Raw genomic sequence first — 224,784 nt, 5'->3', positions numbered from 1 at the left:
GCTGTGGGCGGCGGTCTGCTGCGCTGCCCGGCGTGCCGCGCGCATTTCGATGTCCGGCAGGCTGGGTCCTGTCTTGAAGACAGGTCCCTGCACCTGGATCCCCTGCCGCTCCTGGTCCGGGCCGGCGTGATGTCCGTAGCCGTCCCGCTCGTCTCCAGCCAGGACGCCTGAAATGACTGCCCCCGAACTGCCCCCACCTGGACCCGGCCGGACACCAGGCAGCGGCCTGCCCGTCGCCCTGCTCCGCCGGATTGCCGCGCAGCCGCCCGCGGCGCCGGCCGGCGAGCGCTGCGAAATGTGCGGCGAACCCATCCCGGAGGCCCACCAGCACGTGGTGGACGTCGAGAGCCACGCCATGATGTGCACGTGCCGGCCCTGCTACCTGCTCTTCACCGACAGCACCGCCCACCTCCGCTACCGTTCGGTTCCGGACCGATACTTCTCGTTTCCCGACTTCGAGCTGGGCCCGGGCCAGTGGGACGAACTGGAAATACCCGTGGGCCTCGCCTTCTTCTTCCGCAGCTCCAAGCTCGACCGGACCGTCGCCTTCTACCCGGGGCCCGCGGGCGCCACGGAATCTGAGCTTCCGCTCGACGCCTGGGACGCCGTGCTGGCCCGCAACCCTGCGGTGGCGATGGCGGCGCCGGACACCGAGGCGCTGCTGATCCGCGGTCCCGGCCCCGACCGGCCGCAAGCCGACTGCCACCTCGTACCGGTGGACGCCTGCTACGAACTGGTGGGGCAGCTCCGCCGCCGCTGGCGGGGATTCGACGGCGGGCAGGAGGCCCGCGACCAGCTCGCCGCCTTCTTCGAAAATGTCAGCCGGCGCAGCAAGGCCGTGCATGAGGAGTCCCGCGAGTCCGTGCCGGGAGGCCCGCAATGACCGGGCTGGCGTTCGCCGTCGTCGACATCCAGCCGGAGCCGTACGCCGCGGCCCCGCAGCTGACCGCCCGGCTGCATCTGACCGAGGCTACCGGCACGGCCATCCACGCCATCGCCCTGCGCTGCCAGGTGCGGATCCTGCCGCAGCGCCGCGGCTACGCCGAGGAGGAAGAAGCGGGGCTGCTGGACCTTTTCGGCGAGCGCGGCCGCTGGCCCAGTACGTTGAAGTCCTTCCTCTGGATGCAGTGCAGCACCATGGTGCAGGGCTTCTCCGGCAGCACCGAGGTGGACCTCCCGCTGCCCTGTACGTTCGACTTCGACGTCGCCGCCGCTAAGTACCTCAACGCCCTGCGGGACGGCGAGATCCCGCTGGAGTTCCTGTTCTCCGGCACGGTCTTCACCAAGGGCCAGACCGGGTTCGGTGTGGAGCAGGTTCCCTGGGATCTGGAGGCTTCGTACCGGCTCCCCGTGTCCGCCTGGCAGCGGCTGATGGATGTGTATTTCCCTAACGCGGGCTGGATCCGGCTGGACCGCGACGTCCTGGCGGCCCTGTCACAGTACAAGTCCGCGCGCGGCCTGACGTCCTGGGAGGCCGCCGTCGAATCCCTGCTGGCAGCCGCAGCATCCGGCGTGGGCGGAGAGCGGCCATGAACATGAGCCTGAGCCTCGCCCGTGCGGTGGCCGATGCCGTGCTCTACGAGGGCTATCTTCTCTACCCTTACCGGGCCTCCTCACAGAAGAACCAGTCCCGCTGGCAGTTCGGCATCCTGGGCCCGCCCGGCGCCGCCGGGGCCGGCTCGGGGGAAGATCCGGAAATGTTTGCCGATTGTCTGCTGGATCCGGGACCGGATGCGGAGCTGGAGCTCCACCTCCGCTTCCTGCAGCTTCAGGCGCGCACCGCAGAAACAGCGGACGACGGCGGCGGCTTCCGTCCGGTGGACGAGCTCGCCGTCGGCTCCGCCCGCTGGCTGAGCTGGGACGAGGCGGTGGAGCAGGAAATCACCTTGGGGCCGTTCCCGGTGGCCCGGCTGCTCGACGGAGACGCGCCGCTCGTGCTGCCCGTGGACATCCCCGCCGGTGAGGACGTGGAGGAACTCAATGACGACGCCGGCCGCCCGGCCGGGCGGCTGGTGCGCCGCCGTCGGGCACTGCACGGGGAAGTGACGCTCAGCGCCACCGGTACGGATTCAACTGCCGCCGGCCGCTCGCTGGTGCGGCTGCGCGTTGCGGTGGCCAACACGGCAGGACGCGCGGCGGAACCTCCGAACCGGCAGGAGTCGATCGCCACGTCGTTCATCGGCGCCCATGTGCTCCTGGACCTGCGCGGGGCGGACTTCCTGTCGCTGCTGGACCCGCCGGAGTGGGCACGCGATGCCGCTGCGGCATGCTCCCAGCACCGCTGCTGGCCTGTCCTTGCGGGTCCCGAAGGGCAGACGGACGTGCTGCTGGTGTCGCCGATCATTCTGTACGACCACCCCGCTGTGGCACCCGAGAGCTCGGTGGCCCTGTTCGATTCGACGGAAATTGACGAGATCCTGACACTGCGGGTGCTGACGCTGACGGATGAGGAAAAGGCCGAGGCCCGGGCAACGGATCCGCGTGCGGCGGCCATCATCGACCAGTGCGAAGCCATGTCGCCGGAGGAACTCCAGCAGCTGCACGGGATCCTGCGCAACCCGCACGCTGCGGACTACCCGGACACTTTTACCGACATTTTCACAAGCACCGGCGGCGGCACCGGCGGCGAGCCGGAACCTCCCGCCTGGTGGACGCCGGAAGCGGAAGCCCTGGTCCAGCCGCACATGGATACCGTCCTGATTAATGGCGTTCCGGTTGCCCGCGGCAGCCGGGTCAGGGTCAACCCGAGCCGCCGGGCCGACGCCCAGGATCTCTTCTTCGCCGGGCAGACCGGGCGGGTCACGAGCGTCCATTTCGACGTTGACGGCAGCACGCATGTTGGCCTGGTGCTCGAACAGGACCCGGCGGCGGACCTCCACGAAGGCTACGGGCGCTCCTTCTACTACGCGCCAGAGGAACTTGAACCGCTCGAGGATGGAAAGGGAAACCCGTTATGAGGACTGTAGGCATGGCCACGGTGGGGCTGCTGGTGGCGCTGGCGCTCGGCGCCGTGTATGTGGGGATACGTTCGGTCCCTGACATCCGGCGTTACCTGAAAGCGCGGCGGATGTGACTGTCCTTTTGGCAGGGGTGGGCAACATTTTCCTGCACGACGACGGCTTCGGCCCGGAAGTGGCCCGCCGGCTGGCCGACGACGTCAGCCAGCCGGTTCCGGGCATGCGGGCCGTGGACTACGGAATCCGCGGCATGCACCTCGCCTACGACCTGCTCAACGGCGTGGACCTGCTGGTGCTGGTGGACACGGTCCCGCCGGACAGCTCGGGCGCAACCGCGCCGGGCAGCATCAGAGTGCTGCGGGTGCGCCGGGAGGACCTGGACGGCACAGCCGCCCTGGATCCGCACGGCATGGACCCCGTGGCGGTGCTGGGACGCCTCCGCTCACTCGGCGGCGAGCTGCCTGAAACCTATGTGGTGGGCTGCGTGCCCGCCGACGTTTCCGAGGGGATCGGCCTGAGCGCCGCCGTGGCGGCCGCGGTACCGCAGGCGATTGCCGCCGTCGTCGACCTCATGTCGGAGCGTATCCCCATGCTGGATCGCGGCCTCATGTCGGACCTCAACCGTGTACCGGAACGCAAGCGGGAGTGAGCACCATGTGCCTGGGAATACCTGGCCGGGTCATCGAACTGCTCGATGGCTACGGGAACCAGCTCGCGCTGGTGGACGTGGCCGGCGTGCAGCGGAAAATCAACATTGGCCTGCTGGATGAGGGCCCGCTGGAGCCCGGGACCTGGGTGCTTATCCATATGGGATTCGCCCTGGAACGCGTCGACTCCGCAGGCGCGGACCGCGCCATGGACGGCCTGGAACTGATGGGCCGGCCCAGGGACCCTGACGGAGATGCCGGCTGACTGAACAGGATGCCGGACCGGGCGCCGAGCCACCACAACCAGAATGAGGAGGACAAGATGTCACCGACGAATCCGTCCAACGACAGTGATGCCGCGGAAGGTACTGCCCCGGGCACTGCCCGCGCTTTCGGCAGCGAGCCGCCGCTGAAGGAACCCGCCCAGCCCGGGCCGGACGAAACCCCCGATGACGCGGCGATGGCACCGGAAGGCGTCGGAGAGAGTACAACGCGCCGGGGCGAGGACGTGGTCAAAGAGGAGGGGTCGGAAGCCGGCCGCGAAGAGACCGGAACGGAGGCCACACCGGCCGGGCGCCCAGTCGGCGAATCCTCGCCACGAGACTCCACCGGAGTCAATCCCCCGGAGGACCCGGACACGGCCGCGCCGCAGTCGCCGTAGCAGGTGATGACGCGTCAGCCGTGGCGCTCAAGGGCGATAGCTGCCCCGCGGTGTTCGACGCCGTTGTTGGCGATCCGGAGATGGCGGGCCGTGTAGTGCTGCAGCCGCTGGAGCTGATGCTGGGAGAGCCGGTCGCACACCCAGTCCCAGTGCAGCGACACCACGTCACCGGCTGCGAGTCCGGCCACAAAGCCGGTCCCGTTCACGGCGTGTTTGGCCGTCTCCACCACCGGCTCGCCCACCGCCAGCCCTGCGCCGTCCCAGACCAGCGGCCGGGACCGCACCACCGCGTCGTCGCCGGTGACCGCCAGCACCTCGCCCCACCGGATCCGGCACCGGTCCAGCACGTTCAGTGCCGTGGCATGGCGGCGGTCGTCGTGGAGCAGCCCCAGCCACGGGTAGATCTCAAAGACATGGAAGCTGTGGTGCGGAACTCCGCCCGCCAGGACCCCCTCGGCCAAATGAGGGAACTGGCGTCCGGTGCGGGCCCGGAACCGGTCCTCCATGGAGTTGCCGATGTTGGTGATGCCCACCGAATCCAGGAGGCTGTTGCCCACCCAGTACGCTTCCACCACGCGGGCGTCGAGGGGGTCGGTGATGCCGTTGGAGCCGGCGATCAGCTCCAGGTAGGGCCACGCGCCGGCGAAGCCCTTGGCCAGCTCGCGGAGTCCCTGGTCCGTTACCCCGGACTGGCCGTAATGCAGCAGCGCTTCACTGTCCGGGGGCCCGCAGCTGCCCCGGGAATTAGGCGGATAGGCATAGCGCACAAACAACTGGGCACCGTCGACAACCATCTTCTGGCCACCTTCTGCAAAGGTTCTTTGAACGTAGCACCGGCCCCCGGCGCCGACAAGGGGCCGGGGATTCGGTTGCCGTTGACAGCCTTGGCCATCGGGCGGATCCTGTGAAGAACCTACGCACAGGGGGTCTGTCCATGCGAGCCGACGATCTCAACCGCCGCACCGTGCTCCAGGTTCTTGTGGCGGGCGGCTCGGCAGCCTTCCTCGCCGGATGCGGGTCCCCGGGCGCTCCGCCCGCCGGCTCCCCCGCATCGTCCGGCAACGGGTCCCCGGGATCCGCGAGTCCGGGGAGCATCAGCATCACGGACCAGCGGGGCAAGACCCTCACATTCGCCAAACCGGTGACGAGCGTGGTGACCATCCCCATGCCGGCGGCCTCGCTGCTGGTGGCCGTGGACCGCAGCGCCGAGCACCTGAGTGCCATGCACAACGCATCGTGGGTGGCGATGCGTGACGGCGTTATGGGAACCATGTTTCCGCGTGCACTGGAGCTGCCGCACGACATCGCGACGCAGGACTTCACTCCCAATGTGGAGAGCGTGCGGGCACTGGACCCCGACGTTGTGGTCCAGTGGTCGGACTCCCAGCTGGTGGAGCCCCTGGAAAATGCCGGCCTGACCGTGCTCGGCCTCAAGAACACGGGCAAGCAGGAGGACGTGGACGCCTGGATTGGCATGTTCGCCGCGATGCTGGGCAAGCCGGAGCGGGCCACCGAGATCAAGGAACACAGCGACAAGGAGCTCGCCGAGATCAAGAAAGCGGCGGCGGGGCGCGGTTCCGCGGGACCCGGCATCCTCTACTTCAACCGGTTTACCGGCGGACTGAAAGCGGCCGCCGCGAACACCTACAACGACTTCTACATCAAGCTGGTGGGCGGAACCAACCCTGCCACCGGACCCGACCCGCTGCCCGGCACCGGGATGGTGGGCCTGGACGTGGAGCAGGTCCTCAGCTGGGACCCCGACGTTATCCTCCTGGGCAACTTCGACCAGGCCATGCCGCAGGACATCTACTCGGATCCGGTGTGGCAGGACATCTCCGCTGTCCGTTCGCGGCGGGTCTACAAGGTACCGCTCGGAGGGTACCGCTGGGATCCGCCGGGCCAGGAATCACCCCTCATGTGGCACTGGCTCTCAGACATCGCCTTCCCCCGCGAGAAGTCCGCACTGCGAGGCAAGGTCACCGAGTACTTTCGGTTCCTCTACAACCACGCCCCCACCGACGGGGAGCTGGACAGGATTCTCTGGACGGCTGAGAACAGCGACTCCGCCAACTACCAACAATTCAATGCTGGATGAAGCCGGCTCAGCGCGACTGAACCGCCGCGGTCCGCGGGCCGCCCGCGCCGCGAGGCAGCTCCGCCCCGGTGAAAGGCACAGCACCAGCCAAGGGCACAGCCCCGGTGAGGGTCACGGCTCAGTTGAGGGTGACGGAAAATCAGCGGTGATAGGGCCGATCGCTGTCGCGGCCGTACTCCTCACCGCCGTCGGACTCGCAGCCCTGGCAGTGGGACGCTTCAACGTTCCGCTCTGGCACGTGGTCCAGATCCTCACCGCACAGCTGGTGCCGGTCCCCCTCGAGGCGAGCCAGACCGAGCAAAACGTGGTCCTGCTGGTCCGGCTGCCGCGGATCCTGCTCGCCCTGCTGGTCGGCGGCGGGCTGGCGATCGGCGGTGCCGCCCTGCAGGCCATTTTCCGTAACCCGCTGGTCAGCCCGGAGATCATCGGAGTCTCCGCGGGGGCGTCCTTCGGCGGTGCCCTGGCCCTGCTGCTCGGGCTGGGATCCTTCCTGCTGGTCACGGGTTCGTTTCTCTTCGGCCTCGTGGCGCTTGGACTGCTGTTCCTCATTACCTCGGGCCGCGGCGGAACGCCCATGCTGATGATCGTGCTCGGCGGCGTGGTCACGGGTTCGTTCTTCTCGGCCCTGGTGGCGCTGGTGACTTACATCGCGGACCCCAACACCACATTGCCGGCGATCGTCTTTTGGCTCCTCGGCAGCGTGGCTACGGCCACCTTCGCGAAAGTCGGGGTGGCGCTGATCCCGGTGGTGGGCGGCGCCGTCGTGCTTCTGCTGCTGCGCTGGCGGATCAACGTACTGTCCCTTGGCGACGAGGACGCGGCGGCGCTGGGCGTCAAGCCGCGTCCGCTGCGCTGGGTGGTGCTGGTGGCGGTGGCACTCATTGTGGCCGGGGCGGTTGCAGTGAGCGGGGCAGTCAGCTGGGTGGGCCTGGTCATTCCGCATCTGGCGCGGATGTGGGTGGGCCCGGACCACCGGGTGCTGCTGCCGGTGTCCTTCCTCTTGGGCGGGGCCTACATTGTCCTGGTGGATACGGTGGCCCGCACCGCGACCGCCGGGGAGATCCCGCTCGGTGTCCTCACCGCCCTGATCGGCGCCCCTGTGTTCTTCCTGCTGCTGCGCCGGAACCGGGAGAGGATCTGGGAAAGTGCTTGAGTTCGACGGCGTGGGGTTCGGCTACGGCCGGCAGGACTGGGTTTTCCGGGACGTCAGTTTCGACGTCCTGCCGGGCACCGCCACGGCGGTGCTGGGGCCCAACGGCAGCGGCAAGACCACGCTGGTCCGTTGCGCGGCCGGGCTGCTGGAGCCGGCGGAAGGAACGGTCCGCCGGGCCGACGGCGCGGGGTACGTTCCGCAGGCGCACAGCAGCGCTTTTGGCTACAGCGCGCTGGACATGGTCCTGATGGGCCGAGCCCGGCAGGTGGGGATCTTCCGGACACCGGGAGCGGCGGACCGGGCCGCTGCTTCGGAGGCGATGGAGAAAGTGGGAGTAGCCGGGCTCAGGGCACGTCGCTTTCCTACCCTGAGCGGCGGCGAGCAGCAACTGGTCCTGATAGCCCGGGCCATTGCCGCCGGGTGCCCCGTGCTGGTGCTGGACGAGCCCGCCACCGGCCTCGATCTCAAGAACCAGGTCCGTGTCCTGTCCCTGCTGCGCGAACTGATGTCCGGCGGCATGGCCCTCCTGCTCAGCACGCACCATCCCGACCACGCCCTGTACCTGGCGGACAGGGCAGTCCTCCTGGGCCGCGACGGAGCACGGACCGGCCAGGCCGCGGACCTGCTCACCGACGCCGCACTGTCAGCGCTCTACGGGGTTACGGTGCGGACGCTCCCGTATTCCGACGGCGGCACTCCCCGCCGCGCCGTCGTGGTGCCTTACGGAGGAGGCGGCGGAAAGGACAACGCCTGACCGCCCGCCCCTCGGCCCCCGGACGCTCTCTCACTTTTTACGGGAAATTCCCGGACGCTCTCTCACTTCCCGCCGCTCAAACCCCGGCGCTCTCTCACTTCCCGCCGCTAAAACCCCGGTGCTCTCTCACTTTTGAATTTCTCCCCGGAAGTCAGAACTGAATTTGTCAGTCCAACTTCAGGGGACCAGTTTCATAGGTGAGAGAGCGTTTGAGGAAAGACCGCAGGAGGTGAGAGAGCGTTCGAAGAAAGACCGCAGGAAGTGAGAGAGCGTCGGTGGTCGGAGGGGGCCCGGGGCCGCCATCCGGCTAGCGGGGTATCCAGGCGTGCGGGCTATCCGGTGTTGCGGAGGCCGGCGGCTACGCCGTTGACCGTGATGAGCATGGCCCGCTGGAGGCGCTCGCTGATCTCCGAGTTGGAAACGCCTTCGCCCTCGGCGCGGATGCGGCGCATGAGTTCCACCTGCAGGTAGCTGATGGGGTCCAGGTACTGGTCACGGATCTCCAGGGACCGCTTCAGCGTGGGCTGCGCATCGAGGAGCACGTGCTCGCCGGTGAGGTTCTGGATCTCAGCGACGGTGAGGTCGTATTCGTCCCGAATGGCCCGGAACAGGTGGTGCAGCTCCTCGGGAACAAGGGTGGAGACGTAATAGCCGGCAATGTCCATATCCGTCTTGGCCAGCGTCATTTCCACGTTGGACACCACGGAGCGGAAGAAGTGCCAGCGGTCCATCATTTCCACGAGCTGAGCCGTGTTGCCGGCTTCCCGCGCAGCCTTCAGGCCCGAGCCAACGCCGAACCAGCCCGGCACGATCTGCCGCGACTGGGTCCAGCCGAAGACCCAGGGGATGGCGCGCAGGCCGCCGAGCCCTGCGCCGGAGTCCGGGCGCTTGGATGGACGCGAGCCGATGTTGAGGGATCCAAGCTGTTCTACCGGTGTGGACGCCAGGAAGTAGGCCGGCAGGTCCGGATCATCGATCAGCGAGCGATAGCGGGCGAAGGCGGCGTCGGAGATGGTCTCCATGACGTGGCCGTAGCGCTCGCGCTCGTCCTCGGATGTGCGCGGGGTGCGGTGCAGGGCCGAACCCTGCATCACGGCCGCCAGCGAAAGCTCGAGGTTTTCGCGTGCCAGCTCCGGCAGCGAATACTTGTCCGAGATGACTTCGCCCTGTTCGGTGAACTTGATTTCACCTTCGAGGACGCCGTTGGGCTGGGCCATGATGGCATCGTAGGTGGGTCCGCCGCCGCGGCCCACGGATCCGCCGCGGCCGTGGAAGAGGCGTACGCGGACCCCGTGCTTGGCCGCGATGTCCCGCAGCTTCCGCTGAGTCTTGTGGATTTCCCACTGGCTGGTCATCACGCCGGACTCCTTGTTGGAGTCCGAGTAGCCGAGCATGATTTCCTGGACGTCACCGCGCAGCCGGACCAGCTCCCGGTAGGACGGATCGGACAGCAGTTGGTCCACGATCTCGGCGGATGCCCGCAGCTCCTCCACCGTTTCCAGTAGCGGCGCGAAGCCGATCTTGGCATACGGCGCTTCGCCGAAGAGGCTGATGAGGCCAGCCTCGCGGGCCAGCACCGCGGCGGCCAGGACGTCGTCTGCACCGCGGGTCATCGAGATGATGTAGGTCTCGATGACGTCCGGGCCATAGGTCTTCAGGGCGCGGCGGATCTCACGGAAGACGTCGTACGTGCCGTCAGCGACGCCGTCGAGCTTGATCGGGTGGCCGGACAGCGGTCGGCGGGAGCCCAGCTCAGCGCCCAGCACTTCAAGGCGCTCAGCGCGGCTGAGTTCGGAATACTGCACGCCCGGGCCGCCGAGGCGGTCCATGAGCTGGCCGACGGCGTCGTGGTGGTGGTCGGCGTGTTCGCGGATGTCCAGGGTGGCGAGGTGCAGGCCGAAGGAGGCGATGGCACGGCGCACGCGGGCCAGGGCGCCGTCGGCTGCAAGCCCGGCATGGTGATTACGGAGGGATGTCTCCAGCAGGCCTAGCTCGGCGAGGAGCCCGGCCGTGGACGTGTAGTCGCGGCCCGGCTCGTGGGACGAACCCGCTCCCACGCGCTTGGCCGTGTTGAGGAGCTTGGCCTTGATGCAGGTGAGCTTGAGCCGGTAGGGCTCCTGGGCGTTGAGTTCCAGCACCCGGCGGTCCAGGCCCGGCAGGTTCTTGAGGTCCGCGTCGATCGAGTCCAGCAGTTCCTGGTCCGCCCCGGCCAGCGCCGTGGAGTTGGACAGGATGGAGATCAGTTCGTCGATCATCGCGATGCTGATGCGGACGGCGTGCTGGTTCTGGATCATCAGGATCTCGCGGGTGACGCCTGCGGTGACGTTCGGGTTGCCGTCGCGGTCACCGCCGATCCAGGAACCGAAGCGGATGGGGGCCTTCTGCGACGGCAGGGTGACGCCGTGTTCGCCCAGCAGCTCGGACAGGTCGGACAGCATTTCGGGCATGGCATCGGTGAGGATGCTGTTGAGGTAGTAGATGGCGTTGCGGGCCTCGTCCACCGGGGTGGGGCGGACCTGGCGGAGCTCGTCGGTCTGCCACATCTGGTCGATAACCTCGGCGAGCTGGCGGTCCTGGCGACGGCGCGCCGAGGTACCTTCCTCGGTGGAAACCGCCAGCACATCAGACAGCCGGCGGATCTTGTCCAGCACCGAGCGGCGCGAGGCCTCCGTGGGGTGGGCCGTGAAAATGGGGCGGACGTCCAGCTCGTTGACCACCTGCTGCAGCACGGCGGGTCCGGCCTGGCCGGAAATCTCCTCAACTGCCTTGGCCAGCCAGCCGTCCTTTTCCTGCCGGGTGCGGAGCCCGCGGACCCGGTGGACCTGCTCGGCGGCGTTGGCCAGGTGGAAGTAGAACGCGAAGGCACGGACCAGGTCGGTGGCCTGATCAATGGGCAGGGAGCCGAGCAGTTCGCGGACCTGGGCAACGACGTCGTGCGAGCTCCAGGGGCCCGTGGCATGCGCGCCGCCGCGGGCGGCTTCCTTGGATTCCTTGGTCAGCAGGCGGACCTGCTCCACGAGGTCCAGGAGCTCGGGGCCGTGCTGGCGGACCAGCGATTCGCCCAGCAGGGTGGAAACACGCCGGACATCAGCCCGGAGTTCGGACGCAAGGTCGGTGCTGGCGAGGTCTCCGCCTGCGAGATGGGTGCCTGGATTTACTGCAGTGTCAGCCATGGAAACTATCTTTCGAGGGTTCGGACTTGGCTCGTACACTGCGCTGGATACTGTGAGCCGGGTTACTTGTTCCTATGGGATATTACCCGCCCCTATTGCGGCGGGGGAATCCGTCTCAGATAGTGTCCGTGCCCTTGACGTCCGCCGCGGCCCCTGTTTCGGTAGGCGCCGCGGGCGGAATTCCGGGCCCTGCGGCTGTTCGGCGGGCCTTCCGGATGGTGATCTTTCCGGTGTACGCCTCGTTATGGTCGGGACCTTTGCCGGACTGGGTGGACTCGTGCCGCCGCTGCTTCAGCTCTTCCCGGGCAGCGGCCGCCTCCTCGCGGGTGGGGGCGCCGGTGGCGGGGTCGATCATGCTCAGCGCACTCCCGAGGGTTCCCGTGGCGCCGCGCGTGTTGACGCCGCGCTTCAGCACGGACATCCCCGCCAGGGTGAACCCGGCAATGACAGCAATGCAGGCCATCACGGTGAGGACTGCGTCCATGTCCGTCCCGCCCCGCTCAACGGACGATCTTGAAATTGAAGTCCGGCGTGCCCAGTGCGCTCCATAGCCGGATCCAGACCGGCAGCATCATTTCCGGTCCCCGGGCCGTGGTGATGTCGCCGAGGTCAATGATGTCCTGATGGCCGAGGCTCCGCAGCAGGGACGTCACGGCGTTTTTGGCGTCGGGGTCATTGCCCGAGACGAACACGGAATGCTCTCCCCCGGCCAGACGGCCGGGATTGACCATCAGCCCCGCATTCATGGTGTTGAGCGTCTTGACCACCTTGGCCTCCGGAAAAGCCCGCTGGATCTCCTCGCCGAGGCTGTCCGTATTGACCGGGTTCAGGGACGGAGGGAAGCCCTGCGACGGGTCGAGCGGATTGGCGATGTCCATCAGGATCTTGCCTGACAGGTTTCGCGTGCCGGCCGCCGCGAGCGCATCGAGGGAACCTACGCCGTTGGTCGCGTTGACCACCAGTTCGGCTGCCGCGGCGGCTTCGGCGTAGGCTGCGAGTGCGACGTCGACGTGCTGGGTGCGCCACCGGGCGAACGGCGGAGTTCCCATGGCGTCAGGCTCCTGCCGGGCAAGTGTGGCCTGGGGGTCCCGGGTCCCGATCACCACTTCATGCCCCAGTTTTGCCAGGGCCGCCGCAACCGTTCGGCCGGCAAATCCGGTGCCAAGGACAGCAATTTTCATGGCGGTCACATCCGTAGTCCGTGGTAGACAAACCTGTCTCGCGCGTTCGCCTGGAACGTGCTTTGACGCTACCAGTTGGGCTAAAGGGCGGCAATGGACCCCGGAGTGCGCGGAGCCCATCCGGAACCGGGCGGAATGCTGCGGGACCCGGCGCGGTTGTACCGTGGGCCGTAAGCCATTGCCCTGGAGGACCCATGAACACTGCCCCTGATGCCCAGCTGGACCGCTGGAACCGCTTCCGCGCCAACCGCAACAAGGCACTGGCCGGCGATCACGGCTGGCTGACGCTGACGTCGTTTCAGTGGCTGGAAAGCCAGCCCTCCGCCGTCGACCTCGTTCCGGGGCTCTGGTCAACGGACGGCACGACGGCGTTCCTCACCGCCGGGGTGGCGGACGGGCTGACGCTGGTGGACACCGGCGAAGCCGTGGACGGCACCATCTCGGCCGCGCTGGCGAACGAGGAGTCGCTGATGTGGGTGCGGTTCGGCGGCGAGGACGGCAAGCGAGTGGTGGTGGAACTGGCCATGCGGGCCGACAAGTACGCCATCCGCACCCGGGATTCGCAGTCGCCGGTGTTCACGGAGTTCGACGGCGTGCCCACCTTTGAGTACCGGCCCGACCTGGTGGTAGAGGCCAGTTTCCGGCCCTACCCGGAGCCGGTGGACGTTCCCATCGGCACCGCGAACCCGCTGGTGGACGGCGTGCACCGCTCCGTCGGCGAGCTCGTGTTCCGGCTGCCGGGCAAGGAGCATGAGTTCCACCTGCAGGCCGAGGAGGAGAAACTCGGTGCGCTGACGGTGACGTTCCACGACGAGACCAATGGTGACTCAACGGATGAATGGCGCAAAGTGTCCACGGCCCGGCCGCGGCATGACGGGTCAGTAATCCTGGACTTCAACCGCGCCATCAACTACCCGAGCGCCTTCACGCCCTACGGGACCTGCCCGATGCCAGTGAAGAACAACAGCCTGGACTACCGGATCGAGGCCGGCGAGAAGGACCCGATGATCGCCGACTGAGCGCGACCACCTCGAGCGCGAACGGACACTTAAGCCCCTCAGGGCCTCAAGTGTCCGTTCGCGCTGATCACTTAGGCGACCGCGCTAGACGATCGCGGATACCCCGGTGACGGCACGGCCGACGATCAGGGTGTTGATCTCGAACGAGCCTTCGTAGGTGTAGATGGCCTCGGCGTCGGCGAAGATCTTCGCCATCCGGTAATCCGTGACGATCCCGTTGCCGCCCAGCATGGACCGTCCCATGGCCACCGTCTCGCGCATCCGGGCACTCGTGTACGACTTCGCCAGCGCCACCTGCGCCATGCCGGCCGCCCCTTCCTGCTGCAGCTGGGCGATCCGCACCATCATGCCCATGCTCGCCACAGCGTTGCCGAGCATGGTGACCAGCTGCTGCTGGATGAGCTGGAATTTGGCCAGCGGGCGTCCGAACTGCTGGCGCTCGACGGCGTGCTGCCGGGCAACGTCGAACGCCGCCAGCTGCTGGCCCACCGCCTGCCAGGCCACCATGATCCGGGACCCGCGGAGCAGTTCGTTGGTGTCCTCGAAGCTCCCGATGCCGGCGAAGCGGTCGGCCTCGGCCACGCGCACATCCCGGAAAACGATGTCCGCGTTCTGCACTGTGCGCAGGGCAATCTTGTGTTCGATCCGGCTCCGGCTGACACCGGGCAGGTTCGCGTCCACGATGAACCCCCTGATGGCGCCATCGGCTTCATCCCGGGCCCAGACGAGCATGTAGTCGCAGAACGTCCCGTTGCCGATCCAGCGTTTGGCGCCGTTGAGGACCCAGTAGTCGCCGCCGTCGTCGGGAGTTTCCGCTCCTCCCGAAACCCGGCGGGCCCGTGTCTCCATCCCGCCGGCCACATCCGAGCCGTGTTCGGGTTCAGTCAGGGCGAAGGCGCCCGTGGTGCGGAGGCTTGCGGCGTCGTCGAGCAGCCGGGCCTTCTGCTCCTCGGAGCCGAACCCGTACAGCGACTCCACAAACAGGTCATGATGCACCAGGAAAAACGTGGCAATTGATGTGTCCACGCGTGTCATCTCGGCGATCACCAGGCCCGCGAACAAGTGGCTGTATCCGCGCTGGGCGGGGGCGCTGAGTTCAAGGGCCGCGAGCCTCGGCAGGATGTGGGCGGGAAACTCGGCGTTGTTCCACCACTCGGTGGCGAACGGAGCGATTTCGGCAGCCAGGAATTCCCGCAGCTCCTCCAGCTTCCGCTGTTCCCGTTCGCTGAGCAGCGACTCGAACCCGAAGAAATCGGCCGTGGGCAATGAATCCACTGAACTCGGAGCCGGGGCCTGCTGACCCGGGGCGGGCATCACTTCGGGCCCATCCGGATGGCGCCATCGAGACGGATGGTCTCCCCATTGAGCATGGCGTTCTCCACAATATGGGCGGCGAGGCTGGCGTACTCCGCCGGCCGGCCAAGCCGGGAAGGATGCGGGACCTGGCGTCCCAGCGAATCCTGGGCTTCCTGCGGCAGCCCGGCCATCATGGGCGTTTCGAAGATTCCCGGAGCGATGGTAACCACACGGATCAGGGAGCGGGCCAGTTCGCGGGCGATCGGCAGGGTCATGGCCGCCACGGCCCCTTTGGACGCGGCGTAGGCAGGCTGGCCGATCTGGCCGTCGAACGCCGCGACGGAGGCGGTGTTGATAATGACGCCGCGCTCCGGACCCCCCAGTTCGGTCACGGCGGGCTCCGTGGCGGCCATTGCAGCAGCGGCGAGGCGGATCACGTTGAACGTGCCCACGAGGTTGATCTGGATGACGCGGTTGAAGGTGTCCAGCGGCAGCACGCCCTCGCGGCCCAGGACCTTTCCCGGGGTGGCGATACCGGCGCAGTTCACCACGATGCGCAGCGGCCCAAGGGCAACGGCGGCGTCGACGGCGGCCTGCACCTGGTCCTCGCTGGTTACGTCCGCGGGGACGAATACTGCCCGGTTCCCGCTGCCGCCGGACGCGGCAGGCGAGCCGGACCCTGCGTGCCCTGCAGACGCGGCAGACCCTGCGGACGCGCCGGTCCGCGCGTTCAGCTCGGCTGCATACGCCTCACCCCGGGACGACGGCAGGTCCACCAGAACCACCGAGGCACCGGCGTCGAACAGGCGCCCGGCCGTCGCGGCGCCCAGCCCGGAGGCTCCGCCCGTAATCAACGCGACAGTACCCTTGATGTCCATCCATCCTCCTTGATGTGGAACCGACCCCGGCGTAACGCTAGTTAATGAATGTTAACTGGAATGGGACCAAACCGCACGTTCGGACGGCGCCCGCGATCCCCGGCAGGGCACCCGGCTAGGCTGGCATCATGAGCTCACCAGAGGCCGCCGCATCCGCAGACTGGTCCGCCCGCGCCGACGAGGCCGCCCTGTCCGTGACCCGGATGTTCGGGCAGCGGCTGTTCTTCCTGCCGGGAACGCACATCGCGGCCATCGAACGGCCGTCCGGCCGGCTGAAGAACCTGGTCCGCCCGTGGCACTACTGGTGGCAGGCCCATTACGTGGACTGCCTGGTGGACGCCGGCCGCCGCGAGCTCACCCGGGGAGCCAGGTTCGACGGCGGCAGCCGCCCCAGCGCCGGGCATCTGGCGTCGCGGCTGGTCACGGGCATCCGGCTGCGCAATTTCCTCACCGTCGTCAACAACTACTACGACGACATGGCCTGGCTCGCCCTGTCCACGCTCCGCCTGGAAAAGCTTGCCGAGGCCACGCGCCACACTGCGGGCCGCCGCCATGCCCGGATCCGGAAAAGCCTGACTCTGCAGTTCGACTCGGCCTCCACGGATGATCTGGGCGGCGGCACCTTCTGGAGCACGAAGCGGGACTTCAAGAACACGCCGGCTACGGCACCGGTGGCGCTCTACTATGCCCGGACCGGGAACACGGCCAAGGCCCAGTCGCTGGTGGACTGGCTCCATGCCAAGCTGTTCGACCCCGCGCACGGCATGTACCAGGACGGGCTGCGGATCGGCAGCAACGGCGAGGTGGTGCTGGAAGCCGCCATCTATACCTACAACCAGGGCCCGGTCCTTGGCGCACTCCTGGAGCTCGGCGGCCAGGCGAACCTTGACCGGGCCGCCGGGCTGGTGGACGCCGTGGCCCGCCACCTCACGCGCCCCGCCGCCGTGGCACCGGGCCGGACCGCCGCGGTGCTCCGCTGCGACGGAACGGGCGACGGCGGCCTGTTCACCGGAATCCTGGCCCGGTACCTCGCGCTGGCCGCAGCGGACAGGCGGCTGCCCGAGAGGACGCGGGCAACGGCGGCAGCCCTGGTCATCGAAACGGCGCAGGCGCTCTGGGAGGGCCGCCGCGCCGTGGATCCGGCCGAAGCACTGGCCCGCCACGGCGCGCAGTGGGTGTTTTCGGTGTTCCCCGAAACGCCGGCGGGCCAGGCGTATCCGACGGGTGCCGCCATCGAACTTTCCACCCAGCTGCAGGCCTGGATGGTGCTGGAGGCCGCCGCCGCGGTCAAAGGTTCCGCTACCAAAGGGCTCCGCACGAATTAGGGAACGTAAAAGTTACGTAATTCATGTGATACTCGTCACTTAATTCCAAATCATCTTGGCTTCTTAGGTATGCCTAACCTACAGTTTTGGCAAGCGAGCTTCCCCCGAATCCCCCTCGCCGCGGACCCCGGTCCACAAGGTTTCACCTCAGAAAGAGGCCCCTAATGAAGATCCGCATCAACGCGCTGGCCGGTATCGCACTCGCCGCTACCGCAGCCCTCGGCCTGGCCGCCTGTGGCTCCGGAAACACCACCCCCGCTGCAACCGGCTCCGCTTCGGCCACCGCCGACGCCAAACCGTCCGGCGAGATCACGGTTTACAACGCTCAGCACGAGAGCCTCACCAAGGAATGGATTGACGCTTTCACCGCAGAGACCGGCGTCAAGGTAACCCTGCGTCAGGGTTCGGATACCGAGATGTCCAACCAGATCATCCAGGAAGGCGCAGCCTCCCCCGCCGACGTGTTCCTCACGGAAAACTCACCCGCAATGGCGCAGGTAGAGAACGCCGGACTGTTCGCGGACGTGGACAAGGCCACCATCGATCAGGTGCCCGCCGAGTTCCGCCCCTCCACCGGCAAGTGGACCGGCATTGCCGCCCGCTCCACCGTCCTGGTTTACGACAAGGCCAAGCTGAGCGAAGACCAGCTGCCGAAGTCCATGCTGGACCTGGCCAAGCCGGAGTGGAAGGGCAAGTGGGCCGCCTCACCGTCAGGCGCCGACTTCCAGGCGATCGTCTCCGCACTGCTTGAGCTCAAGGGCGAAGCGGCCGCCGAGGAATGGCTCAAGGGCATGAAGGAGAACTTCACCGCCTACAAGGGCAACAGCACGGCCATGAAGGCCGTCAACGCCGGCGAAGTGGACGCCGCCCTGATCTACCACTATTACTACTACGGCGATCAGGCCAAGACCGGCGAGAACTCCAAGAACGTCACGCCGTACTACTTCAAGAACCAGGACCCGGGCGCGTTCGTGTCCGTCTCCGGCGGCGGCGTGCTGAACTCCTCCAAGAACGCCGGGGCTGCCCAGGCCTTCCTGAAGTTCGTCACCGGCAAGAAGGGCCAGGAAGTCCTGCAGAAGGGCACTTCCTTCGAGTACGCCATTGCGTCCGACGTTCCGGCCAACGAGAAGCTGGTTCCGCTGACGGAACTGCAGGCGCCCACGGTTGACCCCGCCAAGCTCAATTCCGAGAAGGTCACCGAACTGATGACCAAGGCGGGACTCCTCTAACCCGGTGCCAAATGGACACACTGTGCTGAATGGAAACTGTGCCAATTGACCTAGCGGCACCGGAATCTTCCGGAAGCACGACGACGGCGGGCAGGGGCAAGCACCCCCGCCCGCCTTTCGGCGTTTCCGCGGTGTCAGTCATTGCCGTCCTCATCGCCCTGTTCTCCCTGATCCCGCTGGGATACGTCATGGTGATGACGGCCGTCACGGGGTGGGAAACCGCGGTCGGGCTCATCTTCCGCGAGCGTGTCGGGGAGCTCCTCCTCAACACGCTGCTGCTGATGGCGTTCAGCGTCCCGCTCTGCGTGGTCCTCGGCGTGGGCGGGGCCTGGCTGGTGGAACGGACCACGCTCCGCGGGCACAAGTGGTGGGCCGTCCTGCTGGCCGCCCCGCTGGCCATCCCGGCGTTCGTGAACAGCTACGCCTGGGTCTCCGCCGTACCGTCCATGGGCGGGCTCTGGTCCGGCGTCCTGATCGCCACGCTGTCCTATTTCCCGCTGGTGTACATCCCGGCCGCGGCCACGCTTGGCCGCCTGGACCCGGCAATCGAGCAGTCCGCCGCCTCCCTGGGGCTGGGCGCGTGGCGCACCTTCTTCCGGGTGGTGCTCCCGCAGCTGCGCATCGCCATGACCGGCGGTGCACTCCTGGTCGCCCTGCACCTGCTGGCCGAATACGGCGCTTTTGCCATGATCCGCTTCGACACGTTCACCACCGCGATCATGGTGCAGTACCAGTCCACGTTCAATGGCGCGGCCGGGAACATGCTGGCCAGCGTGCTCGTATTCTTCTGCCTGATCCTGCTTGTGGCGGAGGTGCGCAGCCGCGGCACGGCCCGGTATGCCCGGGTTGGATCGGGCGCCCAAGGCAGGGCGCTGCGGCTGCCCCTGCATGCGTACCAGGTCCCGGCCCAGCTCTTCCTCGCCGGTCTCACCGCCTTGGCCTTCGGACTTCCGCTGACGTTTGTGCTCCGCTGGATATTCGCGGGTGGAGCCGACATCTGGGCCACAGACGAGTTCCTGCCTGCGCTGCTGCAGACCCTGGGCTACGGCCTGGCGGGCGCCCTGGCCACCACTGTGGTGGCGTTTCCCATGGCCTACCTGGCCGTACGGCACCCCAGCTGGTTCAGCAAGGCGCTGGAACTGTCCAACTACGTCACCAGCTCCATGCCGGGCATCGTGGTGGGGCTGGCCTTCGTCACCGTCAGCATCCGGGTGGCGCCGGAGTTCTATCAGACAACCGCACTGCTTATCGCGGCCTACGTGCTGCTGTTCCTGCCCCGCGCCCTGGTGAACATCCGCGCCGGGCTGGCCCAGGCGCCCAAGGAACTCGATGAAGCTGCGCAGGCACTGGGCAAACCGCCACTCGTGTCCTTCGTCCGGGTAACACTGCGGCTCACCGCACCGGCGGCAGCCGGCGGAGCGGCACTCGTGTTCCTGGCCATCGTTAACGAACTGACGGCCACCCTGCTGCTCTCCCCCAACGGCACGCGCACGCTGGCCACTGAGTTCTGGAGCAAAAGCAGCGAAATCGACTACGCCGGGGCGGCCCCGTATGCACTGCTGATGATCCTGATCTCCGCCCCCATGACCTACCTTCTCTTCCAGCAGTCCAAGAAAGTGGCCGGACAGTGACCGATTCCCAGACCTCCAGCGATGCCCCGTCAAGGCTTCCGGTACCGCGGATCGCCCCGTCCGTTGTGCCCAGCACCAACAGCCATCTCGAGATTGAGGCCGTCACCAAGAACTTCGGTACGCAGGAAGTCCTCAGGGGCGTCACGCTGTCCGTGGCGAAGGGCGGGACCACCGCGATCGTGGGACCCTCCGGTTCGGGCAAAACCACCCTGCTGCGCCTGATCGCCGGTTTCGAGCATCCCGGTGCCGGCAGCATTTCACTTAGCGGGGCCACGGTGGCCGGCGACGGCTCCTGGGTGCCTGCGCACCAACGCCACGTTGGCTACGTAGCCCAGGACGGCGCCCTGTTCCCGCACCTCACCGTCGGCCAGAACGTCTCCTTCGGCCTCAGCGCCAGCCGCCTCGCCGGCGGGCGGCGCGAGGTAGCGGCTCGCGTCGGCGAGCTCCTGGAGATGGTGTCGCTGGATCCGTCCATGGCCAAGCGCCGGCCGCACCAGCTCTCCGGCGGGCAGCAGCAGCGTGTGGCCTTGGCCCGCGCCCTGGCCCGCGAGCCGGAACTGATGCTGCTCGACGAGCCGTTCTCCGCCCTTGATGCCGGCCTGCGCGTGGCAACCCGCCGCGCAGTGGCCAGGGTCCTCAGCGAGGCCGGAGTGACCACCATCCTGGTCACGCACGACCAGGCCGAGGCGCTCTCCTTCGCGGACCAGGTGGCCGTGATGCGCGGCGGCAGGCTGGCCCAGATCGGCAACCCCTTTGTGGTCTACACCCGCCCGGCAGACCGCGCCACGGCGGAATTCCTGGGCGACGCCGTCATCCTTGATGCCTGGATGGAGGGCTCGCTGGCCACGTGTTCGCTGGGCGGGATTCCGGTGCGCAGGCCTCCGGCGCAGGGCCGTGTGCAGCTCATGCTGCGGCCCGAGCAGATCCGGATCGCCGAGGACGGCCCCATCCGCGGCGTGGTGGTGGACACGGACTATTTCGGCCCCGAAACCACCGTGCGCCTCAAACTCGCCGTTCCGCCCGAGCTGACAGCCGGCGCAGTCCCGGACCACCGGTTCCCCGGCGGCGGCGAAGTGATCACCATCCGGCACTGGAATGCGTCCATCGCGCGGCCGGGCATGGAGCTGTGCCTGCGCGTGGTGGGCGAGGCCGTGGCGTTCCCGGTGGACGGGAACGGGCAGGCCTAGGCCCTCGGGTCCGCGGCTCTAGTCCGCGGGGCGCTTTTTCTGCGGGTACGGGGCTTCGCCGCGTGCCAGCATCTCCACAAATCCTTTGATCTTCCGCTCCCGCGTCGCGGCCTGTTTGACCGAATTCGTGCGGTAGATCAGCGCGAAGCGGTTCGTGGAGGTCAGCACGTCGAACATGGCCTGGGCGCGCGGCTCGGCAGCAATGGCGGCGGCCAGATCGGCCGGAACTTCCGCGGATGCCGGTCCGTGGTACGCGGCTTCCCAGCGGCCGTCGGCTTTGGCGGCATCGACGGCGGCGCGCCCGGCGGCGGTCATCCGCCCCGCCGCTTCGAGCTCCCCTACGCGTCCCACGTTCTTCACCGACCAGGCACTTTTCGGTCCCCGGCGGGTCATCCGCTGGAAGGAACTCTCGTCGTTGCGCTTCCTCGCCTGGCCATCGATCCAGCCGAAGCACAGCGCCTCCTGCACTGCCGCTTCGTAGTCCAGTTCAGTGGTGTTGCCGCCCTTCTTGTGCAGCACCAGCCACACTCCAGGGCTGCTGGCATGGTGCTGTTCCAGCCAGGTCCGCCATTCGGCGGCATCCTGCACCAGAAGTTCCTCGAGTTCAATGGCCATGGCACCATTCTGCTCCACGGGACTCCTTATTCAAGGCGTGGCATCATGGCCATGTCACCAACAATTCTTCGTCAGACGTCACCCCGGGAGATCCAATGCTGCGTGTCCGCCCCATCCATTTCACTTCGCGCCTGGACCAGTGGGAGCGGCTCCTCACCGATCTGGGAATGATCCGGACCGTCGATGACGGACCCTGGAAGGAGTACGACGCCGGGTCCGGCCGGCTTGCGCTGCACGCCGCCGAGTCCGGCGCCGCCGAGGACGGGACGACGGCGTTCGGCGTCGAAGTGGGCGACCTCGCCGAGTTCGCCCGGCGCACCAACGAGGCAGGGGCGGAAGACGGGACCTCGCCGGCCGAGCTGACCACGGCGGACCACGGCGACACCTGCCGGATCACGGGCGGGGACGGTTTCAGTTTTTTCGCGGACAAGGCTGCCCAAAACGACCAGAGCGCGGACGGCGACCCGGCGCTCGCCGTCGTCGAAGTCTGGTTCACCCCGGATGCTGCCGCCGCCGCGCAGACCCTGCGCAACATGGGCGCCCGGCTCCGGCCGGTCCCGGATGACGACGAAACCGCGGATTTCACTGCGAAGAACGGCGGTGTGCTGATGGTGCGCCCCGGAGACGGGAATGCCCGGTCCGGTTTGGGCTTTGAGTACACGGGCGACCTGTCCGCCCTGCGGGACCGGCTGGCCGCCGCGGGCCACCAGGTCAGCATGACGGAAGAGGCGTTCGGGCGGACCCTGCACGTGGCCAACCCCGACGCAGCGGGCGCGGACGCCCCGGCCCTCTGGGTTTCAGCCCGGCACTGAGGGGCCTGGCGGCGCGGCGCCAAGTCGGCCCCCCGCGGGCTCACTCCGCCAGGGCGCCGTCGCAGAGCCGGCCGACCACCTCGGTGAGCATGGTGAGGCCGGCCACGATGTCCTCGTCGGTGGTGTATTCGTGTTCGTTGTGCGAAATGCCGTCCACGCTGGGAACGAACAGCATGACGGTGGGCACGATGTCCTTCATGTTGGTGGAGTCGTGTCCGGCCAGGGTCATCACCGGTTTGTTTGCCAGGCCAAGGTCGGCTGCCACCTTCGCGGCCAGTTCCACGCCTTCGGGCTGGTAGGGCGTGACCGGCCAGGAGTGCGAATGATTGCGTTCCACAGTGACGTTGGCGAGCCGCTCGATCTCGGTGATCCGCTGGTGCAGCAGGGCGTCGGCTTCAGCCAGGACGGCTTCGTCGGCGCTGCGCAGGTCCAGCAGCAGGTTCACGCGGGAGGGCACCACCACCGGCGAGTTGGGGTAGACGGTCAGCTGCCCCACCGAGGTGTGCAGCACGCCCGGGAACCGGTCGGCCAGCTCACGGGCGGCCACCACCATCATGGAGGCACCCAGCAGGGCGTCCTTGCGGTCGGCGATCACAGTGGAGCCGGTGTGGGCCTGCTCGCCGTTGACCACGAATTCGTACTTATTGGCCGCCCAGTTGGAATGGACCAGGCCTATCGTGACGCCTTCCCGCTCCATGCTCCGGCCCTGCTCGATGTGGATTTCGGCGCAGTAGGCGGCGTCGGGTCCTTCGTAGTCCCCCCGGCAGCCGATGGCGTCCAGCGCATCGCGAACGGTGACGCCGGCGGCATCTGTCGTTGCAAGCGCCGCGTCCAGGTCCAGCTTCCCCGTGTACACCGAGGAACCCATCATGGAGGGCTTGAAGCGCGAGCCTTCCTCATTGAACCAGTTCACCACGGCGATGTTGAACCGGGGCTGGCCGTCCGGACCCGCGGCGTTCCACCGCTCCACCAGGCGGAAGGCCGCGTGGGCTGCGGCCAGCACACCGTAGGCGCCGTCGTACCGGCCGGCGGTGGGCTGCGAGTCCATATGTGAGCCCACCACCACGTAGGCTGCGCCCGGCACTGCTTCGAAGAGTCCCCACTGGTTGCCGGCGCGGTCGAATTTCACGGTGAAGCCCTTGGCCTCCAGCTGCCCGGTGAGCCACCGGCGCTGCTGGCCGTCCGGGATGGAGGCGGCCTGCCGCTCGACGCCGCCGTTTGGGGTGGCTCCGAATTCGCTCATCGTGTGGAAGTCGCGGACGAAGGCGGCGTCGCGGGCGCTGAGGGTGGTTGTTGTGGTCACGGTGCTCCCCTATGAACGGTTGGTGGCTGAGCTGATGAATGGTGTGCCGGAGGCCGGGCTGCCGGCTGCCTGCCCGACTGCCTGCCCGACGCGGACTGGGCTCCTGAAGGAGGCGTCCCTGTACGTGAACACGCCGCCAACGGCGGTGGCGAGGACTCGGAGGGCAGCAATGTCCGGTGCCGCCAGGGGCGAGCCGGACAGGACGGTGAAGTCCGCCAGCTTGCCCTGCGTCAGTGTTCCTTTGGCATGCGCAGTGCCGGTGGCAGCTGCCGCCCGTGCGGTATAGGCAGCCAGCGCCTGGCGGGGGCTCAGCCGCTCGTCCGGGTTGCCGAATACAGCGCCGGAAGAGGTACGCCGGTCCACGAAAGCCTGCATGCCGCGGAGGACGTTGCCGTCCGCCACGGGCCGGTCGGAGCTGCCGGCGAGGGTCACTCCGGCAGCAATAAACGTCGCGGCGCGGTAGGCCCAGCCCAGACGCTCCGGTCCCAGTGAGGCGGTCATGCCGTCCCCGCCGTCGGCAAAGAAGCTGGCCTGCGGGGTGACGGCGATACCGGCGTCCGCCAGCCGCTGCACCTGGTCAGGCCTGGTGATGGAGGCGTGCTCGATCCGGTTCGGCAGGGTTCGCGGCCCGTATCTGTCCGCGCAGTCAGTGATGATGTCGATGGCCAGGTCAACGGCGCGGTCGCCGATGGCGTGCGCGGCGATGGACCAGCCGGCCGCGTAGGCGGCCTCGATCCGGTTCCGCAGCGCCTCAGGATCGGCCTGGAAATACCCCGTGTTGCCCGTGTTGTCCGTGTGGCCATGGCTGCAGTACTCCTCGCTCACGGCCGCAGTTTCGCCGAGCAGCGAGCCGTCCAGAAACACCTTGGCCGGGCCGAGGGACAGGTAGTCATTCCCGAAGCCGCCGGCTATGCCCAAATCCAGGCCAACCGCGTCCGGATCACCATGTCCGTCCAGGGGGTGGAGCGCATCCAGGACGGGCATTAGCTGGGCCCGGGCGTGCAGGCGGCCGTTGGCTGCGGCTCGCTGGTATGCGGCCAGTTCAACGGGACTGTGGCCGATCCAGCCGCCGCCGATCCCGGCCTCCGTGAAACTGGTGATGCCTTCCGACGCGTAGTGCCGGGTTGCCCGGTCCAGCGCGGCTTCGATCGCATCGAGGGAGTACGGCAGGATCAGGTCCTGGATCAGCTGCTGCGCCGTCTCCTGAAGCAGCCCGGTGGGCCGGCCGCCGGCGTCGCGGACAATCACGCCGCCGTCGGGATCGGGGAACGACGCCGACTCGGCGCCTGCCAGCCGCAGTGCGGCGGTGTTGACCACGGCCAGGTGGCCGCTGTTGTGCCGGATGAACAGCGGCCGGTCACCGGTAATCCGGTCCAGCACCGAAACGTCCGGGAACTCGCCGCCGTGCTGGGTCTGGCTGAAGCCGGTGGCCATGAGCCAGCCGGCTTCCCGGCCCTGCACAGTGCCGGCGGATGTGCTGCCGACGGCCATGTCCGCCTCCAGCAGCGCATACAGCTGGTCGAGGCCGCGGGCGCCGGAGACGTCCACTTCGCCCAGGCCCAGCCCGAACCACGTGGTGTGGCAGTGGGCGTCGATGAACCCGGGCGTCACCGTGGCACCGTCAAGGTCCAGGACCTCGGCAGCGTCCAGTCCGTCCAGCTCGTCATCGAGGCCGACGATGCGGCCCTGCCAGATTCCCAGCAACGTGGCGTGGGGGCGGCGGTCATCCATGGTGATGATGTCCGCGTTGCGCAGCAGAAGATCGAGTTTCATGAGGTCCCTGGTGTTTGGAAGGGGCTGGCTAGCGGTGGGAGGTGGTGACGGACTTGATGCGGGTGTAGTCCTCGAGCCCGAAAACGGACAGGTCCTTGCCTGTTCCGGAGTGCTTGAACCCGCCGTGCGGGGCCTCGGCCGGGATCACCTGGTGGCAGTTGATCCAGACGGCGCCGAAGTCCAGTTCGTTGGAAACCCTCGTGACCACGCCGTGGTTGTTGGACCAGACGCTGGAGGCGAGGGCGTACTTGGTGCCGTTGGCCAGCTCCAGGGCTTCTTCCTCGGAGCGGAAGGGCTGCACTGTGACTACGGGACCGAAGATCTCGTCGCACACCACCTCGTCGCTCTGGAAAACGCCGTCGATCACGGTGGGTTCGAAGTGGAAGCCCGCGCCCGTCCGCTTGCCGCCGGCGAGGACCTTGGCGTTCGCCGGGAGCCTGGACATAAAGCCTTCCACCCGGTCCAGCTGGGCGGCGCTGTTCAGCGGCCCGAGGTCGGCCGCGTCGCCGCCCACGGTGAGGGCTGAGGCGGCAGCGGCGAGCGCCGCGCCGAATTCTGTGTGGATGGATTCGTCCACCAGGACCCGGGTCACGGCGGTGCAGTCCTGCCCGGCGTTGAAGAAGGCGCCCAGCGCGATCTCCTTGGCGGTCAGTTCTATATCGACGTCGGCAAAAACGATGGCCGGCGCCTTGCCGCCAAGTTCCAGGTGGACGTCCTTGAGAGTGGTCGAGGCCGCGGACATGACCTGGGCGCCGGCCCGGGTGGACCCGGTGATGGAGACCATTTCGGGAATCTCGTGGTCCACCATCGCGGCGCCGGTGCCGCGCCCGCCGCAGATGATGTTGACGACGCCGGCAGGATAGGCCTGCTGGGCCAGCTCGCCCAGGATCACGGTGGACCAGGGGGTGGTGTCGGCCGGCTTGAGGACCAGGGTGTTCCCGGCGGCCAGTGCCGGACCGATCTTCCAGATGGCCATCATGAACGGGTAGTTCCACGGGGTGATCTGGGCGACCACCCCGAGCGGCTCCCGGCGGACGGTCGAGGAGAACCCCGTGACGTATTCGGTCTGGGCCGTGCCGGAAACCACCCGGCAGGCGCCGGCGAAGAAACGCAGCTGGTCCGCTCCCCGCAGGATCTCGATCTCACGCGTAACAGCCTTCGGCTTTCCGGTGCAGGCCACTTCCGCCTCGAGCAGCCGGTCCACGTTCGCCTCAATGAGGTCGGCGAGCTTGAGCATCATTGCCTGGCGCTCGGCCGGGGTGGTCCGCTTGTAGCTTTTGAAGGCAGTGTGGGCGGCCTGGAAGGCGCGGTCAACCGCGGCGGCATCGCTGTCCGGGGCGGTGCCGAGCTGCTGGCCGGTGGCGGGGTCGAAGAACGGCAGGCTGGCCGGCGCGTCGACAGCCTGGCCGTTGATGATGTTGTTCAGCGTGATCATGGAATACTCCGGTCAGTTGCTGGCGGTCTTGGGTGAACGGGTGGCGGGGTCCTGCGGCAGGTGCAGGACGGCGGGGAGCCCGGAGTCGGCGGCGCGGCGGAAGGCAGCCGCGAAGTCCTCGGCCTTGTCCACGCGTTCCCCGTAGCCGCCGTAGGAACGGGCCAGGGCGGCGAAGTCGGGGTTGGTCATGTGTGTGCCGGACGGGCGGCCCGGGTAGTGGCCTTCCTGGTGTTCGCGGATGGTGGCGAAAATGCCGTTGTCCACTACCAGGACGATGAACCTGCCCCCGTGCCCCATGGCCGTTGCCAGTTCCTGGCCGTTCATCAGGAAGCAGCCGTCGCCGGCCACGGAGATGACCTGCCGGCCCGGATAGGCCAGCGAGGCAGCCACGGCCGCCGGGATCCCCATGCCCATCGCGCCGTTGCGCGGCGCAGCCAGGGAGTTTGCCGAGTTGTGCTTCAGGTAGCGGGCCGGCCACAGCGTATGGTTCCCGGCCCCGTAGGTGATGACGGCGTCGTCGTCCATTTCCTGCTTGAGGATTTCCATCACGACGGCGAGGTCCACCCCCGTGCCTCCGTCCGGCTGCGCGGACGAGAATTTTTCGTAGTCGGCGCGTGCCTCGGCCAGCCAGCCGGCGGCGGGCTGCACCGCGGAAGCCGTGGCGGCGAGCGCCGTTGCGAAGGACGTGACGTGAGCGGGGATGTGCTGATCCAAGCGGCCGAAGTGGCCCAGCAGGTCCACATCCAGGTTGACCACAACTGTGACGGCATCCAGGCCCCGTCTGTAGCCGTCCGAGAGGACATCGGCGCGGACGCAGCCCACGAAGACCAGGAGGTCGGCCTCGTCGAGGCGGCGGGCGTTGTCGTCGCTGCGGGCGTAGCCGAGGTAGCCGGCGTAGGCGTCGCTGTTGTGGGGAACGGCGTCGTAGGCGCGGAAGTCGGCCAGGACGGGCACTCCGTGGCGGGAGGCCCAGCCGGCCAGCGCCTCGGAGCTTTCCTGGTTCCAGCCTTCGCCGCCCACCACAATCAGCGGCTTGCGTGCTGCTGCCAGGCGCTGCTCCAGGGCGGCCATGTCCGGGGCTGCCGGTTCGGTCCGTGCAACGGACCGGGGCTCCACTGTGCCTGAGTCGATGGCGTGGACCAGAACGTCCTCAGGAAGTCCGATGACCACGGGACCGGGCCGGCCGCTGAGGGCCGTGAAGATCGCGTCGTCCACCACGCGCGCGGCGGACGCAGCGTCGTCGAGCGTCACCACTTTCTTGGCAGTGCTGCCGAACCAGGCGTTGATGTCGAATTCCTGGAAGGATTCGCGGCCGCGGTCCGCCACCGGGATGAGCCCCACGAAAAGGATCATGGGGGTGGCGTCCTGGTGTGCGGTGTGGATAGCGATGAAGGCGTTGGCCGCACCGGGGCCGCGGGTCACCATGGCCACGCCGGGGAGTTCGGTGAGGCGGCCTTCGGCGAGGGCCATAAAGCCGGCGCCGCCTTCGTGCCGGGTCACCACGATTTCAATGGAGGAGCCGTGGAGGCCGTCCAGCACCTCCAGGAAACTTTCGCCCGGGACTCCGTAGACCCGCGTGATGCCGGCCCGTTCAAGCTGGGCAACAATGAGGTGCCCGGCGGTGGTTGCGGTGCTCAATGCTTCATTCCCTCTTCTTCGATGCTGAGTGCGGGCAGGAAAATACCGGACAGGGCCGTCATGACGGACACCACCAGCAGGATGATGGCGCCGGGCCAGAACGAGTTGCCGTTCGCCGCCACCAGTGCCGTGGCGATCAGGGGCACGAAGCCCGAGATGACGCCGGCTCCGTTGGAGGTGATGGCCACGCCGGTGTACCGGACCTTGGTGGCGAACAGGGCGGTGAGTGCCGTTCCGGACACTGCGTACGGAACGGACAGGGTGCACACGCCGACGATCATGGCGATGATGACCAGCGCAGGGTTGGCGGTGTCGATGGCCAGGAAGACCGGGACGGCCACGAGCGCGGAGGCCACGCCGCCCCAGAGGATCACCTTGCTGGCGCCGTACTTCTCGCCCATCCGTCCGGCCCAGATGAGGACGAAGATCTCGAACACGGCGGCGAGGAGCGAGCCGAGCAGGAGGGTTTCGTACGGCATCTTGAGCACTTTGGTGCCGTAAAAAACCACAAAGCTGGTGATGAGGTAGAAGCCACCGATGCCCAGCAATGCAGAGCATCCGCCCACCAGGATCTGGCGCCAGCTCTTGGTCAGGACGCCGCGGATGGGTGCGTGTTCGGTCTCGCCGGACTCCATCAGGGCCTCGAACTCGGGCGATTCGCTGAGCTTGCTGCGGATCCACATGGAGATCGCCAGCAGCGGGATGGCCGCCACGAACGGGATGCGCCAGCCCCAGGCGTCGAAGTTGGTCTGGCCCACCAGGTACAGCATCCCGAAGAAGCCGCCGGAGGACAGGATGGTGCCAATCGGGGAACCGATCTGCGGCAGCGCCGCGTAGCGTGCACGCTTGGCCACCGGGGCGTTTTCGACGGCGATGATCACCGCGCCGCTCCACTCGCCGCCCACTGCCAGGCCCTGCAGGATCCGCAGTGCCACCAGGATGATGGGGGCCGCAACCCCGATGGTCATGTAGTTCGGCAGGAGCCCGATCAGGCCGGTCACGACGCCGATTCCCACAATGGTGACCATGAGGATCTTCTTGCGTCCCACCTTGTCGCCGAGGGCCCCGAAGATGAACCCGCCGATGGGGCGGGCCACGAAGCCCACAGCCAGGGTGGCGAAGGAGCTCATGGCGGCGACGAACGGATCAGCTGACACGAAGTACTGGGCGTTGAAGACCAGCGCCGCGGCGGTAGTGAACAGGAAGAAGTCGTACCACTCCAGCGCCGTGCCCACGAGGGCTGCCAGGGCAACCTTCTTGGTAACCCGCTCGTCGATAACGCGTGGCGTCTGCGGACCCGCTGTGGTGGTGGCGTTGCTTGCGCTGCTTGCCATGATTACTCCAAGGGAATGTGACTGGACGGAAAAGTGACTGGTGTTGCCCGGGCCCTGTTGCCGGAAAGTTCTGCGGGCCTGTGACTGGGCTCACCGGTGTGCTTCATTCCATTCTGTCAGTAGGTTTCGCCAAAAAAACTAGCATTGCACCACGTAAACAAGCCCCTAGAATGTGAAAATGCACAATTTTGAGTCTTCTGGAGATGCCGTCCGCTGGGTTGAGCTGGTGGACCAGCTCGAAGACAGGCTGGACAAGCTGGCCCAGACCTTCACGGCCCAGGTCCGGCAAATCCCGGAATACGGCGAAAGCCAGGTCACCGTACTGGAAATCCGGGACACCGCGCGGGAGACCTTCCGCCGGCTCATCCACGGGCTTCGCGGCGGCCGGGCCGACAACGGCCGGGACGGGCTGCTTGCCTTTGCCTCGGACCTTGGCTCCAAGCGAGCCCGTGCCGGGATTCCGCCTGAATCCCTGACCTCCGCGGTCCGGCTGGACTTCAGCATCCTGTGGGCGGAACTCCTGGAGATCGCGGCCCCGGACGACGCCGGACTGCTCGCTTCCCGGGTGGACCAGGTGTGGCGGGTGGTGGACGGATTCGCCACCAGAACGCACATGAGCTACCTCACCGAGCGCGTCCGAATGGCCCAGGAAGAGTCCAGCATCCAGCGCGAATTCATCGCCAGGCTGTTCAACCAGAGCACCCTGTCCGCCGAAACATCCGCCCAGGTGGGCTCGGCCCTGGGCATCAGCCCCGACTCCTGGTGCGGACTGGTGGCCGCCAGCGGCGAGGCGGGAACCCGGCTCCGTGCTGCGTCGGCGCAGTTCGGGTCCGGACTGCAGCTCCGCCACCGGCTCTTCCTGCACGAGTCGGGAGGAACCACCTACCTGTTCTGGCCCCTCCCGGCACCGCGGACAGTTCCGCGGGCAGCCGCCGCGCCGGACCAGCCGCTGCCGCCCGCGCTGGCGGACATTCCCTGCGGCTTCGTTCCGGAAGTGCACGGGCTGCGCGCCCTTCCCGCCGCGGCCCGCACGGCGGAGAGCCTTGCAGCCCTGCTCCGCCCGAACGACGCAGGCCCGCTGTCCGCGGATGCCGCCTGGGCCCGGCTGGCGAACCAGAACCTCCAGGACGCCGGCCTGGACCTTGCCGCCCAGGTGGAGGAGGCGCTGGAGGAATGCCGCGGCGGGGAACGCGAGCGGCTCATGGAAACCGTCCAGCATTTCCTGTCCACCGGAAACATCACCGCCACCGCCGAGCAGCTCTTCTGCCACCGGAACACCATCCTGAACCGGCTCAACCGCTTCCAGGAACTGACCGGCATCGATCTCACCGTTCCGTCCAAGGCGGCCCGGCTGGTGGTGGCCTGGGCCTAGCGGCGGCCGCGGCCCGGCGGGGGCGTGGTGGCGGCGGCCCGGCTGGTGGTGGCGGCCGCGGCCCGGCGGGCGTGCTGGCCTTCCCGCGGAGCCGTTGTGTGTTCCCACATTCCTGATGATTTTTTGATGGCATTTCTGCCATTGAGGTGTGATCCGCTGCACACAAGAGTTGTATCTACCTTGCATCGGACGCTCGTCCCCGCACCCCATCTGGAGATACTGATGGCTCAAATGGTAGATACAACCACCGCCGCAACAGCCCGGCTCGACCTCGCCAAAATGCGCAAGATTGCCCTCGCCAGTGTTATCGGCACCACCGTGGAGTGGTACGACCTCTTCGTTTTCGGAACAGCGTCAGCCCTCGTTTTCAACAAGATCTTCTTCCCGAGCTTCGACCCCATCGTGGGCACCATGCTCGCGTTCGGCACCTTCGCTTCGGCCTACATCGCCCGCATGGTGGGTGCGATTATCTTCGGCCACTTCGGCGACCGGCTGGGCCGCAAATCCATGCTCCTCATCTCGCTGCTGACCATGGGCGCGGCCACCTTCGCCATCGGCCTCCTGCCGGACTACAACAGCATCGGCATCATGGCGCCCCTGCTGCTGCTCTTCCTCCGCGTCATCCAGGGCCTGGCCCTCGGCGGCGAATGGGGCGGTGCCGTGCTGATGACGGTGGAACACGCCCCGTCCCACCGGCGCGGCTTCTACGGTTCCCTGGTCCAGGTGGGCGTACCCGCCGGAACCCTCATAGCCAACGTGGCCTTCCTGATTGTGGCCTCGAGCGTCAGCACCGAAGCCCTCCTCAGCTGGGGCTGGCGGATTCCGTTCCTCGCGTCCGCGCTGCTCGTGGCCGTGGGCATCTACATCCGGCTCCACATCGAAGAAACCCCGTCATTCCAGGCTGTCAAGGATGCCGGCGCCAAAGTCAAGCTGCCTTTCGCAGCCCTGATGGCGAAGTACTGGAAGCAGGTCATCCTCGGCGGCGTGGCCACCCTGTCCACCGGCAGCACCTTCACCCTGCTCGTTGCCTCCGGCGTCTCCTACGGCAAGAAGGAACTGGGCCACTCCGAGGCCCTCATGCTGTGGGTTGTGCTGGCCGCCTGCGCCCTGTGCTTTATCCTGATCCCCTTCTTCGGCCAGCTCTCCGACAAGTACGGCCGCAAGCCGATCATCTACGCCGGTGTGGCCGCCGAGGCAGCCCTGGCGTTCCCCATGTTCTGGCTCATGGACACCAAATCGGTGCCCCTGCTGTTCATCGCCTACCTCGCCATGATGACCGCCTTCGCCGCAAACTACGGGCCCATCGCCACATTCCTCGCCGAGCTGTTCGGTTCCAAGGTCCGCTACTCGGGCCTGTCGGTCGCTTACATGCTTTCCGGCCTCCTCGGCAGTGCCGCAACCCCCTTCATCACCACCTGGCTGCTCGGCGTGACGCACCAGAGCTCCTCCATCGCCTGGTACATCATGGCGGCCGCCCTGATATCCCTCGGGGCGCTGTTCATCCTGACGGAAACCCGGCACGGCAACATCGACGCCATGGACACGGCCCCGGCGGAAACTGCACCCGCAGAGGATTCCGGCCAGGCGGTGGCTGCCAAGTGACCGCCGCACCCCTGACATCACCAGCCGACGTCGGCAGCGCAGCGACAGCTGCTGGCGGCACCGTGCGGCGGATCGCCGAAATCCCCGGCGGAGCGACCGCCGTCGGGCCCTTCTCCCAAGCGGTGGTGGCCAACGGATTCGTGTTCACGGCCGGCCAGATCCCCGCCATCACCGGGCTGGACGATCAGCCGGAATCATTCGCGGACCAGGTTCGCCAGACCATCCGAAACCTTGAGTCCGTGCTGAAGGCCGCCGGGTCGGGCCTGGAACATGTGGTCAAAGTGAACACGTACCTCACCGACCCCGGCCAGCTCGAAGAGTACAACCGCGTGTACACCGAGTTCTTCGGCACCGCCAAACCTGCAAGGACGTCGGTCTGCGTCAGCCTGTGGGGCGTTGCACTTGAAATCGAGTGCGTGGCGGTGCTCTCGGGCGACGCCGCGGCGGAGGTGACCCCGTGAGCGGCACCCGCGTCCACGGCGCCCCTGCAGGGCTTGCGGCCGTCAGCTATCCCACGATCGGCCACTTCCTGGAGGACGGTTTCCTGGACCCGGGCATCCGGTCCCTGTTCGACGGCGTCAAGGTGGCCGGTCCGGCGGTGACGGTCCGGATCGCAGGGAACGACGCGTTCGCCATGAACCGTGCCCTGCTGTCGCTGTACCCCGGCGCGGTGCTGGTAGTGGACATGTCCGGTGACCACCGGCACGCCCCGGTCGGCGCGGTCACGGCGGCCGCTGCCACGTCGCGGGGCGCCGCAGCGGTGGTGGTCGACGGCGTCGCCACTGACATCCTGGAGCTCCGGGCCACCGGCCTTCCGGTGTTTGCCCGCGGCACCTCGTGCCTCACCACCAAGCGGATTCACCACGCCCTGTCCGACGTCAACATCCCGGTGATGTGCGGCGGCGTCGAGGTCCATCCGGGCGACTGGGTGCTGGGTGACGATAACGGCGTCATCGTGCTTTCCCCGGCCGCGCTGGAGGGAGTACTGGACCGGGCGCTTGCCTCTGACGCCGCCGAGCCTGCCCTCCTGGCACGGATCGCGGCAGGGGAACCGCTCGAAACCATCCTTGCCGTGTGAAGGGTCCGGCACGGGGTTCGGGCAGGGATGCGGTAGAACTTAAGCATGAACGTGCGCACTCCTGACCCGAATCCCGGCTGGCTGTCCGATGAGGACCTATTCGAAGCCCGGGGCCGGCTTCCCATGGTTTACGTGGAAGCCGTACCCGTCCGCCTTGATCCCCTGGGGTTCGTGAACGAAGTGGGCACCCTGCTGCAGGCCGATGAGGACGGCACCATGGTCCGCTCCCTCGTGTCCGGCCGCGTCCTTTACCGCGAGACCATCCGGGCGGCCCTGCTCCGCCACATGGAGAAGGACCTGGGCCCGCTGGCGTTCCCGCAGCTGCCCATCAGCCCGGTGCCGTTCACTGTGGCTGAATACTTCCCGGCGCCGTCCCACACCGGGTTCACCGATGACCGCCAGCATGCTGTCTCGCTGGCGTACATCATCCCGGTCACGGGCGAATGCGAACCCCGCCAGGACGCACTCGAGCTCACCTGGATGACTCCCGAGGAGGTCCTGAGCCCCGACGTCCAGCTGGAATTCAGCGGCGGCCGCGGCGCCCTCGTCCGGCAGGCACTCGCATTCGCCGGCGTGGGCAGCTAAGCCCGCCGCATCACCATTCGCGGGCGTGGGGCCGGGGGTCGGCTGCAGCGCTGCGGTTCAGTGCTGCGTATTCGCTGGCGTGGCGGCTGCGGGGACGCTCGAAGGAACCCGGGCGTCCCCGACTTCGGGCGGGCTCCTTTGTAGACTGTAGGGCGGACCGCAAGAGAACTTAAGGACTCCCGATGACCCACCCCCCAGCCGCCCAGCAATACAGTGAGCTCCAGGCTGGCTCTCTGCAAACCGGCCACCTCCTGCTCCTCCCCGACGGTGAACGGTCCGCCGAAGTCCAGAGCGTACTCGTGGAGAACGACGATTTCGGCACACCGGCCGTGGTCCTGGCAACCCTCACCGGCGGCGGGATTCTGCGCATCGCGGCGAGCTCCACAGTCATGGTGGCAGGGACGGGCGCCCCCACCGCCGGCGACGTCGCCGGTGACTCCCGTTCCGCTGCGGACACCGGTTCCGAAGAGTCCGACGCCGCTCGGGCAGACTCGGCCGGGGCGGAGCCCGCCCCGGCGGCTCCCGCCGTCGTCGTACCTCCCCGTCCGGCCACCACGCCGGCAGCGGCGGCCGGACCCAGCGATGAAGAACTGGCGCTGATCCCGGCGCCCTTAGGGACTCCAGAGTCCGTGGTGGCGACGGCCGCCGCAGCGCACCCGGACGCGCTGGGCGTGATGCTGCTGAGCGACCGGTTGGCCAAGGGCATCAACACCAAGTCCGGAAGCTGCCTCAAGGACCTCAGCGACCTGGCCCACGAACTGTTCGTCATCCTTAAGGATGCGGACGGCGCCCTGGCCGTGGCGGATCTCCTCAACGTGCTGCCGTTCGACGGGAACCCGGGCCGGTGGACGTCCGTCGAGGCGGCGCTGGCGCTGTCCAGCTACATCTGCCGGCAGACCGGGCAGGAGGACCGTGCAGAGGTGTACGAAAAGCTCCTCCGTGCCCCCGACGCCATGGAAACGGATCCGTTCAAGTCCCGCATCAACGCCAAGGTCCGGCAGCGCTCGCTGAACGAACCGAACCTGTACGACAAGGAAATCTTCCGGGCAATCGACAACTCGAACCCGGACGCCGAACGCGAATGGCGGCTGCTGCGGCTTGAGGCCCTGATGTTCCTGCGGGCGCACGGCGGCTCGGAGACCATCGGACTGAAGGAGCTGGAGCGCCGGATCGGCAACGAACTGGAATCTGTTCGCGCCTGACGCGGTCCCCTGCCCATTGGGGTCCAACCCCTTTGGCCCTACCCCGGGGGCGCCGGGAGTTGTAGATTCACCCCATGACGAACAAACTGAGCGTTGTGATCAACTCCGATGCGCAGCAGGTTTGGACAATGCTGCGTGAACCGGCCAAGGTTGCCCAGTGGCACGGCTGGGAGGCCGACGACCTGGCCGCCGAAATCAACGAAATCTATTTCAAGGACACCGTGGTTGAAGGCTCTGACCACACCAGCCTCACCGTGGACGGCGGGGATGAGTTCGCCCTGAAGCCCGTCCCCACCGGCACACAGGTCAGTGTTACGCGGGCAGCCCTGGACCACAATTCCGAGTGGGCCGCGTGGGACGAGGACATCACCCAAAGTTGGCTGACGTTCCTCCAGCAGCTCCGCTTCGCCCTGGAGCACCACCCGCACGGCAAGCGCCGCACGGCCTTCTTTTCTGTTCCCGGCGGTGACGGCTCCGCCATCGACAAGCTGGGCCTGCGGGACATCCCGGCACCCGGCGAGCCCTACTCGCTGAGCCTCGCCACCGGCGAAAAGATCTCGGGCAAGGTCTGGTACCGCACCAACCACCAGGTGGGCCTCACCGTGCACAGCTACGCCGAGCACGGCGACGGCCTGCTGATCGTGGCCGACCAGCCGCCCATCGCCGAAGTCAGGCCCGACGGCGGGTCCATGGTGATCGTGTCCACGTACGATCTGGGGGCCCACCGGCTGGAGGAAATCCGCAGCAGCTGGGACAGTTGGCGGGCTGAGAACTACCCCACATCGGACCCCGTGCACTAGTGCCCGGCTAAGTTTCGCCACCGTAAGCTGGCACACTTGAACCGTGCCAGCCAATACTGAACCTTCGCTCTCACTCGAGCCGCTTGACCCGGGCGCCACGGGCGCGGGCGCCGCAGCCCTGCAGTCCGAGTTTTCCTTCGCCGTGGGCAAGCGCCTGAGTGAGACGTGCTCGCCGACGCCGCAGCAGGTAGCGGCCAACGGCGGGGAATTCCTAGGCCGGACGGGCACCATCAGCACCCCGCACGGCGAGATCAAGACGCCGGCCTTCATCGCCGTCGGCACCAAGGCCACGGTAAAATCGGTGCTGCCCGAGTCCATTGCCGAACTCGGCGCTCAGGCGGTGCTGGCCAACGCCTATCACCTCTACCTCCAGCCCGGCGCGGACATCCTGGATGAAGCGGGCGGGCTCGGAGCCTTCATGAACTGGTCCGGGCCCACCTTCACGGACTCCGGCGGCTTCCAGGTGATGAGCCTGGGCTCCGGATTCAAGAAGGTCATCGACATGAAGACTGTGTCTTCCGCGGACGCGGCTGTCCCGGACGACGCCGTGGCCCCCGGCAAGGAACGGCTGGCCCACATCGACGACGACGGCGTCTGGTTCAAATCGCACCTGAACGGCGACCGCCACCGCTTCTCCCCCGAGATCTCCATGCAGGTCCAGCACCAGATCGGTGCGGACATCATGTTCGCCTTCGATGAGCTGACCACGCTGCAGAACTCCCGCGGCTACCAGGAAGAGTCACTCGAACGCACCCGGCTGTGGGCTTTGCGCTGCCTGGACGAGCACTTCCGGCTGACCTCCGAGCGGGTGGGGAAGCCGTATCAGGCGCTGTTCGGCGTGATCCAGGGCGCGCAGTACGAGGACCTCCGCCGCAAGGCCTGCCGCGACCTCGGTGCCATGAATTTCGACGGCTTCGGCATCGGCGGGGCGCTGGAGAAGGAAAACCTGGGCACCATTGTGCGCTGGTGCAACGAGGAGCTGCCCGAGAACAAGCCGCGGCACCTGCTGGGCATCTCCGAACCGGACGACATCTTCACCGCCATCGAAAACGGCGCGGACACCTTCGACTGCGTCTCCCCCACCCGGGTGGCCCGCAACTCGGCGTTCTACACGCCGGACGGGCGGTTCAACCTTTCCGGTGCCAAGTACAAGCGGGACTTCGGCCCGCTGCAGGAAGGTTGCGACTGCTACGCCTGCCTGAACTACTCGCGGGCCTACATCCACCACCTGTTCAAGGCCAAGGAGATGGTCTCGGCCACGCTGATCTCCATTCACAACGAGCGCTTCGTAGTGAAAATGGTGGACGACGCCCGGCTGGCCATCGAAGCCGGCAACTTCTTCGAGTTCAAGGTCGAGACCCTGGGCCGCTACTACGCCTAGACCCGCCGTTTCGACGGTTCCCTGCGCGCTCGACGTAAGGCCGCGTCTAGCCGGCAGGGAACCGTCGAACCGGATGTCCACATAGCCAGGGTTCAGTCTGGAAACACGTCGCCGCGAAGCTGAGTCTGGAACCATGACCCAGCCGCAGCTTCCCACCGGCAACATATGGCGCACCCAGGAACTGCTCAGCGCCGGCTTCCATGCACGCGCCGTGGCCCGGCTGACGCGCAGCGGAGACCTGGTGCGTGCACGGCGTGGCTGCTATGTCCGCGGCAGCTGGTGGAACGGCCTGAAGCCGGGCATCCGCAGCCGCTATCTCATCCATACCCACGCACACGGGACGCTTACGACGTCGGCCGGCGGCTTTGTTTACAGCCACACCTCGGGTGCCCGCCTGCGCCGGCTTCACCTGTGGAAGGCCGACGGCCGGATCCACCTGACCCAGCAGACCTGCCCGTCCCGGATTTCGCATGGCAGCGACGTCGTTGCCCATACGCGGGCACTGGGTCCGGATGACATCAGCTTCGTGGATGGGCTCCCCTGCACCTCACTTGAGCGGACCGTGGTGGATTGCTGCCTGATGTTCAATCTGCGGCAGTCCCTCATCCTCGTGGACCATGCCTGCCGGATGGGGGCGGACCTTGAGGCCCTGCGTTCCCGCTGCACCGGGCTGGCCGGGCGAAACGGAGTCGTCGCACTGCGCAGGGCCATCGAACTCGCGGATCCGCGCTCCGAATCACCCGGCGAAACCCTGACGAGGGAACTGCTCCACAGGCTCAGGATCGAACCGCCGGAACCCCAGTACGTCGTGAACACGCCACTGGGCCAGCACCGGCTGGACTTCGCCTGGCGCAAAAGGAAAGTAGCGCTCGAATTCGACGGCAGGACCAAGTACTTCGACTACCAGCCCACCGACGAGGTCCTCTTTGCGGAGCGTCGGCGCGAAAAGGCGCTCATGGAGCAGGGCTGGATCTTCCTCCGGATCGAATGGAAGGACCTGTTCAACGAGGCGGAATTCAAGTACAGGGTGCTCCGGGCGCTTGCCCGCGGTACGGCGGGACAGCCCTGAGCGCCGTTTCGACGGTTCCCTGCAGGCTCGACGTCACGCAGCATCGAGTGGGGCAGGAACCGTCTAAACGGCGGCCAAAGTACGACGGCGGGTGGCCGGCTACGCTGCGCCGGTCACCGCCCCGTAGCTCGGTTCGCGCTTCTTGATCCAGCCGATGGCCAGGGCGGTCACGGGCACGAAGAGGAACTCCACCAGGGTCTTGTAAAGGAAGCCCACCAGCACGTAGTTCACGAAGGTGCCGAGATCCGTAATGCCGATGACCGACGCCGCAATGCTGCAGAAGATCAACGTGTCAACGAATTCACCGGCAACCGAGGAGCTCATGATCCGGGCCCACAGCGACTTCTCGCCCGTGCGCGTCTTCATCTTCACCAGGATCCAGGAGTTGATGGTCTGCCCGGCCAGGAACGCCAGCAGCGAGGCCAGCACAATCTGCGGGACCGGGCCCAGCGCACCCTCGAGCGCGGCCTGCTTCGAAGTACCGAACTCGTCGTCGAAGCCGGGGAGCGCGATGATCACCCAGTAGCAGATGGACGCGAACACGGACAGGGCAAACGTGGTGATGATGGCCTTGCGTGCCACCTTGAACCCGTAGACCTCGCTGATGACGTCGCCCAGGATGTAAGCCAGCGGGAAGAGGAAGAAGCCGCCGTCCGTGATGATCGGACCGATCGCAACGCCCTTGGATGCCCCGATGTTGGACAGGATCAGCACCACGGCCATGATGGCCAGCATGATGCCGAAGTAGGGGGAACCGATCGAGGCGAATTTCGGCGCCGCGGGGGCGGGGAAAGTCTTGGCGGAAGTCATGGGTGTCCATTCAGAGTGGTTCGCTCGGCTGCCCGGAATGTCACGGAGGAGATCGCTGCAGCGGCCGGCTGTATTAGCACTGGGTGGGCTCCAGCGAATACTTCCGCCGGAGCCGGGTTCTATTCTCGCACCACCCGGCGCTGCGCGGGCACCCGGTCGCCGCACCATTTCGCTTATTTGAACACGTTCAGTTCCTGTGGGAAACTTCTTGAACACGTTCAAAACCCGACGACGGAGATGCCCATGGCAAGCAAGAGCGAGCAGACGCGCCGACTTGTGGCCGACGTCGCCCTGCGGATGTTCCGTGACATCGGCTTCGAAAAGACCACCATGCGGGCCATCGCGAGCGAGGCCGGAGTGTCGGTGGGCAACGCCTACTACTACTTCGCGTCGAAGGACGAGCTGGTCCAGGAGCTCTATGTCCAAGTGCAGGCGGAGCATGCCGCCAAGGCAGCTCAGGCCGTCGAGGGCGTAAAAGACCTCAGCGGCAGGCTCAGGGCGACGCTTCACGCCGGCCTGGACGTCATGGAGCCGTATCACCGCTTCGGTGCCGAGTTCATCGCCACCGCCATCCGGCCGACGTCGGCCGTCAACCCGTTCTCCGGCGAATCCACAGCCGCGCGGGAGGCCTCCTTGGCCATCTTCCGGAACGTCGTGGAGGGCGCCAGCCCGGCGGCACCCAAAAAGCTCCGGACCGACCTGCCTGAGCTGCTGTGGCTCGGCTACATGGGAGTGGCGCTCTTCTGGGTCTACGACACGTCGGAGGACAGGCGCCGCACCCGGAAACTGATCGACGGCATGGCGCCCCTGATCGCCCGCGGGCTGTCCCTCGCAAGGATTCCCGGCGTCAGCAAGGTCCTGGACGACGTCCTCAGCCTGAGCCGCAGCGTCCGCGAATAGCCGGATTCCCGCACCACAGGCGGCCTTAACTTCAAGCAGCAGCAACCAATGGGGGAATTGTGAACAACAGCAAGACCGTGGTCCTGGCCGGGGCATCTGGCTTCATCGGCCGGTATTTCCGGACGCGCTTCGAGCGGGACGGCTGGCAGGTCCGCACCATCGGCCGCACCGACCGCACCGGGACCGGCACCGGCCCTGACACCCGGTCGCCCACAGCCCGCTGGGGTGACGACGACGGACTCACCCGGGCGCTTAACGGCGCAGACCTCTTGGTGAACCTGGCCGGACGTTCCGTGAACTGCCGCTACAACGCAGGCAACAGGGTGCAGATCCTGGGTTCGCGCGTAGCCACGACGGCGGAACTGGGCCGAGCGGTTGGGCGCTGCTCCGCTCCCCCGGCGACCTGGCTCAACGCCAGCACCGGAACCATCTACCGTCATGCAGAAGATGCGCCTCAGTCGGAGCAGGAGGGAGAACTGGGTGAAGGCTTCTCGGTGGATGTCGCCAAGGCCTGGGAGTCCGCCCTGGCCGGTTCGGAAACACCGCTGACCCGCAGGATTCCGCTGCGGATCTCCATCGTGCTTGGTCCGGGCGGCGGCGTGATGCGGCCCTTGGGCAATCTCGCCAGGCTGGGGCTGGGCGGGCCCATGGGCAGCGGCAGCCAGAAGTTCAGCTGGGTCCATGTGGAGGACCTGTACCGCAGCGTGCTGTTCGTACACCAGCGGACGGATATCACCGGGCCGGTGAACGTCGCCTCTCCCGACGTTGTGGACAACCGGGAGCTGATGCGGCTGGTCCGGCGGGCCTGTGGCGCGCGGTTTGGCGCGCCCACCCCGGTGTGGCTGCTGGAGCTCGGTGCCGTCCTGATCCGCACCGAGACCGAGCTGGTCCTCAAGAGCCGCTGGGTACAGCCGCGGAAACTGCTGGATGCCGGCTTCATCTTCAGGCATGCCGAGCTCGGAAGCACGCTGCAGGACATCATGAGGCGAACGGCATGAGCCGCCCGCACCGCGTGGTGCTCGGAGCAGGCGCCGTGTGGCTCGGCATCCTCGTGACTCATGTGACGTTCTGCCTGCTGCTCGGCGCCAGGGTCCAAGTGTTGAATAGTGGTTCGACGTCCGGCACCTGGTTCATCGTGGCGGCCCTCATATATGGGGCCATTCCCGCGGTGGTCATCGGCTGGACCCTGGCCATGCCGCTGGGTCTGCTGCTGCGGCCAGTACGCGGCCAGTGGCTCCATGTGGCGGCGTTTGGAGTGCTGGGCATCGCGCTGGGAGCACCCTTTGGCGCCTTCGCGGATCCTCCCGACTACGTTGCTGCTGCCGCCATGGGGACCGCGGCTGCGTTGGGACGCCTCGCGGTCTGGAAACTTGCCAGGAAATACGACGACGGCGGGCCGCTGCACCATGCGCTATGACGGGCACCACCGGGGTTTTGTTCATGTTGGTCATCCGCACAATGCAGCTTGATTGGGCCCGATGGCAGGATGGGTAAATGACTTCTGCCGCTGTTGAGACCCTGCCTGCCGTCGCCCTCACCATTGCCGGGTCCGAGGCGACCGGCGGTGCCGGAGCACAGGCCGACCTGAAGACCTTCCAGGAACTGGGCGTCTTCGGCATCGCCAACCTGACCTGCATCGTGTCCTTCAACCCGAATGACAACTGGAACCACCGTTTCGTCCCGGTGGACCAGCAGGTCATCGCGGACCAGCTGGAGGCGACGACGGCGGCCTACGGCGCCGCTTCAGGCGCGCCGTCCGTGCTGGATACGGTGAAGATCGGCATGCTGGGCAGCCCGGCCACCATTTCGACGGTTGCCGCCGCGCTGGCTTCCGGCGGGTTCACCAACGTGGTGCTGGATCCGGTGCTGATCTGCAAGGGCCAGGAACCGGGCCATGCACTGGACACGGACCAGGCACTCCAAGCGCAGATCCTGCCGCTGGCCACGTTCGTCACGCCAAACCACTTCGAGGCGGAGTCGCTGTCCGGCCTGGCGATCACGGACCTCGAGTCCCTGAAGGCCGCGGCCATCCGCATCCATGAGCTGAGCGGCGCCGTGGTGCTGGCCAAGGGCGGCGTGCGCCTGGCCGGTCCCGACGCCGTCGACGTCTATTACGACGGCGACACCTTGGAGGTCCTCTCCGCCCCGAAGGTGGGCGAAGTGGCAGTCTCCGGAGCAGGCTGCTCCCTGGCGGCCGCCGTGACAGCGGAGCTCGCCAAGGGCGCGACTCCGCTCGAGGCTGCCCGCACGGCGAAAGCGTTCGTGACCGCCGGTATCCGCAACCGTGTGGCCTCCGGCGCCCCGTTCGACGCCCTCTGGCAGGGCGGCCCGCGCTAACGCCCGGAGATCCTTAGCTCTTCGAGTTGCGCGTCTTCCAGCGCGCCGTCTTCCAGCCCCGGGTCCTGCAGCAGGGCTTCGGCCACCATTGTGGCCGTCCGCACGATAAAGGCCCGACGGCGGACCAGGCGGTCCGGAGCGGTGCCCGCCAGCAGCGCATCGATCTGGGGCAGCACCGTCCAGCCGTCGCAGAGGGTCACAATGGTAATGACCAGGTCCGCTGCATCCTCACGGTCGATTCCGGGCAGCACTCTCAGCATCTGGTTCACTTTTGCGGCGCAGTGGTCCGCGCGCGTGGCCCGGTCCACGGTGTTCCTGCCGCGCTCCAGGCCTTCCCAGAACAGCAGGCGGGCCAAGGCGCCATCGGTCGTGTGCCGGTCAAAAAGCCTTCCGGCGTACTCTCCGACGGCTGCGGCGCCATGACCCTCGATGGGGACCTCGGACATCACCCGCACCAGTTCCGCGGCGAGTACGGCGTCGAACAGGTCGTCCTTCTTGCCGAAGTACTGGTAAATACGCTCCTTGTTGACGCCGGCAGCGGCTGCGATGCGGTCCACCCGGGCGCCGGCGAGGCCCTTCTCACTGAACTCCTCCGTGGCGGCAGTCAGCAGCAGCGCTTTGGTGCGGTCAGTATTCCAGGCCATGTGCTGATTCTACCCGTTTCCAACTAACTAGTTGCACTTTTGCCAAGCCGGCGTTAGTCTCATCTCTATCAAAAGCAACTATCTAGTTGGAGTTAGCTATGAACAGCGCCCTCACGTCCACGACAACACCTCCTGCGTCAGGGGCCCCGCTCGAGTTGCCGGTTCCGGTTCAGCCGTCGGCGCCGCCCGCACCGTCCATCCATGTCCGAGCCGTCATCACGTGGCTTGCCATCTTCCCGCTGGTTGCAGTGGGCATGATGGTGGTGGCACCCCTGACCGAGGGCTGGCACCCGGTGCTCCGCGCACTGGTCCTCACGCTCGTGGTGGTTCCGGCGGCCGTGTACATCGTGCTGCCGCGGCTGTTCGCGGGCTACGGCGCCGTGCTGCGCCGCCGCAATTCCCTCAAGACCAAGAGCTAAGCACCGGCCGGTAGGTTCAGGCCGGTGCGCCTCGGCCGGTAAGTTCCGGCAACGCCAAGCTGCTCGGCGTGTCCCGGTCAGGAGCGCGGGTCGGCCACCGTTCCCATGAACAGCGGCAGGCCGGTTTCGACGTGAACGATCTGGTAATGGAACGGCCGGTCGAAGGCGATGGTCCGCTCGGGCTGCGGCGGAGCGCTGGTGGCCATGCCATTGATCTGCGTGACCGCGGCGGCGATGGTGCCCTTTTCAGCAACTGTGATGTTGGCAGCCTGCGCGGCCTGGGTGATCATCATCCGGGGTTGGATGTTGTTGAAGTCCTCGGTGGTGCTGAGGGTCTTCCGCAGGCCGAGCGACTCAAACACCTTCCGCAGGTCAAAACTGCACTTGTGATCCCAGCGGGGCAGTTGGATCTGCACTGTTTCGAGCGCTGCCGTGTCGAAGGTGTCCGCGATCTCCGTGAGCTGGGCTGCGTCAAAAGCCGTGGAGGCCGGGGCGGACCCGGCGTCGACTCCGGCACCTGCAACCGGCAGGACCAGCCGCATCACGAAACCATCGGCGTAGGGAAGATCCACACCCCGCCAGCCAGCCCCTTCCGCATACTTCATTTTCAGCTCGTTATGCATTGCAGGCGCCTCGATTTCCTCGCCGGCGGCTGTGGTGAAGGGCAGGTCCGAGGTGTCATTCGGGTCAAACGGCGCGCTCCACGCGGACGCGAAGTACAGGGAATTGAGCAGGCTGAACGTATTGTCCGGATCGTATTTGGCAGGCGCTTCCTTGATCCGGCCCCCGGTGTTCCTGTTGACCCAGGCGTCGATGGCGGGCTTCGTTGCACCCTCGTCGCTGAAGTCCACGGGATACACGCCGGTTCCGTAGTGCCGGGCCAGAGTGTCCAGGAAGGACTGACCGGTAGGCATGCCCTTGTCCACGAACAGCCCGTTGGCCGCGTGCATGACCGGCTTCCGCGGCGGGTTGTCCTCATCCACTGCGCCGGGGTCGCCGTCGAACTTCTCCAGCGAGCTGAGCACCGCGTTCATGGCCTCGTCGCGATTCTCAGCGGGGAGCTGCAGGACGCTGTCCAGTTCCGCCGCGGTCTCGCCCGTCGCGCCGGCGCGAAGCATCGCGAGGGCAATCAGCAGGCTGCCGGGCGAGGACACCACGTTCCCGTTGGAGCCGTCGCCGCCGTCGGCCAGCAGGGCCTCGCCGAGGCCCAGGGCGGAGGCCCGGAAGGAGCGCAGTTCAGCGGCATAAGCCGCGCGGTCCACCGAAACCCGCTCCACGCCGTCGGCCTTCAAAAGCTCCGGAGACGACGCCGAACAGGCGGTCAGCGCCACAAGGGCACCCGCGGTCGCGATCCTGGCCACACGGAACGTCTTCATTTTTCTTCCCCCTTGGACCTGCCCTGCCGGCACCGGCGCGAATCCGCCCTTCTCCCTTCAGTCAACCAGCCGGCCCGCCGCAGGACGATGCCCGTAGGGTCACGGTTTGCCGTCGTTTTGGTTTCACCCCACCGACGCTCTCGCAGCTTTCGCAACGTTTCCGCCAACGCTCCCGCATTTCCTGCGCCGGCGTATCCTCGTGACATGTCGGAGGAGCGCTAAGTGGCACAGCATTTCAACACCGTTGACGAGTACATCGCGTCCTTTCCCGCCGAGGTGCAGGGCATCCTCCGGGAAGTCCGGCGCAGGTGCCATGCCGCCGTCCCGGAGTCCGGCGAGATGATCAGCTACGGCATCCCGACGGTCACCCTGCACGGCAAATACGTGGTGTATTTCGCGGGCTGGGCGCATCATATTTCCGTGTATCCAGTGCCGGCCGGCAACGACGATTTCCAGACGGCGATCGCACCGTACCGGTCGGCCAAGGGAACGTTGAAGTTCCCCTTGGGCAAACCGGTACCTTACGAGCTCATCGAAAAGACGGCGGCACTGCTTGCGGCAGAGCGCCGCGGGCAATAGGGCCGGCAGGCGCCGGAGGCGTCCGACGACGGCGGGCGGCAGCGCCGTCGTCGTCCTCCGACCCCCGGTCCCCGGCCCCCGTCCCCCGGCCGCCGGTAACCTATCCCCGCGGGATGTTCCGCAGGTTGCTCCGGGCCATGCTCACGGCCTCGCCGGCGCCGCGGTTCAGGACCACCTTTGACATCGCGGTCGCAAAGCCGAGGACCTGCGAGCCGGTGATCTTCGGCGGAAGGGACAGCGCTTTGGGATCCGTGATGAGTTCCACCAGCGACGGTCCGGGGTGGGCGAAGGCCTCCCGGTAGGCCTCCTCAATCCGGGCCGGATCGGTGACCCGGACCGAGTGGAAGCCGAGGGCACGGGCGACCGCAGCATAGTTGGCGTCCGGCACATCGACGCCGAAATCAGGCAGCCCATCCACGAGCATCTCCAGCTTGACCATGCCCAGGGTGGAGTTGTTGAAGACCACAACGTTCACCGGCAAACGGTGCGCGGCAACGGTGATGAGCTCACCAAGCAGCATGGACAGCCCGCCGTCGCCCGATACCGAGATGACCTGGCGGCCGGGGTAGGCGAGCTGCGCACCGATCGCGTGCGGCAGGGCGTTGGCCATGGAGCCGTGCAGGTACGAGCCGATCAGCCGGCGGGTGCCCAGCGGGTTGATGTAGCGCGCGGTCCAGACGTTGCACATGCCGGTGTCCGCCGTGAAGATCGCGTTCTCCGCGGCCACCTGATCCAGCAGCGATGCCGCGTATTCCGGGTGGATCGGCTGCTTCTTTTCCACCTTTCGCGTGTACGCGCCCACGGCCTTATTCATAAGCTTGTCGTGCTTCTTGAGCATCTGGTTGAGGAAGCGCCGGCTCTTCTTCGGGGTGAGCAGTGGCTTCAGCGCGGCGAGCGTGGGCAGCACGTCGCCATGGACGGCGATGTCGACGTCGGTCCGCCGCCCAAGTTTGTGGGCGGCCCGGTCCACTTGGGCGGTACGGGTGCCGGGCAGGAACTGGTCGTAAGGGAAGTCCGTGCCGAGCAGAATCAGCAGGTCCGCATCCTCGATCCCCTCGGCGGCCGCGCCGTAGCCGAGCAGGCCGGTCATGCCGATGTCATACGGGTTGTCGTATTGCATGAAGTCCTTGCCCCGCAGCGAGTGCCCGATCGGGGCGCCGATTACCTCCGCGAGGGCCACGACTTCGTCGTGGGCGCCCTGCGTTCCTGCCCCGGCAAAGATGGCAACTTTGCCGGCCGCGTTAATGGCATCGGCGAGTTCCCGGACGCTCGCCGCATCGGGGACCAGGGTGGCGCGTCGGAACGTCGCGGGCAGCGGCGTCTCACCAGTCGCTTCCAGCCCGGCTATGTCGCCGGGAAGGGTGACGACGGCGACTCCCCCGAGCCCGAGGGCGTGCTGGATCGCGCTGTGCATGACCCGGGGCGCCTGCTCGGCAGTGCTGACCAGCTCCGAGTACACCGAGCATTCGTTGAAAAGACGGTCCGGATGGGTTTCCTGGAAGAAGCCGCTGCCGATCTGCTTGCTCGGAATGTGCGAGGCGATGGCCAGGACAGGCGCTCCTGAGCGGTTCGCGTCGTACAGGCCGTTGATCAGGTGCAAGTTGCCCGGGCCGCAGGACCCGGCGCAGACTGCGAGCCGGCCGGTCAGCTGGGCTTCAGCCGCGGCGGCGAACGCGGCGGCCTCTTCATGCCGGACGTGTATCCAGTCGATTCCGCCGTGCTCGGAGCCGCCGGTTTTGCGGACTGCGTCGACGATCGGGTTGAGGCTATCCCCCACGATGCCGTAAATTCGCTGCACGCCGGCAGCCTGGAGCTGTTCAATGAGCTGGGTTGCAAGTTCCTTAGCCATGAGTGCACACTCCCGCGATCAGGTTGATGGGCTGACAGGGCCAATATAGTCCGCACCCACATCGGAACGCTCTCTCACTTAACGCAGGAATACCCGGGACGCTCTCTCACTTTCTTCTGGAAAGTGAGAGAGCGTCCCGGGTTTTCGTTGCAGGATCTGCGAGAGCGTCCTGGTGGGTGACGGTACGACGGCGGCCGGCCACGCGCCGTCGTACTCTCCTGGGAGCCTCTGCCCCTGGACGCTAGGCGTCCACGAGGTCCTTGTCCTTGTCGTCATCCTTGCTGGACTGTGACCAGGCATCACCCTGTTCGCGGTCCAAATGCGTGGCCTTCTTGTTCCGCAGGGCGAAGACGTAGACCACCAGGGAGATGGCGATGGCGACGGTTACGTAGGTGAAGAACAGGTCCACCCGCTCGGCCTTCTGGAAGGCCGCGCCGAGCAGCGGCACCGTACCGCCGAAGAGTGAGTTGGCAATCGCATAACCCAGCCCCACGCCGAGGGCGCGGATGGAGGCGGGGAACAGCTCAGCCTTCACCAGGGCGTTGATGGAGGTGTAGCCGCCCACGATCAGCAGGCCGCCCATCATGAGCAGGAACGCGGTGAACGGGTCCTTGGTGTTGGACAGTGTGGAGAGCAGCGGCCAGGTGAAGAGGACGCCGGTGATGCCGAACCACAGCAGCAGCGGCTTGCGGCCCACCTTGTCCGAGATCAGGCCATAGACGGGCTGAAGCAGCATGAAGATGAAGAGTGCCCAGAAGTTGATCACCGAGGTGTCGGTCTTGGCGATGCCTGACGTATCGTTCATGAACTTCAGGATGAAGTTGGTGTACGTGTAGAACGCCACCGTGCCGCCGAGGGTGACGCCGATGCAGATCAGCAGCGGCTTCCAGTACTGGGTGAACAGCAGCCTCATGGTGCCCGGCTGGGCTTCGCCCGCCGTAACGGGCGTCTTGGCCGCCGCAACCTGCTCTTCGGAGACGGTTTCCTCCATGGAGCGCCGCAGCCACAGGACAACCAGCGCAGCCACGCCGCCGATGGCGAACGGGATACGCCAGCCCCACTCGGTCAGATCGCCCTTGGGCATGAAGTTCTGCAGGATGACCAGGACCAGCAGGGCCATCATCTGCCCGCCGATCAGGGTGACGTACTGGAAGCTGGAGAAGAAGCCGCGGCGTTTGGAGGTGGCCGCCTCGGACATGTAGGTGGCGCTGGTGCCGTATTCGCCGCCCACTGAGAAGCCCTGGACCAGGCGCACCAGGATCAGCAGCAACAGCGCCCAGACACCGATCTGCTGGGTGGTGGGCAGGATTGCGATGGCGAAGGATCCCGCGGACATCATCGTCACGCTGAGCGTCAGCGCGGCCTTGCGGCCCTTACGGTCCGCGTAGCGGCCGAAGAACCAGGCACCGATGGGGCGCATCAGGAACGACGTCGAGAACACTGCCATCGCCTCAAGGCCAGCCTGCAGCTCGTCCTTGGAGTTGAAGAAGTGGGACTGGAAGTAGGCGGCAAAGACTGTGTAGACGTAGAGGTCGTACCATTCCACGAGGTTGCCGGCCGAACCTTTGAGGATGTTGCTCACGGCCCTGCGGGTCTGGGCTGACTCACTCTGGATCCCCGCCTGCTGGGTGCTCATCGCTGAACCTTCCTGGCCGGTGCCTTCAGCGGCTCCCGGCGTACCTTTATGCTGTCCACGGCAACATTGCTCATGGTTCCTCCTCGACATCGATGGTCCCCAGAAAGCCGAGGACCCCATCCAAGCTATTCGTGATCCACCGCACAGCCAACGCCGGAGCGGAAGTCCTAACACTTCCTTAGGTTTTGCTCCCGCTCAGGGCGGAAAATCGGCGGACGGGGTAATCTCCAAAGGCGGGCCGGGGAAGAAACACCGCGCATACGGAACAGGAAACAGGCCATGGATGTGCTCATCGTCGAGGACGACGACGCCATGGCGTCCGCCCTCGACGCAGCCGTGGTTTCCGCCGGACACACGGCTTCCCGGGTTGCCCGCGGAGCTGACGCACTCCTGGAACACCGGCGCTTCGAGGTCATCCTGCTCGATCTGGGCCTTCCCGATATGGACGGCCTCGACGTCCTGCGCAAGCTTCGCCAGGTCACACCCGTCCCGATCCTTATCCTCACAGCCCGCGATGACGAGCGCAGCGTGGTGCTGGGCCTGCGGTCCGGAGCCGATGACTACCTCGTCAAGCCGGTGAAACTGGTTGAGCTCCTCGCCCGCATCGAAGCCGTCACCCGGCGGGCAGGCCGCGCAAAGGACACCAGGCAGCGCACCATCGTGCTGGGCGAACTCGAGGTGGACCTCGAACGGCGGGTGGCAGCGATCGGTCCCAGGGTCCTGCCCCTGACCGCCACCGAATTCGACCTGCTCGCGCTCCTGGCAAGCCATGCAGGTTCGGTGGTCACCCGGGAACAGATCCTGGATGCGCTGTGGGGGGATGCGTTCCTTGCCTCCTCGCGATCCCTTGACGTGCACCTGACAGGCCTGCGGGCGAAACTCCAGATGCCGGGCTTCATCATCAACGTCCGCGGCGTGGGCTACCGGGTCGAGGCGGGTCCTGCGTGAAGCTGCGCGTCCTCGGCGTCCTGAGCGTCCTGTCCGTCCTCATCGTCATCTTCGCCTCCACGGCCATCCTGACATCCGCCAGCCGGGAGCTTACCCAGGAACTGCAGATCAACCGGGCCGCCGCCCTCAACCGCCTCGCGCAGGTGGCGTTCGACGCCGCGACGGACGGGGATTCCACCCAGCTGCAGGCCGAGATGGACCGATACTCGGAACTGTACGGAGAAGGCGTCCTGATCCGCCTCCAGCAGGGTGCGCTGCGGTCCGGCGGCCTGAGCGAGGACAGGGCGGAGGTCCGCGACGCCCTGGCCAGGGCGAACCTGAACCTCAACGACACCACCCTCGCTCCGCTGCAGCCTTTCGGAACCGGTTCCGAGGTGATTTCCCGCTCCTTCGGCAGCGCAAGCCAGGTTCTGGGCGAGGCGGTCCTGGAGGTCAACCTGGATGCGGCCCGGCAGAAACTCCGGGAACGATGGCTTTTGGTCGGCGTGGCCGCGGCCGCCCTCGCTGCCGTGCTCCTCCTCGGTGCGGCCCGCGTGACCGGATGGGTGCTGCGTCCTGTGCACCGCCTGAATTCGGCCGTCAAGGAGCTTGAGGCAATAGGCCGGACCGGCAACCTTCCCGAGGCCGGGCCACCGGAACTGCGGGAACTGAGCCGTTCCTTCACCAGGATGGCCGGGACAGTCAGCGAGAGCATCGACTCCCAGCGCCAGCTGATTGCCGACACCTCCCATCAGCTGCGCAATCCCGTGGGTGCCCTGCGGTTAAGGATCGACTTGCTGCAGCTGGAACTGAAGACAGCAAGGGAACAGAAGGCGGCGGCCGGGGTTCTCGCCGAACTCGAACGTGTGGAAGAGATCCTCGACGGCGTGCTGAAGCTGGCCGCCGCCGAACACAGGGCCTTCGAAGACTCTGCCGGAGGTCCGCTGGGGACTCCTTCGCACGGGCTCCCAGCCGTCATTGACCCCTACCCGGTCCTGCAGGAAGAAACCGAACGGGCCGGCCCGGCTGCACGGCGCAGCGGCTCCCACATACTGCTGGACGATCCGCCGGACCCGGCGGTGAACATCGCCTGCAACGCCGCCGAACTGGCCCAGATGGTGGGGGAACTGATCAACAACGCCATCAAATACGCGCCCGGTGCCCGCATCTCAGTGGCAGTACGGGTACGCCCGGACGCGGTCGCCGTCGAAATCTCCGACGACGGCCCCGGGCTTTCCGCGGAGGAACGGGCTGCTGCCACCAGCAGGTTCTGGCGCTCCCCCCAGCACCGCGAGATCCGCGGCAACGGCCTGGGCATGACGATTGTGGACAAACTGGCGGGGGCCAACGGAGGCCGCCTCCTGCTGGCGGAAGCGTCGCCGCACGGCCTGAACGCCCGCATCGAGTTTCCGCATGCCTTTGCGCACCCGGGTAAGTTCGCGCAGCAGGGCAAGGAGGGCACTGCATGACCGGAGCGTCGGGCCTGACCGGCATGTCCGAAGGCCTTCCCCCGCGACGGACCGCCCTCAAGGCCGGGCTGGCTGCCGGGCTGGCGGGACTGCTTTTACCGGCTCTCAGCGCGTGCACTCCCGAGGACCGTCCGGGCACGGTGACCGTGGCCGGGGGTGAGCCGGGAGGGTTCTATCTGGAGTTCGCCACGCTGCTGGCGGAGTCCCTCCAGCGTCACGGCGTGGCGGACCATGCCGTGGCACTGACCACCGGAGGCAGCCTGGACAACCTGGGGCAGCTGCTGACGGGGCAGGCCACATTCGCCGTCGCGCTGTCCGATGCGGCAGCCCGGCAGGTTACGGGAGGCGGTACGCCGGGTGCCGGCATCTCTGCCCTCGGACGGGTGTACGAAAATTACGTGCATTGCGTCGTGCGGAAAGACGGCGGCATCGGCGACCTCGCCGGACTGGCCGGGCGGACGGTTGCTGTCGGCGAGCCCGGTTCGGGGACCTCACTGACCACTCCACGCCTGATCGAGGCTGCCGGGCTGGGCTCCGCTGCTGCCGGTACCCCCTCCGCTGCAGCCACCGAACAGACAGTTTCTGTACTGAACCTCGGGCTCAACGATGGTCTGGCAGCCCTGCAGGGCGGGTCAGTAGACGCCCTGTTCTGGTCCGGTGGCGTGCCTACGGCCGCAATCGCTGACAGCAACAAGGAGGCTGCCCTGGGATTCCTGGACCTCTCGGCGTTGATTCCGTCCATACGGGCCCGTTACGGCCCCTACTACGACCGCGTGCTGATCCCCGAGGGCAGCTACGAGGGCATTCCTGCTGTCTGGACGGTGGGCGTGGCGAATCTCCTCCTGTGCCGGAACGACCTGGACGGGCGGACCGTGAAGCGGACCGTCGAACTGCTGGTGGGGCACGCCGAGGAACTGATCCCCCGCTCCAGTCGGGGGGTCCAGTTCCTGAGTCCGGAGTCGCTGATCAACACTGCCGGGTTGCCGTTGCACCCGGCAGCCGCTGACGCCTACCGGGAACTCCACGGGTAACCGAAACGCTCTCTCACTTTCTGCGCTCAAAACCGAAACGTTCTCTCACTTTTCTCAAGAGAGTGAGAGAGCGTCCTGGGAAAAACCGCAGAAGGTGAGAGAGCGTTCAGCTCCCGGAGCGGGCTACTAAGCCTTGGAGTGCGCCTCCAGGAAGCTGTAAACCTCGGTTTCATCCACGCCCGGGAAGGCTCCTGGGGGCATGGCCGCGAGCAGGTGGGAGTGTGCCCGCGCTGAGGGCCATGCATTCCCCGCCCACTCCGACGTCAGCGACGCCGGCGGACGGCGGCAGCAGTTCTCGTCCGGGCAGGTGGACTTGGACCGCTCGGTGGTTTCCCGGCCGCGGAACCACTTCACCTGCGCGTACGGAACTCCGACAGAGAGCGAAAACTCGCCGGTCGCCGACCGTTCCGTCCGGGCCGTGCACCAGTAGGTGCCGGACGGGGTGTCCGTGTACTGGCTGTACGCACTGAACTTATCCGGCACGTCGAACACCACCCGCGAGGTCCAGTTCCTGCACGACGGCTGGCCCTCAATGGCGCCGGTGTGATCCTGCGGGAACGTCACGCCGTCGTTCTCGTAGGCTTTGTAGATGATGCCGCTCTTGTGCGTTTTCTGGAAGTGCGTGCGGATGTCCAGGTGCTGGGTTGCAAGGTTCGTGAACCGGTGCGCCGCAGTTTCATAGGACACGGCGAACGCATCCCGGATGTCCTCCACGGCGATTTCCTTGGCCTGCTTGGCCCGCTGCAAGAAGTCCACAGTGGCCTGTTCCGGCAGCATCAGGGCCGCGGCAAAGTAGTTTGTGGCCACGCGCTGCATCAGGAAGTCCCCGTAGTTCGACGGCGTCTGGTGGCCCAGAACGTAGTGGCCGAGAGCCTGCAGGAGCACTGAACGGGGGTCGTGATCGGTGCGCTGGTTCTGCGTGAGATAAATTCTGCGGTTCTTAAGATCCGTCACGGAACGGGTGGAATGCGGCAGATCGCCCACGTGATGGAGGCTGAAACCGAGGTGTCCGGCAATGTCCGCGATGACGTGGTGGGACAGCGGACCGCTGGTGTGGCCGACCGATGCCAGGACCTTCTGGGCTTCTGCCTCGTACTCCGGGAAATAGTTGTTCCGCTCACGCATCATGGCACGCAGCGCACCGTTGGCGCGGCGGGCTTCTTCCGGCGTCGCTGCCTGCTCATTGAGCCGGCGCTCCAGCTCATGCTGCAGGCCCACCATGGACTCCAGCACATCCATCGGCAGCCGCGAGCTGATGCGGATTTTGGGCAGGTTCAGGGACCCGTAAAGCGGGCTGCGCTGGTACCGTTCCAACTCGATCTCCAGCGCCGCCCGCCGGTTCGGCGGCTCCGCCCCGAGCAGCTGGTCGATGCTGACATTCAGCGCGGCGGCCAGCTGTTGCAGCAGTCCCAGTTTGGGTTCGCGTTTGCCGTTCTCGATCAGGCTCAGCTGGCTCGGCGCGGTCCCGACGGCAGCGCTCAGGTCATCGAGGGTCATTGCCGCCGCTTTGCGCAGGTGGCGGACGCGCCGGCCCAGGCTGATGACGTCCAGTTCAGGGGTGCCAGGGGACGACGGCGGGGTGGCGGCTTTGCGGTTCCAGCTCGTAGGCGACATTTATTGAGCATACGCGAAGAAGTGCATTTCTTTCCATGGTTTTCATCTAGTAACCCTCTTGAAAGTGCAGAAAAGTAGATCTCACGGAAAGAAACACCGCACCGGTCCGGCCGGTCCCCCACTGCAACGGCGCAGGACGGGGGCCGGCCTGGACAACCCGGAGCACAAACAAGGAGACAAAGATGACTGCAGCATTTGAGCCCACCCAGCAGACGCCCGAAGAGCAGGCCGCCGCACTGGAGCTCGAGTGGGCCGCCAACCCCCGCTGGGAAGGTGTGACCCGTGACTACAAGGCAACGGACGTCGTCCGCCTCCGCGGCCGCGTCTCCGAAGAACACACCTTGGCCCGCCGCGGTTCCGAGAAGCTGTGGAAGCAGCTCACCGAAGAGCACAAGACCGGCGGCTACACCAACGCCCTGGGCGCCCTGACCGGCAACCAGGCCGTGCAGCAGGTCAAGGCCGGCCTCCGCGCCATCTACCTGTCCGGCTGGCAGGTCGCTGCCGACGCCAACAACTCCGGTCACACCTACCCGGACCAGTCGCTGTACCCGGCCAACTCGGTTCCCACGGTGGTCCGCCGCATCAACAACGCCCTGCTCCGCGCCGACCAGATTGAGTTCTCCGAGGGCATCCAGACCGTTGAGGACTGGATGGTGCCGATCGTGGCCGACGCTGAGGCAGGCTTCGGCGGACCGCTGAACGCCTACGAGCTGATGAAGTCCATGATCCAGGCCGGCGCCTCGGGCGTTCACTGGGAGGACCAGCTCGCTTCGGAGAAGAAGTGCGGCCACCTCGGCGGCAAGGTGCTCATCCCCACCCAGCAGCACGTCCGGACCCTGAACGCGGCCCGCCTGGCAGCCGACGTCGCCGGCACCCCGTCGGTGGTCATCGCACGCACCGACGCCGAGGCGGCCACCCTGATCACCTCCGACGTCGACGATCGCGACCAGGAATTCATCCTCCGCGAAGGGGGCCAGCCGGTCCGCACCGCGGAGGGCTTCTACAAGGTCCGCAACGGCATCGAACCCTGCATCGCCCGCGCCAAGGCCTACGCCCCGTACTCCGACCTCATCTGGATGGAGACGGGCACCCCGGACCTGGAGCTGGCCCGCAAGTTCGCCGAGGCCGTCAAGTCCGAGTTCCCGGACCAGATGCTCTCCTACAACTGCTCGCCGTCCTTCAACTGGCGCAAGCACCTGGACGACGCCACCATCGCCAAGTTCCAGCGTGAACTCGGCGCCATGGGCTTCACGTTCCAGTTCATCACCCTGGCCGGCTTCCACGCCCTGAACTACTCGATGTTCGACCTCGCCCACGGCTACGCCCGAGAAGGCATGAGCGCCTACGTCGAGCTCCAGGAAAAGGAATTCGCCTCCGAGTCCCGCGGCTACACCGCGACCAAGCACCAGCGCGAAGTCGGCACCGGCTACTTCGACGACATCGCCACTGCGCTCAACCCGAACGCATCCACCCTCGCCCTGGTCGGATCGACCGAAGAGGGCCAATTCCACTAATTTTCCCCAAGTAAGTAGCGGTAAGTGTCGTTTTGGAGGCTCAAAACGACACTTACTGCTACCCAGTTGGGCCCTGCACCAGGAGACCGAAATGAACAGCTTCACTGACAACTTCACTATCAACGGGATCACTCTGACTGCGCAGCCGATTTGCCGGCAGGGCGAGGTTCTTACTCCGGATGCTTTGGCGTTCGTTGCCAAGCTGCACCGGGCCACCACGGCGCGGCGGCAGGAGCTCCTGCAGGGGCGCCGTGACCGGCGGGCCCTGATCGCCAAGGGACAGGATCCGCGGTTCCTCCGCGAGACCGAGTCCGTCCGCAACGATCCGAACTGGCGGGTCGCTCCCCCGGCCCCGGGCCTGGAGGACCGCCGCGTGGAGATCACCGGCCCGGTGGACAAGAAGATGACCATCAACGCGCTGAACTCCGGTGCCAAGGTGTGGCTGGCAGACATGGAGGATTCCTCCACGCCGTCGTGGCGGAACGTCATCAAGGGCCAGCTGAACCTGACGGACGCGCTGGAACGCCGGATCGACTTCACCTCCCCCGAGGGCAAGGAGTACAAGCTCCGCCCGGCCAGCGAACTGCCCACCATCGTGGTCCGCCCCCGCGGCTGGCACCTGCCCGAAAAGCACATGCTCGTTGACGGCGAACCGATCGCCGGCGGCATCGTGGACTTCGGCCTGTACTTCTTCCACAACGCCCACCGCCTGCTGGCTCAGGGCAAGGGCCCCTACTTCTACCTGCCCAAGATCGAGAACCACCTCGAAGCCCGCCTGTGGAACGACATCTTCATCCTGGCCCAGGACCTGCTCGGCATCCCGCAGGGCACCATCCGCGCCACCGTGCTGATCGAGACCATCACGGCCTCCTTCGAAATGGAAGAGATCCTCTACGAACTGCGCGACCACGCCGCCGGCCTGAACGCCGGCCGCTGGGACTACATCTTCTCGATGATCAAGAACTTCCGCACCCGCGGCCCCCGCTTCGTCCTCCCGGACCGCGTCCAGGTGACCATGACCCAGCCCTTCATGCGCGCCTACACCGAGCAGCTGGTCCGGGCCTGCCACAAGCGCGGCGCCATGGCCATCGGCGGCATGGCAGCAGCTGTCCCCAACCGCAAGGACGAGGCAGCCAACGCCATCGCCTTCGAAAAGGTCCGTGCGGACAAGACCCGCGAGGCCGGCGACGGCTTCGACGGCTCCTGGGTGGCGCACCCGGACCTGGTGCCGGTGTGCCGCGAAGTGTTCGACGGGGTGCTCGGCGACCGGCCCAACCAGCTGGACCGCCTCCGCGAGGACGTCACGCCGGATGACCGTGCGCTGCTGGACATCGCCGCCACCACCGGCACCATCACCGAACAGGGCATCCGGAACAACATCGAGGTGGGTATCCGCTACATCGAGTCCTGGCTGCGCGGCAACGGTGCGGTGGCCATCCACAACCTCATGGAGGACGCCGCCACCGCGGAGATCTCCCGCTCGCAGATCTGGCAGTGGATCTACTCCCACGCCATCACCGATCATGGCGAGATCATCACCCGTGAATGGGTGGAGGACCTGCTGGACCAGGAGTTCACCCGGCTGGAACGCTTCGAAGGCGACCGCTTCGCCGACGCCCGGGACATCTTCGAGGAAGTCACCCTGGCGGATGCGTTCCCCACGTTCCTGACCCTCCCCGCCTATGCCCGGTTCCTGCACGAATCCCGCGACCGTTCCGAGGAACCGGTCGAGGACGCAGATCTCGTCGCCGCGTAATCCGCGGTAAGAGAGCCTGCCGAGATTTCCGTTTGCCGGGCGGCCACGCCCTCCGCAACAGGCACCCCGAAATCCGGGGCGACCGCCCGGCAACGGAACCACCATTAAGCGCGAACGGACAGTTGAGGCCCTTGTTCAAGGGCCTCAACTGTCCGTTCGCGCTTTTGGTCTGGGCCGCAACTGTCCGTTCGCGCTCCAGGTTTAGCTCCAGGTTTAACTGACGGAAGTACGACGGCGGGACTCGTCAGCGGGTCTTCGGCACCTTCCGCACAGAGAGCGTCGTGCCGAGGAAGAACGCCGCCACCGAGCCGAGGATCAGCAGCATCGGGTTGGTCCAGGATCCGGACAGCCCATGGACGTACCCGAGGAGGGTCGGGGCGGCAGCGCCCACCGAGTAGCCCACGCCCTGGACAATGGCTGACATCCGGCCGGCAGACGCCTGGTCGCGGGCCAGCTTGATGATGGCGATGAAGATGAGAGTGATGCCGCCGCCCTGCGCTGCGCCGCCAATGGAGGACCAAAGCCACCACAGCTCCGGGACCAGCAGCAGGCCAAGGGGCACCGTCAGCCACATCAGGCCCAAGGCGACCGCCACCGCCGTCGTGCTGGCAAACCTGGCCACCATCGGCACGCCGAGGCCGCCCACAATAGCGAGGATCTGGAAAAGGGAGGACCCGGCGCCGGCGGCGGAGGGCGCCATGCCCAGTTCGTCGATGAGGAACGTCGGCAGCCAGGCCGTCACGCCGTAGTAGGAGAACGCCTGCCCTGCGAAGCCCGCAGTGAGGCCGGCGGTGATCCAGCGGGACGCCGGCTTGCCGCCTGCCGGGCGGGGCCCGGACCCTTCGGCGGCCGCCGGCACAAAGGCGCTTCGGCCCACGGCCAGCACCCAGAAAACGATGGCGGCCACGGCGAAGAGCCCGCTTGCCGCCAGGGAAAGACGCCAGCCCGCAAGCTCAGCCAGCGGCGCGGTGACCACCGAGGTGAGGAACGATCCGATGTTCAGGGCAGCCGTATAGATGCCCATGGCCGTCCCCTGGCGCCGCGGTGAAAAGTCACGGCGGATGATCAGCGGGACGGCGATGTTCCCGATGGTGATGGCGAGGCCGATGATGGCGGTTCCGGACAGCACCAGCGCGCCGTTCCCTACCGAGCGGACAACGACACCGGCCAGCACACCCAGCAGCGTGAGCATGATGGCGAATTCCGCGCCGAATTTTCGGCCCGCGAGCGAGGCAAGCGGCGCCGCCAGCGAGAAGCACAGCACCGGAATGCCGGTGAGCAGCCCCAGTTCAACCGCCGAGAACCCGAGGTCCTGCTGCATCGGCCCCACCACGGGGGCCACCGCAACGAACGGGCCGCGCATGTTCAGCGCGATGAGCCCGATGCAGGCCAGCAGGATCCAGCCGCGCGGAACCCTGGCGAGGATATTCGCTGTCATAGGGCGGGCTGCGGCTTGGTGCGGGGGCGGGAAGAGGGATTCATCAGTTCATTGCTATCATGCCCGCAACCCCCTGACGGGCGTTATCCCGTTGCCTGGAGGGTGGCTTCGATCACGGCAGGCGACAGCACATGCTGCGTCACCATCTGGCTGGCACCAAGGATGGCGGCCTGGTCCCCGGCCATCGAGAGCGCTATCCGCAAGTGTGATGTGGCCAGCGGCAGGGACCGGCGGTACACCACTTCGCGCACGCCGGCCATCAGGTGCTCGCCCGCCTGGCCAAGGCTGCCACCGATCACAATCACGGACGGGTTCAGCAGGTTGACCACTGTTGCGAGCACGTCCCCCACATCCCGGCCGGCCTGGCGCAGCGCCTGGATTGCCTGCAGGTTGCCCTCGCCCACAAGCCGCAGGACGTCCCCGCCCTTCTCTGCAGCCAGCCCCTGACGGGCCAGTTCCCGCGCCACGGCGGGACCGGACGCCAGTGCTTCGAGGCAGCCGTAGTTGCCGCAGCGGCAGAGGACTTCATCGCCGCGCGGGACCCGCACATGTCCGAGGTCGCCCGCGGTTCCGTTGGCGCCGCGCTGCAGTTCCCCGCTGCTGATAATGCCCGCACCGATGCCAGTGGCCACTTTGATGAAGAGGAAATTGTGGTGTTCGGGCCAATATGCCGTTCGCTCGCCGAGGGCCATGATGTTGACGTCGTTGTCCACCAGCACCGGTACGGGCAGCGAGCGCTGGACGTAGCGGACCACGTCGAAGCCGTCCCAGCCGGGCATGATGGGCGGCTTCACCGGCATCCCGGTGGCGTGCTCCACGGGACCGGGCAGTCCGATCCCGATGCCGGCGAGGTCCGCGGGAGTCCGGCCGGCCTCGCTGAGGAGTGTTTTACCTTCCTCGACCACGCGCCTCAGGACCGTCTCCGGACCGTCGGCGACGTCCTGGGCGAGGCGCCGTTCGGAGAGTACGTTGCCGCCGAGGTCGGTGACGGCGATGATCACGTGCGTTGCGCCGACGTCCACTGCCAGCACCGAGCGGGCGGCGGGGTTGAAGGCAAACCGCGACGGCGGCCGGCCGCCGCTGGAGCTTGCCTCACCGGCAGGTCCCACCAGCCCTGAGGAGATCAGGGCATCTATGCGTGCGGCCACCGTTGACCGGGCCAAGCCGGTGGTCAGCGCCAGTTCGGCCCGGGTACGGGCCTTGCCGTCGCGGAGCAGCTGGAAGAGATCGCCGGCTCGGGAAAGACTTCCCGCGCCATCGGCAGCGGGGTCGGTTCCGGGATCGGTGCCGGGCTCTTTTCCAGACGTGGGACTCATGAGTCAGTGATAGCACGAAGGGCTTATGCATGTCACGCCACCGAAAGACTGCCGATGACTTTTCAACTTTTGCTTGACGATCGACATAAGTGGTCCTAGGTTGATCTGTGAGCGGTGTCACCTGAACCCGAGTACGACGCGGGACGGGACGGCCGCCTCTAACCCCAACGACGAGGAGAGACAGTGTCATACTCGATCCAGCTCTACACGGTCCGCAAGGCCCTTGAAGAGGATCTCGCTGGAACCATCCAGCGCCTGGCTGAAATCGGCTTCACCATGGTTGAGCCGTACCGATTCGTCGCCAAGGCAACTGAACTCAAGCAGGCCCTGGCAGATAACAACCTCACCGCTCCGTCGGGCCACGCTCCGTTGCTCAGCGATGACCAGGACGCGATCTTCACTGCCGCGCAGCAGCTGGGGATCGGCACCGTCATAGACCCCCACGTTCCGATCGAGCGCTGGAACACGCTCGAGGATATTAAGGAAACCGCCGAACAGCTCAATGCTGCCGCCGCCAAGGGCGCCGGCTACGGTGTCAGCGTCGGGTACCACAACCACTGGTGGGAAGTGGAGTCCGTGATCGACGGCAAGACCGCGATCGAACATCTTGCCGACAACCTGGCCCCCGAGGTTGTTCTGGAACTCGACACCTACTGGGCAGCCGTGGGCGGCCAGAACCCCGCCGAGCTACTCGCCCGGCTCGGCGACCGGGTCAAGTTCATTCATATCAAGGACGGTCCCGTCACTTCCGATCCGTCCGGCCAACTCGCCGTCGGCGACGGCAAGATGCCGATCTGGGACGTGCTGGGCGCCGCAAAGTCCCTCGAGGCAGCCGTGGTGGAACTCGACGATTTCCAGGGCGACATGTTCGACGCCGTACGGGACAGCTACAACTACCTCAGCGCCGGAAAGGTTTCCGCATGAGCCACGATGCACTGAAAGCAGGGCCGGTGGGAGTCGGCATCATCGGAGCCGGCGTCATCAGCAAGGAATACCTCGACAACCTCACGAGCTTCCCCGACGTCAAAGTAGTGGCTATCGGTGATCTCTTCGAGGAGACTGCTGCCGCAAGGGCGGCAGAGTACGGCGTACCGGTTCATGGCGGTGTGGACGCAGTGTTGGGTGACCCCGACGTTGAGATCGTCATCAACCTCACCATCCCGGCAGCCCACGTCGAGGTGGCAACGCGGGCCGTCAACGCCGGCAAGCATGTATGGAGCGAAAAGCCTTTCTCCTTGGACCGCGAAAGGGGCCTGGGCCTGCTGAAGGCCGCAGATGCTGCAGGGATGCGCCTGGGCTGTGCGCCAGACACGTTCCTGGGTGCAGGTTTGCAGACTGCCCGCCGAATGATCGAACGCGGCGACATTGGCGTGCCCCTCACGGCGCTGACGCTGATGCAGTCCCCCGGGCCGGAGTCGTGGCACCCCAATCCTGCTTTCCTGTTCCAGGATGGCGCAGGTCCGCTCTTCGATATCGGCCCCTATTACCTGACCACTTTGGTGCAGACCTTCGGCAGCATCCGCCGGGTGGCGGCCTTCGGTTCCAAGTCCAGGGAAACCCGCGTAATCGGGTCGGGCCCGAAGGCAGGCGAAGAATTCGCCGTCACTGTACCCACCCATGTGAGTTCGATTCTGGAGTTTGAAGGCGGAGAATCCGCCCAGAGCATCTTCAGCTTCGATTCACCGCTCAAGCGCGCCGGGTTCGTGGAAATCACCGGCACTGACGCCACCATCGCTTTTCCGGATCCCAACAGGTTCGACGGCGAAGTCAGGATCTGCGCCGCAGGATCGGACGACTGGACCACCGTCCCGTCCATCGGCTCCACGGCAAGCCGTGGCACAGGTGTTCTCGAAATGGCACGTGCCATCCGCGCCGGCCGCCCGCATCGTGCCCAGGGCGAGCTCGCTTTCCACGTGCTGGACACCATGGCCTCGATCGCCGAATCCATTAATACCCGGGCCTTCGTCGACGTCGAGAGCTCGGCTGCATCCGTACCGGCGTTGCCCGAGGACTGGGATCCCACCGCAGCCACGTTGTCCGCATAATCACGCAGCAGTGACGCATTAGTGGCGCGCGCAATTCGCTGCGCGCGCCACTGCCGGCGCGCCTTTTTACGGGCGTGCGGCATCGGGCCGTCGGAGCCCCAGTACAGCACCGCTTCATTTCACCCAAGCACCAGCTCGACGACGAGAAAAACCGGAGCAACCATGAAAAATCCCCTGAAAGTCATCTCGGCATTAGCGGCCACGGCGGCGATGGCGCTCAGCCTGAGCGCCTGCGGCGGCGGCAGCAGCCAGGCCTCCAGCGACACCATCACGTACTGGGCCTCTGACCAGGGCAACAGCCTGGATGACACGGCAGCCAAGCTGAAGCCTTCCCTGGACCGCTTCACCGAGAAGACCGGCGTCAAGGTCCAGCTGGAAGTCATCAGCTGGACTGACCTCTACAACCGTATCCTTACGGCAGTCACCAGCGGCGACGGCCCCGATGTCCTGAACATCGGCAACACCTGGGCAGTGACGCTCCAGGAGACGGGTGCTTTCGAGCCCGTCGAAGGCGAACTGCTGGAAGCGGTTGGCGGCAAGGACCGCTTCCTGCAGACCAGCTGGTCTACCGGCGGCGCAGAAGGAAAGACCCCCACCTCGGTACCGCTCTACGGCCTGGCATACAACATGTACTACAACACCAAGATGTTCAAGGAGGCCGGCATCGAGAAGGCGCCTACCACCTGGGATGAGTTTGTGGCCGATGCCAAGAAGCTCACCAAGGACACCAACGGAGATGGCAAGCCCGATCAGTGGGGCTTCACGGCCGCAGGAGCATCCGTGTCCGCCAACTCGCACCAGGCCTTCGTCAGGGGCCTCCAGAACGGCGGGTCTCTCTTCGACGCGGAAGGAAAGCCGACCTTTGACAGCGATCCCCAGGTGGAGGGTGTCAAGCAGTTCGTGGACCTGATGGCCACGCACAAGGTGATGTCGCCGTCGGACGCCGAGATCAGCCAGGGAAGCCAGAAAGTGGACAACGTCATCAACGGCAAGGCTGCCATGATGTTTGACCAGAGCCCGTTGAAGAACTTCGCCGCCCGCGACTTCAAGGACTGGGGCGTAGCCCCGATCCCCATGATGACCGCCGGTGCAACCGGTAATGCCGGCACCCAGAGCCACGTCGCCGGGATTAACCTGAGCGTCTTCAAGAACAGCGACAACAAAGCGAACGCCATCAAGCTGGCCGCTTTCCTGACCAGTGACGAGGAGCAGATTGCCCTTAACAAGGCGTACTCCTCGCTGCCGGTAGTGACCGCCGCATCGAGCGACGCTGCCTTCCAGACCGAGGAAGTCAAGGCGAAGAACGACGCCCTGGCCAACCACTCGCTGCCCATGCCGCTGATCGCCAAAGAGGGCCAGATGGAGACCCTCACCGGCACGGCAATCAAGAACCTCTTTGCCAAGGCAGCCACCGGAACTGTTTCCGACGATGACATCCGGGCGGCCCTCAAGGACGCCAACAACCAGATGGCCGCGGCCCAGTAACCAGGCCCGGCGAGTGGGGGTGCCGCTGAATGGCGGTGCCTCCACTCCGGCAAAGGAGTTTCCATGTCCCATTCAGCACTGGACAGCGGCCCCGCCGCTGCAGGCAGCACACCTGCGCTTGATCCTGAGCCCGGCCAACCGAAGGCCGCCACCGCACCGCCAGTACGCAAGCGGCGCCGCTCATTCCTCCCCTACGGCCTGATCCTCCCGGCCGCGATCCTCGAACTCCTGATCCACATCGGCCCCATGCTCCTGGGCATCTGGATCGCATTTATCTCCCTGACCCAGCTCAATCTCACCAACTGGCTTAACGCCCCCTTCGTGGGCCTGCAAAACTTCGTCAACGGCCTCAACCCCGATAGCACTATCGGACAGGCCTTCTTCAGCACAGTCGGCCGCACCCTTGGCTACACCGTCCTGGTGGTTGGCTTCTCGTGGGTGCTGGGCATGGCAGGCGCCGTGTTCCTTTCCTCCAACTTCAAAGGCCGTGCGGTCCTGCGCACGTTCTTCCTTGTCCCCTATGCACTGCCGGCCTACGTCGGAACCATCGCCTGGGCCTTCATGTTCAACCAGCGAGACGGCGCCGTGAACCAAATCCTGGTGGACACCTTCCACCTTTTCGGTGACGAGCGGCCCTTCTGGTTGTTGGGCGAGAACTCCTTTGGCGCCATGATCGTGGTGAACGTCTGGCAGCTGTGGCCCTTCGCGTTCCTCATGCTGATGGCGGCCCTCCAAAACGTCCCCACGGACGTCTACGAAGCTGCTGCCATCGACGGCGCTTCACTGTGGCAGCAGTTCCGCACCATCACGCTGCCCATGGTCCGCCCGGCCAACGGTGTGCTCCTCATGGTGATGTCGCTCTGGACCTTCAACCAGTTCAACATTCCCTTTGTCCTGTTCGGAGCCTCCTCTCCGAAGGAAGCCACGCTGATTTCGCCGCTGATCTACCAGAACTCATTCGGCAGCTGGAACTTCGGCCTGGGCGGCGCCATGAGTGTCCTGCTGCTCATCGCACTGTTCATCGCTTCCGTTTTCTACATCCGCATGGTGCTGCCCAAGGGAGCCGACAATGATTGAGACCCGCAACTTCCGAATCCTGAGGAACGTGGTCCTGACCATTCTGTCCCTCTGGGTCGCCATCCCCCTCTATGTGGTGGTGTCCACGTCGCTGAAACCGCTCAAGGACGTCTCCGGGCTGTTCCAGTGGATCCCGCGTGAGATCACCGCCTCCCCGTACCTGGACATCTGGACCACCGTGCCACTGGCCAAGTACTTCCAGAACAGCCTCATCATCACCATCTGTGCCACGGCCTGTTCCGTCACGGTTGCCGTACTGGCCGCCTACGCCATCGCCCGGCTGCAGTTCAAGGGAAAGCGGGCCTTCAGCCTGACGGTCCTGTCCACGCAGATGTTCCCCGGTATCCTGTTCCTCCTGCCGCTCTACCTGATCTTCACGCAGATCCGGAACATGACCGGGCTGCAGCTGCAGGGGTCCTACCTCGGGCTCATCATCACCTACATGACGTTCACTTTGCCCTTCGCAATCTGGATGCTGAGCGGGTACTTCGCTTCCATCCCGAAAGAGCTGGAAGAAGCTTCCATGATCGATGGCACCGGCCGGATGGGCGCCCTCTTCCGGGTCATCCTGCCGGTTGCCAAGCCGGGCATCATTGCCGTGGCGGTGTACTCCTTCATCTCGGCCTGGGGAGAGGTGTTGTTCGCCTCTGTCCTGACCAACGAGGCCACCAAGACCCTGTCCCTGGGACTTAAGGCCTACGCCAGCGAATCCGATGTGTTCTGGAACCAGCTCATGGCCGCTTCCGTAGTGGTCAGCCTGCCCGTCCTGATCGGCTTCATCCTGGTCCAGAAGCATCTGGTCGCAGGCCTGTCCGCAGGTGCCGTCAAATAGGCACAATGAAGTAGGCAGCAGCAGCACCCTTACCCGGGCCAGCCGAGCAAGCGCCGTTCGCGGCCAGCCACCTTAGTTATGAGGAGCATCATCATGAACACGGCGCACACGCCACCGCTGTCGGCGAACAGCACCCCCTTCAACACCTCAGCGGAGGCAGGCCCGCCCCTGGGCGTGGCGATGATCGGCTACGCGTTTATGGGCAAGGCCCACTCGAATGCGTGGCGGAACGTGGCATCGTACTTCGACGTCCCGGCCTTCGAGCAGAAGGTGCTCGTGGGCCGGGACGCCGGACAGGTCGCCGCGGCCGCACAGAAGTACGGCTGGTCGGAATCCGCCACCGACTGGCGTTCGGTGATTGAGCGGGATGACATTCACATCGTGGACATCTGCGCCCCGGGCTGGATGCACGCCGAAATAGCCATCGCGGCTCTTGGTGCCGGCAAGCACGTCCTGGTCGAAAAGCCCCTCGCGAACACGCTCGCCGAGGCCGAAGCGATGACGGAGGCTGCGCTGTCCGCCCGGGAGCGCGGTGTTCAGTCCATGATCGGGTTCAATTACCGCCGTGTCCCGGCACTTGCCCTCGCAAAGGAGCTCATCGCCGAAGGCCGGCTCGGGACGGTCCGGCACGTCCGGGCCGCGTACTTGCAGGACTGGCTGGTGGACCCGGACTCCCCCATGACCTGGCGGCTGAACAAGGAAACGGCCGGGTCGGGCGCCCTGGGCGACATCGCCTCGCACGCAATCGACCAGGTCCTGTTCCTGTTGGGCGGTTCGGTCACTGAAGTCTCCGGCCGGCTGCACACCTTCGTCACCAGCCGCCCCGGGGCGGCAGGACCGGAAGAGGTAACGGTCGACGACGCCGCCTGGGCCACGCTGACCCTCGACACCGGGAGCATCGCCTCCGTGGAGGTCTCCCGGATGGCCACCGGGCAGAAGAACTCGCTCAAGCTCGAGATCTACGGGGACAAGGGCTCCCTGCTGTTCGACCTCGAAGCCATCAACGAACTCGGGTTCCTGGACGCCACCGTCCCGGTCCGGGAACAGGGCTTCCGGCGCATCCTGGTCAACGAGCCCGAGCACCCGTACATGGCTGCCTGGTGGCCGCAGGGTCATGTGATCGGCTGGGAGCACACGTTCACGCACGAAATTCGGGATTTCCTGGCGGCGATCCACGGCGGGACCCCGCCGTCGCCGTCGTTCGAGGAAGGTCTGGCCGTGCAGCGGGTGCTTGCCGCCGTCGAAGAGTCCGCCAATGCCAAGTCCGCCATCATCCAGCTCACGTCATTCCACCCATCCGCACCTACCGAAGGAGCCTGACATGCCCCGCCCGTACACCCTGTTCACCGGCCAGTGGGCCGACCTGCCCTTCGAGGAAGTCGCGCGCCTCGCCTCCGGCTGGGGCTACGACGGCCTGGAAATCGCCGTCTCCGGAGACCATCTGGACGCCTGGCGCTGGGACGAACCCGGCTACGTCGAAGCCAAGCTCGCTGTCCTGGAGAAGTACAACCTGAAGGTCTGGGCCATCTCCAACCACCTCAAGGGCCAGGCCGTGTGCGATGACCCCATCGACTTCCGCCACGAAGCCATCGTCGGATCCAAAGTCTGGGGCGACGGAAACCCCGAAGGCGTCCGCACCCGCGCCGCCGAGGAAATGAAACACACCGCCCGGCTCGCCAAAGCCCTCGGCGTGGACACCGTCGTCGGATTCACCGGCTCCTCCATCTGGCAGTACGTGGCCATGTTCCCGCCCGTCCCGGAAAAGGTCATCGAGGCCGGCTACCAGGACTTCGCAGACCGCTGGAACCCCATCCTGGACGTCTTCGACGAATGCGGCGTCCGCTTCGCCCACGAAGTCCACCCCTCCGAGATCGCCTACGACTACTGGACCACCGTCCGCACCCTCGAAGCGATCGGACACCGTGAAGCGTTCGGCCTGAACTGGGACCCGTCGCACTTCATGTGGCAGGGCATCGACCCCGTCTCCTTCATCTGGGACTTCAAGGACCGGATCTACCACGTGGACTGCAAGGACACCAAGCTGCGCCCCACCGGCCGGAACACCGTGATGGGCTCCCACCTGCCCTGGGGCGACCCCCGCCGCGGCTGGGACTTCGTCTCCGCCGGACGCGGCGACGTCCCCTGGGAATCGTCCTTCCGCGCCCTCACCGCGATCGGCTACAACGGCCCGATCTCCGTCGAATGGGAAGACGCCGGCATGGACCGCCTCCACGGCGCCCCCGAAGCCCTCGCTGCCCTGAAAAAGTTCGACTTCCCGGCATCGCAGACAAGCTTCGACGCCGCCTTCAGCAGCAAGGACTAACCCACCCCTGCTCCCCCGGCTAACCCCAGGGAAAGGAAGCCAAGTGATACGGACCCTCCAGCCCGGCCAGCGCTGCGAAGTATGGACTGCATCCGTCGGCGGTGCGGCCGAGTTGGTCCTCTCCACGGAGGACCTGCTGCTGGAGGCGCCGAACTGGACCCTCGACGGCGGTTCGCTGATCCTTAACGGGGCCGGCAGGCTGTGGAGCTTTGATGTTGGCGGCCGGACCATCAGCGAGGTCCCGCTCAACGGCATCCCGGACCTCAACAATGACCATGTCCTTGCGCCCGACGGCAAGCACATCTACCTCTCCGCGAACGATGGCCACATCTACCGTGCCGCACTCGAGGGCGGTGCAGCGGAGAGGATCACGGCCGACGACGGCTCCTTCCATTTCCTGCATGGTGTGCGTCCCGACGGCGCTGAGCTCGCCTACGTGGGCATCGAAGCCGGAGACTTCACACAGCCGGGACGCCTCCTGACGATTCCGGCCAGCGGCGGTAAGGCCACCGGCGTCGACGTCGGTGACGGCCATTGCGACGGGCCGGAATATTCGCCGGACGGACAATGGCTCTACCTGAACACGGAGTCCTTCACCGCTCTTCCCGGCCACGCCCAGCTCGCCCGTGTGCAGGTTGACGGGACCGGATTCCAGAGGCTCCTCGGCTCCGATACCGTTGACTGGTTCCCCCATCTCTCCCCCGACGGACAGTTGGCCAGCTACATCCGCTTCCCCGGCGGCACGGTGGGCCATCCCGCGGACCTGCCTGTCGACGTCGTACTCGTCTCTACCGGCGACTGGACCACACCGGTGGATACGTGGTCCCTCTTCGGCGGTCAGGGTACCCTCAACGTCAACAGCTGGTCCCCCGATTCCACCCGGTTCGCGTACGTCGCGTATCCGTTCAGCGATTCCGAAACTACAAAGGACTAACGTGACCCACCACGCCAACGGCACTTCCGACGGACAAATCCGCTGGGGAATCCTCGGCACCGGCTTCATCGCGGAGCTGCAAACGCAGGACCTGATCGAGAACGGCTTCACAGTGCAGGCCGTCGGTTCCCGCACCCTGGAATCGAGCAAGGCGTTCGGCAGCAAGTTCAGCATCCCCGCCGCCCACGAAAGCTACGAAGCGCTGGCTTCTGATCCGGATGTGGACGTCATCTACATTGCCACCCCGCACCCGTTCCATCATGCGAACGCGCTGCTGGCCCTGAACGCCGGGAAGCACGTGCTGGTGGAGAAGGCGTTCACCATGAATGCCCGTGAAGCCCAGGAGATTGCTGAGCTGGCCGAGTCCAGGGGCTTGGTAGCACTGGAGGCCATGTGGAGCCGTTTCCTCCCGCACATGATCCGCCTGCGCGAAATCATCGGGGAAGGCACCATCGGCGAGGTCCGGAAGATTGTGGCCAGCCACAACCAAAACCTTCCCAAGGATCCTGCCCACCGGCTGAACGATCCTGCCTTGGGCGGCGGCGCATTGCTGGACCTCGGCGTCTACCCGGTCTCGTTCGCGTTTGACGTTTTGGGCACGCCGGAAACCATCCGCGCCAGCGCCTCCATGACCGCGACCGGCGTGGACCGCCAGACCGCCGCCATCTTCGAATACGCAGACGGGCAGCAGGCCGTCCTGGACTGTGAGCTGGATGCGGCCGGCCCCAACCGGGCGGTGGTGATCGGGACCGAAGGGTGGATCGACATCGAACCCACTTGGTACAACCCCACCCCGTTTACTGTGTTCGATTCCCTTGGCAACGTCCTGGAGCGCTTCGACCGGCCCGTGAAGAGCAGGGGGATGCAATTCCAGGCTGCGGAGTTGGAGCGCCTGGTCAAGGAAGGTGCCACGGCGGGCGCCATCCTTCCGCCGAGTGAGAGCGTGGCCGTCATGGCCGCCATGGACGAGATCCGCCGCCAGATCGGCCTCAGCTACGCGGCCGACAAGGAAGTCGCGGAATAGGAGTTCCTGGCCGCGACACACAGCGCCGCCAACAGCCGCAAAACCCGGCCAAGCAGCCCCTAATAGTACGCAATCGTTTATCCCTTGACGGAACAGAAGCCGCCCTGTAACAGTTAGGCGTGGGCGCATCGATGGAGAACCACGAACGGACTGGCGCGGCGTCAATCCCCGGTGGGCTCCCTCAGGTTTCCACGGCCCCGCCGCCACTCCTGGAAGTCCGCGGACTGACCAAAAGTTTCTTCGGCATTCCTGTACTGGAAGACGCCCACCTTACCCTTCACCGGAGCCAGGTTCACGGGCTTGTGGGCGAAAACGGCGCCGGGAAGTCCACCCTGATGAAAGTGCTTGCGGGGGTCTACCAGCCGGACGCGGGAACGGTGCTTTTGGACGGCCAGGAAGTCAACTTCAGCCACCCCACGAAGGCCCACGAAGCCGGACTGTCCTCGGTATTCCAGGAGTTCAATCTCCTTCCCGACCGGACGGTGGCCGAGAACATCTACCTGGGCCGGGAACCCCGCCGCGGAGTCCTGGTGAACAAGGCCCTGATGAACGCGAAAACGGCGGAGCTGCTGGAATCGCTCGGGATCACCGCCATCCGGCCCACCGCCCAGGTGCGGAGCCTGACCGTGGCCGAGCAGCAGGTAGTGGAGATTGCCAAGGCGGTCAGCTATGACGCCCGGATCATCTCCATGGACGAGCCCACCGCCGCGCTGGCCGGCGCCGAAGTTGAGCTCCTCTACCAGATCGTGTCCCGCCTTCGGGAACGCGGCACAGCCATCCTCTACGTCTCCCACCGGCTGCGGGAGCTCTTCGACCTGTGCGACGTCATCACCGTCCTGAAGGATGGCCGCGTGGTCAGCACCGGCCCCGCCTCAGAACTCGACGACGCACGGCTGGTCCGGCTGATGGTGGGCAGGCCTATTTCGGCCTTCTTCCCGGACAAGCTGCCCTTGGCAGACAGCGACGCTGAGGGGCCCGGCGCCGAAGGCGCTGATGTTCCCGCAAAGCCGATCCTCGAACTGCACGGTGCCGGAAACGGCCAACTGGACGGGATCAGCTTCAGCGTTCGGCCGGGAGAGATTGTCGGGCTGGCCGGTCTCCAGGGCTCCGGCCGGTCAGAAGTGCTTCACGCCATATTCGGCGCCGCCCCTTTTACCCGCGGCACCATGAAAGTGGAGGGCCGGGAGCTTCTGCCCAAGTCGCCGCGTGAGGGGGTCCGGGCGCGCATGGCCCTCATCACCGAAGACCGCAAGGCTGAGGGACTGAGCCTGAACCAGTCCATCCTAAATAACGCACTGACCGTCATCAGATCAGTCTTCCCCCGCCGCACAAGAGCGGTCAGAACCGAGATCCCCGGTGTCTTCTCCTCCCTGGAGGTCGTGGCCCGGGACCTGGACCAGGAGGTGCAGTACCTCTCGGGCGGGAACCAGCAGAAAGTGGTCCTTGCCAAGTGGCTGGCCATCCGCCCCCGCCTGGTCCTGCTGGATGAACCCACCCGCGGAATAGACGTGGGCGCCAAAGTAGCGGTGTACCGGCTAATGCGCAAACTGGCAGCCGAAGGCAAAGCCATCCTGATGGTTTCCAGCGAATTGCCGGAGGTCATCGGCATGTCCGATCGGATCCTGGTAATGCGCGACGGGCGTCTCGCCGGCGAGCTTCCGGCGGGAACGTCCGAGGAAGCCGTCCTGCAGCTGGGAACGGGCGCCAGGACCGCATCCGGAGGTGGGACGTGAAACAGCGCGGCAGTTCCATCGATCGCCTGTCCTCCACGCAGATCGTTTACCTGGTGGCGCTGCTGACGCTGATTGTTGGTGCGGTGCTCGTCAACACGATTGGGCGGAATTTCTTCAGCCAGGGCAATATCTCCAGCATCCTGACCGGAACAAGCGTCCTGGGTTTCATCGCGATCGGCCAGACGCTGGTGATCCTGGCCGGCAGCCTGGATCTCTCGGTTCCCTATGTCGCCAGCCTGGCCAGCCTTATTGCCGCCGGCGTGATGGCCAACAACCCGGGCAACGTCCTGCCCGGTGTCCTGCTGACGTTGGGTGCGGCGGCGGTCATCGGCCTGGCGAACGGGCTGATCGTGGCCCGGCTGAATGTGCACGGGTTCATCGCCACGCTGGGCATGGGCCTGATCATCAGCGGCTACCTTGCCACCAATTTCAAGGGCAGCTTCGGCCAGACCCCGCTCTCGTTCCGGCTGATCGGGGCGACGGGCCTGGGGCCCGTCCCCATCTCGACCATCATCATGCTGGCCTGCGCGGGCCTGGCCATGCTGTTGCTGCACCGCACCCGCGTGGGCCACCACCTCTACGCCGTCGGCGGTGACATTTCCGTGGCCCGGACGTCCGGAATCCGCATCGATTTGCCGGTCATCACGGCTCATGTGATCTGTTCGCTGCTGGCGGGAATGGCGGGGCTTCTCCTCGCCAGCCGGCTGGGCGTGGGCAGCCCGACGGTGGGCTCCCAGGGCGGCTACGATCTGCTCTCCATCGCCGCCGTCGTCCTCGGCGGCACTCTCCTGGCCGGCGGCAAAGGGACCATCACCGGCACCCTTGGCGGCGTCCTCATCTTCGCCATGCTGGACAACATCATGTCCGTCATGCAGATCAACCCCTTCCTCAAGGACGTGGTCAGGGGCGTGGTGATTGTCGTCGCCGTCGCCGTGTATGCCCGCCGCAGGATCGTCAACAGACCGGAGCGGTTCAGCTCGAGGGGTTCCGCGGAAGCGCCGGCCGCCAAAGCTGCACCCGCGGAGGGGCCATGAGTACGGCACTGCCCTCCGGGCGCAGCGCAGTCCTCCGGCAGAACCGCGCCAGCCGTTCCCAGCGGCTCCTGCGAGCTGTGCGCACCCCCGGCGGGGCCGTCTTCATTCTGTTGATCGGACTCCTGGCGGCCATCATCGTACTGAACCCCTCCTTCGGGGAGCCGGGCTCCTTCATCCGGTTCATCGGCAGGACGGCTCCGATCGCCATTGCCGCCATCGGCCAGTACTTCGTCATTGTCAGCGGCGAATTCGACCTGTCCATGGGATCAGTGGTGACCATGCAGGTCATCGTTGCCGGGAACCTCATCCGGCAGGACGATTCCAGGGTGATTCCGGTCCTGATCCTGATGTTTGTGCTCGGCGCCTTCATCGGACTCGTGAACGGACTGATCACAACGCTGCTGAAGGTGCCCAGCTTCATTGTGACGCTGGGCATGATGCTGGCGTTGCTCGGACTGGTCCTCTACTGGACCGGCGGCGCGGCCCAGGGAAACCCGGCGGACAGCTTCCGCCAGATCGGGCGCGGCGGGATCCAGGACGTCCCGGTCCTGGACATCATTCCCTACCCTGTCATCATTCTGACGGCGGTGGCCATCCTGGCGTTCGTCCTGATGCGCCGCCCCTTCGGCCGCATGCTCATCGCTGTCGGTGACAACCCAAGGGCGGCCGAGCTTGCCGGCTCCCGTGTCTGGTGGGTGCGGACGCGGGCGTTCATCATCTCATCGCTATCGGCCACCGTGGCCGGGATCCTGCTCGTGGGCTACGCCGGAGTTCATCCGTCGGTGGGGCGGGGTTACGAGTTCACGGCGATCACCGCCGTCGTCCTCGGTGGCGTAGTGCTGGGTGGCGGACGCGGCTGGGTCCTGTCCGCGGCGGCCGGAGCGTTCGCCCTCGAGGCGCTGTTCACCCTCCTGAACTTCATGGGCGTCCAGGCCACCTGGCGGGACACGGTCCAGGGGGTAATCATCATCATCGCTGTGGCAGCAGCGTCCAAGTCATGGCAGCGCAAGCGCAAGGGAGCCACTTCCGCTGCCCATGACGAAAGGCACCGGCTAAGCGCAGCACCCATGCCCCACAAGGGCACCGAACAAGGAGGAAATCGAGTCTGATGCGCAAACACTCTATTCGCGCGATCGCACTTGGGGCAGCATTGCCGCTGGTGGTGCTGACCGCCTGTACCACCACCGACCCGTCCGTTACCGAAACGACGGCAACGGGTACCGGCTCACCGGCAGAAACCACTCCGGCCAGCCAGGAATGGTTTGACCAGGCGCTTTACGACGGGCAGTTCAAGCAACGCTCGGCAACCTTTGAAGGTAATGCCGACCAGCCCTACCTGCAGTACATTGCCGGCGACATGACGGACACCGCCAAGTTCGCCTCATCCGGGGCGCACAAGGTCTGCTTCGCCAATGCCTCCATCTCCAACCCGTGGCGCCAGACCGGCTGGATAACCATGAACCAGCAGCTCAAGGTCCTGCAGGACTCGGGGGTCATTTCCCAGATGGAGACCCGGGATGCCAAGGACAACGACAACACGCAGATTGCGGACATTGACTACTTCATCGACGAGGGAAACTGCGATGCGTTTGTCATCTCGCCCAACTCCACAGCTGCCCTGACCCAGGCCGTGGAACGTGCCTGCCAGACCGGCAAGCCTGTGGTGGTGTTTGACCGCGGCGTCGAAACCGACTGCGCCACCACGTTCATCCACCCGATCGGCGGCTTTGCCTGGGGCATAGACACCGCCACGTTCCTGACCGACAGGCTGAAGTCCGGCGACAAGGTGGTGGCCCTCCGCATCCTTCCCGGCGTGGATGTTCTGGAACACCGCTGGGCGGCGGCAAAGAAGATCTTTGAGGAGAAGGGAATCCAGGCCAAGGACTACTTCACCGGGGCCGACCCCACCGAGATCAAGAAAATCATCTCCGATGAACTGGCCACCGGCGACGTCCGGGGCGTCTGGATGGACGCCGGAGACGGTGCGGTGGCTGCCCTCGAGGCATTCGAGGATGCAGGCAAGGACCTTCCGGTGATGACCGGCGAGGATGAGATGAGCTTCCTGACCAAGTGGAAGGAAACCGGAATCGATGCCATGGCCCCCGTCTACTCCAACTTCCAGTGGCGGACCCCGCTGCTGGCCCTGGAAAAGATCTTCAAGGGTGAGCAGATCCCGGCCGAATGGGTTCTTCCGCAGAAGCCCATCCTCGCGGACGAGCTGGACTCCTGGCTGCAGCGCAATCAGGGGATGCCCGGCGGGCACTACGCCAAGTTCGGCGGAGAAGACCTCCCCGGCTACCCGGAGGTCTGGCAGAAGCGGCAAATGCCCTGACACGGCCCTCGCACAGCGTGGAAGGAACCGGCGTTGAAGGAACCGGCGTTGAAGGAACCAGCGTGAAGCGTCTCATCGGGATCAGCACGTGGGTCTGGGAGTCTCCGCTGACCGACTCCAACCTGGGCGGACACCTGGCGAGGATCGCCGCGATGGGGTTTGACGCCGTCGAACTCCCGCTGGAAAACGCCGGCGACTTCACGCCCGCTGCGGTGCGCGGATCCCTGGAGTCCACGGGGCTTACACCGTTTCTCGTCGGTGCCATGGCGCCGGGCCGGGACCTCGTGGCCGCGTCTCCGGCCGCCGTGGAAAGGACCCAGTCCTACCTCATGGCCTGCGTCAGCATGGCCGGCAGCATCGGTTCGCCCACTGTTTGCGGTCCTTTCTACGCCCAGACCGGCCGGGTCTGGCGGATGTCGCCCGGGCAGCGGCGCGAGGCCTATGCGGAGCTGCGCCACAATCTGCAGCCGGTGGCGGCCCGGGCCCGAGAAGCTGGCGTGGTCCTGGGCATCGAACCGCTGAACCGGTACGAAACATCGCTGATCAACACGGTGGACCAGGCACTCGAGGCGCTGGAGCCGTTGCTTGGCAACGGCGTCGGCCTTGCCCTGGACAGCTACCACCTTCACATCGAGGAGCGTTCGCTGGCTGCCGCGGTTCGGGCGGCCGGTGAACACGTGGTTCACGTGCAGGTCTGCGGCAACGACCGCGGCGCCCCCGGCGGGGACCAGACCGACTGGGAAGGCTTCCTGCGGGCCCTGGACGAGGTGGGCTACAGCGGACCGTTGAACATTGAAAGTTTCACTGCGGACAATGCCGCCATTGCCGTTGCGGCCTCCATCTGGCGGCCGCTTGCCCCCAGCCAGGACGAGTTGGCTGTCAGAGGCCTTGAATTCCTGCGCGGCATGTGACCCTACTGCGGCGCGAGACCGTAACGAACCACAGGGAAGTCACACTAAAGTTTTGGCATGACGCACACCATCCGGAAAGCAACCGCGGACGACGCCGGCCGGCTGGCCGGGCTTGCCGCGGTCACCTTTCCGCTCGCCTGCCCGCCGGAGTCCTCCCCCGCCGATATCGCGGCGCACCTGGCGGCAACGCTCAGCGAAGAAAAATTCCGAAGTTACCTGGCGGACCCGGACATCACCGTGCTGGTGATCGACTCCGACGGCGACCTCCGGGGCTACAGCATGCTCGTGGACCGTCCGGCGGCTGACCCCGACGTTGCCGCCAGCCTGACTGCACTTCCGGCCACCGAGCTCAGCAAATGCTACGTCCACCCCGACAACCACGGGCTGGGTGCCGCGGCGGAGCTGATGCACGCCAGCATGGTCGAGGCAGCAGCCGCCGGTGCCCGCGGAATGTGGCTGGGAGTCAACAGCCAGAACGCCAAGGCCATCCGTTTCTACGAAAAGTCGGGCTTCCGTAAAGTGGGCACCAAGTCGTTCACGCTGGGAACCACCGTTGAGCACGACTTCGTGATGGAACGGGCGCTCCCCCACCCCCAAGCGCGAACGGACACTTGAGGCCCCACCCCCAAGCGCGAACGGACACTTGAGGCCCCACCCCCAAGCGCGAACGGACACTTGAGGCCCTCAGATCCAAGCTTTGAGGGCCTTATCTGCCCGTTCGCGCTGCTGGCAGTGCTCCAGCGAGTGACGAATCCGACACGCCCAAAGGGGAATGGATGCCGCCGGCACCCGGTTGTCGCCAGCATGAAGATTGAGATCTGGTCCGACGTCGCCTGCCCCTGGTGCTACATCGGCAAGCGCCGTTTCGAAGCAGCCCTGGCCGAATTCCCGCACCGCGACTCCGTGGAGGTGCAGTGGCGCAGCTACCAGCTGGACCCCACCCTGCCCGAGCACTATGACGGCACCGAGCTGGAGTACCTCAGCACCCGCAAGGGCATGGCGCCGGCTCAGGTCTCGCAGATGTTCGAGCACGTGGCTGAACAGGCCAAGGGTGAGGGCCTCAACTACCGTTTCGACGCCGTTGTGGTTGCCAACAGCTTCACCGCCCACCGGCTGATCCACCTGGCCGCAACCCACGGCAAGCAGGACGCCGCCAAGGAGCGCCTGCTGAGCGACCACTTCAAGCACGGCCGTGACATCGGCAGCCGGGAGTACCTCACCGCCCTGGGCCTGGACCTGGGGATCGGCGCCGCGGAGCTGGATGAACTGTTCACCACGGACAAGTACGCCGATGACGTCCGGTTCGACTTCGAAGAGGGCCGCGCCCTGGGCATCAGCGGCGTGCCGTTCTTCGTGATTGACCGCAAGTTCGGACTGTCCGGCGCCCAGCCGTCGGCGATGTTCAGCCAGGCGCTCAATCAGGCCTGGCAGGAGAAGCAGCCCCTGGTGATGGCCGGCACCGGAGCCCCCGGCAGCGAAGGCGCGGCCGAAGCGTGCGGCCCCGACGGCTGCGCCATCTGACTCCGGCGCCGCGCAGCCGGGGTTTGCTGACAGATCACTGTAAAGTGTCTGTATGCCTAGGATTTCGGCCGCCACGAACGCTGCCCAACGAGCCGACACCCAACGCCGCATCCTGACCGGCTTCGGCGAGCTCCTGTTCACCCACGGCCTGCCCGGGCTGACCATGACTGACGTCGCCCGCCATGCAGGCATCGGCCGCACCGCCGTGTACAACTACTACGCGGACATCGAAGAGCTGCTGATCGCGTACGCACTGGATGAAACCGAGCGGTTCCTTGACGGCCTTCGGGAGTCGCTGCAGTCCCTGGCGAACCCGGTGGAACGCCTGGCGCTGTACGTCCGCGCCCAGGTGGAGGACCTGAGCCGCCGCCACCTGCCGCCCGGCCCTGCCATGGCCGCTGTACTCTCGCCGGCGTCCTTCTCTAAGCTCGCGGACCACGTGGGGGAGCTCAGCCTGCTTCTGCAGGACATCCTGCGCGACGCAATGGCCCAGGGCTACCTTCCCGCGGCGGACATCGTGCAACTGTCTCAGCTCATCCATGGCACCCTGTCGTCCAGCGCGGCGCGCGGTGACGGCAGCCCGGAAGCGGTGCTCCGCACCGTCCGGTTCATCCAGCTGGGGGCAGGGGCCCGGTTCGACGACGGGGGCCGTCCCGTGCGGTTCACCCAGCCTTAGTTCCTTACCCGGCTTTGGGGATCACCGGCCACTTGGCGCCGTCCACGATCCGGCGGCTCTCCCGCGGGCAGCTGAGCTTGCCGGGCGTCTGGTCCACCAGTTCGGGCCCGGTCAGCTCCTTGAATTCTCCCGTCAGGATCACGTCCACGCTGCCGTCGGACCGGCCGTCCTGGAAGTAATCCGATTCCGGCAGGTTGCGCTGGACACTGAACGCGGCAGACTGCCCGGCAGCGCCGGAAACCACCGCAGCCACGCCCCGGTAACCGGACTGCGTGTTGCCCACATCGGCCACGGCGAATTTCCTGGCCAGGAACTCATCGGCAACGGACCGGGCCAGGCCCGGCCGGTTGGTGCCGTTGTAGACGTTCAGGCTGATTTTATCGTTCGGGGTGTAGTCAAAAGTGGCCGTGGGGCACGCCGACACCGAGGACCGGCTCCGCTCCGCAGTGGGGATCCTGATCTGTCCGTTCATGATGGCCAGCGCAACGATGATGGCAGCGATAATCAGGCCCACCAGCAACACCAGCACCACGCCGTGGAGGATTCGGCGGCGCAGCCGGACGGGGTTGTCCTCGGTTTCGTCATGCTCAACGAACGTGGCCCTGAGCTCCCTTCCGGAAACCACGCGGTGCCCGTGCAGGACCGTAAAATCCCTGGGTTCCTTAGCCATTTATCACCAGCACGCGGGCGTGGATGGCGGTGCGCTGGTGCAGTGCGGTCCGGACGGCACGGTGCAGCCCATCCTCGAGGTACAGCGTTCCCCGGTATTGCACAACGTGGGGAAAAAGATCGCCGAAGAACGTGGAATCCTCGGCGAGGAGGGCCTCGAGGTCGAGGGTGCGCTTGGTGGTCACCAGCTCATCGAGCCGGACAGGACGCGGCGGAAGCGCGGCCCACTCCTTGGGGGTGTTGTAACCATGGTCGGGGTAAGGGCGTCCCTCGCCCACAGCTTTGAATATCACCCTGCAAGCCTATGGAAGTTGCCCGCCCAAGGGAACGAATGACCCAGCGCTGTTCCAAGGTTGTGGCCAAACGGTGACCATTGACGGCCGGCGTCGCAGCAAGGCAACATTCAGCGCCGTGCCGCCCCGGACTGCCAGAATGGAGGCATGACTGCACCCGAGAACCCAGCTGCCGCATCGCCGTCGGCTCCTCCCCTTGCCCTCCTGCTCGACGTCGATGGCCCGGTGGCGAGTCCCGTCACCCGTGACGTCAGGCCGGAGATCATCGCGGATATGGTGGCACTGGCCACGGCCGGGATTCCCGTCATCTTCAACACGGGCCGCTCGGACGCGTTCATCCGCCAACAGGTCATGGAGCCGATGATCGCCGCGGGCATGCCCGCCGGAACAATCATCCACGCCATCTGCGAGAAGGGCGCTGTCTGGTTCAGCTACACGGCTGCCGGGCCCGGCCCCATGCACGTTGACCACGAACTGGCCGTCCCCCGCGCCTACGGCGACGACGTCCGCCGCCTGGTCTCCGAGGACTACGCACAACACATGTTCTACGACGAAACCAAGCGGGCCATGGTGTCGGTGGAGCAGCACATCGACGTGCCCAGCCAGGACTACCTGGACGAACAGAAACTGTTCGACACCGACGCCATGGAGCTGATGGCCCGCCACGGCCTGGGTGTGGTCCGGCTGGACCACCACGCTCCCGATTCCGACGACCAGATCGACTACCGGGTGGATCCCACCATCATTTCCACGGACATCGAGTCCGTGCGCCTCGGCAAGGACCTCGGCGCCAGCCGCGCCGTGGAGCTGCTCGCGGCGCAGGGCATCCGGCCGCTTGCCTGGCGGACGGTGGGCGATTCGCGCACCGACTACGCCATGGCTGACTGGCTGCACCACAACGACCACGAGGTGAAGCATGTGGACGTCCGCCCTGCGGACGGCGTGCCCGTCAAGCCGTATGAGGTCCTGACGGCGGCCGATCTGGGGCTGGCGGAAGACGTGATCCATGACGACGCCGGCGGGGCGTTCCTGCGCAGCTGGCGGGACGCCCTGACCGGCTAGCCGCGCCGTACTGACATGCGCCGGCGGTAGCGGCGCCGCGTACGGTGCATGTCCGGCGCCGCGTACGGCGCCCGTCCGGCGTCCATGTCCGGCGCCCGTCCGGTGATTAGTCCTGTTTTTTTACGCAGGTTATTATGCAGGTAGGACCTCTATTGACAACAGCTCGGAGAAACACCATTACAGACGCACTGGTTCAGGATGAGATCTATTACGGCGGTCAGGCTTCCGACGACGGCAGGAGCCACGCCGAGGTAACGTCGCCGGCTGCTGTTGCACGCCTGAAACACCGGCCCGACGTGGTGCGCCACCGCGGCCGTTATGCGCTGATCAATTCCACCCGCACGCCGTACCAGGCCATGGTGGAGGACCTGTTGTTCATTCGCAATGTCCTGGCCAACGCGGGACTGGACTACCTCCTGGTCCGCGGCAACAACCACCGGCCCGTTATTGCGCTGGACTGGAAGGACCGGAAGAAGCTCAGGGCTGCGCTGGTCGAGGCCTGCCGCAACGAACCCGTTTACTCCATGACAGTGGACGCCAAGAAGAAGTCCTCAGTCCTGGTCGCCGACGGTGAGCTCTCCCTCAATCGCAACGCCCGGATCTTCCGGCTCTACCGTCCCCGCGTGGAGCCCGACGGCGGCTTCGACTTTGGCTCGTCCGCAGGCGTGCAGATCGAGCTGTGGAGCTTCGAGGGCAACCAGCTGATCCTGCCGATCGAAAACTCGCTGACCCGCCGGACCATGCTCAGCAGCGACGCCGTGCGCGGCACCGTGGAACGCTACGGCCACACCTGGCCCACCATCGAGAACATGTTCGCGGACCATGCCAGCGACATCAGCTTCGACATCGACATGGTCTTTTCCTGGGTGGATGGCAGCTCACCGGAGTACATCGCGGCGCGGCGCGCCCGGATGGCGGGCGTGGTGGTGGGCGAGGGCGATGACCATGAAGCCCGCTTCCGCCAGATCGACGAACTCAAGTACGCCCTGCGATCGGTATACATGTTCGCTCCCTGGGTGCGGCGCATCTTCATCGCCACGGACTCCCCGGCCCCGGCCTGGCTGGCCGACCATCCCACCGTGACCATCGTGCGCAGTGAGGAGTTCTTCGCGGACCCGTCAGTGCTCCCCACGCACAATTCCCAGGCCGTGGAATGCCAGCTGCACCACATTGAAGGACTCTCTGAGCACTTCCTGTACTCTAACGACGACATGTTCTTCGGCCGCGCGGTGGGACCGGACATGTTCTTCACCCCGGGCGGTGTCACCAAGTTCATTGAGGCCGAAACCCGCATCGGCCTGGGCGACAACGACGCGGAACGCAGCGGATTCGAGAACGCAGCCCGGGTGAACCGGAAGCTGCTGTGGAACCGGTTCGGCCGGATCACCACGCGCCACCTCGAGCACACCGCGGCCCCCATGCGGCGCAGCGTCGCGGCCACCATGGAGGAGGAATTCCCGCAGGAATTCGCCAAGACGGCCGCCAGCAGGTTCCGGGCTGCGGACAACATCTCCGTGACGAATTCCTTCTACCACTACTACGCCCTGCTGACCGGACGGGCGGTGACCCAGACGGCCGCCAAGGTGAGGTACGTGGACACCACCATGCGTTCCGGCCTGAACTACCTGCCCAAGCTCCTGTCCAAGCGCAACATGGACTTCTTCTGCCTTAACGACGGCAGCTTCCCCGAGGTGGAAGCCGAGGAACGCGCCAGGCTGGTCACGGAATTCCTCGAGAAGTACTACCCCATCAAGGCGCCCTGGGAAAAGTAGGGCTCAGCCTCCGCGGCCCACGCGGACCATCGGGATGCTCTGCGTTGGCGGGTGTCCGTGCGTTTTTGCCTTCTGCGGAATACGGACGCCGGCGGCGGCGAGACGCCGCTGGGTTTCGGCCGCTGTCACTACCTCGCCCACTGCCGCCGCGCTGCCGATGGGAACGACGGAGTGCACGATGGTGTGCTCGTAAACATGCACGAGGTTGAAGGCCTGGCCTCCGTCGCGGGGCCGGGTACCGCCCACGGGTACATTGAGGTCCTGGGTGTAGCAGGTGGCGGAGGCTACCGAAACGGGGATGCCGGCGAAGCTGGCCGTGGTGGAGTAATGCAGGTGGCCGGCCAGGATGGTGCGGACATCCGAGTTGCGAAGGACCGAAGCCAGTGCGGGCTGGCCGCGTAGCTCCACGAGGACGGCCAGGTCCAGCACGGAGGGCACCGGAGGATGGTGCAGCGCCAGGATGGTGCCATCCGGCGCGGGCGTCTCCAGTTCCGCGGCGAGCCATGCCAGCTGCGCCTCGCTGAGCTCACCGTGGTGGAATCCCGGGACCGAGGTGTCCAGCGTGATCACGCGCAGCCCGTTGATGAAGTAGCTGTGGTCCACCGGCGAGTCGTTTCCGGTCTGGTCCAGCAGCCCGGTTCGGAAGTTCTCCCGGTCGTCGTGGTTGCCCATGGCCCAGATGACCTGGGCGTTCATCGCTTTGCAGGCGGGTTCAACAATGGCCCGAAGCTTCGCGTACGCCTCGGGTTCACCCCTGTCCGCCAGGTCGCCGGTGAATATCACGGCCTCCGGGCGCGCCCCCGAGGCTCTGACTTCCTCAAACAGTTGTTTCAGGCGGGCTTCGCTGTCTACAGCGCCATACAGATGATCTGGACCTCCCAACAGATGGGGGTCGCTCAGGTGGAGTAGAAAATGACGTGGCCGGGGGTGTTCGGCCTCGATGAGCTCCATTACTGCCTTCGTGGTTGGTTGGAAGCGGCGCTTCCAGTGTCCCTCTCAGTAATATCTATCCAATCAGACATTCGGCCAACAATGTGCAAACTCCAGTACGCATGTTTGAAAAATCCTCGATAACGGGTAGTCCGGCGGACGCATACCCGCCTCGGTATGTGTCCGCCGGCACGAGGTTACTCGGGTAGGTGGCGGCTAGCTCAGGTAGCCGTTCGGATTGAGAACATACTTCGTGGCGGCACCGGCGTCGAATTCGGCATAGCCCTTGGGAGCGTCCTCAAGGCTGATCGCCTTGGCGTTGACGTTCTTGGCGATGTGCACCTTGTCATGCAGGATCGCCATCATCAGCTGGCGGTTGTACTTCATGACCGGACACTGGCCGGTGGTGAAGCTCAGCGATTTGGCCCAGCCGGTTCCCAGGCTGATCGAAAGCGAGCCCTTCTTGGCTGCCTCATCCACGCCGCCCGGGTCTCCCGTGACGTACAGGCCCGGAATGCCAAGAGCGCCGCCGGCAGCCGTGATCTCCATCAGCGAGTTGAGTACCGTGGCCGGAGCCTCCTGCGCTCCGGAGCCGTGGCCCCGCGCCTCGAAACCCACCGCGTCAACGCCGCAGTCAACTTCCGGCACGCCCAGGATCTGCTCGATCTGGTCGGCGGGACCGCCTTTGGTGAGGTCAACGGTCTCGCAGCCGAAGCTGCGGGCCTGTGCCAGCCGCTGCTCATTCAGGTCACCAACGATCACTGCCGCGGCGCCGAGCAGGTGTGCGCTGGTTGCAGCAGCAAGGCCGACGGGGCCCGCCCCCGCAATGTAGACCGTGGACCCTACGCCAACCCCGGCCGTGACGGCGCCGTGGAACCCGGTGGGGAAGATGTCGGAAAGCATGGCAAGGTCGAGGATCTTTTCCAGGGCCTGGTCCTTGTCCGGGAACTTCAGCAGGTTCCAGTCCGCATACGGCACCAGGACATAGTTGGCCTGGCCGCCCACCCAGCCGCCCATGTCGACGTAGCCATAGGCGCTTCCCGGCCGGTCCGGATTAACGTTGAGGCAGATTCCGGTCTTGCGTTCCTTGCAGTTCCGGCAGCGGCCGCAGGCGATGTTGAAGGGGACGGAACAGATGTCCCCCACCTTGATGAATTCGACATCCGGACCAACTTCAACCACTTCACCGGTGATTTCGTGGCCGAGCACCAGGTCCGAGGGCGCTGTAGTGCGTCCGCGCACCATGTGCTGGTCCGAGCCGCAGATGTTCGTGGCGACCGTCTTGAGGATGACGCCATGGCGTACAGAACGGCCAACGTTGGCCGGATTGACCCCCGGGCCGTCCTTGAGTTCGAAGCTTGGATAGTCAATGTCGATCAGTTCGACTTTGCCCGGTCCCTTATAGGCAACGGCTTTGTTCCCTGTCATCTCTTTCCTCCTGGTTTCACGGGCGCCCAAACGGGTGCCCTGCTGTGATTCACGAAGTACTGATGCACCCTCCCCGGCCGGATAAGACGGCCGTACCATCCTGCAGCGCGGCGCGCCGATATGCCGCGGCCGTGCGGGGTTAGCTCGAAGGATTTGGCCAGTCTAGGCCGGGGGGGTGGTGGCGTAACAGGGGCCAAGGTCCCGCATAAGGAGTTTTGCCCCTAGGCGAGGGCGTCCTCAATGGCAGCCAGGACCTCAGGTGAGTCGGGCTCCACCGTGGGGGCGAAGCGGGCCACCACCGCGCCGTCGCGGTTCACCAGGAACTTCTCGAAATTCCACTTGACCAGGCCCGGCAGCGGGCCGTTTTTGAAGCGGGTGAGCTCGGCATAGAGCGGATGCTGGTTCCTGCCGCGAACATCCGCCTTGGCGGTCAGCGGGAACGTCACGCCGAAATTGCGTTGGCAGAATTCGGCGATCTCGGCGTCGTTTCCCGGTTCCTGCCCGGCGAACTGGTTACAGGGCACACCCAGGACCTCAAAACCCTGGTCCCGGAACTTCCCGTAGAGCAGTTCGAGGCCGGCGTACTGCGGCGTGAAGCCGCACTGGGAGGCCACATTGACCACCATCACCGCTTTTCCCCTGAAACGGCCAAAGTCGGTGTCCGTTCCGTCGTTGAGCGTCAGCGGAATGGAGTAAAGGGAATTCACGGAGGGCGTCCTAACAAATGGGTCACGGCTGTCATTTATGGACAACGGCCAAGTGTGCGGGTTCGTGCCCTCGCGAACCGTGCCGGACGTCAGGTTACGGAGCGGGGGCGGCCGGGGCCGTCGTCGTCGGAGCCGGCTGGCTGTCGGCGGGTTCAGGAACCACGGCGGCTTCGGTAGTCATCGTGGCGGTGGGCTCCGGCTCGGGATCGTCGGTGGGCTGCTGCGTCGGTTCCTGAGTCGGCTCCTCCATTGGCTCCGGAGCGGAGGTAAACGTCGGTGCGAACGTGGGAGCGGGGGTTTCGGTTGGCTGCTCGGTCGCCGTCGGCTGCTCGGTTGCGCTACCCGCAGCGCCGGTGTCCGGCGTTGTGGATGTTTGCGTCGCAGACGGCGTAGCCGAATCCGACGGCGTTGCGGAGCCGGTCGGCGTTGCGGAGCCGGTCGGCGTAGCCGAATCCGACGGCGTTGCGGAGCCGGACGGCGTCGCGCCCGACGTCGGGCTTCCCGGTGCTGTTGGGGAAGCGGAAGTGGTTGGCGTCGCAGTCGCGGTGGACGACGGCGTCTGCGTCACCGTCGCGGACGGGGTTCCCGTCGCCGGCGTGGACGGCGTTCCCGTCACGGGGCCTTCCGTCTCCCCTCCCGTTACCGTATGAGAGTTGTCCGTCGAAACCGGGATCGCCCACGTCGGGTCGCCCGCCGGAGCATTGGTGCCGGGGGCGTAGCTGATCATGTCGATGTTCCCGAGTTCGTCCAGCTGTTTGATGGGCAGGAGCTTCCACTCGAACGGGTTGGCATGGGCACCGTTGAGGATGGTTTCGAAATGCAGATGGCACCCCGTGGACGAACCGGTGGTGCCAACCTTGGCGATGACTTCGCCCACCTGGACGGAGTCCCCTTTCTTGACAGCGATCCCTTCCAGATGGTTGTAGGTGGTGATCAGGCCGTTGCCGTGATCGATCTCCACACGGTTGCCGCCGCCCCAGGGGTGCCAGCCAACGGCCCTGACCACGCCGGCGTCGGCCGCATAAACCCGGGTACCGCAGGCGGCTGCGAAGTCCTGGCCCCAGTGGAACTCACCCGGAGTGCCGGTCAGCGGGCTTACGCGGAGGCCGAACCCGGAGGTTTCGTTCAACATTTCGAGGGGCGCCATCAGCGAGCCGGCCGGCGGCCGCCTCAGTTCGTCGGAGGCAACGTTCAGTTCGTGCTTGCCGCTCTTGGAGGTGGTCCGGATGTCGCTGCGGCTGAAAGAGAGCAGGGCATTGGCATTCGCAGAAATGCTTTCCGGCGCAATACCCAGGGGTTTCATGAACGCGCTGGGCCACAAGGGCGCTATTCCCGGACCGCCCATCGCGGCGTGCTCAGTGGCTGAAGCGACCGCAGCCGGCGGCGCGGGAGCAGGTCCCTGCAATCCGAAAGCGATCACGCCAATCGTCGAGACGGCGCAGACGCCGAGCAGCCGTACGGCGGCTAGGCAAGGCCTGGCGGGATGTTCCTCGTGTCCATATCCCCAGTGATTTCCCACGTTCTGACTCCTGCGATAGGCCCGCCAGACCCCAATCTCGACGGACTTACGTCTCCTATGGGACCACAGCCCATTGCCCCTGTGAACCCCCAAGCCCGATCCCGTGGGAGTGCTCCCGCGTAATTCCGGCCTTTCCGGCCGGAATTCCCAGCTGGCTCACAGCTCCCCGGGGCGGTGAGAATCCGCCCGCACTGTTCCCGGCAGGGTGCGCAAGAATAGAGAATGCGCAATGTCCTCAGGGAATGGCGGGCGGAGCTCAAGCAGACTTTCACCGGGACTCGGGACGCGGTGCCGGATTGGGTTGGCCGGCTCGAAGAGGGCGACGACACCGGGTATCACCTTCCGGGCTCCGCTGTCTGGGCCGTCCACGGGTCCATGACCACCATCGTGGCGGGCATCCGCGCGCTCCTGATGCAGGCCCTCCACCCGGGTGCACTTGCCGGCGTCTATGACCATTCGCGGTTCCGCGAAGATCCCCTGGGCCGGCTTGCCGGAACCATTCGGTGGATTTTTACCGTGTCCTACGGCTCCACGGCCGCGGCTCGTGAGGCGTCCGCGTGGGTACTGCGGCTGCACGAGTCGGTGCGCGGCAAATATGTGGACGGCCACGGCGTCGTCCGGAGCTACTCGGCCAACGACCCCGAACTGCTCCGGTGGGTGCACATCGCGTTCACGGACGCGTTCCTCGCAGCGCACAAAATCTGGGGCGGGCCCATCCCCGGCGGCCCGGATGCCTATGTGCGCGAGTGGGCGCAGGCGGGCCGGCTGATGGGAGTGGATTCGCCGCCGCTCAGCGAAGCGGAGATGCGGCAACAGTTGGACCGCTGGTACGACGACGGCGACCTTCGCTCGGATGAAAGAGTCGCCGAGATGGTGGCGTTCATCCGCAATCCGCCGCTGCATCCTTCGCTGCGCCGCGGTTACCGGATGCTGTTTGCCGCCGCTGTTTCCAGCCTCGAACCGAAATACCGGGACATGCTGGGACTTCAGCCGCCGCGGCTGGGGCCCTTTCCGCTTCCGGTGAGGCTTGGCACCAAGGTGACCCTCGGCGTCGTCCATTTGGCTCTGGGCAGGGTTGGGCCGAGCGAGCAGGCTGCGCGGCAGCGCCTCCGCCGTCTGGGGTTTGCGGCTTAGCCTGCAACGCAGCCGGACCTGCAAAACCGGGCCCGGAATGCAAAAAGGCCCCGGTCAGAGGACCGGGGCCAAACGCGGAGAATGGGGGATTTGAACCCCCGAGGGCGTTAACCCAACACGCGTTCCAGGCGTGCGCCATAGGCCGCTAGGCGAATTCTCCAGTAGCTTCTGAATCAAAAGCAGATACTAGAATACCTGAACTTTTCGGCATCGCCCAATTGGGCCGAATTGAGCGTTACGTCATCGCCTTCAGGGCCGCCTCGGGAGCACGTTATGGCGGGCTGGCACGGCCCTGGAGCCTGCATATGAAAAGCGTCCTTAACGTCAAAATGGACGCCCCCAATGCGCCCACTCTTACGGAACACCGTTGAGCTGCCGGGTCCGGCCCTTCGCGCCAGGCCCTGCAGCTCACAACCTTGAGCTCAAGTTGATTGCCCCAATCGGTGTACATACCCATGGTCCGCTCTGCGTCGAGGATAAGCAAGGGTTGCCAGTTGAATATCAGCGGACCGTTACCTACTTGTGCTGCTATCCGTGCTTGTCCGTACTGGCCTGGAGTTGCTGAGAAGATGGGCGCATGACGCAGCTCCACGCCTTGGTGACCTACGTTCCCGCAGAGTACGCAGAGGCGGTTCTCACTGCCATGGGCGAGTCCGGCGCGGGCCGCATCGGCAACTATTCGCACTGCGCGTTCACGTCACCGGGCACGGGCCGGTTCACGCCCCTCACCGGATCCCGGCCTTTCATTGGCACGGAGGGCCAAGGCGAACAGGTGGCGGAGATAAGGATCGAATGCGTGGTGGACGCTGAGCTGCTCGACGCAGTGGTTTCTTCCGTGCGCTCCGCCCACCCTTACGAGGAACCGGCATTGATGAGCTGGGAAGTGAACGGGCACCGCTCCTGAGCCAAACGCACCACCCCCGCGGACGATTCGGGGCACACCAAATCATCGGGTAAACTCATTGACGGCCCCTCATGTGGCGTCATCCTGTTGAACTCCCCCAGGACCGGAAGGTAGCAAGGGTAAATGGGCTCTGGCGGGTGCATGGGGGGTCTTTACTATTCCCCCACAGGGCGGCAAACTGTCAGCCCGGATTGGTAGGGTTTTCTCTGTGAGTGTTACAACCGCCCTTTATCGCAGATACCGTCCAGACTCCTTTGCTGACGTTATCGGGCAGGAACATGTCACGGAGCCGCTGATGACGGCGCTGCGAAAGAACCGCGTCAATCACGCCTACCTGTTTTCCGGTCCGCGCGGCTGCGGAAAGACCACTTCGGCCCGCATCCTGGCCCGCTGCCTTAATTGCGCCGAGGGCCCCACAGACACTCCCTGCGGCAAGTGCCCCAGCTGCGTTGAACTGGCACGCGGCGGTTCGGGTTCCCTTGACGTCATCGAGATCGATGCCGCCAGCCACGGTGGTGTGGACGACGCCCGCGACCTTCGCGAACGCGCCACGTATGCCCCGGTCCGGGACCGCTACAAAATCTTCATCATCGACGAAGCCCACATGGTCACATCCGCAGGCTTCAACGCCCTGCTAAAGATCGTGGAAGAGCCACCCGAACACATCAAGTTCATCTTCGCCACCACGGAGCCGGACAAGGTGATCGGCACCATCCGCTCGCGGACTCACCATTATCCGTTCCGGCTGGTACCGCCCGAGCCCCTTATGGCCTACCTTGAGCTGCTCTGCAACCAGGAGAACGTTCCCGTGGCGCCCGGAGTGCTGTCCCTGGTCATCCGGGCAGGCGGTGGTTCGGTCCGCGATTCGCTCTCCGTCCTGGACCAGCTGATGGCGGGCGCCGGTCCCAACGGGCTGGACTACGAACTTGCCGTGGCACTCCTGGGCTACACCCACGCATCCCTGCTGGATGACGTCGTGGAAGCCGTGGCCGCGTCCGACGCCGCTACCGTGTTCCGGGCAGTGGACCGCGTCATCCAGACCGGCCACGATCCCCGCCGATTCGTGGAGGATCTCCTGGAGCGCTTCCGCGACCTCATCATCGTTCAGGCCATGCCTGAAAGCGCCCAGTCCATCCTCCGCGGCATGCCGGCGGACCAGATAGCCCGCCTGCAGAACCAGGCGCATAACCTTGGCGCGGCCGAGCTTTCCCGGGCCGCGGACGTCACCAACACCGCCCTCACCGAGATGACGGGGGCAACGTCGCCGCGGCTGCACCTTGAGCTGCTGTGCGCCCGCATCCTGCTCCCCAGCTCCGAGCAGACGGAACGCGGCATTGCCGCCCGGATAGACCGCGTGGAGCGCCGCCTGAACTACGGCGGCAACGACGTCGGGACTCCGGCTGCTGTTCCGGCCGCTTCTTCCATTTCCCCTGCCGCCCCCGAGGCACCCGCGGCTTCCACCCCCGTGACCGCGCCTGCCGCCGCACCGGTTACTCCCTCTGCCCGGCCCGCCGCAGCACCGGCCCCGGCTCCTGTGGGCGAGGTCCACCGTGCAGAAGAGCGCAGCCAAGCGCCTTCACGGGAATCCCTCGCCCCGCCGCGCGTCTCCACGGCCGACTGGCCCGTTGACGAGCCGGCGACAGCAAATCGCGGCAGCTCCGGCCAGGCCGCCGCCCGTCCGGCCGGCCCGCCGGCACCGGCGGAGTCCACTGTGGCGCCGGTTCCCACTGAGCGGACGCCGGTCCAGCCGCAGGCTGCCGAACCGGTCCCTGCGAGAACCGAAGCAAGGCAGCCGGCGGCGGAAAGCCAGGTTCCGGCCTCCGGTCCCGGCGGCGACGTCGAGGTCCTTCGCCGGGCCTGGCCTGACATCCTGCAGACCCTGACCAAGATCAAACGCAGCACCTGGGCCCTGGTGGAACCCAACGCGCAGGTTGGCCAGTTCGACGGTCAGGTGCTCACCCTTGCCTTCACGACCTCCGGACTCGCCGGGGCCTTCGGACGGGCAGACCACTCGGAAAATCTTCGCCAGGCCATTCACAAAACCATTGGCATCGACTGCCAGATCAACGCAGTGTCCGGCGGCGCCAGCAGCTCAGCGAGCTCTGAGCCAAACCCAAAAGCACCCGTTAGCCGGGAAACTCCGGCGACCCCAAAAGCACCCGTTAGCCGGGAAACTCCGGCGACGTCCGCTGACATTGCCTGGGGTCTCGCCCCCGCGGGAGCGGCTGCGGCGGCGGGAGCGGACGCCGCACCCGCCGGGGCGCCGGTAGCCGTGCCCTCCGCCAATACTCCTGACCGGCAACCGGGCACGGGCCAAGCGCCTGCCCGCGCCGCCAGTGATGCTGGTCCTGCCGTCGCTGCCGGCCCGGCCGCCCCTGCCGGCGGAGCAAGCCCGGACCTTCGGCCTGCCCCGGGAACGCCCCGCACGCCGTCTGAACCCGTGCATGCCGGCGCCACTCCCGACGGCCCCGCTTTGGACAGCCCCGCCCCGGCCGGATCCGCGTCAACCGCCCCCGGTCCCGATCAAGCCATGCAGGCTGCGCCCGTATCGCAATCGCAAGACGCTTCCGGTTCCTACAGCTACCCCGACGACGACTGGGGTCCGCCCCTTGACGAAGATGCCCCTCCGATGGAGGAGGAGCCGCCCATGGACTGGACGCCGTCCGCCCCCGTGCAGTCACGTTCGCTCCAGCCCGCCCCTGCGTCAGTCGGCACGACGGCCCGTCCGGCACCGGAAGGCCCGGAGCCAATCCGGCAGCCGGCCGGGAAGTCATCCGCAGGCGGGCCTTCGGCGGGCCCGGCCAGCGGCCCGTCAAGCGATGATCCATGGTCCCGCGCCATGGAAGAAACGCCCGGTGTGTGGACCGTCGGTGCTGAGTCGAACGTGGGCAAGTCCGTGGAGGCCCCGGACATGGCGGCGCAGCCGGTTGAGCCGGAGCCCCGGACGCCCCACTACGAGCCAGCTACAGCCCAGCTCCCCCAGGCTGCGGAAGCACCGCGCCCGGTCGAGGCCCGGGAGCCGGTAGGTGCGCTCTCCGGAGCGGGCAGTTCCGCTGCCGGCTGGGCACCGTCCGCGCAATATGGTCCCGCCGCCGCGGCGGACCCGTCCCCCACGATGCCTGCACCCGATGTCCGAAGTGTTGCAACGGCACCCGCGGCATACGCCGCGCCGCAGGCCGCCCCCGCTCCGGCAGCCGCGGGAGCGGCTGAAACCGTGAAGCAAAGCCTGTACCAGCGGCTCTCCAACAGCCCTGAGGCGGAAGCCGGCCGGGCTAAGGCTCCTGCACGCCAGACGGAGGCCAGCAAGACCTACGTCCAGGACATCCCCAGTGCGGACGACGAAACGATCGAGGAATCGGGCGTCTTTGGACGCGCCGCCGTCGAGCGTATTCTGGGCGGAAAGCTGGTGGAGGAACGGTCGCTGGACGGCAGCCCGCTGCCGCCGCGTTTCTAGCCCGCCGATCGGGCTCGTCTGCTCGGCCGGACCGCCCGAGTGGTTGAGGCGGCAAGCTTCCCCTGCAGCGAACGGACACCGGTGACCCCGCGCCCGACCGCTTACGATTCCAACGAACGAGTCAAACGAACGAGGACATTGTGTACGAAGGTGCAGTTCAAGAGCTGATCGACGAACTTGGCCGCCTTCCAGGCGTGGGACCCAAGTCCGCCCAGCGGCTGGCGTTCCACATCCTCGAAGCGGACCCGCAGGACATGAAGCGGCTTGTCGAGGCCATCACCACGGTCAAGGAACGCGTGAAATTCTGTACGGTCTGCGGCAATGTCACGGAGCAGGAACTCTGCAACATCTGCCGCGACCCGCGCCGCGACCCGTCGGTCATCTGCGTTGTGGAGGAATCCAAGGACGTACTGGCCGTTGAGCGCACCCGTTCCTTCCGTGGCCGCTACCACGTACTGGGCGGGGCCATTAACCCCATCGCGGGCGTCGGGCCGGAACAGCTGCGTATCAGGGAGCTCCTGACCCGCCTCAATGACGGCGCCATCCAGGAGATCATTATCGCCACCGACCCCAATCTCGAGGGCGAGGCAACAGCCACCTACCTGGCCAGGATGCTCAAATCGATCGGCATCGCGGTCACCCGGCTTGCCTCGGGCCTGCCGGTGGGCGGCGACCTGGAGTACGCCGACGAGGTCACCCTGGGGCGGGCGTTCGAGGGCCGCCGCAACGCGCTGAGCTGATCCGACCGACGGCAACCCATGCAACCGCTCCCCTCCATCGTCACGGAACCCATCCTCACGGAACGCCTGGAACTGCGGCCACTGGCTGCTTCCGACGCCGCCGCCCTGCGCGGATTCCGGGGCAATCCCGCTGCGGTCCGCTATCTGTCGCACCAGCCGCTGAGCGCCGGGCAAAGCGACCGGCTCCTCACCGATCTGCTGACACGCGCGGAACGTTCCACATCCGATTGGTTCCACGTCGGCTGGGCCGTGGTGGTCCGATCATCGGGTGCTGTGATCGGCGACGGCCGCACATGGAACACGGCCGAACCTCCCCTGCCCGGAACCTTTCCGGACCGCCATGCCAGCCTCGGCTACCTGCTGCACCCGGACCACCATGGCAAAGGCTACGGCAGCGAAACCGCTGCGGCGCTGGTCCGCTGGCTCTTCACCGAACGCGGCATCTGCACCATCTATGCCGGCGTCTACGAAGCCAACACGGCTTCACGGCGCCTCCTCGAAGGCCTCGGCTTCGTCCGGGACCATTACTTCACGGCCAACCAGGACAGCCACGGCAAGGGGCTGGCCTCCTGGCGCTACCGGCTGGACAGGGCAGCGTGGAGCGGGCGGCCACCATACGGTCACAATTCCACGCCGCACGGCTCCCGGCGATAAACTGGGCACATCAGTTACGCCGTCGCGCCGTTTGGTTGCTTGGCACCGGAACCCCGATTTGATCCAGTGAGGGTGCGCGCATGAGTATGCCCACTACCGAAGTGAAGACCGAAAATCAGCCGCACGTGCTGCCCGTCGCTACTGCCCGGACCAAGCAGCTCATTGTGCAGAAGTTCGGCGGCTCCTCGGTTTCTGACGCGGACGGCATCAAACGGGTGGCGAAGCGCGTGGTTGACGCGCAGACGGCCGGCAACGAAGTAGTTGTTGTGGTCTCCGCCATGGGCGACACCACCGATGAGCTCCTGGACCTTGCGGCGCAGGTCACCGACTCGGCCCCCGCCCGCGAAATGGATATGCTCCTCTCTGCCGGCGAGCGCATCTCCATGGCCCTCGTGGCCATGGCCATCAACAAGCTCGGCGCCTCGGCCCAGTCCTTCACCGGCTCGCAGGCAGGCATGATCACCGACGGCATCCACGGCAAGGCGCGCATCATCGACGTCGACCCGCACCGGATCCGTACCGCCCTGGACAAGGGACACATCGCCATCGTGGCCGGCTTCCAAGGGATGAGCCGCACCACCAATGAGATCACCACGCTGGGGCGCGGCGGCTCGGACACAACCGCGGTGGCCCTGGCCGCAGCGCTGGATGCCGATGTCTGCGAAATCTACACGGACGTGGACGGCATCTACACGGCGGATCCCCGGGTTGTGCCCTCCGCCCAGAAGATCGACCGCATCTCCAGTGAAGAAATGCTGGAACTGGCCGCTTCCGGCGCCAAGATCCTGCACCTGCGCTGCGTGGAATACGCGAGGCGCTTCGGCGTGCCGCTGCACGTGCGTTCTTCATTCAGCCAGAACGAAGGCACCTGGGTTATGCCCGGCGCCGACGACAAGATCAAGACTCAAGAGGGAGTTGCCTTGGAGCAGCCAATCATCTCCGGCGTTGCACACGACCGTTCCGAAGCCAAGGTCACAGTGGTGGGTGTTCCCGATATCCCGGGCAAGGCCGCCGCGATTTTCCAGGTGATCGCCGACGCGCACTCCAACATCGACATGATCGTCCAGAACGTTTCCACGCACGGCACCGGCAGGACGGATATTTCCTTCACGCTGCCCATCGTGGAAGGCGCGGACGCCCTCGCCGCCCTCCGCGCCGCCCAGCCGGAAATCGGCTTTGAAAGCATCGAATACAACGAGCAGATCGGCAAGCTCTCACTGATCGGCGCCGGCATGCGTTCCCACCCCGGCGTTTCGGCCACCTTCTTCAAAGCCCTGTCCGATGCCGGCATCAACATCAACATGATCTCGACGTCGGAAATCCGCATCTCCGTGGTGACCCACGCGGACCTGCTGGACGATGCAGTCCGGGCCATCCACAAGGCATTCGACCTGGACAGCGAAGACGAAGCAACGGTCTACGGCGGCACCGGCCGCTAAGGCTTCCCGGCTCCCGGCTCCCGGCTCCCGGCAAATTAGCTCAGGGTACAAAGAACGGCACAGCGGCAGGACCGCTGTGCCGTTTTTTTTGTGCAGTTTTGGGCGCCGGGCTGCGCAGCTTTGCGGCAGCTTTGCGCGCGGCGGTTTTGCGCGCTACGTGATGTCTTCCTTGCGAACCGCGTAGTGATGGCCTTCGGAATCTGTCTCCACTTCGAAATGGGACAGATCCTCTTCTGAAGCTGCCTCAAAGTCGTCGTGCTTGTGAACAACGGGTGCAGCGGGATCACCCCGCGTGGCGGGTCCGAAGAAGAACCGGAGCCTGTCGGTCTTGCTCATGAAGCGCTGTATGGCCTTTGCCACAATTCCCACCCCCTTCCCTTGGTCGGGTCAAGCAGTGATGCATTGGCCGGTTGGTCCATGTGCCCATATTTTACGCCCGGGGACGCAAAAAGGCCCCGGGTACCGGGCCCGGAAATCGGCCTAGCGGAGGGACTTGTCGTCGGGGTTTCGCGGCACCACATACGTGCTGCCGTCAGGCCTGCGCACGGTTTCCCACTGCTGTGTCTCCGCTTCACGGCGGGCAAGGAGCGCCTTGTTCTCTTCGGTCATCTCATGGCCCAGCGCGCTGCGGTTGGCAGGCCCAAAAATGGCCCGCAGCCTGCCTGTGGCGCGCATGAACCTCTGGGCGGCGTTTTCCTTGTTGGCCATTGCGGATTCCCTTTCAGAACAGTGAAGTCCAATCCAGTGTACGCTAATCATTAGCACACTAACGATTGAGGGGAACGCTGATGAACCAGCGCCTGGCAGCAGCCGCCATCGAAGCGTCCGACGAAGACCTCCTGCTGGAGCATCAGCTTTGCTTTGCACTGACTGTTGCGTCTCGAAGCGTCGTGGGCGCCTACAAGCCGGTTCTGGACAAACTGGGGCTGACCCACCCGCAATACCTCGTGATGCTGTGCCTGTGGGAGTCCAGCCCGCGCTCCGTCCGCGACATCAGCGACGCCCTGGCCCAGGAGCCGGCCACGATCTCACCGTTGTTGCGCCGCCTTGAAACGGCCGGCTACATCACGCGCGCCCGTGCCGCCGGCAACGAGCGCGCACTGGCCGTGGGGCTCACGCCGAGCGGCGCGGCTCTCCGGCAACAGGCCACCGCGGTTCCCGGAACCATGATGGAGCGGCTTGGCCTGACCCGGGATCAGGTAGGCCAGCTGCACCAGGCAATGATGGACCTGATTGCCGCCACCAAAGCCGCAGCGGAACGTGACGCCGATGCCCGAGACGCCGCAGGTACCTAGCCCGTACTCCGATCAGCCAAGTCGCTGGTGAATTCGCCGCTCACGGCGCCGTCACGGCGACATTGAGCTGGGTTGACGGCCCAGTGCCGAAGCGGATCAGCCCCACCCACTTGCCCACCTCAAGCCCGGTCCAGGTGGCGGTGAGCTCGCCCGAGGTGCCGTTCTCAAGCGTGAGCGGGTTGGGACTGAGAGTAAGGTTTCCCGCGTCGCCGGCAAGGACCATCACTTCAACCGAAGCCGCCGTCGCCGCGTTGCCGGGGCTGGCAAACAGGTTGGTGGTCACCTTCCAGTCGCCCGGAACCGGGTCAGTCACCGAGACCGCCTCGCTGGCTGCAGCGGTGGCACCGGGATACAGCACCCCAGCCGGCGAGACCACGTACAGGTCGAAGTCCGCCGCGGGGTTGGCCGAGATGACCTCGAACCTGGCGAGTGACGAACCTGCCGGGACGTTCACTATCTGAACGTCATTGGCACCGTCCTTGACCCCGGTGTATGGACCCGGGACCAAACTGACCGCCGTGGAGTTCGCCTTGGCAAGCCCCTTCACCGTCAACTCGATCGGCTCGGGGCTGCCGGACGTCACCGGAATGACGGCGCTGCCGCTTCCGCCGGCGGAGGTGGCGTTGACAACAGCCGGTGCAACGGCGGTTACCGACCGGATGGCCACCGGCGAGCGTACCGTCACCTCATCCGAAGTCCAAGTAAGTGATCCACCGACGAACGCGTCCAACGTGGCACCGGAGTTGGTGAACTGAACCGTGAAGGTGGCCTTCTCGCCTTCTCCAAGGGTCACCACGTCCGGAGTCACTTCGGCAGTGACTCCCGGAACGTCGACGTCGGCACTGTAGGTCCCCGCCGTAAGCGCAGTGACCGTCCGCGTCACCGTCTGGGTACCTGTGAGCCCGCCGATGGCGATGGACGGGAGATTGACGTCCTTGGCGGCAACCGGAGCAACACCCAACTGGTAGCCCTGTCCCTGCAGGAAGCCGAGCCAGTCGGTGGGACCGGCGTCGTAGACCAGCCCGGGTGCTGCCATCCGGGCCGGATCGACCTGTCCCGCGCCCTGGGCAAAGACGTCGTGCACCGGAGATCCTTCAGCGTCCACCAGGTCATAGGCGGTGGTCATCATCGCTGACTTCACCGAGGCCGGGGACCACAACGGATTCTTGCCCAGCAGCAACGCCGCCAGCCCTGATACCTGCGGGGCTGCCATGGATGTTCCGGACAGGAAGCCGAAATTCTGGCCGTTGGAGCCGATGGGTGAGACAGCGGCCAGCACACCGACTCCGGGAGCCGCGATGTCCGGTTTCAGGAGGTCGCTGTTTGCTGCCAGTGTGGGCCCGCGTGAGGAGAAGCCTGCGATCTGCGGCACCGGTGGCGGCTCCAGGCCCGTCGTATCGGTGGACACCAGGCTCGCCGTCAACGCGGCGTCAGCCGTCACCACAGCCTTGATGGCGGCGTCCTCGAGGTGGACGGTCGGAACACTGTGCAGATCCACGTCCAGCGAGTTGGGCGTCAGGTTGACCAGGACCATTCCAACGCCGCCGGCCTGCGCCACGGTGACACTCTTGGCCGTACGGTCCACCACGCCGCGGTCGCAGATCACGATCTTTCCGGCGGTTTTGGCGGGGTCCAGGGTGCCCGGAGCGCAGAGGGCTGCATTGGCGTCGGGCGCGTCGGCCGCCTTCACACTGACGGCGAGCGCAAGGGGTGCGTCCGTAACCTCAGTCGCCATGATGCTGGCTCCGGCGAACTTCTCGCCGCTGGACAACTCCACGGTGCCGCGGAGGCTACTGCTGTGGGTTGATGCGGCCACGCTGGTCATCCATGGTGCGGCGTGGTTCACGGTACTCACCGCCGGTCCCGAGTTCCCGGCCGAGGCGGCCACGAATATGCCGGCGGCCGCGGCGTTCAGGAAGGCAATGGATACCGGGTCAGCGGCAGAGTTGTTTGTGCCGGAGATGGAAAAGCTCAGGACATCGACGCCGTCCCTGATGGCATCCTCGATGGCCTCCACGCTGCTGGAGGCGAAGCAGCCGGTGGTTGCGGGGCTGATTCCCTCCCAGCAGATCTTGTAGATGGCGAGCTTTGCGGCGGGGGCAACCCCGGAGCCCTTGCCGAAGTCGCGGCCGCCAACAGCCTGGCTGACATCGTAGTTGCCCGCCGCGGTGCTGGCTGTGTGCGAGCCGTGGTTGTTGATGTCGAGGGGCGAGTACGATTCCTTCGGCGAGCGCAGGTCGGGGGGAACGGTTGCTTTGAAGGCTTCGTCGTAGTAGCGGGCGCCGATGACTTTGCTGTTGCATTCGGTTCCGGCGAACTGGTCACCAGCTTCGCATACGCCTGCGAAGCTGGTGCCGTCCGCTTTCAGCATGGTGATCTGGTTGCCGGGCGACAGGTAGGGTTCGCCCACTTGGGGGCCTCCGGACAGCGGCGCCACCTGGGCCCCGGCAAAGAACGGATTGCCCGGGGTGTAGCCCGTGTCCAGCACACCCACCACAGTTCCTTTGCCGGCGTTGGCTTCGCCGCCGAACTGTTCGGCCCAGACTCCCGTGGGACCGGGCAGGCCGAGGAATTCGGTGCTGGAATAGTCGATTTTGTAGAGGGTGTCCTTAACGACAGCAAGGACGTTACCGTCCTTGCTCAACGCATTTGCCTGCTCCGCGGACAACTCCGCACTGAAGCCGTTCACGGCCAGGGTGTAACTGTCGCCGATGGCCACGCCTTTTTCCGCAGCCAGCCTGTTCTGCTGCTCCTCCAGGTGTGCCGAGTAGCGCTGGGACTCAGTGCTTCCGGCGTCGAGCTTTCTCCCGTTGGTCACCGCTGTCCCAGGGATCCCCTCGACGCCGCCTGTGTACGCGGCGAGGGGCTTGTCCTTCAGCATCACTATGTAGCGGCCGCCGTCCAGGGTGGGTTCATCCTCACCCGATGCGCTGCCTTCAAGCCCAGGTGGATCCGCCGGCGATGCGGGAGCCACGGGGTCGGCGGCCGCCCAGGCCGGCGCCGCCAGCCCCTGCCCGATCAACAGGGAGACTCCCAAAGCAACGGCGGCGGCAAGGCGTGTGGCCGGATTTCTGCTTTGAGTGCGGGGGCCCACATGCGGGTAAGTCATGACGTACTGCCTCCTAGGTTGTCGGACCGGTGGCGTGACCGGTCCCACGGACTGGAAGTATCCGTCCACGTTTGCGCAACATGGGCGTGAGGCCATACATCCAGTGATGGGAGAAACATACCGGAGAGCGGCTGCGGAATCGAGATGTTCCGGACAGATTTAATCGCCGAACCGCTGGCGGACGGAAAGTCACCGCGGAGCCAGGGGCGCCCGGCTCCTACGCCGACCCTGCCGGATTACGGGCCTGCCCCTGCCCGGCGTGCGACCAGGCCGAACGGCAGGGTCCATCGCTGGACTCCGGCGATAGAATGGACCAAATGAGGAGGACCGGTAATGCGTAAGGCCTGGATGCACGCACTCGTTCTGGTATCCGTTGTCGGTCTCTCCGCCTGCTCGCCTGGCGGCGGCCCAAGCCCTTCGCCCTCGGTCACGACTACGGCCACCAGCCCGTCCACGGCCACGCCGTCGCCGGACACCGAAACCACTGTGCCTGCACCGTCCCCTCCCCCATCCACGGTGCCCGCCACCGCCGGCCCGGGCAAGGGAAACGCCGAACTCGCCATCATGGTCAAACCTGCCGAATCGGAACCCGCCCAGAACTACACCCTGGTCTGCAAGGACGGCGCCCCGACCGCTGAAAGCAGCCATCCGTCAGCCGTTGCCGCCTGCGCGGCGCTGAAGGACAACCCCGCGGTGCTGAGCCCTGCACCCCGCAGAACGGACCAGGCCTGCACGCAGCAGTACGGCGGCCCGCAGGAGGCCACGGTCACCGGCGTGGTCGATGATTCGCCGGTGGATACCTCCTTCGCGCGCAGGGACGGCTGCGAAATCGGCCTCTGGAATGCGGCCAAGGACATCCTGGGGTCCGCGGGCGGGGCTTCCTAACCGAATGCATACTGTAAAACCCGGCCAGCAAAACGTGCTGCCAGCGGAGGCCTGGCAGCACCGCGAAGCAGCCCACCAGGCCCGGGTCCGGCGCTACGCCGACCCCTATCTTGCCCGACGCTCGGCCGGCAAAAAGCACCCCGTTGAGGATTTCCTCTTCACGTACTACACCCAGAAACCCGGCCAGCTTCTGCGCTGGCACCCCGGCGCCGGCGCCGTCCTTACCGGGCCGGACACCGCGGCCCGCTCCGCCTGGAAGTACTACCGGATGCTCGACGACGGCGAGCTCGCCGCGGCGGGGCTGCCGCCTGGGACCACGGCAGCAGCCTTTGACCGTGATTCGTTCCTGGCCGAACGCAGGGAGGCACTGCAGTTTGCCGGGATAATCCTGCGGGGCACGGCGTTGCGCCCTGCCCAGTTCGGTTGCTTCGGGCTGCACGAGTGGGCCATGGTGTACCGCCAGGACAAATTTGAGCTGCGCCACGAATACCTGCAGCTGCGCCTCGGAGCTGCGGGCACTGACCGCGTTGTGGAGGACAACAGGATCCGATGCTCGCACTTTGACGCTTTCCGCTTCTACACACCGGACGCCACGCCGCTCAACGAGCTCACTCCTACCCGGGACAACCAGCGGTCCATGGAGCAGCCGGGCTGCCTGCACGCCAACATGGACCTCTACAAGTGGGCTTACAAGCTATCGCCCGCCTTGCCCAGCGAGCTGGTCATGGATTGCTTTGAACTGTCCTGGCGGGTCCGTGCCATGGACATGCAGGCGTCGCCATACGACCTTGAGGAATGGGGCTACCCTCCCATCCGGATCGAAACAGCTGCCGGCAAGGCGGAGTATGTCGAACATCAGCGCGTCTTCTCCGCCGAGGCGCAGGAGCTGCGGAAGCGGCTGCTTGACGCACTGGCCCCCCTGCTCGACGGGATCAGGACGGACTGATGGCCGGAGACATGGATCTGACCGTCCGGCTGACGGAGGCGCCCGGCGCACCCGAGTACGTGTTCCGCCTGGTCTTCCGCGGCGGAGCAAGGGGGCAGACCGCCGCCCTCGAGGGGTCAACGCTGCCGGACCCCGGCGCTGCCTTAACCGCCGTCGAACGCTTCGGCGAGGAAGCCTTCTTCCTGCCGCGGCGGGCGGACATGATGTGCACCCAGCAATACGGCGGCCCGCAGGTAGCAGTTGTGACGGGGACGTTCCACGGCCGTCCCGTGCACAGCCGCTTCAGCCTGACCGACGGCTGCGAGATTGCGCGGTGGCGTTCCCTGGCCCCGCTCCTCGGCGGCACGGCGGGATCCACCGGACAGACCTGAGCGGGCCGGGCCCAACGCTCACCCACCTCAACAGACACGTCCCGAGTCGACAGGAACGTCCCGGGAGCCGCTCGGCCACCGGGACGTTCCTGTTGAGGCGTTCCGTGTTCAGTTGATGTTTGGCACGTTTCCCGCCGCTCGGTTTCCTAGCTTCCCGGAACCGCGTCGACCGGTGCGACCGCCGGAGCGCCTGCCGGAGCGCCTGCCGGCCCCGCGTCCGCGCCCACCTTGACGTTGACCCACGTCTTGACACCGTTTCCGCCCAGGCTCAGCCGGCCAAGGTAGGAGCCCTCGGCAAGACCGGACCAGTTGGCTGTTGCCGTGGCGGCCGTTCCGTTCGGAGCAACAATGGGATTCGGGTTGACCGTCATGTTCTCTCCATCCCCGGTGAACGAGACAGCCTGGATGCGGGCAGAGGCGGCTCCGTTGTCAGGGGTGGAGTACAGATTGGCCACGATGTAATACGTTCCGGCCCTCGGGGATTCCAGGTCCAGGAATTCACTGGCCGACGACGTCGCCACCTGCGTGGCCACGAGCTTTCCGCTGCCGTCCGGCGCGTAGACCACCATGTCCCAGTCGACGTCTTCTGTTTCTGCCTGGATACCAAGCCGGGCAAACGTGGCGCCGGCGGGCACCGTCACCTCCACGACGGCGTTGTGTTCGTCATTCTTGGCCGCAAAAGCTCCAGGCGTCTTGGTCACAGCTGTTTCGGACAGGGGCGCGAGCCCTTCGACGCCCACGGCTATGGGCGAATCCGAACCGGACACCAGGTCCATGGTCCCGCTGCCGGTGCCCGTGGCAGAGCTGAAGGAGAACGACGGCGCAATCCGGGCATCAACCGGACGCACAGCGATCGGAGAGCTAACGGTACGCGGGCCCTTCCACGTCAGGGTACCGGTGGTGAACTTGCCCGTCGGGGCTCCGGCACTCTTCACCGTAATGGTGGTGTCGAGGCTCTGACCGGCCTTCCTGAAGTCGAGGACGGCCGGTTCAATGCGGACATCGAAGCCCGGCAGGTTGACCTCGGCCTTGTACGTCCCGGGGACCAAAGCCGTGAGCGTGCGTTTGACCTTGATCTCGCCAACGAGGCTGCCGAGCGCAATGGAGGGCACGTTGAGGTCGCGTGCGGCCAGGATTCCCGGCTCGCGTCCACCGACGTCAACGCCTTGCCCGCTGAGGAAGGCGTTCCACTGTTTGATGTCCGAGTTGTACACCAGCCCCGGATCCAGCACGCGGGCGGAGTCAATGTGGCCGGCGCCGCCTTCGAACGGGTTCAGGTTGGGTGTTCCGTCGGCATTGACCAGCGGATAGGCGGTTGTCATCATGGCTGACTTGACCATGGCGGGTGACCACTTGGGCTGTTTGCTGAGCACCAGTGCACCGAATCCGGCGATATGCGGTGCGGCCATGGACGTGCCGGACATAAAGCCGAACTGCGCGCCGTTGTTCCCGATGGTGGAAACGCCCGCCAGGACGTTGACGCCGGGAGCGGAGATGTCCGGTTTCAGGAGGTCGCCTCCGGAAGCCAGGCTCGGGCCGCGGGAAGAGAAGCCGGCAACCTGGGGTGCCGGCGCGAGGGGCTCGCCGGTGAGGTCGCCCTTGACGAGGCTGACCGTGAGGGCCGGGTTGGCGGCCAGCTTGGATTTGAGTTCCAGGCTCTTGGGGGCGTTGACGTGGATGGTGGGCACCACGTGGTTGTCAGCGTCTTCGGAGCTGGAGGTGAGATTGACCAGGATCATTCCCAGTCCGCCCTTTGACTGGACCTCGAGGCTCTTCGCGGTACGGTCCACGACGCCGCGATCGCACACCACAACCTTGCCGGTGACTTTGGCGGGGTCCAGTGTTCCCGGGCCGCAGAGGTTCGGGGCCGTGGGAGCGCCTGCTGCCGCCGCGTCTGCTGCGACCACGACCGGAGCATCCTTGACCTCGGTTTTCATGATGGAGGCTCCGCGGTACATGGTGCCGTCGGAAACTTTTACTGTGCCCAGCAGATCACTGGGGAACGTGGAAGCTGCCACTGTGGTCAGCCACGGCGACGCGTGGTTCACCGTGGAAACCCCGGGCCCGGAGTTGCCGGCAGAGGCAGAGACAAAGACGCCTGCCGCCGCGGCGTTCAGGAACGCCAGCGCCACCGGGTCGGTGGTGCTGTTGGTGTTGCCGGAGATGGAGTAGTTCAGGACGTCCACACCGTCTTTGAGGGCGGCATCGATGGCTTCCACTGAGGCTGAGGAGTAGCAGCCGCCGGTATTGGGATCGTTATCCTCCCAGCACACTTTGTAAACCGCAACCTTGGCGGCCGGTGCGACCCCGGAGCTCCTGCCGAAGCTGGCGCCGTCGATGACCTGCTCCACGTTGGCGTTGCCGGCGGCGGTTGTGGCGGTGTGGGTGCCGTGGCTTCCCACATCCACCGGTGAAATCAGTTCCTCGGGGGCGCGGTTTTCCGGGGCCACGTACTGGAGGAAGGAATCGGCGAAGTACCGGGCGCTGATCACCTTCGAGTTGCAGTCGCTGCCGTCAAAGGTGGCGCCGGATTCGACGCCCTTCTGGCACTCGCCTTCGAAGGTGGTGCCGTCCGACTTGAGCATGGCGATGGTGCCGTCATTGGTGCGGTACGGAACGCCCATCTCCGCTTTGCCCTTGCTGCCGCCCTTGCCGCTGGAGCTGGGCGCAGCCACAGCTTCGCCTTTGAGGAACGGGTTGTCCGGGGCATAGCCCGAGTCGATCACCCCGACCACCACCCCCTTGCCCGCATTGGCTTCGCCGCCGAACTGTTTCGCCCAGGCCCCGTCCTGGCCCGTGAGTTTCAGGAAGTCGGTGGTGGTGTAGTCCGGTGCATTTTCCACGTCGGGTGCGACCAGGAGGACTTTGCTGTCCTTGGCCAGCTCGGCGGCCTGGCGTGCGGTGAGTTGGGCCACGAAGCCGTTGAGCGCCGCGGTGTACTGTTTCGCGGGCTTTGCCGAGTGCTTTGCCGCGACGTCTCGCTGCGACTGGCGCAGGTGGGCGTCGTAGGCTTTGAATGCGGGGCTCCGGGCGTCAAGCTTTCGGCCCTGCTGCGGTTTGGTGGCGGCGAGTCCCCCCGTTCCGCCCTCATATGTGGCAGCGGCTTCCTCAGCCAGGACCACGATGTAGCGGCCGTCCTTGTAGTCCGACGGGTTGACGTTTTTTGCCTGTACTGCCGTGGTGGGTTCAGCCGCCGCCGCGGTAGCGGGACCTGCTGCAACGGAGGAGAGAAGCAGCGGAAGGCCTACAGCCAACGCTGCCGCCTTCCGGAGTCCCCCGCCCCGGACAAGGCTTTTTCCTTTTGATTTCACGAGTGACTGAAACCTTTCATGAGGTACGGGTCCGGCGGTGCGGCCGGTCTCGGTCAGCTGGGAAATGGCAGCCGGAATAACAGATCCTGTCATCCGGCGAGACCAGCCGAGTCAAACAGTACAGAGTGATAGGGGAATATGACATAGGACACAAACATCATTTTCCTTTTGTCATTAGGAGGCTTAATCGGGGCACGACAAGGGGCGGTTTCCTACTGGAAACCGCCCCTTGTCCAAGCCAGGTTACTCGCGTAGGTTACTGGCGCGGCGTTCGGACCACCTCACTGATCCACGCGCGGGTCTTCTCATCGATGGGGCCGGCCACGTTGGTTGCCCGGGCCGCCCGATCGGCTTTGATTTTCTGGATCACCATTCGGCCCAGGCCCGCGAAAACTGCGGCGGCCATGACCGGAAGAAGCACGGACTTCGGTTTCTGAGCCATGCCGCAATCCTACTCAGCGGACCAGCGCGCCACCAGAGCCGGCGTCGTGCTCGGCCGCCGCGGCGAGTGCCCCAATTCACAGTCAACCGGCGAATGCGGCTTGACGCACTGCGGCCGGTAGAATGGGCATGCAAGCTCGCGGAGCGCTCTTTCCGCTGTCTTTTGTTTGGAGTCCGCAGGGCTGTAAATACAGCAGCAGACCAGCGTGAGACGGCACCACTCCGCTGCGCCCTTACCCAACGCTCACGCACAGGAGTTACCGGATGCCCCGGATCGTTGTCGACGTCATGCCCAAGCCCGAGATTCTGGACCCGCAGGGGAAGGCCATCGTGGGTGCACTTCCCCGTCTGGGCTTCACCAGCTTCAGCTCTGTCCGCCAGGGCAAGCGATTTGAACTGACCGTTGACGGCGAGGTGACCGATGCAATCCTGGCCCAGGCCCGTGAAGCAGCCGAAACCCTGCTGTCCAACCCGGTGATCGAGGACGTCGTCAACGTCGAGGTCGTCGAGGCCTGAGATGACTGAACTTCCCTTGATTGGCGAGGCGGTCGCTGTCGCGGCCAACCCGCGCCTCGCCGGCGCCAAGATCGGCGTCGTCACCTTCCCCGGAACCCTTGATGACCGCGACGCCGCCCGCGCCGTCAGCCTGGCCGGCGCCACTCCCGTGGCACTCTGGCACGCGGACACCACGCTCAGCGACGTCGACGCCGTCGTGATTCCGGGCGGATTCTCCTACGGGGACTACCTCCGTGCCGGCGCCATCGCCCGGTTCGCGCCGCTGATGTCCAGGATCATCGAAGCGGCCAATTCGGACGCCAAGCTGCCCGTCCTGGGTATCTGCAACGGCTTCCAGATCCTCACCGAGTCGCACCTGCTGCCCGGCTCGATGATCAAGAACGACCACCTGAAGTTCATGTGCCGTGACCAGGTCCTGCGCGTGGAAAACAACAGCACTGCCTGGACCGGCGACTACGCTGCGGGCCAGGAAATCACTGTGCCGCTGAAGAACCAGGACGGCCAGTACATCGCTGACGAGAAGACCCTGGATGCCCTCGAAGCGGAAGGCCGCGTGGTGTTCCGCTACGTGGGCTTCAACCCGAACGGCTCCCGCCGCGACATCGCCGGCATCTCCAACGCAGCCGGCAACGTCGTAGGCCTCATGCCGCACCCCGAGCACGCCGTGGAACCCGGGTTCGGCCCGGCATCCCTTGACGGTTTCGGCGGCTCAGACACCGATGGCCTCGGTTTCTTTACCTCCGTCCTGAACAAGATTGTAGGAGGCGCAAAATGAGTACCTCAGCTGAAACCGTCAGCAGGAAGTTCAACATCGACACGGTGGAGAACGCAGCCAAGACTCCTGACACCGAACTCCCCTGGGCCGAGCTGGGCCTGAAGCAAAACGAGTTCGACGAGGTCGTCAAGGTCCTGGGCCGCCGCCCGACCGGCGCCGAACTCGCCATGTACTCCGTGATGTGGAGCGAGCACTGCTCCTACAAGTCCTCGAAGAACCACCTGCGCCAGTTCGGCGACAAGGTGACGGACGAGATGAAGAAAGACATGCTGGTGGGCATCGGCGAAAACGCCGGCGTCACCAACCTGGGTGACGGCTGGGCCGTGACGTTCAAGATCGAGTCCCACAACTCGCCGTCGTTCGTGGAGCCCTACCAGGGCGCCGCAACCGGCATCGGCGGCATCGTCCGCGACATCATCTCCATGGGCGCCCGCCCGGTGGCCGTCATGGACCCGCTCCGTTTCGGCGCCATCGACCACCCGGACACCGCCCGCGTGATGCACGGCGCCGTTGCCGGCATCGGCGGCTACGGCAACTCCCTGGGCCTGCCGAACATCGGCGGCGAAATGGTGTTCGACTCCGTGTACCAGGGCAACCCGCTGGTCAACGCGCTGGCAGTCGGCGTCATGCGCCACGAGGACATCCGCCTCGCCAACGCTTCGGGCAAGGGCAACAAGGTGGTCCTGTTCGGTGCCCGCACCGGCGGCGACGGCATCGGCGGCGCCTCCGTGCTGGCCTCCGAGTCCTTCGACGACACCAAGCCGTCCAAGCGCCCCGCCGTCCAGGTGGGCGACCCCTTCGCCGAGAAGGTCCTCATCGAGTGCTGCCTCGAGCTGTTCAAGGGCTCCCTCGTTGAGGGCATCCAGGACCTGGGCGCCGCAGGCATCTCCTGCGCCACGTCCGAGCTCGCCTCCAACGGCGACGGCGGCATGGAAGTTGAACTGACCTCCGTCCTGCTCCGCGACCCCACCCTGACCCCGGGCGAAATCCTGATGTCCGAGTCGCAGGAACGCATGATGGCCGTGGTCACCCCCGAGAACATCGCCGCGTTCGAAGCGGTCATGGACAAGTGGGCCGTGGAGTACTCCTGGCTGGGCGAGGTGACCGACACCGGCCGCCTGATCATCACGTGGGAAGGCGAAGTCATCGTCGACGTCGACCCGCGCACCGTGGCCCACGACGGTCCGGTCTACGACCGTCCGTACGCCCGCCCCGAATGGCAGGACGCCGTCCAGGCTGATTCCTTCACCGGATCGGTTCAGGACGCCGGCCGTCCCTCCGGCCCCGCGGAGCTGGCCGCTGCCGTCACCGAGCTCGTCGCCTCGCCGAACATGTGCAGCAAGGACTGGATCACCAACCAGTACGACCGCTACGTCGGCGGCAACACCGCCCTGGCGTTCCCGGACGATGCCGGCGTGGTCCGCGTTGACGAGGAAACCGGTCTTGGCGTTGCCCTGGCCACCGACGCCAACGGCCGCTACACCTACCTCGACCCGTACCACGGCGCGCAGCTGGCACTGGCCGAGGCGTACCGCAACGTGGCCACCTCCGGCGCCGTTCCGATGGCCGTCAGTGACTGCCTGAACTTCGGTTCCCCCGAGGACCCGGACGTGATGTGGCAGCTGGCCGAGGCCATCCGCGGCCTGTCGGACGCCTGCATGGAGCTGGGTATCCCGGTTACCGGCGGCAACGTCTCGCTGTACAACCAGACCGGCACCACCCCGATCCACCCCTCCCCCGTAGTGGCGGTGCTGGGCAAGCTCGACGACGTCGCCCGCCGCACGCCGTCGGGCTGGCGCGAAGACGGCCAGGCCATCTACCTGCTGGGCACCACCGCAGCAGAGCTGGACGGTTCGGAATGGTCCAACATGCGCGGACACCTCGGCGGTTTGCCGCCGAAGGTTGACCTCGCCGCCGAACGCGCCCTGGGTGAAATCCTGATCAACGCGTCCCGCGACGGCATGGTGGATTCGGCTCACGACCTCTCCGAAGGCGGCCTCGCGGCGGCCCTCGTGGAGTCCTCGCTGCGCTACGGCGTGGGTGCCCGGATCGCCCTGCAGGACGTTCTGGACCGCGACGGCGTGGACCTGTTCACGGCGCTGTTCTCCGAGTCACAGGGCCGCGCCGTGGTTGGCGTGCCCCGCTCCGAGGAGGTCCGCTTCACGGACATGTGCACCGCCCGCGGTTTTGCCCACACGCGCATCGGCGTGGTGGACGCTGCCAGCGGCAAGCTGGAGATCAACGGCGTGGACGCCCTGTCGCTTGACGCACTGCGCGAAGCCCACGAGGCCACCCTGCCGAAGTACTTCGGCTAAGGCCAACCCCATCGGTTGCTCCGTAACCGCCCTTTTGAACCCTCGGAACGGCAGTTACGGAGCAATCGTTCGTTAAACTCGAGGCCGCCACCCCGCCTGGACCAACGCCGTGCGGATCTTGGCGACCGCAGGCTTCGCGTCGTTGAACATGTGGCGCTTGGAGATGCGGACTTCTGTCCAGCCCAGGGCTTCGTACCTCTCAGAACGGGCGATGTCCCGGACAACCTGGCCTTCATCCCCGTGGTGCTCGCCTTCGTACTCGATCCCGACTTTGTACTTCCGGTAGGAAAGGTCGGGCTCGTGATGCCTGGCCCCATCCTCTGAAATGATCGGGACGTTGAGTTCCGGTTCAGGCAGTCCGGCCCGGATCATCGCAAGGCGAAGGAGGGTCTCCTGCGGCGAGTCGGAGCCCACGCGGATAAGTTTGATCGCTTCCTTGGCCTTCCGCAGGCCCCGCTTCCCCTTATGCCTGTCGATCATCCGCTGCAGGTCCGCCAATGTGCACAGCGGCATGTCGCGATCTTCCAGATGCGGCCGGGGAACCCGGACGCAGCTGTCCCCCATGGCCACAAGCTCGTCGACTGACAGCATTTCCGCCATGTCCAGCCAGGTCCGCTCCGGTGTTGTCACCGAGATCCCGTCGACTACGGTGACCTCGTCGCTGAACAGCTTCATCCGGTGCACGATGACATGCGGCCGATTCAGATGGGCCTCGCCCTCAGGCCTGATGACATGAAACATATCCGGTGATCCCTTCTGCTGACGTCGCGGCAGCACGAGGAGTTCCGCCGCGGTGAGGTGCGATGCGGCACATCGCTCATTGACCTCAATGAAAGGCCGCACCCTGATGCTCAAGGGGAGCTCCGCCGTCGGGCTTGCCGATCGGATCCCCTTGCCCAGGCGATACAGGCTGCGGTGCCGCAGCCGCTTGTGCGACACCCCGGCGCGAGCCGCATCCACCACAGTGAAGGGTCGGTCCTGAAAATCATCCGGCAGCGGACGTGCAGTCTTCATGGGTTCATGAGAGCAGAATGCCGCCTGAGCCCGCAGAAGTTATCCACAAACTCCATCGACTGCTCCGTAACTGCCGTTATGAGCGTTCAAAAGGGCGCCTGTGGAGCAATCGATCGGGTCAGTCGTCGCTGCGGAGCTCGCGTTGGCGGGCGCTGAGGAGTTCGAGTTCGGGGCGGTAGGCGACAAAGCGTTCGACGGCGGTGAGCACCTCCACGACGTGCGCCCGGTCGGCTCCCACCAGGCCGGCGCCCAGCTGCGTCCGCCGGTATTGCTCGTGGTCCCCCACCTCGGCCACTGAGACCTCAAAGCGGCGCTTCAGCTCCGCGAGCAGCGGCCGCACCACGGACCGCTTCTCCTTGAGGCTGTGCACGTCGCCCAGCAGGATGTCGAACTCAATCCATCCGATCCACATGGACTAATCGTATCGACGCGGTCAGGACCGGGTCAGATGGTGAGTTCGCCCATGCGGTCCCAGCCGTCGCCGTCGAGCTGGCGGCTGATGATCTGCGGCGTCTCGGCCAGGGCCTGCGGCATGTCCGCCATGGCCTTCCGGAAATGTGCGCTATTGACATGGTCACCGGCGGCGTCGTCCTTGAAGGCCTCCACGAGGACGAATTCGTTGGGGTCCTCGACGCTGCGGGACCAGTCGAACCACAGGTTGCCCGGCTCCTGCCTCGTGGCCCTAGTGAAGTCCTCCACCAGGCCGAGCCACTTTCCGGACCAGTCAGGCTTGACCTTGAATTTGACGACAATGAAGATCATGCGGGGCTATGCCTTTCGTTGTGTTTGTCCGGTGAGCCCGGCGGCGAGGGAATGCTCGCACTCGTCGATGGCCTCCCGGGCCCATTCCTGCTGCTGGGGCGTGCCCACCCGTTCCGCCCACTGCTCCGCCAGCTGGAACTCGACCAGGGCCTCGGTGAAACGCCCGGCCTGGTGCATGGTCCAGCCGAGGTTGTTGTGCAATGAGACCATCCAGCGCCTGGTCCGCGGATCGTGCACCGTGGAGGCGTACTCGAGGGCGCTGCGGGTCCAGGATTCGGCATGCGCGGAGTCCGCGATCGCCAGCATGTGCAGCGCATCAACCGCGAGGAACTCCTCGCTGAGGTGGTCCGCGAGTTCCGCCGCCTGTTCAAAGAGCGGCACGGCCATCGCCGCATGGCCACTGGAGTTCAGCAGCCGGCCGCGTTCCAGCAGCACCCTGACACCCACAGTGGGTTCGTCGGCATCAATCGAATCCAGCAGGGCGTCGGCTTCCTCGTAGCGGCCCTGCAGTCCGATGGCCCGCCCAAGCTGGGTTGCGAGCTCGGCCTGTTCGTCGGCGTCGTATTTTCCGTCTTCAGCAGCCGCCCGGAAACGGGCTTCCGATCCGGCGGGATCGTCGAAGTTCCACAATTGGTCAAGGGTTTTCTGTTCCAGCATCCACCTGCTCCTGATCAGCTTTCACCTGCGGCCAGTTCGTGTGCACTCCCAATGTATCGGGAAGTGACATGTCTTTGTGCGCGTCCCGCGACCGCGCTGCCGGCAGCGTAGAACCAGTTGGACGGCCTGCTGAAGGCGGTAATTTTCAGGAACACCCGCTCCTGTCCGTCAACTTCGACTTCGAACGATTCCTCCCCGCGCACCGGGTGCCCGGGCAGGCTTCCGTACCCGAAACCAGCGCTTTGCGGACCATCCCCGGGCACCGGCCGGTGCACCCACACCACCTCGCAGGGGGCGTTAATCCGGAAAGGCCCGACGCCGAATCCGCTCACCACGCGGGCGCCGGGCACCACGACGTCGGAGTCGGTACGGACGCGCAGCCCGGACCGCTTCTGCAGCTGCCAGGTCAGGATTCCCTGGGCCACCCTGCGGTACAGTGCCAGGCCTTCGCCGAGGTAGGCCCGGGTCACCACGCAGGGGTAGCCCTCCGGGGGCTGTCCGTGCTCGGTGGAGCCAATGCCCGGATAGTTCAGTTCGCCGCGGACTATGCGTCCGGCGCCGGGACCGCTCATGCGCCATCACCCCGGGCCAGGCCCGCCCAGCCCAGCTGCTCCCGCTGCTTTCGGCTGAGTGAGGCCACCACCAGATCGTAAGAGTCCTCCACCATGTCCCGGATCATGTCATCCGGCAGCGCCCCGTCCAGCCGGACGCCGTTCCAGTGCGTTTTGTTCATATGCCAGGCGCCGGTGATCTCGGGATGGATCGCCCGCAGCTGTTCCGCCAGGGCCGGCTCGCATTTGAGGCTCACGGACCAGTCCGCCGGGTCCATGGCGGATAACGCGAACATCTTCGCGTCCTGCCGCGCACCACCCGCCACGGCCGCCCGCACCTTGAAAACGGACGTCTCCGGGCCGAACGGAAAGTCCTCAAAGGCACCGGGGAAGCTCAGGCAGATCTCGCGGAGGGTGGCAACGTCCATGACACGAGCCTATCCGGCGGTGCGGGCAGCACCGGTGCTGTGCAGTTCTTCCGGGTGGGTGCCGCTGGGTGGCGCCGCTAGATGCCCACCCGCCACCCTTCGCGGGCGGGGCATGAGTTGACCACCACATCCAGTCCGGCGGCCTTGGCACGGTCCACGGCGGCGTCGTCGAAGACGCCGAGCTGCAGCCACACCGCCCTGGCGCCCACGGCAATCGCCTGGTCGATGACAGCCCCCACCCTGTGGGAGTTCACAAAGCAGTCCACGACGTCGATCGGGTGCTTTTCGGCGGGGATGTCCGGCAGGGAGCGGTAGCCCTTCTCCCCGTGGACGTCGTCACCCGGCAGGTTGACCGGAATGATTTCCATCCCCATCCGGTCACGGACAAACAGCGAGACGTCGTACGCCGAGCGCCACTCGTTGGTGGTGAGGCCCACGATTGCCCACGTGCCTTTGGTTCGCATGAGGCGGTCAATGACTGCCGGATCGTTAACGTGGGCCATACATCAACCTTACTCCTGCGGCCTTTGAGGCCAATTGTCGAATAAATGAATGAGCTCCCCGGCCGCCTCCGGCGATGAACGAATATTACAGCGCGGAACGGCCGGATTTTGTGAAATCGTGCATCTCCGTTCTAGTTGGTAGTGACCATCCCGAGCGGCCGAGAGACCTGGATCGATGAAGCCGCAGCAACCCCCGGTGACGTGAGACGACCATTCCCACGTGACTGTTCCTCCGCTTTCGACTGAGCTTCCGATTGGGCTTTCGATTGGACCACGAGGAACTACGGGTGCTACTGCCAGGACCGATGGAGTGCTGTAATGACCCCTGAGACTACTTCTGCCGTGCCCACCTTTGCCCGGATTCCGTCCGAGGCCACAACCCCACAAACCACTTCGGACGCGACGGCGAACGAAGCAGGGCTGCGTGACGCGCCCGGCTCCTCTCGCGGCTCTTCGGGATGGTCCCTGACCGAGCCCACGGACGGCGCAGTGCACGGCGTCCCCACTGACGGGCCGGCGCGTCACCGCGGCACCACCGCCCAGCCTGGCACCGCACCAACGGCCGTGGCCGACACGGTAGCTTTCTGGGAAAAACAGGCCCTCCGCCTCGACTGGGCGGCGTCCGCCGAAGGACCGGCCAACGGCCACATCAACGGCAAGCCATGGCACACCGCCCACCGGCGCATCCCGGCAGATCCGGAAGCCGGCACCGGTCCCGACATCACCTGGTTCGAGGGCGGCAAGCTCAACGTCGCCTACAACTGCGTGGACCGCCACGTTGCCGCCGGCCGCGGGGACAAGGTAGCGCTCCACTTCGAGGGTGAGCCCGGCGACCGCCGCGACATCACGTACGCAGAACTCCAGCGCGAAGTATCCAAGGCCGCCAACGCGCTCCTCGCGCTGGGCATCACCAAGGGCGACCGCGTGGTCATCTACCTCCCGGTGATCCCCGAAACCGTCATCATCACCCTCGCGGTGGCCCGCATCGGTGCCGTCCATTCCCTCGTATTCGGCGGCTTCTCCGCCGAGGCCCTGAGATTCCGCGTGGAGGACACCGGGGCCAAGCTCCTGGTCACAACGGACGGCCAGTTCCGCCGGGGCGCGGCCGTTCCGGTCAAGGACAACGCAGACGCGGCGGTTGCCGGCGACAACGCCGTCGAGCACGTCCTGGTAGTCAACCGCACCACCCCCGCGGACCAGTTGGCAGATGTCCCTATGACTGAAGGCCGCGATGTGTGGTGGCACGACGTCGTCGGGAAGGCCTCCGAGGTCCACGAGGCCGAGGCGTTCGACGCCGAGACTCCCCTCTTCATCATGTACACCTCCGGGACCACCGGTAAGCCGAAAGGTCTGGTGCACACCTCCGGCGGTTACCTGACGCAGGCGTCCTGGAGCTTCGAGCACCTGTTCAGCAACCCGGACCCGGCACTCCGGGACCAGGACGTGCACTGGTGCACAGCGGACCTGGCCTGGGTCACGGCGCACACCTATGAGCTTTACGGCCCGCTGTCCAACGGCGTTACCCAGGTGATCTTCGAAGGCACGCCGAACACCCCGCACCCGGGCCGGCACTTCGAGATCATCGAACGCTACGGCGTCACCCAGTACTACACGGCACCCACCCTGGTCCGCTCACTCATGGGCTGGTTCCCGGACGGCGTCCCCGACACCTACAACCTCTCCTCCATCCGGATGCTCGGAACCGTGGGCGAAGCGGTCAACCCCGAAGCCTGGCGCTGGCTGCGACAGAACGTCGGCGCCGGCACCGCACCCGTAGTGGACACGTGGTGGCAGTCCGAAACCGGCGCCACCATCCTCTCCCCCGCCCCGACGGACACGGACTTCAAGCCCGGCTGCGCTGCGCGCCCGCTGCCCGGCGTCAGCACCCGGATCGTGGACGACGCCGGCAATACGGTTCCGCCGGGCGTTCAGGGATTCATCGTGGTGGACGCCCCTGGGCCCGCGATTGCCCGCACCGTCTGGGGCAACCCACAGCGGTACTTCGATTCGTACTGGCGCAAGTATGCCGAGCAGGGCTGGTTCCTGGCCGGCGACGGCGCCAAATACGACGACGACGGCGACATCTGGATCCTGGGACGGGTGGATGACACCCTCAACGTCTCCGGCCACCTGCTCTCCACGATCGAAATCGAATCGGCCCTCGTCTCCCACCCGTCGGTGGTGGAGGCCGGCGTCTGTCCGGTGACGGACCCCAAGACCGGCCACGCCGTCGTCGCCTTCGTTGTCCTGAAGGCCGGGGTACCCACGGATGTGGCCGCCGACCTCCGCAACCACGTCGCGAAGGAGATCGGGCCGATTGCCAAGCCGCGCGACGTCGTCGTGGTTCCCGACGTGCCCAAGACGCGCAGCGGCAAGATCATGCGCCGGCTGCTCACCCAGCTTTTCGAGGGCACCGCCCTCGGCGACACAACATCACTCCAGAACGAACCGGCGATTGCCGGAATCCAGGAGGCCGTGGCCGGCTACGCCGCCGCGTCTCCCCGCAACGGACAGAAGTAAAGGAAGAATCATGAACGACATCAGCAACGTTGCCCGTCTTTCCGAGCCGCTTAAGTTCGCCTACTGGGTGCCCAACGTATCCGGCGGCCTGGTGGTCTCCACCATCGAACAGCGCACCGGCTGGGACTTCGACTACAACAAGAAGCTGGCCCGGATCGCCGAGAACTCCGGCTTCGAATACGCCCTGACCCAGACCCGCTACGCCGCTTCCTACGGTGCGGACAAGCAGCACGAGGCAACGTCCTTCAGCCTCGCGCTACTGGCAGCCACGGAGCGGATCAAGGTCATCTCCGCCGTCCACCCCGGCATGTGGCACCCCGGCGTGCTGGCCAAATACATCATTACCGCGGACCACATCTCCAACGGCCGCGCCGCCGTGAACATCGTCTCCGGCTGGCTCAAGAACGAGTTCACCAACTTCGGCCTCGAATGGCTGGAGCACGATGAACGCTACGTCCGCACCGAGGAATTCATCAAGGTCCTCCGCGGACTCTGGACCGAGCAGGAGTACAGCCAGTCCGGCAAGTACTACAACATCACCGATTTCACCCTGAACCCGGCCCCGGTGGATGTTCCGGGCCGCGCCCACCCGGAGATCTTCTTCGGCGGCAACTCCACCGCAGCCCAGGCCACCGCCGGCCGCGTGGCGGACTGGTACTTCTCCAACGGCAAGGACCTGGAGGGCTTCAAGGAGAACATCGCAGGGGTGGTTGCGGCCGCCGGAGAGACGCAGCGCGGAACCGAAGGTGCACTGGCTTCGCCAAAGTTCGGCCTCAACGGCTTCGTCATCGCCCGCGACTCCGAAAAGGAAGCCCGCGACACCCTCCGCGAAATCGTGGCGAAGGCTCACAAGCCCGCAGTCCAGGGCTTCCGCGACGCCGTCCAGGAAGCCGGCGCGTCCACCAAGGACGGCAAGGGCATGTGGGCCGATTCGAGCTTCGAGGACCTGGTCCAGTACAACGACGGCTTCAAGACCCAGCTGATCGGCACGCCGGAACAGATCGCCGAGCGGATCGTGGCGTACAAGAAGATCGGCGTGAACCTGTTCCTCACCGGCTACCTGCACTTCCAGGAGGAAGTCGCCGCGTTCGGCCAGGACATCCTGCCGATCGTCCGCGAGCTCGAAGCGGACCTGGCCCGCAGGAACGGCACCGAACTGGACTTGTCCGGTACACCCGTTGCTGCCGCCAATGCCGGGCTGGTGAACGCGTAATGGCCGACCGCAAGTTCGGCTTCCGCACCCGCGCCCTGCACGCCGGCGGCACCCCCGACGCCGAGCACGGCGCCCGTGCCGTACCCATTTACCAGACCACATCCTTTGTGTTCAAGGACACCCAGGACGCCGCCAACCTCTTCGCACTGCAGAAGTACGGCAACATCTACTCGCGCATCGGCAACCCCACCGTAGCGGCCTTCGAGGAGCGCATAGCGTCCCTCGAAGGCGGCATCGGCGCGGTCGCGACGTCGTCGGGCATGGCCGCGGAATTCATCACTTTCGCCGCGCTCACCCAGGCGGGCGACCACATTGTGGCAGCCTCCCAGCTGTACGGCGGAACAGTCACCCAGTTGGACGTCACCCTGCGCCGTTTCGGCGTGGACACCACGTTCGTTCCCGGCACCGACCCCGCGGACTACGCCGCTGCCGTCCGGGAGAACACCAAGGCGATCTTCGTCGAGGTGGTGGCCAACCCGTCGTCGGAGGTCCAGGACCTGGCGGCCCTGGCGAAGGTAGCGAACGACGCCGGCATCCCCCTGGTGGTCGATGCCACCTTGAGCACGCCGTACCTCGTGCGGCCGATCGAGCACGGCGCGGATATCGTGATCCACTCCGCCACCAAGTTCCTCGGCGGCCACGGCACCACCCTCGGCGGCGTGATCGTGGAGAGCGGCCGGTTCAACTGGGGCAACGGCAAGTTCCCCACCATGACCGAGCCGGTGGCCTCCTACGGCAACGTCTCCTGGTGGGGCAACTTCGGCGAGTACGGTTTCCTGACCAAGCTCCGCTGCGAGCAGCTGCGCGACATCGGTCCCGCGCTCTCACCGCAGTCCGCCTTCCAGCTGCTGCAGGGCGTGGAGACGCTTCCGCAGCGGCTCGACGAGCACCTGAAGAACGCCCAGGCCGTGGCCGAATGGCTTGAGGCCGACGATCGCGTGGCCTACGTGAATTTCTCCGGACTGCCGTCCCATCCGCATTTTGAGCGGGCGCGGAAGTACCTGCCCCTGGGCCCCGGATCGGTGTTCTCCTTCGGCGTGAAGGGCGGCCGCGCGGCCGGGCAGAAGTTCATCGAGTCGCTCCAGCTGGCCTCGCACCTTGCGAACGTTGGCGACTCACGCACGCTGGTCATCCACCCCGGCTCCACCACCCACCAGCAGCTGAGCCCGGCCCAACTGGAAGCCGCCGGCGTCCCTGAAGACCTGGTCCGGATTTCGATCGGGCTCGAGGACATCGAGGACATTCTCTGGGACCTCGACCAGGCCCTGACGGAAGCACAGAAGGCCACGGCGGATGACGCCGTCGTCCTCGAGGAACCGGCCGACACCTGCACTATTGGAGCCCTTTCATGAGCACGGAAAACCGCATCTGGCAGGGCCCCTCGGCGCCGGAGCGCCTGAACCTGCTTCGGCAGGCGAAGTCCATTGCGATTGTGGGTGCCTCGGACAAGCCTTCGCGGGCCAGCTACTTTGTAGCCACCTACCTGCAGTCCTCCACGCGGTACAAGGTGTACTTCGTGAACCCCGTTGTGAAGGAGATCCTTGGCCAACCGACCTACGCCTCATTGGCCGACCTTCCCGAAAGCCCGGACATCGTGGATGTGTTCCGCAAGCACGACGACCTCCCGGGCGTCCTGGACGAGGCCATCGCGGCCGGCGCCAAGACCCTCTGGCTGCAGCTGGGTTCCTGGCACGAGGACGTGGCCGCCGACGCTGAAACGGCCGGGCTCAACGTGGTGATGGACCGCTGCGTGAAGATCGAGCACGCCAGGTTCCATGGCGGACTCCACCTGGCCGGCTTCGACACCGGCGTCATCTCCTCAAAGCGCCAGGTCCTGGCCTGACCACAGCCGTTTTAGCGCGAACGGACACTTGAGGCCCGCGTTTTCGGGGGCGGCGGGCGGTTTCCAGGGCCTCAAGTGTCCGTTCGCGCGAATTAGGGTGCGAGGGCTATCGCCGGAACTTTCCCAACCAGCTGCTGACTGCATCCAGGGCGGGATCCACCGTGGAATCGATCGCGGTTTCCACGGGCGAACCCAGCTTTACACCGGATTTTGCGGTGTCCGTCCCCTCGTATTCCGGAGCTCCGTCGCTGAGTTCCGCTCCGTCGCCGGTTTCCGCTGCATCGGCTTCGGCCGCACCAGGCGCAATAGCGGCAGCCTCTTCATCGGCCTGATCCGGGGCACGCCCAGTCAACACCTGCCCAACCCCGGCCTTGCCGTGGTTCGCCTTGCCCGGGCCGGACTTGCCCTGGTTGGACTGCCCGGGATTGCCGTTCAGGGTGGCTCCCGGAACCCGGCCTTTGCCGGTCGGGGACGGATTCTCGCGTGCGGACGTGATGGGAGCCTCCGGCTCGGCAGCCGCGGCTTCTGCATCAGCACTTTGAGCCGCAGGCTCACCGAGTTCGGGTGCGGCCCCAGCATGCGCCCGTTCAAGCTGCAGGAACAGCGGCGAAACCCAGCTGATCCGTCCGTTCTGATCCGCGGCCTCCGGCGCCAGGGGAAGGCTCCAGCCGGGCGCCCAGTCGGTGGTCAGCTGCTGGACGGACCACGGCCCGGCGCCGTCTCCGGACACCTGGCTGGTAGCTGCGACACCGGTGACTCCAAGACCCATGCCGGCCAGGACCGCGAGTCCCACCACCGCGGGACGGTGTTTGCGCAGCCAGCGCTGCCGGGTGAGTTCATCCCGCGAACCGGCCAGCATAAGGGCCAGCTCGGGCCCCGGCGCAGGAGGCTGCAGCTGGGCCAGCGAGGCAATCGACAGGAGAGCGGCCCTGAGCTCGGGCACGTCCGCGTGGCCAGCGTCAAGCAAGAGCTGGTCAACGGTTCCCCCGGAAAATTCTTCCCTGGTTGTCATGGCGCCACGTAGTCCTTTACGGCCGAATGTTCACGGAGTCTGTCCAAAGCACGTCGCTGAAGCTGTTTTACGGCTCCGGCACTTTTCCCCATAATTTCGGCCACTTGGTCCACGGTAAGATCTGCAATGATCCGCAGGGTCAGCACTTCCCTCTGGTCCTCGCCCAGTACCTCCAGCAGCGCCAGCACTTCCCCCGGCGCCACCAGCAGCATGGCCGCTGCTTCCGCCGAGGAGGATTCCCGCCGGTCAAGTTCAGGTTCGAAGGGTTGTTTGGCGGGGGTCCGGCTTTGCCTTCGGTGGTCGTCGACCATCCGTGCATGCGCCACTGAGAACAGGAACGTCCGAAGCCCGTTGGCACCGCCGCTGATGGTATCGATCCGGGGCAGCACCGCCAGGAAAACATCCTGCATGGTGGCCTCCGGGTCCTCGACACCCCGGGCGGTCAGGTACCCCAGTACCTGCGACGCAAAGCTCCGGTAGACCAGATTGAACAACTCACCATCGCGTCCCCTGAGGGCATGCAATGAATCGTCGGTCAGTGCGTCTGTCACGGACGTATGGCTTTCGGTCAAGGGAGATGGCTACATCGGTGTATGGCCATCAAGTGGCGGCGCGGGGTTGCATCCCGCCCAACAACTTTACCCCGAGTAACCAGAAGAAAAGGCCGGCAGATACCACTCACTCCCGGGCCGGCTCCCTGCTGAACCGGCGTCGGACAAAAAGGGCCGGGCCGGAAATCTGATGGGGGACAGTTCCGGCCCGGCGCTTATTTTTGCAGTCAAGCGCCGGGTTCGAACCTGATGGGGGACAACTTCGAACCCGGCGCTTTCATAGTGGTAATCGTCACGGCACGGCCTTGGGTTACGCGAAATCCAAAAAATTCCAAAAGGTTTTTGCCCGGACCGTGGGGGGACCTCACGGCTGCGGCTGCCTCGCGCTGACGGCTGAGTCAGGAGCCCGTCAGGAGGCGGGACAGCGCCGATGCCAGCTCCGAAGCGTCGGGGCCAAGCCGGCGGCCCGTCTCCCGTGCCCGGTCCATCCGCCCGACGCGGAGATCAGCGTCAACAAGCCAGGCAACCATTTCGAGCCGGGCGGCCCCCGCCATCGCTGCGGACGACGCCAGGCTCTGAGCCGCGGCGCTGGCCGCCTCGTGGTCGCCGCTGTCCAGCGCGCTCACGACGTTACTGACCCTGGACGGGAGCAACACCAGGAACAGGTTCAGGAATTCGAGAAGCCGGCTCTGGGAATGGACTCCCCCGGCCAGCTCCTGCACCCGTATGCGGTCAAGGACCGGTTCGCGGTTGATACGTGCGCGGTAACGGCGCGGGCCCTGTTCCTGCCGCGCGTTCCGGTCCGGCGACTCCGGCGCTGACCCCGTTTTCGCTGTGTCTGACTTCAAGCTGAGACCCATGATGTCCACCTCTTCCTTGGCGGTCCGGTGAGTAACCTTCGAGGGTTCCCGTTCCCCGCGAAGCGCCGGTGAGTCCAACATAGGAACAGCGGACGGGCAGGTCACGAGTGACAGGTACCCGTCATGGCGGCAGGGGCCACCCGGATTGCCTGCCCCGCTACGCATCGACCCCGCCACTCCGGGGGCTCGCCGCCTGAGGCGGGCACCTTGGCAGGTTCCGATCCTGTAACGCTCTCCCCGCAAGGGTTACCAGAGCCGGGCGGCGGATGTCAGGATACGGGCATGAGCGAGGAAGTGATGGCCGTCTCTGCCGCTGGTGCGGCAGCAGCCCCGAAACATGTGACGCGACTGATCAATACCGGGTCCGCAGCGACCCGCGCCATGGGCGAGCAGGCCCGCCGACGCCGGGACGCCGAGGCGAAACTGCAGCAGCACCTGCTCCAATTGCGCGACAAACAGGCCGAATAGCCGGCAATACACTACGACGACGGCGGCGGGCCACCTCTCCAGGTGACCCGCCGCCGTCGGACGTGGGTTGCGTTTCAGCCTGACCCTGTCAGGTTCAGTCCTGAATCAGGTCGTTGACCACAATGGTCTGGTCGCGGTCCGGGCCAACGCCGATGGCGGAGAAGCGCGTGCCGGACAGCTTCTCCAGGGCCAGCACGTAGTTGCGGGCGTTCTCCGGGAGGTCCTCCAGGGTCCGCGCGGCGGTGATGTCCTCGGTCCAGCCCTCGAAGTACTCGAAGATGGGCTTGGCGTGGTGGAACTCGGTCTGCGTCATCGGCATTTCGTCGTGCCGGACGCCGTCGACGTCGTAAGCCACGCAGACCGGGATCTGCTCGATGCCGGTGAGCACGTCAAGCTTGGTGACGAAGTAGTCCGTGAAGCCGTTGACGCGGGAAGCGTGGCGGGCCAGGACGGCGTCGTACCAGCCGCAGCGGCGCGGACGGCCGGTGTTGACACCGAATTCGCCGCCGGTCTTCTGCAGGTACATGCCCATCTCGTCGAACAGCTCCGTGGGGAACGGGCCGGCGCCCACGCGGGTGGTGTACGCCTTGATGATGCCGATGGAGCGCGAGATCCGGGTGGGGCCGATGCCTGAGCCCACGGAGGCGCCGCCGGCTGTCGGATTGGAGGACGTGACGAACGGGTACGTGCCGTGGTCCACATCGAGGAACGTGGCCTGGCCACCCTCCATAAGCACCACCTTGCCCTCGTCCAGGGCCTTGTTCAGGACGAACGTGCTGTCGATGACCAGCGGGCGCAGGCGGTCCGCGAAGGAGAGGAAGTAGCTGACGATCTCCTCCACCTCGATGTCGCGGCGGTTGTAGACCTTGACCAGGAGCTCGTTCTTCTGGCGCAGCGAGCCTTCCACCTTCTGGCGCAGGATGGACTCGTCGAAGACGTCCTGGACGCGGATGCCCAGGCGGGCCACCTTGTCCATGTAGGCCGGGCCGATGCCGCGTCCGGTGGTGCCGATGGCACGGCTGCCCAGGAACCGCTCGGTGACCTTGTCCAGCACCTGGTGGTACGGCGCCACGAGGTGGGCGTTCGCTGAGACGCGCAGCTTGGAGGTGTCCGCGCCGCGGGCTTCGAGCCCTTCGATCTCCTGGAACAGGGCCTCGAGGTTCACCACACAGCCGTTGCCGATGATCGGAACTGCGTTCGGGCTCAGGATGCCGGCAGGAAGGAGCTTGAGCTCATACTTCTCACCGCCCACGACGACGGTATGCCCGGCGTTGTTGCCGCCGTTCGGCTTGACCACGTAGTCGACGCGGCCGCCAAGCAGGTCAGTGGCTTTACCTTTGCCTTCGTCGCCCCACTGGGCTCCGACGATCACGATTGCTGGCATGGGATCCTCCCCCATTCGTTCGGGCCGGACCGCAGCCGGTTCACCAAGGTGACCCGCCAAGGGACAGCGCCGTTCATGAGAATGCCCCGAATTCCACTGCCGCGCCCGTCCGGCCACCAGGCCGACAGTCACAGCGCAAGAGTTCCGGGGCTCTTACCACCCAAGTTTAGCCGATATGGGCCCGGACCACGGCGTCGGCCTCTTCCGGACGACACGCCGGGCTGTCTGGTATTTGCGACATAGGACGGAACATTGCCGTTGTTCTGCGGTCCCCGACCCTGTGACATAGAACATAACAGCCAGCACGAGGAGTAACCATGGCAGCAGGAAGCACTACGGTCGAGGCCCGGTCAATCGAGATGATCCCGCCCCGCGAGCGGCACGGCCACCCTAGGGGACAGTTCACGCTCTGGTTCGGAGCGAACGCACAGATCACCGCAATCGTTGACGGCGCCCTGGCGGTGGTGTTCGGCGCGGACGCGTTCTGGGCCATCATCGGCCTCCTGCTGGGCAACGTGGTCGGCGGGGCAGTCATGGCGCTGCACTCCGCCCAGGGGCCGAAATTGGGACTTCCCCAGATGATCTCGAGCCGGGCCCAGTTCGGAGTCTACGGAGCAGTGATTCCGCTGGTCCTGGTGATCCTGATGTACATCGGCTTTGCATCGACGGGCACGGTGCTGTCCGGACAGGCCATCAACCTCATGCTGGGTGTGGAGGCCCCGGCCGTGGGCATCCTGATCTTTGGCGCCGCCACCGCGTTCCTGGCAATCCTGGGCTACAAGTACATCCATGCCCTGGGCCGCATCGCCACCGTGGTGGGCCTCGCCGGCTTCCTGTACCTGACGGTTGCCGTGTTCACCAGGTTCGACGTGGGCCAGATCATGTTCCTCAAGGGCTTCGAGTGGCCGACCTTCCTCACCGCCATAGCTTTGGGCGCAGGATGGCAGCTCACCTTCGGCCCCTACGTCGCCGACTACTCGCGTTACCTGCCCCAGGCCACCTCTGAGTGGAAAACCTTCTGGTACACGTTCGCCGGCTCGGTGGGCGGCGCGCAATGGGCCATGACGCTGGGCGCCATCGCGGGCGGGCTTTCGGCCGCGGGCCTGGGCGGCGATTTCCTCAAGAACCAGGTGGGCTACATGGGAGACCTGGCCGGCGGCGGGCTGATCGCGATCTTCATCTACCTCGTGATCGTCACGGGCAAGCTCACCGTCAACTGCCTCAACGCCTACGGTGCCTTCATGTGCTCGGTGACCATCAGCACGGCCATCAATCGGCGGGACTCGGTGTCGCGGGCAGCCCGGATCGTCTTCATCATCGCCGTCATCACAGCCAGCGTGCTGATAGCACTCTTCGCCAGCAAGGACTTCCTGAACGTCTTCAAGAACTTCGTCCTGCTGCTGCTGATGGTCTTTACGCCTTGGTCCGTGATCAACCTCGTGGACTACTACAAGATCTCCCGCGACCGGCTGGACATCCCGGCCCTGTACAACCCGGACGGCCGCTACGGCCGCTGGAACGTCCCTGCCCTGGCCTCCTACGCGATTGGCGTCCTGGTCCAGGTGCCGTTCCTCGCCCAGGCGCTTTACACGGGCCCGGTCACCAAGTGGCTCGGCGGAGCGGACATTTCCTGGATCGTGGGCATCCTCGTCACCATGGCGGTCTACTACCCCTGGGCCAAAGCCACCAACCGTGCGCCGTCCGAGACGATCTACCCGGCAGCAGCGTCCGACAGCGGGGAGAAAGCCACCACTGCGGCAGTGACCGGCTGACCGGCTGAAGGGTCCAGGGGGCTGCGGGAGTCCCCTGGACCCGATCCGCGAGATACCGGCCCGGCATTTCGCAGGGCTTGATAGACTGATAAGGATCGATCAGGAATCGGTCCACTCACCACATTTTCAACCACACCGTACCTAGGCGTGCCCGGTATTTGGCATGCCTGCGTCTGGTGTGGCAGCGTCACCGATCCCGCAGGAGACACAGCAATACATGACAGCCTTGGCTACTGAATCTTTCCGCGAGCAGCTTCTGAGCCGCCGTTACGAACCCAACGTCGCAGCTGTCAACGAGCTGTGCGACACCCTGCAGGGCGTCAAGCCGGACACCGTTGTCCCCTACGTCGACCCGATGCACGACGTCGACGAGTGCCGCATCATCAGCCTGTACTCCAACATCGGAACCGCCGATGAATCCGGCTTCATCACCGCCGGAGACAGCGAAGCCGCCACCCGCATGCTCGGCGTGCAGTGGAAGCTGGGCCTCCGCCCCGAATTCGTTATGCCGTGGAACGTCCACCCGTGGCACACCCCCGGCGAGCCGAACGGCAAGTTCACGCCGGACCAGATTTCCGCCGGCCTCAAGCCGCTGCTGAAGTTCCTCGCGCTGGTTCCCCGCGCATCGGTGATCGTGGCCCACGGTACCGAGGCCAACCGCCTGGCCCAGCTCCTCCTGAAAACCGAGGTGCCGCTGCTGTGGCGCCGCGGCCTGAAGACCTACAAGGTCCGCTCGCTCAGCGGCCGCGCCTTCGCCGGAACCGAAGCCCGCCAGCAGCAGTACCTCGACGAGATGCACGTCGCTTACCTGGACGCGATGGCCCGCACCGGCCTCACCAAGGCGAACTGATCGCCTGAACCACATACGACGGCGGCCCCTCACCTGGGAAGGTGAGGGGCCGCCGTCGTATGCAGGGGCCTCCGCCGCCGACTGGCCCCAACCGAACTTGCAAGGTTGGGGAGGCGGTGGGGGCTAGTTGGCTTCGATGGCCGCTTTCGCGGAGGGATCGGAGTCATTGAGGAACTTCTCGATGCGTTCCGGTTCCTCTGCCTCGCCGATGGCCGATGAGGCGCGACCCAGGGAGTACAGGGCACGCAGGAAGCCGCGGTTGGGTTCGTGTTCCCACGGGATGGGCCCCACACCGCGCCAGCCGTTGCGCCGCAGTGAATCCAGGCCGCGGTGGTAGCCCACACGGGCATAGGCGTAGGACTCGATGGTCCGGCCTTCAGCCCAGGCTTCCTCGGCGAGCACGGCCCACAGCAGGGACGAGGTGGGGTGCTTCTCCACCAGGTCCAGGGCTTCCTGGCCCGCTTCCAGCTGCGCGTAGACCTCGGTCTCGGCAGGCAGGAGCGTGGGCTCGGGACCCATCAGGTTCCTGCGGAACTCGTCGGACATACTAGAAGGTCTTCCCGGCGGAGCCGAGCTGCTTGGTGGCTTCGACAACGCGGGCTGCCAGGCCGGCTTCGGCTGAAGCGCCCCAGACGCGGGGATCGTAGGTCTTCTTGTTGCCGACCTCGCCGTCAACCTTCAGCACGCCGTCGTAGTTCCTGAACATGTGGTCGGCCACGGGACGCGTGTAGGCGTACTGGGTGTCGGTGTCGATGTTCATCTTGATGGTGCCGTAGGAAACGGCGTCGGCGATTTCCTGGTCGGAGGAGCCGGAGCCGCCGTGGAACACGAGGTCGAACGGGTTTTCCTTGCCGATCTTGGCACCGACCTGGGCCTGGATGTCCTTGAGGATCTCCGGGCGCAGTTTCACGCCGCCGGGCTTGTACACGCCGTGCACGTTACCGAAGGTCAGCGCGGTGATGTAGCGGCCGTTCTCGCCGGCACCCAGGGCTTCGATGGTGGCCAGGGCGTCTTCCACCGTGGTGTAGAGCTTCTCGTTGATCTCGTTTTCGACGCCGTCTTCCTCGCCGCCGACGGTGCCAATCTCGACCTCGAGGATCATTTTGGCAGCAGCGGTGCGCTCCAGGAGTTCACGGGCGATGCGGAGGTTTTCCGGCAGGGTCTCGGCGGAGCCGTCCCACATGTGCGAGTTGAACAGCGGGTTGCGTCCGGCCTTGACCTCAGCCTCGGAGGCTGCCAGCAGCGGCAGGACAAAGCCGTCAAGCTTGTCCTTGGGGCAGTGGTCGGTGTGCAGCGCGATGTTCACGCCGTAGTTCTTGGCCACTTCGCGGGCGAAGGCGGCAAAGCCCAGGGAACCGGCAACCATGTCCTTGGTGGAGGCGCCGGACCAGTAGGCTGCGCCGCCTGTGGAAACCTGGATGATGCCGTCGGACTCCGCGTCTGCAAACCCGCGCAGGGCCGCGTTCAGCGTCTGCGAGGACGTGACGTTGACGGCCGGAAAAGCGAAGCCGCCCGCCTTTGCGCGGTCGATCATCTCGGAGTAGATCTCTGGGGTTGCAATGGGCATGCTGACTCCTAAAGTGAATTTCGTCTACGGGTTGTGCTGACCCTGGAGTGAACCTCGTCGGCTAGCCCCCATCCTAGCCAATTCTGTGCGGGGGCCGTGTTTCGGGTCACTGGGCCGGGTAATACTTTGCGCTGCGCAAGCTACACGTGCTGGCTGAAGACGTGCCGGCGGATCCAGGCGTGCATGGCGATGGCCGCTGCGGAGGCGGCGTTGATGGAGCGGGTGGAGCCGAACTGTTCGATCGAGAGCGTGTCCAGGGCAGCCTCGTGGACTTCGGGGGTGAGTCCCGGACCTTCCTGGCCGAACACCAGGACGCAGTTCTTTGGGAGGTCGTAGGTCTCCAGCGGCACGGAATCGGGGAAAATGTCGATGCCGATGATCGCCAGTCCCTCCCCCTGCGCCCACGCCACGAAATCCTCCACGGTGGGGTGGTGGCGGACGTGCTGGTAGCGGTCGGTGACCATGGCCCCCCGGCGGTTCCACCGGCGTCGTCCGATGATGTGGACTTCCTTGGCGAGGAACGCGTTGGCGGTGCGCACCACGGTGCCGATGTTGAGGTCGTGCTGCCAGTTCTCGATCGCGATGTGGAAGTCGTGGCGCTTCGAATCCAGGTCCGCCACGATGGCTTCGTGCTTCCAGTAGCGGTACTTGTCCACCACGTTGCGGCGGTCCCCGTCGGCCAGGAGGTCAGGGTCCCAGTGCTCGCCTTCGGGAAGCTCACCTTCCCAGGGCCCGACGCCGACCTCCGCCTTGGGCTCCGGTGCCTCCTCGGGCGGGGGAACGGACACGGCTGGGGTCTGGGGGTGGTCAGTCACCCCTCAACTCTAGCCGCGCCCGTCCCGGGACCCTGCGCCCGTCCCGGTGCCCTGCAGGCTAGCCTTCCAGCTTCCAGCGGTTGGCGCGGTAGGAGTTGCCGATCTTCTCCAGCAGCTCCGGGTTGGCGCTCCAGTAGCTCTCGTGTCCGCTGACGCCCATCATCTGCGGCGTGCCCCACGGAGTCACCGTGAACAGGTTGACGGCCCGGATGGCGTCACCGCCGGCGGTGGTGCAGGTGAACCCGACCACCACGGCCGCGGCGCGGCGGAATTCCCGGATTTCCGGCGCAGTCGCGGCAAAATTGCTCACGCATTTGTGGCCCACGAGGTGCTGCGGCAGTTCAGCGGCAGGGATGGCCTTGAGTTTTGCCTCGACGTCCTTGATGGCTGCCTGGACCTTTGCGGGTTCCTTGCCGTACTTGCCCTCCTCTGCTTCGGCGAAGAAGGAGAAGGCCATGGAGATGCCGTCACCGTCGCGCTCCTCGGTACCCTTGGCCACTTGCTGCATGGGGGCGCCGGTGGCAGGGTCCGTGGTGATCCCGAAGGTGTCGTCGCTGCTCCACGACGCCAGGTATGAGAAGGAGGACTCCCCGGTGACAAAGCGGTTGAACAGCGGGTCGTCGGCAGCCGGAACGTTGGCCGGTCCCTGCAGTTCGTCCCAGCCCTCGGGAAGCGGGAAGGCTCCGGCCGGCATGTCATCCGAGCCTGAATCCTGCGATGGTGTTGCGGAGGCCTCGGGGGCGTCGCTCTCCTTCGCCGCTTCCGAAGACGCGGCGTCGGAAGACGGTGCCACGGGCACGGGGTCGTCCGCCCGGGGTTTGCTGAATGCCGGAATGACCCAGACGAATACGGCCACCAAGGCAATAATCACGGCAGCGGCGATGGCGCCCAGCACAATGATCAGGTTTTTGTTGTTGCGCGGCTGCTGCGGCGGCTGCGGCTGCTGCACCGGGTAAGTCTGTGTGGGGTGTGGCGGCGGCGGTGCGCCGTAGTTGTTGCTCATTGCGGGCCCTTTCAGGTGCTTGCTGGCATCCTGCGGTTCCCGGGATGCCTGGTGATGTCCGGCGGCGGGGGACCTGCCGGCGCGGGCCGGCACAACAAGCCACCGCAGACATCCCCCGATCCGCGGCCGCTGGCACACTGGTGCCAGCTACGAGCCTAGTGGAAGGAACGGATTAGGGCGTGCCGGGGCCATCCGTCATTCTTCGGGCCCCCGGATGTTCCGGTCCGGGAAAAATGACAGACTGGGAGCCGCAACCGGCTCATCAGCGTTGGAGGAATCCCCCATGGCAAAGTCAGACGAAGTACGTTCATCCGCTGCGATTTACCGCAGCGGCCAGGAAATCGAATGCTGGCTGACGGACATGGACGGTGTGCTGGTTCACGAGAACCAGCCGATCCCGGGCGCAGCGGAACTGATTCAGCGGTGGGTGGACACCTCCAAGCGGTTCCTGGTGCTCACGAACAACTCCATTTTCACGCCACGCGACCTGGCCGCGCGCCTGAAGTCCTCGGGCCTGGAGATCCCGGAAGAGAACATCTGGACCTCGGCCCTGGCCACCGCACAGTTCCTGAAGGACCAGGTGCGCGGTTCGGATTCCGGCAACCGGGCCTACACCATCGGCGAAGCAGGACTCACGACGGCGCTGCATGAGGCCGGCTTCATCCTCACCGACCAGAACCCGGACTTCGTGGTGCTTGGCGAAACGCGCACCTACTCTTTCGAGGCAATCACCATGGCCATCCGGCTGATCCTGGCGGGGGCCCGCTTCATCGCAACGAACCCGGATGCCACCGGCCCGTCCAAGGACGGCCCCATGCCGGCCACCGGCGCCATCGCGGCCCTGATCACCAAGGCCACCGGCCGCGAACCGTACATTGTAGGCAAGCCGAACCCCATGATGTTCCGTTCGGCCATGAACCAGATCGACGCCCACTCCGAGACCACCGCCATGATCGGCGACCGGATGGACACCGACATCATCGCGGGCATGGAGGCGGGACTGCACACCGTGCTGGTCCTCAGCGGAATCACCCACAAGGACGACATTGCCGCCTACCCTTTCCGGCCCAACCAGGTCCTGAACTCGGTGGCGGACCTCAAGAGCCAGATCTAGGCCGCAGCGTCAGAACGCGGTCATCTTTCCGCCGCCGCCGGGCAGCGGGAAGATTTCGTCCTGCAGCTCTTCCACGATGGGCCGGTAAACGAACGGGTTCCACTGCGGGCTGGCATGCGCCGGCAGGGCGTCGTCGGTGCGCCGGTCGTTGGACACCATGTTCGCGGCAAACGTCCGCGCCCACGATTCGCGGGCTGTCTCGTAGTTCACCGTGCCGTCGCGCGGGTTGCCGATAAAGGCCATCCGGGTCCCGCCCAGCTTGCCCGCGAACCGGCTGGCGTCGAAGTGGTAAATGTAGGCCGATTCGGACTGGATCAGCACGCTGGAGGGGGCGATCGGTGACAGCTGTTCCAGGCTCTGGTCCACCACCTGGCGCCAGGTGCGTTCATCCTTGTGCATGATGCGTTCGCCCAGCTCATATCCTCCGCGGAGCACAGTGGGAACCCGGAACCCGCCTTCGTAGAGGACCACCACACCTTCGAACCAGCTCTGGTCCAGGACGTCGAACTTGCTGTACGGGCTCGAGTCGAGCAGGATGAACTCCACTTCCACGCCATGCAGCTCGAGCAACCGCGCCGCGACCTGGGTTGCCACCATACCGCCGAAGCTGTGGCCGTAGAAGTACAGGCTGGTCAGCTGCTTTGCCCGGACGTACTCGATCACCTCGATCACGATCCGGTCAATGTCCAGCCCCTCGTTGGAGTACCCGACGGCGGCCAGCTGGCCGCGCTGGCGCAGGGTTCCGCGCAGTGAATTGAGGATCCACTGCGCCTCCTCCCAGCTGGTCTTGTAGCCGGGAAACAGGATCCAGCTGGAGTGCGGGTAGTAGCTCTCCGCAACTTCGTCTCCCAGTGTCAGGATCCTGTTGGTGCGCCGCTCCGCTTGGACGTGCCGGGTGAAGAACATATCGGCGGCCAGCAGTGACGCCGCACCCGCGCCGACCAGGAAGTTCCGCCGGGAGAATCGCTTGAGTTCGGCGGCATGCCTGAGGAGGCGGCCCTCGGCTGATCCGGGGCCGCCCTCGAGGTCTGGCTCCTGGGCACATGGCACACCTCTACCGTAGCCACAGCGGAAGCCGGATATAAAACGCGATGAACGGTACTAGTTCGCATTCCCGGACGGACGGCCAGGAAAGGCGCCCGCGGCGTCCTTCCGGCTGGCTTTGGCGCTCTCCCGCCGGGAAATTTCCCGGCCGATCGCATCGTAGCGCGCCAGCAGTTCGGTCCCGGCGATGGCAGCGGGATCGTCCAGCATTCCGAACACGGAGTCGCTGGCCGCAAGCAGTTCGTCGTCGGAGTACAGGGCCAGCGGACCGCAGCCCGAGGGGTCAATGGACGCCGCGAATTCCCCGCTGATGTCAAGGGTCCTGGAACCGGCGTCGGAATCTGAAGCAAGGTCGTCCCGCCGTGGCATGAAATCCAGGGACACGCCCGCTCCGGTAGACACGCCGGCTTCGCTGGCGCCGCCGTCGATCGCGTTGAGGTCGTTGCGGAGACCTACCAGGGCGCCCGATTCGACGAAAGCGGCCTGGGAGAAATCCACCCGGATGTGGGCGGTGATGCCCATCCGGCGGATGCGGCGAATGACCAGCACGAGGGCGGGGCGGGATTGGTGGTTGAGGCTCCCCCGGACGTCAATCCGAACTACATCAGAGGTGACGTCGAGCTTAGCGAGGGCATGAAGTTTGCGGTCCATAGGTACTCCAAAAAAGGGTGTCTATGGCCGACGGCTCAACCTTGGTCAGCGTATCCTCCGGGCGGCGCCAGCACAAGCCAGCGGGCGCAGGGCTCAACTCGCCTGGGTTCGGTCCTGCCCGCGGCCCGCGGCCTGCCCGGGTTCCTCGAAGTGGGTACGTGCTTCCTTGCCTCCCACCGAATCCACCAGTGACTTGGCGATGTCCCGCAGCTTGACGTTGCTGTTGCTGGAGGCATCCATCAAAATCTGGACGGCCGCCTCCTGGCTGCAGCGGTTCTGTGCCATGACGATTCCCACGGCGATATCGATCGTGGTCCGGGATTCCAGGGTCGCCCGGAGGTTCGTGGCGCTGTCCGTATGCAGCGAAAACCTGACGGCCAGCCTCAGTGCCTGCGAGATTTCGCGGGTGTACCCCCTGGCGCGGGCCGCTGCCTTCTCATCGAACTTGTGCGGCACGTCCGAATAGAGGTTCAGGGCTGCCTTCGCTTCGCCCTGGAGGTGGAACGGGAGCGACAGCACCGACCGCAGCCCGTGCGAGGCTACGGCATCGGCGTAGTCCGGGCCCCAGCGGTCCTCGTCGAAGAGGTCCGGAACGTGGACTTCCCGTTCCTCCTCGGCAGCCGTCAGGCAGGGCCCCTGGGACAGCGAGTACTGGATCTCGTCCACTTCGCGAGCGGAATCGCTGCTCCAGCCGATGGTGGCCGCCTTGCGGTCCCGGAGCAAGGTGATGCCGCACAGCGCGTCGTCGCCGTCGCCCGCCATCTGGTGCGCGGAAAAGCGCGCCAGTTCGTTGAGGAAGTCCTCAAAATCCGCACTCTCGAGGATGAGGTTCTGGATCTGGTCGACAGTGGTGGGGCTTGGGTTGGACGGGGGCATGGCGCGTTTTCTCCAGGGACAGATGCAGGGGTCTTAAGGCAAATGTTAGGGCACCGGTGGAATACCGTCCACGCGGAGTTGGCTCCGGGCAGCGGGTTTTCGAGGACACCGGGCAGCTTTAGTGGCGTCTATTGACTCCGACAGCGCGCATGACAGCATAAAAAGTGTCGGGACAGCCCTGCTTCCAGGCGCGCTGTGACCTGACAGGTGGAAGGTTCTCTGATGGGTGCAGTTCACGAACGCGGATGGTTGTTCCGCGCTGCGGCCGCTGTCCTCGCTGTTGCATCCGGCATGATGTTCGGCGGATGCACCGTTGTTCCGGGGCCGGACCCCTCGGAGCCGGCTTTGCCGACGTCGACGTCCCCGAGGTCGACGTCCCCGACACCGCCGGCGTCCACACCGGCGACGGCACCGCCGTCGGCGATTCCGACGTCGACCGCGGACCGGCTGCCGCCGATCCCCGCCGTCGAACTGAAGGCACAACTCGAGCAGTACAGCCAACGGCTGATCAACGCCGGCGCCCCCGCGGTCCTCCTCGAACTCCGCGTCGGCGCGGAGGTCTGGACTCACGCAGCAGGCGTCCGGAACTCCGCGGGCGAAGCTGCCCGGCTCACCGATCCGGTGCACGTCGGCGACATTACGCAGCCGCTGGTGGCCGTCTCTGTCCTGAAACTCGCGGAAGAAGGCAGGCTCTCCCTGGACGAACCGGCCAGCACCTACCTGCCGGAACTCGACAGCCTGCTCCACCAACCCGAGCCGTACACCGTGCGGCGACTCCTCGGCCACACCTCCGGCATGCCCGACTACTACGCCGCCCTGCTGGCTTCCGTTGCTCCCCGGCAGGCCCTCGCCACCCGGTTGAGCCCCACTGACAAACTCGCGTTGGCCGCCATGCTCCCGTGGGAACGGCGGCGTGCCCAAACGTTCAGCTACTCGAACTCCAACTACATCGCCCTCGGCCTGATCGTCGAGCGCCTCCGGGGGCGGCCGCTCGCTGACGTCCTCCGGGCCGACGTCGGCCAGCCCCTGGGCTTGGACGGCACCCGGATGACGGCGGATGGACCGGTACCTGAGGACATGGTCCACGGCTACGCCCGCATCGATGGCGAGGCGGTTGATGCCACCTATGCCGCCGTCCACATTGGCTCCGCCGCCACCGGCCTCGTGTCGACCGTGTCGGACCTGAATGCCTTCTTCGACGCACTGCTGGACGGCCGGCTGGTGCGGCGGGAGCGGGTGGCGGAAATGCAGGGACCCGTCCACGCCGAATACGGGCTCGGCCTCTTTCAGTGGAACGACAGGTGCACAAACGGCTTCTACTACGGCTACGTCGGCGATGTCCCGGGATACGGAACCGTCGCCATGGCCAGTGCCGACGGGAGCCGGCGGCTTGCCCTGGCAGTGGCATACCCGCAGCGGCCGTTCCCCGAAGACCCTGCCGTGCAGGGCGCGAACGGCATACTGGCCGGAATGACCCAACTCGCGGAAGACACCCTCAACGGCAGCTGCCGCCTTGGTGGAGATGTCTGGTTCGGGCAAGGGCCCTGACGCAGGACCCTGACGTTGCGGGCGGGGACTCCCCTAGCTCAGGCCGAGTTCATCCTTGCCGAACGCGTACAGGTACGGAACACCGGTCTCGGCTTCGATCTTTTCCTTGGCCCCGGTGTCCCGGTCCACGATGACGGCCACGGCCACGACGTTGCCGCCGGCGTTGCGGACACCCTCGACGGCGGTCAGCGCGGAACCTCCGGTGGTGGACGTGTCCTCGAGCACCAGGACCTTGCGGCCCTCTACCGACGGGCCTTCCACCTGGCGGCCCATGCCGTAGGACTTCTGCGCCTTCCGGACAACGAAGGCGTCCACGTTGCGGCCGGCGTCCACGGCGGCGTGCATCACAGCGGTGCCCACCGGGTCGGCACCCATGGTGAGGCCGCCGGCGCACTCAAAGTCGATCCCGGCGTCGTCGATCAGGGAGAGCATGACCTGGCCTACCAGCTTGGAAGCCTCGTGGTGCAGGGTGATGCGGCGGAGGTCGATGTAGTAGTCGGCCTCGGCTCCGCTGGACAGGATCACCTTGCCGCGCACCACGGCGAGTTCCTTGATGAGTTCAAGCAGGCGGGCACGGGCGGCAGTTGCATCAAGCGGGGAAGTCATGGGGTCCAGTTTAGTGGGTCCGTGATTTGTGACGGCGCGGCCAAGGGACTTTCTACTCTATGCAGCTTCTCCGGGGAGGAGTCGGATGGAGTCATGACGGCCGGAACCCCACCGCTCACCAACTGGCCCGCATTTTCCAAAGACGGCCGAGGCCTCCACGCGTGGCCCCCAGCAGCGGCATATGGGTGACTTCAGGCTGCCTTCCCTGGGCGCGGACCTGGAGCACGGCAAGCTTGTCGAGTGGCTCATTGGGCCCGGCGACCATGTGAGCCCCGGAGATTCGGTGGCAGTGGTTGAAACCGCCATGACCACTTTGGATGTGGAGACCCAGCAGGAGGGCCAGGTAACCGAACTGCTGGTGGACATCGGCACGACGGTCCCGGTTGGCACCCCCATGGTGCGGATCATGGAAACCGAAGACGGTGCGGCCCAGCCTGCTCCCGTGTCCGATCCGCCGTCCGACCTGCCGTCCAAGGCGCAGTCCGAGGTACCGTCGGAGGCGCAGGACCGGGTGTCCACCCTCCGGCGGGCGATCGGATCGCTAATGTCCCGGTCCAAGAAGTCCATTCCGCACTATTACCTCAGCACCACACTGGACCTGCGCGCCGCCCTCGAGTGGATGCAGCAGGTCAACCAGCAGCGGCCCGTGGCTTCCCGGCTGGTCCCCTCGGCTCTGCTGTTGAAGGCAACCGCACTGGCAGCCCGTGAGGTTCCCGAGGTCAACGGCTTCTTCACCGACGGAATCTTCCGGCCAAGCAGCTCCGTGCACCTTGGCGTTGCAGTGGCCCTGCGGCACGGCGGCCAGGTTGCACCTGCCATCCACGACGCCGACACCCTTCCCCTGGATGTCCTGATGCAAAGGCTGCGGGACCTCGTCGGCCGGGCGCGGGCGGGTCGACTGCAGCGCGCCGAAATGGCCGATCCCACCATCACGGTCATGAACCTTGGGGACCTCGGCGTGGAGGCCGTTTTCGGCGTGATCTATCCGCCGCAGGTAGCGATGGTTGGCCTGGGCCGGATGGTGGAGCAGCCCTGGGCACACGACGGCCTGCTGGGTGTGCGGCCTGCCGTCGCCGCAACGTTGTCCGCAGACCATCGGGTCAGCGACGGGCTCCGCGGCGGCCGCTTCCTGGGCCGCATCGACGAACTGCTGCAGAAACCGGAGGAGCTATGAACCAGCAGGACGCCCGGCTCGCCGTACACACGGCCATCGGCCAGGTAGCCCCGGATGTGGACCTGAACGGACTCGATGAACAGTCCCGGCTGCGGCAGGACCTCGAACTCGATTCCCTGGACTTTTTGCGTCTCGTGGAGTCCATCGACGAGTCCACCGGCGTCGACATTCCGGAGCGCGACTACACGGCAGTAGCCACGGTGAAGGGCCTGATCGACTACGTCGCCTCCCGCGGCTGAGCGCGGCGGGCGAAGCCGGGGGCGTGCTCCGGCCGGGGCCCAAAGGCAATGAGGCGCGGCATGACCCTGGTGACGGCCGGAAAATGCCGGGCAAGAAACAGCACCGCGGACGGAACCCCGGCCCTCCTCCCGGCGAACAATGGAACGAAGACTGCCCGGTGCATGACGCGCTGGACGGTCTGGACAACAACGGTGGGCATCCGCCGTCGCCGTTCCACGGCAGCGAGATCCTTCACTGTAACCTGCCCCCGAAGGAGGGCCGGTGCGAGCCGGGCCGCAGCAGCCACGGCATCCTGGATGGCAAGGTTGATTCCCACGCCGCCCGCCGGGGACATCGCATGTGCTGCGTCGCCGATGCACAACAGCCCGTCCACGTACCAGCGCCGCAGCCGGTCCAGCCGCACATCAAGCATGTGAAGGTCATCGAGCGAACGGATTGAGTCCACGCGGTCAGCCAGGTCCGGACGGAGTGCCGCAACCCGCTCCCGGAACCGTTCCAACCCCTCGCTCCGGATCCGGGAATCGGTGCCCTTGGGGGCCAGGTAACCCATCTGGTAGTAGTCGTCACGGAACAGCGCGATCATCGCTTCGCGGCCCCCGAATGCCGGCACGATGCCCGCCACTGCGCCCTTTTCCGAGGCATGGCGCGGCAGCTTGAACCACCATGTGTCGAACGGGACGGGAAATTCCTTCGACTGCAGGCCGGCCGCACGGCGGAGCACGGAATGACGCCCGTCCGTGGCCACCACGAGGTCGGCCAGGATCGCACCTTCGGAACCGTCGCGTGTCCGGTAGCGGATGCCGGTGACGCGGCCGCCGTCGGACATTAACGACGTTGCCTCGTGCTCCTTCAGGAGCCTGAAAGTCGGCTCACGCGCGGCTTCGCCGGCCAGGAAGTTCAGGAAATCCCACTGCGGCATCATGGCGATGTAGTTGTAGGGCGGCTTCAGGGAGGCGAAATCGCCGAGCGTGAGCGTGCCGCCGCCCGGAAGCGGGATTGCGGCGGCGTTCAACCTGCTCTGCGGAAGTTTCCGGAATGCATCCCCCAGCCCGAGTTCGTCGATCACCCGGATGGTTGATGCATGCACGGTGTCGCCGCGGAAGTCCCGCAGGAAGTCGCCATGCTTTTCGAGGACGGCCACCTCCACACCGGCCCGCGCCAGCAGCAGGCCAAGCATCATGCCCGCAGGTCCCCCGCCCACAACAACGCACCCCGTTCGTTCCATGCACCAACGCTACGCGCCGGGCCTGCGGGAGCACAGAGCGCGAACGGACACTTGAGCCCCGGATCGCAGGGCCGCAACTGTCCGTTCGCGCTGTTCCCTGCTAGAGCCGGGTGTCGAACGAGTCGCAGAAGACGTTGTCGTTGAACGTCCCCTGGAATTCGGACTTGCCCATGATCTTTTCGATGGTCGCCCGAATGGCCTCGGGCGTTCCGGCGTGGGCGTTGATGGCGGTCTTCACCATCGGCACGTCAATCAGATGGTTGGGCTGATTGAGCGAGACGAACACGGTGGGGACCTCGGTGACGTACCACGGGATCTCCGCGGCCATCGGGGTGGACCACTTGATCCGGATGGCGGCCTCCTGGGCGAAGCCTTTCACGTTGGCGAATACGAAGGCGGCATCGTACTTGGCCGCGTAGTCGCCGGTGGCTTCCTCGGAGATGACCGACATGAAGTTCACGCCGGTCTCCCCGGCCGCTTCGCGCTGGTCCGCCGTCTTGAACAGGTGCACCTCAAAGCCGGCGTTTTCCAGTTCGGCCTTGACGGTGTCCAGGTAGGCCAGCGGATCGGCTCTGGTGAAGTCCGAGCCGCCGGAGATTCCGTACAGGCGGATCCGTTTGTGGGTGGCCGGGGTGATGGGCAGGTTGTGGGCGGTGTCCTTGACCAGCGTGACGGTTTTGTCCGCGATTTCGGCCGCAATGGCCCGGTGGGCTTCGCTGCCGATCACGCCCAATGCTTCAACCGGCGGAACCAGCTCCGCGGCCGGTTTGCGGTGCAGCCCCAGGCTTGCCTTCAGCCCCAGGATCCGGCGCAGTGCGTCGTGCAGGCGCTGCTCGGTGATGACGCCGGACTTGTAGCCGTCCAGCATGTACCCGAAGTCCTCTGCAGCATTGCGGAAGAACAGGAACATGTCGCAGCCGGCGGCGATGGTTGCCGGCACCAGGTCCTTGCGTTTCATGGCCTGGGTGAGGCCGATCATCTGCGAGGCGTCAGTGAGGATCAGCCCGTTGAAGCCCAGCTCGCCGCGGAGCAGGTCCTGGAGCAGCTCCGGGGACAGGGTGGCGGGCAGGATGTCCTTGTCCGCCGTCCCGGGGCGGAAATGCCGCGTGAGTTCCGGCGCGCCGATGTGCCCGATCATGATGGACTGCACGCCATGCCCGATCATCTCGCGGTACACGTGCCCGTAGCTCCGGTTCCAGTCCTCGTAGCCGAGGGTGTTGTAGGAGGTGACCACGTGCTGGTCGCGTTCGTCCATGCCGTCGCCGGGGAAGTGCTTCATGGCGCAGACGGTGGGTGATTCGCTGATGCCGTCGAAGTACTCCTTCGCGCGCTCCACCACGATCTCCGGCGTGTTGCCGAAGGCCCGGGTGGAGATGACCGTGTTCCGCCAGTTGTAGTGGATGTCCACGATCGGCGCGAACGCCCAGTTGCAGCCCAGCGCCGCAGTTTCCACCCCGGCCACCTGACCCATCTGACGGGCGATGGCCTTGTCCGGGTGCGAGCCGGCCTGCAGGTGCGTGGACACGAATGTTCCGTCGTCACAGCTTCCGGCTCCCCCCATTTCCGGGTTGGAGGCCACCAGCAGCGGAATGCGGGTCCTGGACTGCGCGTAGCGGATGTGTTCCTGCACCGCGGCGGACGGGCCCGGCCGGTAGCGCATGCCGCCCACGTGGTAGGTGTCCAGCACCCCGTCGAGGTACTCCGGGGAGTAGTCGTTGTTGTGGTTGATGAACAGCTGCCCGATTTTTTCCTCGAGGCTCAGGCCGGCGATCGTGGATTCCACCCAGGCAACGGCCTCGTCGTCGAGATTGAACGGCGCAGCCTGGAGGTCGACGTCGAACTGGCCGGGTTGGGTGCCCGGGGCACCCAGGTGTCCGGCTGAGGGAGTCCCGGCGGCGGGACTTCCGACGGCGGGACTTCCGACGGCGGTTGCGTCGGTGATGCCGGCCAGCGCCCCCGCCACCACCTCGTTCACCGGCGCGGCGATGTCCACCACGATGCCGGCTTCGTCGGCCGCGAGCGGTTCCAGAGTCGCGAGCTGCGATTCCAGCAGGGCAGGCGGCATGAAGTGGCCCGAGCGCCCTTCTGTCCGGGCCGTCAGGACCTCTTTGCTGCCGTGCAGGTGCAGGAACACGGTGTCAGGAGCCTGCTCGCGGATGGCGTCGCGGTAGCTGCGGCGCAGGGCCGAACATGCGAGCACCAGGCCGCCGTTTCCGGCGTTCGCCAGTTCGGAGCCGACCGTGGCCAGCCACGGCCAGCGGTCCTCGTCCGTCAGGGGTGTCCCGGCCGCCATTTTGGCGACGTTCTCCACCGGGTGGAGGGCGTCGCCGTCGAGGAACGGCACCCCGAGTTCGCGGGCCACCAGGTCGCCGATGGTGGTTTTACCGCAGCCGGAAACGCCCATGACGATGATGCGGAGTTTTCTGTTCACAGGATGCGCCTCACCAGTCATGGACCGTGCCGTCCACGAGGCGGTTGTACGGGAGGTAGGCCTGCTGGTACGGGAACGCCGCCGCGGCTTCCTCGTTGAATTCGACGCCGATGCCGGGCTTGTCGCCCGGGTGCAGGTAGCCGTCCACGAAGGTCATGGACTGCTCGAACACCTCGTTGGTCTTGGCCGAGTGCTGCATGTATTCCTGGATGCCGTAGTTGTGGATGGCCAGGCCCACGTGCAGCTGGGCGGCGAAGCCCACCGGCGAGATGTCGGTGGGGCCGTGGAAACCGGACTTGATCTGGTACTGCGCGGCAAAGTCCATGACCTTCTTCAGCGGGGAGATGCCGCCGAAGTGGGTGGAGGCTGCCCGGACGTAGTCGATCAGCTGTTCCTTGATGATGGTCTGGTAGTCGTACACGGTGTTGAAGATTTCACCGATGGCCAGCGGAGTGGTGGTGTGCTGTCGGACCAGGCGCAGTGCTTCCTGGTTTTCGGCCGGGGTGCAGTCCTCCAGCCAGAACAGGTCATACGGTTCCAGTGCCTTGCCCAGCTTGGCGGCCTGGATGGGCGTCATGCGGTGGTGGCCGTCGTGCAGCAGCGGCAGCTCCGGGCCGAATTCATTCCGGACGGCCTCGAACACGGTGGGAAGGTGGCGCAGGTACGCCCGGGTGTCCCAGTCTTCCTCCACCGGGAACGCGCCCCGGCCGGCGGGCTCGTAGTCGTAGCGTTCGCCCGAGGCCTGGGCCTGGGCCGCGACGCCGTAGACGGCCTTGATGCCCGGAACGGCGGTCTGGATCCGGACCGACTTATAGCCGAGTTCAAGGTGCTCGCGGACCGAGTCGAACAGTGACGGGATGTCCGCGCCGGAGGCGTGGCCGTAAGCGCGCAGGCCGTTGCGGGATGCCCCGCCGAGGAGCTGGTAGACCGGCATGCCGGCCATCTTGCCCTTGATATCCCAGAGCGCCATGTCCACGGCGGCGATTGCTGCCATGGTTACCGGGCCGCGGCGCCAGTACGAGCTGCGGTAAAGGAACTGCCAGGTGTCCTCGATCCGGTGCGGGTCCTTGCCGATCAGCAGCTGCGCGACGTGTTCCTTGAGGTAGGCGGCAACTGCGAGCTCGCGGCCGTTCAGGGTGGCGTCACCGATGCCGGTTACGCCGTCCTCCGTGGTGATCCGGAGGGTCACGAAGTTACGGGACGGGCTCGTCACGAAGACTTCCGCGGCAATGATTTTCACAGCTGTTCCTTTCGAACGGGACTGGGGGCGGGGCTTAGTTTGTGGTGGAGAGGGTGGCGTGCTCGTCAGCGGCCTTCTGTTCCGTGCCTTCGTCGCTGGTGCGGCGGGCCCGGATCTCCGTGAGGATCTCGGCGTGCATGGCGTCCGTCAGCTTGTACTTGGACATAACCAGGACGGCCAGGATGGTGAGAACTGCCGGGATGGCGCCGGCGGCAAGCTGGATGCCGAATACGGCGTCCGCCGTCTGCACCCCACCGGACTTGTAGCCGCCCAGTGCCAGGGCGTACGCGGCAAGCGCTCCGCCCACGGCCTGGCCGGTCTTGCGTGTGAAGGAGAAGAGCGCGTACGTGATTCCCTCGGTGCGGATGCCGGTCTTCCATTCGCCGTATTCCACGGTGTCGGCTTCCAATGCCCACACCACGATGTTGACGGCGAGGACGCCCACGAGGCTGATCACGAGGCCGGAGAAACCGATCAAGACCTGGCTGGCCGGGGTCAAGAAGATGATGGCACCACCGATCACGGTGAGCAGCGACGAGTAGATGTAGACGCGCTTCTTGCCGATGGACCGGACCAGCCTGGGCATGAACGCGGCCAGCACGAAGGTGAAGACCAGCTGGATGATGGACAGCACCGGGTACAGGTCAAGGCGGCCCAGGACATCGCGCAGGTAGTACAGCTGCACCGACGTCAGCGCCAGGTAGCCGGAGAGGAAGAAGAAGGAGCTGATGCAAAGCATCAGGAGCGGCTTGTTGCCCTTCAGGGTGTCCATGCTCTGCTTGAGCGAGACATTCGGGACGGCGCGGTGGACGCGTTCCTTGGCGGTCAGGACTGTGAAGAAGTACAGGGCGGCGCCGATCGCCACGAACACCGTGGTGATGGTGGTGAAGGTTGCCTGCAGGTCAGCGCCGGGCCTGATCAGCGGCGCCACAAAGATGCCGAGGGCAGAACCCACCAGCAGGCCGCCCACCATGCGGGCCGATCCCAGCTTGGCTCGCTCCCCCGGGTCCTGGGTCATGGCACCGGCGAGGGAGCCGTAGGGGATGTTGACCAGGCTGTAGGCCAGGCCAAGCGCCGCGTACGTCACGTAGGCGTACAGCAGGGTTCCGGACTCACCAAGCTGCGGGACGGAGAAGGTTGCAACGCTCAGGAGCAGCAGCGGGATGGAGCCGAACATGATGAACGGACGGAACTTTCCGAAGCGCTTGCTGAACGTGCGGTCCACCATGCGGCCGGCGAAGACATCGGCGAACGCGTCAAAGATCCTGACGACCAGCAGCAGGGTACCTGCCGCAGCGGCCGAGATTCCGGCGACGTCCGTGTAGTACACCAGCAGGAACATGGTGGCGGTGGTGAAGGCGAGGTTGTTGGCTGCATCCCCGGCGCCGTAGCCGAGGATGCTTAGCTTGTTCAGCTTTTTCATGATTGGGCTCCTTTACCCGGTGCCGCCCCCATGGAGCCGGCGAAAAAATGCGAAAAATGCTTGGGGTGTGCTGCAGGATGTCCGGGGCGTCCGGCGGGTGCGAATCCCGGGATGCCGCTTTGAGCTCTGCTGTAATCCTAATCACTTGGCAATAGTTTGGCAAGCGGTTGCCATATATTTGTTGAAAGTTTTATGAAACACAGCTGCCCGGCCCCCGTGGTCGGGCAACCGGGCAGCAGCGCATGCGCGGAGGACGTTACGGGGAGACAGCCGGCTCCCCGAACGTTCCGCACAGGTCGTCCATCAGCCCGACGACGGCGGCGTCCCCGGCCAGCAGCGGATCCACCAGGCCCAACAGGGCACGGACCCGCTCCGTACCGCTCAGCCGGTTGGCTGCCGCCACCTGGTCGGCGAGAGGGTCCTGGAATGCGGCGGGGGCTGCGCTGTAGTCCATCCAGGCGGCGATCATCAGTGCGGCGGCGGCGCCGGACCTGCCCGCGGCACGCTCGGCCTGCAGCACCGGGACGGCGCGCATCCGCAGCTTGGTGCTGCCGTCCATCGCGATCTGTGCGAGGTGGTGGGCAATCCGGGCGTTGCTGAAGCGCGCCAGCAGGGCTGCGCGGTAGGCCGGGACCTGCAGGTCCGCAGCATTTCCGCCCTGCCCGGAAAGGTTGGCTTCCGCCTCATCCCAGAACTTTTCAACCGCCTGCAGGCACAGCGGGTCCGCCAAAGCCTGGGCCACGGTGGTGTGGCCGCGAAGCTGGCCGGCGTAGGCCAGCAGCGAGTGCGCGCCGTTCAGGAGCCACAGCTTGCGGTTCTCGTACGGCTCGATGTCAGCCACGAAGACGGCGCCGGCATCTTCCCAGCGCGGCCGCCCGGCAGGGAACTCCCCGCTGAGCACCCAGTTGGAGAAGGGCTCGGCAACTACGGGGGAATTGTCGCGATAACCGCACCCGGCCTGGACCGCGGCAATGTCCTCGTCCGTAGTGCGCGGCGTGATGCGGTCCACCGAGGTGCTGACGAAGCTGATGTTGGCGTCGATCCAGCCGGCCAGGCCGGCGTCCCACGCCCCGGCCATGCCTGCCACCGCGTTGTGGGCCACGGTGCCATTGTTGGATAGATTGTCACAGCAGACGACGGCGAGCGGCCCCGCCCCGGCAGCCCGGCGGGCGGCGAGGGCAAGCACCAGCCGGCCCAGCGGCGTCGTCGGGTTTCCGCTGCCGGCTGCCAGCAGTGCAAGGTCGGCAACGACGTCGGACGCGGTCCGGTCGAGGTGCCCGTCCGCGCCAAGCCGGTAGGCCGCTTCGGTGATGGTCAGGGTGACGACGGCGGTGGCGGGAGCGGTAACCAGCTCCGCCAGCCGCTGAACATCCGCGCCGTCCACGGCCTCCACGATGCTGCTGACCACGGTGAACGAGTCCCCGCCGTCGGCGCGTTCCACCACGGTGAAGAGCCCGTCCTGTTCAGCGAGGGCCAGTGCGGCGTCGGGCCGACGGCCGGTGAAGGCGGCGATGCCCCAGTCCGCGGCGTCGGCCGACTGGTGGGTGAACCAGGCCTGGTGCGAGCGGTGGAAGGCGCCCAGCCCCAGGTGGACGATGCGTACGGGTGCCTTGGCGGAGGGCCGCAGCCTGCGGCTGAGTCGGGGCAGTTCAGCCACGGGTTGCGCCGCCATGGGTTGTGTCGCTGCGGGTTGTTGCAGTTCGGTGCTCATAGCTTGAAGACCCGTCGGGGCGAGCCGTCCACGAGGTCCACGATCAGTTCGTGGGCACGGTCCTCGCTGACGCGATGCTCGGCCACGAGCCTGGCCAGGAAGGAGGCCTCGATCCGGCGGGAGGCGTCATGGCGGGCCGGGATGGAGCAGAAGGCGCGGGTGTCGTCGATGAAGCCGGACGACCGGGAGAAGCCGGCGGTCTCGGTGACGGCCGAGCGGAAGCGCAGCATGGCGTCTGGCGCGTCCAGGAACCACCACGGGGCGCCGAGGTAGACGGAGGGGTAGAACCCTGCCAGCGGTGCGAGTTCGCGGGAGAACACGGTCTCATCCAGGGTGAAGAGCACCAGATGGAAGTCCTTGGCAGTGCCGAAGTCCTGCAGCAGCGGGCGGATCGCCTCGGTGTAGTTGACGGAGAACGGGATGTCGTGGCCGGTGTCCGGGCCAAACTTCGCGAACGTGGGGTCGTGGTGGTTGCGGTAGGACCCTGGGTGGATGGTCATCACCAGGCCGTCTTCCACGGACATCCGTGCCATCTGGTACATCATGTGGGCTTCGAAATCGTCGCGGTCCTGCGCCGAGGCCTGGCCGGAGCGGGCCCGGTCGAACAGCTTCGCCGCGTCGCCGTCGTCGAGCTTGAGCGTTGCCGGAGTACGGACACCGTGATCGGCGGAGACAGCGCCGTGTTCCACGAAATAACGACGCCGGTTTTCCAGGGCGGCGATGTACCCGGCATAGCCGGTGGCGCCGTCGCCCGCTGCCGCGATGAGCCGGTCCACGTTCGCGGACCAGGCGGGGTGGGCGATGTTCAGGTAAGCGTCCGGGCGGAAGGTGGGCAGGACGCGTCCGTGGAACGTGGGGTCGGCGGCGATCGCCTTGTGGCTGGCGAGGCTGTCCAGGGGATCGTCCGTGGTGGCCAGCACCTCGATGTTGAAGTCCTTGAAGAGCTGGCGGGGACGGAATCCCGGCTCAAGCAGCTTGGCGGAAATGGCGTCGTAGCTGGCATCGGCCGTCTCGGCGCTGATCTCCTGCCGGAGGCCGAAGACGCTGTCGAACTGGGTGCGGAGCCAGTAGCCGGAGGCGGTGCCCTCGAACAGCGGCCAGGCCTTGCAGAACTCGCGCCACACGGTGCGGGAGTCCGGGTCCGAGCCATTCGAACCGCGCAGCCGGTCCAGGGGGACACCGCTGGCGTGGATCAGGCGGGTGACGTAGTGGTCCGGGCTGACCAGCAGCGCCGCCGGGTCCGGGAAGGGGGTGTTGTGTTCGATGACTGCGGCGTCAACGTGTCCGTGCGGGGAAATGATGGGGAGGTCCTGGACGCGCTGCAGGAGGTCGCGCGCAATGCTGCGCGTTCCGGGATCCGCGGGCAGGAGCCGGTCTGGGTTGGCTGCAATCGACTGTGACATAGCTCAATGGTCGGGCCTGCAACCGGCTTTTGTCAACCGGTTGCCAAATATTGCCATTCTGGTTGCGGCGGTGCTGTGGGTTGCGAGCTGTGCGTGCGGACACAGATCCGGGCTGAGGACGCCGATTCGGCCTGGGGACACGCCTATTCGCGTGTCCCTGGACCGATTCGGTGTCCCAGGCGCGGGATCTAGCCTTTGGGCAGGAGCCGCCCGCTCGAGCCCCGCAGCACGAGCTCCGTTTCGACCCGGAGCGTGCCGGCAGGTTCCCCCGTGCCGTGAAGCAGGTCCAGCAGCAAGGTGGCGGCACCCGCGCCGCACTCCCCCAGCGGTGAGCGCACGGTGGTGAGCGGGGGCGTGGTGAAGTCCGCGCCGAAGATGTCATCGAAGCCCACGATGCTGATATGGTCCGGAACCACCATGCCCGCGGCCTGGAGTTCCTGCATCAGGCCGATGGCCAGGAGGTCGTTGTAGGTCAGCACGGCCGTGGCGCCGGTGGCCCGGACGTCGCGCGCCACCTGCCTGCCGCCGTCGACCGTGGGTTTGGTGGATTCCAGCCGCACGGCCTCGAGCCGGGACCACTCGCAGGCAGCCTGCACGCCTTCCCAGCGGCGCGCGGACATCCAGGACTGCGGCGGCCCGGCAACAAAGGCAACCTTCGTGTGCCCGTTGGCCGCCAGGCTGCGGACGGCCTCGCTGATGCCCTTGTTCACGTCCGGGACTACGCAGGGCACGCCGTCGACCTCGCGGTTGATGACCACAATGGGCTTGTCGCGGGCGAGGGTGCGGATGTCGTCGTCGTCCATGCGTGGGCTGGCAAGGATGAGCCCGTCCACGGTGGCCATCATTCGGCGGGCGGCGGTCAGCTCGGTGACGGCGGACTCGGCGGATTCGGCCAGCACCAGGGTGTAGTCCCGCAGCGTGGCGGTGGTTTCAGCTCCGCGGACGATGTCGAAGAACGTGGGGTTGGTGATGTCCGCGACGATCAGCCCGAAGGTGTTGGTGCGTCCGGTGGGCAGCGCCCGGGCGAAAGGGTTGACCTGGTAGTTCAGCCCGGCGGCGGCATCCTCAATGAGCTTCTGCGTCTTGGCGCTGACCCGGCCCGGCTTGCTGAGCGCTCGGGACACCGTGGACGGATTGACGCCGGCCACCTTGGCGATGTCGTAGATCGTGGCGTTGGGCTTGCCGTCCCGGGCGTGCTTTTTGGCCGGCGCGCTTGTTGCGGCAACGTCCGGCATCTTGGGTTCAGTCACCGCCCCATCCTAACGAGGAAACAGCCCAACCAGGTCGCAGTTAATGTCGTTTTGGGCGCTCATAACGACATTAACTGCGACCCAGTTGGGCACGGTTGGCCAGCGGTTGCCAGCACCCACGGGGCTGGCGTGCGCGGGTTGGCTAGGAGCGGCCGGGTTGGCTAGGAGCGCTCGGGGAACTTGCCTTCGTCCGCGATGCGCTTGTTCAGCTCGGCAAGGAACTCGTCCTCGTCGAAGTCCAGGCCCACTTCCGTGCCGGTCCAGCTGGAGAGGTGGATGGCGTTGGCCAGGCGGACGCCGTTGATGCCGTCCGAGCCCGGGGCCAGCAGCGGGGTGCCGTCAAGGATGTTGGCCGCGAAATTCTCCAGGACACCGGCGTGCTGGCCGCCCCAGACGGACTCGAACTCGATGACTTCGGTGCTGTAGTACTCCGCGGGATTCAGCTCGCCCATAAAGAGCTTGCGCACATCCTCCATGCCCATGCCGTCGCTGAGTTCACGCTCGGGCTTGTTCAGGCGCGTGACGGTGGCGGTCTTGGAGTTTTCGACGACGATCTTGCCCTGGTCGCCCAGGATCTCAAAGCGGTCGGTTCCCACGAGGTCGTGCGTGGCGGTGACGAAGACGCCGGTGGCGCCGTTGCCGTAGTCCACTACTGCCGTGACTTCGTCCTCCACGGCGATGTCGCGGCGGAAGCCATAGGCAACCTTGGAATAGACGGACTTGGGTACACCGCAGATCCACTGCCACAGGTCCAGCTGGTGCGGTGCCTGGTTGACCAGGACACCGCCGCCTTCGCCGCCCCACGTGGCGCGCCATTCGCTGGAGTTGTAATAGCCCTGCGGACGCCACCAGTTGGTGATAATCCAGTTGGTGCGGCGGATGCTGCCGATCTCGCCGTTCTCGACGATCTCCTTGAGCTTCCGGTACAGCGGGTTGTTGCGCTGGTTGAACATGATCGCGAAGGACAGCTCGGGCTTGCTCGCGGCAAACTCGTTGAGCTCCTTGACCTGCTTGGTGTACACGCCGGCGGGCTTTTCCACGAGCGCGTGGATGTTGCGCTTGAGCGTCTCGATGCCCATTTCCGGGTGCAGGAAGTGCGGCACGCAGGTGACGACGGCGTCCACGTCGCCGCTGTCCAGCATGGCGATGTAGTCGTCGTAGAAGGGCGCGTCAGGGTACGTAGCCGAGGCAACTTCCTTCTTTGCCGGGTCGATGTCGCAGATGGCGCCGATCTCCATGTTGGGAACCATGCCCTCCGTGATGAACTTGGCGTAGGCGCCGCCCTGCTGGCCCAGGCCGATGATGCCGAGGCGTACTTTCTTGCTCATGTATGAATCTCCGTAGTCAGTGGGTGCGGATAGTCGGTGCGGATTAGAAGAGGTCGGCGTGGCCGAGCGCCACCAGGTTGTCGTACGAGGTCTGCAGGGCTTCCCACACGGTGCGGCCGTACAGCTCGTCCTGTTCAACCAGCAGGTATTCGGCGCCGGCGGCCTGCGCGGCCGGAATGATGGACGCGAAGTCGAGGTTGCCTTCGCCCACTTCGGCGAACTGGACGACGTTCTTGAATTCGGCCATGAACCCCATGATGTCCCCGGAATCCAGGAGCCCGAACGAGGACTCCGGCAGTACGCCGATCCGGTAGTCCTTCAGGTGGACCATGGCGGTGCGGCCGGCGTATTTCTCCAGGGTGCGGACCGGGTCCAGGCCGCCCCGCTGCACCCAGTGCACGTCGATCTCCATGCCCATGGCCGGGGAGTTCTCGGCGATGATGTCCAGCATGTAGTCGCCGTCGAACTTCGCGAACTCGATGTGGTGGTTGTGGTAGTACAGGCTCAGGCCATGCTCCTGCAGGCGCTCCGCGTATTCGTTGGCCTGCTTGGCGAAATCAACCACAGCCCCGATCGACTTCATGGCCGGGAACGGCAGCATGCCAATCCGCAACAGCTTGGAGTCCAGGCGCTTGGCGTCCGCCACGATCTTATCGAAGTGCTCTGCCAGGGAATCGCCGGGACGGCCCTTGGGGGTCTCCACCGCGACGGACAGCGCCGCGATGTCCATGCCCAGTTCACTCCGCGAGCGGTCCAGCTCCGCGACGTTCTCCGGGGTCATCGGGATCTGGGAAATCTCGACGGCGTTGTACCCGATCGCGCTCACCTTGCGGAGCGTCTCGAACGCCCCGATCTCAGTGAAGCTTTCCCTTAGCATCATCGCCTGTACGCCAATTTTGGCCACTGTATTCCTCCGTGGTGTTCCGGGCCCTCAGGGGCCCTCTCTGTCGGTTGGGTGCTGTTACTTTGGCTGCCGCCGGGTGCTAGGCGAGGGCGCCGGCCTGTTCAATCTGGTGCCGCTGGCTTTCCAGCAGCCGGTGGCGATCCGCCCGGCGCTGTTCCTGCCGGTCCGGATCGGGTACCGGGGAGGCCAGCAGGAGGCGCTGCGTGTACGGGTGCTCGGGGTCGCGGGTCACGGTCTCGGCCGGTCCCTGTTCGACGATTTCGCCGTGGTACATCACGGCCACACGGTGGCTGATGTGCCGAACGACATCCAGGTCGTGGGAGACGAACAGGTACGAAACGCCGGTGTCCTTCTGGATCTGCAGGAACAGGTCAAGGACGCGGGCCTGGGTGGACAGGTCCAGTGCACTGACGGGTTCGTCGCAGACAATCAGTTTCGGCGAGAGCGCCAGGGCCCGGGCTATGGCCACGCGCTGGCGCTGGCCGCCGCTGAATTCCCGCGGCAGGCGGTGGATGGCGTCCGAGGGCAGGCCCACCTGGTCAAGGAGTTCCCTGACGCGCTTCTTGGCGGCAGCAGGTTCCATCCCCTGCACACCAAGCGGCTCGGCAAGGATGTCGCCGATTTCGAGGGCCGGGTTGAGCGATGTGTACGGATCCTGGAAGACCACCTGGAGATCGCGGCTCAGGGTCCGCCGCTGCTTGCGGGAGGCGTGGCTGATGTCAGTGCCTTCGAAGATGATCCTGCCCTCTGTCACCGGGGCCAGGCCCAGGACCGCACGGCCCAGGGTGGTCTTGCCGGAACCGGACTCCCCCACCAGACCGAGCGTTTCCCCCTGGCCGATGGTGATGTTGATGTCCGTCAGGGCCCGGAATGGCTTGGCCCGGAACTTCTTGCTGGGGTATTCCACCACGAGGTTGTCCACCGTCAGAAGTGGAGCTGTCAGTAGTGGGTCCGTCAGCAGCGGGGCGTTCTGCGTGGCGCTCATGCGACCGGCTCCTTCTGGGTGGATACAAGCATCGACATGGGAGTTTTGCCCTCAAGCATCGACGCCAGCAGGGTCTGGGTGTACGGCTCCTTCGGGTTGCGGAGGATGTCGCGGACGGATCCTTCCTCCACGAGCCGGCCGTTCTGCATCACGGCCACGCGGTCGCAAAGGTCCGCCACCACACCGAAGTTGTGCGTCACCAGGATGACGCCGATGTTCAGGCGCTGCTGCAGCTCTCGCAGGAGGTCCAGCACATCCGCCTGCACCGTGACGTCCAGCGCGGTGGTGGGCTCGTCGGCGATGACCAGGTCCGGTTCGCAGCTGATGGCGCCGGCAATCAGCACGCGCTGGGCCATCCCGCCGGAGACTTCGTGCGGGTAGGCGCTGAACGTCCGCTCGGGGTTGACGATTCCGACGTCGGTCAGCAGCTTCAGGGCCCGCTTGCGGGCTTCCTCCTTGGAGATCCCCAGGACGCGCACCATGGGCGTGACCAGCTGGTAGCCGATGGTGAAAGCCGGATCCAGGTTGCTCATGGGCTCCTGCGGAATGTAGGAGATCCGCCTGCCGCGCAGCTTGGACAGCCGGTCCTGGTTGACGCGTCCCTCGCCCGGGGCAACGGTGTAGTTGCCGTCGAACTGGATGGACCCGGCCACGATGCGGGCATTGTCCGGCAGGAGCCCCAGGATGGAGAACGCCGTCTGGGACTTGCCCGAGCCGGATTCGCCCACGATGCCCAGGATTTCGCCCCGGTCCACGTGGAAGGACACATCGTCCACCACCTTCTTGATGGAGCCGTCAGCCTGCGGATAGCCGACGCCGAGATTGGTCACCTTGACCAGGTGGTGCTCGGTTCCGACGTCGACGGCGGCCACGGACTTACGTGAGGGACGCGCCCCGGCGGGCGCCGCCGTCGTGCTTGCACCTGTGGAACCGGCAGTGGGCCTCCTGCGGTGCTTGATCTTTTCGCCGTCCTCCAGCGCGTCGCGGATCGCGTTGCCGAGCAGGACCAGGCCGCCGATCGTGAGGGCCATGGCCAGCGCCGGCCAGAAGAGCAGCGTGGGTGTCAGGTAGACGTTCTTGAAGCCTTCGGAGAGCATCACGCCCCAGGTTGCCTTGGTGGGATCGCCGAGTCCCAGGAACTCAAGTCCGGACTGGATCGCGATGGCCACGCCGGCAATGGCTGCGGTCTGGATGATGATGGGTGCACGGACCACGGAGAAGATGTGGCGGGCAATGATGCTCCAGTCGGAGAGCCCGGACACCCGGGCTGCGTCGACGTAAAGCTCGTTGCGCACCGACTGGACAGCGGTGCGGGTCAAACGGAAGTAGGACGGGCTGATGAGGACGCCGAAGGCGATCATCGAAATCCATACCGAGGGTCCGAATGCTGCGCGGATGGTGAGCAGCACGATCAGGCCCGGCAGGCTCATGAGGATGCTGACCACCCAGTTGGAGACGGCCTCGAACTTCCCGGCGTAGTAGCCGGCGATCAGGCCGGCCGGGAGGCCGATGGCGATGGCAACACCGGCGCACAGCAGTGCGGACAACAGCGTGAGCTGCGCACCGAAGAGCAGGCGGCTCCAGGTGTCGCGTCCGGCGCTGTCCGTGCCCAGGATGTTCACCGAGTCTGCAGGTGCCAGGGTCTTGGTGATGTTCGCGAAGTTCTCCTCGAACGGGGCCAGGACCGGGGCGAAGATGGCCAGCAAGGCGATGGATCCCAGGATCACCAGCGAGGCGATGCCCATCGGGTTCCTGAGGAGGCGGCGCATCACGGTGGAACGGACCACCGTGCCGCTCTGGCCCGTCGGAACGGGGGCTGGGACGGCCGTTACCGCCGCTGTTTCTACGGAATCACTCATGACACACGCACTTTCGGGTTGAGCCAACCATTGAGGATGTCCACCAGGAGGTTCACCACGATGACCACCACCACGGTGTACATCACGACGCCCATGACCACGGGAAGATCGGACTGGCCGGTGGCGGTGACCGCGAGCGGTCCCATTCCTGGAAGGGCGAAGATCTGCTCGATGATCACCACGCCGCCCAGCATGCCGATCAGTTGCAGGCTCAAGACGGTCAGGCCAGCCGGTGCCGCGCTGCGCAGCACATGCTTGAAGAGGATTTCCCGCTCTCCGATGCCGCGGCTGCGCAGGGTCCGGACGTAGTCGCGCTCGAGCTGCTTGATCACGGCACTGCGGATCTGCTGCGCGCCTCCGGTCACGCCGTTGATCAGCAGGGCAATGACCGGAAGGGTCATCGAGTAGACCCAAGCCTCCGGACCCACTTCGGGAGAGATGGTGCTGGTGGCCGGGAAGAAGCCCAGCTGGATGGCCAGGAGGGTCACAAGGAGCACGCCGATCACGTACCCAGGGATGGAGTCGCCAACGATCGCGCCCACCTGGACCACCCTGTCCACCCAGCCGCGTTTGACGGCTGCGGCAACTCCGATCAGTGCTGCGCAGATGGCGATCAGGATCATTGCGGTGAAAACCATCGTCATGGTCACCGGGATCCGCGTGGCCAGGGAACTGGCCACCGGCTCTGACGTGAACCAGGAGGCTCCAAGGTTTCCTGAGAGGGCGTCGCCTAACCAGGCGAAGTAACGGGTCACGAGGGGCTGGTCGAGTCCCAGCTCCTGTTCCTTCAGGGCAACCTGCTCCGGGGTGGCCTGGTCACCCAGGATGTTCCGGGCAATGCTGCCGCTGGAGGTGTACAGCAACGTGAAGGTGAGTGCCGAAACCACGAACAACACCACCAACCCGCTGCCCAGCCTTTTCGCAATGAACCTGATCATGGCGTCCTACTTGGCGGGTGAGTAGTTGTAGATGGACGGAACGGCCTGCTGTGCCTGCGGGGTGACGCTGACTTTGTCGTTGTGGTAATACATCTGGTTGACGCGGAACAGCGGAGCGAACCAGGCCTGCTCCACCACATACTTGTTGACGTCCTGGGCCAGCTTGCCGGCGTCCTCGCCGCCCGTACGCACAGCCTGGATCTTGGCCTCCAGCTCCGGGGTGGTGTTCTTGAACGGGTTGTAGAGGGCCTTGGTGGAGACGATCTGGTCGATCGCTACCGTGGGCTCGCCTTGGAAGAGGTTGAAGAACAATGCGTGGTACTTCTGCGCTGCAACGTCCGCGGTGAAGGTGTTGGTGATCGCGGCGCCGGGCTTCAGGGTGATTCCGACGTCTGCGAGCTGCTGCTGGAGAACCGAGATGAGCGTTTCAGCTCCCGGAAGGGTGGGCACGTCGATAGTCACGTTACCTTCGAAACCGGATTCCTTCAGGAGTTGCTTGGCCTTGGCGGGATCGTAGCTGTAGTAGTTTTCGAGCTCTTCGGTCCAGGCGCCGCTGTCCTTGCCGAACGGCTGCGAGGTGGGAGTTCCCTGGCCGAGCATGACCTGTTCCAGGATGGTCTTCCGGTCGAATGCGTGGTTGATGGCCTGGCGGACCTTGACGTTGGCCAGAGCGGGGTTCTTGGTGCCGTCGCGGTCCAGCAGGAGCAAGCCGGACCAGTCCACCTGGTTCGTTTCAAGCTTCATCTTGGCGCCCTCGGCCTGCTTACCGTTCTTGGGGTCCAGAAGCGTGGCGTCCACCTGGCCGGAAACCAAGGCGTTTGTCCGGGCCGTGGGATCGGTAAGGATCTTGAGGGTCAGCTTCTTGTACTTCTGCAGGTCCTTGTTCCAGTAGCCATCACGTGCTGTGAAGACCGTCTGCGAGTCCTTCACTGAGGCAGCTTTGTCCATCACGTACGGTCCGGAGCCCACCGGTACGGTCTTGATGGCGTCAGTACCCAGGGACTGGGGACTTCCCATCAGGCCGGCTGCTTGACTCAGGAAGTACTCCAGTGCGGGCTCTGCTGCGCTGAGGTTGATGTCGATGGTGTCCTCGTCCACCACGGCAATGTCGGACACAGAAGCCAATTGGGCCATCTGGGGACCATTTGCCTTCTTGAAGTGGTCCAGGTTGGCCTTGGCTGCTGTGGCGTCGAACTTTGCACCGTCGCTGAAGGTGACGTCGGTCCGGAGGTCCACGGTGAGCTTGGTGTTGGTGTCGTTGTACTTCCACGCCGTGGCCAGCATGGGGCTGAGTTTGCCGTCCGGTTCCCGCAGGATCAGGGTGTCATACGCTGCCTGGTACGGCTGCAGGGCATGGCCGACGTGGGCCTGGGCAGGATCCCAGGAAGTGATGTCGCGCAGGGTGCCCAAGGTGAGTGATGTTGGAGCAGCGCCGGCGTTCGAGCCCGCTCCGGCGCCCCCGCCGCATGCGGTGAGCGCCAGCGAGGCGCTGAGTACGAGGGCGGCTGCTGCCGCCTTGGGACCTAACTTCATTGTTGGCTCCTAGGATCCGGGGAACGTGAGACTTGCGAAATTAAGCAAGTGTGGTCTGGGCCACATCGGCCTCTTGGGATTCACAGTACGCACTGTTGCCCTGCCTGGCAACCGATTGTCAAAATTGTTGCAGTATTTCTTTTTCGTACCGGTATAGGTTGCCCGGGCACGAGTGCGTTGGAGGCAACCGGTTGCTTTCAACTGGGCCTCGGGCGCCCTTGCAGCCGCGCCTCAGGACACCTTGTCCGCCGATTCCGGGTAGCTCTGCCGGTAGACATCCTTGATGATGCGCAGCGATTTCTCGGCTTCGGCGGGACTGATCCAGAACGGCTCCGCCTCGTCCAGCCGGCTATAGAAATCGCTGATCAGCAGCTCGTGCGAGACACCCCAGTAGGACCGGCCGCCGGAGTCGCTGGTGCGCTCCGGAATGACATCCACGCGCCCGTCAGCATGGGTGACCGTGAGGTCGCCGCGCAGGCACAGGACAGCCTTCTCCGTGACCACATCGAGTGTCACCGGCGCATTGAAGGCATTGGCCAGGGTGGCATAGAACGCGCTCCGGGCACCGTTGGCATGTTCCGCCACGAATTCCGCGGTGTCCTCCACCTCGATGGTGCCGCCCAGGAATCGTGTCGAAGCGTTTCCCGTGACCGTGACAACGTCGCCCACCAGCCACTGGAGCAGGTCCACGGTGTGGATGGCCTGGTTCATCATCAGCCCGCCTCCGCCACCGGCCCAGGTACCCCGCCAGGGCCGGTTTTCGTAGTAGTCGGCGGAGCGCTGCCACATCACTGTTGCCGAGGCCCCCACCACATCGCCCAGATCGCCCGACGACAGCATCGCGTGCACGGCCTGCGCCGTCGCGTTGTACCGGTTCTGGAAGCACACTGCGATTTTGGCCCGGCCTGCTGATGCTGCTTCCACCAGCCGCCGGCCTTCTGCCAGGGTGTGGGCCAGCGGCTTCTCCACAATGACGTTGACTCCGCGCTCCAGGCACTCCGCGGCCACGGACGCGTGCTGGTCATGCGGAGTGCAGATGTGCACCACGTCCGGACTGACCTGTTCGATCAGGCTCAGGTGGTCGGCGAAGCCAGGGACGCCGTAGGCGGCCACCGCTGCAGCCAGCCGCTGCGGATCCGAATCGCAGACCGCCACCAGCGTGGCGCCGTCGAGCTTTGCTATCGCCTCAAAGTGCACTGACGAAACATCGCCGCAGCCGATGACTGCCGCCGTCGTGCTCAAGAGAGTTCAACTCCGTTTTTTGCCGCGAGCGCAGCGAAGGCGCGGGCCGCGATGCCGAAGGCCACCGGGCCGGAGAAGCCGCCCAGCTCGTGGGCGCTGGCCAAGTGGGGTTCCAGCGACGCGAAGCCGGTGAAGCCGTCCGCCTTCAGGGCCGCGATGGTGGCGTCCAGCTCGCCGTCGCCCTCGCCTGAGGGCACCACTTCGCCGGTGGTGGAGAGCGCGTCCTTGACCTGGAAGTACTCAAGGTAGGGGCGCAGCATCGCGTAGCCGTCGGTATAGGGCTTGACGCCCACCTGGACGAAATTGGCGTTGTCCCAGGCGATTCGCAGCGCCGGCGAGTCCACGGACTCCATGATGTCCAGCACCCGTTGTGGGGTATCGCCGTAGATGCCCTTTTCGTTTTCATGCAGGAGCACGACGCCGGATTCCGCGGCGAGCGCTGCCAGCGCGCCCATGCGGGCCAGGACATCCCCGCGGATATCTTCCGCCCTCAGGTCCTCGGCCCGGTAGAACGAGAAGATGCGGATGTACTTGGTATCCAGGCCCTTGGCCACGGAGATGATCTGCCGGAGGCGTTCCAGCTCGTGTTCCACCGGCAGGCTCACATCCACCTTGCCGATGGGGCTGGCCACTGCCGAAACCTTGAGGCCCTTGTCATCCAGGATTTCCTTGAGCTTGGCAACCTGCTCCGGCTCCAGCTCCGAAACGTTGGTGCCCCAGGCGCTGCGCACCTCGATGTGGCTCGCGCCCAGTGCCAGCAGCACGGCAGCCTGCACAGCGGGATCCGGGTCTATCTCATCGCCGAAACCTGAAAGGGGCCAGACTGCGGTTGTTGTTTTGCTCACGCGGATCTCCTGGGTTTCCGGCCGCCGCGCTTGCCTTCCCGGCTCCAGTGCGGTGACGCAGTTCACAAACGGTGTCCGCCCCAGTTTAGCCAGCCCTGCCACTTAATGACAACCGATTGCCAAAATCTGACAATCTGTGGCATTCTTTGCTGACCGGATCTGTGTCGGCACTCACAGTCCCGCCCATCCGACCCGGCCCATCACGGCCCGGCCACCACGTTCAGAGAGGAGCGCCGTGGCTACGACGCAACCCGCAGCAGCGGACCGCCCGCCCACCATCCATGACATCGCCGCGCTCTGCGGTGTGGCGGCCTCCACCGTTTCCCGTGCGCTCTCCTCCCCTGACCGCGTCAACATCCGGACGCGCCAGCGGATCGAGGCGGCCGCGGCCCAGCTGCACTACATCCCCAACAGCCAGGCCAAGGCGCTGAGTTCCGGCCGCACAGGCGCGGTGGGCGTGCTGGTCCCGGACATCACCAACCCCTTCTACTTCGACCTCATCCGGGGCACCCAGCTCCAGCTCAAGGCTGCCGGCTACACCCAGCTGCTGGTGGACACCGAGGAATCGGACGAGGTGGAAGCCAGTACCTTGGAACAGCTGCGCAAGAGCGCGGACGGAATCGTGGTGGCCGCCTCCCGGCTCAGCGACGAAGCCCTGCTGGCCGCGGCGGCAAAGATGCCCATGGTCACCATCAACCGGGACGTCCCCGGGGTCCCCGCAGTTCTCATTGACACGCCGTCCGCCACAAGCCAGGCCCTCGACCATCTCATCTCGCTGGGGCACACCCGGATTGCCTACATCGCCGGCCCGGCAACATCCCAGTCCAGCACGCGGCGATGGACCGCCCTGTCCGAGGCAGCCGAGGAACGCGGTGTGGAAGTATGCCGGCTGGGGCCGTTCTCGCCCAAGACGCAGTCCGGTGCAGCCGCCGCGGACGCCGCCGTGCACAGCGGGGTGACGGCCTGTATCGCGTTCAACGACCTCATCGCCATCGGCATGCTCCAGCGACTTCGCGAACGCGGTATCCGTGTCCCGGAGCACATGAGCATCGTGGGCTGCGACGACATCTTCGGGGCCGACTTCTGCAACCCGCCGCTGACCACCATGGCCTCGCCGATCGAACAGGCCGGCCGCGTGGCCATTTCCATGCTGCTGGCCCAGCTGAACCCGCTGGCAGGCGGAGGCATCCGCAGCCGGTCCGTGATGCCCACGCATCTGACGGTCCGCGGCTCGACCGGCCCCGCGCCGCAGTAATTCCTTGCGGCATCCGGGAAATTCCTTGCGGCATCCGGGCGGACACAGTTGAGCATGGTTGACACTGCTGACTAGTCTGGATCACATGCGCGAACTCCAGGCCAGGATCATTGAAGAAATGGGCGTCCAGCCCCGGATCGACCCCGCCGGGGAGGTGCGCAAACGCGTCACTTTCCTGAAGGAATACCTCAAGGCAACGCAGACCAAGGGCTTCGTCCTGGGAATCTCCGGAGGCCTTGATTCCTCGCTCGCGGGCCGGCTCGCCCAGCTTGCCGTCGACGAGCTCACGGCAGAAGGCGTTGAGGCCAACTTTGTGGCGGTCCGCCTTCCCTACGGCGTGCAGCACGATGAGAACGACGCCCAGGCCGCCCTTGACTTCATCCAGGCCAAGACGGAGTGGACCTTCAACATCTCTGCGGCAGTCGATGGCTTCGAGGATGAATTCGAGAAGACCGTGGGCAACGGGATCTCCGACTTCCACAAGGGCAACACCAAGGCCCGCACGCGCATGATCGCGCAGTACGCCCTCGCCGGCGAGCACAACTACCTGGTCATCGGCACCGACCACGGCGCCGAATCCGTGACGGGCTTCTTCACCAAGTACGGCGACGGCGGAGCGGACATCCTGCCGCTGTTCGGACTGAACAAGCGCCAGAACCGGGCACTCCTCGCCGAGCTCGGCGCCCCGGCCCGCATCTGGGAGAAGATCCCCACCGCCGACCTCCTCGACGGCAAGCCCGGCCGCACGGACGAGGATGAGCTGGGCATCACCTATGACCAGATCGACGACTACCTCGAAGGCCGCGAGGTCCCGGACTCCGTCGCCGAATCGATCGAGCAGAAGTACCTCCGCACCCGTCACAAGCGCACGGTCCCGGTCAGCATCTTCGACACCTGGTGGAAGCACGAAGGTCCTGAGGAGCCCCGGGTCGGGCTCTAGGCACTCCGCCATCAAGCTGCGCCGCCGATTACGGGATCAGCACCAGCTTGCCCCGCACGTGGCCCGCGCGGCTGAGTGCCAGCGCCCTGGCCGCCTCGGTGAGCGGGAGCCGCTCCTGGATGTGGAAGCGGACCTTGCCGTCGGCAGCCAGCCGGGCCGCGTCCGCAACCCGTCCGTCCAGCAATCGCACGGCGGCGATTCCGGCGGCGTTGGTCTCCTTGCCGGGCACGGTAGTCACAGCGGGGCCATGGCCGCCCAGCAGTTCGACGGTTGCCGCCGTCGTCGCCTCCCCGCCAATGGTATCCACCACGGCGGTGACGCTGCCCAGGGAACGCGCTCGCTCCACGAGCCCTTCCCGGTAGGCAACGGGTTCGGCGCCGAGACCGCGCAGATAGTCATGGTTCTGCTCCGAGGCGGTGCCGATGACCCGGGCGCCCAGGTCCCGCGCAAGCTGGACGGTTGCCGAGCCGACCCCGCCCGCCGCGCCGTGGATGAGGACCGTGTCCCCCACACCGATGCCCAGCTGCACCAGGGCCGAGTACGCGGCACCGCCAGCGATGGCCACGCAGGCTGCCTGCTCAAAGTCGATGCCGGCCGGCTTCGGCGTCAGCTGCGCGGACGGAACGTTGGCCACGGCGCGGTAGCCTCCGGCAACGCCGTTCCAGATGACCTCGTCGCCCATGCCGAACCCGGTCACGCCGGGGCCGACGGCGGTCACTGTTCCTGACGCTTCGCAGCCGGGAACACCCGGGAGCTGCAGCGGGAAGTAGGGTTCCAGGTAGCCCGCAACGAGCTTCCAGTCCACGGGGTTGACCGCGACGGCGCGGACGCCCACCTGCACCTCGCCCTCTGCCGGAGGTGGCTGCTCCTCCTCGCCCACGGTGACGAAGTCCGGGCTGCCAAAACGGTCGAACGTCATTTTGGTGCTTGTCATTGAGGCCGCGCTCCTTGGGCTCGTCGCAGTTGCCGCCGATGCTGCCAGCATCTTGCACATCGGGTGTGGTTGCAAGCGCCTGCGGCCGCGTGAACTTGGCGGCGAGACCTGTGCGGGGGTCAGGCGCCGGGTGCGCGGGTCAGCAGCGTAGAGATCCGGTGGGCTTCCTCCATCAGGAGGCGGCCCAGGGTCTCCTGCCGTTCGCCGCGGAACCTCGGCTCGATCCCGGTCAGTGACAACGCCCAGGCGGGCCGTCCGCGCTGGTCGAACACCGCGGCGCCCATGCCCCAGCTGCCCTCGAGGACCAGGCCGGGATTGACCGAATAGCCGGCCTGCCGCGTCTTCGCCAGGTTCTCCCGGACCAGGGCCTCGGTGTGCCCTGCAGCGAAACTGCCGGCGTGGGCAGCCCAGCCCGCGAGCAGCTCCTCCTGTTCGGCCTCAGGCAGGAATGCCATGATCGCGGTTCCGGCGGAGGCCACTCCCAACGGAAACCGGACGCCCTCGTGCAGCACAAAGGAGCGCACCGGGAAGCTGCCTTCCTCCCGGAGCAGGCACACCGTTTCCGCTCCCCGGCGGATGGAGAAGAAGGCGCTTTCCCCCGTCTCCTCGGCGAGCCGGCGCAGGCTGGGCCGCGCAATGTCCTCGAGCGGAAAGCGGGCCGACGCCACGGAACCCATCAGCAGGATCTCCGGGCCCAGCACCCAGTTGCCGCTCTGCGGATCCTGGTCCAGCAGGCCTTCGGAGGCCAGCGAGGAGAGCAGCCGGTGGACAGTGGGCCGCGTAAGGCCCGATTCCCGAACCACTTCAACCAGCGGGCTGCCGTCGGGCTGGCGTCCCACGATCCGCAGCAGGCTGGCGACGCGGCTGACCACCTGGGCACCCTGGACCGGTGCTGAATTCATGATTTTTCCTCCAAAGCATCCACATTATGGATACTTCAAAGCTTACCGTCCACACTGTAAAAATGCCCATATTTCGCGGCGAAAGGTGCCTTGACAGAGCCTTCGGCTCCCCCGTACGCTCCAATTCCAGACCTACAGTCCACAAAGTGGATTACCGGCTGCACGGGGAACCAGAACACCGGGCCCTGACCGCTCAATGAGGAGATGCAATGACAAAGCTGAAATCCGGCGCGGCTGCCGCGCTGCAGGACGTGCTGCGGGACGGCATGACGCTGGCCGTCGGGGGCTTCGGGCTCAGCGGCATCCCGGCGGACCTGATCGAGGCCGTCCGTGATTCCGGGGTCAAGGACCTGACGGTGGTGTCCAACAACATGGGCGTGGACGGCAAGGGCCTCGGCGTGCTGATCGAAGCAGGCCAAGTCCGCAAGGTCATCGCCTCCTACGTGGGCGAGAACAAGCTCTTCGCCGAGCAGTACCTCGCCGGCCAGCTCGAAGTGGAGTTCACCCCGCAGGGCACACTGGCTGAGCGCCTCCGTGCCGGCGGCGCCGGCATCCCCGCGTTCTACACCAGGACCGGCGTCGGCACCCTCGTCGCCGAGGGCAAGCCGCTCGCCGAGTTCGACGGCGAAACGTACGTCCAGGAGCGCGCCATCAGGGCCGACGTCGCCCTGGTCCACGCCCACACTGCCGACACCGACGGCAACCTGATCTACCGCTTCACCGCCCGGAACTTCAACCCCGTGGTGGCCACAGCCGGCGCAGTAACCATCGCCGAAGCAGAAGTCATTGTGGAGCCGGGCGCGCTGGACCCCAACCACATCGTCACCCCCGGCGTCTACGTCCAGCGCCTGGTGCAGGCCAGCGGCCGGGTCAAGGACATCGAACAGCGCACCGTCCGCGCCCGCGCAACCGAACCCGTTCCCGCCTAGCCCCCGCGACTACACAGCGCGAACGAACACTTAAGCCCCCACAAGAATTCACGAACCCAAGGAGAACCCCATGGCCTGGACCAGGGATGAAATGGCTGCCATCGCGGCCGAAGAACTCGACGACGGCGACTACGTCAACCTCGGCATCGGCATCCCCACGCTGGTGGCCAACAACCTCCCCGAGGGCGTGCGCGTGGTCCTGCAGAGCGAGAACGGCCTGCTCGGCATGGGCCCGTTTCCCTACGAGGGCGAGGAAGACGCCGACCTCATCAACGCCGGCAAGCAGACCGTCACCGTCCTGCCCGGCGGCAGCATCTTCGACTCCGCCACGTCCTTCGGCATGATTCGCGGCGGCCACGTCAAGGTCGCCATCCTGGGCGCCATGCAGGTCTCCGGCAGCGGCGACCTCGCCAACTGGACCATCCCCGGCAAGATGGTCAAAGGCATGGGCGGCGCCATGGACCTCGTCGCCGGGACTCCGCGCGTGGTGGTCCTCACCGAACACAATGCCAAGGACGGGTCCGCCAAAATCGTCCGGGAGTGCACCCTTCCGCTCACCGGCCTGAGCGTGGTGGACCGGATCATCAGTGACCTCGCCGTTTTTGACCTCGTGAGGAACGAACAGGAAACAGGCGGCGGCCGGCAGCTCACGCTCACCCGGCTCGCCCCGGGCGTCACCGTGGAGGAAATCCGCGAGAAAACCGAGGCCGCATTCGTCGTCGCCCTCGAAAACGACGCATCCCCCGCCATGGAAGGAGCCACAGCATGAGCCTGAAGGATCAGTTCGGCAAGGATGTCCTGCTCACCGGCTGGGGCCACAGCCGTTTCGGCAAGCTCACCGACGAGACCCTCGAGTCCCTGATTGTGCAGGTTGCCACCGAAGCCATCGCCAACGCCGGCATCGAACCCGGCCAGATCGATGAGATCTACCTCGGCCAGTTCAACTCCGGCATGATGCCGCTGGCCTTCCCGTCCTCGCTTGCGCTGGAGGTGTCCGAACAGCTGGCCAACGTGCCGTCCACCCGGGTGGAGAACGCGTGCGCTTCGGGGTCGGCTGCCTTCCAGCAGGGCACCAAGTCGCTGCTGGCCGGCACCGCTAAGACCGTGCTGGTCATCGGCGCCGAGAAGATGACGCACGCCGGTGCCGACGTTGTGGGCGCGGCCCTGCTGGGCGCGGACTACGACATGGCCGGGAAGGCCTCCACCACCGGCTTCACCGGTCTGTTCGCCGAAGTGGCCAAGCACTACGAGAAGCGCTACGGGGCCGGGACCGGGGCCAGCGCCGCAAACCTCGGCGACGTCCTGGGCACCATCGCGGCGAAGAATCACCGCAACGGCGTGGACAATCCGTACGCCCAGCTCCGCAAGGACCTCGGCGAGGACTTCTGCCGCACGGTCTCGGACAAGAACCCGATGGTTGCCGATCCGCTGCGCCGCACCGACTGCTCCCCCGTGTCCGACGGCGCCGCCGCCGTCGTGCTCTCAATTTCACCGACCGGCGGGGCAACCGCGCCGGTGCGGCTCGCCGGTTTCGGCCAGGCCAACGGCTTCTTCCCCGCCGAGCGGCGGGATCCGACCGCGTTCGCCGCAACTCGCGCGTCCTGGCAGCGGGCACTGGCGATGGCCGGGGTCGGGCTTGACGGCCTGGACTTCGCCGAGGTGCATGACTGCTTCACCATCGCCGAACTGCTGATGTACGAGGCCATGGGCCTGACCGAACCCGGCCAGGGCGCCCGGGCCTTGGAAGAAGGCTGGGTGTTCAAGGAGGGCAAGCTGCCGGTCAACGTTTCGGGCGGACTCAAGGCCAAGGGCCATCCAGTCGGTGCAACCGGCGTGTCGCAGCACGTCATCGCGGCCATGCAGCTCACCGGCACAGCAGGCGAGATGCAGCTGGCCAACCCGCGCCGCGCGGCCGTGCAGAACATGGGCGGCGTGGGCATCGCCAACTACGTCAGCGTGCTCGAGGCCGTCTAGCCCCACCCAAGTAGGTAGCAGCAGGTGTCGTTTTGAGCCCTCAAAACGACACCTGCTGCTACCCAGTTGGGCTAGCGGCCCCGGATCAGGGCGGCGATCTCCACAAACCCCAACCGTTCCGCGTTCTCCAGTGCGGTGCGGCCCTGGGGGTCGCGGATGTTGGGGTCGGCGCCGGCGGCCAGGAGCTGGCGCACCACGTCCTGCTGCCTGGGTCCGCCGTTGTTGAGCAGGATGGCCTCCTGCATGGCGGTCCAGCCCAGGTTGTTGACGTGGTCCACGGGCACGCCCGCAGCGATGAGGATCCGGACGGTGTCCACATGCCCGTGTTCGCTGGCGGGGATCAGCGCCGTCCCGCCGAAGCGGTTGGTGCTGCGGACGTCGGCGCCGGCAGCCAGGGTCAGCTGCAGGACCTCGTTGAAGCCCTCGGCCCCCGCGTAAAGGAAGGCCGAGTCCTCGATGGCGTCTTTCGCGTTGACGTTGCCTCCGGCCCGGATCAGCTCGGCCACCATGGCGGCGTCGTTGGCCTTGGCGGCCCGGATCAGCCGCTGGTCGAGCTCGGCCTGCGCCTCAGGAGGCAACGCAGGACGGGTCTCGGCCGGCGCTGCAGGTGGCGCCGGCGCCGCGGTAGTGGTCTCCGACGGCGATGCGGCCGCTGTTGCAGACGAGGCGGGAGCAGGAACGGACGACGGCGGTGTGTCCCGCCGTCCGGGATCGCCGGGCCCCGCCTGGCAGGCCGCCAGGCAGGCGGCAACACCGGCTGCGGCGATGAAGACCGCCGATACCTGCCGTGCCCTGCGCCATGTCCTGAACCGCCTCATCAGCCCACAGCCTACTTCGCGGAGCCGGAGGCCGCAGCGGCAATGGCCTCCGCGCCGGCGGTTGCGCAGGCTTCGTCCAGGGCACCGTCCGGGGCGCCCCCGACGCCGATGCCTGCCACGGAGACTCCGTTGACCTTGAGCGGAACGCCGCCGGCCAGGAAGAGGGTACCGGGGAGGTCCGCGATGCTCGGTCCGTTGCCGTTGATGCGTTTGGCGAGCTCACTGGTCGGCGTGCCGAAGGCGGCAGCCGTGTAGGCCTTCTGCTGTGCCGCTTCAATGGTGTGCTCTGCAGCGTTGTCGCCGCGGAGCAGGGCCTGCACGGTTCCGAACCTGTCCACCAGGGCCACCGTGACGAACGGCAGCTTGTCCGCCTGGCATTTGGCGAGCGCTGCCTTGACCGCGTCCCCGGAGGCACCCACGCTGATCCGGTTCTGCGCGACCACGGTTTCCGGAACCGGCTGGACATCGGCTGCAGGGACGGCGGCGGGTACGGAGCCGGGAACCGCTGCCGGCGCTGGCGCAGCAGCTGAGGTCCCGGCGTTGGCAGCGGCCGTCAGCCCGCCGGTGAGGAGCAGCGCTCCGGCGGCAGCTGCGGCGGCGATTTTCTTGGACATCATCACGGGTTCTCCTTGGAATGGACTTCTGGCCCAAATGGGCTTTAGGTGCTTGCCCGGTTCATAGCCCCGGGCCTGGAATCCATCCTGTCTGCTCAGGCGCAGCGGGGCATCGGGCATTGGTCTGCCGCGGCCTCCCCCATCGGGCTGGGCCTATCAGCCAAAAGGCTGAGAGACCAGCAACGGTGCGGGCCCTAGCATGGTGGTAGCACTCCTCCACCGGAAACCGGACCCCATGCCCTCCTCATCACCAGCCCGTCCGCCGGCGGCAGTTCCCGCGCCGGCCCCCGCACCGGGCACTGAACCTGTCCTCCACCAAGGCGCCAACGGAAGGGGCCCGCTGGGCCGCATTGACGCCGTCGTGCATCTTGGTTTTGCCGTTCTGCTGGTAGCGTCGGCGGTCCGGTACGTCATGCGGCACAGCCCCGCGGACAACCTGTGGGTGCTGGCCCTCGCCGCGGCGGTGTGTTCGCTCTATGCCGTGATCGCCGTGCTGTCCCAGCGCAGGCGGCCGTGGGCGGTGTGGATGTTCGTGCTGGTGGCGCTCTGGGCTGTGCTGGTGATCGCGGCTCCGAGTTTTGCGTGGTGCTCGTTCGCGCTGTTCTTCCTGTGCCGGACCGCGTTCAGCGGCTGGGTGGCGTACCTGGCGGGCGGCGCGACGGCGGCGGCCACCGCCGCCGGGCTGTTCCGGCTCAGCGGCGGCAGCGATATCGCCATGCTCCTGGGTCCGCTGGCCGTGGGCGTCATGCTGACCCTGATCTACGACCGCATCGAGCAGGACGCCGCAGAACAGCGCAGGCTTCATGCGGAGGTGTCGCTGGCCCAGGGACGGCTGGCGGCCAGCGAGCGCCGGGCGGGCACCATCGAGGAGCGCGAACGGGTGTCCCGGGAAATCCACGACACCGTGACGCAGGGACTGGCCAGCAGCCTCCTCCTCCTGGAGGCCGCGAACAGGTCCTGGCCCAGCCCGGCCGCGCGCGAGGACGTGCTCAACGCCAGCGGGATGCTGCGCCGGAACCTGGCGGACACCCGCAGCCTGGTCCATGAGCTCGCCTCGCCCGGGCTGGACGCGGCACCGCTTCCGGATGCCCTGCTGCAGGCGGCGCGGCAGTATGTTCCGGGCGTTCGGCTGCTGGTCACGGGCGAGCCGCGCCCGGTTCCCGCCGACGTGCGGCATGCGCTGCTTCGGGTGGTCCAAAGCGCCGCCGCGAACACCCAGCTGCATGCCGGCGCGGAGAATGCCACGGTAACGCTGGGGTTCCTGCCCGGTGCCGTCACCCTGGATGTGTACGACGACGGCGGCGGTTTCGACCCGCTGTCGCTGGCACCGCCGTCGGATGCCGGAGGCTACGGTCTCCGGGCCATGCGGCAGCGGGTGGAGCAGCTGGGCGGCGTATTCTCGGTGGAAAGCACCCCCGGCGAGGGGACGATCGTGGCCGCGCAACTGCCCACCGGGGAGGAACAGTGAACCCGATTACCGTACTGCTGGTGGACGACCACCTGGTGGTCCGCAGCGGGCTCAAGGCCCTGCTGGGAACGCAGCCCGATATTGAGGTCGTGGGAGAGGCCGCCTCCGGCGAAGAGGCGCTGGTCCAGACAGAGCAGCTCAGCCCCGCAGTGGTGGTGATGGACCTGGCCATGGGGGCCGGCATGGACGGCATCGAGGCCATCAGGCAGCTGCGCCGGCACAACAGCCGGCAGGCCGTGCTGGTGTTCACCACCTACGATTCGGATGCGGACATCGTCCGGGCCGTCGACGCCGGCGCCATGGGGTACCTGCTCAAGGATGCCGCGCCGGAGGAGATCTTCGCGGCGATCCGTGGGGCCGTCCAGGGCAAGAGCGTGATGAGCGCCCCGGTGGCTTCGCGGCTCTTCCAGCAGCTGCGGAACCCGGACGAGATCCTGACGCCGCGCGAGGCGGAGCTGCTGAGCCTGCTGATCGAAGGCCTCAGCAACCGGGAGCTCGGCCAGCGGCTGTTCATCTCCGAGGCCACGGTCAAGACGCACCTGGCCCACATTTACGCCAAGCTCGGGGTGGAAACCCGGGCAGCTGCGATCGCCACCGCTATCCGCCGCGAGGGGATGCGCTAGCCGGGCCAGCCGCCGGAAGGCAGGTCTAGACTCGATCCTAGCCACGCCCCCGGACTTGAGGAGCCCTCATGCGCGCCACCATCATCCACGGCCCTGGAGACATCCGGGTCGAAGACCGCGACTACCCCGCCGTACAGTTGCCCACGGACGTGGTGGTGAAGGTGACCGCGTCCTGCGTCTGCGGCTCGGACCTGTGGGCATACCGGGGCGTGAAGCCCACCCGCAAGCCGGCGGCCATCGGCCACGAATTCGTCGGCGTGGTGGAAACTGTCGGCGAGGACGTAACAGCGCTGGCGGCAGGCGACTTCGTCATTGCACCCTTTGTCCTCAGCTGCGGCGAATGCCCGCAGTGCCGCAACGGCGTCACCGTTGCCTGCGATTACCTAGCCGGCTGGGGCGGCCGGGACCGCTCCGGCCACAGGATCGACGGCGGCCAGGGCCAGGCCGTCCGGGTTCCGCTTGCCGAGAGCACCCTGGTCAAGGTGCCCGGAGTCACGGAGCCGGATGCTGAACTCACCGCCAACCTGCTGACGCTGTCCGATGTCATGGCCACCGGCCACCACGCGGCGCTGTCCGCGAAAGTTGCGCCAGGCCGGACGGTAGTAGTGGTGGGCGACGGCGCCGTCGGACTCTGCGGTGTCCTTGCGGCCAAGCGGCTCGGGGCAGAGCGGATCATCGCCATGTCCCGCCACGCCGACCGGCAGGCCCTGGCCCGCGAGTTCGGTGCCACGGACATCGTGGAGGAACGGGGCGACGACGGCGTGGCAAGGGTCCGCGAGCTGCTGGGCGGCGTGCTCGCCGACTCGGTGCTGGAGTGCGTGGGCACCAAGGAATCCATGGAGCAGGCCCTGCACTGCGTGCGCCCGGGCGGCGCGCTTGGCTTCGTGGGCGTCCCCACGGGCGGAGCCGAAGTACCGCTGCGCTACCTGTTCGACTCCAACGTCTCCATTGCCGGCGGCATGGCTCCGGCCCGGACGTACATCCCCGAACTGCTGGCCGATGTACTGGCCGGAGCCATCAGCCCGGGCCGCGTGTTTGACTCCGTGATGCCGCTGGAGGAAGCCGCCGAGGCCTACAAGGCGATGGACGAACGGCGCGCCATCAAGGTACTGCTCACACCCTGACACAGGCGGCTTGCCGCAGGAATTAACAGACGGCACTGGCTACCCCCTGTGAGCTCCTTCGGGTGCGATACTAAGTCTGCGTACGAATCGGGTGCGCGTACGGTCCGGGTCTTCGCCTGGAGGCGCTCTGGGGGAACTGAATGCACCTCGACACCTTAACCCTCAGGGTTGCCTTCGCCGTTGTCGCGTTCACGCTGGCGCTGCTGTTCTACTTCGCGGCGTACCGGAGCACGCGGTCCCCGTACAGTGCGTGGTGGTGCGTCGCCCTGACGCTCTTCCTCGCCGGCTCCGCCTCCTACCTCTTCAACGGGACAGCGCATCAGGTGTGGGCCAACCCGCTGGGAAACTGCCTGCTGGTTGCCGGAGCAACCAGCGTCTGGGCAGGGGCGCGGTCGCTGCGGACCACGAGGCCGCGTTCCTGGCAGCTGGCCGCGGGTCCCGCAATTGTGACAGTGTCATCAGCGCTGGAGGATCCTGCCGTCAATATCTGGTCCGGAGGCGCCGTCTTCCTGGCACTCATGAGCCTGATGTTGGGCTTGGCGTCCCACGAACTTTGGCGGCTGGAGCCGGGCTACTCCAGGGTCCGCATTCCGCTGGCCATAGCGGCCGGGTTCTTCTCCGCCTACTACTTCTGCCGGCTGGTTGTGTACGTCGGCGAAGGCCCGGATGGGCCCGTGTTTGTCGCCTACTTCGGCTCCGCGGTCACCACGCTGGTCACCATGGTGCTGCTGGTGGTGGTCTCCTTCAGCATGGCAGCGCTCAGCAGCGAACAGCAGACCCGCGCCCTCCGCGCGGTGGCCACGCAGGACGGGCTCACCGGGCTGCTCAACCGCTCGGCCTTCATGGAACTGGCCTCCGATGAGCTGCAGCGGCTGCGGCGCACGCAGGCACGCGGCACCCTGATCCTGGCCGACATTGACCACTTCAAGGCGGTCAACGACACGTACGGCCACGCCGCCGGTGACGCAGCCCTGCAGTCGTTCGCCGCCGCCTGCAATGCCACGGTCCGCTCAACAGACCTCGTGGGACGTTACGGCGGCGAGGAGTTCATTTTCCTCCTGCCCGGCGTCACCCCGGACCGGGCCGAGGCCATCACCGCGGAGATCAATCGGCAGCTCAAGGCCGTCCGTGGACCGGGCGGTTCCAGCATGCCCACCGCGAGCTACGGCATTGCCCCCATCGGCCATGGAACGGCCGGCCTTGATGAGCTGATCGCGACGGCGGATGCCGCCCTGTACCAGGCCAAGTCCCTGGGCCGCAACCGCACGGTCCGCGGAATCCACACCCCGTAGTCCGCAAAGTAGGGCATTTCTCCCCTTTGCGCCACCCTGCCGCGGGGTTTAGCGTGAAGCGCGTCAGCATCCACCGCCGTTGAGGAGCCGTCATGGCCGGGTTTGTGCAGATCATCGAATTCAAGACCTCCCGCATCAAGGAGATCGAAGAGCTGGGCCGTCCGTCGAGAACCGAGGGAAGTACGCAGCCAACGTTCCGCCGCATCGTCGCCACGGCGGACAGGGATCACCCAGGGACCTATTTCACCATCGTCGACTTCGATTCCTTTGACTCCGCGATGGAGAATTCGGGCCGTCCGGAAACGTCGGAATTCGCTTCCAAGATGGCGGCCTTGTGCGACGGACCCGTGACCTTCCACAATCTGGATGTCATGTGGGAGGACACCGGCGAGGGCACGGGCAACGGCTAGGAGCGGGCATGGGTTCCCCGAGCCCCGATCCGGTGCCGGGCAGCGCGGCCCAGGACAGCTTCGTTGCGGAGCTTAGCGAACTGGCGTCCGGGTCGCTGGAGCTGGTGGGCGGCAAGGCGCTGAACCTTGCAAAGCTCACCGCTGCGGGCTTTCCGGTTCCCCCCGGCTTCTGCCTGACCACGGCCGCCTACCGGATGGCCGTCCCGGCGGAGCTGGAAGGCGTGGCCTCCCGTTTGGACGGCGCTCCACCGGGCCTGGACGATGTCACGGAAGATATCCGGGACGAGCTGGCTCGGCGTGCCCGGGAATCCGTGGCGGCGGCACCCGTGCCGCCCGGCGTCGACGCCGCCGTCCGCCGGGGATACGGGGCCATGGGCAACGACGTGGCAGTGGCAGTGCGGTCCTCCGCCACCGCCGAGGACCTGCCCTTCGCCAGCTTCGCCGGGCAGCAGGACTCCTTCCTGGACATCGTCGGAGCCGACGCCGTCATTCAGGCCGTCCGGCGCTGCTGGGCCTCGCTCTGGACGGACCGGGCGGTGGCCTACCGCACGGCGAACGGGATCAGCCACCGTGAGGCGGGCCTCGCCGTCGTCGTGCAACAGATGGTCGACGCCGGTACGGCGGGCGTGCTGTTTACCGCCAACCCGGTGACGGGGACGCGGACGGAAACCGTGATCGATGCCAGCCGCGGGCCGGGGCAGGCAGTGGTGTCCGGCGCCGTAAATCCGGACCACTTTGTGGTGGACACGGCCACCGGAAGCATCCTGCAGCCGACGCCGGACCGCGGGGCAACCCTGACCGAGGCCCAGCTTCGCGAACTGACATCCCTCGGCGCTGAGGCCCAGCACCTGTTTGATGCACCCCAGGACGTGGAGTGGGTGATCGACACCCGGGGAAAGGCCTGGCTGACACAGTCGCGGCCCGTCACCACGTTGTATCCGCTGCCGGAGGAGGAAGCGTCCGCGAGCGAGGCAGGCGGTCCGAATGCGGTGGCCGGCACGGACACACGCGTTTACCTGTGCGGCACGCTCCTCCAGGGACTCACCCGGCCCATCACCCCGATGGGCCTTTCGGTCCTGGCCCTTATGCGGGGCAACAAGGGGCCGTGGAAATACACGAACCCCGGGCTGCGGATGTACGTCGACCTGACACCATTCGTGCGCAGCAAATCCGGCCGCCGGACACTGTTGCGGATGCTTACTCTGGCGGACGGAAGGTCCGCGGCCGTTTTTCCCGCGCTCCTGGAAGACCCGCGCTTCAGCATTGTGCGGCGCCCCCGGAGAGAGAGGCGCAGACAGGGGGACGGCGACGGCGCTCCGGACCCCGACCGAACAGGAAGACAGGGTCCGGACGGAATCCAGAACCTCGCCATGACTGCACGGCTGGTCCCGGCAGTGCTGCGTGCCCTCCTGTGGCCGGACGCGGAACTGCGCCGGGCACGGCACTATCAAAAGCGCCTCGAAGCCCGGCTGGCGCTCCCGCTCCCGGCCACTCCGGCAAGGCGGCTCCAGCACGCGGAGGATGTCCTGGGAACCACTGTCAGCGGGCTGATTCAGGCAACGCTGCCAAGCCCCGCCGCCGGATACTTGATGCTGGCCGCGGCCCGCAGGCTGCTCCGAGGCATTGCCAAGCCGCGGGAACTGGAGGCAGTTTTGCGGGGTCTTCCGCACAACGTGACCACAATTATGGACCTCGAATTGTGGCACCTGGCCGTTTCCCTGGGCCGGGTTCCGGAGGCGCGCAGGCTGTTCACGGAACACCGCCCCGAGGACCTGGCGGCACGCTACCACGCGGGCACCTTGCCGGCCGTTGCCCAGGCAGGGCTGCGGAAGTTCCTGTCCAAGTACGGGCACCGGGCCGTCGCGGAAATCGACTTGGGGATGCCGAGGTGGTCCGAGGAGCCGGACCACCTCTTTGGCATGATCTCGAACTATCTCCGCGTGCAGGATCCCCGGCAGGCTCCCGACCGCCAGTTTGCCAAGGCCGCCGACGACGCCGAGGCCAGGATCAGCGACCTGGTTGAACGTGCACGCGCCAAAAGCCGGCTGCGGGCACGTCTGGTGGAGCTCTGCCTGCGCCGGACCCGGCAGCTGGCCGGCATGAGGGAATTTCCGAAGTTCTGCATCGTGATGGTGTTGGCGGAGATGCACCGCCAGCTCGCGGCCGTCGGCGCCGACCTGACAAAGACCAGAACCATCGCCGCAGCCGGCGACGCGTTCTTCCTGGACTTCGATGAGCTGCGCGTCGGCCTCCGGGGCGCCGACCTGAAGGCAATCGTCGCCGGACGCCGCGGGACGTACGACGTCGAACTCCGGCGACGGCGAATTCCGCGCCTGCTGCTCTCGGACGGCACCGACGTCGAGGCTGCCGTACTGGCGAAGAACGCCGCGCTGGCCCCGCCAGACGAGGCGGACCGGCTGGCGGGGACGCCGGCCTCCGCCGGCACGGCGACCGGGAAAGTCAGGGTGGTCATGGATCCGGTGGGCGCCCGCCTGGAGCCGGGGGAAATCCTGGTGGCCCCGTCGACCGATCCCGGCTGGACGCCGCTTTTCATGACGGCCGGGGCGCTGGTGATGGAGATGGGCGGAGTCATTTCCCATGGAGCAGTGGTCGCACGCGAATACGGAATCCCCGCCGTCGTCGGTGTTCCCGATGCCACGGCACGGCTCCGCGATGGCCAGACGGTCACGGTGGACGGGGCAGCCGGAACCGTCACTTGGTGAGCGAATTTCCCGCCTACTTTGCGGGGTACGCGGGCACATTCTTGGCACCCTGGCCAGACTTATAGTGCCTTAAGAGGACTTATACCCTTGCAAGCAGCGCCGAGGCCCCGTACGTTGGGGACAGCGGGGGACGTTCTCCGCACCGCGGGCCACTGTGTCTGCGGAGAGAATCAGAGTCACATGAAGGAATGCAGCCATGGCAACAGGCACAGTTAAATGGTTCAACGCCGAAAAGGGTTTTGGCTTCATTGCCCCCGACGACGGGTCCGCTGACGTTTTCGCCCACTATTCGGCAATCGCCAGCAGCGGATACCGCTCACTGGATGAGAACCAGAAGGTCGAATTCGATGTGACCCAGGGCCCCAAGGGCCCGCAGGCAGAGAACATCCGCCCTCTCTAAAGGCTTAGGGTAAGGTTCCGGCGCCCAGCCGGTCCTCCCCGTACCGACAACGGCCCCTCCGAACCGAATGGTTCGGAGGGGCCGTTGTTGTTGCCGACCGGCGGGAGGCCATGGGCGGCACACCTCAACGGTGCAGGCCCGGCTTGTGCCGTGCGCGCTGCACTGCCCGGTATACCGTAGATCTTGCGACGGAAAAGAGTTCTGCGAGTTCGCCAGTGGTGTGCTCGCCGGCGTCGTGCAGTTTGACCAGGTGGGCCTCCTGCGTGGGAGACAGCTTCGGTTTCTTGCCCGTAGTCTGCCCTTGGCTTTTGCGATCTTCATGCCCTCGCGGGTCCGTGCCCGGATCAGGTCGCTCTCGAATTCCGCCACCATAGCCAGAACGTTGAACAGCAGTTTCCCGATGGGGTCGGTGGGATCGTGCACCGAGCCCCCGATGCTGAGTTTCACGTTGCGCTGAGCAAGCTCGTCAACAATTTCGTGGGCGTCCCGCACGGACCTGGCCAGGCGGTCCAGTTTGGTTACAACGAACGTATCGCCATCCCGGCACGCCGCCATCGCTTCACGAAGGCCGGGCGGTTCCTGTCAGTGCCGGTCAGGCCGTGATCCACGTAGATCCTGTCCGGAGTGATCCCCAGGGCTGACAGTGCGTCGCGCTGCGCCGTGAGGTCCTGTTGCTCCGTGGACACACGCGCGTAGCCGACCAGCAAAGCGGTCATGCGCAAGAGTCTGCCACGCGGCTCTTAGGTGGACCAGATGTGCAACCGTCACCGGGCAATTCACCGGACGGGTCTTACGGTGGGGCTGGCATGCAAGGGCACGTTTGTGCTGGTGGGCGGAGGGTTTGTCCGGAAAAGGACCGTCTTACGGGCAGCCACGATCTCGCTTCGGGTATCGTGCTCCCATGGCACAAATCATCGTTTATGGGCATCGAGAGAGCCTCGGCCGGCGGCGGACATCACTGAAAAAAGCGATTCATGGAGCGGTCATGGCCGCCCTCGAATATCCAGCGGACAAGTGCTTCCAACGCTTTATCGCTCTTGACGATGAGGACTTCATCCATCCCGAAGATCGCGGCGCCGACTATACGATTATCGAAATCTCCATGTTCGAGGGTCGATCAGACGATGCGAAACGCACGCTGATCGCAGAGCTATTCCACCGCGTTGACGTAGAAGCGGGAATCGCGCCGCACAGTCTTGAGATCACTATCACTGAGACCCCAAAAGTAAATTGGGGCATCAGAGGAGCCAACGCAGCTGACCTCACTCTTGGGTACACGGTTGAGGTCTGACCGGTCGAAAAGCGTCCTCTGATCCACCGTCTTGCGGGCGCACTCTTCCGCAACCCGCTACTATCTGGTACCGGAGTTATGCCGTCGTACTTTCCTGAACGACCCGAAGGCTCCGCCACATTCGGCCGGTAACTTCGTTCCTCATCGAGGCAGGTGCCGCTGAGGGATCTCCCACGCGCGTCAAATGCTGTGGTGATAGTTCTGGGTGGCATGACCATTGGGGCAAAGATAGAGATGAACGCAGGGGAAAGTGAGTCGTGGTCTATGTGCCGGCATCCATGAGTGGAGCTCAAAGATTTGAGGGTTACTGGCTTCTCGATTTGAGTGGGCAACTCATCCTGCAACTCGTCCTGGATTTCCAAGTAACTCTGGTTCTCGAACACTTCAGAATCACCATCGAAGGGAGCTTCGTTCTTGAACATCCCGATGGCACTTCACATGTAGTCGAGCCCGGCGGCGATTTCGACCAACTCAGCCCCGTTCTTCCGCTCTCGCGCTCCAAGGTCGTTGCTGAGGGAAGAGCGTTCGACGACGGTCGGCTTGAAGTCGTCATACAGGACGGCTGCCGCCTGAGTGTGGTGCCCGAGCCCGAGTTGGCGTACGAATCATGGAACATCACGGGGCCAGACGGGCTACTGATCGTGTCTATGCCTGGAGGTGAGCTGGCCGTTTGGGGCACCAGCCAATGACCTGGTTACCGCCTGCGCGCCCGTTGGAGGATCCCTTTGCGGCTGCGGTTGCGGCGACTCACCGGGCCAAGAATCGGCCTTGCCCCTGACGCGTTCTGAGATCAATCGGGTAGCCGACCAGTGCCAGCATGCTTTCGCTTTGCCAAAGGTTGGCTATTCCGTCAATGTCCGGAACGCTTGGCTCATCTTCCGCTATCAATAGCATGAGGGCATTCGGACATGAACTGGTGGTTTTGAATAGGTGGCTCATGTTCAGTGGCTCTGTTGCAGGTGTGAGTGGGTTCGCCGGTCTAGTATCGCCAGAGGTGGCACTATTCTGCGGCCGTCAACCTTCACGCAAAGGCACGAGGAAGGCCCCGGTTAAGGTCAGAGAGTATTGGTCCTTCCTCCTCCCACAGGTCAAAAGCCCGTCCAAGCCGTATTCCTTAAGATGGCGGGCCTCTTCCGTAAAAACGGGGATCGCGTCCAGGAAGATGACGTGATTGCCATTTTCCAACGACAGCGTCGGGATGAAATCGTCAGTTCTTTCGAGCATCAGCCATGACTTGAACGGGAGCCCGTCGATGATGCCAGCATCCGCATATGTCACTAAGTGACCATGTTCCACGAAGGTTTCATCGGAAATCAGGTCGTTGGCCATCATGGCAAAGGCCCCTCGGAATTCGTCCGTTCCTGCTGAGACCCCGGCGAAGAGTTCGAATCCGTGTTCCTTGCTCAACCTTCCGTGTATCAGCGCATGGAGCCCTACTGTCGCGTACATATGCACACCCAGGCGCGATGTTCCTTTGGGCCATTCGAGTACGCCTATCGTGCCGGGCTTGTCGACGAATCGCATGTATTGCGGTTCGCCGCCGAAATATTCCTGGAAGTGCGCTTCCACGGCATCTATGCTGTCCAATCCATTACCCCCGTTTATCATCGATCAGCCTTTAGCCTAAAGCTCCGAAGTGAAGAGCGAGCCTCCTCGGCTCAGCTTCAGCTAGTGGGTTCGGAGGCTCCGGCTTCCACTCGATCAAGCCACGCCGAGTCGTCAGAGACAAAGATTTGGCCTTGTCCTCCCCAATTCCTCAGCAGTCGTCCCGTTGAAGGTTCCGCTTGAGAACGCTCATTGACGTCAGCTTGCAGTGAGCGCGTCGATATTCGCGAGCGGCACGACCCCTTTGGCCTTCATCGCCAGCGCGGGGTCGACGGTGACCAGGGCGTCGGCCTGGAGCTCGGTGACGGCCAGGTATTCGGCGTCATACGTTGTTTCCCAGCCCTGCTCGCGCGCGATCCTCCACGCTGTACGGCGTGACACCCGGTCACCGAGCAGCCGCATCTTGAGTTCGGTGAGGCGCTGGTGATGCTGGAGCGCCAGATCCTCGGTGAGGTCACCGTTGTGCACTGCCTCAAAAAGCAGGGAAAGTGCCTGCGAGCGGATGAGGTTCGGGGCGACGATCTGATGTTGAGGGCTGGGCTGGATGCCATTGGCAACGATGTGCAGGAGCGTAGGTGCGTCGATCACGTAACGGGTCATGTCGGAACCCTACGCGCGTCCGATCCGACCGACCATGCGTTGCTCATCGTGACCCCACGCCGATACTCTCTGCAATGCGCTTCATTCACGACCACCAGCAGGACTTCAACGCACCCGCACCGACGAAGGACCGCTGAAGGTTCGCCTTCCGACGGCGTCTTTCCCGGCGGTCCCAGTGCAGACGACTTCTGACATTCCGTGCAGACGACCCCTGCAACCGTCCCACTTCCTTGGCATCGGGACGGTTCGATAGCCGGGATTGCCGCGTGTAAGACTCGGAAGATGACTGCAAACAGCGTGGGCGCTCTGCACCACATTGAGCTCTGGGTACCAAACTTCACCAGGGCTGATAACGAATGGGGTTGGCTACTATCGCGACTTGGCTACCAGACGTACCAAGAATGGCCTAACGGGCGCAGCTGGCGGCGGGGGCCAACGTACATCGTGCTCGAGGAATCTCCGGACCTATCCAGCAGGGTCCATGAACGGATCTCCCCCGGCCTGAATCACCTTGCCTTTCGTGCGGGCACAGAGGCACAAGTCGATGCCCTCGCCCAGGAAGCCGTGGCCAGTGGCTGGGAAGCCCTATTTCAGGACAAGTACCCGCACGCCGGCGGGCCGGGTCACTATGCCGCTTACATCGCAAACTCCTACGGTTTCGAAGTCGAACTAGTCGCCACGGAATGATGACTTCCGGGTACAGGAGTATGCACGAGCAAGAGGAATCTGCACGAAGGGATAACGCGAAGAGGGGACGCTCCGTGAACCCTTTTGCGTGCAGTGGGCAATACATAGTGTGAGCACAGATAGAGACATCATCAGGCGGTCCCGCGACAGCCCCGCAGCCTTCGGGGAGTTGTACGACAGACACGCGTCAATCATCTATAGGTACGCCGCCAGGAGGGCTGGCGACTTCGCTGCCGATGACGTCACCTCTGAGACTTTTCTGGTCGCTTGGGAGCAACTGGAAAACTACGATCTCGACAGAGACGATGCCCGGCCGTGGCTGTTCGGCATCGCAACCAATCTGCTCCGTCGTCATCACCGGGCAGAAGCAAAGATGCTGAAAACCGCCGCAAAAGCGGCGTCAAGGGAAGCTCTGAGCGATGATTCGGACCGGATAGCCGCTCAAGTCGACGCCGCTGTGGCAACCGGCCGCATAGCCCGCACCCTCAAGAGCATGGCAGCCATCGACCGCGAAACGCTGCTGCTCTATGCCTGGGCCGACCTGACCTATGAAGGCATCGCGCTAGCGATGGACGTTCCGGTGGGCACCGTGCGGTCCCGTCTGAACCGTGCCCGGCGCGCACTGCGAACCGAGCTCGACCTCGAATTACTTGATGAAACGGAGAAGGATCATGGACGACTTGCAGCTGCTCCGCGGAATGCGTAGCGACATCGGCTCCGCCCCGCCGGCCACACTGGATCGCGGCCGCGAGAAAGTCATGACCAAGATCGACCCGGCTACCAGCTCTGGTGCGGCAAGGCCGGCCACGAACGAGACGGGCACCGTCAGCCCCATCCGCTTCCGGCGCCGTCTCCTGTTGGTTTCGGCAGCTGCAGCCCTGCTTGTCGGCGGGATCGTCGTAGCTGACGTTGTCAGACCTGCTGCCCCGGGGGCCACCGCCGCAGCGGCGGAGGTGTTGAACGACGCAGCGGCACTAACCATCCAAACAGCTGACCCGATAGTGAATCCAGGGCAGTACCTGAAGATTCAAAGCACGAACCTATGGGGCTCCACTGCAGTCGACGAGAGCGGTAAGGAGTATCAGTGGTTGGATACGGAAAAGATGACAATGTACATCCCGGCCAACCGGACCGAGGAATGGGTATGGGAGCGCTCAGGCCGTATCCCGACGACGTTCTTTGATGAGGCATCCAAGGAATACGCAGAACGCACCCAAGCCAGCGGTCCGGAAGCGTACGTACTGCGGGGCGCAAATGGAGCCTTCTACGGACCCGGGAGCGAGTCCTCATTCCCTGCACCCAGCTACCTGGACTCCCTGCCGCGTGAACCCCGGCTGCTCCTAGACGACATCTATCAAAAGACAGACGAAAAGGGTCAGTCGGTTGACGGCGAGGCCTTGGTCTTCATCGCCGACCTCCTACGCACTGGCGTCGTTCCAGGCGAACTCCGGGCCGCGTTGTATAAGGCCGCGGCACTAATACCAGGAGTAACAGTGACCGATGAACAGGCCACCCTCGACGGCCGCAAAGGCATTGCCATCGGCCGCATCGAAGACTACTCACATTTCCGTCATGACATCATCATTGACCCCAAGAACGGGATGCCCATCGGGGAACGCCAGGTGATCACCGAACCCCGAGGAACAATGCCGGCTGGAACCGCGACCACCTGGACCACGGTAGAAACCTCAGTCGCAGACACCGCACCGTAGGAAAATGCCCGCCGTCCCTAGGGACGGCGGGCATTTCAGCGCGTTTCGTGAGTCCCCTGCGTATTGCTAGACGAGGGCCAGTTCCCAGGTTGTTTGGCTTCGGAGGAGATAGTCAGTGGCAGCACGCCAGTGCTCGCCGTGGCCATTGACGTACATATCGGCCCATGGCTGGACAGCGGGCATCCAGGGCGATAGGTTTTGGGATTCCGGGCCCAGCGGACCGAACCCCGATTCTTGCCCCGGTCTAGTGCTACGCCCAGCGATTCCCTTGGTTGGATCCGGCTTCATGGTCACCACTCCCGCCTGAGAATATGCCTCAGGCTACGCGCAAGCACGACCCTTCGCATTGTCATCGTTCCTTGCTCACCAGGCCGTGACAAGTGCCCGGCAAAGGTAGCTTTCCCTGTGAACTGCCCAGCTCTCGCAACTTTTGGTCCCGCGTCTGAAACGGCCCAATTTTCGGTCCCATCAGGGTTCCCTTTCGGTCCCGTGCTGACTTAGGTCGGGCACGTGAACCCTGGTGTTACTCTGAACCTGTGGCCGCCCAGCCGGTAAGGGGAATCACGGGTTGTTAGCGAAAGCGAAACAAGAAGGGCTGGAAGTAGACCCCGGAGTCTCACCGCCTCACGTTCGTTGGTTAAGTGGCCTGCATACTCTCGTAAGAGGACAGTCAGGCGCACGGATGTAACCCGTTGTACCGGACCCACAGAATAGTTACTGCACCAGCAGCGTCCCGCAGGGCGTTTCCCTCATGGGACAAGTTGATGGTGAAGCAAGCTCTCAGCAGCCTCCCGGAAATAATGCCTCCGCCGCCGGCCGCGAGGATGCTGGTCGCGAGCTTAGCGGCCGGTGCCCATACGATCACGCGCGCAACTCACAACGGCGGACAAATCGAGCCCGTAGGTCGGCCCTTCGCCTGAACCGTACTCCGCGAGTCGGGCCGCACCGCGCTCGAAGAGCCGGAGCGCGCCAACGCTGTTCCCCCGGGCGGCGTGGGTGAGCCCGACGCAGATCTGGGCGAGACCTTGCCAAAGGTCTCGTTCTTGGGCCGGCCCAGCTTTCCACCGGGCTTCAAGTACCTCGTGCGCGGCGAAAGGCCGGCCCGCTTCCACCAGGCTTCGGGCCGAGACCAACGTCTCCACCGGCGGCAGCGGCTCCTCGGAGACCGGCTCCACGCCAGCGCTTCCGTACGGCAGCGGCCGTCCAAGAGCGTCACGTGGCCGGGCCTGCCGCGGGCGCCTTGAAGCATCCCGATCCCTGCCGCCGGTCATTGCAGTTTCCGCTCTGAGCATCCGTGGACCTTACCAACCTTCATCTGCCCAATGCTACGGCTCAGCCCTTCGCACTTCCGTTCCACTGCAAAGGATGCCGTCGGGAGGGCGGCCGCGAGAGAAGAAGTGATCACCGCTGGTCGCGCCGCAGGGGGTGGTCCTTCGGAACCTCAACGATCACGATGCGGACTCCGTCGGGGTCCGCGATCCACATCTCCACCAACCCCCACGGCTCCTGCTGCGGCTTGCGGATCACAGGTACGCCGGCTGCCAGGAGCCGATCGTGCTCGAGCTGCACGTCGCGAACCTGCATCCAGATCGCCAAGGCGCTGCCCTGCGGATCAGTCGACCGTCCACTGACCTCGAGAAAACCGTTTCCCAGGAAGAACACCAGGCCCGGCGCATCACGACTCCCGAACTCTCGGTAGATCGCCAAGCCCAACGTGTCCCGATAAAACCGGTGGCTCCGCTCAGGTTCGAACGGATGAAGCAGGATGCGGCTCCCAATGACTTCCATGTTCTCCATCCTGCCCTCGAGCCAGGCACTTCGCTCGGTCCGCGTGCTTTGAATTCTTGGTATTGCGTTCAGGGATCCGCAAACTGGACGGAAATGCCCTAACGACTGCCGGTCGTGCAAAGGACGTTCAGTTGAGTGGGTCACCCGTTGGGCGTGGGAGCAGTGAGCAGCCGGGCACTCCTCGACCTACAGGCCAGAAGATTCACCAGAGACCAGCGTCAGACGCTTCCCGTGCAGATGAACTTAAATCGAGGTTGCGCGATGGGCGCTGAACTGGTCGCGACGATCGCATACTCTGAGCATCTCGGGGGCCATCGAGCCTGCGGCTCAAGCCGCTACTGTGAATTCATGTCACCTACGGCCGTACCTGAGTCCCGTCCCGTCTGGCGCAGAACCGTGGGCGCGGCATTCGTGGGCGCGGCATTCGTGTCCGGCGCCTCTCTGTGGCTTACTTGGACCGCTCAACAATTGCCGACAATTTGCCCGGCAATCTACCCTGCGCCGGCCAGCTGCGCTCCGGATGCCCGCTTCAGTCCCGCAATTTGGGGAACCCTTGTCATTGTTGGGCTATTCGCTGCGTTAGTAGCAGCGGCTGCCACGATTCATCATCAGAGGAAGATACTGGTCCTTCGAAGCCTCATGGCCGCGCTCGGTATCGCCGCAATTATTGTTCCCCTCTGGACGCTGGTTTCATCCGGCCTCAGCTTGTGACTCCATAGGCATGTACGTCCCCCTATCGGCGGGCGGCTTCTCTTTCGCCCTCCCGTTTTGGCGGACGTTTCTCCAGACGATGCAAGCGGCAAGTGCAATCGGCACTGCCAGAATGCCAGCCAAGGCAATCAAGGTATGGTGTCGTTCTCCTCGTGCTCTCATTCTTCGTATAGCAGCGTTGGGAATTCTGGTTCGAATCGGTCAACAGCCGAACCCTGACCGGGCGGAAATCGGCTCTCCGAGGGGCGCCCCGATCCACGCTTGGAGAGCGTGAATCTATCTCCGCGTTCTGATCACGTGCTCTGGGTTCACAGCCTGCCGAGCGCCCGGTGAAGGTAGCATTCCCCGTGACGTGTCAGCCCTCGCCACTTGGCTTTCTCGGCTATCGCCACAATGGAAGCTCCCACAACGCCTGACTTTCGTTGAAACTCGTACGTTCTGAACTTCGACTTTTCCGGGAGCCACTCCCAGGTCTCGGCAGGGAAGCGAGCCATGTAGCCGCGCAGTAGAAAAAGAATGAGCCCGCTGACGAGCAAGAAGACTCCGCACACGGCAAGGAACCCCATGCTCATCGCCCGGTCACCCGATAAAGGATGACTATGGCTGCTCCTGCTAGAACGAGTAGAACCGCGAACATCGTTCCGCCTCGCTCCAGGGCCTTGGCCCGTTGTTCCGGTGACTCCTGACCTAGCGCAGGAGCGGACGGAGAATCAGAGCTGCTGTCGGGCAATCACCTTTCTAAAAATGAGCCAGACGGTTCCAACCACGAGAAGAGCGATCCCCAATTGCATAATTAACTCTGCAACAACGTGTTGGTCCCTCTCGTTTGAAAGTGCCGCGTAAGAGGTTGAACTAGCGGCCTCCTCGTACGGCGCGACATTGCCCCCGCCAGCAATCGGGCAGACAATACCGACAGGAGGAAAAATGCCGGACAGGGCACAAGACGAACAACGAGCCGCTGACCTCGTCATTGTCCCCAAGGTCGTTGGGGAACACTTCCTCCAGGCGAGGGAAATAGCGCAAGCTGCTGGCTTGACTCTGGCTAATCCTGACCCCGATGGGCCGCCAATTAGCTCGATCGCATGGCCCAAGAATCCGACCATCCAGAGCCAGTCACCCGCGCCGGGTAGCGTTTCGTACCGGAATGACTCCCTCCGAATATGGTTCCGCAAAGGTCTCGAACCCGACATGGCTCGGAAATTCGAGAAGCCGCCGCCTTCGATTGACTGGGATCACGCGTCGCCGGAAGGCCCAGTCCAAAGCATCGAGCTCAGCAGCGACAGCTCGCCAGAGGAATCGGCCCCCTGATGGTTACGCACAGAAACTCGAGCTCCCCGATCGGAGTTGCCTTGCCGCCGACGCCCAGCACACGATGAGTTTGTAGCTGCCCTAAGCTGCGGAGAGAAGCACGACTTGAACAGCACCGATTTCGTCATTTTCCTCAACGGATCCTACGGCGTTGGCAAGACGTCCACGTTGGATCAAGTTGGTGATCTCATGGCTGAAGCGCGCATGCCGTTCAGTTTGATGGACGTCGATTGGTTCCACCGCTCTTGGCCGCCCGGCGATCATGATCCTACAAACGTCATTACCGAGGCCGCAAACATGGCAATCGTCTGGCGGAACTACAAAAGAACAGGGCCACGCCAGCTCGTTGTTAGCGGCGTCATATCCAGCCCGCAGGATCACGCGCGGTACGAAGCCGCCTTCGAATTGCGCGTACGACCCGTTCGCCTCGTTGCTGAGGAGTGGGACATTGAGAGCCGGCTCCGTCGCCGTTACACGCCGGAGCAAGAGCCAAGTCTCGAGTGGCATCTCGATCGCTACCGCGACCTCAACTCAAGATTGGCACAGGCGGATTTGGACGAGGCCATCATCGAAACATCGGGATGCGGGCCCCGCGATGTGGCGACGAACGTGTTGGAGCATTTTTCTCTATGACGAGGCCCTGATCATGCACCGGCTGGTGTCCCACGTCCATGTCCCGCTGTAGCAGTGGCTTCGCTCTCTACTACTTTGTCTTCGGCGGCAGGTGATTCACGCTGGCCCACACCTTGCGACCGGCCGACGGCGATCCGGGTAGCGTTCTCTTTGGGTTCGCGGTGGGCTCACATTTCGGCATGAGGTACCTAAATGCCCAGTTTTCGGCCCGGTCAGGGTTCCGCCCCTGGGTTGGGGGAAGGCAGCGAGAGGTGCCTGTAAGAATGGGGCATGCCCGCACATAACTTTCCGATCAGACGGCTGGCCGAAGACCCGGCCCACGTTCTCGACCGCGGTCGGTGGCCTGGCGTCCTGCCTCCTGTCGCCCAGGTTCTAGACCAGGGGCTCGATCTGACGTCAGCCACAATATTCGTCGGTGAAAATGGGTCGGGAAAATCCACTCTTGTGGAAGCCATCGCGCTGGCTTACGGATTGTCTCCTGAAGGCGGATCTACAGGGGCCCGCCACAGCACCAGGTCTACTGAATCCATACTCGCCGATCACCTGCAGCTTGTCCGAAACGCCGGCGCCACAAGACGCGGCTACTTCCTGCGGGCTGAAACCATGCACAGCTTCTTCACCTACCTCGAGAAGAACCCGAGCACCTCGGGCCCGGACATCTCGTTCCACGACATGTCACACGGAGAATCGTTCTTGGAACTGGCAGTGGATCGCTTCCGGGGATGCGGATTGTGGGTGCTCGACGAACCGGAATCGGCGCTGTCCTTCGCGGGATGCCTCAGCCTCCTCGCGGTCCTAAAAGATCTCCTCGCCGAGGGCTCCTCGCAAGTCATCATGTCCACACACTCCCCTGTTCTTGCAGCACTTCCCGGCGCACAGATTCTCGAAGTCGGCCCATGGGGCCTTCGGCAGCAGGAATGGTCGGACCTCGATCTGGTTTCCAACTGGCGATCATTCCTGGACTCTCCTGAAAGATACCTGCGACACCTTTAAGGCAAGTCCGCTCAGGGTTTGGCTCTCGTTCTAGATTCTTCGTGGACGTGGCAATCACAGCGCCTGGTGCGTCCAGGACGATACCCACGGCGAGGAACAGTGTCTGCCGGAGCGCTGCGGGGCGAACACCCACATGGAATCCTCATGCTGAACGTAGAGGGTCTGACCGTCGAGCTTGCACAGCGCCACAATCATTTCGTCCTCGGTGGCCTCTGCGGGCAGCTCCAGGGATTGCTTGGCCTTGGCCAGGGCAGCTTTCTTGCCCATCCGCTTTTCCAGGTCCTTGTAGGGTGGCAGTCCATCGTCGCGGGTTTTCGTGGACCCGAACAGTGCGCTGAGAATCCCGGCACCAACAATGGCCAGCACGACCAGGACGATCAGGATCCAGGTGGACGCGCCCGGCCAGAGGAACTCACCGGCCTTGATCGTGGCCCAGAGAGCGGCGAAGTCCGTCCACGGCATCCGAGTGGGCGTCAGCATCTCGCCAAGGAACGCCGATACCCAGGCCATGGCTGCCAACATCACGACGATCACGGCCAAACCGATTTTCATGGAGGCTTCTGTTGAGGTCTTGCTGCTCATGCCGGTACGTCCGTATCGATTAGTTCTTCGTTAAAGGCGATGGTGCTGGCGGATTTCATGGCACTGTCGGTGTCGGTCAGTTCAATTTCGAGCGGGCTGCGGATGTGGATGGCTTCGAACGGGTCGTGGCTGCCGATTTTGAACAGGCACGTGCCCTTGACCAGCCGGGAGATGACTTCGGCTGGTCCCTGCGGCAGATTGAACATCTGCTCACAGGCAGGGCGTCCGCGGTCTTCGGCTGTTTGTACAGCAGGACGGTTCCGCATTCCTTGAGCATGGCGATGGCCGGACTGTCTTCGGGAATGTCGGAGATGTGGTGGAACGCGAACTGGCACGAGAGAGACAGTGCACGGGAGAGCTTGGTGTTGCGCCGGGTCACGGTGGCCACCGAGCCCTGCACGGTGTGCCACCGAAGGGACGTTACGATGTGTGGGTTCCGTTGTTCTGCCTTGATTGGCGCTGGAGGATGAAGACCTAATGCTGACGTCACGGCGCATCCTGGCCTGCATGGCGTTCCTTGTGCCGGCCGCCGGGCTATCTGGGTTCGCTGTCATCATGGCCCGCAAGATCGTCAAGCGGGGCCTGAAGGACTACCGCCGGGCCGAGGTGACAGAAGACGGACGACGAATCCGCATTGATTTGGATGACTACACCAAAGCCCCGGGCGACTTCGGCGTGTTCGACCCTGCGACAGAGAAATACACAGGAGTCGGCGAGGTCACGCTGATCAATGAGGATCAAAAGTACGTAGAGCGGCGGATTGATCCGGCCGGCTCCGCGCCGGGACGTCTGGGGCCGATCGTCGATTGGACCCCGGATGTGTTCTTCGAGCCCTCTGCTGTCGGCGGACGCTACGAAGAGGTGGACGTCCCCACCGCCTACGGTGCGGCGCCTGCATGGCTGTTCGAGGGAAACACTGACGTATGGGTGATCCACATCCATGGCAGCTGGACGGACCGCTCAATCATGTTCCGAGATGTCCACGCTTTCAGTTCATTGGGATTCACCTCCCTGGTTCCCACATTTCGCAGCGACGCGGAGGTCAGCCCACCACAGGCCGAATCGAGCCACCTTGGGCAAACTGAATGGCGTGATGTGGAAAGCGCTGTGGCCTACGCCGTAGCTCATGGAGCCAGACGCATCATCCTCTCCGGCTGGTCTATGGGTGGCACCATTGCCCTGCTCACAGCGGAGAGCAGCGCCCACCGGGACCGGATCGTCGGGATTGTCCTGGTAGGGCCCGTCACGAGCTGGCGTAAGACCATCACTGCAGGGGCGGCGCGGGCCGGCGTCCCTGCGATTGGTGCCGGCCTTGTCATGTGCCTGCTGCAGACTCCCCCATTCGCGAAGATGCTCGGGCTGGAGGAACCAATCGATTTCAATGCACTTGACTGGGTCGATGTACCTAACCGGGTGGCAGTCCCGACACTGGTCCTGCACTCCAACACAGACCAAGAGGTACCCTGGGAGATCTCGGAGGCGTTCCAACGTGCGAATCCGGCCACCGTCACCCTGATTCCGCTACCTGAGGCCCACCATACCCAGGAGTGGAATGCCTCGCCTTCTACCTTCACCAACGAACTCACGAGTTGGATCAGCAAAACGATCTTGACCGAGCAACGCTAGATCTGTGCGTCTAGCTTGGCCTCTTGGCTGATCCTGCCCTGAACAGACTCCGGGAAATCCATCAAATTCACTCGCTCGTAGTTGTGCAGAACAATAAGGCTTTTGTAGACGCCTTTTTCGAGCGTCTCGTTAAAAAGAAGGCCGACAGCTTGACGATTAAACGCGCTTGCTTCCCGGAGGTCGCGTAACCTGTTCCCTTCGAGGCGCCCTCGTTGCACCTTTTCGGGCGTCAGGACCATGTAACTGGCTACGAGGACGGGTGGAAACTCCGCAACCACTATGTCCGGGGCACCTACGCGGTGCTCGACGCCGCTGGCCATAACGCTCATCTCGAGCGCCCGGGATCTTACTGCCGCGCTAGTGAAAGATTGGCTCATACGGACCAGCGCGTCTGCCCTGTGAGGGATCGGCGCCAGGTCGATGATCACCGACATTTAGACCGGTGTTCAGGTCGAATCGCGTGGAATCAGAGGTGCCAGCGATGGTGCTTTACCCAGGGTTGCTATTGAGCTCGGACGCCGTGTCGTTCAGTGAGGAAGGGCCCCACGCGTCGCCCTCGGGCAGGGTCTCGTCGATTTCGTGCCACCTCTCCCATACCGCTTGGCGTGTGACCCCGAGAGCATTGGCGATCTCTGCCCAGGACAGGCCCGCCTTCCGCGCATACTTCACGCTCACGAGTTCAGTGTGGTCGCACGTCTGGCGGACCTGCTGGATAGCAGTCAGGGTGGCGACTACCTCTGCCTTCCAGCTCTGGGGGCTCGACCTGGATAATCCCGTCACTCGAGGCCCCTTCATTGCCCTATGGACGGTTACCCCGCCGCTGTATCTCGCCATGGCGTCAGCCTGTCCCCTCGACGACACCCTGTCAAGGCACCTTGGCAACAAAGTCCGGAGCGTAGACCAGGGTCAGGTCCCAAAACAGCCCATCCGGACACGGGCTTCTGGCCGCCCGCATTCCAATGCATTTATCCCAAGACACGTGGTTCCGCGGCGAACTGACTTTTCGGTCGACATCTCGGGTCCGACCATCTTTTCGGCCCGGTCAGGGTTAGTGCGAGGAAGTCGGCTCGGTCAGCCTCCGGACAAGGAGTTCCAATCAGACGTAGCGAAACCGTAGGTATGCTATTTCCATCTCCGCCCTGCCCATAATGTGGGTATCGACCAAGAGAATGTGAGCCCTTGGAGGCACCTCCTCCCACGCTGTTGACGCGCCGCTCTGGTCCGCTGCCACCAGGCGCGGCAACTCCCAATCGACGTGTAGCGAGCCTGCAACGTCCCATGCGCTGATCGACAAGCGAGCCTGAAACGGCCGCCGCTCGCCAACGGGACCAGTCGGGACGGCCGCCAATGTTTCGGCAGCGCTTGCAACTGCCATCAGGCTCAGACTCTCAAGCTGCAGGGATGCCGAGCCCAACATGTCTGCATCAGTCGATAACGTTATCCCGCCAGGAGCTTGTGGGATCAGCGCAGTCCCCGTCAGCCACGGAGCCTGTTCAGCCGCCGTGGACGCGACGACGGCATGGATGCTTTGTGCACTGCTAGATCCAATGAGTATTCGCACCGTTCGCTCCTCTCATAGCCTCACTGGGTCTATCTCCGCTTGCCATGACCAGTGCGTAACCAGAATCAGGTCCCCAAAACAGCCCATCCCGAAGACCGGGACTGGACGCCCGCATCCCATGGCTATCTCCCAAAACGCGTCGTTCTCGCTATGAACTGACTGGTCGTCGGATACACCGGGCCGCCCATCTATTCGGCCCGGGGAAGCTTGGAGTTGGGACAGTCTGCGCCGGGACTTTTCCTCGAAACTCCACTCGATGTCCGTATCCGCTGCCGCTACTGTCGAATCCGGAAAGCCCGCCGGTCCCCCATCTGGCGGGCTTTCTTTGTGCCAGGTCGCCGTCTCATTTCCTTGGTGGGACAGACAGGCCTCGTGTCTTGAGAGGATGCTAGGGGAATGAGCGGATTCATCGTACGTTGTGCCGGGATTCTTCTCACGCTGACTGTTCTGGGCCTTGTGTTCGAGTTAGTAACACCCTTGCCGTTAACTGCCGTCTCGTCTGGTGGCGGGCTCGTAGAAGTACTGTGGGGTGCCGCCGATTTCGTGGCCGAGATCGCTGCGCAGGTTGGCTGGCTGGTCCTGCCGGTGGTGGTGCTGTGGCTGAAGATACGCGGACTTTCTGCATCTGCGGTATATGTGGCCGCCGTTACGGTGGGGATGTTTGTTCTCGCCGGCGGCGGGACCGTTCTGATGTCCTTGTTGACCGATGAGAGTTCCCGGGGCGGGAGCGTGTTCTCCGGCGGGTCGATACAACTCGCTGTTTCGTTGGGGGTGCTGCTCCTGGTCTTCCTTCCTGCCCTCCCGGCGAGAGGCAGGATGTGGGCGGTTGTCGGAACAGTGCCGCCAGTGATCCTGTTCGAAATCATGCGTTTGCTCGCCGGGGCCGTCTCATTCGGGGCGCAACTCGGTGGCTCGTTGATCGGCATCGCCTGGCTTGGCGCTACCTCGTGGGCCTTTCGCCGGTGGCAGCAGCATGCCGGCCCACGGACACCCTGGTGGTATGGACTGCCTGTACAGGATCGGACCACACTGGTCCCGGCGTCCGTAGGGGACCAGCCACTACCGGGCGGGAGAAGCAGCGCCCTTAAACTCGCCGGCATCTGGGTGCTCATTGCAAGTGGTGTAACCGGCGCGGGCTTCCTTGTCACCGGGATTGAATCTATTCGGCACTTGGACCAGGCAGCGGTCCAATGGCTGGCCGAACACCGCGATGAGACGTGGAACGCCCTAGCGGCTGTGGCTGGATCCCTTGGCAATACGCCCGGAATTGTGGGAGTTCTGCTTGTGGCCGCACCTCTTGCCGTTGCGATCACGAGGCGATCTGCTCCGGCGGTGTTCCTGCTCGTGGCTGCGGTCGGTGAGACCGCCTTGTATCTGATCTCAGGAACGATCGTCCGCCGGCCCAGACCGGATGTCGACCACCTGTCTGAAGGGCTTCCACCCACCTCCTCCTTCCCATCAGGGCATGTAGCGGCCGCCGTCGTCACATACGGGGGGCTAGCCCTGCTGCTCCGGGCCTGGGCACAATCCCGCCTCCGCCACCTCGGCCTCATCCTCGCGCCGCTCATCGTGCTGGGCATAGCCCTTTCCCGACTGTACTGGGGGGTTCATTATCCAACCGACACAGCTGTCGGCTTGATATTCGCCGCCGTCTGGGTCTCTGTCTGTTGGCGGTACTTCAAACCCGCTCGCGGATCCCCAAAAAGTGCCACCCATCAGACGAATCCAGTGGCTGAACCCACACGGCTGGAAGATCGAGTGGTGATCGACAATGACCACAACGACGAAAAATGACCGAGAAGACCAACGACGACCGTCACAAATCACGGCCAGCTTGTTGGTCGGCTTTCCAAACTCGCGGCCACCTCCCAGTCGAAGACGGGCAGTCGCCGTCCCGGGCCATGTACACCGCCCCGGGTGAAGCGGGCTGCAGCAGTACATGCCTTTCGGTAGCCGTCCCACATTCTTAGAATCGGGATCGGCTGGCTCCCCCGGCACGGTGATCGACCGGCCTACGGGCACTTCTATGCGATGGCTAGAGTCCTTGAAACAATGAAGCGATGGATACCCAAGTTAGCTCGCCTATTGTCCGCCCCGTGGATCTCACTGGCCCGGACGCCAAATCGGTAAGTCGTCTCGTGCAGGCGTACCTGATACAAACCGAACGCGAGAAAGCTACCTACTTGGATGACACCTCCAAAGATGCAGACCTTCCCGAACGCTATCGTCAGGAAGTCCAACACCCGGCGCGTGCCTACGAGGGCGCGACTGTGTACGTTGCAGAACTAGGCAATTCGCCGGTAGGAGTTGTGATCGTGCAGCAGACAGCAGAGGCACGCGAAATCAAGCGGGTTTGGGTTGACCCTAGCGCGCGAGGGCATCGGGTAGGTTCCGCCTTGATCGATGCCGCACTCAACCAGCTGGATTTGCCTATCCGTCTGACGGTATGGGATTGGCGAGACGAAGCGATACGGCTGTACGTAAAACGTGGGTTTCTTCCTGTTCCATCCTGGGAAGATCGGCCACGACTTCTCTGCCTGGAGAAACGACCGGTCGCCCCCTGAGGACGCCCTTGAGGGATCCCCATCGAAACAGACCCCGCCTCGGCGAGATAGTGCCAAAATCCGGTCAGGCGCGGTCCTCCGACTGCGGATCACCCGATCCGCCCATAGTGCTTGCAACTGCTAGCGCCAGGTAATACCGTCACAACAGGCGGTTGCAAACCACAGAGGGAAGGCATCTCATGCTGAAGCAAATCGCTGAGGGCGTTCTGGTTCACGAGAGCGAGTTCATCCAGAGTAATTCCGTTGTGGTGCAGGGCCGCGACGGTGTGTTGCTCATCGACCCCGGCATAACGGGCGACGAAATGGCGGCCCTCGCGAACGACCTTCGCGAGCTGGGCCAGCCCGTCGTCGCAGGCTTCTCCACGCATCCCGATTGGGACCACGTGCTCTGGCACGCATACTTCGGCGATCCGCCCCGGTACGGTACAGCCCGCTGCGCGGCCTCTATCCGGGATGTGCTGTCGAGCGAGGACTGGAAGGACCGGGTGGCCGAGGGACTCCCGCCGGAGTACGCCGAGGAGATCCCGATGGATCTGTTCGGTCTCATTACCGGTCTTCCCGCCGAAGCTGCGCAGATTCCTTGGGATGGCCCCAAAGTCCGGATCATCGAGCATCAGGCCCATGCCCCGGGCCATGCGGCACTGTTGATCGAGGAGCGCGGCGTCCTCGTCGCCGGCGACATGCTTTCCGACATCCTGATGCCGTTCCTCGACCTGGAGGCCGCGAATCCGGTCGAGGACTACCTCGCCGCCTTGCGGCTGTTCGAGAGCGTGGCCGCCGACGTCGATGCCGTCATCCCCGGTCACGGCTCGGTCGGCGGAGCTGAGCAGCTACGAGCACGAATCAATCAGGATCGCGCGTACGTGCAGGACCTGCGAGACGGCAAGGATCCGAGCGACCCGCGGGTCGGCCCATCGGCCCCTTTGGATTGGCTGCCCGACGTGCACAGATGGCAGCTCCAGCGGCTCGCCCAAAGTGAGCAGAGCGAGACGCCCGGCTAGCGGTCGCATCCCGGGCGCTGCGGGCTGTCCCGTACAAGGTGGTTGCCAACCATCCACAACCGTTGCTTTCCGGCCCGCCCGCGGGCACCATCGAGACATGACCAAATACCTCATCTCCTTCCCGAGCGAAGCCATGGTGCTTACCGACGAGGAGTTCCCCGTCGTCGTCGCCGAATCCCACACTGTGATCGAGGAGGCGAAGGCTGCCGGCGTGTACGTGTTCGGCGGTGGGATTGCGGAGAAAGTCGATCCCGTGCTGGTTTCCGCTGACGGGTCGGTGAGCACCGAGATCTACCCGGGCTCCGAACTCAACGGCGGGTTCACCGTGCTGGAGCTGCCGACGCGCGAGGACGCGGTCGAGTGGGCGAGGAAGATCGCGGTGGCCTGCCGTTGCCCGCAGGAGCTCCGCGAGTTCATGTACGACCCGGCCAGCTAGCTCAGTTCGAGCGGTCCAGTCTTTGGCCAATGCTCCACGATTAGGCGAGCCGCAGGGAGGACTCGCACAACATCGATTAGGGTCGGCGCATGACCCTGAGCCTGGACGGCGCGCCAGATATCCGTGAGCACGAATGCACCTGCTGCGGGAAGACATATGTCGTTGTGGATCACTTCATCCTGAAGGATGGCTATACGCATGCCATCGCCAAGTCAGCACTTCATCACCATGGCGGCGACCATGAAGCGTGGATCGATGTCATTTTCGGCCCGTTCGGAGACGACTCCACCGCACAGCGAGTGAGCTTCGGCTGCAGAGTAGGTCCCATAGAGGGAAATGCGGAACCTGCGGCAACTGCGGTGGACGCAGCCCAGCCATACCCCGACTCGCCAGTTTGGGGCCACAAACTGTCACGTGAGGAAGCGCTGCAACACGATTCTCTTGCCCGGTTCTGGAGCGTCGTGGACTGGCTGCTGACGACGGATCCAACCATTCACGGTCATGTATACCGGAGGAGCACTTCGAAACGCCACTCGATCATGGGAACAATAAACGATGGCACCGGACTGAGCTTGTGGGCACAGATCCGTCGACGCGTGAAGAGACACCATTGATCAGAGTAATGGCCGCGGAGACCAACAGCCCGGGGGCTGCAGCCCCCGCTCCCAAAGAGCGGCTGACGCGGGCGCAGAAGTGGTCGGCGGCCCTCTCAGTTGTGGGAGCACTGGTTTGCTTGCCTGCGGCCGGTCTCTTCGGAGCCGCGCTCGGGTACTACCCAACCCGGATGGACTGCACGCAGGAAACCCTTGGTTCCGGCTGCTACGACCCCAACGAATATTTCTGATCTATCACTGCCATTGACTCTGGGTCTGCAGTTCCGCGCTGGTAAGGGAGCGACGCCGTCACCAACCGCCGCGCGTCGGCGTATGTCCCTTTCGGGCGTCGTCGGGCATTGCCATTTCGGCCCGCAGGCCCAGCAGCCGGATGGGACGGCCCGCTTCGACTGCGGCTGCGAGGTCCAAGGCCCGCGCGAGGATTTCGTTACGGTCGAATGTTTCGGGGATCTTCCTCGCGTGGGTCTTGGTGAAGAACGGCGCGTACCGAACCTTCAGGGTCAGCCCAATCACAGGCCGTCCTTCGGCCACAACATCCTCAAGGACATGCGCTGTCAGCTCCCTGACGGCGTCGTGCACCTGGGCCGGCTCGGTCAGGTCCCGCTGGAAGGTGGTCTCCCGGCTATGCCCGCGGGCAACCCACGGGGTGTCGTCCACAACGCTGGTGCCGTCCCCGCGTCCGAGCTCCGCGTACCAAGGACCCATCCTGGGGCCGAACTCCGGGACCAGGTCCTGGGGGTCGGATGCGGCGAGTTCGGCGACTGTCCTGATGCCGAGCTTGGCCAGCCGGCCCGATACCTTGGTTCCGACTCCCCACAGGTCCTTGGTGGGCCGGGGGCCCATAACGTCGAGCCAGTTCCCGGCAGTGAGGCGGAAGACTCCGGCCGGCTTGCCGAAACCGGTGGCCACTTTGGCCCGGACCAGGGTGTCGCCGATGCCCACGCTGCAATGCAGCTGCGTTCGCTCCAGGACGGCGGTCTGCACCTGCCGGGCGTAGGCTTCCGGATTCTCTGTCTCGGTGCCTACAAAGGCTTCATCCCAGCCCAGCACCTGCACGGTGGCACCGGGCTGCGCGCGCAGGGTAGCCATCACCGTTTCAGAGGCCGCGAGGTAAGCCTCCTGATCGACGGGCAGGATGACAGCGTCGGGCACTTTCCGGGCCGCAATGCGTAAGGGCATTCCGGAACCCACGCCGAACGCCCTGGCCTCGTACGATGCGGTCGACACCACAGCCCGTTCCGTGGGGTCGCCCCGACCGCCAACAATAATCGGTTTGCCCGCAAGCTCCGGCCGCCGGAGGACTTCGACCGCCGCGATGAACTGGTCGAGATCGACATGCAGCACCCACCGGATTCCGCTCACGCCACCAGTCTGCCTTAAACATCCCTGACAAGCACCGGTTCGTCACCGAGCTTGCCCGCCCTCCATGCGGTATCCCGAAGGCCGCACGTTGCCGCAAGACATCCGCGGGTCCGATGAAACCAGGGCCCGTAAAATAGGGGAATGGTGAAATCAGCCCCGTGGTCCGCGGGATGAAAAGCGCTGGTGGCCGCCTGCTGGCCGGGCTTGAGCTCGACCGCGCATCGGCCCGAAGGAACAAGGCCGGCTCTTCGGCCTGCTCGAAGGCGGCCGCGGAATCGTCGACACTGCAGTGGCGTTCTCCGCGCTGGGGATCTTCGTCCTCCTCGGTTCGGGCACCGGCGGGTTCCGCGCAGCCATCGCCTTCTACGCCGTCATCGACATCGCCGTCGGCGTGCTGCTGTTCCTGCTGCTCCGCACGGAGCCGGCCACTCAGATGGGCGCTCAGGTGAGCGGGCTGTCCGCACAGCCGTCCGAGCCAAAGAAGCAGAAGGCCGGACTCGGCGAGATCTGGCGCGCGGCGAAGCTGCCGCAGCTGTGGTGGGTGAGCTTCACCGTGTTCATGGTCTACGTGGTGTACTGCGGCCTGACCTATTTCATTCCCTATCTGACCTACGTCTACGGACTGCCTGTTGCGCTGGTCGGCGCCTACGGCATCATCAACCAGTACGGCCTGAAAATCCTCGGTGGCCCGATCGGCGGAGTCCTCGCGGACAAGGTGTTCAAGGGCGCGAGCCGGTACATCCGCTTGGCGTTCCTGTGCCTGATCCCGGTGGTGGCGGTGCTGCTGCTCCTCCCGGCCGATCCCAGCCGCCAGATCCCGGCGATGATTGTGACCCTGCTGTTCTCGTTGATCGTCTTCACCATGCGGGGTGTGTTCTGGGCACCGATGGACGAGGTCGGGATCCCGGAGGAAACCAGCGGGACCGCCTTCGGAATCGCATGCCTGGTCGGCTATGCACCAGGGATGTTCGCCTTCATCGTCTACGGAGCAATCCTGGATGCGAACCCGGGAGCCGGCGGTTACCACATCGTGTTCATCGTGCTCGCAGCGCTCGCCCTCGTGGGAGCGGCCGTGTCCAGCGGGCTTGTGCGAGCCGCCCGGGCCCGGCGCGCAGTGGTCGAGGTCTGATCGTTCACCAGACGCGAACGACGGCGGAACCCCCGGGACTCCCGGAGGTTCCGTCGTCGTTGTGGTTGCGTAGGTGTGTAGGAGTCAACGCTCGCTGATGAAGATCCCGGAAGACCCTGCGCGCTTACTCGCTGACGCAATCCTTCAGCTGAATGCCGACGGTCTAAGCGGTCCTCGCTGCTGAACGATGTCGCCCCGCCGCCCGCCTATTCCGCGAGACGCTCTTTAGACCAGTTGGGTGAGAATGACGGGTCCGGATTCCGTGACGGCAACAGTGTGCTCGGAGTGCGCCGTCCGACGGCCGTTGGAACTGCAAAGGGTCCACCCATCAGGAGCTGTAATGAGTTTGCTCGTGCCGTCCATGATCCATGGTTCTATTGCCAAAAGCAGTCCCGGCCGAAGCACGTATCCGCGCCCAGGTGTGCCGATGTTCGGAATATGCGGATCCTGATGCATGGTGCTGCCAACCCCATGTCCGCCAAATTCGGTGTTGACCTTAAAGTGCGCTGATTCGAGCACTGAGCCAATTGCATGAGAGATATCTCCAATACGCGCTCCGGCGTGGGCGGCCTGGATACCAGCCAGAAGCGCTTTCTCTGTGGTTTCAATCATGTGCCGGTCTTCCGGTGCCGAAGAATTCCCCACAACGAAGCTAATTGCGGAATCAGTGACCCAGCCGTTAACACTTGCTGCGAAATCAAGCGTGAGAAGGTCCCCGTCCATCAAGACGTAGTCATGAGGGAGGCCGTGCAAAACGGCGTCGTTGACGGACGTACAGATGACTTTCCCGAACGGGCCGCGCCCAAACGACGGGGCGTAGTCGACATAACACGAGCGAGCTCCTGCCATCTGGATCATCGAAGCTGCCCAGTCATTGATTTCCAGGAGATTCGTCCCAGGCTCGATTCGTTCCCTCAAGTCCGACAGAGTCTTCGCCACGAACTGGCCAGAGAGACGTGCCTCGTCAACTTCTCGAAGCGTGAGTAGCTCAATCAATGATTCCTCCAAGATAGGACCGTTATTATTATAACGGTACTATGCTTGGAAGATGGTTAGAGTCCCCCTAAGCCCAGAAGACGTCCGTGCAGGCAGGCTGCTCGGAGAGATGCTCCGTAATGCGCGGGGGGAACGGACTCTGGTCCAGGTAGCTCTTGGGGCAGGCATATCCCCTGAGACACTCAGGAAAATCGAGACGGGTCGAATTGCGACACCGTCCTTCATGATCGTGGCTGCCCTTGCCGAAGAACTTGCCCTCTCCCTGGATACCATTCAGGAGACCCTACGGAGGTCATCGAGTGAGAAACTCGATGTAGCTTCCTGAGCGTGCCGGTGCTTGGTCCGGTTCTATGGTTCGTGAGTGGGCGTAGGGCTGCCCGCCATAACCCCAACCCGTTTCCCCCAAATGGTCTGGCCAATTCAAAAGGATTGAGACAGCCAAGCCAGGCCGGACGCGCCTTACACTACGTGGATGGAGGCTATGGTCGGCGAAGTTCCAGTGCATTACGCCGAGCACGGCAGCGGCATCCCGATTCTCGCTCTGCACGGGGCCGGCGTGGATCATCGCGAAATCGCTGGCGCTCTTGAACCAATACTTTCCAGCGTGCCGGGCTTTCGACGCCTGTATCCGGACCTGCCGGGGATGGGCCGCACCCCAGCGCCCGAGACGCTGGCCAGCAACGATGACGTCCTGGACCTTCTGCTCGGCCTGATCGACAGCACCATTGGTAACGAACCGTTTCTTGTCATGGGTCACTCCTACGGTGGCTACTTAGCCCATGGAATTGCCAATCTGAGACCTGACCAGGCCGTCGGGCTGGCGCTCATCTGCCCTGTCGGTGCGCATACGCGTGACGTTCCCAAGCACGAGGTCCTTGTTTCGTCGGCGGATCTGACCGGTGGTCTGGAGCCGGATCTCGAGGCAACCTACCGCGACTACTTCGTAGTGCAGACGACTGAAACGCTGCGCAGGTTTCGGGAGTACGTGGCTCCGGCAATACCGCTCGTTGACGATTCGAGCCTTACGCGAATCTTTTCGCACTGGGAGCTGCGGGACCGGCCGGAAGCTGCGAAAGCCTATCCACATCCAGCGTTGGTCCTTGCCGGGCGACAGGATGCCACGGCCGGGCACACGCACACGCGCGAGCTGATCGAGCACATCCCACGCGGTACCCTCGCCATACTCGATCGCGCCGGCCACGCTCTGATCCACGAGCAGCCCCACCTCATGCAAGCCCTGGTCGCCGAATGGCTCACGCGCGTGCGTGAACACTCGAAGCGATGACCTGGCCGGCCATGATGCTCGAGCGCCTACTGATGCTTGAGCGGGCGATGACCCTCTGCCCTGCGGACTCACGAAGCAGGAGCACTGCCCCCGGAAGGGACCCGCACCATGCGGATCTCCCGCACCCCGTCCTCAAAGTTCACGGTGCCGTCCGCCACGAAACCGTGCTTCCGATAGAAAGCCTGCGCCCGAGGATTGGGATCGGCGACCCAGAGCGCTGCTGAATCGTGGGGGCCGACGACGGCATCCAGGAGGGCGGCCCCGGCGCCCGTCCCATGCTCAGCCGCAACGACGTACAACATGTAGAGGTGCGTGACCCACTGCGACCCCGAACTCTGCGAGGGCCCCGCCATCGCAATCCCGATCACTTCGCCGTCATCGTTCTCGGCCACCGCGACGCGGTTCGCACGGTAGCGCGCGTCGCTGAGCATGGTAGTCCAAAAGCGTTCCCGGGCCGCGGGCAGGTCCGGGTCGTCGAGGACGTGATCCGCCATCAGCCCGCGGTACGTCTCACGCCACGACCGCACATTCACGCGTGCCATCTCGGCGGCGTCCTCGACCCGCGCGTGGCGAACACTCACCGGAGTACCCATATTCGACACCCTACCGGTTGCTGTGAACGGGGTCGCGATGGTCGCCTGCACCCATTCCGAGGCAAGCCAGGGGGAGTCGGCACGTGTTGCGGTCGGCACCGGCTCTCGTCCACTCGATAGTTATATAAGAGCGTTGTAGCGTTTAGTTGCGAAGGCCCGCCTGTCCCCCATCGGCGGGCCTTCGTTGTGTCAGAAAGCCCTGGCTGCAGCAATCGCCGCCTTGGTGGCCCGCGCCCGTAGAGCAAGTGTCCGATAGTGCAATAGGGATACACGCGGAGCAAAACAGGTAGCCGCCACTCAAGCCGGCCCCGGGCATGCGGCCTACAGTTTTAGTGAGAGGTCGTTTCCTTTGGAACTACTCTCGGCGGTAGCGGCGCCAGTGCCCGGAACAATGGTGACACCGGGCATTGGCGCGCAGGCCATCCCCCGCGCAGGCCATCCCCTTTGACTAAGCGCGCGAGCCAGCGCCGCTGTGGCGCGCGGCGAGCAATGTTCCAGCGGTTGCCAGGACCGGCACAATCAGGAACACCAGTGCTTCTGCATGGGCGAGGCCACCGGCGTTCATGTATGCCGTCATGCCGATCCACCAGAAAAGGACCGTCGCCAGACCGGCGACGATGACAAAAAAGTCCCGAGCCGCCGGGCGATATAACGCCCACACGCTGTTGAGCCCACCTCTGCCGGACGGTTCCGGGGCAAGCCGTCTGCTGTGGCGGCCTGAGACAGAACGGCGATGGCTCCCGTGGACGCGCATACTCTCCGGGCCCGCCCCACTGGACAGTTTCCGGCGACGCAGCGCGCGGTAAATTCCGAGAGTCGCGAGCATGGGAATGCCGAGAAACAGGACAAATCCAGGTCCGCCGCTCGCCAGTCCTCCGGCGTTGACGTAGGCGGTCATTCCGATCCACCAGGAAAGGCCAGTGGCGAAAGCACCCGTGAGGAGAAGGAAGTCCCGCGGGCGGGGAACGTCGAATGTATCGAGGGTTTGCTTCGTCGTCACGATGACTCCCTGTAGCGATCAGCCCATGGACTACCTGCTAGTCATCACAGCATGAATCGGCACCTTTTGCGAGACCCTGGATCAGCTGGCAGTGGCACTGACCGCTATGAAGCCGCCTTGGGGGTCGCCGATCACTGCGCTGCGGAATCCCGGAGTGTCCATGGGTTCCATCACGATGGTGCCGCCGAGCGCAGCGGCCTGCCTGGCGATCGAGTCCGCGTCGCTGACAGCCAAATTAACGCTCCAATGGGGCGGGACCGCGACCCCGTCCGTCGCCGTCACGACAGCCACGACCCGGCCAGAGCGCCGCCACAGCGAGAAGGCCGCGTTGGGCACCTGTTCGAGTTCCCAGTCAAACATTTCGCCGTAGAACGCCCCCGCCCGTTCGAGATCCGGGGTGTGCAGCGAGCTCATCGCCCACGTATTCGGCTCATTGGCCAGCTCATCGACGTCGCCCTCGCCGGCCTGCCACAGGCAAAACGGGACTCCGGTTGCGTCAGCAACCACAGCCAGGACGCCGTCCGGGCGGGTTCCGAACGGTCCTGCCAGGCGCGTCCCTCCCGATTGCTCGGCACGAGCGAGAGTCTCCCCGACGTCGTCGACGCGCACGTGGGTGTTCCACATCGCCGGCGACGACGCCGGAGCCTGGCCGATCCCGGCCACCCTCTGCCCGCGGAGGCGGGCAACGTAGTATTCACCCTCAAGGCCGGCGGGCATCGGGACGGGATCGTCGAAACTCCAGCCGAAGAGCGGGCCGTAGAAGTCCATCGCGGCCCGGGGATCCGGCTGGAACGTGTCCACCCTGCAGGGAACGCCGACGGAACGGGTTTCGCGGATTGTCATTGAGGTGCCCTTCTGCTCGAGGAGATCCTAATGGCTGCCCTTGATTTTCCGCCAGCCACCGGCGCGGTTGTTGGCGATGATCGCCTTGAACATTTCGCCGAGTGCCTGCTCGTTAACAGCCTGGCCCTCGCGGAAGGCAACCGTGCGGGCTGTTTTGTTGCCGTGTCCGGCGGTGATGATGTTCTGCGGATCCGGGACTATGCCGCCGTCGTACAGGAAAACGTTGACGTGATCCTTCGCCGCAAGCAGCGCACAGATGTTACCGTCCAGGACAAAGTAGGGCTGCACAGAGCGCTTGATGACTTCCGTGACCTCGGGATCGGCGGCATGGACCAGGTCACGGACCTGCTGGCAGATTGCCTGCTGCCATTCGGGGAGCGAATCAATGTAGTGGTCCACGCGGGCGTCTTTGCTGTAGTCCATGCCATCACACTCGCACACCAGACGATCACCAGGGAACGGGTGTTTAGACCCGTCCGGCCGGGCAAATAGTTCTCCTGCGGGGGTCACTCGAACCGCGTGGACGTGATTGCGGTGCCTGCACGGATGAGACCGAAGGTTGATCCGACGGCGGCCAGCGCCAGGAAAAGGCTAAGACCCAAGGCCACAAAGTAATCGGCCGCCGGCCACGTCACCCGATAGGTGTCATTGATACCCGTGACCATCAGCCAGGCCACGAGGAACCCGAGTGCTATGGATAGCACCAGCACAGTCAGGAGAGGGACGGCTGCCTCACGCGTGATGATCCGGCGCAGGACGGACACAGGCATCCCCATCAAACGCATCAGGCCAAGGACTCGTTTCCGGTCCAGCACCGCGGAAGCGGTGGCTACGGCCAGGGAGAGACCGGCGATGGCAATCGCCACGAACATGCCGAGATAGGCCAGCACCGCCAGGCCCTGAACCAGGCGGGTGGAGGACTGCAGTTTGATGTCCAGCGGAGAAGTGCCGGGGATGGCTGTGACCCCGGACCCGTCCAGGGCTGTCCGGGCGCGGTCCATGGCCTGGGGTGTCCCGTCGGTGCCGACCACGATGACTACCGGCGCCAGTCCGTCCAGGTTCCGGTCAGGAGCCGGGGCCAGTGCCAGTGGCTGCGTTGTCCAGTAGTAGAGGAATGACGAATCAACGGTGACGAACTCCGTTTCCGGGATGGCCGCGAATCCCAAGCCGGGAGCATCCGCAGCACGAAGCACGATTTCCGGGCCCGCACCGCGCTCATGGAGCGCTGCCGGGCCGTAGCCGATGGCCGCGCTCCGGATTCCCTCCAGTTGACCGGCCCGATGCGCGGCCTCCGACACCCGCTCCGGCGTGGCGCCGACGCCCACCGTCGCGTGGAGGCTGGTGGGCTGGAGCAGGCCGGGGCGGGCTGCCGGCGCGTCTGTGTCCTGAATGATGCTGGAGGCTCCGGCGAAGACGGAGACGACGAACACCGCGATCACCAGCCCCGAAACGGAACGGAATGTTGCCACGGGCGTTCGTTGGATCCGGCTGGAGGCGATGACTGCTGCCGCGCTGCGTGCCTGCCGAAGTCCTATCCTGCTCACGAGCCGCGTCAGCCACGGGCCGATGACCACGATGCCCACGAGGATCAGCGCAAATCCGCCGATGAGCAGCGGTGATTCAAGCCAAGGGACTCGTGCTTCCAGGACACGGATGATCACAACGGCCGTGATCATGGCAGCCAGTCCGGCCAGTAACGGCATGATCCGCCACGCCCTGGGTGCTCGTTCCTGCATGGCCCGCGTGATACCCAATGGGCCAATGTCTTCCCGGGAAGTGCGGTAGGCGGCCACAAGGGCCGAGGCCGTCACCACCAGTCCGACGACGGCGGTGGCAGCCTCCCAGCCCGTGCCCAGGTCCGCTTCGAACATCCTGGTGCCGTTGACCATGATCTGGGCGGTGGCCGGCCTCAGCAGACCGGCGAGGACCACGCCAAGGACAGCGCCGATAAGACTGGGCGCTGCGGTTTCGACGGCGGCGATGCGCGAGACCGTCTGCGGCGATGCGCCAATCAGCCGCAGGGTGGCGAAGCGTTCCCTGCGCTGGGCTGCACCCAGGCCGGTGACGATACTGATCAGCAGCAGTACGGGAAAGAACACCGCGATGGCACCAATGAGCAAGACCGTGCTGTACGCGGCCGCGCTGGCTCCATAGGGGTTGGTGGTGAAGCCCGAGACCAGGGTGGCTCTCCCGCTCTGGCGGAGTTCGGCTTCCGTTGCTCCGGTGACGACAATCAAGGAATCCGGGCCCGGCAGGGCAGCATCGCCTACAGTGCCGGCGAACCGCCCGAAACGGTCGCCCAGCTGGTCCCGTGGCGTGGTTTCGATCAGGCGTTGGAGTGCCGGAGACGCATAATATTCGCCAGGAGCCGGCGGGCTGGGGATTCCGGGGATCCTGGCCGTTGTCGGGCTGAGCGCGGCGAAGTCCCGACGGTTGATCAGCTGATCACGGAACACCTCCAGATTTGACCTCATGAGCACTGTGTCGGGAGTCAGCGGAACCGGTGTGGCGGGCCCGGAAGCGGCCGGATCGCCGGTCGCCGTCGCAACTGACACTGCGGAACTGCCGGTTTCCCGCAGCCAGGCACCGCGGTCGTCGCGGGCGCTGAGTCCGTTGGCACCGCCCCACAGCAGCAACAACAGGCAGACGCCGACGGCGATGCCGGCAGTGATTCCGGCGAGCCTGCCGTAGGAGGAGCGACTGCCGACGACGGCCAGCTTCAGCATCCCCCGGTTCACGCGGACACCCGGTAGCCGGCGCCGATCCCGCCGTCGCGCACCACTACTTCCCTGTCCGCGTAAGCGGCAGTGCGCGCATCGTGAGTGATCATCACCACGGTCGTGCCGAACTCCCGGACCAGCTCCAGCATGATCGTCAGTACGTTCTCGGATGCGAGGGAGTCCAGCGACCCGGTGGGCTCGTCGGCGAACAACACGGCAGGGGATGTCACCAGCGCGCGGGCCACGGCGACGCGTTGGGCCTGGCCGCCGGACAGTTCACCGGGCAGCTTGGCACCCAGCCCGTCCAGTCCCAGCCGGTCAAGCATGTCCGCCGCCCGGCCAACTGCCTCAGCGCGCCGGGTTCCACCCAGGAGCATGGGGATGCAGACGTTATCCACTGCCGAGAGCTCCGGCAGCAACTGGCCGAACTGGAAGACGAACCCGAAATCGGTCAACCGCAGCCGGGACCTTTTCGACTCACCGAGGGCGCTGATCTCGAGCGGGGACCGCCCGGCGGAAGCCGAGGTTCGCCCGGCGGGGACCGAGGTTCCCCTGGCGGGGGGCCTGTAGGTCACGCGGCCGCCCGTCGGGACGAGAACTCCGGCAAGGCAGTGCAGCAGGGTGGACTTGCCCGAGCCGGACGGTCCCATGACAGCCAGCACTTCGCCCGGGAGGACGTCGAGGTCGATGCCTCGCAGGGCTTCCGTCTGGCCGAAGGAGTGGCGAAGTTCGCGTGCGCTGAGGATGGGTGCCGGGGTGTCAATCGTGCTCATGCGCTCTGGAGCTCCTTCTTGAGTTGGGTCAGGCGGGCCATGGTGAGGTCGATCCAGCGCAGGTCTGCCTCGATATGGAACAGCCCGTGATCGCACATAAGCACCTGCAGCAGGTCGGCGTCCTTCTTCAGGCGCGTAAGCTCACGCATCCTGGCCATGTGCTCGGAACGCTGCACGTCCAGCAGCCGGTCGGCGTCGTCGTCGATCAGCAGCGCGACAACGGTCTTGGCGAACAGCTCGCTCTGCAGCGCCTCGGACGGCACGTCCGGGGTGAACAGCCACTGGTGGACCCTGGCTTTCCCGGACGGGGTGACTTCGTACTTCTTGCGGTCCGGACCGCCGCCTGTCTCCTCGCCCAGTGCCCGGATCAGTTCGTCCCGGACCATTCTGGCAAGGGTGGAATACACCTGGCCGAAGGCCAACGCCTTCTGTGTTCCGAAGTAGCGGTCATAGGAGTGCTTGAGGTCGTAGCCGTAACTGGGCTCTTTGCTCAGCAGCCCGAGAAGGGTAAGTGTGTTGTTCACACCTCATCTATACACTGAGTACATAGTTGCGTCCAGCACCGCCACGCGTTCCGCTGCCGAGCTGACGCCTAAGCCCGTTCGTACCACTCGAGCACTCGCAGCGCCCGGAGGGTGTTCCACCGACTGGGGCGTCCGTCCCCATCCTCCATGGCGAAATGGATCCGGCCGGGATGGGAATTTTCCAGCAGCCAGGTGCCGTTCGGTTGCCGTTTCGAGCGCACTACCTGCACCGCCTCGGCGATGCGTTCGTCCGGGCGGTTGCCTGCGGCGCGGAAGTAGTCGAGGCCGCGCAGCACGTCGTAAAACCAGCGGGTCGGGTAGGAGAACTCCAGCCAGTCGCTGTCGATCAGCTCGCCGGTGCTCAGGCGCCGAAGGAGCCGGCGCTCGAGCAGGTACTCCTCCGCACGCTGCCGGGCCTTGGCTGAGGCTGGTGAGCCACCGGTCACGTGTTCGTGCTCCAGGAGGCCTTCGAGCACGTTGATGGTTGTCCCGAACGACGACCGTACGGAGCCACGTTCCGCCTCGCAGTTCCACCCGCCGTCGGCGAGTTGCTCACCAACCAGCCGCTCCACCACACCGTCGACGTCCTCGCCGAAGTAGGCGCCAAGCATCACGGTCATCCCGTTGATGCACGGCTCCACCTCACCTTCGAAGAAAGGCTGACCGCCCTCCTCCCAGCGGCTGTTTTCGCGAACGAGGGCCACGGCTTTGCGGGCCTCGGCACTGCGGGGGTCGAGCCCGAAGTCACGCAGCAGCAACAGGCTGTAGGTGGTTGCAGTCCAGGGCTGGCCGCACTCGGACTCGTCGAACGGCGACGGGTAATAGGTGCCCCCATCCCATTGGCCGTTTTCATCCTGCAGCGCGAGCAGCCGGGCGCCCCAGCCTTCGGTGGCGACGCGCGCCCGCTCGGCCCGGACGTCCGGGGCCGGGGCATCCGCGAGGTCCCGGAGGACTTGCCAACGGATGGCGGGGTCAGAGTCGAGCAGCCAGTCCAGGACCTCCATCCCCAAAAGCTAACACGCCCGTGTTGGGGTTTGACAGGGAGAGCGCGCTTACCGCTCAGCGAGCCGGCCGGAGTCGGCGGTCTACCGCTCAGGCTTCGCCCGGTTCGACGTCCAGCCCTCCTCGTGGAAACGCCCGAACCCGTCCAAGAGGAGGTCCAGGGCGAACTCGAACTCAAACTGATCGTCGCAGCCCTGCCCCACCACCGAACCGTCGTCGTGATTTGCTGCCGTCGCGACCGCCAGAATGTTCGGATACCGCGCTGCCATCTCCTGGTACATGACCGCCTGGACTTTCGCCGTCGTCGGGGCCGGTGCCGCATTGGCCGAATCGTCGAACAGCTCCTGGGTGAAACCCCACATGCGGCTGCCGAGTGCGTGCATAACGTGATGCGTAAGGTCCACGGAGAAGCCGCCGGCCAGGAACATCCCGATAAACGAGTCCATGTATCCCAGAACTGCCGGGGTCCTGTTGGTCCGGGATTCGAGCACCTGCCGCGCCCATGGATGCCGCAGCAGCGACCTCCTCGCCGAGAGGATCCTCAGCCGGACCGCACTCCTCCAGTCGGCACCGCTGACCGGAGGGTCGATCTCGCCGACAATCACGTCGACCATGCCGTCGAGGAGTTCCTCTTTGTTGGCGACGTGCTTGTAGAGCGCCATCGGCACCACGCCGAGCTCCTGCGCGAGCCGTCGCATGCTGAGGGCGTCGATGCCCGCCTCATCGGCCAGCACGACGGCGGCGCTCAGGACGCGGTCCCGGTTCAGCGGGATGCGGCGCACGGCTTCCGCCTGCTGGGTCATGTGCTGCCTTCCGTTTTGCCGCTTCTTCCCGATAGGTGTACTCCGTACACCTAACATCAGGCGGTTGATCAGCTGTGGTTCTCACAGCTTAGGAGGAATGCGTACGACGCCGCGTGCCGCCGTCGACCAACGACGTTAGCTCCGCAAGGCTTTGAATGGTCCCGGGACCCGGGGGTCCCGCCCACCGCCGGCGGGCGCGCTAATGCCAAAGAGGGCTTCCAATGCCGCCAGGTAATCATCCTGCCGGCCCACTGCGGCGAGTTCCCTGGCGCGGACAGTTGGCGTATGAAGCAACTGACGGACGATCCGCCTCAGGGCGAGATTCACGTCCTCGGCCGCCGCGGTGCGTCCCCGCTGATTCCTGACCCGGTCCATTTCGAGGTCGAGAACCTGATGAAGGTGCCGGCGAAGAGCAACGATGCCCAGGTCAGCACTGCGGAGCCGCTCTTGCTCCTCAAAGCGGCGCGCAGCCTGCCGGACCAGCGCACGGGCATGGTGCAGGGCCGCGAGATCCGGCCCCGGAGCACTCAGGTGCACCGATTCCAGCGTGATCAGCTCGATGCCTTCCAGGCCTGCAACCTGGGGCTCAAAGTCATGGCCGGGTGCGAGGTCAATGACGGCCAGCGAACCGCGGGCCTCCTGTCTCCAATGTGCCAGCGCGGAGGCGCCGATACGGGCCCCGTTGCCGCTGCAGCCGATGAGGATGTCCGCCTGCCTGACCGCCGCCGCCAGCGCCCCGGGCGTGAGCGCCGTTCCTCCCCGGGCGGCGGCAAACGCCTCTGCACGGCCGGATTGGGAGAAGACCGAAATGTTCGAACATTGCTTGTCCTTGAGCAGCCGCGTGATGCAACCCGCATAGGACCCCGTCCCGAGGACGACGACGGCGGCGTCAGAGAGGGCTGTCCAGCCGGGCCTGTTGGCGGCCAGCTCCAAGGCCACGGAGGCGATGGACCGGCCGGCGGCACTAAGGGTGGTCCGGGCTCCGATCTCCTTTGCCGTTCTGGCGGCTGCCTGGAAGAGGCGGGTCAGTTGGCCGCTGGCCGTGCCGGCTTTCTGTGCCTCGGCCAGCGCCCGGCGGACCTGGCCGGTGATTTCACGCTCGCCCACCACTGCTGACTCCAGGCCGCAGCCGACCGCCATGAGGTGTTCCGCGACAGACGGCCCTGATTTGAACTCGAACCAGGAGGCGAGTCGCGGTCGGGGCACTTCTGAGCAGTGAGTCAGGGAATCCAGGATGTCAGAAATGATGGCGCCAGCTTCTCCTCCTGGCAGCACATCGCAGAAGACTTCGAATCGATTGCACGTGGACAGAACCACGGCGCCGGCCACGGTTGCGCTGGTGTCGAGGATGTACCGGGGCAACTTTGCAGCCGCGGCGTGGAGCCGGCGGGCGGATTCCATGTCGAGGTCACGGCACTTTGCCACGAGCACCACCAGCCCCGGGCTCCCGCCGACGCCCTGGATGGCTGAGCCCTCGTCGTGAGGCAGTCCGGACAAAAGGCATCCCTCCCCAGAAGTGTCCTTGCCGGCTCCGTATCCAACCGGAGCCCGCAGCTAGGAACAGATTCGTATGGCCACCTTGGGGAATTCTTGACCGCCCGGCCCGCCCGCGCCGTTCAATTGGCGCTATACGCCACGGCGATAGCCCGCGCCGCGCCTGTTAGTGCGCGTGGTCCCCGCGGCTGTACTCGAAAACCCAGCCAATGAGTGCAACCAGGGCGAACCCGGCGCTGACGTAGAGGATCCAGAACCCGATGGCCAGTCCCAGGAACCCGCCGGCGGCGGAAAAGCCCACTGCGATCGGCCACCAGCTCCACGGACTGAATTGGCCCTGCTCACCGGCCCCCTCGTGGATCTCCGCGTCGTGACGATCCTCCGGACGCATCCCGATCCGCTTGCCCGTGTAACCGAGGTAGCCGCCGATCAGCCCGGCCAGGCCGCCGACCAGCCACAACGCCAGGAATCCCACCGGTTCTGTCCAACTTGTGACCAGGCCGTAGACCACGCCAACGGGCACGAAGAATATAGCCAGGCCTCCGAAAATCCAGGATTCGATTCTCATGACCCCTCCTTCAGCGGCAAATCATTTGGGGGTCACCCCCAGCAGCTGCCCTTAAACCAACTCTGATCCTTGCCCGGCCGCGGCGGAAGGGACAAAGGACCCCCTGGGCGTGGCAGGACTCCTGTTCCAACGGATCCTTGAGTGATTCACTGGAAACTACGACGGCGGTCCTGTCCGGAACCCGCCGCGCCACGAAGGGATCGGCATGCGAAAGATCATCCTGATGTTGTCAGTGTCGCTGGACGGTTACTTCGAAGGGCCGGATCGGGATATCAGCTGGCATCTGGTGGACGAGGAAGTGCATACGCATTTCAACGATGAGTTGCGGAACATGGGCGGATTCATCGACGGCCGGGTCACCTACGAGATGATGGCGGAGTTCTGGCCGACGGCGGACCAGGATCCGGAGAGCAGCCCGGCCATGGTCGAATTTTCCGGTATCTGGCGCGACATGCCCAAGTTCGTCTTTTCCCGGACTCTCACCACGGCGGAATGGAACACACAGGTGATCCGCGACGTCGTGCCTGAACAAATCACGGAACTGAAGGCGCAGCCCGGCGGCGACCTCGCCCTGGGCGGCGCTAACCTGGCCGCCACGTTCATGCGGCACGGCCTGATCGACGAATTCCGGCTTTACGTCACCCCGGTGGTGCTCGGCCGGGGACGTCCGCTGTTTGAGTCACCGGATGTCAGGATGAACCTCAAGCTGGTGGGGACGCGGACCTTCGGCAACGGTGTGGTTCTGCTCCACTACGAGCGCGGCCAGGACTAGCAGGCAACAACGACGCGCGCGCCGGGACTTCTACGCACCGGGCGGCCGGTTCAGCGCGTCCGCGTCCCACGTTAAATCCGCACCTTCACTGATCCGCAGGGCTTCCACACGGGGCGCCGCCACCAGCTCGGCGATCAGGGCTGCGCTTCCCGCCACCACCGTCGAATCAAAATCGATTTCCGTGACCAGCACCCAGGACCTGTCCTCGGGCCAGAGCAGGCTTGGCGACTGTGGCCAGCGCGGATCGTGGTGCCATGGCGCTGCGCGCGTCCAGGCTGGATCCGTGAACCCTCTAGGCGCTGCCGAAAAAAGGAAATGGCCCCGCCCGGGCAGCTCAAGACGGGGACCGTCAACCACGTTCGCCGGCAACAGTCCCGCTTCCGCAGTTTCGGTCCGGCTCCACACACCGGCCGCCGCCTCCCCGTCCGACGCACCGAAGGTCAATCGGGCATACCCCGCCGCGCTGGTGAGGCCGCCCCACCCCTCCCAGACGGCCGCCACCCCTGCGTCGGGAGTCGACGTGTGGCGGCACAGGACGGCCGCAGCTGCAGCAAGAACGTCCACGTCGAGGTTTCCCTCCAGGGGTGCGGAGTACCGCCACCCGTCAGCGTCGAGGATTTCTCCGTACGGTCCGGACTGCGGACCGACCAGCCGGTGGAACTGCGCCAGGGGGTGCATGGTTTTGCCGAACCTGGCGGCCACGGTTGCCCACGTAGCCGGTTCACTGTCCATCTCGACGAGCAACGACCGGTCGTGCCGGTGCCATGACAAAGTGCCGGCCGGCCTGTCCCGGGGTGCCGGATGGAACACGCGGGCATAGGCGGGATAACCGTGCGGCACGGCAAAATGCATGTCCCGCGCCGTCGGATCGAGCAGCACGTGCAGCCAGGCACCCGGTTCCGCATCAGCCAATGGGTCCATGCGGCCACCCTACTGAGCGAAGCTCAAGCCCTCAGACGAACGCCGACTTCCCCGTTACGGCACGGGCAACGATCAGCGAGTTGATCTCGTAGCTGCCCTCGTATGTGTAGAGAATCTCCGCGTCGCCAAACAGCTTGCCCATCTCATAGTCGCTGCTGATGCCGTTACCGCCCATCAGCGACCTGCCCATGGCTACCGAGGCCCGCGCCAGCCGCGTAGTGGTGGACTTCGCCATCGCGGCCTGCGCCATCTCCAGTTTCCCGTCCTGCTGGATCCGGGCCAGTTGCGCCATGAGCGCCAGGGAGGCGCTGGCGTTGCCCAGGATTTCGGCCAGCTGCTGCTGGATCAGCTGGAATCTCGCCAACTCCTTGCCGAACTGCTTCCGTTCCAGGGCATAAGAACGGGCGACGTCGAACGCGGCCAGCTGGATCCCGGCACCTTGCCAGCCCACCCAGGCGCGCGAGTCACGGAGCAGGTCGTTGGCTTTGGAAAAATCCGTGGCCCCGGGAAGGAGGTTGGATTCCGGAATCCGCACGTCGTCCAGCCGGATGTCCGCATTCTGCATGATCCGCAGGCCGATTTTGTTGCAGATCTTCGTGGCGGAGTAGCCAGGTCGGTCCGTCTCGACAATGAAGCCCTTGATCTGCCGGTCGGCCTCGTCCCGGGCCCAGACCAGGGCGAAATCGGCAATGGTGCCGGCACCGATCCAGCGTTTCGCCCCGTTGATCACCCATTCGCCGTTCTCGAGCCGGGCTGACGTTTCGAGTCCGCCGGCGATGTCCGAACCGTGGTCCGGCTCCGTCAGCGCGAACGCTCCCAGCTGCGTGAACGCCGTCAGTCCGGGAAGCCAGCGCAGCTTCTGTTCCTCGGAACCGAGCTCGTCGATCATCCCGACGATCAGTTCGTTATGGATGCCCACCAGGGCGGAGAGGGAAACGTCCGCGCGGGCCACTTCCACGTACATCAGGCCCTTGAAAAGCGCCGACGTTCCGTCCGTCTGCAGCCCGCCCAGCCCGTATTTGCCCATTTCCGCCAGCAGGCCGAAGGGAAATTCCTCGCGGTTCCAGTACTCGATGGATGCGGCGCGGATGCGGGACTGCAGGAAGTCGCGCACCTCCAGATAGCGGGACCTTTCGCCGGCGGGCAGCAGGTCCACTATGTACATCAGGTCCGCGTCCGGAAACGGCGGCTGCTCCGGCACTGTGGTGGTTTCCCCGCTGTCACGTCGTTGTGGCTGCACCGGCACGCATCCCTTCGCTCTTCCAAACCCTTGGATGTCCTAGTATATTGCACAGTGATGTGGATCACTAGGCGAAAGGGCCCCCATGACAGTCACCGACGACTTCCGGGCCGCGAGGGACAGGCTTCTGGCCCTGCGCGAGGACTACGGCCAGGCGCGGAGCGAGTTCCAATGGCCGCGCTTTGACGAGTTCAACTTCGCCCTCGACTGGTTCGACCGGATCGCCGCAGACCCCGGCAAGGGCGGCAAGCCCGCCCTGGTCATTGTGGAACAGGACGGCAGTGCCACACGGCGCACCTTCGCCGAACTGTCCGAGCGCTCAAACCAGGTGGCCAACTGGCTCCGGAGCCAGGGGGTCCGCCGCGGCGACCGCATGATCATCATGCTGGGCAACCAGGTGGAGCTGTGGGAACTGATGCTGGCCGGCATCAAGCTGGGCATCGTGATGATTCCCACCACCACCCTGATGGGCCCGACCGACCTGACGGACCGGGTGGAGCGGGGCGAGGCGGGCTGGGCCGCCGTCGGAAGTTCCAACATCGGCAAGTTCGCCGACGTTCCCGGGAACTACAAACTGATCGAGATCGCCGACACCGGCCCTGCCGCAGTTCCGACACCGGCCGAAGCGGCGGCCGCCCAATACACGGAGTCCGCCGGCGCGCCGGGCGGCTTCACGCCGGACGCCCCAACGAAGGCGGATGAGACCCTGCTCCTCTACTTCACGTCCGGGACCACGTCCAAGGCCAAACTCGTGGAGCACACGCACACCTCGTACCCCGTGGGCCATCTGTCCACCATGTTCTGGATCGGGCTGGAACCCGGGGACGTGCACCTCAACGTCGCCTCGCCCGGCTGGGCCAAGCACGCGTGGTCCAACGTGTTCACGCCCTGGATCGCCGAGGCCTGCGTCTTCATCTACAACTACAGCCGGTTCGACGCCAAGGCCCTGATGGAACAGATGGACCGCGAGAAGGTAACCAGCTTCTGCGCCCCGCCCACAGTGTGGCGCATGCTGATCCAGGCCGACCTCACCGTCCTCCGGAACCCGCCCACCAAGGTAGTGTCCGCCGGGGAGCCGCTCAACGCCGAGGTGATCGATCAGGTGCAGCGCGCCTGGGGCCAGACCATCCGGGACGGCTTCGGCCAGACCGAATCGACGGTCCAGATCGCCAACACCCCCGGCCAGCCGATCAAGATCGGGGCAATGGGCAAGCCGCTCCCCGGCTACGACGTGGTGCTGGTTGACCCCGCGACAGGGGAAGAGGCCGACGACGGCGAGCTCTGCCTCCGCCTGGACCCCCGCCCCGTGGGGCTGATGAAGGCGTACTACGGCGACGCAGAGAAGACCGCGGACGCCTTCCGGGACGGCTATTACCACACGGGCGACATGGCCAGCAGGGACGAGCGCGGGATCATCACCTACGTGGGACGCGGCGACGACGTGTTCAAATCCTCCGACTACCGGTTGTCCCCGTTTGAGCTGGAAAGTGTCCTGATCGAACACCCGGCGGTGGCCGAGGCCGCCGTCGTCCCCTCCCCCGATCCGCTCAAGCTGTCCGTGCCGAAGGCGTTTGTGGTCCTCGCCGCCGGACACCAGCCCGGCCCGGAACTGGCTGAAGAGATCCTGCGGTACTGCCGCGACCATCTGGCACCGTTCAAACGCATAAGGCGGCTGGAGTTCGCGGATTTGCCGAAGACCATCTCAGGCAAGATCCGGCGGGTGGAACTCCGGCACAGCGAAGAACTCCGGCACGGCAGCGGACCATTACCGGCGGGCTTGGGCATTGAGTACTCGGACACGGAATTCCCGGGTCTGAAAAGTTAGGCTGGAGCAAACCACGAGTCAGGAGGTGCCATGGGAAACCCGCTTCCGCGCGATCCGATTGCCGACGCCCAGCGCAATTGGGAGCAGCACGGCTGGGGTGACGTCGCCGCGCCCATGGCAGCCATCACGGCCATCATGCGCACGCAGCAGATCCTGCTGGCCCGGATCGAGGGCGTACTCAAGCCCTTCGGCCTGACCTTCGCCCGCTACGAACTCCTGGCCCTGCTGAGTTTCGCCCGCAGCGGCGCGCTGCCCATGAACAAGGCGAGTGCGCTCCTGCAAGTGCACCCCACGTCGGTGACCAACGCCGTCGACCGCCTCCAGGACGCCGGCCTGGTGGTCCGTTCCCCGCATCCGACGGACGGCCGCACCACCCTGATCGAACTCACCGCCGAAGGACGCACCCTGGCCAAGAGTGCGACGGCGGCACTCAACAGCGAGGTATTCGGCCAGTCCGGTTTCGCCAACCAGGACGTGGACCAGCTGATCCGGATCCTGGGGAAATTCCGCCGGAACGCCGGCGACTTCGCCGACTGACCACCGTGTTGCCGCGAACAACGCGGCGGCCCGCCCTAGACTTCGGAGGACTACGCCATACCCTGGCGCTGGACCCGAGGAGAGCGCAATGATTCCGGAAATCAACATCTGGGCCGTACTGCTGGCCACCCTTTCCAGCATGGTAGTGGGCTCGGTCTGGTACACCCCGAAAGTCTTCGGCAACTACTGGATGAAGGTCGCGAAGGTATCCCCGAGCGGCGAGGCAAAGGACGCGATCAAGCCGATCCTCATCACCCTGGTAGTCAGCTTCGTCAGCGCCCTGGTGCTCGCCGGCTCGGCCGCCATTTCACAGCACTTCTACGGCGGCAACTTCCTGGCCAACACCCTGATCACCGCCGTCATCCTCTGGGCCGGGTTCACCGCAGCCCGCTTCATCACGCACGACGCCTTCGAAGGCCGCCCGGCCGGCCTGACCGTCCTGAACTGCGCACACGAGCTGGTCACCCTTGCGGTCATGGGCCTGATCATTGGGCTGTTCGGCATCAGCGCGGCCTAACTCCACCCCGCGCCCACGCCGCGACCGCGGTCCCCGAAGCAGGGGCGGCAAAAACGGACGCCGTCACGGCGTATCGTGGCATAGTCACGGCATAGCGTGGGCCGTCCCTGACGGCACGCTACCCGGACCTGAAGCACGGGCAGCGAGGAGACCACGGATGAAGTTTGACGAGTCGTTCTGGGATGAACGCTACCGCCAGCACGGTTCGGTGTGGAGCCGCAACCCGAACCCGAATCTGGTAGCCGAGGCCGGAGGCCTGCGCCCGGGCTCGGCCCTGGACGTAGGCAGCGGCGAAGGAGCGGACTCCATCTGGCTGGCACGCCAGGGCTGGAGGGTCACGGCCGTGGACATCTCCACGGTGGCCCTGGCACGGGCAGCCGAAAGGGCGTCAGAGGACACAGAAGCGGCCGGGCGGATCACCTGGGCCCACCACGACCTCACCAGCTCGCCCCCGCCTGCGGGCACGTTCGACCTCGTGTCCGCCCAGTTCATGCACCTGCCCCTAACCCAGCGGACCGAGCTGTACCACCGGCTCGCCGCGTCCGTGGCGCCCGGAGGGACCCTCCTGATCGTGGGCCACCATCCCGCGGACCTGGAAGCGGGCATTCCGCGGCCAAGCGAACCGGGACTGCTCTTCACGCCGGAGGAAATCGCCGGCGGGCTGGACCGGGACGAATGGGAAATCGACGTCTGCGAAGCGCGCTGGCGCTCGGTGACAGGTGCCGACGGCGGCTCCGTCACCGTCACGGACTCAGTGCTTCGCGCCCACCGACGGGCGCCGCGGCCCTAAGGTCACCGTCCCTAGCGGTGCTTGAATTCCGGCTGGCGCTTCTCCGTGAAAGCGGCCATGCCTTCCTTCTGGTCCTCGGTGGCGAAGAGCGAGTGGAAGATCCGCCGTTCGAAAAGCACCCCTTGCGCCAGACCGGTTTCAAACGCCGCGTTGACTGCTTCCTTGGCGACCATCGCCACCGGCTTGGACTTGGAAGCAATCACCTCGGCGGCCTTCAGGGCCTCTTCCACAACGTCCGCCGCGGGCACCACCCTGGACACCAGGCCGGCCCGTTCCGCCTCCTCGGCATCCATGAACCGCCCGGTGAGGATCAAATCCATGGCCTTGGACTTGCCCACGGCCCGGGTCAGCCGCTGTGAGCCGCCCATGCCCGGCAGCACGCCGAGGTTGATCTCCGGCTGCCCGAACTTCGCGTTATCCCCGGCGATGATGAAATCACACATCATGGCAAGCTCGCAGCCGCCGCCCAGGGCGAAGCCGGAGACGGCCGCCACCACGGGGATGCGCAGCCTGGTGAAGTCCTCCCAGCCGCGGAACCAGTCCGCGGCATACATGTCCATATAGCCCTGGGCAGCCATCTCCTTGATGTCCGCACCGGCAGCAAAGGCCTTGCCGGACCCGGTGACCACCACGGCGCCCACGTCGGGGTCCGTGTCCATAGCCGTGACGGCAGCCACGAGTTCATCCATGGTGGCTTTGTCCAGCGCATTCAGCGCTTCGGGCCGGTTCAGCGTCACCAGCCCCACACGTCCGCGCCGCTCCACCAGAATGTTCCCGTACTGTTCCGTCATGCCTGACTCCTCACGTTGTTCTGCTTCGAAAACTGCTGCCGCGGCTTGGCTTCCCGGCGCTAGTGCTCCGACTTGTCCCGGATGTCCGTGATGATGCCGGAGAAGTCACGGCCTGCTCCGCCCTCCGCCGCAAACGTATCGTAGATCTCCGACGCCAGCGGCCCCATCCGGGCGGCCACTCCGGTGCTCTGCAGCGCGTTCAGGGCCAGCTTGAGGTCCTTCGCCATCAGCGCCCCGGCGAAGCCCGGCTGGTAGTCCCGGTTGGCCGGACTGGTGGGGACAGGCCCCGGAACCGGGCAGTTGGTGGTGAGCGCCCAGCACTGTCCGGACGCCGCGGACGCGACGTCGAACAGGGCCTGGTGCGTCAGCCCCAGCTTCTCGCCGAGCACAAAGGCCTCGCTCACCGCGATCATTGAGACGCCCAGGATCAGGTTGTTGCAGACCTTCGCGGCCTGGCCCGCGCCGTGGGCGCCGCAGTGGACCACGCGCTTGCCCATCACCTCCAGCAAGGGCCGCACGGCCTCAAAGTCCTCAGGAAGCGCACCCACCATGAAGGTCAGGGTTCCGGCCTCGGCCCCCACCACGCCTCCGGAGACGGGAGCGTCCACTGCCCGGTGACCGGCCGCGACGGCGAGCGCGGACGCCTCCCGGGCCTCGTCCACGTTGATGGTGGAGCAGTCCAGGAACATGGTGTCCGGCGCGGCAGCGTCCAATAGCCCGGGCTGGCCGTCCGTTCCGCGGTAGGCGTCCAGGACGTGCCGGCCGCTGGGGAACATGGTGAGCACCACGTCGGCACCGGCAACCGCTTCCGCGGGCGTGGCCACGGTGGGAATCCCGTGCTCCTTGGCCGCTTCCAGCGCTGCGGGCACGACGTCGAAACCCGCCACTGTATACCCGGCCCGGACCAGGTTCACGGCCATGGGGCCGCCCATGTGCCCCAACCCCAGGAACGCGACGTGCGCTTTTCCTCCGGATTCTCCGGGTTCTGTGGTTTCAGGCATTGCTTCAGACATTGCGTGCCTCCTTTGGCTGCAGATTCAGTTCCCGCTCCCCCAGCGGCTCGAAGAACCTTCCGACGTCGGCAGCGGAGACCTCGTGCAGGGTGGCGGGCTTCCACTGGGGATTGCGGTCCTTGTCCACCACCTGCGCGCGGATGCCTTCGCGGAAGTCCGGTCCGGCCAGGAACCGCAGGCCCACGCGGTACTCCTGTTCCAGTGCTTCCTCCAGCGTCAGGTCCTTTGCGCGGCGGAGCGATTCCAGCGCCACTTTCACGGCGGTGGGCGACTTCGCCTCGATGGTGGACGCGGCATCTGCGGCTTCGCCGGAAGCACCCCCGTCAAAGGCGCGCAGCCGGCGGAGGATCTCCTCGGCGTCGTCACCCTGGTAGCAGGCGTCGATCCAGTGCCGCTGCCCGCCCAGCGCCGAGGCCGGCGGCTTTTCGCTGAAGCGTCCGACGGCGGCTTCCGCCGTTTCGCTTTCCAGCGCGGCCGCCAGCGCGGCCAGGTTCCCGGAGGGCACGAAATGGTCCGCCAGGCCCAGGAAGAGGGCGTCCGCCCCGCTCAGGTGGGCGCCGGTGAGGGCCGCATGGGTGCCCGCCTCCCCCGGCGAGCGGGACAGCAGCAGGGTGCCGCCGACGTCGGGCACAAAACCGATGGTGGTCTCCGGCATGCCGGTGCGGGTACGTTCGGTGACCACGCGCACGGAACCGTGCGCCGAGATCCCCACACCGCCGCCCAGCACCAGCCCGTCCATGAAAGCCACATACGGCTTCGGGTATCCGGCGATCAGGGCATTCAGCTGGTACTCGGTGCGCCAGAAGTCCGCCGTTGAATCACCGCCCGTCAGCATGTCCTCGTAGATGGCCACGATGTCGCCGCCGGCGCACAGCCCCCGATCCCCGGCGCCGTGCACCAGGACGGTGGCCACGCCGTCGTCGTCCGCCCAGGCGGCGAGCCGCTCCAGCATGGCGGCAGCCATGCCGAAGGTGAGGGCATTAACGGCCTTGGGCCGGTTCAGCGTGACAACGCCAAGATGGCCGCGCCGTTCAAACACCACGTCGTCAGTGGGGCTTGCTGTGTTCGCACCTGCGGTAGGTCCTGCACTCATCAGCTGCCTTCCGGCATCACGTAGCTTGCGCCCTGGCGGATGCCGGAGGGCCAGCGGCTGGTCACGGTCTTGGTCTTGGTGTAGAAACGGAACGCATCGGCGCCGTGCTGGTTGAGGTCCCCGAAGCCGGAGGCCTTCCAGCCGCCGAACGTGTAGTAGGCGATCGGCACCGGGATGGGCACGTTGATGCCCACCATACCCACTTGGACACGGCTGGCGAAGTCCCGGGCGGCATCACCGTCGCGGGTGAAGATGGCCACGCCGTTGCCGAACTCGTGCTCGCTGCAGAGCCGGAGCGCTTCGTCGTAGTCGGCGGCGCGCAGCACACTGAGCACCGGGCCGAAGATCTCCTCCTTATAGATCTTCATGTCCTTGGTGACGTTGTCGAACAGCGTGGGGCCAACCCAGAACCCGCCGTCGTAGCCGTCAACGGTGAGGCCGCGGCCGTCCGCCACCAGGGTGGCGCCCTGGTCCACGCCGGACTGGATGTAGCCTTCGATCCGTTCCTTGGCAGACGCCGCCACCACCGGTCCGAAGTCCGAATTCCTGTCCAGGCTGTGGCCCACTTTGAGGTGCTTCACGCGTTCTTCCAGCTTGGAGACCAGGGCATCGGCGGTGTCCTTGCCCACGGGGACCGCCACGGAAATGGCCATGCACCGCTCGCCGGCCGAACCGTAGCCGGCGCCCATCAGCGCATCGACGGCCATGTCCAGGTCCGCGTCCGGCATGATCACCATGTGGTTCTTGGCCCCGCCGAAGCACTGGGCGCGCTTGCCATGGGCAGCCGCGGTGGCGTAGATGTATTGGGCGATCGGGGTGGAGCCCACGAAGCCGATGGCCTTGACGCGCTCATCCTCAAGCAGGGCGTCCACCGCCTCCTTGTCCCCGTTGACCACATTGAAGACGCCGTCCGGCACGCCGGCTTCGGTGAACAGCTCGGCCAGGCGCAGCGGCACTGACGGGTCCCGCTCCGAAGGCTTCAGGATGAACGCGTTGCCCGCGGCCAGGGCCGGTCCGGACTTCCAGAGCGGAATCATCGCGGGGAAGTTGAACGGCGTAATGCCGGCCACCACGCCCAGGGGCTGGCGCATGGAGTGAACGTCGATGCCGGACCCGGCATCATCGGAGAACTCGCCCTTGAGCAGGTGCGGGGCGCCGGCGGAAAATTCCACCACCTCGATGCCGCGCTGGATGTCGCCCTTCGCGTCCGGCAGGGTTTTGCCGTGCTCGGAGGACAGCAAGGCGGCGAGCTCGTCCATGTGCTCGTTCACCAGGTCCACGAACTTCAGCAGGATCCGGCCGCGGCGCTGGGGGTTCATGGCGCCCCACGCCATTTGGGCCTTTTCTGCGCTGGCGATGATATTGCGCACCTCTTCGGCGCTGGCCAGCGGCAGCCTGGCCTGGACCTCGCCCGTACACGGGTCATAGACGTCGCTGAAGCGCCCGGAGGTGCCTTCTACCCGCTGTCCGTCTACGTAATGGGAAAGCTCACGAACCATGACGGAATGCTCCTTTGCATGTGACCTACATCATCCTCGAAGCTGAATATACTCGGACTTCCTACTAAATTCCAGAGGGCTGGCGCGGGTGCCGGCGCTAGCCGGGCACCGCCGTCGGGAGCGGCCGACGCGGGGCACTTTGACGTGATTTCCGGGCCTCCGGGCCTAATCTCCCGGCGTGTCCGCGCCAAAGTGCCCCGTGTCGGACGCAACACCGGGCGCCGCCGAGAAAAAACAGGGCCCAAACCGCCGCCGCCGCTGTTCCCGGCCGCTATGCGGGACGCCCAAGTTCGGTAAGTTAGGAACTGTGAAGATTGCTACCTGGAATGTGAACTCCCTCCGTGCCCGTGCCGACCGCGTGGAGGCCTGGCTGCAGCGCAGTGACTGTGATGTCCTGGCCATCCAGGAAACCAAGTGCAAGGACGACAACTTCCCGTGGGAGCTCTTTGAGCGCATGGGCTATGAGGTGGCGCACTTTGGCGTGAACCAATGGAATGGTGTGGCCATCGCCTCGAGGGTGGGCCTCGAGGACGTGGAGAGGACGTTCCTGGACCAGCCGGCGTTCGGCAAGGCCGGAAAGGACCCGGTCCAGGAAGCGCGTGCCATGGCCGCCACCTGCGGCGGCGTGCGCGTCTGGAGCCTCTACATCCCCAACGGCCGGTCCCTCGACGACGAACACATGCCCTACAAGCTCAAGTGGCTGGAAAGCCTGAAGACCCACGCCCAGGGGTTGGTGACCGGAAACCCGGACGCTCAGGTGGCGCTGATGGGTGACTGGAACATCGCTCCCCTGGACGAGGACGTGTGGGACATCGACCTGTTCCTGTCACAGGGCCATACCCACGTCAGCCCGCCGGAACGTGCGGCTTTCCACGCCTTTGAAGAGGCCGGGTTCAAGGACCTGGCGCGCGAGTACACGCCGGGTCCCGGCGTCTACACCTACTGGGACTACACCCAGCTGCGCTTCCCCAAGAAGGAAGGAATGCGCATCGACTTCGTGCTCGGCTCCCCCGCCCTGGCGGCCAGGGTCACCGGCGCGTCCATCGACCGCGAGGAGCGCAAGGGCAAGGGCGCGTCCGACCACGCTCCGGTCATCGTGGAGCTGGCCGACTGATGGGTCCGCGATGACGGGCAACCTCTACCGGGGCCAGGCGGGACTGCCCTTCTCCTCCGCGCTGCGGATCTACGAGCCGCTTACTGCGTTCCCGGAGGAACAGCGCGCCGCGCTCCAGGCGGCAGGCGCCAGGACGGCGTCCCGTGCAGCGGTGGAAAACGCTGAACTGCAGGCCTCCCTCGGCCGGATCACCCGCCCCGGCGGCGATCCCTTCCCCACCGGGCGGACCGATCTGGTGCGGGTTGTTCCGGCTCCCGCGGAGCCGGAACAACCCCGCAGGCAGACATCTTCCGGCTCGCCGGACGCTTCCGTGACGTCCGACGACGGCGGGCCGGGTTCCGCCGCCCCTGCTGCCGGCTCTTCCGCCGAGAGCGGTCCGGCGCTGCTGTACTGCCCCAGCCAGCTGGTGCTGCGGGCGGGGCTTGCCGCGAACGCCCTCATGGAAGGCATCCACGGCCCCCTGGCGGAACTGCTGATTCCGGAGGAACAGCGGGACAAGCACCAGGAACGCATTGACCTGGTGAAGGCCCGCGAGGGCACCACCCGCGTGCACACCCGCGCCTCCACGTGGGGCATCCCGTTCAGCTGGTTCTCGCTTTTCCAGGAATCCGACCCCCAGGACGTGGTGGAATCCGGCGGACGGATCGTCACGGTCCGGGTCTGGGCACGGATCGGAGAAGCCCTGGAACGAATCCGGTATGCAGTGGCCAATCTGGCGCTGGCGGCCCCCGACCTGGACATGCTGGATGACATGACGCAGCTCACCGAGTGGCTGGAACTTTTCCACCCCGGTTCGGTAGTGGAACTGGACTATGGCGCCGTTGCGGACAAGGTGTACCCGGACGATTCACCCATGGACGTACGCCTGGGCATCGAATGCCTGGCGGAGGGCGACATGACCGGGGCCGCCGCGGCCTACCGCCGGCTGGCCTCGCGCTGGATCCCCATCAGGCAGCTCGCCCGGGCGTCCTAGGCGGTCAGCTGGGATTAGGCGGTCAGCTGGCGTTCGCCGCAGAGGGAGGCGGCGCCGTCGTTCTCCTGACGATCAGCTGGTGCGGGGCCACCGTTGAGTGGACCGCACCGATGTTCCCGTCCAGCTCATCCAGCAGCATCTTGGTGCCGAGTTCGGCCTGTTCGTCAGGCCGCTGCCGCACCGTGGTCAGCCCCATCGCGTCCGAGAAATCATGGTCGTCGATCCCGATGACCGACAGGTCCTCCGGTACGCGGACGCCCACTTTGTACGCTTCGAAGATCACGCCCATGGCCATCTCGTCCGAGGCGCAGAAGATGGCGGTGGGTTTCAGTCCGGGACGGGCCCACATCCTGGTGAACGCATCCTGGCCGCTGCGGACCGTGAAGTCGCCCCACTCATCCCATTCCGGCCGTACCGTCAGCCCTGATCCGGCCATAACGTCCTGGAACGCCTTGATGCGGACGCGGGGAACGTCGAAGTTGAGGTCCGTTTCGTCGTCGCCGTGCAGGAGGGCGATCTCCTTGTGCCCCAGGCTGATCAGGTGCCGCACGGCGGTGGACGCCGCGGCGTAGTCGTCGATGCCGATGTAGGGGCACTCCTCGACGTGGCCGCCAACCACCACCAGGGGAATGTCGATCTTTTGCAGGTGCTCGATTTCGTCGTGAGTCAGCGCCATACAGAGGACCAGCAGGGCATCGATCTGCTTATAGACCATGGTCTTGCTGAAGAGCCGCTCCCGATTGCTGCCGTGGCCGCCCAGGTTGAACAGCGAGAGGTTGTACTGGCGGGCGTGCAGTTCCCGGTCCGCACCCTCGATGGCCTTGGAGAAGAACCAGCGGCTCACGAACGGCGCCAGCACGCCGATGGTCTTGGTGCGCCCGGTGGCCAGGCCCGAGGCGGAGGAGGATGCCACATAGCCCAAGGCGCCGGCCACCTCGAGAATTTTTTCCCGGGTGGCCGGTGAAACCCTGGGCAGTCCGCGGACTGCGCGTGAAACTGTGGCCGTGGAAACTCCGGCGGCGGCGGCGACATCCTCAATGCTGACGCCGGAATGGCCGCCACGTTGAGCCCTGTCAGTTGTGCGTGCCACGGTATTTCCCCTTGTCAGCTGTCCGCAGAGTCTTGCTACCTGGTGTTCTGCGGCAACAAACCAGTCTATTCCTCCCGGCCTTGCTATGACGCTCAGCCGTTGAGCTCTTGGTCAGCCGTATTTCTTACGCGTAGCGGTCCTGGCGGGCAGCCGGCGTCGAACCCTCACCATCCCGTACAGCGCCAGCAGCGTGGCCAGCAGGCCCAGCGCCCAACCGAGGGCCGGCTGGGCGGTCACTTCCATCCAGACGGTGACCACCAGCAGGACGACGGCCCAGAACCCCAGGAATCCGATGATGATGTCGAAATCTTCCCCGGAGCGGGCCCGCCTGTGTTCGCTGCGGACCCGTCCGTGGTTCTGTTCCCCGCCCACAGCCATACCTGACTTTTGACGGATCACTTGACGGCGCCGGCGGTGAGGCCGGCAACAATCTTGCGCTGGAAGACCAGGACCAGGATCACCAAGGGAATGGTGACAATGGTTCCGGCGGCCATGATGGCCGTGTATGGAATCTGGTTCGGTTGTGCCCCGGCGAAGCTTGCGATGGCCACCGTCACCGGCTGGGTCGCGTCGCTGGACAGCTGGCTGGCGATCAGGAACTCATTCCATGAGGAAATGAACGCCAGGATGGCCGTGGTGAAGATGGCCGGTGCCGCCAGCGGCATGATCACCTTCCGGAACGCCTGCCCCTGGGTGCAGCCGTCCACGCGGGCAGATTCCTCCAGCTCCCACGGCATTTCGCGGAAGAAGGACGTCATGGTGTACACAGTCAGCGGCAGCACGAACGAGATGTTCGGGATGATCAGCGCCTGGTAGGTGCCCATCCAGCCGATGTTGGTGAAGAGCTGGAAGAGCGGGGTGATGAGCGCGACGCCCGGGAACATGGACGCGCCCAGGATGAAGCCCAGCACCAGGTACTTGAACCGGAAGTTCAGGCGGGCCAGGGCGTAAGCGGCGAACACACCGATCAGCAGCGAGATGGCCGTGACCGTGATGCCGATGAAAATGCTGTTGATCAGCGCCTGGCCGAACCTGTTGCCAAACGAGGTATCGAACGCAGTGATGAAGTTGTCCAGCGTGACGTGGGTCGGCAGCAGCGAGGTGTCGTAGGTAAAGCCCACTTCCCTGAATGCCGTCACCACCATCCAGTAGGCGGGAGCCAGGCACCAGATGAGAATCACGGCGGCGCTGATGTAAGTGCGCGCCTGTGCCCATTTTTCCCGGTTCTGGGAGGCCTTGCGGCCCCTGTCCTGTTCCGCACGGAGGGCTGTCCCGGTGCTCATTTCTTCCCCTTACCCGTCGCGCCGCTTTGTTCCACAACATTGGCGCCCAGGAAGCGGACGAAAATGAAGGCGACGATGAAGATGATGATGAACGTGATGGTGGATAGCGCCGCGGCCGCGTTGAACCCTTGCCTGATTTGGTTAATCACCAGGATGGACAGCGTGGTGGTGTTGTTGGCGCCGCCCGTCAGGATGTAGGGCAGGTCGAACATGCGCAGGGCGTCCAGGGTGCGGAACAGGACGGCCACCATCAGCGCAGGCTTTACCAGCGGAAGCGTGATCAGGCGGAACCGCTGCCAGGCAGTGGCGCCGTCCACCTTGGCCGCTTCGTAGACCTCGGCCGGGATCATCTGCAGACCCGCGAGGATCAGCAGAGCCATGAAGGGCGTGGTCTTCCACGTATCGGCAATGATCACCGCCCATTTGGCCGGCCATTCGCTGCCGGTCCAAAGAATGCTGGCGTTGAACATCTTGTTGGCGATGCCCTCGAAGGCGAAAATGAACAGCCACAGCTGCGCCGTGACGGCGGTGGGGATGGCCCACGGCACAAGGACGGCTGCGCGGACGAGGCTCCGGCCCTTGAACGTGCGGGCCATGATCATGGCCATCCAGAAGCCAAGGACTGTCTCGAACGTCACCGTGATGACAGTGAAGAGGAACGTGGTGGCCGTCGCCGACCAGAACTGTGCACCGAGGGTTCCGGGCGGACAGGCAACAGTTCCGCCGCCGGGAGCCGCGCACTGCTGCGCGATCCAGTTGACGTAGTTCTGGACGCCGGCGGGGCCGCCTGCCGTGAACAACCCGGTGACCGGATCCAGTCCGGCGTCCTTCTGGAAGGACATCACGATTGCACTGATGATCGGGTAAACGATCACGACTGCGAGGGCAATGATGGTGGGCGCAAGGAGCCAGGAAGCCCATTTCCCCTGGCTCAGGATCTTATTGTCCTCACCCACGCCCTTGGGGCCGTGGTGGACCGGGGTACCGCCCGACGCCGGTCGCTTGACCGGCGTCGGGCCCAATTCGGTTGCCATGGCTAGACTACGATCCCGCACCGGCGGTTTCGATGGACTTCTGCATGTCAGACAGAGCCTGTTCCACCGACTTTTCGCCCTTGAGTGCTGCGTAGGAGTTTTCCTGGATGGCCTGGGTGACCGCCGGGTAGAACGGCGTGACCGGACGCGGGACGGCATTCTCGATGGAGGTCTTCAGCACCGGCAGGTACGGCAGCTTGGCAACGAGTTCCTGGTCCTCGTAGAGGTCGCCGAGCACGGGTGCCAGCGAGCCCTGGGTGGCGAAGAACTTCTGCTGCTCTTCTTCGACCAGGAACTTCACGAAGTCATGGGCCGTGGCCTTGTTCTTGGAGTACACGCT

Annotated in this window: 217 protein-coding genes, 1 tRNA gene, 1 other RNA gene and 1 pseudogene (2 of these 220 only partly in view); 117 read left to right on the top strand and 103 right to left on the bottom strand. The window is 65.6% G+C overall.

Annotated elements, in window-relative coordinates; genetic code table 11:
• The 8 genes in view from J2805_RS09485 to J2805_RS09455 are tightly spaced (at most 57 nt apart) and all read left to right on the top strand, a layout consistent with a single transcriptional unit that may run on beyond the window.
• Positions 1-171, top strand: partial view of a NifU family protein gene (locus J2805_RS09485; RefSeq protein WP_309975490.1) — the final stretch only. It extends 846 nt beyond the left edge of the window; the window shows 171 of its 1,017 coding nt (coding positions 847-1,017); the start codon falls outside the window, past its left edge; it ends in the stop codon at positions 169-171.
• Position 172: 1 nt separating this feature from the next.
• Positions 173-883, top strand: coding sequence for a DUF5947 family protein (locus J2805_RS09480; RefSeq protein WP_309975488.1), 711 nt, complete (start codon positions 173-175; stop codon positions 881-883).
• Positions 880-1,533 carry a DUF6084 family protein gene (locus J2805_RS09475; RefSeq protein ID WP_309975486.1) on the top strand — a complete coding sequence of 218 codons (654 nt, stop codon included), beginning with the start codon at positions 880-882 and terminating at the stop codon, positions 1,531-1,533. Before J2805_RS09480 ends, J2805_RS09475 begins: the two co-directional genes overlap by 4 nt.
• Positions 1,530-2,957, top strand: a complete 1,428-nt coding sequence (locus J2805_RS09470) for a hypothetical protein (RefSeq protein WP_309975484.1) — start codon at positions 1,530-1,532, stop codon at positions 2,955-2,957. The genes J2805_RS09475 and J2805_RS09470 overlap by 4 nt, the downstream gene beginning before the upstream one ends.
• Positions 2,954-3,073 carry a DUF6893 family small protein gene (locus tag J2805_RS23910; RefSeq protein ID WP_396134280.1) on the top strand — a complete coding sequence of 40 codons (120 nt, stop codon included), beginning with the start codon at positions 2,954-2,956 and terminating at the stop codon, positions 3,071-3,073. The genes J2805_RS09470 and J2805_RS23910 overlap by 4 nt, the downstream gene beginning before the upstream one ends.
• The gene (locus tag J2805_RS09465) at positions 3,070-3,606 is read left to right on the top strand and encodes a hydrogenase maturation protease (protein ID WP_309975482.1); all 537 of its coding nucleotides are present in this window, start codon (positions 3,070-3,072) and stop codon (positions 3,604-3,606) included. Before J2805_RS23910 ends, J2805_RS09465 begins: the two co-directional genes overlap by 4 nt.
• Before the next feature lie 5 nt (positions 3,607-3,611).
• Positions 3,612-3,869, top strand: a complete 258-nt coding sequence (locus J2805_RS09460) for a HypC/HybG/HupF family hydrogenase formation chaperone (protein ID WP_309975711.1) — start codon at positions 3,612-3,614, stop codon at positions 3,867-3,869.
• A gap of 57 nt (positions 3,870-3,926) precedes the next feature.
• The gene (locus tag J2805_RS09455) at positions 3,927-4,265 is read left to right on the top strand and encodes a hypothetical protein (RefSeq protein ID WP_309975480.1); all 339 of its coding nucleotides are present in this window, start codon (positions 3,927-3,929) and stop codon (positions 4,263-4,265) included.
• Between the two features lie 14 nt (positions 4,266-4,279).
• On the opposite strand, the gene J2805_RS09450 is transcribed toward J2805_RS09455, so the two are convergent.
• Positions 4,280-5,059 (bottom strand): DUF6390 family protein, encoded by a 780-nt coding sequence (locus tag J2805_RS09450; protein ID WP_309975478.1) that lies wholly within the window; start codon positions 5,057-5,059, stop codon positions 4,280-4,282.
• A gap of 140 nt (positions 5,060-5,199) precedes the next feature.
• Here J2805_RS09450 and J2805_RS09445 point away from each other — a divergent pair, with 140 nt between their 5' ends.
• From J2805_RS09445 to J2805_RS09435, 3 genes are read left to right on the top strand one after another with little or no spacing between them, the layout of a single operon-like run.
• On the top strand, positions 5,200-6,363 hold the full coding sequence (locus J2805_RS09445; RefSeq protein ID WP_309975476.1) for an ABC transporter substrate-binding protein: 1,164 nt from the start codon (positions 5,200-5,202) through the stop codon (positions 6,361-6,363).
• On the top strand, positions 6,353-7,516 hold the full coding sequence (locus J2805_RS09440) for a FecCD family ABC transporter permease (protein WP_309975474.1): 1,164 nt from the start codon (positions 6,353-6,355) through the stop codon (positions 7,514-7,516). Before J2805_RS09445 ends, J2805_RS09440 begins: the two co-directional genes overlap by 11 nt.
• On the top strand, positions 7,509-8,270 hold the full coding sequence (locus J2805_RS09435; RefSeq protein ID WP_309975472.1) for an ABC transporter ATP-binding protein: 762 nt from the start codon (positions 7,509-7,511) through the stop codon (positions 8,268-8,270). The genes J2805_RS09440 and J2805_RS09435 overlap by 8 nt, the downstream gene beginning before the upstream one ends.
• Before the next feature lie 332 nt (positions 8,271-8,602).
• Here the strand turns inward: J2805_RS09435 and ppc are convergent, their stop codons facing one another.
• From ppc to J2805_RS09420, 3 genes are all read right to left on the bottom strand, one after another.
• A complete protein-coding gene (ppc, locus tag J2805_RS09430) occupies positions 8,603-11,443 on the bottom strand; it encodes a phosphoenolpyruvate carboxylase (RefSeq protein ID WP_309975470.1) in 2,841 nt (946 codons plus the stop codon).
• Between the two features lie 115 nt (positions 11,444-11,558).
• Entirely contained in the window at positions 11,559-11,927 is a 369-nt protein-coding gene (locus J2805_RS09425; protein ID WP_309975468.1) for a hypothetical protein, read from the bottom strand.
• 16 nt (positions 11,928-11,943) lie between these two features.
• Complete coding sequence (locus J2805_RS09420) at positions 11,944-12,624, bottom strand: NADPH-dependent F420 reductase (protein ID WP_309975467.1); 681 nt, start codon at positions 12,622-12,624, stop codon at positions 11,944-11,946.
• 194 nt (positions 12,625-12,818) lie between these two features.
• On the opposite strand from J2805_RS09420, the gene J2805_RS09415 reads away from it, so the two are divergent.
• Positions 12,819-13,643, top strand: coding sequence for a DUF1684 domain-containing protein (locus J2805_RS09415; protein WP_309975465.1), 825 nt, complete (start codon positions 12,819-12,821; stop codon positions 13,641-13,643).
• 84 nt (positions 13,644-13,727) lie between these two features.
• Here the strand turns inward: J2805_RS09415 and J2805_RS09410 are convergent, their stop codons facing one another.
• Both J2805_RS09410 and J2805_RS09405 read right to left on the bottom strand, forming a co-directional pair.
• The gene (locus J2805_RS09410) at positions 13,728-14,957 is read right to left on the bottom strand and encodes an acyl-CoA dehydrogenase family protein (RefSeq protein WP_309975463.1); all 1,230 of its coding nucleotides are present in this window, start codon (positions 14,955-14,957) and stop codon (positions 13,728-13,730) included.
• Complete coding sequence (locus J2805_RS09405) at positions 14,957-15,817, bottom strand: SDR family NAD(P)-dependent oxidoreductase (protein WP_309975461.1); 861 nt, start codon at positions 15,815-15,817, stop codon at positions 14,957-14,959. The genes J2805_RS09410 and J2805_RS09405 overlap by 1 nt, the downstream gene beginning before the upstream one ends.
• A 128-nt stretch (positions 15,818-15,945) precedes the next feature.
• Here J2805_RS09405 and J2805_RS09400 point away from each other — a divergent pair, with 128 nt between their 5' ends.
• The 4 genes from J2805_RS09400 (at position 15,946) to J2805_RS09385 (ending at position 21,189) form a co-directional block, all read left to right on the top strand.
• Complete coding sequence (locus J2805_RS09400; protein WP_309975459.1) at positions 15,946-17,142, top strand: glycoside hydrolase family 76 protein; 1,197 nt, start codon at positions 15,946-15,948, stop codon at positions 17,140-17,142.
• A gap of 164 nt (positions 17,143-17,306) precedes the next feature.
• Complete coding sequence (locus J2805_RS09395) at positions 17,307-18,371, top strand: iron ABC transporter substrate-binding protein (RefSeq protein WP_309975457.1); 1,065 nt, start codon at positions 17,307-17,309, stop codon at positions 18,369-18,371.
• 29 nt (positions 18,372-18,400) lie between these two features.
• Positions 18,401-20,002, top strand: coding sequence for an ABC transporter permease (locus J2805_RS09390; RefSeq protein WP_396134278.1), 1,602 nt, complete (start codon positions 18,401-18,403; stop codon positions 20,000-20,002).
• 50 nt (positions 20,003-20,052) lie between these two features.
• Positions 20,053-21,189 (top strand): ABC transporter ATP-binding protein, encoded by a 1,137-nt coding sequence (locus J2805_RS09385; protein ID WP_396134287.1) that lies wholly within the window; start codon positions 20,053-20,055, stop codon positions 21,187-21,189.
• 18 nt (positions 21,190-21,207) lie between these two features.
• On the opposite strand, the gene J2805_RS09380 is transcribed toward J2805_RS09385, so the two are convergent.
• Entirely contained in the window at positions 21,208-21,804 is a 597-nt protein-coding gene (locus J2805_RS09380; RefSeq protein ID WP_309975707.1) for a YdeI/OmpD-associated family protein, read from the bottom strand.
• A 95-nt stretch (positions 21,805-21,899) separates the two neighbouring features.
• Here J2805_RS09380 and J2805_RS09375 point away from each other — a divergent pair, with 95 nt between their 5' ends.
• Positions 21,900-22,616 carry a VOC family protein gene (locus J2805_RS09375; protein WP_309975453.1) on the top strand — a complete coding sequence of 239 codons (717 nt, stop codon included), beginning with the start codon at positions 21,900-21,902 and terminating at the stop codon, positions 22,614-22,616.
• Positions 22,617-22,656: 40 nt separating this feature from the next.
• Here the strand turns inward: J2805_RS09375 and J2805_RS09370 are convergent, their stop codons facing one another.
• From J2805_RS09370 to J2805_RS09350, 5 genes are read right to left on the bottom strand one after another with little or no spacing between them, the layout of a single operon-like run.
• Positions 22,657-23,919 (bottom strand): M20 family metallo-hydrolase, encoded by a 1,263-nt coding sequence (locus J2805_RS09370; protein ID WP_309975451.1) that lies wholly within the window; start codon positions 23,917-23,919, stop codon positions 22,657-22,659.
• Between the two features lie 9 nt (positions 23,920-23,928).
• Positions 23,929-25,692, bottom strand: coding sequence for an amidohydrolase (locus J2805_RS09365; protein WP_309975449.1), 1,764 nt, complete (start codon positions 25,690-25,692; stop codon positions 23,929-23,931).
• A 28-nt stretch (positions 25,693-25,720) separates the two neighbouring features.
• Positions 25,721-27,127 carry a gamma-aminobutyraldehyde dehydrogenase gene (locus tag J2805_RS09360; protein ID WP_309975447.1) on the bottom strand — a complete coding sequence of 469 codons (1,407 nt, stop codon included), beginning with the start codon at positions 27,125-27,127 and terminating at the stop codon, positions 25,721-25,723.
• A 12-nt stretch (positions 27,128-27,139) separates the two neighbouring features.
• Positions 27,140-28,765 (bottom strand): thiamine pyrophosphate-dependent enzyme, encoded by a 1,626-nt coding sequence (locus J2805_RS09355; RefSeq protein WP_309975445.1) that lies wholly within the window; start codon positions 28,763-28,765, stop codon positions 27,140-27,142.
• The gene (locus J2805_RS09350; protein ID WP_309975443.1) at positions 28,762-30,099 is read right to left on the bottom strand and encodes an MFS transporter; all 1,338 of its coding nucleotides are present in this window, start codon (positions 30,097-30,099) and stop codon (positions 28,762-28,764) included. Before J2805_RS09350 ends, J2805_RS09355 begins: the two co-directional genes overlap by 4 nt.
• Before the next feature lie 178 nt (positions 30,100-30,277).
• Here J2805_RS09350 and J2805_RS09345 point away from each other — a divergent pair, with 178 nt between their 5' ends.
• The 9 genes from J2805_RS09345 (at position 30,278) to J2805_RS09305 (ending at position 39,188) form a co-directional block, all read left to right on the top strand.
• Complete coding sequence (locus J2805_RS09345; protein WP_309975441.1) at positions 30,278-31,471, top strand: PucR family transcriptional regulator; 1,194 nt, start codon at positions 30,278-30,280, stop codon at positions 31,469-31,471.
• Positions 31,472-31,693: 222 nt separating this feature from the next.
• On the top strand, positions 31,694-33,073 hold the full coding sequence (locus tag J2805_RS09340; protein WP_309975439.1) for an MFS transporter: 1,380 nt from the start codon (positions 31,694-31,696) through the stop codon (positions 33,071-33,073).
• Complete coding sequence (locus tag J2805_RS09335; protein ID WP_309975437.1) at positions 33,070-33,534, top strand: RidA family protein; 465 nt, start codon at positions 33,070-33,072, stop codon at positions 33,532-33,534. Before J2805_RS09340 ends, J2805_RS09335 begins: the two co-directional genes overlap by 4 nt.
• Positions 33,531-34,151, top strand: a complete 621-nt coding sequence (locus tag J2805_RS09330; protein ID WP_309975435.1) for an RraA family protein — start codon at positions 33,531-33,533, stop codon at positions 34,149-34,151. Before J2805_RS09335 ends, J2805_RS09330 begins: the two co-directional genes overlap by 4 nt.
• 45 nt (positions 34,152-34,196) lie before the next feature.
• Positions 34,197-34,736 (top strand): NUDIX hydrolase family protein, encoded by a 540-nt coding sequence (locus tag J2805_RS09325; protein ID WP_028271117.1) that lies wholly within the window; start codon positions 34,197-34,199, stop codon positions 34,734-34,736.
• Between the two features lie 182 nt (positions 34,737-34,918).
• Positions 34,919-35,938: a DUF6707 family protein gene (locus J2805_RS09320; RefSeq protein ID WP_309975433.1), complete on the top strand. Its 1,020-nt coding sequence runs from the start codon at positions 34,919-34,921 to the stop codon at positions 35,936-35,938.
• Between the two features lie 74 nt (positions 35,939-36,012).
• A complete protein-coding gene (locus J2805_RS09315) occupies positions 36,013-36,738 on the top strand; it encodes an SRPBCC family protein (RefSeq protein ID WP_309975431.1) in 726 nt (241 codons plus the stop codon).
• A 43-nt stretch (positions 36,739-36,781) separates the two neighbouring features.
• Positions 36,782-38,119, top strand: a complete 1,338-nt coding sequence (tgt, locus tag J2805_RS09310; protein ID WP_396134276.1) for a tRNA guanosine(34) transglycosylase Tgt — start codon at positions 36,782-36,784, stop codon at positions 38,117-38,119.
• 133 nt (positions 38,120-38,252) lie between these two features.
• Positions 38,253-39,188, top strand: coding sequence for a type IV toxin-antitoxin system AbiEi family antitoxin domain-containing protein (locus J2805_RS09305; RefSeq protein ID WP_309975429.1), 936 nt, complete (start codon positions 38,253-38,255; stop codon positions 39,186-39,188).
• A 99-nt stretch (positions 39,189-39,287) separates the two neighbouring features.
• On the opposite strand, the gene J2805_RS09300 is transcribed toward J2805_RS09305, so the two are convergent.
• Complete coding sequence (locus J2805_RS09300) at positions 39,288-39,998, bottom strand: queuosine precursor transporter (RefSeq protein ID WP_309975427.1); 711 nt, start codon at positions 39,996-39,998, stop codon at positions 39,288-39,290.
• A 243-nt stretch (positions 39,999-40,241) separates the two neighbouring features.
• Between J2805_RS09300 and J2805_RS09295 the strand changes: the two genes are divergently transcribed.
• From J2805_RS09295 to J2805_RS09280, 4 genes are all read left to right on the top strand, one after another.
• The gene (locus J2805_RS09295; RefSeq protein WP_309975425.1) at positions 40,242-40,898 is read left to right on the top strand and encodes a TetR/AcrR family transcriptional regulator; all 657 of its coding nucleotides are present in this window, start codon (positions 40,242-40,244) and stop codon (positions 40,896-40,898) included.
• A 59-nt stretch (positions 40,899-40,957) separates the two neighbouring features.
• Entirely contained in the window at positions 40,958-41,896 is a 939-nt protein-coding gene (locus J2805_RS09290) for a TIGR01777 family oxidoreductase (RefSeq protein WP_309975423.1), read from the top strand.
• Positions 41,893-42,315, top strand: a complete 423-nt coding sequence (locus tag J2805_RS09285) for a hypothetical protein (RefSeq protein ID WP_309975421.1) — start codon at positions 41,893-41,895, stop codon at positions 42,313-42,315. Before J2805_RS09290 ends, J2805_RS09285 begins: the two co-directional genes overlap by 4 nt.
• A 77-nt stretch (positions 42,316-42,392) precedes the next feature.
• Complete coding sequence (locus J2805_RS09280; RefSeq protein WP_309975419.1) at positions 42,393-43,235, top strand: hydroxymethylpyrimidine/phosphomethylpyrimidine kinase; 843 nt, start codon at positions 42,393-42,395, stop codon at positions 43,233-43,235.
• On the opposite strand, the gene J2805_RS09275 is transcribed toward J2805_RS09280, so the two are convergent.
• Positions 43,232-43,879 (bottom strand): TetR/AcrR family transcriptional regulator, encoded by a 648-nt coding sequence (locus tag J2805_RS09275; RefSeq protein WP_309975417.1) that lies wholly within the window; start codon positions 43,877-43,879, stop codon positions 43,232-43,234. The two genes, J2805_RS09280 and J2805_RS09275, sit on opposite strands and share 4 nt — an antisense overlap.
• A gap of 98 nt (positions 43,880-43,977) precedes the next feature.
• Between J2805_RS09275 and J2805_RS09270 the strand changes: the two genes are divergently transcribed.
• Positions 43,978-44,298 carry a putative antibiotic biosynthesis monooxygenase gene (locus J2805_RS09270; RefSeq protein WP_309975415.1) on the top strand — a complete coding sequence of 107 codons (321 nt, stop codon included), beginning with the start codon at positions 43,978-43,980 and terminating at the stop codon, positions 44,296-44,298.
• 77 nt (positions 44,299-44,375) lie between these two features.
• On the opposite strand, the gene J2805_RS09265 is transcribed toward J2805_RS09270, so the two are convergent.
• The gene (locus tag J2805_RS09265) at positions 44,376-45,674 is read right to left on the bottom strand and encodes a serpin family protein (RefSeq protein ID WP_309975413.1); all 1,299 of its coding nucleotides are present in this window, start codon (positions 45,672-45,674) and stop codon (positions 44,376-44,378) included.
• 222 nt (positions 45,675-45,896) lie between these two features.
• Here J2805_RS09265 and J2805_RS09260 point away from each other — a divergent pair, with 222 nt between their 5' ends.
• Positions 45,897-46,253 (top strand): iron chaperone, encoded by a 357-nt coding sequence (locus tag J2805_RS09260; protein WP_309975411.1) that lies wholly within the window; start codon positions 45,897-45,899, stop codon positions 46,251-46,253.
• Positions 46,254-46,353: 100 nt separating this feature from the next.
• Here the strand turns inward: J2805_RS09260 and J2805_RS09255 are convergent, their stop codons facing one another.
• Both J2805_RS09255 and J2805_RS09250 read right to left on the bottom strand, forming a co-directional pair.
• Positions 46,354-48,102, bottom strand: a complete 1,749-nt coding sequence (locus J2805_RS09255; protein ID WP_309975409.1) for a pyruvate dehydrogenase — start codon at positions 48,100-48,102, stop codon at positions 46,354-46,356.
• A gap of 241 nt (positions 48,103-48,343) precedes the next feature.
• A complete protein-coding gene (locus J2805_RS09250) occupies positions 48,344-49,738 on the bottom strand; it encodes an MFS transporter (protein ID WP_309975407.1) in 1,395 nt (464 codons plus the stop codon).
• A gap of 279 nt (positions 49,739-50,017) precedes the next feature.
• Between J2805_RS09250 and J2805_RS09245 the strand changes: the two genes are divergently transcribed.
• The 3 genes from J2805_RS09245 to J2805_RS09235 are packed head-to-tail and all read left to right on the top strand — an operon-like array spanning position 50,018 to position 53,165.
• The gene (locus tag J2805_RS09245) at positions 50,018-50,686 is read left to right on the top strand and encodes a response regulator transcription factor (RefSeq protein WP_309975405.1); all 669 of its coding nucleotides are present in this window, start codon (positions 50,018-50,020) and stop codon (positions 50,684-50,686) included.
• Positions 50,683-52,134, top strand: a complete 1,452-nt coding sequence (locus J2805_RS09240; RefSeq protein ID WP_309975403.1) for a sensor histidine kinase — start codon at positions 50,683-50,685, stop codon at positions 52,132-52,134. Before J2805_RS09245 ends, J2805_RS09240 begins: the two co-directional genes overlap by 4 nt.
• Positions 52,131-53,165 carry a TAXI family TRAP transporter solute-binding subunit gene (locus J2805_RS09235; RefSeq protein WP_309975401.1) on the top strand — a complete coding sequence of 345 codons (1,035 nt, stop codon included), beginning with the start codon at positions 52,131-52,133 and terminating at the stop codon, positions 53,163-53,165. Before J2805_RS09240 ends, J2805_RS09235 begins: the two co-directional genes overlap by 4 nt.
• 126 nt (positions 53,166-53,291) lie before the next feature.
• Here J2805_RS09235 and J2805_RS09230 read toward each other — a convergent pair whose 3' ends face one another.
• Positions 53,292-54,779: a helix-turn-helix domain-containing protein gene (locus tag J2805_RS09230; RefSeq protein ID WP_309975399.1), complete on the bottom strand. Its 1,488-nt coding sequence runs from the start codon at positions 54,777-54,779 to the stop codon at positions 53,292-53,294.
• Between the two features lie 182 nt (positions 54,780-54,961).
• On the opposite strand from J2805_RS09230, the gene aceA reads away from it, so the two are divergent.
• Both aceA and aceB read left to right on the top strand, forming a co-directional pair.
• Positions 54,962-56,293, top strand: a complete 1,332-nt coding sequence (gene aceA, locus J2805_RS09225; protein WP_309975397.1) for an isocitrate lyase — start codon at positions 54,962-54,964, stop codon at positions 56,291-56,293.
• Positions 56,294-56,384: 91 nt separating this feature from the next.
• Positions 56,385-58,049, top strand: coding sequence for a malate synthase A (gene aceB / locus J2805_RS09220; RefSeq protein ID WP_309975395.1), 1,665 nt, complete (start codon positions 56,385-56,387; stop codon positions 58,047-58,049).
• Between the two features lie 244 nt (positions 58,050-58,293).
• Here the strand turns inward: aceB and J2805_RS09215 are convergent, their stop codons facing one another.
• Together J2805_RS09215 and J2805_RS09210 are read right to left on the bottom strand one after the other, a co-directional pair.
• Positions 58,294-59,487, bottom strand: coding sequence for an MFS transporter (locus tag J2805_RS09215; RefSeq protein ID WP_309975393.1), 1,194 nt, complete (start codon positions 59,485-59,487; stop codon positions 58,294-58,296).
• 83 nt (positions 59,488-59,570) lie between these two features.
• Entirely contained in the window at positions 59,571-60,803 is a 1,233-nt protein-coding gene (locus tag J2805_RS09210; protein ID WP_309975391.1) for an ROK family transcriptional regulator, read from the bottom strand.
• 183 nt (positions 60,804-60,986) lie between these two features.
• Here J2805_RS09210 and J2805_RS09205 point away from each other — a divergent pair, with 183 nt between their 5' ends.
• The 17 genes from J2805_RS09205 to J2805_RS09125 all read left to right on the top strand — a co-directional run bounded on the left by J2805_RS09205 (position 60,987) and on the right by J2805_RS09125 (position 78,730).
• On the top strand, positions 60,987-61,727 hold the full coding sequence (locus J2805_RS09205; protein WP_309975389.1) for a sugar phosphate isomerase/epimerase family protein: 741 nt from the start codon (positions 60,987-60,989) through the stop codon (positions 61,725-61,727).
• The gene (locus J2805_RS09200; protein ID WP_309975387.1) at positions 61,724-62,848 is read left to right on the top strand and encodes a Gfo/Idh/MocA family protein; all 1,125 of its coding nucleotides are present in this window, start codon (positions 61,724-61,726) and stop codon (positions 62,846-62,848) included. The genes J2805_RS09205 and J2805_RS09200 overlap by 4 nt, the downstream gene beginning before the upstream one ends.
• Before the next feature lie 162 nt (positions 62,849-63,010).
• The gene (locus tag J2805_RS09195; protein WP_309975384.1) at positions 63,011-64,333 is read left to right on the top strand and encodes an ABC transporter substrate-binding protein; all 1,323 of its coding nucleotides are present in this window, start codon (positions 63,011-63,013) and stop codon (positions 64,331-64,333) included.
• 63 nt (positions 64,334-64,396) lie between these two features.
• The gene (locus J2805_RS09190; RefSeq protein ID WP_309975382.1) at positions 64,397-65,410 is read left to right on the top strand and encodes a carbohydrate ABC transporter permease; all 1,014 of its coding nucleotides are present in this window, start codon (positions 64,397-64,399) and stop codon (positions 65,408-65,410) included.
• Positions 65,403-66,242 carry a carbohydrate ABC transporter permease gene (locus tag J2805_RS09185; protein WP_104174058.1) on the top strand — a complete coding sequence of 280 codons (840 nt, stop codon included), beginning with the start codon at positions 65,403-65,405 and terminating at the stop codon, positions 66,240-66,242. Before J2805_RS09190 ends, J2805_RS09185 begins: the two co-directional genes overlap by 8 nt.
• Positions 66,243-66,422: 180 nt before the next feature.
• Positions 66,423-67,562, top strand: a complete 1,140-nt coding sequence (locus tag J2805_RS09180) for a Gfo/Idh/MocA family protein (protein ID WP_309975703.1) — start codon at positions 66,423-66,425, stop codon at positions 67,560-67,562.
• 1 nt (position 67,563) lies between these two features.
• The gene (locus tag J2805_RS09175) at positions 67,564-68,565 is read left to right on the top strand and encodes a sugar phosphate isomerase/epimerase family protein (RefSeq protein ID WP_309975379.1); all 1,002 of its coding nucleotides are present in this window, start codon (positions 67,564-67,566) and stop codon (positions 68,563-68,565) included.
• 43 nt (positions 68,566-68,608) lie between these two features.
• Complete coding sequence (locus J2805_RS09170) at positions 68,609-69,499, top strand: TolB family protein (RefSeq protein ID WP_309975378.1); 891 nt, start codon at positions 68,609-68,611, stop codon at positions 69,497-69,499.
• Between the two features lies 1 nt (position 69,500).
• On the top strand, positions 69,501-70,523 hold the full coding sequence (locus J2805_RS09165) for a Gfo/Idh/MocA family protein (protein WP_309975376.1): 1,023 nt from the start codon (positions 69,501-69,503) through the stop codon (positions 70,521-70,523).
• A 131-nt stretch (positions 70,524-70,654) separates the two neighbouring features.
• On the top strand, positions 70,655-72,256 hold the full coding sequence (locus J2805_RS09160) for a sugar ABC transporter ATP-binding protein (RefSeq protein ID WP_309975701.1): 1,602 nt from the start codon (positions 70,655-70,657) through the stop codon (positions 72,254-72,256).
• Positions 72,253-73,290 (top strand): ABC transporter permease, encoded by a 1,038-nt coding sequence (locus J2805_RS09155; protein ID WP_309975373.1) that lies wholly within the window; start codon positions 72,253-72,255, stop codon positions 73,288-73,290. The genes J2805_RS09160 and J2805_RS09155 overlap by 4 nt, the downstream gene beginning before the upstream one ends.
• Complete coding sequence (locus J2805_RS09150; RefSeq protein WP_309975371.1) at positions 73,287-74,399, top strand: ABC transporter permease; 1,113 nt, start codon at positions 73,287-73,289, stop codon at positions 74,397-74,399. Before J2805_RS09155 ends, J2805_RS09150 begins: the two co-directional genes overlap by 4 nt.
• A complete protein-coding gene (locus J2805_RS09145; protein WP_309975369.1) occupies positions 74,399-75,622 on the top strand; it encodes a substrate-binding domain-containing protein in 1,224 nt (407 codons plus the stop codon). The genes J2805_RS09150 and J2805_RS09145 overlap by 1 nt, the downstream gene beginning before the upstream one ends.
• A 62-nt stretch (positions 75,623-75,684) precedes the next feature.
• Positions 75,685-76,533: a sugar phosphate isomerase/epimerase family protein gene (locus J2805_RS09140; RefSeq protein WP_309975367.1), complete on the top strand. Its 849-nt coding sequence runs from the start codon at positions 75,685-75,687 to the stop codon at positions 76,531-76,533.
• A gap of 57 nt (positions 76,534-76,590) precedes the next feature.
• Positions 76,591-77,148 (top strand): GNAT family N-acetyltransferase, encoded by a 558-nt coding sequence (locus tag J2805_RS09135; protein WP_309975365.1) that lies wholly within the window; start codon positions 76,591-76,593, stop codon positions 77,146-77,148.
• Between the two features lie 189 nt (positions 77,149-77,337).
• Positions 77,338-78,054: a DsbA family oxidoreductase gene (locus tag J2805_RS09130; RefSeq protein ID WP_309975363.1), complete on the top strand. Its 717-nt coding sequence runs from the start codon at positions 77,338-77,340 to the stop codon at positions 78,052-78,054.
• A gap of 52 nt (positions 78,055-78,106) precedes the next feature.
• On the top strand, positions 78,107-78,730 hold the full coding sequence (locus J2805_RS09125; RefSeq protein WP_309975361.1) for a TetR/AcrR family transcriptional regulator: 624 nt from the start codon (positions 78,107-78,109) through the stop codon (positions 78,728-78,730).
• Positions 78,731-78,734: 4 nt separating this feature from the next.
• On the opposite strand, the gene J2805_RS09120 is transcribed toward J2805_RS09125, so the two are convergent.
• Together J2805_RS09120 and J2805_RS09115 are read right to left on the bottom strand one after the other, a co-directional pair.
• Positions 78,735-79,400, bottom strand: coding sequence for a LytR C-terminal domain-containing protein (locus tag J2805_RS09120; RefSeq protein WP_309975360.1), 666 nt, complete (start codon positions 79,398-79,400; stop codon positions 78,735-78,737).
• The gene (locus tag J2805_RS09115) at positions 79,393-79,692 is read right to left on the bottom strand and encodes a type II toxin-antitoxin system VapB family antitoxin (protein WP_309975358.1); all 300 of its coding nucleotides are present in this window, start codon (positions 79,690-79,692) and stop codon (positions 79,393-79,395) included. Before J2805_RS09115 ends, J2805_RS09120 begins: the two co-directional genes overlap by 8 nt.
• Before the next feature lie 147 nt (positions 79,693-79,839).
• Here J2805_RS09115 and J2805_RS09110 point away from each other — a divergent pair, with 147 nt between their 5' ends.
• A complete protein-coding gene (locus J2805_RS09110) occupies positions 79,840-80,754 on the top strand; it encodes a hypothetical protein (RefSeq protein WP_309975355.1) in 915 nt (304 codons plus the stop codon).
• Positions 80,755-80,906: 152 nt separating this feature from the next.
• Positions 80,907-82,526, top strand: coding sequence for a stealth family protein (locus tag J2805_RS09105; RefSeq protein WP_396134273.1), 1,620 nt, complete (start codon positions 80,907-80,909; stop codon positions 82,524-82,526).
• A gap of 3 nt (positions 82,527-82,529) precedes the next feature.
• Here the strand turns inward: J2805_RS09105 and J2805_RS09100 are convergent, their stop codons facing one another.
• The 4 genes from J2805_RS09100 to J2805_RS09085 form a co-directional block, all read right to left on the bottom strand.
• Complete coding sequence (locus J2805_RS09100) at positions 82,530-83,477, bottom strand: phosphodiesterase (RefSeq protein ID WP_309975352.1); 948 nt, start codon at positions 83,475-83,477, stop codon at positions 82,530-82,532.
• A 195-nt stretch (positions 83,478-83,672) separates the two neighbouring features.
• A complete protein-coding gene (gene fdhA / locus J2805_RS09095) occupies positions 83,673-84,884 on the bottom strand; it encodes a formaldehyde dehydrogenase, glutathione-independent (protein WP_309975349.1) in 1,212 nt (403 codons plus the stop codon).
• Between the two features lie 221 nt (positions 84,885-85,105).
• Complete coding sequence (locus tag J2805_RS09090) at positions 85,106-85,591, bottom strand: glutathione peroxidase (protein WP_309975347.1); 486 nt, start codon at positions 85,589-85,591, stop codon at positions 85,106-85,108.
• A gap of 94 nt (positions 85,592-85,685) precedes the next feature.
• Entirely contained in the window at positions 85,686-87,110 is a 1,425-nt protein-coding gene (locus J2805_RS09085) for a peptidoglycan DD-metalloendopeptidase family protein (protein WP_309975346.1), read from the bottom strand.
• A gap of 222 nt (positions 87,111-87,332) precedes the next feature.
• Between J2805_RS09085 and J2805_RS09080 the strand changes: the two genes are divergently transcribed.
• Complete coding sequence (locus J2805_RS09080) at positions 87,333-88,244, top strand: oxygenase MpaB family protein (RefSeq protein WP_309975343.1); 912 nt, start codon at positions 87,333-87,335, stop codon at positions 88,242-88,244.
• Between the two features lie 75 nt (positions 88,245-88,319).
• On the opposite strand, the gene J2805_RS09075 is transcribed toward J2805_RS09080, so the two are convergent.
• Positions 88,320-88,404: transfer RNA gene (locus tag J2805_RS09075), tRNA-Ser, on the bottom strand.
• A gap of 417 nt (positions 88,405-88,821) precedes the next feature.
• Between J2805_RS09075 and J2805_RS09070 the strand changes: the two genes are divergently transcribed.
• From J2805_RS09070 to J2805_RS09045, 6 genes are all read left to right on the top strand, one after another.
• Positions 88,822-89,148: a YqfO family protein gene (locus J2805_RS09070; RefSeq protein ID WP_309975340.1), complete on the top strand. Its 327-nt coding sequence runs from the start codon at positions 88,822-88,824 to the stop codon at positions 89,146-89,148.
• 60 nt (positions 89,149-89,208) lie between these two features.
• An RNA gene (gene ffs, locus J2805_RS09065) (signal recognition particle sRNA small type) lies at positions 89,209-89,305 on the top strand.
• 51 nt (positions 89,306-89,356) lie between these two features.
• A complete protein-coding gene (locus tag J2805_RS09060) occupies positions 89,357-92,602 on the top strand; it encodes a DNA polymerase III subunit gamma and tau (RefSeq protein WP_309975338.1) in 3,246 nt (1,081 codons plus the stop codon).
• Positions 92,603-92,742: 140 nt separating this feature from the next.
• Entirely contained in the window at positions 92,743-93,342 is a 600-nt protein-coding gene (gene recR, locus J2805_RS09055; RefSeq protein ID WP_309975336.1) for a recombination mediator RecR, read from the top strand.
• A gap of 18 nt (positions 93,343-93,360) precedes the next feature.
• Positions 93,361-93,996, top strand: coding sequence for a GNAT family N-acetyltransferase (locus tag J2805_RS09050; protein WP_309975333.1), 636 nt, complete (start codon positions 93,361-93,363; stop codon positions 93,994-93,996).
• A gap of 80 nt (positions 93,997-94,076) precedes the next feature.
• Positions 94,077-95,435 carry an aspartate kinase gene (locus tag J2805_RS09045; RefSeq protein WP_309975331.1) on the top strand — a complete coding sequence of 453 codons (1,359 nt, stop codon included), beginning with the start codon at positions 94,077-94,079 and terminating at the stop codon, positions 95,433-95,435.
• Positions 95,436-95,588: 153 nt separating this feature from the next.
• On the opposite strand, the gene J2805_RS09040 is transcribed toward J2805_RS09045, so the two are convergent.
• Positions 95,589-95,771 carry a hypothetical protein gene (locus J2805_RS09040; protein WP_309975329.1) on the bottom strand — a complete coding sequence of 61 codons (183 nt, stop codon included), beginning with the start codon at positions 95,769-95,771 and terminating at the stop codon, positions 95,589-95,591.
• A gap of 144 nt (positions 95,772-95,915) precedes the next feature.
• Positions 95,916-96,143: a hypothetical protein gene (locus tag J2805_RS09035; protein WP_309975327.1), complete on the bottom strand. Its 228-nt coding sequence runs from the start codon at positions 96,141-96,143 to the stop codon at positions 95,916-95,918.
• 80 nt (positions 96,144-96,223) lie between these two features.
• On the opposite strand from J2805_RS09035, the gene J2805_RS09030 reads away from it, so the two are divergent.
• The gene (locus J2805_RS09030; protein WP_309975325.1) at positions 96,224-96,730 is read left to right on the top strand and encodes a MarR family winged helix-turn-helix transcriptional regulator; all 507 of its coding nucleotides are present in this window, start codon (positions 96,224-96,226) and stop codon (positions 96,728-96,730) included.
• Between the two features lie 40 nt (positions 96,731-96,770).
• Here J2805_RS09030 and J2805_RS09025 read toward each other — a convergent pair whose 3' ends face one another.
• Positions 96,771-99,839, bottom strand: a complete 3,069-nt coding sequence (locus tag J2805_RS09025; protein ID WP_309975324.1) for a S8 family serine peptidase — start codon at positions 99,837-99,839, stop codon at positions 96,771-96,773.
• Positions 99,840-100,172: 333 nt separating this feature from the next.
• Between J2805_RS09025 and J2805_RS09020 the strand changes: the two genes are divergently transcribed.
• Genes J2805_RS09020 through J2805_RS09010 form a run of 3 tightly spaced genes read left to right on the top strand, consistent with a single transcriptional unit; the run spans position 100,173 to position 102,041 of the window.
• Positions 100,173-100,724 (top strand): SSI family serine proteinase inhibitor, encoded by a 552-nt coding sequence (locus J2805_RS09020; RefSeq protein WP_309975322.1) that lies wholly within the window; start codon positions 100,173-100,175, stop codon positions 100,722-100,724.
• Positions 100,725-100,728: 4 nt separating this feature from the next.
• Positions 100,729-101,670 carry a 3-methyladenine DNA glycosylase gene (locus J2805_RS09015; RefSeq protein ID WP_309975321.1) on the top strand — a complete coding sequence of 314 codons (942 nt, stop codon included), beginning with the start codon at positions 100,729-100,731 and terminating at the stop codon, positions 101,668-101,670.
• A complete protein-coding gene (locus J2805_RS09010; protein WP_309975319.1) occupies positions 101,670-102,041 on the top strand; it encodes a serine protease inhibitor in 372 nt (123 codons plus the stop codon). Before J2805_RS09015 ends, J2805_RS09010 begins: the two co-directional genes overlap by 1 nt.
• A gap of 146 nt (positions 102,042-102,187) precedes the next feature.
• On the opposite strand, the gene J2805_RS09005 is transcribed toward J2805_RS09010, so the two are convergent.
• Together J2805_RS09005 and J2805_RS09000 are read right to left on the bottom strand one after the other, a co-directional pair.
• A complete protein-coding gene (locus tag J2805_RS09005) occupies positions 102,188-105,352 on the bottom strand; it encodes a S8 family serine peptidase (RefSeq protein ID WP_463675098.1) in 3,165 nt (1,054 codons plus the stop codon).
• 256 nt (positions 105,353-105,608) lie between these two features.
• A complete protein-coding gene (locus J2805_RS09000; protein ID WP_104174087.1) occupies positions 105,609-105,794 on the bottom strand; it encodes a hypothetical protein in 186 nt (61 codons plus the stop codon).
• 263 nt (positions 105,795-106,057) lie between these two features.
• Here J2805_RS09000 and purS point away from each other — a divergent pair, with 263 nt between their 5' ends.
• From purS to purL, 3 genes are read left to right on the top strand one after another with little or no spacing between them, the layout of a single operon-like run.
• The gene (purS, locus tag J2805_RS08995) at positions 106,058-106,309 is read left to right on the top strand and encodes a phosphoribosylformylglycinamidine synthase subunit PurS (protein ID WP_056631212.1); all 252 of its coding nucleotides are present in this window, start codon (positions 106,058-106,060) and stop codon (positions 106,307-106,309) included.
• Between the two features lies 1 nt (position 106,310).
• On the top strand, positions 106,311-107,084 hold the full coding sequence (purQ, locus tag J2805_RS08990) for a phosphoribosylformylglycinamidine synthase subunit PurQ (protein ID WP_309975312.1): 774 nt from the start codon (positions 106,311-106,313) through the stop codon (positions 107,082-107,084).
• Positions 107,081-109,399, top strand: coding sequence for a phosphoribosylformylglycinamidine synthase subunit PurL (gene purL / locus J2805_RS08985; RefSeq protein ID WP_309975310.1), 2,319 nt, complete (start codon positions 107,081-107,083; stop codon positions 109,397-109,399). Before purQ ends, purL begins: the two co-directional genes overlap by 4 nt.
• 72 nt (positions 109,400-109,471) lie before the next feature.
• Here purL and J2805_RS08980 read toward each other — a convergent pair whose 3' ends face one another.
• The 7 genes from J2805_RS08980 to J2805_RS08950 form a co-directional block, all read right to left on the bottom strand.
• Positions 109,472-110,413 carry a hypothetical protein gene (locus J2805_RS08980; protein ID WP_309975308.1) on the bottom strand — a complete coding sequence of 314 codons (942 nt, stop codon included), beginning with the start codon at positions 110,411-110,413 and terminating at the stop codon, positions 109,472-109,474.
• Positions 110,414-110,531: 118 nt separating this feature from the next.
• On the bottom strand, positions 110,532-110,825 hold the full coding sequence (locus tag J2805_RS08975) for a DUF503 domain-containing protein (protein ID WP_309975306.1): 294 nt from the start codon (positions 110,823-110,825) through the stop codon (positions 110,532-110,534).
• A gap of 32 nt (positions 110,826-110,857) precedes the next feature.
• Positions 110,858-111,175 (bottom strand): putative quinol monooxygenase, encoded by a 318-nt coding sequence (locus tag J2805_RS08970; protein WP_309975303.1) that lies wholly within the window; start codon positions 111,173-111,175, stop codon positions 110,858-110,860.
• A gap of 6 nt (positions 111,176-111,181) precedes the next feature.
• Complete coding sequence (locus tag J2805_RS08965) at positions 111,182-111,832, bottom strand: tetratricopeptide repeat protein (RefSeq protein WP_309975301.1); 651 nt, start codon at positions 111,830-111,832, stop codon at positions 111,182-111,184.
• Positions 111,833-111,846: 14 nt separating this feature from the next.
• Positions 111,847-112,404 carry a DUF1990 family protein gene (locus J2805_RS08960; RefSeq protein WP_309975297.1) on the bottom strand — a complete coding sequence of 186 codons (558 nt, stop codon included), beginning with the start codon at positions 112,402-112,404 and terminating at the stop codon, positions 111,847-111,849.
• A complete protein-coding gene (locus tag J2805_RS08955; RefSeq protein ID WP_309975296.1) occupies positions 112,401-112,811 on the bottom strand; it encodes an MmcQ/YjbR family DNA-binding protein in 411 nt (136 codons plus the stop codon). Before J2805_RS08955 ends, J2805_RS08960 begins: the two co-directional genes overlap by 4 nt.
• 77 nt (positions 112,812-112,888) lie before the next feature.
• Positions 112,889-113,314 carry a CoA-binding protein gene (locus J2805_RS08950; RefSeq protein ID WP_309975294.1) on the bottom strand — a complete coding sequence of 142 codons (426 nt, stop codon included), beginning with the start codon at positions 113,312-113,314 and terminating at the stop codon, positions 112,889-112,891.
• 318 nt (positions 113,315-113,632) lie between these two features.
• On the opposite strand from J2805_RS08950, the gene acs reads away from it, so the two are divergent.
• The 4 genes from acs to J2805_RS08930 are packed head-to-tail and all read left to right on the top strand — an operon-like array spanning position 113,633 to position 118,890.
• Entirely contained in the window at positions 113,633-115,834 is a 2,202-nt protein-coding gene (acs, locus tag J2805_RS08945; RefSeq protein ID WP_309975291.1) for an acetate--CoA ligase, read from the top strand.
• Positions 115,835-115,844: 10 nt separating this feature from the next.
• Positions 115,845-117,047: a dimethylsulfone monooxygenase SfnG gene (sfnG, locus tag J2805_RS08940; protein WP_309975289.1), complete on the top strand. Its 1,203-nt coding sequence runs from the start codon at positions 115,845-115,847 to the stop codon at positions 117,045-117,047.
• A complete protein-coding gene (locus tag J2805_RS08935; protein ID WP_309975287.1) occupies positions 117,047-118,399 on the top strand; it encodes an O-acetylhomoserine aminocarboxypropyltransferase/cysteine synthase family protein in 1,353 nt (450 codons plus the stop codon). Before sfnG ends, J2805_RS08935 begins: the two co-directional genes overlap by 1 nt.
• The gene (locus J2805_RS08930; RefSeq protein ID WP_309975285.1) at positions 118,396-118,890 is read left to right on the top strand and encodes a CoA-binding protein; all 495 of its coding nucleotides are present in this window, start codon (positions 118,396-118,398) and stop codon (positions 118,888-118,890) included. Before J2805_RS08935 ends, J2805_RS08930 begins: the two co-directional genes overlap by 4 nt.
• Positions 118,891-118,996: 106 nt before the next feature.
• Here the strand turns inward: J2805_RS08930 and J2805_RS08925 are convergent, their stop codons facing one another.
• The 3 genes from J2805_RS08925 to J2805_RS08915 all read right to left on the bottom strand — a co-directional run bounded on the left by J2805_RS08925 (position 118,997) and on the right by J2805_RS08915 (position 121,394).
• Positions 118,997-119,902, bottom strand: coding sequence for a hypothetical protein (locus tag J2805_RS08925; RefSeq protein ID WP_309975283.1), 906 nt, complete (start codon positions 119,900-119,902; stop codon positions 118,997-118,999).
• Positions 119,899-120,453, bottom strand: coding sequence for an RNA polymerase sigma factor (locus J2805_RS08920; RefSeq protein WP_309975699.1), 555 nt, complete (start codon positions 120,451-120,453; stop codon positions 119,899-119,901). Before J2805_RS08920 ends, J2805_RS08925 begins: the two co-directional genes overlap by 4 nt.
• Before the next feature lie 398 nt (positions 120,454-120,851).
• Positions 120,852-121,394, bottom strand: a complete 543-nt coding sequence (locus tag J2805_RS08915) for an Hpt domain-containing protein (RefSeq protein ID WP_309975281.1) — start codon at positions 121,392-121,394, stop codon at positions 120,852-120,854.
• Positions 121,395-121,595: 201 nt separating this feature from the next.
• Here J2805_RS08915 and J2805_RS08910 point away from each other — a divergent pair, with 201 nt between their 5' ends.
• Positions 121,596-121,781, top strand: coding sequence for a hypothetical protein (locus J2805_RS08910; RefSeq protein WP_309975279.1), 186 nt, complete (start codon positions 121,596-121,598; stop codon positions 121,779-121,781).
• 94 nt (positions 121,782-121,875) lie between these two features.
• Here J2805_RS08910 and J2805_RS08905 read toward each other — a convergent pair whose 3' ends face one another.
• Positions 121,876-123,165, bottom strand: coding sequence for an adenylosuccinate synthase (locus J2805_RS08905; RefSeq protein WP_309975277.1), 1,290 nt, complete (start codon positions 123,163-123,165; stop codon positions 121,876-121,878).
• A gap of 317 nt (positions 123,166-123,482) precedes the next feature.
• Here J2805_RS08905 and J2805_RS08900 point away from each other — a divergent pair, with 317 nt between their 5' ends.
• Both J2805_RS08900 and J2805_RS08895 read left to right on the top strand, forming a co-directional pair.
• Positions 123,483-124,937, top strand: coding sequence for a purine-cytosine permease family protein (locus J2805_RS08900; protein ID WP_309975276.1), 1,455 nt, complete (start codon positions 123,483-123,485; stop codon positions 124,935-124,937).
• A 217-nt stretch (positions 124,938-125,154) separates the two neighbouring features.
• Positions 125,155-125,787 carry a uracil-DNA glycosylase family protein gene (locus tag J2805_RS08895; RefSeq protein WP_309975274.1) on the top strand — a complete coding sequence of 211 codons (633 nt, stop codon included), beginning with the start codon at positions 125,155-125,157 and terminating at the stop codon, positions 125,785-125,787.
• 123 nt (positions 125,788-125,910) lie between these two features.
• Here the strand turns inward: J2805_RS08895 and J2805_RS08890 are convergent, their stop codons facing one another.
• The 4 genes from J2805_RS08890 to J2805_RS08875 form a co-directional block, all read right to left on the bottom strand.
• Entirely contained in the window at positions 125,911-126,333 is a 423-nt protein-coding gene (locus J2805_RS08890) for a DUF3151 domain-containing protein (RefSeq protein ID WP_309975272.1), read from the bottom strand.
• Between the two features lies 1 nt (position 126,334).
• Positions 126,335-127,354: a class II fructose-bisphosphate aldolase gene (gene fbaA / locus J2805_RS08885; RefSeq protein WP_309975270.1), complete on the bottom strand. Its 1,020-nt coding sequence runs from the start codon at positions 127,352-127,354 to the stop codon at positions 126,335-126,337.
• 140 nt (positions 127,355-127,494) lie between these two features.
• Positions 127,495-128,169 (bottom strand): TrmH family RNA methyltransferase, encoded by a 675-nt coding sequence (locus J2805_RS08880; RefSeq protein ID WP_396134270.1) that lies wholly within the window; start codon positions 128,167-128,169, stop codon positions 127,495-127,497.
• Positions 128,170-128,227: 58 nt separating this feature from the next.
• Positions 128,228-129,172 (bottom strand): hypothetical protein, encoded by a 945-nt coding sequence (locus tag J2805_RS08875; protein WP_309975269.1) that lies wholly within the window; start codon positions 129,170-129,172, stop codon positions 128,228-128,230.
• Between the two features lie 283 nt (positions 129,173-129,455).
• On the opposite strand from J2805_RS08875, the gene J2805_RS08870 reads away from it, so the two are divergent.
• Positions 129,456-130,286 (top strand): HAD-IIA family hydrolase, encoded by an 831-nt coding sequence (locus J2805_RS08870; RefSeq protein ID WP_309975268.1) that lies wholly within the window; start codon positions 129,456-129,458, stop codon positions 130,284-130,286.
• A 9-nt stretch (positions 130,287-130,295) separates the two neighbouring features.
• Here J2805_RS08870 and J2805_RS08865 read toward each other — a convergent pair whose 3' ends face one another.
• From J2805_RS08865 to J2805_RS08855, 3 genes are all read right to left on the bottom strand, one after another.
• On the bottom strand, positions 130,296-131,336 hold the full coding sequence (locus J2805_RS08865) for a thioesterase domain-containing protein (RefSeq protein WP_309975267.1): 1,041 nt from the start codon (positions 131,334-131,336) through the stop codon (positions 130,296-130,298).
• Positions 131,337-131,387: 51 nt separating this feature from the next.
• The gene (locus tag J2805_RS08860; RefSeq protein WP_309975266.1) at positions 131,388-131,981 is read right to left on the bottom strand and encodes a hypothetical protein; all 594 of its coding nucleotides are present in this window, start codon (positions 131,979-131,981) and stop codon (positions 131,388-131,390) included.
• Between the two features lie 93 nt (positions 131,982-132,074).
• Positions 132,075-132,857 (bottom strand): GAF and ANTAR domain-containing protein, encoded by a 783-nt coding sequence (locus J2805_RS08855; protein WP_309975264.1) that lies wholly within the window; start codon positions 132,855-132,857, stop codon positions 132,075-132,077.
• Positions 132,858-133,079: 222 nt separating this feature from the next.
• On the opposite strand from J2805_RS08855, the gene J2805_RS08850 reads away from it, so the two are divergent.
• Positions 133,080-134,405, top strand: coding sequence for a serine hydrolase domain-containing protein (locus tag J2805_RS08850; protein ID WP_309975262.1), 1,326 nt, complete (start codon positions 133,080-133,082; stop codon positions 134,403-134,405).
• Positions 134,406-134,438: 33 nt separating this feature from the next.
• Here J2805_RS08850 and pyrE read toward each other — a convergent pair whose 3' ends face one another.
• Positions 134,439-135,011 (bottom strand): orotate phosphoribosyltransferase, encoded by a 573-nt coding sequence (pyrE, locus tag J2805_RS08845; protein WP_309975260.1) that lies wholly within the window; start codon positions 135,009-135,011, stop codon positions 134,439-134,441.
• A 181-nt stretch (positions 135,012-135,192) separates the two neighbouring features.
• On the opposite strand from pyrE, the gene J2805_RS08840 reads away from it, so the two are divergent.
• Together J2805_RS08840 and J2805_RS08835 are read left to right on the top strand one after the other, a co-directional pair.
• Complete coding sequence (locus J2805_RS08840; protein WP_309975258.1) at positions 135,193-136,185, top strand: dihydrolipoamide acetyltransferase family protein; 993 nt, start codon at positions 135,193-135,195, stop codon at positions 136,183-136,185.
• Positions 136,182-136,424, top strand: coding sequence for an acyl carrier protein (locus J2805_RS08835; protein ID WP_309975256.1), 243 nt, complete (start codon positions 136,182-136,184; stop codon positions 136,422-136,424). Before J2805_RS08840 ends, J2805_RS08835 begins: the two co-directional genes overlap by 4 nt.
• Here J2805_RS08835 and J2805_RS08830 read toward each other — a convergent pair.
• From J2805_RS08830 to J2805_RS08760, 15 genes are all read right to left on the bottom strand, one after another.
• Complete coding sequence (locus J2805_RS08830; RefSeq protein WP_309975254.1) at positions 136,403-137,650, bottom strand: FAD-dependent oxidoreductase; 1,248 nt, start codon at positions 137,648-137,650, stop codon at positions 136,403-136,405. The genes J2805_RS08835 and J2805_RS08830 overlap by 22 nt on opposite strands.
• A 100-nt stretch (positions 137,651-137,750) precedes the next feature.
• A complete protein-coding gene (locus tag J2805_RS08825; protein WP_396134269.1) occupies positions 137,751-140,102 on the bottom strand; it encodes a gluconokinase, GntK/IdnK-type in 2,352 nt (783 codons plus the stop codon).
• The gene (gene manD / locus J2805_RS08820) at positions 140,092-141,321 is read right to left on the bottom strand and encodes a D-mannonate dehydratase ManD (RefSeq protein WP_309975252.1); all 1,230 of its coding nucleotides are present in this window, start codon (positions 141,319-141,321) and stop codon (positions 140,092-140,094) included. The genes J2805_RS08825 and manD overlap by 11 nt, the downstream gene beginning before the upstream one ends.
• Positions 141,322-141,355: 34 nt before the next feature.
• A complete protein-coding gene (gene uidB / locus J2805_RS08815) occupies positions 141,356-142,744 on the bottom strand; it encodes a glucuronide transporter (protein WP_309975250.1) in 1,389 nt (462 codons plus the stop codon).
• Positions 142,745-143,000: 256 nt separating this feature from the next.
• On the bottom strand, positions 143,001-144,416 hold the full coding sequence (locus tag J2805_RS08810) for a mannitol dehydrogenase family protein (RefSeq protein ID WP_309975247.1): 1,416 nt from the start codon (positions 144,414-144,416) through the stop codon (positions 143,001-143,003).
• A 35-nt stretch (positions 144,417-144,451) separates the two neighbouring features.
• Positions 144,452-145,858 (bottom strand): glucuronate isomerase, encoded by a 1,407-nt coding sequence (gene uxaC / locus J2805_RS08805; protein WP_309975245.1) that lies wholly within the window; start codon positions 145,856-145,858, stop codon positions 144,452-144,454.
• 188 nt (positions 145,859-146,046) lie between these two features.
• Positions 146,047-147,108: a LacI family DNA-binding transcriptional regulator gene (locus tag J2805_RS08800; protein ID WP_309975242.1), complete on the bottom strand. Its 1,062-nt coding sequence runs from the start codon at positions 147,106-147,108 to the stop codon at positions 146,047-146,049.
• Between the two features lie 161 nt (positions 147,109-147,269).
• On the bottom strand, positions 147,270-148,436 hold the full coding sequence (locus J2805_RS08795) for a Gfo/Idh/MocA family protein (protein ID WP_309975240.1): 1,167 nt from the start codon (positions 148,434-148,436) through the stop codon (positions 147,270-147,272).
• A gap of 43 nt (positions 148,437-148,479) precedes the next feature.
• Complete coding sequence (locus J2805_RS08790) at positions 148,480-149,340, bottom strand: sugar phosphate isomerase/epimerase family protein (protein WP_309975238.1); 861 nt, start codon at positions 149,338-149,340, stop codon at positions 148,480-148,482.
• A 79-nt stretch (positions 149,341-149,419) separates the two neighbouring features.
• Positions 149,420-150,325, bottom strand: coding sequence for an ATP-binding cassette domain-containing protein (locus tag J2805_RS08785; RefSeq protein ID WP_309975236.1), 906 nt, complete (start codon positions 150,323-150,325; stop codon positions 149,420-149,422).
• On the bottom strand, positions 150,322-152,184 hold the full coding sequence (locus tag J2805_RS08780) for a dipeptide/oligopeptide/nickel ABC transporter permease/ATP-binding protein (protein WP_309975234.1): 1,863 nt from the start codon (positions 152,182-152,184) through the stop codon (positions 150,322-150,324). Before J2805_RS08780 ends, J2805_RS08785 begins: the two co-directional genes overlap by 4 nt.
• Positions 152,181-153,122, bottom strand: a complete 942-nt coding sequence (locus J2805_RS08775) for an ABC transporter permease (protein ID WP_309975232.1) — start codon at positions 153,120-153,122, stop codon at positions 152,181-152,183. Before J2805_RS08775 ends, J2805_RS08780 begins: the two co-directional genes overlap by 4 nt.
• A 6-nt stretch (positions 153,123-153,128) precedes the next feature.
• Positions 153,129-154,655, bottom strand: a complete 1,527-nt coding sequence (locus J2805_RS08770; protein ID WP_309975230.1) for an ABC transporter substrate-binding protein — start codon at positions 154,653-154,655, stop codon at positions 153,129-153,131.
• A gap of 231 nt (positions 154,656-154,886) precedes the next feature.
• The gene (locus J2805_RS08765; RefSeq protein WP_309975228.1) at positions 154,887-155,897 is read right to left on the bottom strand and encodes a Gfo/Idh/MocA family protein; all 1,011 of its coding nucleotides are present in this window, start codon (positions 155,895-155,897) and stop codon (positions 154,887-154,889) included.
• Positions 155,894-156,742, bottom strand: a complete 849-nt coding sequence (locus J2805_RS08760) for a sugar phosphate isomerase/epimerase family protein (protein WP_309975226.1) — start codon at positions 156,740-156,742, stop codon at positions 155,894-155,896. The genes J2805_RS08765 and J2805_RS08760 overlap by 4 nt, the downstream gene beginning before the upstream one ends.
• Before the next feature lie 235 nt (positions 156,743-156,977).
• Between J2805_RS08760 and J2805_RS08755 the strand changes: the two genes are divergently transcribed.
• Both J2805_RS08755 and nadE read left to right on the top strand, forming a co-directional pair.
• Positions 156,978-157,997 (top strand): LacI family DNA-binding transcriptional regulator, encoded by a 1,020-nt coding sequence (locus J2805_RS08755; RefSeq protein ID WP_309975224.1) that lies wholly within the window; start codon positions 156,978-156,980, stop codon positions 157,995-157,997.
• A gap of 85 nt (positions 157,998-158,082) precedes the next feature.
• Complete coding sequence (nadE, locus tag J2805_RS08750) at positions 158,083-158,937, top strand: ammonia-dependent NAD(+) synthetase (protein WP_309975222.1); 855 nt, start codon at positions 158,083-158,085, stop codon at positions 158,935-158,937.
• Between the two features lie 28 nt (positions 158,938-158,965).
• Here nadE and J2805_RS08745 read toward each other — a convergent pair whose 3' ends face one another.
• Both J2805_RS08745 and J2805_RS08740 read right to left on the bottom strand, forming a co-directional pair.
• Positions 158,966-159,871: an NADP-dependent oxidoreductase gene (locus tag J2805_RS08745; protein WP_309975220.1), complete on the bottom strand. Its 906-nt coding sequence runs from the start codon at positions 159,869-159,871 to the stop codon at positions 158,966-158,968.
• 119 nt (positions 159,872-159,990) lie between these two features.
• The gene (locus tag J2805_RS08740) at positions 159,991-160,773 is read right to left on the bottom strand and encodes an IclR family transcriptional regulator (RefSeq protein WP_309975218.1); all 783 of its coding nucleotides are present in this window, start codon (positions 160,771-160,773) and stop codon (positions 159,991-159,993) included.
• A 209-nt stretch (positions 160,774-160,982) separates the two neighbouring features.
• Between J2805_RS08740 and J2805_RS08735 the strand changes: the two genes are divergently transcribed.
• From J2805_RS08735 to J2805_RS08725, 3 genes are all read left to right on the top strand, one after another.
• Positions 160,983-161,702, top strand: coding sequence for a CoA transferase subunit A (locus tag J2805_RS08735; RefSeq protein ID WP_309975216.1), 720 nt, complete (start codon positions 160,983-160,985; stop codon positions 161,700-161,702).
• A 70-nt stretch (positions 161,703-161,772) separates the two neighbouring features.
• A complete protein-coding gene (locus J2805_RS08730; protein WP_309975214.1) occupies positions 161,773-162,471 on the top strand; it encodes a CoA transferase subunit B in 699 nt (232 codons plus the stop codon).
• Positions 162,468-163,676, top strand: a complete 1,209-nt coding sequence (locus J2805_RS08725; RefSeq protein ID WP_309975212.1) for an acetyl-CoA acetyltransferase — start codon at positions 162,468-162,470, stop codon at positions 163,674-163,676. The genes J2805_RS08730 and J2805_RS08725 overlap by 4 nt, the downstream gene beginning before the upstream one ends.
• Positions 163,677-163,747: 71 nt before the next feature.
• Here the strand turns inward: J2805_RS08725 and J2805_RS08720 are convergent, their stop codons facing one another.
• Both J2805_RS08720 and J2805_RS08715 read right to left on the bottom strand, forming a co-directional pair.
• On the bottom strand, positions 163,748-164,494 hold the full coding sequence (locus tag J2805_RS08720; protein WP_309975210.1) for an ankyrin repeat domain-containing protein: 747 nt from the start codon (positions 164,492-164,494) through the stop codon (positions 163,748-163,750).
• A gap of 11 nt (positions 164,495-164,505) precedes the next feature.
• On the bottom strand, positions 164,506-165,108 hold the full coding sequence (locus tag J2805_RS08715; RefSeq protein WP_309975694.1) for a GlcG/HbpS family heme-binding protein: 603 nt from the start codon (positions 165,106-165,108) through the stop codon (positions 164,506-164,508).
• 235 nt (positions 165,109-165,343) lie between these two features.
• Between J2805_RS08715 and J2805_RS08710 the strand changes: the two genes are divergently transcribed.
• The 7 genes from J2805_RS08710 (at position 165,344) to J2805_RS08680 (ending at position 173,148) form a co-directional block, all read left to right on the top strand.
• Positions 165,344-166,576 carry a sensor histidine kinase gene (locus J2805_RS08710; protein ID WP_309975207.1) on the top strand — a complete coding sequence of 411 codons (1,233 nt, stop codon included), beginning with the start codon at positions 165,344-165,346 and terminating at the stop codon, positions 166,574-166,576.
• A complete protein-coding gene (locus J2805_RS08705) occupies positions 166,573-167,199 on the top strand; it encodes a response regulator transcription factor (protein WP_309975205.1) in 627 nt (208 codons plus the stop codon). The genes J2805_RS08710 and J2805_RS08705 overlap by 4 nt, the downstream gene beginning before the upstream one ends.
• A gap of 68 nt (positions 167,200-167,267) precedes the next feature.
• Positions 167,268-168,323, top strand: coding sequence for a zinc-dependent alcohol dehydrogenase family protein (locus J2805_RS08700; protein WP_309975202.1), 1,056 nt, complete (start codon positions 167,268-167,270; stop codon positions 168,321-168,323).
• A gap of 140 nt (positions 168,324-168,463) precedes the next feature.
• Positions 168,464-169,615, top strand: a complete 1,152-nt coding sequence (locus J2805_RS08695; RefSeq protein WP_309975200.1) for a GGDEF domain-containing protein — start codon at positions 168,464-168,466, stop codon at positions 169,613-169,615.
• A gap of 92 nt (positions 169,616-169,707) precedes the next feature.
• On the top strand, positions 169,708-170,025 hold the full coding sequence (locus J2805_RS08690; protein ID WP_309975198.1) for a hypothetical protein: 318 nt from the start codon (positions 169,708-169,710) through the stop codon (positions 170,023-170,025).
• 8 nt (positions 170,026-170,033) lie between these two features.
• Complete coding sequence (locus tag J2805_RS08685; protein WP_309975196.1) at positions 170,034-172,748, top strand: PEP/pyruvate-binding domain-containing protein; 2,715 nt, start codon at positions 170,034-170,036, stop codon at positions 172,746-172,748.
• 196 nt (positions 172,749-172,944) lie between these two features.
• Complete coding sequence (locus J2805_RS08680; protein ID WP_013599688.1) at positions 172,945-173,148, top strand: cold-shock protein; 204 nt, start codon at positions 172,945-172,947, stop codon at positions 173,146-173,148.
• Positions 173,149-173,272: 124 nt separating this feature from the next.
• Here J2805_RS08680 and J2805_RS08675 read toward each other — a convergent pair.
• Positions 173,273-173,864, bottom strand: a pseudogene (locus tag J2805_RS08675) (recombinase family protein).
• Between the two features lie 185 nt (positions 173,865-174,049).
• Here J2805_RS08675 and J2805_RS08670 point away from each other — a divergent pair.
• On the top strand, positions 174,050-174,439 hold the full coding sequence (locus J2805_RS08670) for a tautomerase family protein (RefSeq protein ID WP_309975194.1): 390 nt from the start codon (positions 174,050-174,052) through the stop codon (positions 174,437-174,439).
• 266 nt (positions 174,440-174,705) lie between these two features.
• Positions 174,706-175,128: a DUF6188 family protein gene (locus tag J2805_RS08665; protein WP_309975193.1), complete on the top strand. Its 423-nt coding sequence runs from the start codon at positions 174,706-174,708 to the stop codon at positions 175,126-175,128.
• Between the two features lie 325 nt (positions 175,129-175,453).
• Here the strand turns inward: J2805_RS08665 and J2805_RS08660 are convergent, their stop codons facing one another.
• Both J2805_RS08660 and J2805_RS08655 read right to left on the bottom strand, forming a co-directional pair.
• On the bottom strand, positions 175,454-176,008 hold the full coding sequence (locus J2805_RS08660) for a suppressor of fused domain protein (RefSeq protein WP_309975191.1): 555 nt from the start codon (positions 176,006-176,008) through the stop codon (positions 175,454-175,456).
• Positions 176,009-176,242: 234 nt separating this feature from the next.
• Positions 176,243-176,644: a type II toxin-antitoxin system VapC family toxin gene (locus J2805_RS08655; RefSeq protein WP_309975188.1), complete on the bottom strand. Its 402-nt coding sequence runs from the start codon at positions 176,642-176,644 to the stop codon at positions 176,243-176,245.
• Between the two features lie 282 nt (positions 176,645-176,926).
• Between J2805_RS08655 and J2805_RS08650 the strand changes: the two genes are divergently transcribed.
• From J2805_RS08650 to J2805_RS08640, 3 genes are all read left to right on the top strand, one after another.
• Entirely contained in the window at positions 176,927-177,331 is a 405-nt protein-coding gene (locus J2805_RS08650; RefSeq protein WP_309975186.1) for a VOC family protein, read from the top strand.
• A 169-nt stretch (positions 177,332-177,500) separates the two neighbouring features.
• The gene (locus J2805_RS08645; RefSeq protein ID WP_309975184.1) at positions 177,501-178,037 is read left to right on the top strand and encodes an RNA polymerase sigma factor; all 537 of its coding nucleotides are present in this window, start codon (positions 177,501-177,503) and stop codon (positions 178,035-178,037) included.
• The gene (locus tag J2805_RS08640; protein WP_309975181.1) at positions 178,003-179,043 is read left to right on the top strand and encodes a CU044_5270 family protein; all 1,041 of its coding nucleotides are present in this window, start codon (positions 178,003-178,005) and stop codon (positions 179,041-179,043) included. The genes J2805_RS08645 and J2805_RS08640 overlap by 35 nt, the downstream gene beginning before the upstream one ends.
• Before the next feature lie 839 nt (positions 179,044-179,882).
• Here J2805_RS08640 and J2805_RS08635 read toward each other — a convergent pair.
• Positions 179,883-180,314, bottom strand: coding sequence for a DUF309 domain-containing protein (locus J2805_RS08635; protein ID WP_309975693.1), 432 nt, complete (start codon positions 180,312-180,314; stop codon positions 179,883-179,885).
• A 130-nt stretch (positions 180,315-180,444) separates the two neighbouring features.
• A complete protein-coding gene (locus J2805_RS08630) occupies positions 180,445-180,831 on the bottom strand; it encodes a VOC family protein (protein ID WP_309975178.1) in 387 nt (128 codons plus the stop codon).
• A gap of 1,635 nt (positions 180,832-182,466) precedes the next feature.
• Between J2805_RS08630 and J2805_RS08625 the strand changes: the two genes are divergently transcribed.
• The 3 genes from J2805_RS08625 to J2805_RS08615 all read left to right on the top strand — a co-directional run bounded on the left by J2805_RS08625 (position 182,467) and on the right by J2805_RS08615 (position 184,476).
• Positions 182,467-182,850, top strand: coding sequence for a PASTA domain-containing protein (locus J2805_RS08625; RefSeq protein ID WP_309975173.1), 384 nt, complete (start codon positions 182,467-182,469; stop codon positions 182,848-182,850).
• Between the two features lie 105 nt (positions 182,851-182,955).
• Entirely contained in the window at positions 182,956-183,483 is a 528-nt protein-coding gene (locus J2805_RS08620) for a hypothetical protein (protein WP_309975170.1), read from the top strand.
• A gap of 270 nt (positions 183,484-183,753) precedes the next feature.
• A complete protein-coding gene (locus J2805_RS08615) occupies positions 183,754-184,476 on the top strand; it encodes an AAA family ATPase (RefSeq protein ID WP_309975167.1) in 723 nt (240 codons plus the stop codon).
• A 54-nt stretch (positions 184,477-184,530) separates the two neighbouring features.
• Here J2805_RS08615 and J2805_RS08610 read toward each other — a convergent pair whose 3' ends face one another.
• A complete protein-coding gene (locus tag J2805_RS08610; protein WP_309975164.1) occupies positions 184,531-185,058 on the bottom strand; it encodes a hypothetical protein in 528 nt (175 codons plus the stop codon).
• Positions 185,055-185,264 (bottom strand): hypothetical protein, encoded by a 210-nt coding sequence (locus J2805_RS08605; protein WP_309975161.1) that lies wholly within the window; start codon positions 185,262-185,264, stop codon positions 185,055-185,057. Before J2805_RS08605 ends, J2805_RS08610 begins: the two co-directional genes overlap by 4 nt.
• Positions 185,265-185,613: 349 nt before the next feature.
• Between J2805_RS08605 and J2805_RS08600 the strand changes: the two genes are divergently transcribed.
• The gene (locus tag J2805_RS08600; RefSeq protein ID WP_309975159.1) at positions 185,614-186,684 is read left to right on the top strand and encodes an alpha/beta hydrolase family protein; all 1,071 of its coding nucleotides are present in this window, start codon (positions 185,614-185,616) and stop codon (positions 186,682-186,684) included.
• On the opposite strand, the gene J2805_RS08595 is transcribed toward J2805_RS08600, so the two are convergent.
• Together J2805_RS08595 and J2805_RS08590 are read right to left on the bottom strand one after the other, a co-directional pair.
• The gene (locus J2805_RS08595) at positions 186,681-187,118 is read right to left on the bottom strand and encodes a hypothetical protein (protein WP_309975156.1); all 438 of its coding nucleotides are present in this window, start codon (positions 187,116-187,118) and stop codon (positions 186,681-186,683) included. The genes J2805_RS08600 and J2805_RS08595 overlap by 4 nt on opposite strands.
• Positions 187,119-187,173: 55 nt before the next feature.
• Entirely contained in the window at positions 187,174-187,464 is a 291-nt protein-coding gene (locus tag J2805_RS08590; protein WP_309975153.1) for an AsnC family protein, read from the bottom strand.
• 1,177 nt (positions 187,465-188,641) lie between these two features.
• On the opposite strand from J2805_RS08590, the gene J2805_RS08585 reads away from it, so the two are divergent.
• From J2805_RS08585 to J2805_RS08565, 5 genes are all read left to right on the top strand, one after another.
• Positions 188,642-190,039 carry a phosphatase PAP2 family protein gene (locus J2805_RS08585; RefSeq protein ID WP_309975150.1) on the top strand — a complete coding sequence of 466 codons (1,398 nt, stop codon included), beginning with the start codon at positions 188,642-188,644 and terminating at the stop codon, positions 190,037-190,039.
• Between the two features lie 266 nt (positions 190,040-190,305).
• Positions 190,306-190,809 (top strand): GNAT family N-acetyltransferase, encoded by a 504-nt coding sequence (locus tag J2805_RS08580; RefSeq protein ID WP_309975146.1) that lies wholly within the window; start codon positions 190,306-190,308, stop codon positions 190,807-190,809.
• A 179-nt stretch (positions 190,810-190,988) separates the two neighbouring features.
• The gene (locus J2805_RS08575) at positions 190,989-191,810 is read left to right on the top strand and encodes an MBL fold metallo-hydrolase (RefSeq protein ID WP_309975141.1); all 822 of its coding nucleotides are present in this window, start codon (positions 190,989-190,991) and stop codon (positions 191,808-191,810) included.
• Positions 191,811-191,907: 97 nt separating this feature from the next.
• Complete coding sequence (locus tag J2805_RS08570; RefSeq protein ID WP_309975137.1) at positions 191,908-192,246, top strand: YciI family protein; 339 nt, start codon at positions 191,908-191,910, stop codon at positions 192,244-192,246.
• Between the two features lie 89 nt (positions 192,247-192,335).
• Positions 192,336-192,860 carry a hypothetical protein gene (locus J2805_RS08565; RefSeq protein ID WP_309975132.1) on the top strand — a complete coding sequence of 175 codons (525 nt, stop codon included), beginning with the start codon at positions 192,336-192,338 and terminating at the stop codon, positions 192,858-192,860.
• A gap of 288 nt (positions 192,861-193,148) precedes the next feature.
• On the opposite strand, the gene J2805_RS08560 is transcribed toward J2805_RS08565, so the two are convergent.
• Positions 193,149-194,222 carry a DNA polymerase IV gene (locus J2805_RS08560; protein ID WP_463675097.1) on the bottom strand — a complete coding sequence of 358 codons (1,074 nt, stop codon included), beginning with the start codon at positions 194,220-194,222 and terminating at the stop codon, positions 193,149-193,151.
• Positions 194,223-194,442: 220 nt separating this feature from the next.
• Here J2805_RS08560 and J2805_RS08555 point away from each other — a divergent pair, with 220 nt between their 5' ends.
• Positions 194,443-195,351 carry an MFS transporter gene (locus J2805_RS08555; protein WP_309975689.1) on the top strand — a complete coding sequence of 303 codons (909 nt, stop codon included), beginning with the start codon at positions 194,443-194,445 and terminating at the stop codon, positions 195,349-195,351.
• A gap of 225 nt (positions 195,352-195,576) precedes the next feature.
• Here the strand turns inward: J2805_RS08555 and map are convergent, their stop codons facing one another.
• Positions 195,577-196,347 (bottom strand): type I methionyl aminopeptidase, encoded by a 771-nt coding sequence (gene map / locus J2805_RS08550; protein ID WP_309975129.1) that lies wholly within the window; start codon positions 196,345-196,347, stop codon positions 195,577-195,579.
• A 52-nt stretch (positions 196,348-196,399) separates the two neighbouring features.
• Here map and J2805_RS08545 point away from each other — a divergent pair, with 52 nt between their 5' ends.
• On the top strand, positions 196,400-196,672 hold the full coding sequence (locus J2805_RS08545) for a helix-turn-helix domain-containing protein (RefSeq protein WP_309975126.1): 273 nt from the start codon (positions 196,400-196,402) through the stop codon (positions 196,670-196,672).
• Between the two features lie 147 nt (positions 196,673-196,819).
• Entirely contained in the window at positions 196,820-197,632 is an 813-nt protein-coding gene (locus tag J2805_RS08540; RefSeq protein WP_309975123.1) for an alpha/beta fold hydrolase, read from the top strand.
• Between the two features lie 68 nt (positions 197,633-197,700).
• On the opposite strand, the gene J2805_RS08535 is transcribed toward J2805_RS08540, so the two are convergent.
• From J2805_RS08535 to J2805_RS08485, 11 genes are all read right to left on the bottom strand, one after another.
• A complete protein-coding gene (locus J2805_RS08535; RefSeq protein ID WP_309975120.1) occupies positions 197,701-198,213 on the bottom strand; it encodes a GNAT family N-acetyltransferase in 513 nt (170 codons plus the stop codon).
• Between the two features lie 460 nt (positions 198,214-198,673).
• Positions 198,674-199,225, bottom strand: a complete 552-nt coding sequence (locus J2805_RS08530) for a hypothetical protein (RefSeq protein ID WP_309975118.1) — start codon at positions 199,223-199,225, stop codon at positions 198,674-198,676.
• An 81-nt stretch (positions 199,226-199,306) separates the two neighbouring features.
• A complete protein-coding gene (locus tag J2805_RS08525) occupies positions 199,307-200,068 on the bottom strand; it encodes a VOC family protein (RefSeq protein ID WP_309975115.1) in 762 nt (253 codons plus the stop codon).
• Between the two features lie 27 nt (positions 200,069-200,095).
• A complete protein-coding gene (locus J2805_RS08520) occupies positions 200,096-200,491 on the bottom strand; it encodes a DUF1801 domain-containing protein (protein ID WP_309975111.1) in 396 nt (131 codons plus the stop codon).
• Between the two features lie 83 nt (positions 200,492-200,574).
• The gene (locus J2805_RS08515; RefSeq protein ID WP_309975108.1) at positions 200,575-202,806 is read right to left on the bottom strand and encodes an FtsX-like permease family protein; all 2,232 of its coding nucleotides are present in this window, start codon (positions 202,804-202,806) and stop codon (positions 200,575-200,577) included.
• Positions 202,803-203,561 carry an ABC transporter ATP-binding protein gene (locus J2805_RS08510; protein WP_309975105.1) on the bottom strand — a complete coding sequence of 253 codons (759 nt, stop codon included), beginning with the start codon at positions 203,559-203,561 and terminating at the stop codon, positions 202,803-202,805. Before J2805_RS08510 ends, J2805_RS08515 begins: the two co-directional genes overlap by 4 nt.
• Entirely contained in the window at positions 203,558-204,085 is a 528-nt protein-coding gene (locus J2805_RS08505) for a PadR family transcriptional regulator (RefSeq protein ID WP_309975101.1), read from the bottom strand. The genes J2805_RS08510 and J2805_RS08505 overlap by 4 nt, the downstream gene beginning before the upstream one ends.
• Before the next feature lie 68 nt (positions 204,086-204,153).
• Positions 204,154-205,089: a prenyltransferase/squalene oxidase repeat-containing protein gene (locus J2805_RS08500; protein WP_309975098.1), complete on the bottom strand. Its 936-nt coding sequence runs from the start codon at positions 205,087-205,089 to the stop codon at positions 204,154-204,156.
• Between the two features lie 81 nt (positions 205,090-205,170).
• On the bottom strand, positions 205,171-205,890 hold the full coding sequence (locus J2805_RS08495; protein ID WP_309975095.1) for a TetR/AcrR family transcriptional regulator: 720 nt from the start codon (positions 205,888-205,890) through the stop codon (positions 205,171-205,173).
• A 135-nt stretch (positions 205,891-206,025) separates the two neighbouring features.
• On the bottom strand, positions 206,026-207,387 hold the full coding sequence (locus J2805_RS08490; protein ID WP_309975092.1) for a glutamyl-tRNA reductase: 1,362 nt from the start codon (positions 207,385-207,387) through the stop codon (positions 206,026-206,028).
• A gap of 163 nt (positions 207,388-207,550) precedes the next feature.
• Positions 207,551-207,952 carry a cytochrome c oxidase subunit 4 gene (locus J2805_RS08485; protein ID WP_309975090.1) on the bottom strand — a complete coding sequence of 134 codons (402 nt, stop codon included), beginning with the start codon at positions 207,950-207,952 and terminating at the stop codon, positions 207,551-207,553.
• Positions 207,953-208,157: 205 nt separating this feature from the next.
• On the opposite strand from J2805_RS08485, the gene J2805_RS08480 reads away from it, so the two are divergent.
• A complete protein-coding gene (locus tag J2805_RS08480; RefSeq protein ID WP_309975087.1) occupies positions 208,158-208,724 on the top strand; it encodes a dihydrofolate reductase family protein in 567 nt (188 codons plus the stop codon).
• Positions 208,725-208,754: 30 nt separating this feature from the next.
• On the opposite strand, the gene J2805_RS08475 is transcribed toward J2805_RS08480, so the two are convergent.
• Positions 208,755-209,645 (bottom strand): hypothetical protein, encoded by an 891-nt coding sequence (locus J2805_RS08475; protein WP_309975084.1) that lies wholly within the window; start codon positions 209,643-209,645, stop codon positions 208,755-208,757.
• A 31-nt stretch (positions 209,646-209,676) separates the two neighbouring features.
• Positions 209,677-210,810 carry an acyl-CoA dehydrogenase family protein gene (locus J2805_RS08470; protein WP_309975687.1) on the bottom strand — a complete coding sequence of 378 codons (1,134 nt, stop codon included), beginning with the start codon at positions 210,808-210,810 and terminating at the stop codon, positions 209,677-209,679.
• Positions 210,811-210,970: 160 nt separating this feature from the next.
• On the opposite strand from J2805_RS08470, the gene J2805_RS08465 reads away from it, so the two are divergent.
• The 4 genes from J2805_RS08465 to J2805_RS08450 all read left to right on the top strand — a co-directional run bounded on the left by J2805_RS08465 (position 210,971) and on the right by J2805_RS08450 (position 214,554).
• Complete coding sequence (locus J2805_RS08465; RefSeq protein WP_309975081.1) at positions 210,971-212,710, top strand: AMP-binding protein; 1,740 nt, start codon at positions 210,971-210,973, stop codon at positions 212,708-212,710.
• A 30-nt stretch (positions 212,711-212,740) separates the two neighbouring features.
• Entirely contained in the window at positions 212,741-213,247 is a 507-nt protein-coding gene (locus tag J2805_RS08460; protein WP_309975078.1) for a MarR family winged helix-turn-helix transcriptional regulator, read from the top strand.
• Between the two features lie 88 nt (positions 213,248-213,335).
• Complete coding sequence (locus tag J2805_RS08455; RefSeq protein WP_309975075.1) at positions 213,336-213,764, top strand: DUF1761 domain-containing protein; 429 nt, start codon at positions 213,336-213,338, stop codon at positions 213,762-213,764.
• Between the two features lie 157 nt (positions 213,765-213,921).
• A complete protein-coding gene (locus tag J2805_RS08450) occupies positions 213,922-214,554 on the top strand; it encodes a class I SAM-dependent methyltransferase (protein ID WP_309975072.1) in 633 nt (210 codons plus the stop codon).
• Positions 214,555-214,565: 11 nt separating this feature from the next.
• On the opposite strand, the gene J2805_RS08445 is transcribed toward J2805_RS08450, so the two are convergent.
• Genes J2805_RS08445 through J2805_RS08430 form a run of 4 tightly spaced genes read right to left on the bottom strand, consistent with a single transcriptional unit; the run spans position 214,566 to position 218,950 of the window.
• Positions 214,566-215,345, bottom strand: coding sequence for an enoyl-CoA hydratase (locus J2805_RS08445; protein ID WP_309975068.1), 780 nt, complete (start codon positions 215,343-215,345; stop codon positions 214,566-214,568).
• A gap of 59 nt (positions 215,346-215,404) precedes the next feature.
• Positions 215,405-216,346 (bottom strand): 3-hydroxyisobutyrate dehydrogenase, encoded by a 942-nt coding sequence (gene mmsB, locus J2805_RS08440; RefSeq protein ID WP_396134286.1) that lies wholly within the window; start codon positions 216,344-216,346, stop codon positions 215,405-215,407.
• Positions 216,347-216,350: 4 nt separating this feature from the next.
• Positions 216,351-217,451, bottom strand: a complete 1,101-nt coding sequence (locus J2805_RS08435; RefSeq protein WP_309975062.1) for an enoyl-CoA hydratase/isomerase family protein — start codon at positions 217,449-217,451, stop codon at positions 216,351-216,353.
• Positions 217,451-218,950: a CoA-acylating methylmalonate-semialdehyde dehydrogenase gene (locus J2805_RS08430; RefSeq protein WP_309975059.1), complete on the bottom strand. Its 1,500-nt coding sequence runs from the start codon at positions 218,948-218,950 to the stop codon at positions 217,451-217,453. The genes J2805_RS08435 and J2805_RS08430 overlap by 1 nt, the downstream gene beginning before the upstream one ends.
• Before the next feature lie 307 nt (positions 218,951-219,257).
• Here J2805_RS08430 and J2805_RS08425 point away from each other — a divergent pair, with 307 nt between their 5' ends.
• Together J2805_RS08425 and J2805_RS08420 are read left to right on the top strand one after the other, a co-directional pair.
• A complete protein-coding gene (locus tag J2805_RS08425; protein ID WP_309975056.1) occupies positions 219,258-220,064 on the top strand; it encodes an exodeoxyribonuclease III in 807 nt (268 codons plus the stop codon).
• A 10-nt stretch (positions 220,065-220,074) separates the two neighbouring features.
• Entirely contained in the window at positions 220,075-221,037 is a 963-nt protein-coding gene (locus tag J2805_RS08420; RefSeq protein WP_309975054.1) for a hypothetical protein, read from the top strand.
• A 22-nt stretch (positions 221,038-221,059) separates the two neighbouring features.
• Here J2805_RS08420 and J2805_RS08415 read toward each other — a convergent pair whose 3' ends face one another.
• The 5 genes from J2805_RS08415 to J2805_RS08395 form a co-directional block, all read right to left on the bottom strand.
• Positions 221,060-222,127: a LacI family DNA-binding transcriptional regulator gene (locus J2805_RS08415; RefSeq protein WP_309975051.1), complete on the bottom strand. Its 1,068-nt coding sequence runs from the start codon at positions 222,125-222,127 to the stop codon at positions 221,060-221,062.
• A 111-nt stretch (positions 222,128-222,238) separates the two neighbouring features.
• The gene (locus tag J2805_RS08410) at positions 222,239-222,505 is read right to left on the bottom strand and encodes a hypothetical protein (RefSeq protein WP_309975049.1); all 267 of its coding nucleotides are present in this window, start codon (positions 222,503-222,505) and stop codon (positions 222,239-222,241) included.
• Positions 222,506-222,522: 17 nt separating this feature from the next.
• Positions 222,523-223,410, bottom strand: a complete 888-nt coding sequence (locus J2805_RS08405) for a carbohydrate ABC transporter permease (RefSeq protein WP_309975047.1) — start codon at positions 223,408-223,410, stop codon at positions 222,523-222,525.
• Positions 223,407-224,444 carry a carbohydrate ABC transporter permease gene (locus J2805_RS08400; RefSeq protein ID WP_309975045.1) on the bottom strand — a complete coding sequence of 346 codons (1,038 nt, stop codon included), beginning with the start codon at positions 224,442-224,444 and terminating at the stop codon, positions 223,407-223,409. Before J2805_RS08400 ends, J2805_RS08405 begins: the two co-directional genes overlap by 4 nt.
• A gap of 7 nt (positions 224,445-224,451) precedes the next feature.
• Positions 224,452-224,784, bottom strand: partial view of an ABC transporter substrate-binding protein gene (locus J2805_RS08395; RefSeq protein ID WP_309975041.1) — the 3' end only. 954 nt of this gene lie beyond the right edge of the window; 333 of the gene's 1,287 nt are visible here — the last part of the coding sequence; the start codon falls outside the window, past its right edge — the gene reads right to left on this strand; it ends in the stop codon at positions 224,452-224,454.

This window comes from Arthrobacter oryzae (assembly GCF_031454875.1).
GTDB classification, from domain to species: domain Bacteria; phylum Actinomycetota; class Actinomycetes; order Actinomycetales; family Micrococcaceae; genus Arthrobacter; species Arthrobacter oryzae_D.
The sequence above is the reverse complement of the archived record's forward strand: the minus strand, read 5'-3'. Positions and strand labels throughout refer to the sequence as shown.

Excerpts from the sequence above, each read along its gene's own strand:
- J2805_RS09480 (WP_309975488.1), top strand. The coding sequence starts at position 173 with ATGACTGCCCCCGAACTGCCCCCACCTGGACCCGGCCGGACACCAGGC.
- J2805_RS09475 (WP_309975486.1), top strand. The coding sequence starts at position 880 with ATGACCGGGCTGGCGTTCGCCGTCGTCGACATCCAGCCGGAGCCGTAC.
- J2805_RS09470 (WP_309975484.1), top strand. The coding sequence starts at position 1,530 with ATGAACATGAGCCTGAGCCTCGCCCGTGCGGTGGCCGATGCCGTGCTC.
- J2805_RS23910 (WP_396134280.1), top strand. The coding sequence starts at position 2,954 with ATGAGGACTGTAGGCATGGCCACGGTGGGGCTGCTGGTGGCGCTGGCG.
- J2805_RS09460 (WP_309975711.1), top strand. The coding sequence starts at position 3,612 with ATGTGCCTGGGAATACCTGGCCGGGTCATCGAACTGCTCGATGGCTAC.
- J2805_RS09455 (WP_309975480.1), top strand. The coding sequence starts at position 3,927 with ATGTCACCGACGAATCCGTCCAACGACAGTGATGCCGCGGAAGGTACT.
- J2805_RS09450 (WP_309975478.1), bottom strand. The coding sequence starts at position 5,059 with ATGGTTGTCGACGGTGCCCAGTTGTTTGTGCGCTATGCCTATCCGCCT.
- J2805_RS09445 (WP_309975476.1), top strand. The coding sequence starts at position 5,200 with ATGCGAGCCGACGATCTCAACCGCCGCACCGTGCTCCAGGTTCTTGTG.
- J2805_RS09440 (WP_309975474.1), top strand. The coding sequence starts at position 6,353 with ATGCTGGATGAAGCCGGCTCAGCGCGACTGAACCGCCGCGGTCCGCGG.
- ppc (WP_309975470.1), bottom strand. The coding sequence starts at position 11,443 with ATGGCTGACACTGCAGTAAATCCAGGCACCCATCTCGCAGGCGGAGAC.
- J2805_RS09425 (WP_309975468.1), bottom strand. The coding sequence starts at position 11,927 with ATGGACGCAGTCCTCACCGTGATGGCCTGCATTGCTGTCATTGCCGGG.
- J2805_RS09420 (WP_309975467.1), bottom strand. The coding sequence starts at position 12,624 with ATGAAAATTGCTGTCCTTGGCACCGGATTTGCCGGCCGAACGGTTGCG.
- J2805_RS09415 (WP_309975465.1), top strand. The coding sequence starts at position 12,819 with ATGAACACTGCCCCTGATGCCCAGCTGGACCGCTGGAACCGCTTCCGC.
- J2805_RS09410 (WP_309975463.1), bottom strand. The coding sequence starts at position 14,957 with ATGCCCGCCCCGGGTCAGCAGGCCCCGGCTCCGAGTTCAGTGGATTCA.
- J2805_RS09405 (WP_309975461.1), bottom strand. The coding sequence starts at position 15,817 with ATGGACATCAAGGGTACTGTCGCGTTGATTACGGGCGGAGCCTCCGGG.
- J2805_RS09400 (WP_309975459.1), top strand. The coding sequence starts at position 15,946 with ATGAGCTCACCAGAGGCCGCCGCATCCGCAGACTGGTCCGCCCGCGCC.
- J2805_RS09395 (WP_309975457.1), top strand. The coding sequence starts at position 17,307 with ATGAAGATCCGCATCAACGCGCTGGCCGGTATCGCACTCGCCGCTACC.
- J2805_RS09390 (WP_396134278.1), top strand. The coding sequence starts at position 18,401 with ATGGAAACTGTGCCAATTGACCTAGCGGCACCGGAATCTTCCGGAAGC.
- J2805_RS09380 (WP_309975707.1), bottom strand. The coding sequence starts at position 21,804 with ATGGCCATTGAACTCGAGGAACTTCTGGTGCAGGATGCCGCCGAATGG.
- J2805_RS09375 (WP_309975453.1), top strand. The coding sequence starts at position 21,900 with ATGCTGCGTGTCCGCCCCATCCATTTCACTTCGCGCCTGGACCAGTGG.
- J2805_RS09365 (WP_309975449.1), bottom strand. The coding sequence starts at position 25,692 with ATGAAACTCGATCTTCTGCTGCGCAACGCGGACATCATCACCATGGAT.
- J2805_RS09360 (WP_309975447.1), bottom strand. The coding sequence starts at position 27,127 with ATGATCACGCTGAACAACATCATCAACGGCCAGGCTGTCGACGCGCCG.
- J2805_RS09350 (WP_309975443.1), bottom strand. The coding sequence starts at position 30,099 with ATGGCAAGCAGCGCAAGCAACGCCACCACCACAGCGGGTCCGCAGACG.
- J2805_RS09345 (WP_309975441.1), top strand. The coding sequence starts at position 30,278 with ATGCACAATTTTGAGTCTTCTGGAGATGCCGTCCGCTGGGTTGAGCTG.
- J2805_RS09340 (WP_309975439.1), top strand. The coding sequence starts at position 31,694 with ATGGCTCAAATGGTAGATACAACCACCGCCGCAACAGCCCGGCTCGAC.
- J2805_RS09325 (WP_028271117.1), top strand. The coding sequence starts at position 34,197 with ATGAACGTGCGCACTCCTGACCCGAATCCCGGCTGGCTGTCCGATGAG.
- J2805_RS09320 (WP_309975433.1), top strand. The coding sequence starts at position 34,919 with ATGACCCACCCCCCAGCCGCCCAGCAATACAGTGAGCTCCAGGCTGGC.
- J2805_RS09315 (WP_309975431.1), top strand. The coding sequence starts at position 36,013 with ATGACGAACAAACTGAGCGTTGTGATCAACTCCGATGCGCAGCAGGTT.
- J2805_RS09305 (WP_309975429.1), top strand. The coding sequence starts at position 38,253 with ATGACCCAGCCGCAGCTTCCCACCGGCAACATATGGCGCACCCAGGAA.
- J2805_RS09300 (WP_309975427.1), bottom strand. The coding sequence starts at position 39,998 with ATGACTTCCGCCAAGACTTTCCCCGCCCCCGCGGCGCCGAAATTCGCC.
- J2805_RS09295 (WP_309975425.1), top strand. The coding sequence starts at position 40,242 with ATGGCAAGCAAGAGCGAGCAGACGCGCCGACTTGTGGCCGACGTCGCC.
- J2805_RS09285 (WP_309975421.1), top strand. The coding sequence starts at position 41,893 with ATGAGCCGCCCGCACCGCGTGGTGCTCGGAGCAGGCGCCGTGTGGCTC.
- J2805_RS09280 (WP_309975419.1), top strand. The coding sequence starts at position 42,393 with ATGACTTCTGCCGCTGTTGAGACCCTGCCTGCCGTCGCCCTCACCATT.
- J2805_RS09275 (WP_309975417.1), bottom strand. The coding sequence starts at position 43,879 with ATGGCCTGGAATACTGACCGCACCAAAGCGCTGCTGCTGACTGCCGCC.
- J2805_RS09270 (WP_309975415.1), top strand. The coding sequence starts at position 43,978 with ATGAACAGCGCCCTCACGTCCACGACAACACCTCCTGCGTCAGGGGCC.
- J2805_RS09265 (WP_309975413.1), bottom strand. The coding sequence starts at position 45,674 with ATGAAGACGTTCCGTGTGGCCAGGATCGCGACCGCGGGTGCCCTTGTG.
- J2805_RS09255 (WP_309975409.1), bottom strand. The coding sequence starts at position 48,102 with ATGGCTAAGGAACTTGCAACCCAGCTCATTGAACAGCTCCAGGCTGCC.
- J2805_RS09250 (WP_309975407.1), bottom strand. The coding sequence starts at position 49,738 with ATGAGCACCCAGCAGGCGGGGATCCAGAGTGAGTCAGCCCAGACCCGC.
- J2805_RS09245 (WP_309975405.1), top strand. The coding sequence starts at position 50,018 with ATGGATGTGCTCATCGTCGAGGACGACGACGCCATGGCGTCCGCCCTC.
- J2805_RS09235 (WP_309975401.1), top strand. The coding sequence starts at position 52,131 with ATGACCGGAGCGTCGGGCCTGACCGGCATGTCCGAAGGCCTTCCCCCG.
- J2805_RS09230 (WP_309975399.1), bottom strand. The coding sequence starts at position 54,779 with ATGTCGCCTACGAGCTGGAACCGCAAAGCCGCCACCCCGCCGTCGTCC.
- aceA (WP_309975397.1), top strand. The coding sequence starts at position 54,962 with ATGACTGCAGCATTTGAGCCCACCCAGCAGACGCCCGAAGAGCAGGCC.
- aceB (WP_309975395.1), top strand. The coding sequence starts at position 56,385 with ATGAACAGCTTCACTGACAACTTCACTATCAACGGGATCACTCTGACT.
- J2805_RS09215 (WP_309975393.1), bottom strand. The coding sequence starts at position 59,487 with ATGACAGCGAATATCCTCGCCAGGGTTCCGCGCGGCTGGATCCTGCTG.
- J2805_RS09210 (WP_309975391.1), bottom strand. The coding sequence starts at position 60,803 with ATGAGTCCCACGTCTGGAAAAGAGCCCGGCACCGATCCCGGAACCGAC.
- J2805_RS09200 (WP_309975387.1), top strand. The coding sequence starts at position 61,724 with ATGAGCCACGATGCACTGAAAGCAGGGCCGGTGGGAGTCGGCATCATC.
- J2805_RS09195 (WP_309975384.1), top strand. The coding sequence starts at position 63,011 with ATGAAAAATCCCCTGAAAGTCATCTCGGCATTAGCGGCCACGGCGGCG.
- J2805_RS09190 (WP_309975382.1), top strand. The coding sequence starts at position 64,397 with ATGTCCCATTCAGCACTGGACAGCGGCCCCGCCGCTGCAGGCAGCACA.
- J2805_RS09185 (WP_104174058.1), top strand. The coding sequence starts at position 65,403 with ATGATTGAGACCCGCAACTTCCGAATCCTGAGGAACGTGGTCCTGACC.
- J2805_RS09180 (WP_309975703.1), top strand. The coding sequence starts at position 66,423 with ATGATCGGCTACGCGTTTATGGGCAAGGCCCACTCGAATGCGTGGCGG.
- J2805_RS09175 (WP_309975379.1), top strand. The coding sequence starts at position 67,564 with ATGCCCCGCCCGTACACCCTGTTCACCGGCCAGTGGGCCGACCTGCCC.
- J2805_RS09160 (WP_309975701.1), top strand. The coding sequence starts at position 70,655 with ATGGAGAACCACGAACGGACTGGCGCGGCGTCAATCCCCGGTGGGCTC.
- J2805_RS09150 (WP_309975371.1), top strand. The coding sequence starts at position 73,287 with ATGAGTACGGCACTGCCCTCCGGGCGCAGCGCAGTCCTCCGGCAGAAC.
- J2805_RS09145 (WP_309975369.1), top strand. The coding sequence starts at position 74,399 with ATGCGCAAACACTCTATTCGCGCGATCGCACTTGGGGCAGCATTGCCG.
- J2805_RS09135 (WP_309975365.1), top strand. The coding sequence starts at position 76,591 with ATGACGCACACCATCCGGAAAGCAACCGCGGACGACGCCGGCCGGCTG.
- J2805_RS09130 (WP_309975363.1), top strand. The coding sequence starts at position 77,338 with ATGAAGATTGAGATCTGGTCCGACGTCGCCTGCCCCTGGTGCTACATC.
- J2805_RS09125 (WP_309975361.1), top strand. The coding sequence starts at position 78,107 with ATGCCTAGGATTTCGGCCGCCACGAACGCTGCCCAACGAGCCGACACC.
- J2805_RS09120 (WP_309975360.1), bottom strand. The coding sequence starts at position 79,400 with ATGGCTAAGGAACCCAGGGATTTTACGGTCCTGCACGGGCACCGCGTG.
- J2805_RS09110 (WP_309975355.1), top strand. The coding sequence starts at position 79,840 with ATGACTGCACCCGAGAACCCAGCTGCCGCATCGCCGTCGGCTCCTCCC.
- J2805_RS09100 (WP_309975352.1), bottom strand. The coding sequence starts at position 83,477 with ATGGAGCTCATCGAGGCCGAACACCCCCGGCCACGTCATTTTCTACTC.
- fdhA (WP_309975349.1), bottom strand. The coding sequence starts at position 84,884 with ATGACAGGGAACAAAGCCGTTGCCTATAAGGGACCGGGCAAAGTCGAA.
- J2805_RS09080 (WP_309975343.1), top strand. The coding sequence starts at position 87,333 with ATGCGCAATGTCCTCAGGGAATGGCGGGCGGAGCTCAAGCAGACTTTC.
- J2805_RS09070 (WP_309975340.1), top strand. The coding sequence starts at position 88,822 with ATGACGCAGCTCCACGCCTTGGTGACCTACGTTCCCGCAGAGTACGCA.
- J2805_RS09050 (WP_309975333.1), top strand. The coding sequence starts at position 93,361 with ATGCAACCGCTCCCCTCCATCGTCACGGAACCCATCCTCACGGAACGC.
- J2805_RS09045 (WP_309975331.1), top strand. The coding sequence starts at position 94,077 with ATGAGTATGCCCACTACCGAAGTGAAGACCGAAAATCAGCCGCACGTG.
- J2805_RS09040 (WP_309975329.1), bottom strand. The coding sequence starts at position 95,771 with ATGAGCAAGACCGACAGGCTCCGGTTCTTCTTCGGACCCGCCACGCGG.
- J2805_RS09035 (WP_309975327.1), bottom strand. The coding sequence starts at position 96,143 with ATGGCCAACAAGGAAAACGCCGCCCAGAGGTTCATGCGCGCCACAGGC.
- J2805_RS09030 (WP_309975325.1), top strand. The coding sequence starts at position 96,224 with ATGAACCAGCGCCTGGCAGCAGCCGCCATCGAAGCGTCCGACGAAGAC.
- J2805_RS09025 (WP_309975324.1), bottom strand. The coding sequence starts at position 99,839 with ATGACTTACCCGCATGTGGGCCCCCGCACTCAAAGCAGAAATCCGGCC.
- J2805_RS09020 (WP_309975322.1), top strand. The coding sequence starts at position 100,173 with ATGCGTAAGGCCTGGATGCACGCACTCGTTCTGGTATCCGTTGTCGGT.
- J2805_RS09015 (WP_309975321.1), top strand. The coding sequence starts at position 100,729 with ATGCATACTGTAAAACCCGGCCAGCAAAACGTGCTGCCAGCGGAGGCC.
- J2805_RS09010 (WP_309975319.1), top strand. The coding sequence starts at position 101,670 with ATGGCCGGAGACATGGATCTGACCGTCCGGCTGACGGAGGCGCCCGGC.
- J2805_RS09000 (WP_104174087.1), bottom strand. The coding sequence starts at position 105,794 with ATGGCTCAGAAACCGAAGTCCGTGCTTCTTCCGGTCATGGCCGCCGCA.
- purS (WP_056631212.1), top strand. The coding sequence starts at position 106,058 with ATGCCCCGGATCGTTGTCGACGTCATGCCCAAGCCCGAGATTCTGGAC.
- purQ (WP_309975312.1), top strand. The coding sequence starts at position 106,311 with ATGACTGAACTTCCCTTGATTGGCGAGGCGGTCGCTGTCGCGGCCAAC.
- purL (WP_309975310.1), top strand. The coding sequence starts at position 107,081 with ATGAGTACCTCAGCTGAAACCGTCAGCAGGAAGTTCAACATCGACACG.
- J2805_RS08980 (WP_309975308.1), bottom strand. The coding sequence starts at position 110,413 with ATGAAGACTGCACGTCCGCTGCCGGATGATTTTCAGGACCGACCCTTC.
- J2805_RS08975 (WP_309975306.1), bottom strand. The coding sequence starts at position 110,825 with ATGTGGATCGGATGGATTGAGTTCGACATCCTGCTGGGCGACGTGCAC.
- J2805_RS08970 (WP_309975303.1), bottom strand. The coding sequence starts at position 111,175 with ATGATCTTCATTGTCGTCAAATTCAAGGTCAAGCCTGACTGGTCCGGA.
- J2805_RS08965 (WP_309975301.1), bottom strand. The coding sequence starts at position 111,832 with ATGCTGGAACAGAAAACCCTTGACCAATTGTGGAACTTCGACGATCCC.
- J2805_RS08960 (WP_309975297.1), bottom strand. The coding sequence starts at position 112,404 with ATGAGCGGTCCCGGCGCCGGACGCATAGTCCGCGGCGAACTGAACTAT.
- J2805_RS08955 (WP_309975296.1), bottom strand. The coding sequence starts at position 112,811 with ATGGACGTTGCCACCCTCCGCGAGATCTGCCTGAGCTTCCCCGGTGCC.
- J2805_RS08950 (WP_309975294.1), bottom strand. The coding sequence starts at position 113,314 with ATGGCCCACGTTAACGATCCGGCAGTCATTGACCGCCTCATGCGAACC.
- acs (WP_309975291.1), top strand. The coding sequence starts at position 113,633 with ATGACCCCTGAGACTACTTCTGCCGTGCCCACCTTTGCCCGGATTCCG.
- sfnG (WP_309975289.1), top strand. The coding sequence starts at position 115,845 with ATGAACGACATCAGCAACGTTGCCCGTCTTTCCGAGCCGCTTAAGTTC.
- J2805_RS08935 (WP_309975287.1), top strand. The coding sequence starts at position 117,047 with ATGGCCGACCGCAAGTTCGGCTTCCGCACCCGCGCCCTGCACGCCGGC.
- J2805_RS08930 (WP_309975285.1), top strand. The coding sequence starts at position 118,396 with ATGAGCACGGAAAACCGCATCTGGCAGGGCCCCTCGGCGCCGGAGCGC.
- J2805_RS08925 (WP_309975283.1), bottom strand. The coding sequence starts at position 119,902 with ATGACAACCAGGGAAGAATTTTCCGGGGGAACCGTTGACCAGCTCTTG.
- J2805_RS08915 (WP_309975281.1), bottom strand. The coding sequence starts at position 121,394 with ATGTTGGACTCACCGGCGCTTCGCGGGGAACGGGAACCCTCGAAGGTT.
- J2805_RS08910 (WP_309975279.1), top strand. The coding sequence starts at position 121,596 with ATGAGCGAGGAAGTGATGGCCGTCTCTGCCGCTGGTGCGGCAGCAGCC.
- J2805_RS08905 (WP_309975277.1), bottom strand. The coding sequence starts at position 123,165 with ATGCCAGCAATCGTGATCGTCGGAGCCCAGTGGGGCGACGAAGGCAAA.
- J2805_RS08900 (WP_309975276.1), top strand. The coding sequence starts at position 123,483 with ATGGCAGCAGGAAGCACTACGGTCGAGGCCCGGTCAATCGAGATGATC.
- J2805_RS08895 (WP_309975274.1), top strand. The coding sequence starts at position 125,155 with ATGACAGCCTTGGCTACTGAATCTTTCCGCGAGCAGCTTCTGAGCCGC.
- J2805_RS08890 (WP_309975272.1), bottom strand. The coding sequence starts at position 126,333 with ATGTCCGACGAGTTCCGCAGGAACCTGATGGGTCCCGAGCCCACGCTC.
- fbaA (WP_309975270.1), bottom strand. The coding sequence starts at position 127,354 with ATGCCCATTGCAACCCCAGAGATCTACTCCGAGATGATCGACCGCGCA.
- J2805_RS08875 (WP_309975269.1), bottom strand. The coding sequence starts at position 129,172 with ATGAGCAACAACTACGGCGCACCGCCGCCGCCACACCCCACACAGACT.
- J2805_RS08870 (WP_309975268.1), top strand. The coding sequence starts at position 129,456 with ATGGCAAAGTCAGACGAAGTACGTTCATCCGCTGCGATTTACCGCAGC.
- J2805_RS08860 (WP_309975266.1), bottom strand. The coding sequence starts at position 131,981 with ATGGACCGCAAACTTCATGCCCTCGCTAAGCTCGACGTCACCTCTGAT.
- J2805_RS08855 (WP_309975264.1), bottom strand. The coding sequence starts at position 132,857 with ATGCCCCCGTCCAACCCAAGCCCCACCACTGTCGACCAGATCCAGAAC.
- J2805_RS08850 (WP_309975262.1), top strand. The coding sequence starts at position 133,080 with ATGGGTGCAGTTCACGAACGCGGATGGTTGTTCCGCGCTGCGGCCGCT.
- pyrE (WP_309975260.1), bottom strand. The coding sequence starts at position 135,011 with ATGACTTCCCCGCTTGATGCAACTGCCGCCCGTGCCCGCCTGCTTGAA.
- J2805_RS08840 (WP_309975258.1), top strand. The coding sequence starts at position 135,193 with ATGGGTGACTTCAGGCTGCCTTCCCTGGGCGCGGACCTGGAGCACGGC.
- J2805_RS08835 (WP_309975256.1), top strand. The coding sequence starts at position 136,182 with ATGAACCAGCAGGACGCCCGGCTCGCCGTACACACGGCCATCGGCCAG.
- J2805_RS08830 (WP_309975254.1), bottom strand. The coding sequence starts at position 137,650 with ATGGAACGAACGGGGTGCGTTGTTGTGGGCGGGGGACCTGCGGGCATG.
- J2805_RS08825 (WP_396134269.1), bottom strand. The coding sequence starts at position 140,102 with ATGACTGGTGAGGCGCATCCTGTGAACAGAAAACTCCGCATCATCGTC.
- uidB (WP_309975250.1), bottom strand. The coding sequence starts at position 142,744 with ATGAAAAAGCTGAACAAGCTAAGCATCCTCGGCTACGGCGCCGGGGAT.
- J2805_RS08810 (WP_309975247.1), bottom strand. The coding sequence starts at position 144,416 with ATGGCGGCGCAACCCGTGGCTGAACTGCCCCGACTCAGCCGCAGGCTG.
- uxaC (WP_309975245.1), bottom strand. The coding sequence starts at position 145,858 with ATGTCACAGTCGATTGCAGCCAACCCAGACCGGCTCCTGCCCGCGGAT.
- J2805_RS08795 (WP_309975240.1), bottom strand. The coding sequence starts at position 148,436 with ATGAGCAAGAAAGTACGCCTCGGCATCATCGGCCTGGGCCAGCAGGGC.
- J2805_RS08785 (WP_309975236.1), bottom strand. The coding sequence starts at position 150,325 with ATGAGCGCCACGCAGAACGCCCCGCTGCTGACGGACCCACTACTGACA.
- J2805_RS08780 (WP_309975234.1), bottom strand. The coding sequence starts at position 152,184 with ATGAGTGATTCCGTAGAAACAGCGGCGGTAACGGCCGTCCCAGCCCCC.
- J2805_RS08775 (WP_309975232.1), bottom strand. The coding sequence starts at position 153,122 with ATGATCAGGTTCATTGCGAAAAGGCTGGGCAGCGGGTTGGTGGTGTTG.
- J2805_RS08770 (WP_309975230.1), bottom strand. The coding sequence starts at position 154,655 with ATGAAGTTAGGTCCCAAGGCGGCAGCAGCCGCCCTCGTACTCAGCGCC.
- nadE (WP_309975222.1), top strand. The coding sequence starts at position 158,083 with ATGCGCGAACTCCAGGCCAGGATCATTGAAGAAATGGGCGTCCAGCCC.
- J2805_RS08745 (WP_309975220.1), bottom strand. The coding sequence starts at position 159,871 with ATGACAAGCACCAAAATGACGTTCGACCGTTTTGGCAGCCCGGACTTC.
- J2805_RS08740 (WP_309975218.1), bottom strand. The coding sequence starts at position 160,773 with ATGAATTCAGCACCGGTCCAGGGTGCCCAGGTGGTCAGCCGCGTCGCC.
- J2805_RS08735 (WP_309975216.1), top strand. The coding sequence starts at position 160,983 with ATGACAAAGCTGAAATCCGGCGCGGCTGCCGCGCTGCAGGACGTGCTG.
- J2805_RS08730 (WP_309975214.1), top strand. The coding sequence starts at position 161,773 with ATGGCCTGGACCAGGGATGAAATGGCTGCCATCGCGGCCGAAGAACTC.
- J2805_RS08725 (WP_309975212.1), top strand. The coding sequence starts at position 162,468 with ATGAGCCTGAAGGATCAGTTCGGCAAGGATGTCCTGCTCACCGGCTGG.
- J2805_RS08720 (WP_309975210.1), bottom strand. The coding sequence starts at position 164,494 with ATGAGGCGGTTCAGGACATGGCGCAGGGCACGGCAGGTATCGGCGGTC.
- J2805_RS08715 (WP_309975694.1), bottom strand. The coding sequence starts at position 165,108 with ATGTCCAAGAAAATCGCCGCCGCAGCTGCCGCCGGAGCGCTGCTCCTC.
- J2805_RS08710 (WP_309975207.1), top strand. The coding sequence starts at position 165,344 with ATGCCCTCCTCATCACCAGCCCGTCCGCCGGCGGCAGTTCCCGCGCCG.
- J2805_RS08700 (WP_309975202.1), top strand. The coding sequence starts at position 167,268 with ATGCGCGCCACCATCATCCACGGCCCTGGAGACATCCGGGTCGAAGAC.
- J2805_RS08695 (WP_309975200.1), top strand. The coding sequence starts at position 168,464 with ATGCACCTCGACACCTTAACCCTCAGGGTTGCCTTCGCCGTTGTCGCG.
- J2805_RS08690 (WP_309975198.1), top strand. The coding sequence starts at position 169,708 with ATGGCCGGGTTTGTGCAGATCATCGAATTCAAGACCTCCCGCATCAAG.
- J2805_RS08685 (WP_309975196.1), top strand. The coding sequence starts at position 170,034 with ATGGGTTCCCCGAGCCCCGATCCGGTGCCGGGCAGCGCGGCCCAGGAC.
- J2805_RS08680 (WP_013599688.1), top strand. The coding sequence starts at position 172,945 with ATGGCAACAGGCACAGTTAAATGGTTCAACGCCGAAAAGGGTTTTGGC.
- J2805_RS08670 (WP_309975194.1), top strand. The coding sequence starts at position 174,050 with ATGGCACAAATCATCGTTTATGGGCATCGAGAGAGCCTCGGCCGGCGG.
- J2805_RS08655 (WP_309975188.1), bottom strand. The coding sequence starts at position 176,644 with ATGACCCGTTACGTGATCGACGCACCTACGCTCCTGCACATCGTTGCC.
- J2805_RS08650 (WP_309975186.1), top strand. The coding sequence starts at position 176,927 with ATGACTGCAAACAGCGTGGGCGCTCTGCACCACATTGAGCTCTGGGTA.
- J2805_RS08640 (WP_309975181.1), top strand. The coding sequence starts at position 178,003 with ATGGACGACTTGCAGCTGCTCCGCGGAATGCGTAGCGACATCGGCTCC.
- J2805_RS08635 (WP_309975693.1), bottom strand. The coding sequence starts at position 180,314 with ATGACCGGCGGCAGGGATCGGGATGCTTCAAGGCGCCCGCGGCAGGCC.
- J2805_RS08630 (WP_309975178.1), bottom strand. The coding sequence starts at position 180,831 with ATGGAAGTCATTGGGAGCCGCATCCTGCTTCATCCGTTCGAACCTGAG.
- J2805_RS08625 (WP_309975173.1), top strand. The coding sequence starts at position 182,467 with ATGCCGGACAGGGCACAAGACGAACAACGAGCCGCTGACCTCGTCATT.
- J2805_RS08615 (WP_309975167.1), top strand. The coding sequence starts at position 183,754 with ATGCCCGCACATAACTTTCCGATCAGACGGCTGGCCGAAGACCCGGCC.
- J2805_RS08610 (WP_309975164.1), bottom strand. The coding sequence starts at position 185,058 with ATGAGCAGCAAGACCTCAACAGAAGCCTCCATGAAAATCGGTTTGGCC.
- J2805_RS08605 (WP_309975161.1), bottom strand. The coding sequence starts at position 185,264 with ATGTTCAATCTGCCGCAGGGACCAGCCGAAGTCATCTCCCGGCTGGTC.
- J2805_RS08600 (WP_309975159.1), top strand. The coding sequence starts at position 185,614 with ATGGCCCGCAAGATCGTCAAGCGGGGCCTGAAGGACTACCGCCGGGCC.
- J2805_RS08595 (WP_309975156.1), bottom strand. The coding sequence starts at position 187,118 with ATGTCGGTGATCATCGACCTGGCGCCGATCCCTCACAGGGCAGACGCG.
- J2805_RS08585 (WP_309975150.1), top strand. The coding sequence starts at position 188,642 with ATGAGCGGATTCATCGTACGTTGTGCCGGGATTCTTCTCACGCTGACT.
- J2805_RS08580 (WP_309975146.1), top strand. The coding sequence starts at position 190,306 with ATGGATACCCAAGTTAGCTCGCCTATTGTCCGCCCCGTGGATCTCACT.
- J2805_RS08575 (WP_309975141.1), top strand. The coding sequence starts at position 190,989 with ATGCTGAAGCAAATCGCTGAGGGCGTTCTGGTTCACGAGAGCGAGTTC.
- J2805_RS08570 (WP_309975137.1), top strand. The coding sequence starts at position 191,908 with ATGACCAAATACCTCATCTCCTTCCCGAGCGAAGCCATGGTGCTTACC.
- J2805_RS08565 (WP_309975132.1), top strand. The coding sequence starts at position 192,336 with ATGACCCTGAGCCTGGACGGCGCGCCAGATATCCGTGAGCACGAATGC.
- J2805_RS08545 (WP_309975126.1), top strand. The coding sequence starts at position 196,400 with ATGGTTAGAGTCCCCCTAAGCCCAGAAGACGTCCGTGCAGGCAGGCTG.
- J2805_RS08540 (WP_309975123.1), top strand. The coding sequence starts at position 196,820 with ATGGAGGCTATGGTCGGCGAAGTTCCAGTGCATTACGCCGAGCACGGC.
- J2805_RS08525 (WP_309975115.1), bottom strand. The coding sequence starts at position 200,068 with ATGACAATCCGCGAAACCCGTTCCGTCGGCGTTCCCTGCAGGGTGGAC.
- J2805_RS08520 (WP_309975111.1), bottom strand. The coding sequence starts at position 200,491 with ATGGACTACAGCAAAGACGCCCGCGTGGACCACTACATTGATTCGCTC.
- J2805_RS08510 (WP_309975105.1), bottom strand. The coding sequence starts at position 203,561 with ATGAGCACGATTGACACCCCGGCACCCATCCTCAGCGCACGCGAACTT.
- J2805_RS08500 (WP_309975098.1), bottom strand. The coding sequence starts at position 205,089 with ATGGAGGTCCTGGACTGGCTGCTCGACTCTGACCCCGCCATCCGTTGG.
- J2805_RS08495 (WP_309975095.1), bottom strand. The coding sequence starts at position 205,890 with ATGACCCAGCAGGCGGAAGCCGTGCGCCGCATCCCGCTGAACCGGGAC.
- J2805_RS08485 (WP_309975090.1), bottom strand. The coding sequence starts at position 207,952 with ATGAGAATCGAATCCTGGATTTTCGGAGGCCTGGCTATATTCTTCGTG.
- J2805_RS08480 (WP_309975087.1), top strand. The coding sequence starts at position 208,158 with ATGCGAAAGATCATCCTGATGTTGTCAGTGTCGCTGGACGGTTACTTC.
- J2805_RS08475 (WP_309975084.1), bottom strand. The coding sequence starts at position 209,645 with ATGGACCCATTGGCTGATGCGGAACCGGGTGCCTGGCTGCACGTGCTG.
- J2805_RS08470 (WP_309975687.1), bottom strand. The coding sequence starts at position 210,810 with ATGTACATAGTGGACCTGCTGCCCGCCGGCGAAAGGTCCCGCTATCTG.
- J2805_RS08465 (WP_309975081.1), top strand. The coding sequence starts at position 210,971 with ATGACAGTCACCGACGACTTCCGGGCCGCGAGGGACAGGCTTCTGGCC.
- J2805_RS08460 (WP_309975078.1), top strand. The coding sequence starts at position 212,741 with ATGGGAAACCCGCTTCCGCGCGATCCGATTGCCGACGCCCAGCGCAAT.
- J2805_RS08455 (WP_309975075.1), top strand. The coding sequence starts at position 213,336 with ATGATTCCGGAAATCAACATCTGGGCCGTACTGCTGGCCACCCTTTCC.
- J2805_RS08450 (WP_309975072.1), top strand. The coding sequence starts at position 213,922 with ATGAAGTTTGACGAGTCGTTCTGGGATGAACGCTACCGCCAGCACGGT.
- J2805_RS08445 (WP_309975068.1), bottom strand. The coding sequence starts at position 215,345 with ATGACGGAACAGTACGGGAACATTCTGGTGGAGCGGCGCGGACGTGTG.
- mmsB (WP_396134286.1), bottom strand. The coding sequence starts at position 216,346 with ATGCCTGAAACCACAGAACCCGGAGAATCCGGAGGAAAAGCGCACGTC.
- J2805_RS08435 (WP_309975062.1), bottom strand. The coding sequence starts at position 217,451 with ATGAGTGCAGGACCTACCGCAGGTGCGAACACAGCAAGCCCCACTGAC.
- J2805_RS08430 (WP_309975059.1), bottom strand. The coding sequence starts at position 218,950 with ATGGTTCGTGAGCTTTCCCATTACGTAGACGGACAGCGGGTAGAAGGC.
- J2805_RS08420 (WP_309975054.1), top strand. The coding sequence starts at position 220,075 with ATGACGGGCAACCTCTACCGGGGCCAGGCGGGACTGCCCTTCTCCTCC.
- J2805_RS08410 (WP_309975049.1), bottom strand. The coding sequence starts at position 222,505 with ATGGCTGTGGGCGGGGAACAGAACCACGGACGGGTCCGCAGCGAACAC.
- J2805_RS08405 (WP_309975047.1), bottom strand. The coding sequence starts at position 223,410 with ATGAGCACCGGGACAGCCCTCCGTGCGGAACAGGACAGGGGCCGCAAG.
- J2805_RS08400 (WP_309975045.1), bottom strand. The coding sequence starts at position 224,444 with ATGGCAACCGAATTGGGCCCGACGCCGGTCAAGCGACCGGCGTCGGGC.